This is a genomic window from Streptomyces sp. NPDC043685 (assembly GCF_056436585.1).
The window spans coordinates 55,677-286,362 of the sequence record NZ_JBWKCH010000005.1; the positions used below are offsets into that span (position 1 = coordinate 55,677).

The 230,686-nt window shown below is 71.6% G+C and carries 188 protein-coding genes and 7 pseudogenes (2 of these 195 only partly in view); 96 read left to right on the top strand and 99 right to left on the bottom strand.

The features are described from left to right. A protein-coding gene (locus tag AC0665_RS17270) for a GntR family transcriptional regulator (RefSeq protein ID WP_478610130.1) crosses the window boundary here: on the top strand, positions 1–732 show its 3' portion. The gene continues 78 nt to the left of window position 1, outside the view; only the last 732 of its 810 coding nucleotides appear in the window; its start codon lies beyond the left edge, outside the window; the stop codon is at positions 730–732. 54 nt (positions 733–786) lie between these two features. Further along, positions 787–1,608, top strand: a complete 822-nt coding sequence (locus AC0665_RS17275) for an alpha/beta hydrolase (protein ID WP_366052366.1) — start codon at positions 787–789, stop codon at positions 1,606–1,608. A gap of 21 nt (positions 1,609–1,629) precedes the next feature. Here the strand turns inward: AC0665_RS17275 and AC0665_RS17280 are convergent, their stop codons facing one another. Continuing rightward, positions 1,630–2,355, bottom strand: a complete 726-nt coding sequence (locus AC0665_RS17280; protein WP_478610129.1) for a class I SAM-dependent methyltransferase — start codon at positions 2,353–2,355, stop codon at positions 1,630–1,632. A 138-nt stretch (positions 2,356–2,493) separates the two neighbouring features. On the opposite strand from AC0665_RS17280, the gene AC0665_RS17285 reads away from it, so the two are divergent. From AC0665_RS17285 to AC0665_RS17295, 3 genes are all read left to right on the top strand, one after another. Further along, positions 2,494–3,321 (top strand): class I SAM-dependent methyltransferase, encoded by an 828-nt coding sequence (locus AC0665_RS17285; protein ID WP_478705274.1) that lies wholly within the window; start codon positions 2,494–2,496, stop codon positions 3,319–3,321. Positions 3,322–3,588: 267 nt separating this feature from the next. After that, positions 3,589–4,728, top strand: a complete 1,140-nt coding sequence (rho, locus tag AC0665_RS17290; RefSeq protein ID WP_478705275.1) for a transcription termination factor Rho — start codon at positions 3,589–3,591, stop codon at positions 4,726–4,728. Positions 4,729–4,826: 98 nt separating this feature from the next. Next, positions 4,827–5,999, top strand: coding sequence for a D-alanyl-D-alanine carboxypeptidase family protein (locus tag AC0665_RS17295; RefSeq protein WP_468405971.1), 1,173 nt, complete (start codon positions 4,827–4,829; stop codon positions 5,997–5,999). Between the two features lie 224 nt (positions 6,000–6,223). Here AC0665_RS17295 and AC0665_RS17300 read toward each other — a convergent pair. From AC0665_RS17300 to AC0665_RS17370, 15 genes and pseudogenes are all read right to left on the bottom strand, one after another. Continuing rightward, positions 6,224–7,018 (bottom strand): annotated as a pseudogene (locus AC0665_RS17300) (glycosyltransferase family 87 protein); the annotation flags it as partial. Between the two features lie 7 nt (positions 7,019–7,025). Next, positions 7,026–8,159 (bottom strand): annotated as a pseudogene (mptB, locus tag AC0665_RS17305) (polyprenol phosphomannose-dependent alpha 1,6 mannosyltransferase MptB); the annotation flags it as partial. A 367-nt stretch (positions 8,160–8,526) separates the two neighbouring features. Continuing rightward, positions 8,527–9,450 carry a glutaminase gene (locus tag AC0665_RS17310; protein WP_468405969.1) on the bottom strand — a complete coding sequence of 308 codons (924 nt, stop codon included), beginning with the start codon at positions 9,448–9,450 and terminating at the stop codon, positions 8,527–8,529. A gap of 42 nt (positions 9,451–9,492) precedes the next feature. After that, a complete protein-coding gene (gene aspA, locus AC0665_RS17315; RefSeq protein WP_478705276.1) occupies positions 9,493–10,902 on the bottom strand; it encodes an aspartate ammonia-lyase in 1,410 nt (469 codons plus the stop codon). A 120-nt stretch (positions 10,903–11,022) separates the two neighbouring features. Next, entirely contained in the window at positions 11,023–12,039 is a 1,017-nt protein-coding gene (locus AC0665_RS17320; protein WP_478610125.1) for an asparaginase, read from the bottom strand. Positions 12,040–12,071: 32 nt separating this feature from the next. Then, a complete protein-coding gene (locus AC0665_RS17325) occupies positions 12,072–13,514 on the bottom strand; it encodes an amino acid permease (protein WP_468405963.1) in 1,443 nt (480 codons plus the stop codon). Continuing rightward, positions 13,511–14,188, bottom strand: a complete 678-nt coding sequence (locus tag AC0665_RS17330; RefSeq protein WP_478610167.1) for a FadR/GntR family transcriptional regulator — start codon at positions 14,186–14,188, stop codon at positions 13,511–13,513. Before AC0665_RS17330 ends, AC0665_RS17325 begins: the two co-directional genes overlap by 4 nt. A 176-nt stretch (positions 14,189–14,364) precedes the next feature. Then, positions 14,365–15,201, bottom strand: coding sequence for an undecaprenyl-diphosphate phosphatase (locus AC0665_RS17335; RefSeq protein WP_478610123.1), 837 nt, complete (start codon positions 15,199–15,201; stop codon positions 14,365–14,367). A gap of 135 nt (positions 15,202–15,336) precedes the next feature. Continuing rightward, complete coding sequence (gene crcB / locus AC0665_RS17340) at positions 15,337–15,684, bottom strand: fluoride efflux transporter CrcB (RefSeq protein ID WP_478610122.1); 348 nt, start codon at positions 15,682–15,684, stop codon at positions 15,337–15,339. Further along, complete coding sequence (locus AC0665_RS17345; protein ID WP_468405959.1) at positions 15,681–16,097, bottom strand: DUF190 domain-containing protein; 417 nt, start codon at positions 16,095–16,097, stop codon at positions 15,681–15,683. The genes crcB (AC0665_RS17340) and AC0665_RS17345 overlap by 4 nt, the downstream gene beginning before the upstream one ends. Continuing rightward, on the bottom strand, positions 16,094–16,549 hold the full coding sequence (crcB, locus tag AC0665_RS17350) for a fluoride efflux transporter CrcB (protein ID WP_478610121.1): 456 nt from the start codon (positions 16,547–16,549) through the stop codon (positions 16,094–16,096). The genes AC0665_RS17345 and crcB (AC0665_RS17350) overlap by 4 nt, the downstream gene beginning before the upstream one ends. Positions 16,550–16,803: 254 nt before the next feature. Beyond that, positions 16,804–17,772, bottom strand: a complete 969-nt coding sequence (locus AC0665_RS17355) for an SMP-30/gluconolactonase/LRE family protein (RefSeq protein ID WP_478610120.1) — start codon at positions 17,770–17,772, stop codon at positions 16,804–16,806. A gap of 49 nt (positions 17,773–17,821) precedes the next feature. Further along, positions 17,822–18,079 carry an ArsR/SmtB family transcription factor gene (locus tag AC0665_RS17360; RefSeq protein ID WP_468405954.1) on the bottom strand — a complete coding sequence of 86 codons (258 nt, stop codon included), beginning with the start codon at positions 18,077–18,079 and terminating at the stop codon, positions 17,822–17,824. Positions 18,080–18,265: 186 nt separating this feature from the next. Beyond that, a complete protein-coding gene (locus tag AC0665_RS17365) occupies positions 18,266–19,825 on the bottom strand; it encodes a glycoside hydrolase family 53 protein (protein WP_478610119.1) in 1,560 nt (519 codons plus the stop codon). A gap of 111 nt (positions 19,826–19,936) precedes the next feature. Beyond that, a complete protein-coding gene (locus tag AC0665_RS17370) occupies positions 19,937–21,958 on the bottom strand; it encodes a beta-galactosidase (protein ID WP_478610118.1) in 2,022 nt (673 codons plus the stop codon). A 186-nt stretch (positions 21,959–22,144) separates the two neighbouring features. Here AC0665_RS17370 and AC0665_RS17375 point away from each other — a divergent pair, with 186 nt between their 5' ends. The 5 genes from AC0665_RS17375 (at position 22,145) to AC0665_RS17395 (ending at position 26,838) form a co-directional block, all read left to right on the top strand. Then, on the top strand, positions 22,145–23,464 hold the full coding sequence (locus AC0665_RS17375) for an ABC transporter substrate-binding protein (RefSeq protein ID WP_478610117.1): 1,320 nt from the start codon (positions 22,145–22,147) through the stop codon (positions 23,462–23,464). After that, complete coding sequence (locus tag AC0665_RS17380; protein WP_478610116.1) at positions 23,461–24,438, top strand: carbohydrate ABC transporter permease; 978 nt, start codon at positions 23,461–23,463, stop codon at positions 24,436–24,438. Before AC0665_RS17375 ends, AC0665_RS17380 begins: the two co-directional genes overlap by 4 nt. Beyond that, positions 24,435–25,346, top strand: a complete 912-nt coding sequence (locus tag AC0665_RS17385) for a carbohydrate ABC transporter permease (protein WP_468638357.1) — start codon at positions 24,435–24,437, stop codon at positions 25,344–25,346. The genes AC0665_RS17380 and AC0665_RS17385 overlap by 4 nt, the downstream gene beginning before the upstream one ends. Continuing rightward, positions 25,343–26,374 carry a LacI family DNA-binding transcriptional regulator gene (locus AC0665_RS17390; protein ID WP_468638356.1) on the top strand — a complete coding sequence of 344 codons (1,032 nt, stop codon included), beginning with the start codon at positions 25,343–25,345 and terminating at the stop codon, positions 26,372–26,374. Before AC0665_RS17385 ends, AC0665_RS17390 begins: the two co-directional genes overlap by 4 nt. Positions 26,375–26,448: 74 nt before the next feature. Continuing rightward, positions 26,449–26,838 (top strand): MarR family winged helix-turn-helix transcriptional regulator, encoded by a 390-nt coding sequence (locus AC0665_RS17395; RefSeq protein WP_478610115.1) that lies wholly within the window; start codon positions 26,449–26,451, stop codon positions 26,836–26,838. A 30-nt stretch (positions 26,839–26,868) separates the two neighbouring features. Here AC0665_RS17395 and AC0665_RS17400 read toward each other — a convergent pair whose 3' ends face one another. Further along, a complete protein-coding gene (locus AC0665_RS17400) occupies positions 26,869–27,270 on the bottom strand; it encodes an SseB family protein (protein WP_478610114.1) in 402 nt (133 codons plus the stop codon). 328 nt (positions 27,271–27,598) lie between these two features. On the opposite strand from AC0665_RS17400, the gene AC0665_RS17405 reads away from it, so the two are divergent. The 4 genes and pseudogenes from AC0665_RS17405 to AC0665_RS17420 all read left to right on the top strand — a co-directional run bounded on the left by AC0665_RS17405 (position 27,599) and on the right by AC0665_RS17420 (position 34,053). After that, positions 27,599–28,723, top strand: coding sequence for an MFS transporter (locus AC0665_RS17405; RefSeq protein WP_478705488.1), 1,125 nt, complete (start codon positions 27,599–27,601; stop codon positions 28,721–28,723). A gap of 32 nt (positions 28,724–28,755) precedes the next feature. Further along, complete coding sequence (locus AC0665_RS17410) at positions 28,756–30,522, top strand: beta-galactosidase (protein WP_478705277.1); 1,767 nt, start codon at positions 28,756–28,758, stop codon at positions 30,520–30,522. Then, a pseudogene (locus AC0665_RS17415) lies at positions 30,516–32,899 on the top strand (beta-galactosidase). The gene AC0665_RS17410 and the pseudogene AC0665_RS17415 overlap by 7 nt, the downstream one beginning before the upstream one ends. 86 nt (positions 32,900–32,985) lie before the next feature. Further along, complete coding sequence (locus AC0665_RS17420; RefSeq protein ID WP_468405932.1) at positions 32,986–34,053, top strand: LacI family DNA-binding transcriptional regulator; 1,068 nt, start codon at positions 32,986–32,988, stop codon at positions 34,051–34,053. Between the two features lie 55 nt (positions 34,054–34,108). Here the strand turns inward: AC0665_RS17420 and AC0665_RS17425 are convergent, their stop codons facing one another. The 4 genes from AC0665_RS17425 to AC0665_RS17440 all read right to left on the bottom strand — a co-directional run bounded on the left by AC0665_RS17425 (position 34,109) and on the right by AC0665_RS17440 (position 41,761). Then, positions 34,109–36,076, bottom strand: coding sequence for a heavy metal translocating P-type ATPase (locus AC0665_RS17425; protein WP_478705278.1), 1,968 nt, complete (start codon positions 36,074–36,076; stop codon positions 34,109–34,111). A 110-nt stretch (positions 36,077–36,186) separates the two neighbouring features. After that, a complete protein-coding gene (locus tag AC0665_RS17430) occupies positions 36,187–37,626 on the bottom strand; it encodes an NAD-dependent succinate-semialdehyde dehydrogenase (protein WP_478610111.1) in 1,440 nt (479 codons plus the stop codon). Continuing rightward, on the bottom strand, positions 37,623–40,496 hold the full coding sequence (locus AC0665_RS17435) for an FAD-binding and (Fe-S)-binding domain-containing protein (RefSeq protein WP_478705279.1): 2,874 nt from the start codon (positions 40,494–40,496) through the stop codon (positions 37,623–37,625). Before AC0665_RS17435 ends, AC0665_RS17430 begins: the two co-directional genes overlap by 4 nt. After that, entirely contained in the window at positions 40,493–41,761 is a 1,269-nt protein-coding gene (locus AC0665_RS17440; protein ID WP_478705280.1) for an aspartate aminotransferase family protein, read from the bottom strand. Before AC0665_RS17440 ends, AC0665_RS17435 begins: the two co-directional genes overlap by 4 nt. Before the next feature lie 212 nt (positions 41,762–41,973). Here AC0665_RS17440 and AC0665_RS17445 point away from each other — a divergent pair, with 212 nt between their 5' ends. Further along, the gene (locus tag AC0665_RS17445) at positions 41,974–43,599 is read left to right on the top strand and encodes a PucR family transcriptional regulator (protein WP_478705281.1); all 1,626 of its coding nucleotides are present in this window, start codon (positions 41,974–41,976) and stop codon (positions 43,597–43,599) included. A 136-nt stretch (positions 43,600–43,735) separates the two neighbouring features. Here the strand turns inward: AC0665_RS17445 and paaE are convergent, their stop codons facing one another. The 5 genes from paaE to paaA are packed head-to-tail and all read right to left on the bottom strand — an operon-like array spanning position 43,736 to position 47,474. Next, positions 43,736–44,851, bottom strand: a complete 1,116-nt coding sequence (paaE, locus tag AC0665_RS17450) for a 1,2-phenylacetyl-CoA epoxidase subunit PaaE (protein WP_478705282.1) — start codon at positions 44,849–44,851, stop codon at positions 43,736–43,738. Further along, positions 44,851–45,366, bottom strand: a complete 516-nt coding sequence (paaD, locus tag AC0665_RS17455) for a 1,2-phenylacetyl-CoA epoxidase subunit PaaD (protein ID WP_366052334.1) — start codon at positions 45,364–45,366, stop codon at positions 44,851–44,853. Before paaD ends, paaE begins: the two co-directional genes overlap by 1 nt. Beyond that, positions 45,360–46,187, bottom strand: a complete 828-nt coding sequence (gene paaC, locus AC0665_RS17460; RefSeq protein ID WP_468638340.1) for a 1,2-phenylacetyl-CoA epoxidase subunit PaaC — start codon at positions 46,185–46,187, stop codon at positions 45,360–45,362. Before paaC ends, paaD begins: the two co-directional genes overlap by 7 nt. Before the next feature lie 10 nt (positions 46,188–46,197). Further along, the gene (gene paaB, locus AC0665_RS17465; RefSeq protein WP_094051976.1) at positions 46,198–46,491 is read right to left on the bottom strand and encodes a 1,2-phenylacetyl-CoA epoxidase subunit PaaB; all 294 of its coding nucleotides are present in this window, start codon (positions 46,489–46,491) and stop codon (positions 46,198–46,200) included. Further along, complete coding sequence (paaA, locus tag AC0665_RS17470; protein ID WP_478610106.1) at positions 46,488–47,474, bottom strand: 1,2-phenylacetyl-CoA epoxidase subunit PaaA; 987 nt, start codon at positions 47,472–47,474, stop codon at positions 46,488–46,490. Before paaA ends, paaB begins: the two co-directional genes overlap by 4 nt. 197 nt (positions 47,475–47,671) lie before the next feature. Between paaA and paaI the strand changes: the two genes are divergently transcribed. Both paaI and paaK read left to right on the top strand, forming a co-directional pair. Next, entirely contained in the window at positions 47,672–48,061 is a 390-nt protein-coding gene (paaI, locus tag AC0665_RS17475) for a hydroxyphenylacetyl-CoA thioesterase PaaI (protein WP_478705489.1), read from the top strand. Continuing rightward, entirely contained in the window at positions 48,058–49,413 is a 1,356-nt protein-coding gene (gene paaK / locus AC0665_RS17480) for a phenylacetate--CoA ligase PaaK (RefSeq protein WP_478705283.1), read from the top strand. Before paaI ends, paaK begins: the two co-directional genes overlap by 4 nt. Positions 49,414–49,434: 21 nt before the next feature. Here the strand turns inward: paaK and AC0665_RS17485 are convergent, their stop codons facing one another. Together AC0665_RS17485 and AC0665_RS17490 are read right to left on the bottom strand one after the other, a co-directional pair. Further along, complete coding sequence (locus AC0665_RS17485) at positions 49,435–50,664, bottom strand: PP2C family protein-serine/threonine phosphatase (RefSeq protein WP_478610104.1); 1,230 nt, start codon at positions 50,662–50,664, stop codon at positions 49,435–49,437. A gap of 100 nt (positions 50,665–50,764) precedes the next feature. After that, positions 50,765–51,523, bottom strand: coding sequence for an IclR family transcriptional regulator (locus AC0665_RS17490; protein ID WP_366052331.1), 759 nt, complete (start codon positions 51,521–51,523; stop codon positions 50,765–50,767). 175 nt (positions 51,524–51,698) lie between these two features. Here AC0665_RS17490 and AC0665_RS17495 point away from each other — a divergent pair, with 175 nt between their 5' ends. From AC0665_RS17495 to hypE, 7 genes are all read left to right on the top strand, one after another. Continuing rightward, the gene (locus tag AC0665_RS17495) at positions 51,699–53,441 is read left to right on the top strand and encodes an enoyl-CoA hydratase-related protein (RefSeq protein WP_478705284.1); all 1,743 of its coding nucleotides are present in this window, start codon (positions 51,699–51,701) and stop codon (positions 53,439–53,441) included. Then, complete coding sequence (locus AC0665_RS17500) at positions 53,438–54,025, top strand: hydrogenase maturation protease (RefSeq protein WP_468405905.1); 588 nt, start codon at positions 53,438–53,440, stop codon at positions 54,023–54,025. The genes AC0665_RS17495 and AC0665_RS17500 overlap by 4 nt, the downstream gene beginning before the upstream one ends. A 41-nt stretch (positions 54,026–54,066) precedes the next feature. Continuing rightward, the gene (hypB, locus tag AC0665_RS17505; RefSeq protein ID WP_468405903.1) at positions 54,067–54,804 is read left to right on the top strand and encodes a hydrogenase nickel incorporation protein HypB; all 738 of its coding nucleotides are present in this window, start codon (positions 54,067–54,069) and stop codon (positions 54,802–54,804) included. Further along, positions 54,801–57,113 (top strand): carbamoyltransferase HypF, encoded by a 2,313-nt coding sequence (hypF, locus tag AC0665_RS17510; protein ID WP_478705285.1) that lies wholly within the window; start codon positions 54,801–54,803, stop codon positions 57,111–57,113. The genes hypB and hypF overlap by 4 nt, the downstream gene beginning before the upstream one ends. A 3-nt stretch (positions 57,114–57,116) precedes the next feature. After that, the gene (locus AC0665_RS17515; RefSeq protein ID WP_366052326.1) at positions 57,117–57,437 is read left to right on the top strand and encodes a HypC/HybG/HupF family hydrogenase formation chaperone; all 321 of its coding nucleotides are present in this window, start codon (positions 57,117–57,119) and stop codon (positions 57,435–57,437) included. Continuing rightward, the gene (gene hypD / locus AC0665_RS17520) at positions 57,434–58,576 is read left to right on the top strand and encodes a hydrogenase formation protein HypD (RefSeq protein ID WP_478705286.1); all 1,143 of its coding nucleotides are present in this window, start codon (positions 57,434–57,436) and stop codon (positions 58,574–58,576) included. The genes AC0665_RS17515 and hypD overlap by 4 nt, the downstream gene beginning before the upstream one ends. A 73-nt stretch (positions 58,577–58,649) precedes the next feature. After that, entirely contained in the window at positions 58,650–59,639 is a 990-nt protein-coding gene (gene hypE / locus AC0665_RS17525) for a hydrogenase expression/formation protein HypE (RefSeq protein ID WP_478705490.1), read from the top strand. Positions 59,640–59,707: 68 nt separating this feature from the next. Here the strand turns inward: hypE and hypA are convergent, their stop codons facing one another. The 8 genes from hypA to AC0665_RS17565 all read right to left on the bottom strand — a co-directional run bounded on the left by hypA (position 59,708) and on the right by AC0665_RS17565 (position 66,308). Continuing rightward, positions 59,708–60,058 (bottom strand): hydrogenase maturation nickel metallochaperone HypA, encoded by a 351-nt coding sequence (hypA, locus tag AC0665_RS17530; RefSeq protein ID WP_468405897.1) that lies wholly within the window; start codon positions 60,056–60,058, stop codon positions 59,708–59,710. 7 nt (positions 60,059–60,065) lie between these two features. Further along, positions 60,066–60,257, bottom strand: a complete 192-nt coding sequence (locus tag AC0665_RS17535) for a hypothetical protein (RefSeq protein WP_468405895.1) — start codon at positions 60,255–60,257, stop codon at positions 60,066–60,068. Positions 60,258–60,291: 34 nt separating this feature from the next. After that, a complete protein-coding gene (locus AC0665_RS17540) occupies positions 60,292–60,498 on the bottom strand; it encodes a hypothetical protein (protein WP_468405893.1) in 207 nt (68 codons plus the stop codon). A 42-nt stretch (positions 60,499–60,540) separates the two neighbouring features. Further along, positions 60,541–61,137: a DUF5947 family protein gene (locus AC0665_RS17545; RefSeq protein WP_468638329.1), complete on the bottom strand. Its 597-nt coding sequence runs from the start codon at positions 61,135–61,137 to the stop codon at positions 60,541–60,543. Next, positions 61,134–61,682, bottom strand: a complete 549-nt coding sequence (locus AC0665_RS17550) for a NifU family protein (protein WP_478705287.1) — start codon at positions 61,680–61,682, stop codon at positions 61,134–61,136. Before AC0665_RS17550 ends, AC0665_RS17545 begins: the two co-directional genes overlap by 4 nt. Beyond that, entirely contained in the window at positions 61,675–63,468 is a 1,794-nt protein-coding gene (locus tag AC0665_RS17555) for a nickel-dependent hydrogenase large subunit (RefSeq protein WP_468405887.1), read from the bottom strand. The genes AC0665_RS17550 and AC0665_RS17555 overlap by 8 nt, the downstream gene beginning before the upstream one ends. Positions 63,469–63,532: 64 nt before the next feature. Continuing rightward, a complete protein-coding gene (locus tag AC0665_RS17560) occupies positions 63,533–64,621 on the bottom strand; it encodes an NADH-quinone oxidoreductase subunit B family protein (protein WP_468405885.1) in 1,089 nt (362 codons plus the stop codon). Between the two features lies 1 nt (position 64,622). After that, on the bottom strand, positions 64,623–66,308 hold the full coding sequence (locus AC0665_RS17565; RefSeq protein WP_478705491.1) for a hypothetical protein: 1,686 nt from the start codon (positions 66,306–66,308) through the stop codon (positions 64,623–64,625). A gap of 296 nt (positions 66,309–66,604) precedes the next feature. Between AC0665_RS17565 and AC0665_RS17570 the strand changes: the two genes are divergently transcribed. Further along, entirely contained in the window at positions 66,605–68,281 is a 1,677-nt protein-coding gene (locus AC0665_RS17570; protein ID WP_478610098.1) for an NAD-dependent malic enzyme, read from the top strand. Positions 68,282–68,365: 84 nt separating this feature from the next. On the opposite strand, the gene AC0665_RS17575 is transcribed toward AC0665_RS17570, so the two are convergent. The 3 genes from AC0665_RS17575 to AC0665_RS17585 form a co-directional block, all read right to left on the bottom strand. Next, complete coding sequence (locus AC0665_RS17575; RefSeq protein WP_478705492.1) at positions 68,366–70,747, bottom strand: SpoIIE family protein phosphatase; 2,382 nt, start codon at positions 70,745–70,747, stop codon at positions 68,366–68,368. Between the two features lie 319 nt (positions 70,748–71,066). Further along, positions 71,067–75,338, bottom strand: coding sequence for a HAMP domain-containing protein (locus tag AC0665_RS17580; protein ID WP_478610097.1), 4,272 nt, complete (start codon positions 75,336–75,338; stop codon positions 71,067–71,069). A gap of 303 nt (positions 75,339–75,641) precedes the next feature. Further along, a complete protein-coding gene (locus AC0665_RS17585) occupies positions 75,642–76,046 on the bottom strand; it encodes an STAS domain-containing protein (RefSeq protein ID WP_478610096.1) in 405 nt (134 codons plus the stop codon). Between the two features lie 109 nt (positions 76,047–76,155). On the opposite strand from AC0665_RS17585, the gene AC0665_RS17590 reads away from it, so the two are divergent. Then, positions 76,156–76,485, top strand: a complete 330-nt coding sequence (locus tag AC0665_RS17590) for a helix-turn-helix transcriptional regulator (protein ID WP_468638323.1) — start codon at positions 76,156–76,158, stop codon at positions 76,483–76,485. 47 nt (positions 76,486–76,532) lie between these two features. Here AC0665_RS17590 and AC0665_RS17595 read toward each other — a convergent pair whose 3' ends face one another. After that, the gene (locus tag AC0665_RS17595) at positions 76,533–77,117 is read right to left on the bottom strand and encodes a TetR/AcrR family transcriptional regulator (RefSeq protein WP_478610095.1); all 585 of its coding nucleotides are present in this window, start codon (positions 77,115–77,117) and stop codon (positions 76,533–76,535) included. 146 nt (positions 77,118–77,263) lie between these two features. Here AC0665_RS17595 and AC0665_RS17600 point away from each other — a divergent pair, with 146 nt between their 5' ends. Both AC0665_RS17600 and AC0665_RS17605 read left to right on the top strand, forming a co-directional pair. Next, on the top strand, positions 77,264–78,106 hold the full coding sequence (locus AC0665_RS17600; RefSeq protein ID WP_478705288.1) for a methyltransferase domain-containing protein: 843 nt from the start codon (positions 77,264–77,266) through the stop codon (positions 78,104–78,106). Positions 78,107–78,183: 77 nt separating this feature from the next. After that, the gene (locus tag AC0665_RS17605) at positions 78,184–79,296 is read left to right on the top strand and encodes an ABC transporter substrate-binding protein (protein WP_478705289.1); all 1,113 of its coding nucleotides are present in this window, start codon (positions 78,184–78,186) and stop codon (positions 79,294–79,296) included. 271 nt (positions 79,297–79,567) lie between these two features. Here AC0665_RS17605 and AC0665_RS17610 read toward each other — a convergent pair. Together AC0665_RS17610 and AC0665_RS17615 are read right to left on the bottom strand one after the other, a co-directional pair. Further along, positions 79,568–79,792, bottom strand: a pseudogene (locus AC0665_RS17610) (IS630 family transposase); the annotation flags it as partial. A gap of 107 nt (positions 79,793–79,899) precedes the next feature. Next, entirely contained in the window at positions 79,900–81,915 is a 2,016-nt protein-coding gene (locus AC0665_RS17615) for a glycosyl hydrolase (RefSeq protein WP_478610092.1), read from the bottom strand. Positions 81,916–82,719: 804 nt separating this feature from the next. On the opposite strand from AC0665_RS17615, the gene araB reads away from it, so the two are divergent. From araB to araD, 3 genes are all read left to right on the top strand, one after another. After that, positions 82,720–84,399, top strand: coding sequence for a ribulokinase (gene araB, locus AC0665_RS17620; protein ID WP_478610091.1), 1,680 nt, complete (start codon positions 82,720–82,722; stop codon positions 84,397–84,399). Between the two features lie 66 nt (positions 84,400–84,465). Then, positions 84,466–85,983 (top strand): L-arabinose isomerase, encoded by a 1,518-nt coding sequence (araA, locus tag AC0665_RS17625; protein ID WP_468405860.1) that lies wholly within the window; start codon positions 84,466–84,468, stop codon positions 85,981–85,983. Positions 85,984–86,008: 25 nt separating this feature from the next. Beyond that, a complete protein-coding gene (gene araD / locus AC0665_RS17630) occupies positions 86,009–86,740 on the top strand; it encodes an L-ribulose-5-phosphate 4-epimerase AraD (protein WP_361938196.1) in 732 nt (243 codons plus the stop codon). A gap of 477 nt (positions 86,741–87,217) precedes the next feature. Here the strand turns inward: araD and AC0665_RS17635 are convergent, their stop codons facing one another. Further along, positions 87,218–88,237 carry a LacI family DNA-binding transcriptional regulator gene (locus tag AC0665_RS17635; RefSeq protein WP_478610090.1) on the bottom strand — a complete coding sequence of 340 codons (1,020 nt, stop codon included), beginning with the start codon at positions 88,235–88,237 and terminating at the stop codon, positions 87,218–87,220. Between the two features lie 245 nt (positions 88,238–88,482). Here AC0665_RS17635 and AC0665_RS17640 point away from each other — a divergent pair, with 245 nt between their 5' ends. The 5 genes from AC0665_RS17640 (at position 88,483) to AC0665_RS17660 (ending at position 95,657) form a co-directional block, all read left to right on the top strand. After that, positions 88,483–90,456: a glycoside hydrolase family 127 protein gene (locus AC0665_RS17640; protein ID WP_478705290.1), complete on the top strand. Its 1,974-nt coding sequence runs from the start codon at positions 88,483–88,485 to the stop codon at positions 90,454–90,456. A 64-nt stretch (positions 90,457–90,520) separates the two neighbouring features. Beyond that, complete coding sequence (locus AC0665_RS17645; protein ID WP_478705291.1) at positions 90,521–91,771, top strand: sugar ABC transporter substrate-binding protein; 1,251 nt, start codon at positions 90,521–90,523, stop codon at positions 91,769–91,771. 117 nt (positions 91,772–91,888) lie between these two features. Then, the gene (locus tag AC0665_RS17650; RefSeq protein ID WP_478610087.1) at positions 91,889–92,872 is read left to right on the top strand and encodes a carbohydrate ABC transporter permease; all 984 of its coding nucleotides are present in this window, start codon (positions 91,889–91,891) and stop codon (positions 92,870–92,872) included. Next, positions 92,869–93,690 (top strand): carbohydrate ABC transporter permease, encoded by an 822-nt coding sequence (locus AC0665_RS17655; RefSeq protein ID WP_478705292.1) that lies wholly within the window; start codon positions 92,869–92,871, stop codon positions 93,688–93,690. Before AC0665_RS17650 ends, AC0665_RS17655 begins: the two co-directional genes overlap by 4 nt. A gap of 197 nt (positions 93,691–93,887) precedes the next feature. Then, positions 93,888–95,657 (top strand): RICIN domain-containing protein, encoded by a 1,770-nt coding sequence (locus AC0665_RS17660; protein WP_478705293.1) that lies wholly within the window; start codon positions 93,888–93,890, stop codon positions 95,655–95,657. A gap of 210 nt (positions 95,658–95,867) precedes the next feature. On the opposite strand, the gene AC0665_RS17665 is transcribed toward AC0665_RS17660, so the two are convergent. From AC0665_RS17665 to AC0665_RS17700, 8 genes and pseudogenes are all read right to left on the bottom strand, one after another. Further along, positions 95,868–97,622 carry a cellulase family glycosylhydrolase gene (locus AC0665_RS17665; RefSeq protein ID WP_478705294.1) on the bottom strand — a complete coding sequence of 585 codons (1,755 nt, stop codon included), beginning with the start codon at positions 97,620–97,622 and terminating at the stop codon, positions 95,868–95,870. Between the two features lie 118 nt (positions 97,623–97,740). After that, positions 97,741–99,252, bottom strand: coding sequence for a glycoside hydrolase family 43 protein (locus tag AC0665_RS17670; protein WP_478705295.1), 1,512 nt, complete (start codon positions 99,250–99,252; stop codon positions 97,741–97,743). A 675-nt stretch (positions 99,253–99,927) separates the two neighbouring features. After that, positions 99,928–101,913, bottom strand: a complete 1,986-nt coding sequence (locus AC0665_RS17675; protein ID WP_478705296.1) for a beta-galactosidase — start codon at positions 101,911–101,913, stop codon at positions 99,928–99,930. A gap of 896 nt (positions 101,914–102,809) precedes the next feature. After that, a complete protein-coding gene (locus AC0665_RS17680) occupies positions 102,810–103,343 on the bottom strand; it encodes a DUF7822 domain-containing protein (RefSeq protein WP_478705297.1) in 534 nt (177 codons plus the stop codon). 967 nt (positions 103,344–104,310) lie between these two features. Further along, positions 104,311–105,030 (bottom strand): SGNH/GDSL hydrolase family protein, encoded by a 720-nt coding sequence (locus AC0665_RS17685; protein WP_478610081.1) that lies wholly within the window; start codon positions 105,028–105,030, stop codon positions 104,311–104,313. Beyond that, the gene (locus AC0665_RS17690; protein ID WP_478610080.1) at positions 105,027–105,497 is read right to left on the bottom strand and encodes a cupin domain-containing protein; all 471 of its coding nucleotides are present in this window, start codon (positions 105,495–105,497) and stop codon (positions 105,027–105,029) included. Before AC0665_RS17690 ends, AC0665_RS17685 begins: the two co-directional genes overlap by 4 nt. An 82-nt stretch (positions 105,498–105,579) precedes the next feature. Then, complete coding sequence (locus AC0665_RS17695) at positions 105,580–106,416, bottom strand: helix-turn-helix domain-containing protein (RefSeq protein ID WP_478610079.1); 837 nt, start codon at positions 106,414–106,416, stop codon at positions 105,580–105,582. 147 nt (positions 106,417–106,563) lie between these two features. Next, positions 106,564–106,744: pseudogene (locus AC0665_RS17700) on the bottom strand (dienelactone hydrolase family protein); the annotation flags it as partial. Between the two features lie 574 nt (positions 106,745–107,318). Between AC0665_RS17700 and AC0665_RS17705 the strand changes: the two are divergent. Further along, entirely contained in the window at positions 107,319–108,923 is a 1,605-nt protein-coding gene (locus AC0665_RS17705) for a serine/threonine-protein kinase (RefSeq protein WP_478705493.1), read from the top strand. Positions 108,924–109,245: 322 nt separating this feature from the next. Here AC0665_RS17705 and AC0665_RS17710 read toward each other — a convergent pair whose 3' ends face one another. Then, positions 109,246–110,169, bottom strand: coding sequence for a LysR family transcriptional regulator (locus tag AC0665_RS17710; RefSeq protein ID WP_478610078.1), 924 nt, complete (start codon positions 110,167–110,169; stop codon positions 109,246–109,248). A gap of 122 nt (positions 110,170–110,291) precedes the next feature. Between AC0665_RS17710 and AC0665_RS17715 the strand changes: the two genes are divergently transcribed. From AC0665_RS17715 to AC0665_RS17740, 6 genes are all read left to right on the top strand, one after another. Continuing rightward, on the top strand, positions 110,292–111,302 hold the full coding sequence (locus AC0665_RS17715; RefSeq protein ID WP_478610161.1) for a fumarylacetoacetate hydrolase family protein: 1,011 nt from the start codon (positions 110,292–110,294) through the stop codon (positions 111,300–111,302). Then, positions 111,299–112,270 (top strand): cyclase family protein, encoded by a 972-nt coding sequence (locus tag AC0665_RS17720; protein ID WP_478610077.1) that lies wholly within the window; start codon positions 111,299–111,301, stop codon positions 112,268–112,270. Before AC0665_RS17715 ends, AC0665_RS17720 begins: the two co-directional genes overlap by 4 nt. Positions 112,271–112,384: 114 nt before the next feature. Next, positions 112,385–113,524, top strand: a complete 1,140-nt coding sequence (locus AC0665_RS17725; RefSeq protein ID WP_478610076.1) for an FAD-dependent oxidoreductase — start codon at positions 112,385–112,387, stop codon at positions 113,522–113,524. Next, positions 113,521–114,549, top strand: a complete 1,029-nt coding sequence (locus AC0665_RS17730) for an amidohydrolase family protein (RefSeq protein ID WP_478610075.1) — start codon at positions 113,521–113,523, stop codon at positions 114,547–114,549. Before AC0665_RS17725 ends, AC0665_RS17730 begins: the two co-directional genes overlap by 4 nt. Positions 114,550–114,559: 10 nt before the next feature. Continuing rightward, complete coding sequence (locus tag AC0665_RS17735; protein ID WP_478610074.1) at positions 114,560–115,498, top strand: VOC family protein; 939 nt, start codon at positions 114,560–114,562, stop codon at positions 115,496–115,498. A 92-nt stretch (positions 115,499–115,590) separates the two neighbouring features. After that, on the top strand, positions 115,591–116,556 hold the full coding sequence (locus AC0665_RS17740; RefSeq protein WP_478610073.1) for a fumarylacetoacetate hydrolase family protein: 966 nt from the start codon (positions 115,591–115,593) through the stop codon (positions 116,554–116,556). 189 nt (positions 116,557–116,745) lie between these two features. On the opposite strand, the gene AC0665_RS17745 is transcribed toward AC0665_RS17740, so the two are convergent. Beyond that, positions 116,746–117,072 carry a hypothetical protein gene (locus tag AC0665_RS17745; protein WP_478610072.1) on the bottom strand — a complete coding sequence of 109 codons (327 nt, stop codon included), beginning with the start codon at positions 117,070–117,072 and terminating at the stop codon, positions 116,746–116,748. A gap of 106 nt (positions 117,073–117,178) precedes the next feature. Between AC0665_RS17745 and AC0665_RS17750 the strand changes: the two genes are divergently transcribed. Continuing rightward, positions 117,179–117,433, top strand: a complete 255-nt coding sequence (locus AC0665_RS17750; RefSeq protein ID WP_478610071.1) for a hypothetical protein — start codon at positions 117,179–117,181, stop codon at positions 117,431–117,433. Positions 117,434–117,589: 156 nt separating this feature from the next. Here the strand turns inward: AC0665_RS17750 and AC0665_RS17755 are convergent, their stop codons facing one another. Continuing rightward, positions 117,590–118,597, bottom strand: coding sequence for a LacI family DNA-binding transcriptional regulator (locus AC0665_RS17755; protein WP_478610070.1), 1,008 nt, complete (start codon positions 118,595–118,597; stop codon positions 117,590–117,592). A gap of 385 nt (positions 118,598–118,982) precedes the next feature. Here AC0665_RS17755 and AC0665_RS17760 point away from each other — a divergent pair, with 385 nt between their 5' ends. From AC0665_RS17760 to AC0665_RS17770, 3 genes are all read left to right on the top strand, one after another. Further along, entirely contained in the window at positions 118,983–119,978 is a 996-nt protein-coding gene (locus tag AC0665_RS17760) for a LacI family DNA-binding transcriptional regulator (RefSeq protein WP_478705298.1), read from the top strand. Between the two features lie 266 nt (positions 119,979–120,244). Then, positions 120,245–122,722, top strand: a complete 2,478-nt coding sequence (locus tag AC0665_RS17765; protein ID WP_478705299.1) for an RICIN domain-containing protein — start codon at positions 120,245–120,247, stop codon at positions 122,720–122,722. Between the two features lie 341 nt (positions 122,723–123,063). Continuing rightward, positions 123,064–125,337, top strand: coding sequence for a right-handed parallel beta-helix repeat-containing protein (locus AC0665_RS17770; RefSeq protein ID WP_478610067.1), 2,274 nt, complete (start codon positions 123,064–123,066; stop codon positions 125,335–125,337). A gap of 67 nt (positions 125,338–125,404) precedes the next feature. Here the strand turns inward: AC0665_RS17770 and AC0665_RS17775 are convergent, their stop codons facing one another. Beyond that, on the bottom strand, positions 125,405–126,046 hold the full coding sequence (locus AC0665_RS17775; protein ID WP_478509035.1) for an SGNH/GDSL hydrolase family protein: 642 nt from the start codon (positions 126,044–126,046) through the stop codon (positions 125,405–125,407). Between the two features lie 127 nt (positions 126,047–126,173). On the opposite strand from AC0665_RS17775, the gene AC0665_RS17780 reads away from it, so the two are divergent. Then, entirely contained in the window at positions 126,174–126,884 is a 711-nt protein-coding gene (locus tag AC0665_RS17780) for a cupin domain-containing protein (RefSeq protein ID WP_478509036.1), read from the top strand. Positions 126,885–127,026: 142 nt separating this feature from the next. On the opposite strand, the gene AC0665_RS17785 is transcribed toward AC0665_RS17780, so the two are convergent. After that, entirely contained in the window at positions 127,027–128,061 is a 1,035-nt protein-coding gene (locus tag AC0665_RS17785; protein WP_478610066.1) for a LacI family DNA-binding transcriptional regulator, read from the bottom strand. Positions 128,062–128,245: 184 nt separating this feature from the next. On the opposite strand from AC0665_RS17785, the gene AC0665_RS17790 reads away from it, so the two are divergent. The 5 genes from AC0665_RS17790 (at position 128,246) to AC0665_RS17810 (ending at position 133,625) form a co-directional block, all read left to right on the top strand. After that, the gene (locus tag AC0665_RS17790) at positions 128,246–129,166 is read left to right on the top strand and encodes a carbohydrate ABC transporter permease (protein WP_358311200.1); all 921 of its coding nucleotides are present in this window, start codon (positions 128,246–128,248) and stop codon (positions 129,164–129,166) included. Next, a complete protein-coding gene (locus tag AC0665_RS17795; RefSeq protein ID WP_478610065.1) occupies positions 129,159–130,055 on the top strand; it encodes a carbohydrate ABC transporter permease in 897 nt (298 codons plus the stop codon). Before AC0665_RS17790 ends, AC0665_RS17795 begins: the two co-directional genes overlap by 8 nt. A gap of 102 nt (positions 130,056–130,157) precedes the next feature. After that, the gene (locus AC0665_RS17800) at positions 130,158–131,462 is read left to right on the top strand and encodes an ABC transporter substrate-binding protein (RefSeq protein WP_478610064.1); all 1,305 of its coding nucleotides are present in this window, start codon (positions 130,158–130,160) and stop codon (positions 131,460–131,462) included. A gap of 88 nt (positions 131,463–131,550) precedes the next feature. Then, complete coding sequence (locus AC0665_RS17805) at positions 131,551–132,666, top strand: Gfo/Idh/MocA family protein (RefSeq protein WP_478705300.1); 1,116 nt, start codon at positions 131,551–131,553, stop codon at positions 132,664–132,666. Next, positions 132,663–133,625, top strand: a complete 963-nt coding sequence (locus tag AC0665_RS17810) for a DUF6807 domain-containing protein (protein WP_478610062.1) — start codon at positions 132,663–132,665, stop codon at positions 133,623–133,625. The genes AC0665_RS17805 and AC0665_RS17810 overlap by 4 nt, the downstream gene beginning before the upstream one ends. Positions 133,626–134,315: 690 nt before the next feature. Here AC0665_RS17810 and AC0665_RS17815 read toward each other — a convergent pair. Next, a complete protein-coding gene (locus AC0665_RS17815; RefSeq protein WP_478705301.1) occupies positions 134,316–134,525 on the bottom strand; it encodes a hypothetical protein in 210 nt (69 codons plus the stop codon). A 293-nt stretch (positions 134,526–134,818) separates the two neighbouring features. On the opposite strand from AC0665_RS17815, the gene AC0665_RS17820 reads away from it, so the two are divergent. Further along, positions 134,819–135,787 carry a PaaX family transcriptional regulator gene (locus AC0665_RS17820; protein ID WP_478705302.1) on the top strand — a complete coding sequence of 323 codons (969 nt, stop codon included), beginning with the start codon at positions 134,819–134,821 and terminating at the stop codon, positions 135,785–135,787. Positions 135,788–136,492: 705 nt separating this feature from the next. Here the strand turns inward: AC0665_RS17820 and AC0665_RS17825 are convergent. After that, entirely contained in the window at positions 136,493–136,618 is a 126-nt protein-coding gene (locus AC0665_RS17825) for a hypothetical protein (protein ID WP_478705303.1), read from the bottom strand. A 205-nt stretch (positions 136,619–136,823) separates the two neighbouring features. Between AC0665_RS17825 and AC0665_RS17830 the strand changes: the two genes are divergently transcribed. From AC0665_RS17830 to AC0665_RS17865, 8 genes and pseudogenes are all read left to right on the top strand, one after another. Next, positions 136,824–137,180 (top strand): hypothetical protein, encoded by a 357-nt coding sequence (locus AC0665_RS17830; protein WP_478705304.1) that lies wholly within the window; start codon positions 136,824–136,826, stop codon positions 137,178–137,180. Positions 137,181–137,421: 241 nt separating this feature from the next. Then, on the top strand, positions 137,422–138,660 hold the full coding sequence (locus AC0665_RS17835) for a glycoside hydrolase family 5 protein (RefSeq protein ID WP_478610059.1): 1,239 nt from the start codon (positions 137,422–137,424) through the stop codon (positions 138,658–138,660). A 1,124-nt stretch (positions 138,661–139,784) separates the two neighbouring features. Beyond that, positions 139,785–140,385, top strand: a pseudogene (locus AC0665_RS17840) (glycosyl hydrolase 53 family protein). Then, positions 140,270–140,641 carry a right-handed parallel beta-helix repeat-containing protein gene (locus AC0665_RS17845; RefSeq protein ID WP_478610058.1) on the top strand — a complete coding sequence of 124 codons (372 nt, stop codon included), beginning with the start codon at positions 140,270–140,272 and terminating at the stop codon, positions 140,639–140,641. Before AC0665_RS17840 ends, AC0665_RS17845 begins: the two are co-directional and overlap by 116 nt. Positions 140,642–140,857: 216 nt before the next feature. Continuing rightward, the gene (locus tag AC0665_RS17850; protein ID WP_478705305.1) at positions 140,858–143,080 is read left to right on the top strand and encodes a family 43 glycosylhydrolase; all 2,223 of its coding nucleotides are present in this window, start codon (positions 140,858–140,860) and stop codon (positions 143,078–143,080) included. An 86-nt stretch (positions 143,081–143,166) separates the two neighbouring features. Continuing rightward, a complete protein-coding gene (locus AC0665_RS17855; protein ID WP_478705306.1) occupies positions 143,167–145,098 on the top strand; it encodes a glycosyl hydrolase 53 family protein in 1,932 nt (643 codons plus the stop codon). 343 nt (positions 145,099–145,441) lie between these two features. Further along, positions 145,442–146,755 carry an RICIN domain-containing protein gene (locus AC0665_RS17860; RefSeq protein WP_478705307.1) on the top strand — a complete coding sequence of 438 codons (1,314 nt, stop codon included), beginning with the start codon at positions 145,442–145,444 and terminating at the stop codon, positions 146,753–146,755. Positions 146,756–147,124: 369 nt separating this feature from the next. Continuing rightward, a complete protein-coding gene (locus AC0665_RS17865) occupies positions 147,125–148,516 on the top strand; it encodes an MFS transporter (RefSeq protein ID WP_478705308.1) in 1,392 nt (463 codons plus the stop codon). A gap of 48 nt (positions 148,517–148,564) precedes the next feature. Here the strand turns inward: AC0665_RS17865 and AC0665_RS17870 are convergent, their stop codons facing one another. From AC0665_RS17870 to lnt, 4 genes are all read right to left on the bottom strand, one after another. Beyond that, positions 148,565–150,469 carry a helix-turn-helix domain-containing protein gene (locus AC0665_RS17870; RefSeq protein WP_478610314.1) on the bottom strand — a complete coding sequence of 635 codons (1,905 nt, stop codon included), beginning with the start codon at positions 150,467–150,469 and terminating at the stop codon, positions 148,565–148,567. A gap of 75 nt (positions 150,470–150,544) precedes the next feature. After that, positions 150,545–151,345 (bottom strand): 3-hydroxybutyrate dehydrogenase, encoded by an 801-nt coding sequence (locus tag AC0665_RS17875; protein ID WP_478705309.1) that lies wholly within the window; start codon positions 151,343–151,345, stop codon positions 150,545–150,547. A 54-nt stretch (positions 151,346–151,399) separates the two neighbouring features. Beyond that, entirely contained in the window at positions 151,400–151,879 is a 480-nt protein-coding gene (locus AC0665_RS17880; protein WP_478610316.1) for an NUDIX hydrolase, read from the bottom strand. Positions 151,880–151,947: 68 nt separating this feature from the next. Next, on the bottom strand, positions 151,948–153,564 hold the full coding sequence (gene lnt / locus AC0665_RS17885) for an apolipoprotein N-acyltransferase (protein WP_478705310.1): 1,617 nt from the start codon (positions 153,562–153,564) through the stop codon (positions 151,948–151,950). 223 nt (positions 153,565–153,787) lie between these two features. Between lnt and AC0665_RS17890 the strand changes: the two genes are divergently transcribed. Continuing rightward, positions 153,788–154,855 carry an O-antigen ligase family protein gene (locus tag AC0665_RS17890; protein ID WP_478705311.1) on the top strand — a complete coding sequence of 356 codons (1,068 nt, stop codon included), beginning with the start codon at positions 153,788–153,790 and terminating at the stop codon, positions 154,853–154,855. Between the two features lie 134 nt (positions 154,856–154,989). On the opposite strand, the gene AC0665_RS17895 is transcribed toward AC0665_RS17890, so the two are convergent. Further along, entirely contained in the window at positions 154,990–155,544 is a 555-nt protein-coding gene (locus tag AC0665_RS17895) for a hypothetical protein (protein ID WP_363117876.1), read from the bottom strand. 115 nt (positions 155,545–155,659) lie between these two features. Continuing rightward, the gene (locus AC0665_RS17900) at positions 155,660–156,445 is read right to left on the bottom strand and encodes a glutamate racemase (protein ID WP_468405764.1); all 786 of its coding nucleotides are present in this window, start codon (positions 156,443–156,445) and stop codon (positions 155,660–155,662) included. A 39-nt stretch (positions 156,446–156,484) separates the two neighbouring features. On the opposite strand from AC0665_RS17900, the gene AC0665_RS17905 reads away from it, so the two are divergent. After that, positions 156,485–157,675 carry a glycosyltransferase gene (locus tag AC0665_RS17905; RefSeq protein ID WP_478705312.1) on the top strand — a complete coding sequence of 397 codons (1,191 nt, stop codon included), beginning with the start codon at positions 156,485–156,487 and terminating at the stop codon, positions 157,673–157,675. Positions 157,676–157,691: 16 nt separating this feature from the next. Here the strand turns inward: AC0665_RS17905 and AC0665_RS17910 are convergent, their stop codons facing one another. Beyond that, the gene (locus AC0665_RS17910) at positions 157,692–158,981 is read right to left on the bottom strand and encodes a TerD family protein (protein ID WP_478705313.1); all 1,290 of its coding nucleotides are present in this window, start codon (positions 158,979–158,981) and stop codon (positions 157,692–157,694) included. A 311-nt stretch (positions 158,982–159,292) separates the two neighbouring features. On the opposite strand from AC0665_RS17910, the gene AC0665_RS17915 reads away from it, so the two are divergent. The 4 genes from AC0665_RS17915 (at position 159,293) to AC0665_RS17930 (ending at position 164,028) form a co-directional block, all read left to right on the top strand. Further along, a complete protein-coding gene (locus tag AC0665_RS17915) occupies positions 159,293–159,721 on the top strand; it encodes a DUF6643 family protein (protein ID WP_468405757.1) in 429 nt (142 codons plus the stop codon). Between the two features lie 44 nt (positions 159,722–159,765). Then, positions 159,766–160,593, top strand: a complete 828-nt coding sequence (locus AC0665_RS17920) for an MOSC domain-containing protein (RefSeq protein ID WP_478705314.1) — start codon at positions 159,766–159,768, stop codon at positions 160,591–160,593. 163 nt (positions 160,594–160,756) lie between these two features. Then, positions 160,757–161,362, top strand: a complete 606-nt coding sequence (locus AC0665_RS17925; RefSeq protein ID WP_478610321.1) for an Rv1733c family protein — start codon at positions 160,757–160,759, stop codon at positions 161,360–161,362. 227 nt (positions 161,363–161,589) lie between these two features. Then, complete coding sequence (locus AC0665_RS17930; protein ID WP_478705315.1) at positions 161,590–164,028, top strand: right-handed parallel beta-helix repeat-containing protein; 2,439 nt, start codon at positions 161,590–161,592, stop codon at positions 164,026–164,028. A gap of 4 nt (positions 164,029–164,032) precedes the next feature. Here the strand turns inward: AC0665_RS17930 and AC0665_RS17935 are convergent, their stop codons facing one another. Continuing rightward, positions 164,033–166,387, bottom strand: coding sequence for a hypothetical protein (locus AC0665_RS17935; RefSeq protein ID WP_478705316.1), 2,355 nt, complete (start codon positions 166,385–166,387; stop codon positions 164,033–164,035). Positions 166,388–166,675: 288 nt separating this feature from the next. On the opposite strand from AC0665_RS17935, the gene AC0665_RS17940 reads away from it, so the two are divergent. Both AC0665_RS17940 and AC0665_RS17945 read left to right on the top strand, forming a co-directional pair. After that, a complete protein-coding gene (locus tag AC0665_RS17940; protein ID WP_363117865.1) occupies positions 166,676–167,506 on the top strand; it encodes a DeoR/GlpR family DNA-binding transcription regulator in 831 nt (276 codons plus the stop codon). A 65-nt stretch (positions 167,507–167,571) separates the two neighbouring features. Next, complete coding sequence (locus AC0665_RS17945) at positions 167,572–168,039, top strand: SRPBCC family protein (protein WP_478705317.1); 468 nt, start codon at positions 167,572–167,574, stop codon at positions 168,037–168,039. A gap of 17 nt (positions 168,040–168,056) precedes the next feature. Here the strand turns inward: AC0665_RS17945 and cds1 are convergent, their stop codons facing one another. Further along, positions 168,057–169,181: an L-cysteine desulfhydrase Cds1 gene (cds1, locus tag AC0665_RS17950; protein WP_468405745.1), complete on the bottom strand. Its 1,125-nt coding sequence runs from the start codon at positions 169,179–169,181 to the stop codon at positions 168,057–168,059. A 499-nt stretch (positions 169,182–169,680) separates the two neighbouring features. Between cds1 and AC0665_RS17955 the strand changes: the two genes are divergently transcribed. Continuing rightward, positions 169,681–170,004: a hypothetical protein gene (locus AC0665_RS17955; protein WP_363117862.1), complete on the top strand. Its 324-nt coding sequence runs from the start codon at positions 169,681–169,683 to the stop codon at positions 170,002–170,004. A gap of 183 nt (positions 170,005–170,187) precedes the next feature. Beyond that, positions 170,188–170,721: an ATP-binding protein gene (locus AC0665_RS17960; protein ID WP_468405743.1), complete on the top strand. Its 534-nt coding sequence runs from the start codon at positions 170,188–170,190 to the stop codon at positions 170,719–170,721. 422 nt (positions 170,722–171,143) lie between these two features. Here AC0665_RS17960 and AC0665_RS17965 read toward each other — a convergent pair whose 3' ends face one another. Further along, entirely contained in the window at positions 171,144–171,428 is a 285-nt protein-coding gene (locus AC0665_RS17965) for an SHOCT domain-containing protein (protein ID WP_478705318.1), read from the bottom strand. 180 nt (positions 171,429–171,608) lie between these two features. Here AC0665_RS17965 and AC0665_RS17970 point away from each other — a divergent pair, with 180 nt between their 5' ends. The 3 genes from AC0665_RS17970 to AC0665_RS17980 are packed head-to-tail and all read left to right on the top strand — an operon-like array spanning position 171,609 to position 173,666. Continuing rightward, positions 171,609–172,172 carry a TetR/AcrR family transcriptional regulator gene (locus AC0665_RS17970; RefSeq protein WP_468405739.1) on the top strand — a complete coding sequence of 188 codons (564 nt, stop codon included), beginning with the start codon at positions 171,609–171,611 and terminating at the stop codon, positions 172,170–172,172. A gap of 10 nt (positions 172,173–172,182) precedes the next feature. Next, the gene (locus AC0665_RS17975) at positions 172,183–172,761 is read left to right on the top strand and encodes a DUF4865 family protein (protein WP_478610327.1); all 579 of its coding nucleotides are present in this window, start codon (positions 172,183–172,185) and stop codon (positions 172,759–172,761) included. Continuing rightward, positions 172,758–173,666, top strand: a complete 909-nt coding sequence (locus AC0665_RS17980; RefSeq protein ID WP_478705319.1) for a phosphotriesterase family protein — start codon at positions 172,758–172,760, stop codon at positions 173,664–173,666. Before AC0665_RS17975 ends, AC0665_RS17980 begins: the two co-directional genes overlap by 4 nt. 19 nt (positions 173,667–173,685) lie before the next feature. On the opposite strand, the gene AC0665_RS17985 is transcribed toward AC0665_RS17980, so the two are convergent. From AC0665_RS17985 to AC0665_RS18000, 4 genes are all read right to left on the bottom strand, one after another. Then, positions 173,686–174,108 (bottom strand): PPOX class F420-dependent oxidoreductase, encoded by a 423-nt coding sequence (locus AC0665_RS17985; protein WP_468405733.1) that lies wholly within the window; start codon positions 174,106–174,108, stop codon positions 173,686–173,688. 11 nt (positions 174,109–174,119) lie between these two features. After that, complete coding sequence (locus AC0665_RS17990) at positions 174,120–175,010, bottom strand: NAD(P)-dependent oxidoreductase (RefSeq protein ID WP_478610329.1); 891 nt, start codon at positions 175,008–175,010, stop codon at positions 174,120–174,122. 150 nt (positions 175,011–175,160) lie between these two features. Beyond that, a complete protein-coding gene (locus tag AC0665_RS17995) occupies positions 175,161–176,408 on the bottom strand; it encodes an ROK family protein (protein WP_478610330.1) in 1,248 nt (415 codons plus the stop codon). A gap of 64 nt (positions 176,409–176,472) precedes the next feature. Next, positions 176,473–177,114 (bottom strand): alpha-ketoglutarate-dependent dioxygenase AlkB family protein, encoded by a 642-nt coding sequence (locus tag AC0665_RS18000; protein WP_478705320.1) that lies wholly within the window; start codon positions 177,112–177,114, stop codon positions 176,473–176,475. Between the two features lie 68 nt (positions 177,115–177,182). Here AC0665_RS18000 and AC0665_RS18005 point away from each other — a divergent pair, with 68 nt between their 5' ends. Beyond that, positions 177,183–178,313 carry a methyltransferase gene (locus AC0665_RS18005; RefSeq protein ID WP_478509328.1) on the top strand — a complete coding sequence of 377 codons (1,131 nt, stop codon included), beginning with the start codon at positions 177,183–177,185 and terminating at the stop codon, positions 178,311–178,313. Here the strand turns inward: AC0665_RS18005 and AC0665_RS18010 are convergent. Both AC0665_RS18010 and AC0665_RS18015 read right to left on the bottom strand, forming a co-directional pair. Next, positions 178,303–179,163, bottom strand: a complete 861-nt coding sequence (locus AC0665_RS18010; RefSeq protein WP_366053717.1) for a class II fructose-bisphosphate aldolase — start codon at positions 179,161–179,163, stop codon at positions 178,303–178,305. The two genes, AC0665_RS18005 and AC0665_RS18010, sit on opposite strands and share 11 nt — an antisense overlap. Positions 179,164–179,176: 13 nt before the next feature. Further along, the gene (locus AC0665_RS18015; protein ID WP_478705321.1) at positions 179,177–180,058 is read right to left on the bottom strand and encodes an SIS domain-containing protein; all 882 of its coding nucleotides are present in this window, start codon (positions 180,056–180,058) and stop codon (positions 179,177–179,179) included. Positions 180,059–180,178: 120 nt separating this feature from the next. Between AC0665_RS18015 and AC0665_RS18020 the strand changes: the two genes are divergently transcribed. Together AC0665_RS18020 and AC0665_RS18025 are read left to right on the top strand one after the other, a co-directional pair. Then, positions 180,179–180,958: a DeoR/GlpR family DNA-binding transcription regulator gene (locus tag AC0665_RS18020; protein ID WP_478610332.1), complete on the top strand. Its 780-nt coding sequence runs from the start codon at positions 180,179–180,181 to the stop codon at positions 180,956–180,958. 91 nt (positions 180,959–181,049) lie between these two features. Then, positions 181,050–182,888 carry a glycoside hydrolase family 15 protein gene (locus tag AC0665_RS18025; RefSeq protein ID WP_478705322.1) on the top strand — a complete coding sequence of 613 codons (1,839 nt, stop codon included), beginning with the start codon at positions 181,050–181,052 and terminating at the stop codon, positions 182,886–182,888. A gap of 4 nt (positions 182,889–182,892) precedes the next feature. On the opposite strand, the gene AC0665_RS18030 is transcribed toward AC0665_RS18025, so the two are convergent. Next, a complete protein-coding gene (locus AC0665_RS18030; protein ID WP_478705323.1) occupies positions 182,893–183,852 on the bottom strand; it encodes a hypothetical protein in 960 nt (319 codons plus the stop codon). Between the two features lie 199 nt (positions 183,853–184,051). Here AC0665_RS18030 and AC0665_RS18035 point away from each other — a divergent pair, with 199 nt between their 5' ends. Both AC0665_RS18035 and AC0665_RS18040 read left to right on the top strand, forming a co-directional pair. Next, the gene (locus AC0665_RS18035) at positions 184,052–184,264 is read left to right on the top strand and encodes a heavy-metal-associated domain-containing protein (protein ID WP_478705324.1); all 213 of its coding nucleotides are present in this window, start codon (positions 184,052–184,054) and stop codon (positions 184,262–184,264) included. Between the two features lie 3 nt (positions 184,265–184,267). Beyond that, positions 184,268–186,517, top strand: coding sequence for a heavy metal translocating P-type ATPase (locus AC0665_RS18040; protein ID WP_478610335.1), 2,250 nt, complete (start codon positions 184,268–184,270; stop codon positions 186,515–186,517). A 12-nt stretch (positions 186,518–186,529) separates the two neighbouring features. Here the strand turns inward: AC0665_RS18040 and AC0665_RS18045 are convergent, their stop codons facing one another. Then, positions 186,530–187,186 (bottom strand): class I SAM-dependent methyltransferase, encoded by a 657-nt coding sequence (locus tag AC0665_RS18045; RefSeq protein ID WP_478610336.1) that lies wholly within the window; start codon positions 187,184–187,186, stop codon positions 186,530–186,532. A gap of 137 nt (positions 187,187–187,323) precedes the next feature. Between AC0665_RS18045 and AC0665_RS18050 the strand changes: the two genes are divergently transcribed. After that, on the top strand, positions 187,324–188,025 hold the full coding sequence (locus AC0665_RS18050; RefSeq protein ID WP_478610337.1) for a phosphatase PAP2 family protein: 702 nt from the start codon (positions 187,324–187,326) through the stop codon (positions 188,023–188,025). 63 nt (positions 188,026–188,088) lie between these two features. Here AC0665_RS18050 and AC0665_RS18055 read toward each other — a convergent pair whose 3' ends face one another. From AC0665_RS18055 to AC0665_RS18090, 8 genes are all read right to left on the bottom strand, one after another. Then, a complete protein-coding gene (locus AC0665_RS18055; protein ID WP_468638224.1) occupies positions 188,089–188,541 on the bottom strand; it encodes a phospholipase in 453 nt (150 codons plus the stop codon). A gap of 116 nt (positions 188,542–188,657) precedes the next feature. Then, positions 188,658–189,260 (bottom strand): hypothetical protein, encoded by a 603-nt coding sequence (locus AC0665_RS18060; protein WP_478705325.1) that lies wholly within the window; start codon positions 189,258–189,260, stop codon positions 188,658–188,660. Beyond that, positions 189,257–190,117, bottom strand: coding sequence for a carbohydrate ABC transporter permease (locus AC0665_RS18065; protein ID WP_468405704.1), 861 nt, complete (start codon positions 190,115–190,117; stop codon positions 189,257–189,259). The genes AC0665_RS18060 and AC0665_RS18065 overlap by 4 nt, the downstream gene beginning before the upstream one ends. Then, the gene (locus tag AC0665_RS18070) at positions 190,114–191,049 is read right to left on the bottom strand and encodes a carbohydrate ABC transporter permease (RefSeq protein WP_468638221.1); all 936 of its coding nucleotides are present in this window, start codon (positions 191,047–191,049) and stop codon (positions 190,114–190,116) included. Before AC0665_RS18070 ends, AC0665_RS18065 begins: the two co-directional genes overlap by 4 nt. Next, entirely contained in the window at positions 191,046–192,329 is a 1,284-nt protein-coding gene (locus tag AC0665_RS18075) for an ABC transporter substrate-binding protein (RefSeq protein ID WP_478705326.1), read from the bottom strand. The genes AC0665_RS18070 and AC0665_RS18075 overlap by 4 nt, the downstream gene beginning before the upstream one ends. Before the next feature lie 68 nt (positions 192,330–192,397). Then, a complete protein-coding gene (locus AC0665_RS18080) occupies positions 192,398–193,162 on the bottom strand; it encodes a cupin domain-containing protein (RefSeq protein WP_468638219.1) in 765 nt (254 codons plus the stop codon). Beyond that, entirely contained in the window at positions 193,156–194,082 is a 927-nt protein-coding gene (locus tag AC0665_RS18085; protein ID WP_468638218.1) for a DUF6807 domain-containing protein, read from the bottom strand. The genes AC0665_RS18080 and AC0665_RS18085 overlap by 7 nt, the downstream gene beginning before the upstream one ends. Beyond that, the gene (locus tag AC0665_RS18090; RefSeq protein ID WP_468405694.1) at positions 194,079–195,194 is read right to left on the bottom strand and encodes a Gfo/Idh/MocA family protein; all 1,116 of its coding nucleotides are present in this window, start codon (positions 195,192–195,194) and stop codon (positions 194,079–194,081) included. The genes AC0665_RS18085 and AC0665_RS18090 overlap by 4 nt, the downstream gene beginning before the upstream one ends. A 337-nt stretch (positions 195,195–195,531) precedes the next feature. On the opposite strand from AC0665_RS18090, the gene AC0665_RS18095 reads away from it, so the two are divergent. Then, positions 195,532–197,076: an alpha/beta hydrolase gene (locus tag AC0665_RS18095; RefSeq protein WP_478705327.1), complete on the top strand. Its 1,545-nt coding sequence runs from the start codon at positions 195,532–195,534 to the stop codon at positions 197,074–197,076. A gap of 104 nt (positions 197,077–197,180) precedes the next feature. Here the strand turns inward: AC0665_RS18095 and AC0665_RS18100 are convergent, their stop codons facing one another. The 3 genes from AC0665_RS18100 to AC0665_RS18110 form a co-directional block, all read right to left on the bottom strand. Next, the gene (locus tag AC0665_RS18100; protein WP_468405690.1) at positions 197,181–197,672 is read right to left on the bottom strand and encodes a hemerythrin domain-containing protein; all 492 of its coding nucleotides are present in this window, start codon (positions 197,670–197,672) and stop codon (positions 197,181–197,183) included. A 112-nt stretch (positions 197,673–197,784) separates the two neighbouring features. Continuing rightward, entirely contained in the window at positions 197,785–197,955 is a 171-nt protein-coding gene (locus tag AC0665_RS18105; protein ID WP_221754361.1) for a DUF5670 family protein, read from the bottom strand. Between the two features lie 97 nt (positions 197,956–198,052). Further along, the gene (locus AC0665_RS18110) at positions 198,053–199,951 is read right to left on the bottom strand and encodes a CASTOR/POLLUX-related putative ion channel (RefSeq protein ID WP_478610342.1); all 1,899 of its coding nucleotides are present in this window, start codon (positions 199,949–199,951) and stop codon (positions 198,053–198,055) included. Between the two features lie 291 nt (positions 199,952–200,242). Here AC0665_RS18110 and AC0665_RS18115 point away from each other — a divergent pair, with 291 nt between their 5' ends. The 4 genes from AC0665_RS18115 to AC0665_RS18130 all read left to right on the top strand — a co-directional run bounded on the left by AC0665_RS18115 (position 200,243) and on the right by AC0665_RS18130 (position 205,496). Continuing rightward, complete coding sequence (locus AC0665_RS18115) at positions 200,243–202,246, top strand: flavin monoamine oxidase family protein (protein WP_478705328.1); 2,004 nt, start codon at positions 200,243–200,245, stop codon at positions 202,244–202,246. Positions 202,247–202,481: 235 nt separating this feature from the next. Further along, positions 202,482–203,465 (top strand): Bug family tripartite tricarboxylate transporter substrate binding protein, encoded by a 984-nt coding sequence (locus tag AC0665_RS18120; RefSeq protein WP_478705494.1) that lies wholly within the window; start codon positions 202,482–202,484, stop codon positions 203,463–203,465. Beyond that, positions 203,462–204,001, top strand: coding sequence for a tripartite tricarboxylate transporter TctB family protein (locus AC0665_RS18125; RefSeq protein ID WP_478610344.1), 540 nt, complete (start codon positions 203,462–203,464; stop codon positions 203,999–204,001). The genes AC0665_RS18120 and AC0665_RS18125 overlap by 4 nt, the downstream gene beginning before the upstream one ends. 1 nt (position 204,002) lies before the next feature. Continuing rightward, a complete protein-coding gene (locus tag AC0665_RS18130; protein ID WP_478705329.1) occupies positions 204,003–205,496 on the top strand; it encodes a tripartite tricarboxylate transporter permease in 1,494 nt (497 codons plus the stop codon). Positions 205,497–205,501: 5 nt separating this feature from the next. Here AC0665_RS18130 and AC0665_RS18135 read toward each other — a convergent pair whose 3' ends face one another. From AC0665_RS18135 to efeU, 3 genes are all read right to left on the bottom strand, one after another. Beyond that, a complete protein-coding gene (locus AC0665_RS18135; RefSeq protein WP_478705330.1) occupies positions 205,502–205,759 on the bottom strand; it encodes a hypothetical protein in 258 nt (85 codons plus the stop codon). A gap of 82 nt (positions 205,760–205,841) precedes the next feature. Beyond that, positions 205,842–207,113: an iron uptake transporter deferrochelatase/peroxidase subunit gene (gene efeB, locus AC0665_RS18140; protein WP_478705331.1), complete on the bottom strand. Its 1,272-nt coding sequence runs from the start codon at positions 207,111–207,113 to the stop codon at positions 205,842–205,844. A 50-nt stretch (positions 207,114–207,163) separates the two neighbouring features. Then, on the bottom strand, positions 207,164–209,185 hold the full coding sequence (gene efeU / locus AC0665_RS18145; RefSeq protein WP_478705332.1) for an iron uptake transporter permease EfeU: 2,022 nt from the start codon (positions 209,183–209,185) through the stop codon (positions 207,164–207,166). Positions 209,186–209,529: 344 nt separating this feature from the next. Between efeU and AC0665_RS18150 the strand changes: the two genes are divergently transcribed. From AC0665_RS18150 to AC0665_RS18170, 5 genes are all read left to right on the top strand, one after another. Next, positions 209,530–210,639 carry a GDSL-type esterase/lipase family protein gene (locus AC0665_RS18150; RefSeq protein WP_478705333.1) on the top strand — a complete coding sequence of 370 codons (1,110 nt, stop codon included), beginning with the start codon at positions 209,530–209,532 and terminating at the stop codon, positions 210,637–210,639. A gap of 127 nt (positions 210,640–210,766) precedes the next feature. After that, positions 210,767–212,410 (top strand): cellulase family glycosylhydrolase, encoded by a 1,644-nt coding sequence (locus AC0665_RS18155; RefSeq protein WP_478610349.1) that lies wholly within the window; start codon positions 210,767–210,769, stop codon positions 212,408–212,410. A gap of 208 nt (positions 212,411–212,618) precedes the next feature. Continuing rightward, a complete protein-coding gene (locus AC0665_RS18160; protein ID WP_478705334.1) occupies positions 212,619–213,734 on the top strand; it encodes an acyltransferase family protein in 1,116 nt (371 codons plus the stop codon). A 167-nt stretch (positions 213,735–213,901) separates the two neighbouring features. Continuing rightward, positions 213,902–214,342, top strand: a complete 441-nt coding sequence (locus tag AC0665_RS18165) for a hypothetical protein (protein WP_468405670.1) — start codon at positions 213,902–213,904, stop codon at positions 214,340–214,342. A gap of 193 nt (positions 214,343–214,535) precedes the next feature. Next, positions 214,536–215,543 (top strand): sporulation protein, encoded by a 1,008-nt coding sequence (locus AC0665_RS18170; protein ID WP_478705335.1) that lies wholly within the window; start codon positions 214,536–214,538, stop codon positions 215,541–215,543. 430 nt (positions 215,544–215,973) lie between these two features. On the opposite strand, the gene AC0665_RS18175 is transcribed toward AC0665_RS18170, so the two are convergent. Both AC0665_RS18175 and AC0665_RS18180 read right to left on the bottom strand, forming a co-directional pair. Next, complete coding sequence (locus AC0665_RS18175) at positions 215,974–216,927, bottom strand: M56 family metallopeptidase (protein WP_478610352.1); 954 nt, start codon at positions 216,925–216,927, stop codon at positions 215,974–215,976. A gap of 6 nt (positions 216,928–216,933) precedes the next feature. Beyond that, positions 216,934–217,320 (bottom strand): BlaI/MecI/CopY family transcriptional regulator, encoded by a 387-nt coding sequence (locus AC0665_RS18180; protein ID WP_478610353.1) that lies wholly within the window; start codon positions 217,318–217,320, stop codon positions 216,934–216,936. A 152-nt stretch (positions 217,321–217,472) separates the two neighbouring features. On the opposite strand from AC0665_RS18180, the gene AC0665_RS18185 reads away from it, so the two are divergent. From AC0665_RS18185 to AC0665_RS18195, 3 genes are all read left to right on the top strand, one after another. Then, complete coding sequence (locus AC0665_RS18185) at positions 217,473–218,048, top strand: TerD family protein (RefSeq protein ID WP_468638198.1); 576 nt, start codon at positions 217,473–217,475, stop codon at positions 218,046–218,048. Between the two features lie 95 nt (positions 218,049–218,143). Next, complete coding sequence (locus AC0665_RS18190) at positions 218,144–218,809, top strand: hypothetical protein (protein ID WP_478705336.1); 666 nt, start codon at positions 218,144–218,146, stop codon at positions 218,807–218,809. Further along, on the top strand, positions 218,797–219,048 hold the full coding sequence (locus AC0665_RS18195; protein ID WP_478610355.1) for a twin-arginine translocase TatA/TatE family subunit: 252 nt from the start codon (positions 218,797–218,799) through the stop codon (positions 219,046–219,048). Before AC0665_RS18190 ends, AC0665_RS18195 begins: the two co-directional genes overlap by 13 nt. Positions 219,049–219,061: 13 nt before the next feature. Here AC0665_RS18195 and htpG read toward each other — a convergent pair whose 3' ends face one another. The 4 genes from htpG to AC0665_RS18215 form a co-directional block, all read right to left on the bottom strand. Then, positions 219,062–220,960, bottom strand: coding sequence for a molecular chaperone HtpG (htpG, locus tag AC0665_RS18200; RefSeq protein ID WP_478705337.1), 1,899 nt, complete (start codon positions 220,958–220,960; stop codon positions 219,062–219,064). Positions 220,961–221,047: 87 nt separating this feature from the next. Beyond that, positions 221,048–221,758: a class F sortase gene (locus AC0665_RS18205; RefSeq protein ID WP_468405656.1), complete on the bottom strand. Its 711-nt coding sequence runs from the start codon at positions 221,756–221,758 to the stop codon at positions 221,048–221,050. Positions 221,759–221,874: 116 nt separating this feature from the next. Beyond that, positions 221,875–222,651 carry a hypothetical protein gene (locus AC0665_RS18210; protein WP_478610357.1) on the bottom strand — a complete coding sequence of 259 codons (777 nt, stop codon included), beginning with the start codon at positions 222,649–222,651 and terminating at the stop codon, positions 221,875–221,877. Between the two features lie 195 nt (positions 222,652–222,846). Further along, the gene (locus tag AC0665_RS18215) at positions 222,847–223,134 is read right to left on the bottom strand and encodes a DUF3040 domain-containing protein (RefSeq protein WP_468405652.1); all 288 of its coding nucleotides are present in this window, start codon (positions 223,132–223,134) and stop codon (positions 222,847–222,849) included. Positions 223,135–223,652: 518 nt separating this feature from the next. On the opposite strand from AC0665_RS18215, the pseudogene AC0665_RS18220 reads away from it, so the two are divergent. After that, positions 223,653–224,067: pseudogene (locus AC0665_RS18220) on the top strand (response regulator transcription factor). A 25-nt stretch (positions 224,068–224,092) separates the two neighbouring features. On the opposite strand, the gene AC0665_RS18225 reads toward AC0665_RS18220, so the two are convergent. The 3 genes from AC0665_RS18225 to AC0665_RS18235 all read right to left on the bottom strand — a co-directional run bounded on the left by AC0665_RS18225 (position 224,093) and on the right by AC0665_RS18235 (position 228,355). Continuing rightward, positions 224,093–225,352, bottom strand: coding sequence for a cation:proton antiporter (locus AC0665_RS18225; protein ID WP_478705338.1), 1,260 nt, complete (start codon positions 225,350–225,352; stop codon positions 224,093–224,095). A gap of 250 nt (positions 225,353–225,602) precedes the next feature. Then, positions 225,603–227,066 carry an arabinose isomerase gene (locus AC0665_RS18230; protein WP_478705339.1) on the bottom strand — a complete coding sequence of 488 codons (1,464 nt, stop codon included), beginning with the start codon at positions 227,064–227,066 and terminating at the stop codon, positions 225,603–225,605. A gap of 2 nt (positions 227,067–227,068) precedes the next feature. Next, the gene (locus AC0665_RS18235; protein ID WP_478705340.1) at positions 227,069–228,355 is read right to left on the bottom strand and encodes an MFS transporter; all 1,287 of its coding nucleotides are present in this window, start codon (positions 228,353–228,355) and stop codon (positions 227,069–227,071) included. A 208-nt stretch (positions 228,356–228,563) separates the two neighbouring features. On the opposite strand from AC0665_RS18235, the gene AC0665_RS18240 reads away from it, so the two are divergent. Beyond that, positions 228,564–230,686, top strand: the 5' portion of a protein-coding gene (locus AC0665_RS18240; RefSeq protein ID WP_478705341.1) for a glycosyl hydrolase. Its footprint extends 1,837 nt past the window's final position; the window shows 2,123 of its 3,960 coding nt (coding positions 1–2,123); it begins with the start codon at positions 228,564–228,566; the stop codon falls past the right edge of the window.

The window sequence follows — 230,686 nt, forward strand, 5'->3', positions numbered from 1 at the left end:
GGCGAACTGCGCGACGGCACCATCCCACCGGGCGAACGCCTGCCCGGGGAAAGGCGGTTGGCCGACCACTTCGGGGTCAGCCGGGAGACGATACGGCAGGCGCTGCGACTGCTGCGCCGTGACGGCCTCGTCGCCACCGACCGGCGCGGCAGCCACGCCACCCTGCCCGGCCCGCCGGTCGCGAGCCCGTCGTCGCTCACCTTCCCGGTCGGTGCCCGGGCCGCGACCCCGGGCACCGTCGCCCGGGCCACCGTCGCCTGGGAGGCGCCGACGGCGGACCACGCCGAGGCACTGGGGCTGGCGCCGGGCCGCCCGACCCTCGTCCACCGCTACCGGTACGCGACCGCCGACGGCCGCGGGCTGCGCACCGCCGTGACGTCGTTCTCCGCCGTGGCGCTCGCCGAGGTGGAGGAACTGGCCCGCTACCGCGACCGCGCCGACGGAACCGCCGCCGCGCACCTGCGCCGGGCCTACGACTGGATGCGCCGGGCCGGCCTGACCCTGCACCACCGCGACGCCATCACGCCCCTGGCGAGCACGCCGTCGGTACGGGTCACCCGGCGGGTGCACGACCAGTACGCCCGACCGCTGGAGATCACCGACCTCGTGATCGACGCCCAACAGGACGCACTGGTCTACGAGTTCACTCTGCCGGGCCGTACCGTGCCGCCCGCTGCCACTGCCCGGCCGTCACCCGTTCGGCGGACTGCCGGCGCGGGCTCCCGCGGATGACGGAGATCATCGAGACACGGCACGGCCCCTCAGCCGACCCCCGAGAGGATCCCCATGGCCACGTTCACGACCTCCGACGGAACCGAGCTCTACTACAAGGACTGGGGCGAGGGGCAGCCCGTGGTGTTCAGCCACGGCTGGCCCCTCAACGCGGACGCGTGGGACGGGCAGGCCCGGCTGGTCGCCGAGCACGGATTCCGGGCGATCGCGCACGACCGCCGCGGGCACGGCCGCTCGGGCCAGCCCTGGCAGGGCAACCACATGGACCGGTACGCCGACGACCTGGCCGAGCTGATCGAGGCCCTGGACCTCGACAACGCGGTCCTGGTGGGCCATTCGACCGGCGGCGGCGAGGTGGCCCGCTACATCGGCAGGCACGGGACCGCGCGGGTCGCGAAGGTCGTGCTGCTGGGCGCGGTGCCGCCCCTGATGCTGCGGACCGAGGACAACCCGCACGGCACACCGAAGGAGGTCTTCGACGGGATCCGCGCCGGCGTAGCGGCCGACCGCTCGCAGTTCTACTGGGACCTGAGCGAGAGCTTCTACGGCTTCAACCGGCCCGGCGCCGCCGTGTCGGAGGGTGTGCGGCGGGCGTTCTGGAGCTGGAGCATGCAGGCCGGCCTGAAGGGCGCCTACGACTGCGTCGCGCAGTTCTCGGAGACCGACTTCACCGAGGATCTGCGGCGCATCGACGTGCCGACGCTCGTCGCGCACGGGGACGACGACCAGATCGTGCCGATCGCCGCCTCGGCCCACCGGACTTCGCAGCTGGTCCAGGACGCGACGCTGAAGGTGTACCCGGGCGCCCCGCACGGCCTGGTCGGCGACTACGAGAAGGCCTTCGAGGACGATCTGCTGAACTTCCTGCGCGGCTGACGGGCACCCGGGCAGTGGCACCTAGTCCGGCACGAGGGCCGTGACCAGCCGTGCCCGGGGGGCGCCGTCCGGTCGTCGTCCGAACTCCTCCAGCGCGACGAGCTCCACACGGAAACCCGCCTCCACGAGTGCGCGCTGTACGTCCCCGAGGCGGAACGCCCGGTAGTACATGACGAACGGGGGCCGCCAGAGCGCGTTGCGCACCCGCATCACGGTGTCGAATCCCAGCAGCGCCCAGTAACCGAGGGAGGCCGGGCGGGGCGGGGCGAGCAGGGGGAAGGCGAAGCACCCGCCCGGCCGCAGGACCGAGCGGACCTGCGCGAACAGGCCGGGCAGTTCGCCGGGCAGGAAGTGCCCGAAGGCCCCGAAGCTCACCACGAGGTCGAAGGCGGGCGCGAAGGGAAGGGCGCGGGCGTCGGCGCGGACCCAGGAGACCGGCGGGCCCCCGGGCCCGGCCTGCTTCCGTGCGACGTCGAGCATGCCCGCGCTGAAGTCGACACCGGTGACCCGCTCCCGGCACACCCGCGCCAGCACCTCCACGCCCGCTCCGGTGCCGCAGCACAGGTCGAGTCCGGAGTCGAAGGGTCCCCGGCGCGCCAGGGCCGAGCCGACGGCGTCGAGCACCGCCTCGGGCGTCCTGAACGGCGTGTGGTCGAACTTCGGCGCGAGGAGGTCGTAGCCACGCTCGACGGACGACAGCGCCTGGACGGCGAGCTCACGCAGACTGGGGCCTTCGGGGCTGAACATCGGCTCAGCCTAAGGGAGCCCGTACCTCGAGGCCTCGCCCTCCAGGAGACGCGGTCCCGGTCGGTCCGAGCGACACCTCCCGCGCCCGGATCCCGCGATCTCCCGGCGGGCGCGGCCGGTTCACGGTTGGATGTCCCCATGACGTCCGCCGAGCACGACCGGCTGATGCGGGCCAACCAGGCGAACTGGGACGCCCGCACGCCCGTCCACCTCGCCAGCCGGTTCTACGGTCTCGACCAGGACCTCGGCCCCGAGCGCTGGTTCGCCCCCTACGAGTGGGAGGACCTCGGCGAGCTGGCCGGGCGTGACGTGCTGCATCTGCAGTGTCATCTCGGCACCGAGACCCTCGCGTTCGCCCGGCGCGGCGCCCGGGCCGTCGGCCTGGACTTCTCCGGGGCGTCCGTGGCGGCCGCCCGGGATATCGCGGCGCGGGCCGGCGCGGACGTGACGTACGTCCGGGCGAACGTGTACGACGCCGTCGATGCCCTCGACGGGCGGCGGTTCGACGTCGTCTACACCGGCAAGGGCGCCCTGTGTTACCTCCCCGACCTGGACCGGTGGGCGCAGGTAGCGCACCGGCTCCTGCGTCCGGGCGGCCGGTTGTACGTCGTCGAGTTCCATCCCCTGCTCAACTCGCTCGGGCTGAAGCCCGCTCCGGACGAGGGCCCCGAACTGCTCCTGCGTCACGACTACCTGGGCGGTGCCGGCCCGGTGCACCGCGACGGGACCCGCACCTACACGGACGGCCCGGCCGTCGAGGGCGCCACGGACAGCTACGAGTGGATGCACGGAATCGGCGAGGTCGTCAACGCGTTGACGGACGCGGGGCTCGCCGTGCGGCGGCTGCGGGAAGGCGACGAACTCCCCTGGCCGCGCTGGCCGCGGATGGTCCGCACGGAGTCCGGCTGGTGGCGCCTGCCCGAGCCGCGGATCCCGTTGCTGTACGGGCTGCTGGCCATGCGCTGAGCAGGCCCGCGGAGACGAACCGGGGCGGATCCGCCGCTTCGGTGGTACATTGCACAGAGCACTCGTGCACGCCCCTCTTTGCGGGCGCCGGTGCCGGTTCTTCTCTTTCTCCTTCCTTTCCCGCACCACGACGTGTTCGTCGTATCCGAGGTGCTGTTCCCCCGCCGCCCGCAGGCGCCGCTCAGGCCCTGCCCTCGCGGCTCACTCCCCTCCCCTTCGCACGTCTCGCACGTCTCCGTCCGCCGTCCCGAAAGGACACCCACCACCATGACCACCACACTCGAACGCCCACCCGTGCAGCAGTCCCCCGCCCGGACCCTGACCGGCGTCCTCGACGTCGACGCGAACGGGAAGGGGCACCTGCGCGCCGAGAACTGCCTGCCCACGCCGGCCGACGCCACGGTCTCCCCCGCGCTGATCCGCCGGTACGGCCTGCGCAAGGGCGACCTCGTCGAGGGAGTGCCCGGTGACCGGCGCACCCTGACCGACATCGCGCGCGTCGAAGGCCGTACGCCCCGTGACCTGCGCGACCGGCGCCACTTCCGGGACCTGACGCCGCTGCACCCGCACGAGCGGCTGCGGCTCGAACACCCGGCCGCCGGACTGGCCGGACGCGTCATCGACCTGATCGCACCCGTCGGCAAGGGCCAGCGCGGGCTCCTCGTGGCCCCGCCCAAGACCGGCAAGACCGTCCTCCTCCAGCAGATCGCGGCCGCCGTCACCGGCAACCACCCCGAGTGCCGGCTGATGGTGCTGCTGCTCGACGAGCGGCCCGAGGAGGTCACGGACATGCGGCGCTCCGTGCGGGGCGAGGTGTACGCCTCGACCTTCGACCGCGGCGCCAAGCAGCACACCGCGCTCGCCGATCTGGTGATCGAGCGTGCCAAGCGGCTCGTCGAGGCCGGCGAGGACGTCGTCGTGCTCCTCGACTCGCTGACCCGGCTGTGCCGGGCGCACAACAACGCGGCCGCTTCCGGTGGCCGCATCCTCACCGGGGGCGTGGACGCGTCGGCGCTGACCGGGCCCAAGCGGTTCTTCGGTGCCGCCCGGTCGGCCGAGGAGGGCGGTTCCCTCACGATCCTCGCGACCGCCCTGGTGGAGACCGGCTCCCGGGCCGACGACTTCTACTTCGAGGAGTTGAAGAGCACGGGCAACATGGAGCTCCGCCTGAGCCGGGACCCGGCGTCGCGCCGTGTGTTCCCGGCCGTCGACATCACGCCCTCGGGCACCCGCCGCGAGGAACTCCTGCTGCGCCCGGCGGAGTTGGCGGCCGTCCAGGGGCTGCGGCGGGTGTTGCAGGGCAGGGACGGGCAGGGCGGTCTGGAGACGCTCCTGGAGCGGATGCGCGAGACACCGGACAACGCGACGTTCCTGCGGCGCGTCCAGCCGACCCTGCCCGCGGGCTGACCCGCCCGCCGGGAAGGAGATCATCCATCCGGGTGCCAGCGCGGGCGGTGCGGCCCTGCCGTCGCCGCGCGGAGTGGGTCCGTTTCTACGTTGCTCATATGATGATCGGATTCTCTTCCCGGGTGACCGTGTCGACCGGTGCGCTCTGCGTGGCGGGGCTCATGGCGCTGATGCCCACGGCGGTGGCCGGCACCCGCGGGGCGGAGCCCACTCCGCCGGGCGGGCCGAAGGCCGCGGCCCCGCACCCCTCGCTGCTGTACCGGCCCGGTACCCAGGTCCGCCCGCGCGCCGGTGCGCCTCGTGTCCCCAAGGTCTCCGCGCTGTCCTGGGTGGTGGCCGACGCCCGCACCGGAGAGGTGCTGGCCGCCCACAACGCTCACCGCAGACTGCCCCCGGCCAGCACCCTCAAGACCCTGTTCGCCCTCACCGTGCTGCCCGGGCTGCCGGCGGGCATCCGGCACACGGTGCAGGCACGGGAACTGCGGGGCATCGGTGCCGGCAGCAGCCTGGTCGGGGTGGCCGAGGGCCGCTCGTACCGGATCGCCGACCTGTGGCGCGGTGTCTTCCTCAACTCGGGCAACGACGCCGTGCACGTCCTCGCCGAGCTTAACGGCGGCTGGCGGCTCACGGCCCGGCGCATGCAGGCCAAGGCCCGCTCCCTCGGCGCCCTCGACACCCACGTGGTATCGCCCGACGGCTACGACGCGCCGGGCCAGGTGTCGTCGGCGTACGACCTGGCGGTGTTCGGCCGGGTGGGGCTGCGCAACCCCGACTTCGCCCGGTACTGCGCCACGGTCGAGGCGAGGTTCCCCGGCGGCGGCGACTGGTCGTACCCGATCCTCAACACCAACCGGCTGCTGAGCGGCACCAAGGGCGTCAAGCCGTACCGGGGTCTGATCGGCATCAAGAACGGCTACACCAGCAAGGCCGGCAGCACGCTGGTGGCGGCGGCGCGGCGGGGCGGGCGCACCCTGGTCGTCACGGTGATGAACCCTCAGGAGGGCGGCGGGTCCGCCGTGTACGAGGAGGCGCGCTCACTGCTCGACTGGGGGTTCGGGTCGGCCGGGAAGGTCGAGGCGGTGGGTTCGCTCGGCGCGCCCCCGGCCCCGGCCAGGCCGGCGACCACACCGCCCGCGGTCGCGGCGGCCGTGCCGGAGGAGCACGGCTCGGCCTGGACGGCGGCGGGGCTGATCGCGGGGGCCGCCGGCACGGGCGCGGCCGTCGTGGTGCTGGTGCTGCGGCTCCCGGTCCGCAGAAGCGGGCGGAACTGACCCACCGGCAGCCACAGCAGCAGCCCCGGGGTGATCCAGGCGTAGGCGTTGCCGCCCAGGAACCCGTCGATGCCGGAGGCGTCGTCGAACCACAGCCACACCACGCTCGTGCACAGCACCGCGTACAGGGCGCCCGCCACCCGGGGGCGTCCCGCGCGGATCAGCACGGCGAAGGACGGCAGCAGCCACACGAGATGGTGCACCCAGGTGATCGGGCTGACGAGACAGGCGGCGAGGCCGGTCAGGGCGAAGGCGGCCGTCCAGTCCCCCGCGTCGGCCGCCCGGCGCGTCCGCACCGCCCACACACCGAGGACCAGCAGGACCGCCGTCGCCCACACCGCGCGGTCCGGTTCGCCCAGCCGGGCCAGAATGCCCTGCACCGACTGGTTCGAGACGTACCCCAGGCGCCCGACGCGGTCGGTGTCCCACAGCGCCTCGGTCCAGTAGAACCGCGAGGCACCGGGGTCCACCCCGGCGGCGAGGGCCGTGGCCCCGAGGGCGACGGCCGTGGCGACCGCCGCCGCGCGCCACCGTCTTGCCACCAGCAGCAGGCCGATGAACAGCGCCGGCGTGAGCTTGATCGCCGCCGCGAGCCCGATGCCGACGCCCGCCAGGCGTCCGCGCCCCGAGGCGAGCAGCGTCGCGTCGGCGAGGACGAGCGCCAGGAGCAGCAGGTTGACCTGGCCGAAGCCGAGGGTGTCGCGGAGCGGTTCGAACAGGGCGAGGAGACAGGCGAGCAGGGACCGTCCGAACCAGCCGTGACGCCGCCAGTGCGGTCCGGCGAGCAGGCGCAGGATCACGGCCAGGGCGGCGAGGTTGAGCAGCAGGGCGGCGGCGATCGCGGTGCGCAGGCTCAGCAGCGCCATCGGGAGCATGGCGACGGCGGCGAACGGCGGGTAGGTGAAGCCGTACGCCGTGCCGGGCACCCGGTAGTCGTAGAGACGGCCGCCGTGATGGACCCAGCTGTCGATGCTGCCGTGGTAGACGCGCAGGTCGAACCAGTCGCGCAGCAGGGGCACCGTCGCCCGCCGCCAGGGACAGGCCGAGCGCGTACACCGGCCGGGGGCGCAGCCTGAGCCAGATCAGCACGATCGCGGTCACGGCCGCCACGATGCCCAGCGTGTGCCAGGCGGGGATCGCCAGGGGCGCGAGATCGCTGCCGAGGTGCTCCAGCAGGGCCTGGGTGGCGCGGCCGAGGAGGGTGGTCAGGGCCCAGTTCCGGGAGGAGACGGGGGTGTTCAGGGCGCCGACCCAGCCGTATCCGGTGCCGGCCGCGGCCGTGGCGGCGATAGTGGTCGCCACGGCCGCGACCCCGGTGGCGGCGATGGCCTTCCCCAGGCCGCGGCCCGCGCGGACCTGGAGGACGACGACGGCGGCCAGACCGAGCACGGCGGGCGCCTTGACCAGTGCGGCGAGGGTGACGTGCGCGGCGCCGAGGACCGGCCACCGGCCGAGTGCCGCCACCAGTCCGGCACCGAGCAGGCCGAGCATGACGGCGTCGTTGTGGGCGCCCGCGACGAGGTGCAGCAGAACAAGGGGATTGAGGGCGCCCAGCCACAGCGCGGCGGACGGGTCGGCCCCGCTGTGCCGGGCGAGGCGCGGCAGCGCCGCCGCCATCAATGCCACTCCGGCGAGCGCGACGAGCCGCATGCCGAACAGTCCGGCGGACAGTTCACCGCGGGTCAGACCGGACAGGGCCGCCGCGACGGCGAGGAACACCGGGCCGTACGGGGCGCCGGTGTGCCGCCAGATCGGGGCGACCTCGTCGGCGAGCGGGCCGCCGAGCCGGGAGGGCCCGTGCGCCTACACGTCCAGGTGCGCCTGGACCATCGCCCCTTGGGCGAGGTAACTGTAGACGTCCCGGCTGAACAGCGGCGGGGCGAGCAGCAGCGGGGCCGCCCAGGCGGCGAGCACCATCAGCAGGGCACGGGGGGCGGGCGGGCGCGGCCCGCGCACCAGCCGGCCCAGCAGCGCCCAGGCCGCGATCAGCAGGACCACGCCGAAATAGACACCGACCAGGCCGAGGGCGGCGCGGGCGGAGGCCGGGTGCAGGAGGTCGCGCACGGGCAGGGCTCCGGCCGTCTCACCGCCTGCCGCGAGGAAGGCGGTACCGGCCAGACCGAGTATCTGGCAGCGACGGAGATCGACGGGGAAAGCCATGGCCAACACTCGGGCAGCGTGTCAACGAGGGGTGGCTCGAAAGCGACGTGGAGCGCTCCGGCGGAAAGCCGACGTGTGTCCGGCCGGTGATCGGGCGCGGAGCGGTGGGGACCGGCGGCACCGGCCGGGCGCGAGACGGTGAGGACCGGCGGGCACCGGCCAGGCGCCAGACGGCGGGCACCGGCCAGGCGCCAGACGGCGGGCACCGGCCAGGCGCCAGACGGCGGGCACCGGCCGGGCGCGAGACGGTGAGGGCCGGCGGGCACCGGCCAGGCGCGGTGGTGCCGGAGTGCGGGCTCGGCGTGGCGTGTCGCGCAGTTCCCCGCTCCTTCTAAGGCGTCCCGCCGACGCCCGCCGAGAGGTTGCGTCAGAACACCGACAGGCCCGTCAGCGTCGTGAATCTGTCCAGGGCCGCCACGCCCGCCACCGAGTTGCCCCGCTCGTCCAGGCCCGGGCTCCACACGCACAGGGTGCAGCGGCCGGGGACGACCGCGATGATGCCGCCGCCCACGCCGCTCTTGCCGGGCAGGCCCACGCGGTAGGCGAAATCACCGGCCGCGTCGTAGGTACCGCAGGTCAGCATGATCGCGTTGATCTGCTTGGCCTGGCTGCGGCTGAGCAGGCGCGTGCCGTCGGCGCGGACCCCGTGCCGGGCGAGGAAGCCCGTGGCGAGGGCGAGGTCGGCACAGGACGCGGCGATCGAGCACTGCCGGAAGTACTGCTCCAGCAGCGTCGGCACGGGGTTGTCGATGTTGCCGTACGAGGCCATGAAGTGCCCGAGCGCCGCGTTGCGGTCGCCGTGGGCGGTCTCGGACGCGGCGACCTCCTGGTCGAAGGTCAGGCCGGGATTGCCGCTCTCCGCCCGCAGGAAGGCCAGCAGTTCGCCCGACGCGTCGCCGGTGCGGGTGTGCAGCCGGTCGGTGACGACGAGGGCGCCGGCGTTGATGAACGGGTTGCGCGGGATGCCGTTCTCGTACTCCAGCTGCACCAGGGAGTTGAAGGGGTTGCCGGAGGGCTCGCGGCCCACGTGTTCCCACAGGGCGTCGCCCTCGCGGGCCAGGTCGAGGGCGAGGGTGAAGACCTTGGTGAGGGACTGCGCGGAGAACGGCTGCCGCCAGTCCCCCACCCCGTACACCGTGCCGTCGAGGTCGGCGACGGCCATGCCGAAGCGGCGCGGGTCGCAGGCGGCCAGCGCCGGGATGTAGTCGGCGGGCCGCCCGCGCCCGGGGGTCCGCTCGATCTCCTCGGCGATGCGCTCCAGGACCGGCTGGAAGGTCGTCGGCGATGTCATGATCGCTATTGTCCCTCCGCCGGTCCCGGTGCGCTGTGCAGGTCAGGCCGGTGCGTGGCCGCTGCCGGCGAGGATTTCGGGGCGCAGCAGACCGGCGAGGGTCTCGGCGGGCAGCAGGCCCTTCTCCAGGACGAGTTCGGCCACGCCCCGGCCGGTGGCCAGGGCTTCCTTGGCGATCTCGGTGGCGGCCGTGTAGCCGATGTGCGGGTTGAGGGCGGTGACCAGCCCGATGGAGTTCTCCACACTGGCGCGCAGCGCCTCGGTGTTGGCGGTGATGCCGGCCACGCAGCGCTCGGCCAGGGTCACGCAGGCGTTCCGCAGATGCGTGATGGACTCCGACAGGGAGTGCAGGATGATCGGCTCGAAGGCGTTGAGCTGGAGCTGTCCGGCCTCGGCGGCCATGGTGATGGTGACGTCGTTGCCGATGACCTCGAAGGCGACCTGGTTGACGACCTCGGGTATCACCGGGTTGACCTTGCCGGGCATGATGGACGAACCGGCCTGCGCGGGCGGCAGGTTGATCTCGCCCAGGCCGGCCCGCGGTCCTGAGGACAGCAGCCGCAGGTCGTTGCAGCTCTTGGAGAGCTTGACGGCGATGCGCTTGAGCACGCCGGACATCTGCACGAAGGCGCCGCAGTCCTGGGTCGCCTCGACCAGGTCGGGCGCCGTGACCAGGGGCAGTCCGGTGATGGCCGAGAGGTGGCGGCGGGCCGCTTCGGCGTATCCGGCGGGGGCGTTGAGGCCGGTGCCGATGGCGGTCGCGCCCAGGTTGATCTCATGGATCAGCTGCACGGCCTCGGCGAGCCGGGAGCGGTCCTCGCCCAGCATGACGGCGTACGCGGAGAACTCCTGGCCCAGCGTCATGGGGACGGCGTCCTGCAACTGGGTGCGGCCCATCTTGAGCACGTCACGGAACTCGACGGCCTTGCGGGCGAACGTGCCCTGGAGGACGGACATCGCGTCGAGCAGCCCGCGCACCGCGAACACCGTCGCGATCTTGACGGCGGTCGGGTAGACGTCGTTGGTGGACTGGCCGAGGTTGACGTCCTCGTTGGGGTGCAGGAACCCGTACTCGCCCTTGGCGTGGCCCAGCAGTTCCAGCGCCCGGTTCGCCACGACCTCGTTGGCGTTCATGTTGGTGGAGGTGCCGGCGCCGCCCTGGACGACGTCCACCACGAACTGGTCGTGCAGCTTGCCGTCGCGGATCTCACGGCAGGCCTCGACGATGGCGGCGGCCTTCCTCGCCTCCAGCAGCCCGAGTTCCTCGTTGGCGAGGGCGGCGGCCTCCTTGACGGCGGCGAGGGCGTCGATCAGGTGCGGGTAGGCGGAGATGGGCATGCCCGTGATCGGGAAGTTCTCCGTGGCCCGCAGGGTGTGCACACCCCAGTAGGCGTCGGCGGGAACGTCACGGTCACCGAGCAGGTCGTGCTCGGAGCGGGTGGCGGCGGTCATGACGGCGAGGGTCCTCTTCTCTGAGGTACAGGGTGGGAAGTGCCCCTGAAAGGGGCGCGGGGAACTGCGCGAGCAGCCATATGCGGCCCGCAGCCGCCGACGGGCAGATCCGGCACGGCGTCAGACGCGGGCCGCACCGGCGACCGGCTCGAGCGAGCGAACGGGCCGCACCCGCCCGACCTCCTGCCCACCACCGAGCAGCGGCTCGCCCTGGAACTCCGTGAGCAGCTCCGGGTCGACGCCCGCCCGGGCCAACGCCGCGGCGGTCACCGGCACACGGGCCCGGTTCGCACCATCCGCGATCTTCACCGCGACGGCCCGCCCATCGGCCAGCGCGGCGACCTGCACGCCCTCGAAGCCGTCCTTGGACAACAGCCCCGGCACGGCCCGCATCAGCGCGGCGACGTCCCGCCCGGAGCCGGAGGCCATCTCCGCGTGCTCCCGCATGGCGTCGGCGACCCGCGCCTCCGGCGTGCCCGGGGCGGCGGTGACGATCCGCGCGGTGGCCCGGGCGAGGCCGTGCAGGGAGAGGGAGAACAGGGGCGCGCCGCAGCCGTCGACGGTGACCCGGGCGATGCGCTGCCCGGTGAGGTCCTCGACGATCTCGGCGATGGCCTGCTGGAGCGGGTGGCCGGGGTCGAGGTAGTCCTCCAGGGGCCAGCCGTTGAGGACGCAGGTGTAGAGCATGGCCGCGTGCTTGCCGGAGCAGTTCTGGGCGAGCCGTGAGGGCAGGCGGCCCTCGCGCACCCAGGCGTCCCGCACGACCGGGTCGAACGGCAGGTCCGGGACGTTGCGCAGGTGGTTCTCGGTGAGCCCGGCGAGTTCGAGGATGCGCCGGGCGCCGGCGAGGTGGCGTTCCTCGCCGGAGTGGCTGGCCGCGGTCAGGGACAGCAGTTCGCCGTCGAGCGGCAGCCCGGCCCGGGCCATGGCCACGGCCTGGACCGGCTTGATCGCGGACCGGGGGTAGAAGGCGGCCTCGATGTCTCCGATCCGGAGCCGGACCTCCCCGTCGGCGTCGATGACGACGACGGAGCCGTAATGGGTGCCTTCGACGATGCCGCCGCGGACCAGGTGGGCGACGGGGGCGTGGGCGGGTTCACGGACAAGGGGTGCGTCCGCGAGGGAACTGCTGAACATCACTGCCTGCTTCTCTGGGAGCGGCGCGTTCCTCACGCGCCGGCTCCGGTGGTGGACTTGCGTGCGATACGGCCGCGGATGGCGAACCACCCGGCGACCAGGGCCCCGACGATCAGCGGCAGGCACAGCACGGTGGTGCGTCCCGCGCCGCCGTCGGCGTACATGAGGACCAGGACGGAGGCGAGGAAGGCCAGCGTCACGATCTCGGTCCAGGGAGATCCCGGGAGCCGGTAGCCCGGGCGGGTCAGCTCGCCCTTCTGCGTCTTCTGCCAGAAGAGGAGGTGACAGAGCATGATCATGCCCCAGGTGGCGAGGATGCCGATGGCGGCGAAGTTGAGCACGATCTCGAACGCCTCGGCGGGCACGACGAAGTTGAGGCCGACGCCCAGGACGCAGATGCCGCTGGTGAGCAGGATGCCGCCGTAGGGCACCTGGCTGCGGCTCATCACGGAGGTGAACCCGGGCGCGGAGCCGGCCATGGCCATGGAGCGCAGGATGCGGCCGGTGGAGTACAGGCCGGAGTTGAGGGAGGACATCGCGGCGGTGAGGACGACGAGGTTCATCACGCCGCCGGCCGCCGGGACGCCGATGTTGGACAGCACCGTCACGAAGGGGCTCTCGCCGGCGGTGTACTTGTTCCACGGCAGCAGCATCGACAGCAGCACGACCGAGCCGACGTAGAAGACGCCGACGCGCCACATGATCGAGTTGATCGCCTTCGGCATGATCTTCTCGGGGTTCTCGGTCTCGCCCGCGGCGACGCCGACCAGTTCGACGGAGGCGTAGGCGAAGACGACGCCCTGGATGATCAGCAGCATGGGGAGCAGGCCGTGCGGGAAGACACCGCCGCTGTCGCCGATCAGGGACGGGCCGGGGACGTGTCCGTCGACGGGGTGCCGGGTGACCAGCAGGAAGATGCCGATGCACATGAAGACGACCAGGGCGCCGACCTTGATGATCGCGAACCAGAACTCCAGCTCGCCGAAGATCTTCACCGAGATCAGGTTCACGGTGAGCACCACGGCCAGCGCGATCAGGGCGATCACCCACTGCGGGATGTCGGAGAACATGCCCCAGTAGTGGGTGTAGGTGGCGACGGCGGTGATGTCGGCGATACCGGTGGTGGTCCAGTTGAGGAAGTACATCCAGCCGGCGGTGTAGGCGCCCTTCTCCCCCATGAATTCACGGGCGTACGACACGAAGGCGCCCGAGGAGGGCCGGTAGAGCACGAGTTCGCCGAGGGCACGCACGACGAGGAAGGCGAAGAGGCCGCAGACCGCGTAGGCGATGAAGAGGGAGGGCCCGGCGTCGGCGAGGCGGCCGCCGGCGCCGAGGAACAGGCCGGTGCCGATGGCTCCGCCGATGGCGATCATGTTGACGTGCCGGGACTTCAGGGACTTGCTGTAGCCCGCGTCTCCGGCGTCGACATGGCCGGAACGTTTCTGCACTCCGTCGTGCAGGGACTGCTCGCTCACGCCTCGGTTCCGCCTTCCATAGGGGTGTCCGTGCGCGAGGGACGCACGATGTCGGTGAGGGTCGTCTCGACGCGGTCGAGGTGGTGGGCCATGGCCTCCACCGCGTCGTTCTCGGAACCGTCGACCAGGGCCTCGACGATCGCCCGGTGCTCGCGGTTGGCCTGGTCGCGGCGTCCGCCGAGCTCGTTCAGGAACGCCGACTGGCGGGCCAGCGCGTCCCGGATCTCCTCGATGACCCGGCGGAAGACCGGGTTCTGGGCGGCTTCGGCCACGGCCAGGTGGAACAGCGTGTCCATGGCGACCCAGGCGGTGGTGTCCGTCTCCCGCTCCATGCGGTCCAGCAGGTGGGCCAGGTGGTCGAGGTTCTCCGGGGTGCGGCGCCGGGCCGCGTACCCGGCGACCGGGATCTCGACGTGGCGGCGCACCTCCATCAGATCGCTGGCCGCGTAGTCGCCGAAGGTGGGGTCCTCGACGGCACTGGCGACGACGAACGTGCCCTTGCCGGTCCTGGACACGGTCAGGCCCATGGTCTGCAGGGCCCGCAGCGCCTCGCGCAGCACGGGCCGGGAGACCTCGAGAGTGCGGCACAGCTCCGCTTCGGAGGGGAGCTTGTCGCCGATGGCGTACTCCCCGCTCTCGATCGCGCCGCGCAGGTACGCCAGGACCGCTTCCATGGCACTGACGCGTCGCACCGGCTGTCCGGCTGTCCGGCTGTCTGACAGGTTCACGGGGGTGATACTCCGCGCACCGGGACGCGGCTGTCAAGGGGGGTGCCCTGAAGAGGCGCGGGGAACGGCGCGACCGGCCACGATGGCGCCGCAGACGGGCGACGGCGCCCCCGTCGGCACGCTCAACTGCTGAGCACACCCGCTCCGAGCAGGCCGAACAGCAGCACTCCCACGACGATCCGGTAGATCACGAAGGCGTTGAAGGAGTGCTTGGCGACGAACTTCAGCAGCCAGGCGATGGAGGCGTACGCCACGACGAAGGAGACGACGGTGCCGACGGCGAGCGGGGCGGCGCCCACCCCGGTGCCCAGGGCGTCCTTGAGCTCGTACAGACCGGCACCGGTCAGCGCGGGGATGCCGAGGAAGAAGGAGAGCCGGGTGGCGGCGACGCGGTCCAGGTCGAGGATCAGCGCGGTGGACATGGTGGCGCCGGAGCGGGAGAAGCCCGGGAAGAGCAGGGCGAGGATCTGGGAGCTGCCGACCAGCATGGCGTCCTTGAAGGAGGTGTCGTCCTCGCCCCGCTTGTGCCGGCCCATCTGGTCCGCCGCCCACATCACGGCACTGCCGACGATCAGCGAGCCGGCGACCACCCACAGCGAGGCGAGCGGGCCCTCGATGAGCGGCTTGGCGGCGAGTCCGACGACGACGATCGGGATCGTCGCGCAGATGACCCACCAGGCGAACTTGTAGTCGTGGTGGTACCGCTCCTCGCGGTCGCGCAGGCCCCTGCCCCAGGCGGAGACGATCCGCACGATGTCCTTGAAGAAGTACACGAGCACCGCGGCGATGGCGCCGACCTGGATGACGGCGGAGAACCCGATCACGGCGTCGTCGTCGACGGGGATGCCCATCAGACCCTCGACGATCTTGAGATGGCCGGTGGAGGAGACGGGCAGGAACTCGGTCACCCCCTCGACGGCTCCGAGGACGACGGCCTGACCGACGCTGATGACGCTCATGGGATCCAGTTCTGCTCGAAGGAGGCGGGGAGCGGAGGGGACAGTCTTACTACACGCGGGCGAGGACGCTTCTCACGTTCCCGGCCCGCCGGCGCCCCTCATGGAGCCGCCTTACCCGCACCCCTCACCCGCGCCTCACAAGCGCGCGAGGGCCGCCCCCGCGAAGGCCGCCCCGAGGCCGGCCAGCACACTCGCCACCACGTTGACGGCCGCCTGCCCGCGAGCCCCGGTCTCCGCCAGCCGCAGCGTCTCGTAGGAGAAGGTCGAGTACGTCGTCAGCGCCCCGCACAGACCGGTGCCGAGCAGCAGTTGAAGGTGGGTGGCGGCGCCGGTGAGCAGGCCCAGGATCAGCGAGCCGGTGACGTTCACCGTGAAGGTGCCCCAGGGGAAGACCGAGTCGTGGCGCGCCTGGACCGCACGGTCGGTGAGGTAGCGCAGCGGGGCGCCTACCAGCGCGCCGCCGACGACCAGCAGCCAGTTCACAACGACTTCTTACCCTTCGGGTCCGTCGCGCCGGGCGTGTCGTCCCGGCCGGTGGTGGGGGTGCCCCCGGTCGAGCGAAGCCGAGACCGGGGGAGGATGACCTCGCACTCGTCGAGGGTCACCAGACCCTCGGTGACCAGGTCGTCGAGTTGCGGCAGGAAGGCGCGGACGCGTGCCTCGGTGTCGACCACGACCACGGCGATCGGCAGGTCCTCGCTCAGGGACAGCAGCCGCGAGGTGTGGATCAGGGAGGACGCTCCGAAGCCCTCGACGCCGCGGAAGACGCTGGCCCCCGCGAGCCCGGCCGCGTGGGCCCGGTGGACGATCTCGGAGTAGAGGGGCCTGTGGTGCCAGGTGTCGCTCTCGCCGATGAAGACGGTCAGGCGCAGGGCCCTGCCGGTCAGCCTTGTCATCGTCGCCTTCCTTTCAGGGCGCGGCGGGTTCCTCCGGCCGCGAGCCACACCGCCGTGAGTGCCGCGAGCGGGGTCGCGACGAGGTAGGCCAGGCCGGTGGCGACGTGGCCGCCGTCGAGGAGCCCGCGGATGTCGACGGCGTACGTGGAGAACGTCGTGAAGCCGCCGAGGACGCCGGTGCCGAAGAAGGGGCGCACGAGGGGGTGGGCGGTCCGGACCTCGGTGATGACCACCATGAACACGCCGATCACGGCGCAGCCGGCGATGTTGACCCACAGGGTCCACCACGGGAAGCCGTCCGGAGGCGTGGGCCACCGGAGGGAGGCGGCGTACCGGGCGGCCGCTCCCGCTCCCCCGCCGAGCGACACGACCGCGACGACGGGCGCCTGGGCGCGCCAGGAACGCTGCCGTGGGGTGGAGGCCTGCGCACGGAGGCTCTCGGGGGATGTCATGGGGATCGTTCTCCTACTCGCCGGGAGCCCGGGTCGTACGGGCGCGTGCCGTCGCAAGTAGGGACCGTTGGCGGCGTCCTCGCCGCGGTTCGGGTACGGCGGGCCCCACCGCCGCGCCGCGACGGGTCGCGGCCGGAGTTCAGGTTAACCCGGGCCCGGGGCGGGGTCACTCCGAGGTGGGCGTGGAGGTCGGCGGGGGCGGGCTTGAGGTCGGTCCGGGGCAGGCTGGAGGGCGCTGCGGTGCGGGCTCGAGGTCACTTCGGGGCGGGTGGTTCGCAGACCGCCACGCCCCGTTCCCGGATGCTGCCCAGGATCAGGTACCCGCCCGCCGCGCAGACGCTGGTCGGCATGCGGAAACCGGAACGGCGACGGGCCAGGTGATGGACGACGCGGCCCGCGTCGTCGAAGGCCTGGACGGCGATCGTGCCGGTGGGGCGGAACGGGGCGCGCACGGCGACGCGGGCGGCGGCGGCACGGACGCCGGGCGCGCCGCGGTGCAGGAGGTCCAGGGCGGGGACGCGGGGTCCGGCGAGCGCGACCCAGATCGGCCCGTCGGGCGCGCCGCGCCAGAGGTTGTCGGGCATGCCCGGAAGGTTCTCCGCGAACGGTTCGCTCCGGCCCGCCTTCGGTCCCGTGAGCCAGTGGCGCAGGAGCCGGCGGGCGCCGGTCTCGGCGACGACGAGGAAGGACTCGTCCGCGCCGACGGCGATCCCGTTGGCGAACCGGAGGCCGTCCAGCACCACCTCGGGTGTGTCGTCGCCGGGGGCGAGCCGCAGCAGCCGTCCGGTTCCGGTGTGTTCGACGATGTCGCCGATCCACTGCTCCAGGGGGTACCGGCGGCTGGAGACGGTGAAGTAGACGCTGCCGTCGGAGAGGGACACGGCGTTGCTGCAGAACCGCAGCGGCTCGCCCGCCACCGAGTCGGCGAGGATGCGGACCGTGCCGTCGCCGGTGTCGACGCGCAGCAGGCCGCGTTCGGCGTCGCACACCAGCAGGTCGCCGTCCGGGAGGAGTTCGAGTCCGAGTGGCCTGCCGCCGGTCTCGGCGATCACCTCGGCCCGGGCCCTGACCGGGTCGCCGAGGGCGTCGAGGGCGTCGAGCCGCAGGATGCGCCCGTCCGCGACGCCGGTGAGGACACGGCCGTGCGGGTCGGCGACCACGTCCTCGGGGCCGGGGCCCACCGCGAGGTAGTGGCGGGGCACGAGTGCCGTGGGACGGTCCATGAGGCGGGTGTCCTTCACCATCGGGGGCGGTGGCGCTGTACCGGGTCGCCTACCAGCCCTTTTCAAACATCCGGGCGACCTCGGCGATCCGCATGTCGTCGCGGTGGTAGCGCACACGGCCCGCGGACCTGCTGGTGCGCAGCACGCCGGTGGCCTCCAGCAGCCGGAGGTGGGTGACGGCGACCGGGCGGGGGATCGAGAACCGCTCGGCGACGGCGTCCGCGGTGACACCGTCCGCGGCGGGACCTGGTTCCCTCAGCCAGGCCAGGATGCGCAGCCGCGTCTCGTCCGTGGGAGTCCTCAGCATGTCGTGCCCCTGCCTCGCGGCTTCGCCTCTCACACCGCGTCTTCCCACTGTCGCGCAGTCGAAGCCACCGCGTACGGCGGTTCGGCATCGTTGACCGATACCGAACCGCCCTACCGCACACGGGAGTTCGCACAGAGGAGCGACCGGAGGGGAGGCCCCGGAGCGCAGGGCCTCCCCCGGGGCCGGTCAGCGGTGGCGGAACCAGGCCATCGAGGTCAGGGCCCGGTCGTCGTAACCGAACAGCGCCTGGTTCTCCCAGGCGTTGCCGGAGGCCGCGTCGGTGGGGTCCCAGCCGTTGCCGGGCACCGCGGTCCAGGTCGCCTCCCAGTAGAAGATGCCCAGGCCACGGCCGTTGGGGACGGCCTCCACGATGCTCGCCATGTCGTTCATCCACCGGGTCTGGCCGGCCACGCTCGCGGGGTAGCCGGAGACCAGCTCGTCCGCGGTGTCGATGATGTTCGCGTGCGCGTCGTCGCTGTCGAGGCGGAACGGGTAGGCGGTCTCGGCGACGAAGACCGGCTTGCCGTAGCGGGTGGCCGCGTCGTCGAGGGTCGTCTGGAAGTCGGCCAGGGTGCCGTGCCAGTAGCCGTAGAAGGACAGGCCGATGGCGTCGAACTTCACACCGTTGGAGCGCGCGCGGTCGAACCACCAGCGGGTGCCCTCCAGGTCACCGCCCTTGGCGAGGTGCAGGGCCACGGTGGTGGACGGGCTGACCGCCTTGACCGCGTCATGGCCGGAGTTGAGCAGACCGGCCAGCTGCGTCCAGTTCGAGGTCGACCCCTCGTTCCAGAGCATGCCGCCGTTGATCTCGTTGCCGACCTGGACCATGTCGGCGGTGGTGCCCTGTGCCTTGAGCGCGTTCAGCACGTCGTAGGTGTGGTTGTACACGTCGGTCTTGAGTTGGGCGTAGGAGTGTCCGGCCCAGGCGGCGGGCTTGTCCTGGCGGCCGGGGTCGGCCCAGAAGTCCGAGTAGTGGAAGTCGACCAGCAGCTTCATGCCCTGGGCCTTGACGCGCTTGGCCGTGGCCAGGACGCGGGCCTTGTTGTTGTAGCCGTCGGCCGGGTTCACCCACACCTTCAGGCGGGCGTAGTTCATGCCGTTCGACTTGAGGACGGCCAGGGGGTCGGCGGCGGTGCCCGAGCCGTCGCGGTAGACGCCGCCCCTGGCCTCGCTCTTGGCCAGGGACGAGATGTCGGCGCCCTTGATCGGCGTACCGGACGTGCCGGTGGTGAAGGTCAGGTCGTCGACGTTGATCCAGTTGCCCGCGTTGGCGTCACTGCTGACGCTGATCGTGCACTGGTTGGTGGTGACGCCGACCGGCACCACGATCCGGATCCACCCGTCGGCCGAGACCGGCAGGTCGGTGCGCTGCTCGGCGCCGCCGCAGTTCTTCAGCGCCAGGAAGGCGGACTTCTGCCCGCCGCCCGAGCGCACCCAGGCGGTGAGTTTGTAGTTCCCGTTGGCGAGTCCGGACAGGTGCTGGGACGTCTCCACCTTGTACGCCGACGAGGACCAGTGGCTCAGGCGGTAACCGCCGCCGTGGCCGCCGGGCTCGGTGAACGAGGCGCCGGTGTCGCCGTTTTCGGACCAGCCGCTCGGAGTCGCGGTACCCGCGCCGCCGCTCTCGAAGCCGCCGTTGGTCAGCGTGCTCGCGGCGTGGGCCGGGGCGGCGGGCAGGGCGGTGAGGGCGAGGCCCGCGGCGAGCGGCAGCAGCAGGGTTCTGAGGGTGCGTCTGGGATGGAACATCGTCGTCCGTCGTCCCTTCGACGTGGGGGTGTGGGGAGTGCCCCTCACCAGGAGGCAGGTGAGGATCCCTCCGCCCGCGGCTCGTGGCTCGCGCGGGCGGAGGGAGTCGGTTCAGCCGTCGAGCCGGACGACCCGGACGGCTCCGGCCGGGACGGCCAGGCGGCCGGCGGCGCGTTCACCGGTCAGCAGCTCGGTGCCGGGGGCCTCCAGCGGCACCTTGGCGTCCGAGCCGGTGTGGTTCACCGCGAACAGGTAGGTGCCCGACTCGCCGGTGCGGCGGACCACTTCGACGTCCCGGGGCAGATCCGTGCGCGGGGCGATCCGCGCGTCCTGGCTCGCCCGGCCGAGCAGCGTGTCGAGGCCGTCGGCGCCGAGCCGGGTGGAGACGTACCAGGCGGTGCCGGCACCGAAGCGGTGCCGGGTGACGGCGGGCAGCCCGGCGGTGAGGCCGTCGGCGTACGTCAGCACGGTCTCCGCGCCGCGCGGCACCACGAACTCCGTCCACACGTCCGCGGACAGCTCGGTTCCCCCGGGGCCGGTGACCCGCACCCGTTCGCCGGGCAGCAGCGGGGAGAACTCCTCGACGGTGAGGCCGAGGACGTCTCGCAGCGGGCCCGGGTAGGCGCCCTCGTGGACGGCGTCGTGCTCGTCGACGATGCCGGAGAAGTAGGAGACGACCAGCGTGCCGCCCCTCTCGACGTACGCGGTCAGATTGCGCCCGGCCGCCTCCGTCATCAGGTACAGGGCCGGTACGACCACCAGGGGATACCTCGACACATCGGCTTCCGGATGGGCGAAGTCGACGGTCAGGTGGCGGTCGTAGAGGGCCTCGTAGAAGGAATCGGCGCGTTCGCGGGCGTCGTGGTCGACGCTGGGGCGCCAGTCGAGGTTCTGCGCCCACCAGGAGTGCCAGTCCCACAGCACGGCGACGTCGGCGCGGGTGCGGGTGCCGCGGATCTCGCTCAGCGCCTCGACGGACGCGCCGAGTGCGACGACCTCGCGCCACACGCGGGTGTCGGTGCCGCCGTGCGGGACCATCGCCGAGTGGAACTTCTCGGCGCCGCGACGGGACTGGCGCCACTGGAAGAACAGGGCGCCCTCGGAGCCGCGGGCCACGTGCGCGAGGGAGTTGCGGGCCATCTGGCCGGGGGCCTTGGCGGGGTTGCGCGGCTGCCAGTTGACGCCCGAGGTGGAGTGCTCCAGCAGCAGCCAGGGGGCGCCGCCCGCGACGGACCGGGTGAGGTCGGCCGCCATCGCCAGGTTGACGTGGGTGCGGCGGCCGTCGGTGATGAGGTAGTGGTCGTTGGTGACGAGGTCGACCTCGCGCCCCCAGGCCCAGTAGTCGACGGAGTCGCACTGGCTGAGGGCCGTCATGAAGTTGGTGGTCACCGGCACACCCGGGGAGAGGCGGTGCAGGATGTCCCGCTCCGCGACGAAGTTCTCGCGCATGGTGGCGTCGGCGAACCGCTTGTAGTCCAGCGCCTGGCCGGGGTTGACGGCCGCCGGGGTGAGCCGGGGCGGGTTGATGTCCTCGAAGGCGGCGTAGCGCTGGCCCCAGAAGGCCGTGCCCCAGGCCTCGTTGACGGCGTCGACGGTGCCGTAGGTGGTCGCGAGCCAGCGGCGGAAGTGGGCGGCGCAGGAGTCGCAGTAGCAGGCCGAGACGGGGACGCCGTACTCGTTGTGCACGTGCCACATGGCCAGGGCCGGGTGGTCGCCGTAGCGCTCGGCGAGCTTGCGTGTGATGGCCGCCGCGGCCTCGCGGTAGTGGGCGTTGCTGTGGCAGATGGCCGCGCGGGAGCCGAACTCGTAGCGCAGGCCCTCGGCGGTGACGGGCAGCGCTTCGGGGTGGGCCCGGTAGAACCAGACGGGCGGCACGACGGTGGGGGTGCCGAGGTCGGCGCGGATGCCGTGCTCGTGCAGCAGGTCCAGGAGCCGGTCCAGCCAGCCGAAGTCGTAGGTGCCGGGTGAGGGCTCCAGCAGCGCCCAGGAGAAGATCCCGACGCTCACCAGGGTGACGCCGGCCTCCCGCATCAGCCGGACGTCCTCCTGCCAGACGCTTTCCGGCCACTGCTCGGGGTTGTAGTCCCCACCGAAGGCGAGCCTGGTCAGGCCCCTGGGGGTGGTCTCCGGCATGGATGGTCTCCCGGTCGAAGGATCAGAATGGGAACGTGCACACACCGAGGCGCGGTGCGGAGCCCAACATAACCGCACAGCAACAACCATTGACAAGTGTCGTGAGTGTTTCTCTACTGTGAACGCTCACAGAAGCATGGCAGGGTCTTCGCAGCAGGCGGGGACCCCAGGTCAGGGGAGAGATCCATGCCGTACACGAAGCGCCGCCGCCTCGTGACAACCGCCGTCGCCGTCGCGCTCGGTGCCACCAGCCTCGCCGCCTGCGGTTCGGACGACGGGGACAGCGACACCGGGTCGGGACCGGTCTCGCTGACGTACTGGACCTGGACACCCGGCATGGACAAGGTCGCGGACCTGTGGAACAAGGGGCCGGGCAAGAAGGACCGGATCACCGTCACGGTGAAGAAGCAGGCGTCCGGCGACACGCTCGTCACCAAGATCCTCACCGCCCACAAGGCGGGCAAGGCGCCCGACCTGGTGCAGGCCGAGTACCAGGCGCTGCCCACCCTGGTCAGCAATGACGCGCTCGCCGACATATCCGGGGAGGTGGGTGAGGCGAAGGACCGCTTCGCCGACGGTGTCTGGCAGCAGACGACGCTGGGCACGGACGCGGTCTACGCGGTCCCGCAGGACATCGGGCCGATGATGTTCTACTACCGCGAGGACCTGTTCAAGGAGTACGGCCTGACGGTGCCGACGACCTGGGACCAGTTCGCGCAGACCGCCCGCAAGCTGAAGGAGGTGGCTCCCGGCAAGGAGCTCACCACCTTCTCCGCCAACGACTCCGGCCTCTTCGCCGGTCTCGCCCAGCAGGCGGGCGCGAAGTGGTGGACGACCTCCGGCGACCGGTGGAAGGTCTCCATCAACGACGCGGCGACGCGGAAGGTCGCGAAGTTCTGGGGCGGCCTGGTGAAGGAGGGCGCCATCGACAACCAGCCGATGTACACCCCGGCATGGAACAAGGCGCTCAACACCGGCAAGCAGATCGCCTGGGTCAGCGCCGTGTGGGCACCGGGCACGCTGACCACCGCCGCACCCGAGACCAAGGGTAAGTGGGCCATGGCCCCGCTCCCCCAGTGGTCCGCGAGCGAGAACCGCACCGGCAGCTGGGGCGGCTCCTCCACCGGCGTCACCACCGACTCCAAGCACCAGGAGGCCGCCGCGAAGTTCGCCACCTGGCTGAACACCGACGGCGAGGCCCTGAACGCGCTGGCCAAGGAGAGCGGCATCTACCCGGCCGCCACCAACGCCCAGACCAGCGGCGCCTTCCTCGAGCCGCCGGCCTACTTCTCCAACCAGGCCGACTTCTACCGCAAGGCCGCCGACATCGCGGAGACCACCGCGCCCTCCGCCTGGGGCCCGAACGTCAACGTCGCGTACACCACGTTCAAGGACGCCTTCGGTGCCGCAGCGAAGAACAAGTCGGACTTCGGTGCCGCGCTGGACCGGATGCAGGCCGACACCGTCGCCGACATGAAGAAGCAGGGCTTCGAGGTAGCTCGGTGAGAAGCACGGCACGCCGGCAGTCGTACGGGGTCGAGGGGGCCCCGTACGGCCACCCGTCTCCCCGCACCACCCGCAGGCGGGCGCGCAGCGCCCCCTACGTCTTCCTCCTCCCCGCGACGATCCTGTTCGCCCTGTTCTTCGCGCTCCCCATCGGCTACGCGCTCTGGCTCAGCTTCCGCAAGGAGAAGGTCTCGGGCCTCGGCCTGGGCTCCGGCGCCCGCAGGGAGGTCTGGGCCGGCCTGGAGAACTACACCGACGCCCTCTCCGACAGCGAACTGCTGCGTGGCGCCCTGCGCGTGCTCGGCTACGGGTGCATCGTCGTGCCCGTCATGCTCGGCCTGGCCCTGCTGTTCGCGCTGATGCTCGACTCCGAGAAGGTGCGGCTCGCGCCCGTCACCCGGCTCGCGATCTTCCTGCCGTACGCCATCCCCGGTGTGGTGGCCGCCCTGCTGTGGGGCTTCTTGTACCTGCCGGACGTCAGCCCCTTCTACTACGTGCTCGACAGGTTCGGGATGCCGCAGCCCGACCTGCTGGACGGCGGGCCGCTGTACCTGGCCCTGTCGAACATCGCGGTCTGGGGCGGCACCGGCTTCAACATGATCGTCATCTACACCTCGCTCCAGGCGATCCCGGCGGAGGTGTACGAGGCCGCGAAGCTGGACGGCGCCACCCCGACGCAGATCGCGCTGCGGATCAAGATCCCGATGGTGGCGCCCTCACTGGTGCTGACCTGTTTCTTCTCCATCATCGCGACGCTCCAGATGTTCAACGAGCCGACCACTCTCAAACCGCTCACCAACTCCGTGTCCACGACCTGGAGTCCGCTGATGAAGGTGTACCGGGACGCCTTCGGCGAGGGCGACATCCACGGGGCCGCGGCGCAGGCCGTGATCATCGCCTTCGCCACGCTCCTCCTCTCCTTCGGCTTCCTGCGGGCCGTGAACCGTCGTCAGAAGCAGGAGGCCGCTCGATGAGCTCCCTCGCCGTTCCCCAGGCGGAGCCGAGGGCGGGCAGCACGCCCGGCGCCGCCCGGGACCGCCGTCCGCCGCTGCGCCGCCGGATCGCCCTGATCCCCACCGTCACCCTGCTGCTGGGCGCGCTCTACTGCCTGCTGCCGGTCGCCTGGGTCGTCATCGCCGCCACCAAGTCCGGGCGCGAACTGTTCTCCACCTTCACGTTCCTGCCGGGCACGGGCTTCACCGACAACGTCAGGGACCTGAACGCCTACCGGGACGGCGTCTACTGGAAGTGGATGGGCAACTCCGCGCTGTACGCCGGTCTCGGGGCGCTGCTGTCGACGGTCGTGTCGGCGGTCAGCGGCTACGCGCTCGCCATCTACCGCTTCCGAGGCCGCGAGGCGCTCTTCAACGTGCTGCTCGCGGGTGTGCTGATGCCGCCGGTGATCCTGGCCGTCCCCCAGTACCTGCTGATGGCGAAGGCCGATCTCACCGACTCGCACCTGTCCGTCCTGCTGCCGCAGATCCTCTTCCCCTACGGCGTCTACCTCGCGCGGATCTACGCGGCCGCCGCGGTGCCCTCCGACGTGGTCGAGGCGGGACGCATGGACGGGGCGAGCGAGTGGCGGATCTTCACCCGGATCGCGCTGCCGATGATGATCCCCGGGATGGTGACAGTGTTCCTGTTCCAGTTCGTGGCGATCTGGAACAACTTCCTGCTGCCGTACATCATGCTCAGCGACGACGAGAAGTTCCCGATCACCCTCGGCCTGTTCACGTTGCTGGAGCAGGGCGCCAACACCCCGGCCCTGTACACCCTGGTCATCACGGGCGCGTTCCTCGCGGTGCTGCCGCTGATCGCCCTCTTCCTGGTCATCCAGCGCTTCTGGAGTCTGGATCTGCTCTCCGGAGCCGTAAAGTCGTGACCATGAACGCTGCGGGAGGCAGGCGCAGGCCGCCCACGATCCACGACGTGGCGCGCGAGGCGGGAGTCTCGCGCGGCACCGTCTCGCGCGTCCTCAACGGCGGCCACTACGTCAGCCCGGCCGCCCAGGAGGCGGTCAACGCGGCCATCCGCAGAACGGGTTACGTGGTCAACCGGCACGCCCGCTCCCTGATCACCGGGCGCTCGGACTCGGTGGGCTTCCTGCTCACGGAGCCGCAGGAGCGGTTCTTCGAGGACCCCAACTTCAACGTCCTGCTGCGCGGCTGCACCCAGGCGCTCGCCGCGCACGACATCCCGCTGCTGCTGATGCTGGCCGGCACCGAGGACGAACGGCGGCGGATCACGCGGTACATCACCGCCGGACACGTCGACGGAGTGCTGCTCGTCTCCAGTCACTCCGGTGATCCGGTCGTCGAGCGGCTGCGCGAGGCCGGGGTGCCGCTGGTCGCGTGCGGCAAGCCGATCGGGGTGGCCTCCAAGGTGAGTTACGTGGCCGCCGACGACCGTGACGGCGCCCGGGACATGGTGCGCCATCTGTTGTCGCTCGGGCGGCGCCGGGTGGGCACCGTGACCGGTCCGCTGGACACGCCCGGCGGTGTCGAGCGCCTCGCCGGCTACAAGGAGGTGCTCGCGCAGGCGGGCCTGGACTTCGACGAGCGGCTGGTCGTCTCCGGCGACTACAGCCGGGCGAGCGGCGAGGCGGGCGCCGAGCGGCTGCTGGCGCAGGCCCCGGACGTCGACGCGGTGTTCGTGGCCTCCGACCTCATGGCGCAGGGCGTGCTCGCGGCCCTCCAGCGGGCGGGGCGGCGGGTGCCGCAGGACGTGGCGGTCGGCGGTTTCGACGACTCACCCGCCGCCGTGGCCTCCAGCCCCGAGCTGACGACCATCCGGCAGCCCTGGGATCGCATCAGCGCCGAGATGGTGAGGGTGCTGCTCGCGCAGATCGGGGGCGAGGACCCGGCGGCGGTGATCCTGCCGACGGAGCTGGTGCGGCGGGAGTCGACGTAGCGCCGCGCGGCCGGAGTACGGGCCCGCACTGCATGCACGGTCATGGAACCCCGGGCCGGTGTTACCGTTCCCCTATGGCGTCGAAAACGGCTGGTGGGCAGCTCGAGGACCGGTGGCGGGACATCCTGTCGGCCCATGCGCGCACGATGTGCGAGATCGACCGTGCGCTGCATCCGCACGGCCTGGGCGCCTCCGACTTCGAGGTTCTGGACATGCTCGCGACCGCGGCGCCCGAGGAGGGCGAGCAGTGCCGGGTGCAGAACCTGGTGGGGCGGGTCCACCTCAGCCAGAGCGCGCTGTCGCGGCTGATCGCCCGGCTGGAGAAGGACGGGCTGGTGACACGGTCGGTGTGCGCCGAGGACCGGCGGGGCGTGTGGGTCTCCCTCACGCGCAAGGGCCGTGACCTGCACGCGGAGGTGCTGCCCCTGCAGCGGGCGGCACTGGCCCGGACGCTGGGCGGCTGACCCGCCCAGGTCCGGACCGGGCCGGTCGCTTCACTGGCGTGCCAGCAGGGTGCGCACTCCCTCCGAGGTGAGCGTCAGGCGGTGCTCCGAACTGCCGTCGATGGTGAGCGACAGGTCGTCGGCGGGCCACTGCGCGGCGAGGGCGCCGAGCGGCACCAGGCGGTAGCGGGAGACGAACGGCAGCAGTCCGGCCATCTCCATCTCGGAGGTGAACACGGGTACCACCGGTTCGCCGCCCGGCTGCTCCAGCACCGGCAGCGCCACCGCCGTGGGATGGACGGCGTCGGCGTCGGCCGCGTCGTCGGGCACGGGGATGAGCACGTCGCTGTTGGCGAGCGCGTCCAGAGCCGCCGCGTCCTCGGTGTTCTCGGCGAGGACGTCCAGTGCCTGCTGGGCGGGCGTGGGCGTGGGGTCGTTTGCGGGTGTCTCCATGGCAGATTCCCTGGTAGCGGCGGTCGTGCGGCCAGCCCGGGGACATGATCCGCCCCGGGTACGGTCCTGCTCGCGTACCCGAACGGCAACGGGGCAACCCTGGTGGATCTCCGGGGTTCGTGGGAGCGCGGGGGAGATCGTGTGGGGGGCCGGGCGGATTCCCGGGCCGTCGAGGGATGTTGACGCCTGTGATGTTACCGGTAACATCACACCTCTGATCCTTCCGTACACGCCTGTGTCCTCCTCCCACCCCCGCGGTGGCCCGTCCTCCGGAGTCCGCGTGATCGAAGAGCACGCCGCCCGTCTTTCCCCCGCACCGCCTGGCCCCGTGTTCAGCGGGGCCGCCGTGGTCGCCTCCTGCGTGGGCTTCGGGGCGTTGCAGGCCCTGTACGGCCCGGCGATCCCGGCGCTGCGTGCGGAGTTCGGGCTGTCGCCCTCCGCGGCGGGGCTGGGCCTGAGCGCGCACTTCGTGGGTGGTGTGGCCGGTGTGCTGCTGTTCGACCGGCTCTACGGGCGGGTCGGCAACCGGCGCATCCTCGGCAGTTCGTATCTGCTGATGGCCCTCGGCGCGGCCGGCTTCGCGCTGGCGCCCGACTGGCCCACCGCCCTGGCGGCGGCCCTGCTCGCCGGCTTCGGCTTCGGCGGCATCGACTACGGCCTCAACCAGTTGTTCGCCGTGGGCTTCGGCCACCGTTCGACCGCCATGCTGAACATCCTCAACGCGCACTTCGGCATCGGCGCCATCCTCGGCCCCGCCGTGATCGGCGCGGTCGGCGCCGAGCACTACCCGGCGGTCTTCCTCGTCTTCGCCCTCGCCAACCTGCCGTTGCTGCTGTGCCTGCGGGGCGTGCGGAACCGGGCTCCCGCCCCGGCCGGGGAGCGGGCCGGTGGCGGTCCCGTCCTCAGCCGGAGCCTCGGTTCGGTGCTCGCGGTCTTCGTCGTCCTCTATGTCCTGCACGTGGGCATCGAGGCCGGTGTCGGCGGCTGGGAGCCCACGCATCTGGAGACCATCGGCTACGGCGCGGGCGTCGCCGCCACGGCCACCTCCGTGTACTGGCTGATGATGACCGTCGGCCGCTTCCTGGTCGCCCCGCTCGCGCTGCGTTTCTCCGCCCAGGCCATCATCACCGTCTCGTGCGCGGGGATGACGGTGTGCCTGCTGGCCGCGACCGTCCCGGCGCTCGCGCCCTACGCCTACGCCGGTGTCGGTCTGTTCATCGCGCCGATCTTCCCCACCGGCCTGCCCTGGCTGAACCGGGCCGCCCCGCGGGCACGGCGGGCCGGTGCCCTGGTCATCGCGGCCTCCATGATCGGCGGGGTCGCCGCGGGACCGGCGCTGGGCAAGGCCATCGAGTGGTCCGGGGTCCGCGCCGTGCCGCTCCTGCTGTGCGGCGTCTCGGCGCTCTGCCTGGCCGCGACGCTCTGGCTGATCCGGGGCACCCGCTCCCGCTGACTCCACTCCCCCTTCGGAAGGGAAGCCCCCGCATGCCCGCCCTGACGACCACGTCCGACGGATTCCTGCTGCACGGCGAGCCGTTCCGGATCATCTCCGGTGCGCTGCACTACTTCCGCGTCCATCCCGGGCTCTGGTCCGACCGGTTGCGCAAAGCGCGGCTGATGGGCCTCAACACGGTGGAGACCTACATCCCGTGGAACCACCACCAGCCCTCCCCCGACGGCCCTCTCGTCCTCGACGGCTTCCTCGACCTGCCCCGCTTCCTCCGGCTCGCCCGGGACGAGGGGCTGCGGGTGCTGCTGCGGCCCGGGCCGTTCATCTGCGCCGAGTGGGACGGCGGCGGCCTGCCCGACTGGCTGACCTCCGATCCGGACGTCCGGCTGCGCAGCAGCGACCCCCGCTTCATCGGGGCCGTCGACCGCTACCTCGACCTGCTGCTGCCCGTGCTCCGCCCGCACATGGCGGCGGCGGGCGGTCCCGTCATGGCCGTACAGGTGGAGAACGAGTACGGGGCCTACGGCGACGACAGCGCCTATCTGAAGCACCTCGCCGACGCCTTCCGCTCCCGCGGCGTCGAGGAGCTGCTGTTCACCTGCGACCAGGCCGACCCCGAGCACCTGGCCACCGGCAGCCTGCCCGACGTCCTGGCCACCGGCACCTTCGGCAGCCGTATCGAGCAGTCCCTGGCACGCCTGCGCGAGCACCGCCCCGAAGGCCCGTTGTTCTGCGCGGAGTTCTGGATCGGCTGGTTCGACCACTGGGGCGGTCCACACCATGTGCGGAGCGCGGCCGACGCCGCCGCCGACCTGGACCGGCTGCTGTCCGCCGGGGCGTCGGTCAACATCTACATGTTCCACGGCGGGACCAACTTCGGCTTCGGCAACGGCGCCAACCACAAACACGCCTACACGCCCACCGTCACGTCCTACGACTACGACGCCGCGCTCACCGAGTGCGGTGATCCGGGCCCGAAGTACCACGCCTTCCGCGAGGTCATCGCCCGCCACGCCACCGTGCCCGACGAGCCCGTCCCGCTTCCGAGTGCCAAACTTCCGCTCACACCGGTCCGGTTGAGCGGCCGGGCGGCCCTGCTGCCCCTCGCCGGCTCACTCGCCCCGCCCGTGCGCACCGAAGTGCCCGCGACCATGGGCGAGCTCGGGCAGCGCACCGGTTACGCGCTGTACCGCACCACCCTCCCGGCCGGCGGCGACGGCCTGCTGCACTTCGCGGGCGGCGTCGGCGACCGCGCCCAGGTCTTCGTCGACGGCGCGCCGGCCGGTGTGCTGGAGAGCGAACGCCACGACGAGTCGCTGCCCGTGCGCGTGCCACGGCCCGGCGCGGCCCTGGAGGTCCTCGTCGAGAACATGGGCGGCGTCAACTACGGTCCCCGCATCGGAGCGCCCAAGGGCCTGCTCGGACCCGTCTCCTTCAACGGCACGGACCTGACCGGCTGGGACTGCCACCCGCTGCCCCTGGACGACCTGGAGGCGGTGCCGTTCGCCCCGGCCGCCGAGGCGCCGGCCACCGTGCCGGCCTTCCACCGCGGCACCTTCGACGTCGACACGCCCGCCGACACGTTCCTCTCCCTGCCGGGCTGGTCGAAGGGCCAGGCCTGGATCAACGGCTTCCACCTGGGCCGCTACTGGAACCGCGGCCCGCAGCGCACGCTCTACGTCCCCGCTCCGGTGCTGCGCCCGGGCGCCAACGAACTGGTCGTGCTGGAGCTGCACGGCACCCCCGCCCCTCACGCCCTGCTGACCGACACCCCCGACCTCGGCCCGGAGAACACATGGTGACGCATCTCCTGCGCGTGCCCCCGACCGAGGCTGCTCCGCAGACCGGCCACCTGCCCTTCTCGGACGCGCCCGGTGTGCCCGATCCGATCGGGGTCACGAGCCGCTGGCTCACCCGGGGCGGCCGCCCCTGGTTCCCGGTCTCCGGCGAGTTCCACTACTCCCGTTACCCGAACGGGGAGTGGGAGGAGGAGCTGCTGAAGATGAAGGCGGGCGGAGTGACCACCGTCGCCTCCTACGTCATCTGGATCCACCATCAGGAGAGCGAGGGCCGGGTCCGCTTCGACGGCGACCGCGACCTCGGGCGCTTCGCCGGGCTGTGCGCCCGCCACGGCCTCGACTTCATCCCCCGGATCGGCCCCTGGTGTCACGCGGAGGTGCGCAACGGCGGCCTGCCCGACTGGCTGCTGGCCCGGACCCGCGCCCCGCGTACCGACGACCCGGCCTATCTGGAGCCCGTGCGCATGTGGTTCGCGAGGATCGCGGAGCAACTCGCAGGTCTGGAGCGGGCGAACGGCGGCCCGATCGTCGCGATCCAGATCGAGAACGAGCTCTACGACCAGCCCGGTCATCTGCGCACGCTGAAGCGCCTCGCCCAGGAGGCCGGGCTGAGCGCGCCGCTGTGGACGTCGACCGCCTGGGGCGGGGTCCGGCTCCCGGGCGAGGACCTCCTCCCGCTGTACGGCGGCTATCCGGAGGCGTTCTGGACGGAGGCGGACGGCGGCTGGCCCGACACCTGCCGCAAGCACTTCTTCTTCACCCACGAGCGCGACGACGAGGCCATCGGCCCGGATCTGCGGCCCAGGCGGGTGCCGGGCGCCGCCGCTTCGGAGGACAGGTTCCCTTGGGCCACCTGCGAGTTGGGTGGTGGCATGGCGGTCGCCTACCACCGGCGGCCGCGCGTGGAGGCCGCCGATGTGGGTGCCCTCGGACTCACCAAGATCGGCTGCGGTTCGGTGTGGCAGGGCTACTACATGTTCCACGGCGGTACGAACCCGGCCGGCGAGCTGAGCTCCCTCCAGGAGTCGCACGCCACCGGCTACCCCAACGACCTGCCCGTCCTGACCTACGACTTCCAGGCCCCGCTCGGGGAGTACGGACAGGTGCGGCCCTCGTACCACGAACTGCGCCTCAGCATCTGCTGCTGGCCGGCTTCGGGCAGCGGATCGCGGCCATGCGGTCCGTACTGCCCGAGCGGTCGCCCGCCGGGCAGCACGACCGGGACACCCTGCGCTGGGCCGTGCGGACCGACGGCACCTCGGGTTTCCTGTTCGTGACCAACCACCAGCCGCACGAGCCGCTCCCGGACCACCCGGACACGCTCTTCACGGTCGACTTCCCTCACGCCTCCTCGCTGACCCTGCCGAGCACTCCGGTCAGGGTGCCCTCCGGCGCCTACTTCTGCTGGCCGCTCCGGCTGGACGTGGCGGGGCTGCGGCTGGAGTGGGCCACGGCCCAGCCCGTGTGCACCGTCGAGGCGGACGGCCGTACGGTCCTGGTGCTGGCCGCGACCGACGGCATCGCGCCCGAACTCGCCCTGGACGCGGACACGGTGGCGGCCGTCACCGTGCCGTCCGGGGAGGTCACGCCGGTCGCCGGCCGCATCCTGGTCAGCGGTGTACGGCCCGGCACCGACGCCCTGGTCGAGGTGGACGCGGCCGACGGTTCACGGGTCGGCCTGCTGGTCCTGGACGCGGCCACCGCCCGTACCGTCTACCGGGGGCGGGCGTGGGGCGCCGAGCGGCTGGTGCTGTGCGAGGACGGTGTGGTCTTCGACGCGTTCCGGGACGAGGTGCGGTTGCACAGTGCGGCCGCCGAGCCCTCGTTCGCGGTGCTGCCCGCGCCGGACGCGGCGCCGATGGTCGCGGATGCCCGGGTCCGGCGGGCGGCGGACGGCGTGTTCACGCGCTGCACGATCGAGACCGGTGCCTCGCCGCACTCCCCCGCGACCGTCGTGTGCGTCCGGCCGGGCGGCCCGGCTCCCGCTCCGGTGACCGGCGTGCAGGGCCGGGCGAGCGTGCCCGCCGACGAGGACGTGGACGCCGCGGCCGCCGAGTACCGGGTGGACGTACCGGAGGACCTGCTGCGGGACCCGTCGGGTGTGCTGCTGCGGCTGCGCTGGACGGGGGACCTGGCGCGGGCCTACGTGGGAGACACTCTGGTCGCCGACCAGTTCTTCTCGGGCCGGGTCTGGGACATCGGTCTCGACCGGCTGCCGGTCGCGGCGTTGCTCGCGCGGGGGCTGCGACTGAAGGTGCTGCCGCTGGCCGGGGACGCGCCCGTGCACGTCCCGGGGCCGTCGGGCGACGCGTGGCGGGAGCCCCGGGTGCTGGACGCCGAGTGGGTGGTGACGCGCCGCCTGACGGTGCGGACCGGCTGAGGAGCCGTCGGGCACCGCCCGGCCTATGCTGTGCTCCTGCCGGGCGGGTTCAGGACCGCCGTACCGACCCCGAGGAATCACCCGCCATGACACCGAGCGCCACCGACGGCCCCGCGCCCCGGGGCCGCAGCAGGCGCAACTTCGCGGGGGCGCGACCCGTGATGGCCGACGTGGCCCGGATGGCCGGTGTCTCCAAGCAGACCGTCTCGCGGGTGCTCAACGACCATCCGGCCGTGCGCCCCGGGACACGCGAGGCGGTCCTGGCGGCCATGCGCACGCTCGGCTACCGGCCCAGCCGCAGCGCCCGGTCCCTGGCCAGCGGCAGGACCCGGATGCTCGGGGTCATCTCCTTCGACGCCGCCCGGTACGGGCCCGCCTCGATCCTGACCGCGATCAACACGGCGGCCCAGGAGGCCGGTTACCTCGTCAGCTCCATCGCCCTGGACACCGCCGACCACGACACCGTCGTCGAGGCCGTGAACCGGCTGTCGGCCGAGGGCGCCGACGGGGTGATCGCGATCGCGCCGCAGCTGTGGGTGGGCCGGGCGCTGGCGGAGACGACCGATCTGGGCACCCCTCTCGTGGTGCTGGAGAACGCCCTCGACGAGGGTACGCCCCTGATCACCGGCGATTCCCGTACCGGAGCGCGCAAGGCGACCGAGCACCTGCTCGGCCTCGGGCACGCCACCGTTCGGCACATCGCCGGGCCGACCGGCTGGACCTCCGCCGACCAGCGGCTGGCCAGTTGGGAGGCGACGCTCCGGGCCGCCGGTGCCGCCGTCACGGCCCCTCTCGTGGGGGACTGGAGCGCCGGCTCCGGCTACGACCTGGGCCGTCGGCTGGCCCGCAGCCCGGAGGTGACGGCGGTGTTCGTCTCCAACGACCAGATGGCGCTCGGCGTGCTGCACGCGCTGCACGAGGCCGGACGGTCGGTGCCCGGGGACGTCAGTGTCGTCGGTTATGACGACGTCCCCGAGGCCGCGCATTACCTGCCGCCGCTGACCACCGTGCGCACCGACTTCGCGGAGATCGGCACCCGTTCGCTGCGGCTGCTGCTCGACCGGATCGACGGCCCGGGCGAGCCGCGCGTGGACACCGTGGTTCCCGTGGACCTGGTGGTCCGGGCCAGCAGCGGTCCCCCACCGGCGGGTTGACGGGCGACCTGAGCCGAGCCGGCAGCGGCCCCCCACCGACGTTGACCGGCGGCCGTCAGCCCTTCGCCTGGGCGGCCGCCCGCTGCCAGGCGCCCTCCCGCAGCAGCCGCAGTCCGTTGAGGCCGACCAGGACCGTGGAGCCCTCGTGGCCCGCGACGCCCAGCGGCAGCGGAAGGTCGCCCGCCAGGTCCCAGACGACGAGACCGGCGATGAACACCCCGGCGATCACCAGGTTCTGCACGACCAGCGCGCGGGCCCGCCGGGACAGCGCGACGGTGGCCGGGACCGCGGCGAGCTCGTCCCGCACGATCACGGCGTCCGCGGTCTCCAGGGCCAGGTCGGAGCCGGCCCGGCCCATGGCGATCCCGGTGTGCGCGGCGGCCAGGGCGGGTGCGTCGTTGACGCCGTCCCCGACGACCAGCACCTTGCGGCCGGCGCTCTCCATCTCCCGCACGGCGGCCAGCTTGTCCTGCGGCAGCAGCCCGGCGCGCACGTCGTCGATGCCGGCCTCGGCGGCCACATGTGCGGCGGCCCTGGGATTGTCACCGGTGAGGAGCACCGGGGCGCTGCCGGTGAGCCGGGCGAGGGAAGCGACCGTGGCGGCGGCGTCCGGGCGCAGCCGGTCGGCGATGCCGAGCAGTCCGGCGGGCGCGCCGTCGACGACGACCAGGACGGCGGTACGGCCGGACTCCTCCAGTTCCGCGGCCGGTTCGACGGCGTCGTCCGCCAGCCGGGCGGGGGCGCCCACCGCGACCGTGCGGCCGCGTACGACGGCGGTCACTCCCACGCCGGGCGTGGAGGTGAAGTCCTTCGCCTCCGGCAGGTCGAGGCCGCGCTCGCGGGCCGCGTCCACGACCGCCCGGGCCAGCGGATGCTCACTGGGCCGCTCGGCGGCCGCCGCCAGCGTCAGCAACTGCCCTTCGTCCAGGCCGGATCCGGGCAGCGGCCGGACATCGGTGACCCGGGGTCCGCCCTCGGTGAGCGTGCCGGTCTTGTCCAGCGCGACCGCGTCCACCTGTCCCAGCCGTTCCATCACCACGGCCGACTTCACCAGGACGCCGTGCCGTCCGGCGTTGGCGATGGCCGACAGCAGGGGCGGCATGGTGGCCAGCACCACCGCGCACGGAGAGGCCACGATCATGAACGTCATGGCGCGCAGCAGCGCGTCGGTGAGCTCGGCGCCGAAGGCCAGCGGCACCAGGAAGACGGCCAGGGTCGCGGCCACCATGCCCAGTGAGTAGCGCTGTTCCACCTTCTCGATGAACAGCTGGGTGGGGGCTTTGGTCTCGGACGCCTCCTGCACCATGCGCACGATCCGGGCGATCACCGAGTCGGACGCGTCCCGCTCAACCCGGATCCGCAGCGAGCCGGTGCCGTTGAGGGTGCCCGCGAAGACCTCGTCGCCCCGCTCCTTCGCCACGGGCAGCGGCTCCCCCGTGATGGTCGCCTGATCCACCTCGCTCGCCCCGTCCAGCACCCGGCCGTCGGCGCCGACCCGCTCCCCGGGGCGGACGAGGACGGTGTCACCGACCGCCAACTCCTCCACCGGGACGGTCTGTTCGCCGCCGTCGGGGTCCAGCCGGGTGGCCGTGGCGGGGGCCAGGTCGAGCAGACCGCGGACCGAGTCGGCGGTACGGGCCGTGGCCAGGGCCTCCAGCGCGCCGGAGGTGGCGAAGATGACGATGAGCAGGGCACCGTCCATGACCTGCCCGATCGCGGCCGCGCCCAGGGCGGCGACGACCATCAGCAGATCGACGTCGAGGGTGCGGTCCTTGAGCGCCTTGAGCCCTTCCCAGCCCGGCTCCCACCCGCCGGTGACGTACGCCAGGGCGTACAGCGGGCCCCATGTCCAGGCGGGGGCGCCGGTCAGCTGCAAGGGGAGCGCGAGCAGGAAGAGGACGGTGGCCGCGGCGGCCCAGCGTGCCTCGGGGAGCGCGAGGACACGGGTACGCCGCCGGGGCGCGGTCCCGGGGCGCTCGGGCGTGGCCCGTTCGGCCTGCTGCGGCGTGAGGGTGGAGGTCATCGGGGGTCCTTCTGGCGGGGGCGCGTCGGCTCCCCTCACCATACAGGAATACATGAAGACTCATTCATGCCTTCATGCGACGGCTGGTCGCCACCCCTCCCCTCCCGCCGTCACCGCACCGGAACGGCCACGTACTGGTACTCCAGGAACTCGTCGATCCCCACCCGGCCGCCTTCCCGGCCCAGCCCGGACTGCTTGACCCCGCCGAACGGGGCCGCCGGGTTGGAGACGAGACCGGTGTTCAGGCCGACCATGCCCACCTCCAGGCCCTCGCTGACGCGCAGCCCACGGTCCAGACCCTGGGTGAAGACGTAACCGACCAGGCCCCACGGCGTGTCGTTGGCGCGGCGCAGCACCTCGTCCTCGTCGTCGAAGGTGAGGATCGCGGCGACCGGGCCGAAGATCTCCGTGTCCATCAGGCGGCTGCCCGGGTCCACGTCCGTGAGCACGGTCGGCGGGTAGAAACACCCCGGCCCTTCCGGCGTACGGCCGCCGACGAGCACCCGGGCGCCCCGTTCGACGGCGTCGGCGACGAGTTCCGCGACCTTGGCCCGTCCGGTGGTGTCGATCAGCGGTCCGACGTCGACGCCGTCGCGCGTGCCGGGGCCCACCACCAGCGCGCCCATCCGCTCGGCGAGCCTGTGCCCGAACTCCTCGGCCACCGACCGGTGGACGAAGAACCGGTTCGCGGCCGTGCAGGCCTCGCCCATGTTGCGCATCTTGGCGACCATCGCCCCGTCCACGGCGACTTCCAGGTCCGCGTCGTCGAAGACGATGAACGGCGCGTTGCCGCCCAGCTCCATCGAGGTGCGCACGACGGTGTCGGCGCACTGCGCGAGCAGCAGCCGGCCCACGGCGGTGGAGCCGGTGAAGGACAGTTTGCGGATCCGGCCGCCGCGCAGCAGCGGCTCGCACACCTCGCCGGCGCGGGAGGTGGTGACGACGTTCAGCACACCGTCCGGCAGGCCCGCCTCCTGGAGGATCCCGGCCAGTGCCAGGCTGGACAGGGGGGTCTGGGGGGCGGGCTTGAGGACCATCGTGCAGCCCGCCGCGATCGCCGGGCCGATCTTGCGGGTGCCCATGGCCAGCGGGAAGTTCCACGGCGTGATCAGCAGACAGGGGCCGACCGGGCGACGGGAGAGCAGCATGCGGTTGCGGCCGTCGGGCAGCAGTCCGTGGTCGCCGTCGATGCGGACGGCCTCCTCGGAGAACCAGCGGAAGAACTCGGCGGCGTAGGCCACCTCTCCCCTGGCCTCCGTGAGCGGTTTGCCCATCTCGGAGGTCATCAGGTGGGCGAGCTCGTCGGTGCGCTCCAGGATGAGCTCATGGGCCCGGCGCAGGATCTCGCTGCGCGCCCGGGGCGCCGTGCGGGCCCAGTCGTGCTGGGCCTGGACGGCCGCCTGCTCCGCGAGCCGGGCGTCCTTGGGACCGGCGTCGGCGACGCGGCAGAGGATCTCACCGGTGGCGGGGTCGTCGACGGGCATGGTGGCGCCGTCCGCGGCATCCACCCAGGCACCGCCGATGAACAACTGCGTCAGAACCTCGGTCATGTCGTCTCTCCTGGTCGGTCTGCGGTGGGGTCGAGGAGTTCGGCGAGGTGCAGGGCGTGGATGTCCCGGCCGTCGGCGAGGTGGTCGATCTGGGTGGCGCAGCTGAAGCCGTCGGCGATGACGGGGCGTCCGTCGAGGGTGTCGAGGCGGGGTGTGAGGGCCAGGTCGGCGACGGCGATGGAGGTGTCGTAGTGCTGGGCTTCGAAGCCGAAGTTGCCGGCCAGGCCGCAGCAGCCTTCGGCCTCGTCGACGCTGTGCACGCCGAGCCGTCGCAGCAGGTCGGCGGGGTGGCGGCCTTTGAAGGTGGCGTATTCGTGGCAGTGGGTCTGGAGCACGACGCTGTCGGGCAGCGGCGGCGGGCTCCAGCCCGGGTCGGCCAGGTCGGTCAGCGCGCCCGTGAAGGTGTGCACGCGGTCGGCGACCCGCCGGGCGGCCTCGGTGCCCAGCAGTTCGGGGACGTCACGTTTCAGCGCGGCCGCGCAGCTGGGTTCGGCGACGATGATCGGCCGGTCGTCGCCGTTGTCGAGAGCGGCGACCGTGCGGGCCATGATTTTGCGGGCCACGGACAGCTGGCCGGTGCTGACCCAGGTCAGTCCGCAGCACAGTCCGTCCTGCGGCGCGCAGGAGATACCGGCGTCGGCGAGCACACGGCTCGCGGCTCCCGCGACCTGGGGGCGGAAGGCGCGGGTGAAGCTGTCGACGAAGAGCACGGCCTTCGCCGGCTCGTTCGTCTTCGCCGCCCGCAGGGTCCTGCGCAGGGCGCGCCGGGAGGCGAAGGCCGGGATGCGGCGCCGGGTGGTCACACCGCCCAGGCGGGCCAGGATCCTGCCGAGCGGCCCGCGCAGCAGGGCGTTGACCGGCCGGGCCGCGTATCCGGCCAGCATCGAGGTCAGCGGCAGCCAGCCCAGTGAGTAGTGGGAACGCGGACGGAACCGTCCCTTGTAGTGCTGGTGGAGAAACTCCGCCTTGTAGGTGGCCATGTCGACCCCGACGGGGCAGTCGCTGGAGCAGGCCTTGCAGGACAGGCACAGATCGAGGGCGTCCTTGACCTCGGTCGAGCGCCAGCCGTCCGTGACGGCCTCGCCGCGCACCATCTCCTGGAGCATGCGGGCCCGGCCGCGGGTGGAGTGGTTCTCCTCGCCGGTGGCCCGGTAGCTGGGGCACATCACCCCGCCCGCGTCACTGCGACAACGGCCCACACCGACACAGCGGCGCACCGCGCCGGCGAAGCCGTCCTGATCGTGGGGGAAGGTGAACAGCGTGCTGACTGGCACGACATCGGGCGTGTGCAGTGCGAGGTCGGCGTCGAGCGGGGCCGGGTCGACGATCACGCCGGGGTTCAGAAGCCCCTCGGGGTCGAAAACCTTCTTGAACGCGGCGAAGGCCTGGATCATGCGGTGGCTGTACATCACCTCCAGCAGTTCGCTGCGCGCGCGTCCGTCACCGTGCTCACCCGACAGCGTCCCGCCGTGCTCCACGACCAGGGCGGCGGCCTCGCCGAGAAAACGGCGGGCGGCACCACGGCCGGTGTCGGTGGCCAGGTCGAAGTCGATGCGTACGTGGACGCATCCGGCGCCGAAGTGCCCGTAGAGCACTCCGGTCAGCTCGTGGGAAACGAGCAGCTTGCGGAAGTCGCGCAGGTAGGCGGCGAGGTTCTCGGGGGCGACGGCCGCGTCCTCCCAGCCGGGCCAGGACTCCCCGCCGTCGGCCAGCCGGGCAGCGAGCCCGGCCCCGTCCTCACGCACCCGCCACAACGACCGCCGCTGCGCGGGGCTGTGCACGACCCGGCCCCCCGTCAGCCGGCCCCGCGTCTTGAGCGCGTCGAGCAGTTCGGCGGCGCGGGCGTTCACGGTGGCCTGGTCATCGCCTTCAAGTTCGACATACAGCCACGCCCGGCCCTCGGGCAGGCCGGTCACCGAGTCCTCGCCCCGGCGGGCGCGCATGGTGGCGACGATCGCCTCGTCCATGCCCTCCACCGCACTGGGCGAGTAACGCAGGATCTCCGGCACGTCCTCGGCCGCCTCGACCACATCGTCGTAGCCGAGAGTGAGGAGGGTGGAGGCCTGTGCGGTCGCCACCAGGCGGACCGTCGCAGCGGTCACGACCGCACAGGAGCCTTCGGTGCCCACCAGAGCACGGGCCAGATCGAACCCGTTCTCCGGCAGCAGATGCTGGAGCTGATAGCCCGAGACCTGACGCGGAATACGCCCCAGCTCGGTCCGGATCAACGCCAGATTTTCCCGCACCAGCCGCTTGAGATCCGCCTCCAACCGGGCGACGAGAGAGCCATCGGCAGGGTCGAGCGGATGCAGCCCGGATCGGTCGGCGACGGCCCGCACGCCGTCAGCCGTCACGATCTCCAGCGCCACGACATGCCCGCTGGTGCGTCCGTCGCGCACCGACCGGTTCCCGCACGCGTCGTTGCCGATCATCCCGCCGAGAGTGCACCGGCTGTGCGACGACGGATCCGGCCCGAAATCCAGCCCGTGCAACGCCGTCGCACTGCGCAGCGCATCCAGCACGACACCCGCCTCGACCCGCGCGGTACGCGCCTGGACGTCGATGTCCAGAATCCGGTTCATGTACCGGGAGAAGTCCAGCACCACCCCCGGCCCGACCGCGTTACCGGCCATGCTCGTGCCACCGCCACGCGCTGTGACCGGCACACCCGCCTCGCGGCACGCCCGCACCACCGCCACCACGTCCTCGGCGCTCCGCGGGAAAGCCACCGCCCGCGGCGGCACCCGGTAGTTGGAAGCGTCGTAGGCGTACGGGCCGGTGGCCCCCGGGCCGGTCTCCACCCGCAGACCGGGCGCCGACTCGGCGATACGGGACATGAGACCCGCCAGGTCGCGGGTGGTGGTGGTCATCGCCGGGACGCTCCCGACGTGCCGGCTTCGACCGCGTTCGCCCAGGCCTGGAGGCCCTCGTCGACGCCCGTCTCGTCGATCACGAGCGCCGGGATCATGCGGACGACCTGGTTCCATGCGCCGCACAGCAGCAGGAGCAGGCCTTCGTCGATGGCGGCGCGCTGGACGCGGGCGGCGGTCTCGGGGTCGGGGCTGCCGTCCTCGGTGACGAACTCGGTGGCGAGCATGAGGCCGAGGCCCCGGACGTCACCGATGCCGGGGGTCCGGTCGGCCACGGCCTCCAGACCCTGGCGCAGCCGCCGGCCCATCGCGTCGGCGTTCTCGACGAGCTTCTCGTCGCGTACGACGTCCAGGGTCGCGCAGGCGGCGGCGCAGGCGACGGCGTTGGCGCCGTACGTGCCGCCCTGCGAGCCGGGCCAGGCCTTGGTCATCAGTTCCTCGGAGGCGGCGATGCCGGAGAGGGGGAAGCCGCTGGCCAGGCCCTTGGCGGTGACGAGGATGTCGGGGGTGACGCCGAAGTGGTCGTGGCCCCAGAAGCGGCCGGTGCGGCCGACGCCGGTCTGGACCTCGTCGAAGATCAGCAGGAAGCCGTGCCGGTCGGCCCGCTCCCGCAGGCCTTCCAGGAAGGCGCGGTTCGCGGGGACGTAGCCGCCCTCGCCGAGGACCGGCTCGACGATGATCGCGGCCGTGTCGGCGGGCGAGGAGATCGTCTGGAGGGTGTAGTCGAGTTCCTTCAGGGCGAAGCGGGTGGCGGTCTCCTCGTCCCAGCCGTACCGGAAGGGCGTCGGGAACGGGGTGACGACCACACCGCTCATCAGCGGCGAGAATCCGGACCGGAAGCGGATGCCGGAGGTGGTCATGGAAGCTGCGGCGACCGTGCGGCCGTGGAAGCCGCCGTGGCAGACCAGCACGTTGGGACGGCCGGTGGCCTGGCGGGCCAGCCGCAGTGCCGCCTCGACTGCCTCGCTGCCGGAGTTGGTGAAGAACAGGCTGTCCAGTCCGGCGGGCAGCACCTCGCCCAGCTTGTCGACCAGGCGGCGCAGCGGCTGGTGCATGACGGTCGTGTACTGACCGTGGATCAGCGTGCCGACCTGCTCCTGCGCCGCCGCCACGACCTTGGGGTGGCAGTGCCCGGTGCTGGTGACGCCGATGCCGGCGGTGAAGTCGAGGTAGCGGCGGCCGTCCTCGCCGTAGAGGTGGACGCCCTCGCCCCGGGCCGCCACGACGGGCGTGGCCTGGCGAAGGTGCGGCGACAGTGCGGTCATGTTGTCTCCCGGCCGTACGTCGAGGTGTGGTTGCTGGGCTGAGCTCCGGAAACCGAGCATCCAAGCCGGAGCGGGAGGCGACAACGCGTGATCTGTCCGGCCGGAACCCGTTGTTCGGACGTTGTGTCAGGGGCCGGGTCCCCGGAGCACCACCTGTCCCGCCCATGGACAGCCCTTGCGCAGGTCAGCCCCGCTTGTCAGAGTGACCGGGCATGCAGGGAGGCGCCGTGAACGATCACCCCGCGCAGGCCGGTCGCGCACCGACCCTCGCCGACGTCCTCGCCCTGCCCGTCCTGGCGGCCGGACAGCCCCAGGTCGTCACGGGGCTCGCCGGGCTGGACCGGCCGGTGCGGTGGGTGCACATCACGGAGCTGACGGACCCGGCCTCCTTCCTCAAAGGCGGCGAGCTGGTGCTGACCACCGGTATGCCCCTGCCCGAGGACGCGGCGGGGGTGCGCCGGTACGTCGACGAGCTCACCGAGGTGGGGGCGGCCGCCCTGGTCATCGAGCTCGTACGGCGCTTCCACCGGCCGCCCGGCGCGCTCGTGCAGGCCTGCCGGAGCCGGGGTCTCCCCCTGGTCACCCTCGCGCGGGACGTCAACTTCCTGGAGGTCACCCAGGTCGTGCACGCGCTCATCCTCGGCAGTCAGGCCGAAGCGATGCGGCGGACCCAGCGCATCCACGAGGCGTTCACGGCGCTGACGCTGCGCGGGGCGGGGCCGGAGGACGTGGTGCGGGCGGCCGCCGAGATGAGCGGGCGGACGGTGGTGCTGGAGAACCTGGTGCACCAGGCGCTGATCTGCGAGCCGTCGGGAAGCACCGTGGAGGAGGCGCTCGGCGACTGGGAGCGGCGGTCCAGGGCCGCCGAGCCCGGCGGCCACACGCAGGTGGGCGGCCCGGAGGGGTGGCTCACCGCCCCCGTCTCCTACCAGGGCGAGCGCTGGGGACGGCTGGCCATGCTGCCCACCGAAGGGGCCGTTTTCGGGGCGGAGCACATCACCGTCCTGGAGCGGACGGCGATGGCCCTGACCGTGGCCCGGCTCATCCACACCACCCCCTGGGAGCGCACGGCACACCGCAATGCCCTGCGGGAGCTGGCGGAGCAGCGCCACCACTCCCCCGAGGACGTTCGCGCCCGCTGCGCCGCCCTGGGGCTGCCCACGGAGGGCGGTGGCTTCGTGGCGCTCCTCCTGGACCTGGGATCCGGTGGGCAGGGCGCCGAGCCGGAGACGCTGCTGCACCGGGAGCTGAGGTCGGCCGGTGTGCCGGCCCTGGTGGGGGAACTCGCCCCCGGCCGTCTGGGCGTGCTGCTGGCCCTGCGCCCGGCGCAGCCCTGGCGGCCGGTGGCCGAACGGCTGAGCCGCACCGCGCTGGCGCTGGCCCCGGAGGCGGTCGTCGGCGTCGGCTCGGAGGTGACGGATCTGGCCGACACCGCCCGTTCGTTCCGGGACGCGGCCCGGGTCATCGAGGCGACTCCGCCCGGCCAGTCGCCGCCCCCGGGGCGTTCCTTCCACGAGGTGCCGGACATCGACCTGCGGCGGCTGCTGTACGCGCTGCGCGAGGACACCCGGATCCAGGACTACACGGAACGCCGACTGGGGCGGCTCATCGACCACGACACCCGGCACGGCACCGACCTGCTGACGACCCTGGGCCACTACCTCGACGCCGCCGGCAACAAGACCACGGCGGCCCGTCGCGGCGGCCTGTCCCGGGAGACCATGTACCAGCGTCTGCGCACGATCGAGCGCCTCCTCGACACCGACCTGGAGTCCGGCGACCGCCGCACCGAACTCCACGTGGCCCTCACGGTGTTGCGGGCCCTTCGCGTCGGCTGAGGGAAGGGGGAAGCGCACCGCGTGTAACGCGTTCGGTGTCACGCCTCCAAGAACGAGTGACAGGCGCCTGTCGACACCGGTACGTCGAGGTCCCGGGCCAAGCCGTGGGCCGTCGGCCGGCCTGCCTTCCGCGGGCTCAGGTGTCGAAGTCCACCGTCAGCGTCTCGGACACCGGGAACGACTGGCAGGTGAGGACGTAACCCGCGTCGACCTCGGACGGTTCGAGGGCGAAGTTGCGGCGCATGTCGGCCTTGCCGTCGGTGACCTGGGCACGGCAGGTGCCGCAGACGCCGCCCTTGCAGGCGAAGGGGAGGTCGGGGCGGGTCTGCTGGGCGCCTTCGAGGATGGTGCGTTCGCGGGGCAGGGCGGAGGCGGTGGAGCGGCCGTCCAGGGTGATGGTGACCTGGCTGACCGGGCCGGACGGGCCGGTCTCGGTGTGGTGGACCTCGCGGACGGGTTCGTCGTCGGCGTAGAACAGCTCCTGGTGGACGCGATCGGCGGGCACACCGAGGCCGGTCAGGACCTCCTGGGCGGCACGGACCATGCCGTGCGGGCCGCACAGCCACCAGTGGCCGGCCGACTCCACGTCGACCAGCGCGTCGACCAGGGCGGAGAGCCGCTCGGCGTCGAGGCGGCCGGAGAGCACCTCGGCCTCGCGCGGCTCGCGGGACAGGACGTGGGCGAGCTGGAACCGCGTCGGGTGGAGGTCCTTCAGGTCGGCGAGCTCGTCGGCGAACATCACCGTGCCGGTGCGGCGGTTGCCGTAGAGGAGGGTGACGCGCGAGCGGGAGTCGGCGGCCAGGACCGATTCGGCGATGGAGACCATGGGCGTGATGCCGGAACCGGCGGCGATCAGGACATGGTGGCCGGGGACGGTGAGGTCCGGGGTGAAGGCCCCGGTGGGCGCCATCACCTCGACGATGTCACCGGGGCGCACCTCGTGCACCAGCCAGGAGGAGAACAGGCCGCCGGGGACCACCCGGACACCGATGCGCGGGGCCGTGCCCGCCGGTGAGCAGATCGAGTACGAGCGGCGTTCGTCCCTGCCGTCGATGTCGAGCCGCAGGGTGAGCGACTGTCCGGGGGCGAAGGTGAACTCTTCGGCCAGCTCGGCCGGGATGTCGAAGCTGATGGCTGCCGCGTCCTCGCACAGGGGCTGGACGGCGGCGACCCGCAAGGGGTGGAAGACCGGACGTCGGCGGGCACGCGGGCGGGCCGCCTCGGCGGGGGCCGGCTCCATCAGGTCCTCCATCAGATCTCCTTGACGTACTCGAACGGCTCGCGGCAGGCGAGGCAGCGCCACAGTGCCTTGCAGGACGTGGCGCCGAAGCGGGAGGTCTCTTCGGTGTCGGGGTGGCCGCAGCGGGGGCAGGGCACGGAGCGGCGGGTCGGGGACAGGACGAGCGGGACGGGGCCGGCGGTGTGCGCGGGCGCGGCCCCGGGCGGGGCGATGCCGTGCTCGGCGAGCTTGCGGCGGCCGTCCGCCGTGATCCAGTCGCTGCTCCAGGGCGGGTCGAGGACCGTGCGGATCTCGACGCGCTCGTAGCCGGCGTCCCGCAGCCGGGCGGCCACGCCCGCGCGCATCTCGGCCATCGCGGGGCAGCCCGAGTAGGTGGGGGTCAGGGCGGCGACGACCGTGCCGTCCGGGGTCAGCGTCACCTCGCGCAGCACGCCGAGGTCGGCCAGCGTGAGCATGGGCAGTTCGGGGTCGGGCACCTGCTCGGCGATCCGCCGGGCCCGCCGCGCGTCCAGGAGTGCCGTCACCATGTCGCCTCCGGGTGTGCGCGGGCCACGCTCTGCAACTCGGCCAGCAGCGGGGCCAGATGCTCCGTGTGCTCCCCGGTGCGGCCGGAACCGGGCAGGGGCCGGTAGACGGGCATGGGCAGTCCGGCCGCCTCGGTGACCTGGCGCAGCACGGCGACGACCTCGTCCCGGACGTCGCAGGCGGTGAACAGCTCGCCCAGGTAGGGCGCCACCTGCTCCTGCGCCCTGCGCATCCGGCGGTGCGACTCCTCGGTGCCGTCGCCGAGCCGCACGGCCCACTCGGCCGCGTACTGGCGGTGGTAGGTCAGTTCTTTCACGCCCTTGGCGGTGATCGCCGCGAGCACCGGGTCGCGGTGGGCGGCGAGCCGCTCGAACTGGGCCAGGCGCCAGCTGGAGAACACCAGCAGCCGGACGATCGAGAACGCGAAGTCCCCGTTGGGCAGTTCGGCCAGACGTACGTTGCGGAAGTCGCCCGCGTCGCGGAAGTAGGCGAAGGCGTCCTCGTCGCGGCCGGTGCCGTCGGCCTGGCCCGCCCGGGAGTAGAGCAGGCGGGCCTGGCCGAGCAGGTCGAGGCCGATGTTGGCCAGCGCCACCTCCTCCTCCAGCTCCGGGGCGCGCGTGGTCCACTCGGCGAGCCGCTGGGCCGAGACCAGGGCGTCGTCGGCCAGGGTGACGCAGAGGTCCGCCAGTTCACCGGTGTCGACACCGTCCGGGACGGTGGTGTCGACGCCGTGCAGGGGGTCCTCGAAGCCGGTGCCGTAGGCCCAGCGGGTGTCGTCCTCGTGTCCCTCGGCGAGGGTCAGGTAGACGTGGTCGTCGCTCATGCCCTCTCCTTCAGATGTGCGGGACGTCGTCGGGGATGTCGTAGAAGGTCGGGTGGCGGTAGACCTTGTCGGCGCTGGGCTCGAAGAAGGGGTCCTTCTCGTCGCGGGTGGAGGCGGCGATGTGCTCCGAGCGCACGACCCAGATGGACACGCCCTCGTTGCGGCGGGTGTAGAGGTCGCGGGCGTGGGTGAGCGCCATGCGGTCGTCGGCCGCGTGCAGCGAGCCCACGTGGACGTGGTTCAGGCCGCGCTTGCCGCGCACGAACACCTCGTACAGCGGCCAGTCCTGCTTGCCGGCGGTCATGCCACCGCTCCCTTCCGCTCGCTACGCGCCTGCTTGGCGGCGTGGGCGGTGGCCGCCTCGCGCACCCAGGCGCCCTCCTCGTGGGCCGTGCGGCGCCGGGTCACGCGCTGCTCGTTGCACGGTCCGTCGCCCTTGATGACCCGCATCAGCTCGTCCCAGTCGGGCGTGCCGAAGTCGTGGTGGCCCCGCTCCTCGTTCCAGCGCAGCTCCGGGTCCGGGAGCGTCACGCCGAGCTTCTCGGCCTGCGGGACGGTCATGTCGACGAAGCGCTGGCGCAGTTCGTCGTTGCTGTGCCGCTTGATCTTCCAGGCCATGGACCGCGCGGAGTTGGGCGAGGCGTCGTCGGGCGGGCCGAACATCATCAGTGACGGCCACCACCAGCGGTTCACGGCGTCCTGCACCATCTCGCGCTGCTCCGGGGTGCCGCGCATCATCGTCATCAGCAGCTCGTAGCCCTGCCGCTGATGGAAGGACTCCTCTTTGCAGATCCGCACCATGGCGCGCGCGTACGGCCCGTAGGACGAGCGGCACAGCGGCACCTGGTTGCAGATGGCGGCGCCGTCCACGAACCAGCCGATCACGCCGACGTCGGCGAAGGTCAGCGTCGGGTAGTTGAAGATCGACGAGTACTTCTGGCGGCCCTCGACGAGCCGCTCGGTCAGGTCCGCGCGGTCGGCGCCCAGTGTCTCGGCCGCCGAGTACAGGTACAGCCCGTGCCCGGCCTCGTCCTGGACCTTCGCGAAGAGGATGGCCTTGCGGCGCAGCGACGGGGCGCGCGTGATCCACTCGCCTTCCGGCTGCATGCCGATGATCTCCGAGTGCGCGTGCTGCGCGATCTGGCGGATCAGTGTCTTCCGGTAGCCCTCCGGCATCCAGTCGCGCGGCTCGATCCGCTGGTCGCGCGCGATCGTCGCCTCGAAGTGCTGCTGGAGAACCGGCTCGGCGCCGTCCGCCCCCGGGGGGCTGGAGTGTGTCGTGTCCATCCGTCCCACTTCCCAACCGACCATTCGTTCGGTCCATGGTATGACAAGGTGCGGGCCTTGGTAAGACCCCGGCCCTTGACAGGCATCGAGGCTGCTTGATTACTTGGCCGCACCGAAGCTAACCGAATGTTCGGTCGGGCTACAAGGTGGTGCGAGAAGTGAGTCATACCGCTGACGCGACACCGGCCGCGGAGGCGATGTTCGCCGCGGACGAGGCCTCCCGCGGGCTCGGCATCGAGCTGCTGGAGCAGGGCGGGGGGACCGCCCTCCTGCGCATGACCGTGACCCGGTCGATGGTGAACGGGCACGGGATCGCCCACGGCGGGTACGTCTTCCTGCTCGCCGACAGCGCCTTCGCCTGCGCCTGCAACGGCCACGGCCCGATGACGGTCGCGGCCGGCGCCGACATCACCTTCGTGGCCCCGGCAGACGAGGGCGACGTCCTGACGGCACGGGCCGAGGAACGCGCGAGGTACGGCCGCAGCGGCCTGTACGACGTGAGCGTGCGGCGCGGCGACGAGGTGATAGCGGAGTTCCGGGGCCGCAGCCGCAGCATCAGCAGCACGAGGCCGGAGGAGTCGGCATGACCAGCGAGACGCAAGGCACGACGGACACCGCGGTCGCGGCCGGACGGCGGGGCGACCCCCTCCCCCACGACCTGCTGGACGAGGCCGAGCGGCTGACGCGTGAGCAGCTGTGCGAGCTCCAGCTCGACCGGCTGCGCCGGAGCCTGCGGCACGCCTACGAGAACGTGGAGGCCTACCGGAAGAAGTTCGACGCGGCCGGGGTCACGCCCGAGGACTGCCGCTCCCTGGAGGACCTGGCCCGCTTCCCGTTCACCACCAAGGCCGACCTGCGGGAGACCTACCCGTTCGGCATGTTCGCCGTGCCGATGGACCAGGTGCGGCGCGTGCACGCCTCCAGCGGCACCACCGGCCGTCCCACGGTGGTCGGCTACACGGAGAACGACCTGTCGATGTGGTCGGACCTGGTCGCCCGCTCGATCCGCGCCGCCGGTGGACGTCCGGGCCACAAGGTGCACATCTCCTACGGGTACGGACTGTTCACGGGCGGCCTCGGCGCGCACTACGGGGCCGAGCGGGCCGGCTGCCTGGTGATCCCGGCCTCCGGTGGCATGACCGCGCGCCAGGTGCAGATCATCCAGGACTTCCGGCCCGAGATCATCATGGTCACCCCGTCCTACATGCTCACGCTGCTCGACGAGTTCGAGCGCCAGGGCGTCGATCCGCGCACGAGCAGTCTGCGGGTGGGCATCTTCGGCGCCGAACCGTGGACGGAGGAGATGCGCCGCGAGATCGAGGAGCGGATGGACCTCCACGCCGTCGACATATACGGCCTGTCCGAGGTGATCGGTCCCGGTGTGGCCCAGGAGTGCGTGGAGACCAAGGACGGCCTGCACGTGTGGGAGGACCACTTCTACCCCGAGGTCGTCGACCCGATCACGGGCGAGGTGCTGCCCGAGGGCGAGGAGGGCGAATTGGTCTTCACCTCCCTGACCAAGGAGGCGCTGCCGGTCGTCCGCTACCGCACCCGCGACCTGACCCGGCTGCTGCCCGGCACGGCCCGGCCCGCGTTCCGCCGCATCCAGAAGATCACCGGCCGCTGCGACGACATGATCATCCTGCGCGGGGTGAACGTCTTCCCCAGCCAGATCGAGGAGATCGTGCTGCGCACCCCCGGCGTCGCCCCGCACTTCCAGATCCAGCTGACCCGGCGTGGCCGCATGGACCATATGACGGTGCGTGTCGAGAGCCGCCCCGGCACCGGGCCCGAGCGGCGCGAAGCCGCTGCGGCGGCGATCGCGAAGGCCGTCAAGGACGGCATCGGCATCACCGCCGACGTGACGATCGTCGAACCGGAGACGCTGGAGCGCTCCCTCGGCAAACTCCGCCGGGTCAAGGACCTGCGCGAGGCCTGACCCGTGCGGCCGCCGGAGCCCTCATGAGGAGCACCTCGCCTCGCGCACCGGGGCGGGCCCGGCCGGGTAGCTCGCCCGGTGCGCCTCCGCCTCCGCGGGGTGCGGGGCCGGCTTGCGGATGAGGAGCAGGGCCGCGTCGTCGTGCAGCCGGCCGCCCACATGAGCCAGCAGTTCGTCGTGGAGCGCGCCCACCGTGCGGGCCGGCTCGGGCGAGACGTGGCGCCTGAGGCCTTCGGCGAGGGGGTAGAAGGCGCGGCCGCCGTCACGGGCCTCGGTGACCCCGTCCGTGTAGAGCAGCAGCTGGTCGCCGTCGTCGAAGGGGAGCGTCTGGAGCCCCGGGGTGTGCCCGGTGAGGGCGCGCAGCCCGAGCGGCGGAGCGGGGTGCGTGGGCTCCACCGCGGTGATGGCGCCGGAGGCGCGGACCAGCAGTGGGGGCTGGTGCCCGCAGTTCACCACCTCCAGATGCCCCGCCCCCGGGTATCCGGCGACCACGGCGGTGACGAAGTCGTCGCGGCCGAGGTTGCGCGCGAGACTCCGCTCGATCCGGTCGACCACGGCCAGGAGATCGGCCTCGTCGTGGGCGGCCTCGCGGAAGACACCGAGCACCAGCGCCGCGGTCCCGACGGCGGGCAGCCCCTTGCCGCGCACGTCGCCGACGATCAGCCGCACGCCGTGCGGGGTGGGTATCAGGGCGTACAGATCCCCGCCGATACGGGCCTCGGCCGCGGCGGCGCTGTAGCGGACGGCCGCCTGGAAGGGCCCCACCGTCGACGGCACGGGCTTGAGCAGCGCGTGCTGGGCGGTCTCCGCGACCGAGCGGACCGCGGCGAGCACCCGCTCCCGGCGCCCGCGCAGGGCGCTGGCCAGGACGCTCGCGAGGGTGACGGCGACCAGGGCCGACAGTACGGCGGTCAGTTCCCGGCCCGGCGCCCCGTCCCGGACGCCGAGCGCCACACCGAGCGCCACGGCGAGAGAGCCGACGCACAGGACGCCGCGCGGCCCACTGGTCGTGGCCGCCAGGGCGGGCCCGGCCGCCAGCAGGGGGAGCCAGATCATCCCGGCTCCCCCTGCCAGGTCGACCGACACGACGAGGGCGACGGCCAGGACCACGAGGACGGGCAGGACCGGCGTACCGGCGGCCAGCCGCACGACGGCACGTCTGCCGTCCGAGGCCCCGGCCCCGGTCACCCGGTTGCTGCTGAACGGCCGTACGGGCCGGTCGTCTACGCCATGGTTGCGGGCTTGGCTCATGTCGGGGTCCGCAGTCCTCACCTGTGCGCGGGGCACGTCGCGAAATGTCTGTTTCATCCAGAGAACGGGGTGAGCCCGGTCACCGGCAAGAAGCGGATTTTCAGATAGTGAGCGAGAGGGACCTGGTCACCCGGCTCGCCGTCGGGAGCAGTCGTTCCCGGATCTCCGGCAGCCGGGAGAGCCGGTTCGACGGCAGCGAGACACCGAGGGAGCCGAGCGTGTCGCCGCTGTAGACCGGGACGGCGACGCAGACCGTGCCGAGGGCGTACTCCTCCAGGTCCGTGACGGCCGGGGCCAGGGGCGGGGTCTCCAGCCGTCTGAGCAGCTCGGGGAGGCTGGTGATGGTCCGTGGGGTGAGATCGGCGAGGTGGTGGCGGGAGAGGTAGTCCTGGCGGGCCTCCTCGTCCAGTTCCCGCAGGACGGACTTGCCCAGGGCGGTGGCGTGCCCCGCGTCCTCGAACCCCACCCAGAGGTCGACGCGGGGGGTGCCGGGGCCGTCGACGATCTCGGCGACCCGGATCTCGCCGTCCTCGTAGAAGGTGAGGTAGGCGGCGCTCGCGAGCTCGTCCCGCAGCGCGGCGAGGGTGGGCCGGACGCGGCTGAGCAGCGCCTGCGCGCGGCCCGTGGAACGCAGGGTCTGGAGCTTGTCGCCGAGGACGAAGCCGCCGTCGTCCAGCTTGCGTACGTACCCGTCGTGGACCAGGGTCCGCAACAGGTGGTAGGCGGTGGCCAGGGGCAGGCCCGTCTCGCGCGCCAGCTGCTTGGCCGGCGCGCCGTTCTCGTGCGCGCTCACCGCCTCCAGCAGCCGCATGGCCCGCTGGACGGAGTTGATGAGCGTAGGGCCGTCGCGCGCACCCATGGGACCAGCGTGCGCCCGAGGCCCGGTGCGGGCAAGGCGGCCGACGCGGGCGGTACCGGACCGGCGTCGGCCGGGATGCCCCGAGGGGCGGGGAATAGGCCGGAAGCGGACGAGGGCGGCGAAACGCCGCAGGGGTCCTTCTCGGCCCTCCCCATACCGGCGAACATGCCGTGTCATGGACATCTTGCTTGTCGTCAGCGCGTTCAACAGCCTGTCCCAGCGTGTGTACGCCGAGCTGTCGGACGAAGGGCACCGGGTGGACGTCGTGCTCGCCTCGCACGGGCCCGACGCCGTCCGGGACGCCGTGCGCGAGATGGGCCCGGAGCTGATCGTCGCCCCGATGCTGAAGTCGGCCCTGCCCGAGGACGTGTGGCGGGAGCACACCTGCCTGATCGTCCACCCGGGTCCACCCGGCGACCGGGGCCCGTCGTCGCTGGACTGGGCGATCGCGGAGGAGGCCCGCGAGTGGGGCGTGACGGTGCTCCAGGCCGAGGCGGCCATGGACGCGGGGGACGTCTGGGCGGACGGCTCCTTCCCCGTACCGCCGGTGGGCAAGAGCGACGTGTACCGCAACGAGTTGTCGGACGCCGCCACGGCCGCCGTGCTGCTGGCCGTGCGGCGCTACGCCGACGGGTCCTACAAACCGCGCCCCCAGAACGAACTCGGCGTCCATGTGATGTGGCGGGACTTCTTCCGCCAGGAGCAGCGGCGCATCGACTGGGACGACGACACGGCGACGGTGCTGCGCAAACTCCGCGGGGCCGACTCGCAGCCGGGCGTCCTGGACGAGATCTGCGACCGGGAGGTTTTCCTGCACGGCGGGCACCCCGAGGACCGGCTGCGCGGGGAACCCGGGGAACTGCTGGCGACCCGGGCCGGCGCGGTCTGCCGGGCCACCCGGGACGGCGCGGTGTGGATCCCGGAGCTGCGCCCACGCAAGAGTTCCGGTGACCCGGCACCGTTCCGCCGCCCGGCCGCCTCGGTGCTCTCCGGTTTCCCCGCCCCACCCGACAGCGGCCCCGGCATGCCGGGTTCCAACGACCGCCCGTACTGGCTGCCCGAGATCGCCGCACCGCTCGAACTGCCCCCGGGCCGGACCACCTGGACCGACATCCGCTACCGGCAGCGCGGCCGGATCGGCTTCCTGTCCTTCTCGTTCCCGGGCGGGGCGATGAGCACCACCCACTGCCGCAGGCTGCTCGCCGCCTGGCGTTACGCGCTCACCCGGCCCACCTCGGTGCTGGTGCTCGGCGGCGCCCGCGACTTCTTCTCCAACGGCATCCACCTCAACGTCATCGAGGCGTCGAGCGACCCGGCGGGCGAGTCCTGGTCCAACCTCAACGCCATGAACGACGTGGTCGAGGCGGTGCTGCGCACCACCGACCGGCTGGTGGTGGCGGCGCTGGGCGGCAACGCGGCGGCCGGCGGCGTCATGCTCGCGCTGGCCGCCGACGAGGTCTGGTGCCGCACGGGCAGCGTCCTCAACCCGCACTACCGGAACATGGGCCTGCACGGATCGGAGTACTGGACGTACTCGCTGCCCCGCCGGGTGGGCGCCGAGACGGCCGAGCGGCTGACGGCCGAGGCGCGGCCGGTGAGCGCCGCGACCGCCGAGCGGATCGGACTGGTCGACCGTCTGGTGCCGGTCGCGGCCCAGGACTTCACCGCCGAGGTCGAGCGCCTGGCCACCGACCTGGCCGACGATCCCGACCTCCCACGCCGGATCACCGCCAAGGCCACGGCACGGCACGCGGACGAGCTCCACCGGCCGCTCGCCGAGTACCGGCGGGCCGAACTCGCCCGTATGCGGGCCGTGTTCTTCGACCCCGAGGCGCCGTACCACGCACTGCGCTCCGCGTTCGTCCGCAAGCTCCCGAACGGCTCCCCCAGGCCGCTGGCCGCCGGGGACGAGCGATGAGCACGCGACTGCTCGTGGCGGGCGTCGGCAACATCTTCCTCGCCGACGACGCCTTCGGCCCCGAGGTGATCCGCGCCCTGGAACGGCACCCGCTGCCGCCCGGGGTCCGGGTGCGGGACTTCGGCATCCGCGGCATGGACCTGGCGTACGCGCTGCTCGACGGCTACGACACGGCCGTCCTGGTCGACGCGGCCGTACGGGGACACGAGCCGGGCACCCTGTCGCTGATCGAGCCGGACCTGCCCGACGGCTCCACGGCGGGCGCCCCGCCCGAGGCGCACGGCATGGACCCGGCGAAGGTCCTGGCCCTGGCCGCCCACCTGGGCGACGAGCCGCTGCCCCGCGTCCTGGTCCTGGCCTGTGAGCCCGAGCTGCGGGCCCCGGCCGACGAGGACATCGCCCCGGGCATCAGCGCGACGGTGGGTGAGGCGGTCGGCCGGGCCGTCACGGCCCTGCACACCATCGTGCCGGTGCTGCTCGCCGACCCGGCCGCCACGCCCCCGTTGAGCCGCCCGGACGAATCCGCCGCCCTGTCGTCGGCCGGGCTGCCCGGCACGGCAAGCGCGGGCGCGGAGGATCGGTAGCGGAACCAGATGTCCCCACCGACCCGCGAGGAGCGGCGCCCATGTGCGATTCCGTGGACGAGGTCACTCAGGCCGTCCTGGCGAAGAACGACGGCCTGGCCGCGGAGCTGCGTGCGGAGTTGACCCGGCGCGGAGCGAGCGTGGTCAACCTGCTGTCCAGCCCGGGCAGCGGCAAGACGGAACTGCTCGGAAGGGTGCTGGCCCGGGCGGTGGAGCGGAGCCTGCCGGTGGCCGCGCTCACCGCCGACCTGGCCACCGAGAACGACGCCGACCGGCTGGCCCGCTCGGGAGCCCCGGTCAAGCAGCTGCTGACGGACGGGCTGTGCCATCTGGAGGCGCGGCAGCTGCGCGGCCATGTGGAGAACTGGCTGCCCGAGGGCACCTCGCTGCTGTTCGTGGAGAACGTCGGCAATCTCGTCTGCCCCGCCTCCTACGACCTCGGCGAGAGCCTGCGGATCGTGCTCATGGCGGTGACGGAGGGCGAGGACAAGCCGCTGAAGTACCCCACGGCCTTCGGGTCCGCCCACCTGGTGGTGCTGACCAAGACCGACCTGGCCGGGCCGGCCGGGTTCGACGAGGCGGCCTTCACGGCGAACGTCCAGCGGGTCAACCCGGGGGTGGAGATCGTGCGGTCCTGCGCCCGCACCGGCACCGGCGTCGACATTCTGCTGGAGCGCGTGCTCGCCGTCCGGGACGGGGCGCCTGCGCACCGGCCGCCCCTGGCGCCCCGCCCGCACATCCACACGCACGAGGGCGCCGAAGCCGGCCTCGTCTCGTGACGGCTCCCGCCACCCGGGCGGTGCGCCGCCGCGTCACCGTGCGCGGCACCGTGCAGGGCGTGGGGTTCCGCCCCTTCGTGCACCGGCTGGCCACCGATCTCGCGCTCGCGGGCTTCGTGAGCAACACGGCCGGCGGCGTCCTCATCGAGGTGGAGGGCCCGCCGGAGGGTGTCGCCGCCTTCTGCGACCGGCTGGCCAGGGAGCATCCGCCGCTGGCCGCCGTCACCGGTGTCGGCGTCGAGGACCTGCCCGTCACCGGGGTCGAGGATTCTTTCGGCATCCGCTCCACCGACCGCTCCCCCGGCAGCACGCTGCTCCCGCCCGACACCGCGACCTGCGCGGACTGCCTGCGGGAACTGGGCGATCCGGCCGACCGCCGGCACCGGCACCCGTTCGTCACCTGCACCCACTGCGGGCCCCGCTTCACCATCGCCACGGGCATGCCGTACGACCGTGCCGTCACGACCATGTCCGGCTTCCCGATGTGCGACGCGTGCGCCCGGGAGTACGGCGATCCCGTGGACCGGCGCTTCCACGCCCAGCCCGTGGCCTGCCCCGGTTGCGGCCCCCGGCTGCGCCTGGTGCCGGCGTCCGGGAGCGAGGTCCGCCCCGCCCGGGACTCCGATGCCCTGGCGTCGGCACGGGCGCTGCTGGCCGCCGGGCGGATCGTCGCCGTCAAGGGCCTCGGCGGCTACCACCTGGCCTGCGACGCCGCCCGGGCCCAGTCCGTGGACACGCTACGGGCCCGCAAGGCGCGCGGCGGCAAGCCGTTCGCGGTGATGTGCGCGGACCTCGACGCAGTACGCCGGATCGCCGAGCTCTCCGCGTCCGAACGTGCCGCCCTCACCGGCCCCCGGCGGCCCATCGTCCTGCTGCGCCGACGCGCGGAGGAGGGCGGCATCGCACCCGGTGTCTGCCCCGGCAGCCCGCACCTCGGCGTCATGCTGCCCTACACCCCCCTGCACACCCTGCTGTTCGGCCTGCCCGGTGATCCGCCCGGCCCGCGCGTGCTGGTCATGACGAGCGGCAACCGCTCCGGGGAGCCGATCGTCACGGACGACGACGAGGCGCTGACCCGGCTCGCCGGGCTGGCCGACGCCTGGCTCACCCACGACCGGCCCATCGCCTCCCCCTGCGACGACTCCCTGCTGCGGGTACGGCCCGACGGCACCGAGCAGGTGCTGCGCCGCTCCCGCGGGTATGTGCCCCGGCCGCTGCGACTGCCCGTGCCGGTGCGGCCCGCTCTCGCCGTGGGCGGCGACCTGAAGAACGCCCTGTGCCTCGGCGCGGGTGACCAGGCCTGGTTCGGCCCGCACATCGGCGACATGGGCGATCTGGCCACCCTGGAGGCGGCCCGGCGGGCGGAGGCGCACCTGCGCGCCCTGACCGGCGTGAGTCCCGAGGTGGTCGCCGCCGACCGGCACCCGGGCTACCACTCGAGCCGGTGGGCCGCCCGACTGGCCGGGCACGCCCCCGTGCTGGTCCAGCACCACCACGCGCACATCGCCTCCGCCATGGCCGAACACGGCCTCGACGGCACCACCCCGGTGATCGGCGTCGCCTTCGACGGCACCGGCTACGGCGACGACGGCACCGTCTGGGGCGGCGAGATCCTGCTCGCCGGCTACACCGGCTTCCGGCGCTACGCCCGCCTCTCCCCCGCCCCGCTGCCGGGAGGTGACGCGGGCGTGGCCAACCCGTGCCGTCTGGCTCTGGCCCGGCTGTGGGCGGCGGGGCTGCCGTGGGACGCGGACCTGCCGTGTGTGACGGCCTGCGCGCCCGACGAACGGGCTGTGCTCGAACGGCAGTTGTCGGGCGGCCTGGCCTGTGTTCCGACCTCCAGCATGGGCCGGCTCTTCGACGCCGTGTCGTCACTGGTCGGCGTGTGCCATCGCGCGGGGTACGAGGCGCAGGCCGCGCTGGAGCTGGAGGCCGCGGCGGCTTCGGCGTGGGGCGCCGACACGTCGGCGTACGCCTTCGCCGACGGGCTCGACCCGGCGCCCGTGCTCGGCGCGCTGGTGACCGACCTGCGGCGCGGCACCCCGGCCGCCGTGCGGGCGGCCCGGTTCCACCGGGCCGTGGCGCGGGCGGTGGCGGGGATCTGCCGGCGGGCGCGTCAGGACACCGGCCTGACCACCGTCGCTCTCAGCGGCGGGGTGTTCGCCAACGCCCTGCTGGAAGAGGAGTGCGCGCGGCTGCTGACCGACGACGGCTTCGCGGTGCTCCGCCACGGCGAAGTCCCGCCGAACGACGGCGGGCTGGCCCTCGGCCAGCTGGTGGTCGCGGCGCACCGACGACAGGAGGAGTGACCCATGTGTTTGGCAGTGCCCGGCAAGGTCGTGGCCATCGACGACAGTTCCGACCCGCTCACCGGGCTGATCGACTTCGGCGGCGTCCAGAAACAGGCGTGCCTGGAGTACGTCTCCGATGTGCGGGTGGGCGAGTACGTCATCGTGCACGTCGGTTTCGCGCTCCAGCGCCTGGACGAGGAGTCGGCTCTGGCCTCCCTGAAGCTGTTCGAGGAACTGGGGCTGCTGGAGGAGGAGTTCGGGGACGCCTGGGAGCAGGCGGCCCAGGAGGCGGGCGGCGCCGCGGCGGCGGAGCCCCGGAACAGCGGAAGTGAGGCCCGGTGAAGTACATCGACGAGTTCAACGACCCCGAACTGGCGCGGCGCCTGCTGGACGAGATCCGCGCCACCGCCACCCGGCCGTGGGCCCTGATGGAGGTGTGCGGGGGGCAGACCCACTCGATCATCCGTCATGGCATCGACCAACTGCTGCCGGAGCAGGTGGAGTTGATCCACGGACCCGGCTGCCCCGTCTGTGTCACCCCGCTGGAGGTCATCGACAGGGCGCTGGAGATCGCCTCGCGGCCCGGGGTGATCTTCTGCTCCTTCGGTGACATGCTCCGGGTGCCGGGCACCGACCGCGACCTGTTCCGGGTCAAGGGCGAAGGCGGTGACGTGCGGGTGGTGTACTCGCCGCTCGACGCCCTGGAGCTGGCCCGCCGCAACCCGGACCGGGAGGTGGTGTTCTTCGCGATCGGCTTCGAGACCACCGCCCCGGCCAACGCGATGGCGGTGCACCAGGCGCGCCGGCTGGGCCTGACCAACTTCAGCCTGCTGGTGTCGCATGTGCGGGTGCCCCCGGCCATCGAGGCGATCATGACGGCGCCCGAGTGCCGGGTGCAGGGCTTCCTCGCCGCCGGGCACGTGTGCAGCGTGATGGGGATGGCCGAGTACCCGGAGCTGGCCGAGCGGTTCCGGGTGCCGATGGTGGTGACCGGCTTCGAGCCGCTGGACATCCTGGAGGGCATCCGCCGGGCGGTGCGCCAGCTGGAGCGCGGCGAGCACCGGGTGGAGAACGCCTACCCGCGTGCCGTGCGCGAGGAGGGCAACCCGGCGGCGATGCGGATGATCGAGGAGGTGTTCGAGGTCACCGACCGGTCCTGGCGCGGCATCGGGCCGATCCCGGCGAGCGGCTGGCGCCTGACCGACGCCTTCCGGGCGTACGACGCGGAGCACCGCTTCGACGTCGGCGGGATCCGTACCGAGGAGCCCGCCGAGTGCCGTGCAGGCGAGGTGCTCCAGGGCCTGATCAAGCCGACCGAGTGCGGCGCGTTCGGCACGACCTGCACACCGCGCACCCCGCTCGGCGCCACCATGGTCTCCAGCGAGGGCGCCTGCGCGGCCTACTACCTGTACCGGAGGATGAACGCCCCGGCGCCCGAGGCCGGCGGGGCCGCGCAGCAGGAGGTGGCTCACGTTGGCTGAACACGTCACCGATGTGGTCGACCCGGCCGCCTGGACCTGCCCCGCCCCCCTGCGCGACCAGGGGGTCGTGGTCATGGGGCACGGCGGAGGGGGCGCGCTGTCGGCGGAGCTGATGGAGCAGATCTTCACCCCCGCCTACGGCAACGCCACCCTGGCCGGCCTCGCCGACTCCGCCGTCCTGGAACTGGGCGGCGCAAGGCTGGCCTTCTCCACCGACTCCTATGTGGTGCGGCCGCTGTTCTTCCCCGGCGGCAGCCTCGGCGATCTCGCGGTCAACGGCACCGTGAACGACCTGGCGATGAGCGGTGCCGTGCCCGCGTATCTCTCCGCCGCCTTCGTGCTGGAGGAGGGCGTGGAGCTGGCGGTCGTCGAGCGGATCGCGCGTGCCATGGGGGCGGCGGCCGAGGCGGCCGGGGTCACCATCGCGACGGGTGACACCAAGGTGGTGGAGTCCGGGCACGGCGACGGGGTGTACGTCACCACCGCCGGGGTGGGGCTCGTGCCCGGTGGGGTGGACATCCGGCCCCAGCGTGCCCGGCCCGGCGACGTGGTCATCGTCAGTGGCCCGATCGGGCTGCACGGCGTGGCGATCATGAGCGTCCGGGAGGGGCTGGAGTTCGGGGTGGAGATCGCCAGCGACACCGCGCCGCTGGCGGATCTGGTGGCGGCGATGCTGGCCGTCACCGCGGACATCCATGTGCTGCGCGATCCCACCAGGGGCGGCCTGGGCGCGTCCCTCAACGAGATCGCCCGCGCCTCGGGGACCGGTGTCCGGCTTCAGGAGCGGGCCGTCCCGGTGCCGGACGCGGTGGCGAACGCCTGCGGATTCCTCGGGCTCGACCCGCTGTACGTCGCCAACGAGGGGCGGCTGGTCGCGTTCGTGCCCCCGTCGGAGGCGGAGGCGGTGCTGGCGGCGATGCGGGCCCATCCCCGGGGCACCGGGGCCACGGTGATCGGCGAGTGCGTCGCCGAGCACCCCGGGATGGTGGTGGTCGCCACCGGTCTCGGTGGGACGCGGGTGGTGGACCTGCCGCTCGGGGAGCAGTTGCCGCGCATCTGCTGACCGGAGGGCGACAGTCGGGCGAGGGGCCCCGCCGGTGTCTCGGCGGGGCCCCTCGCCCGTCTGTTCCTCTATGCCGTCAGCGGCTCGATACCGGCGATCTCCAGTTCCCGGCCGCTGCGCAGATCGCTGGAGGGCCGGTCGCAGCGCGGGCACCAGAAGAACGGGGGCATGCCCACCGCGAACTCCTCGGCACACGGGCCGCACCAGGCCTGCGCGGGGATCTGCTCCACGACGAGGTGTGCCCCCGCGAGGGCGGTGCCGTCGCGGGCCACCTCGAAGGCGAAGCCGAGGGCGTCCGGCACGACGCCCGCCAGCTCGCCGACCCGGACGGTCACCTTCGAGACGGCGTCCGTCCCGTCCGCCCGGGCCAGCTCGTCGGCCCGCTCGATGATCGCGGTCGCGATCGACAGTTCGTGCACGGCCGGTTCACGGGTAGCGGTGGCCGGCGCGGAAACCGCCGGCCATCCGCCAGATCCGCGCCTCGCGCCTCAGGCTGGGCCACTCCCAGGCCAGCAGGGCCAGGGCCATACCGCCCGCCAGGACGGCCTCGGCCTTCAGCACCCGCTGTCCGCTCGTCCCGCCGCGCCTGCGCACGACCGGTCTGCGTACTCGTCTCATGTGCGGTGACTCCCTGCTCGTCGTATCACGGTGCTCATCCGGGCGAGATGTTCGGCATGGTCTCGGCGAGGGCGTCATGCCGCTTCCAGTGGATCCCCGTGGAGCGGCGCGCGTCGGCGGTGCCGTCCTCGTGGTGTCCCTTCTGGCGGGCGCGCGGTCCCTGGTTGCCCTGGTGCATGCCGGGGATGTGCCGGGGTGTGTCGGGCTTCGCCTGGGGCCGGCCCACTCTGATGCTGCCCATGGGGTGCTCTCCTTCCTCGCCTCCGGTCTGCGGAGTGCGTGGTCATGACCGCTCGGTGAGGTCCTCGAAGAACTGCTCGAGGGCCGGCCAGATCCGGCCGCCGCCGGACAGGCCGCGCCACTCCCGGCGTACGACGGCGACCATCCGGTAGCAGTCGTCGATCGGCACGATCCAGTGGTGGTCGAGGCCGTGGACGGTGTTCACCAGCAGCGCCTCCACCTCGGGTTCCACGGTCGCGAGCTGCGGAACCGTGCCGCACAGCTTCTGCCAGGCGGCCGCCTCCACCTGCCACCGCATGGCCCCCGCCGGGCTCGGTCCCTCGGCGGTGACGGAGCCGTCCGCCCGGGGCACGAAGAAGACCAGGCCGACCGGTACGCCCAGCACGGCCGTGTCGACCTCGGGCAGCCGGACGCGGCGCCGGGGCACGAGCCGGTACCGGCCCTCCCCCGCCACCGCGTCGGCGAACAGCACCGAGCAGGGGCCGCAGACGCAGCGCACCTCCTCCTGCCCGGTGTCGTACAGGTGGGCGTGCTCCTCGGCGACCGGCGCGGCGCACAGGTCGCAGACCTCCGTCCGGGCCGTCGCGGTGCGGTCGGCCGAGGAGCGGATGAGGCGGGCCAGAGCCCCGTCGGTGGTCACGGTGCGCCCCGGTGCGTCAGCGTGGTCAGCGGGACGAACGCGGGGGGCGTCTCGGTCACGGGCTCCACCGCCGTCAGCTCGGGCGCCACGGCGAGCACCGCCGCGCGGACCGCGTCGGTGACCTCGGAGCCCGTGCCGCCACAGCCGGACCCGCAGCCGCCGCCTGTCGTCAGACGCACTCGGGCGACCTGTCCTTCCACTCCGGCCCACTCCACGTCGCCACCGCGCTCCTGTACGGCCGGCCGCAGGCGTTCGACCGCGCGGGCCGCCCGGCGTTCGGCGGGCTCGGGGTGGATGTCGTGCAGCACCATCAGGTGCGCCAGCAGTTCGTCCTCGGCGAGGCGCTCGGCCAGTCGCTCGTCCGCGTGGTCCAGCACACGGGCCAGGGCCTCGCCGTAGACCTCGGTCAGCAGCGCCACCGCCTCGGTCGCCGAGCGTGTCGTGGGACCGGGCGCGGACTCGATGCCCTCCAGCAGCTCGTCCAGCCGGCCGAGCCGGGCCTCGACGTCCGGGTCCGCCAGCCGTGCGCCGGCGGCCTCAGCCATGGTTGGCCCCGTACGTCGGCGAGTGCAGGGTGGTCAGCGTCTTGCCCTTGCCGACGTACATGTGCACCCCGCACGGCAGACAGGGGTCGAAGCTGCGGACGGTGCGCATGATGTCGACGCCCTTGAAGTCGTCCGGCCCGTTCTCCTCGAAAATCGGCTGGCCCTGGACGGCGTCCTCGTACGGCCCCGGGGTGCCGTACATGTCGCGGGGGCTGGCGTTCCAGGGGGTGGGCGGGTACGGGTGGTAGTTGGCGATCTTCTTGTCCTTGATCACCAGGTGGTGGGAGAGGACACCGCGCACCGCCTCGTGGAACCCGCAGCCGATGGCCTCGTCGGGCACCTCGTAGTTCTCGAACACCTTGGTCTCGCCCGCGCGGACCATGCCCATGGCCTCTTCGAGGAACTGCAGGGCCATGGCGGCCGCGTAGGCGACGAAGTACGGCCGGGCGCGGTCGCGTTCGATGGTGTTGCTCCACCGCGGGATGCGCCACTCCAAGGTGGTCTCCGGCAGGGACTCGCCCTTGGGCAGGGAGATGCGCACGCTGTGGCCGGTGGACTTGACGTACGGGGTGTCGACCAGGCCGCTCAGCGCGGTGGACCACAGGCGGGCGAGGGGGCCGCCGCCGGTGTCGAGGGCGAGGTGGTCGCCGGTGCGCTGGTCGAACCAGCGGGGGCTCATCACCCAGCTGTACTTGTCGTCGAAGTCGCGCTTCTGCGGCACCGGGACGGTGGTCTGGTTCCACGGGTGGCGCATGTCCACGGGGTTGCCGAGCGGGTCGTGGGTGACGAACGGGTCCTCGTTGACCCAGTCCTCGTAGTACGAGCTGCCGAGCATGATGCGCAGGCCGAGGTTGATGTCGACGAGGTTGTTGGTGACCAGTTCGCCGTCGACGATGATGCCCGGGGTGACGTACATGGCCTTGCCCCAGGTGTTCATCGACTCGTAGCGGTAGTCGACGACCTTGGGGTCCTGGAAGGCGCCCCAGCAGCCCAGCAGGACGCGGCGGCGGCCGACCTCCTCGTAGCCGGGCAGCGCCTCGTAGAAGAAGTCGAAGACGTCGTCGTTCATGGCGACGGCCTTCTTCACGAAGTCGATGACCCGCATGAGGCGGCTGAGGTAGTCGGTGAAGACGGTCGGCTGCGGCATCGTGCCGACACCGCCCGGGTACAGCGTGGAGGGGTGGACGTGCCGCCCCTCCATCAGGCAGAACATCTCGCGGGTGACCCGGCTGACCTTCAGGGCCTCCTTGTAGACCTCGCCCTCGAAGGGGTTGAAGGCCTTCATGATGTCGGCGATCGTGCGGTAGCCGTGGATCTCGCCGCGGGGCGCCTGGGTGCGTTCGGCGCGAGCCAGGACACCGGGGTTGGTGGCCTTGACCATCGCCTCGCAGAAGTCCACGAAGACCAGGTTGTCCTGGAAGATCGTGTGGTCGAACATGTACTCGGCTGCCTCGCCGAGGTTGACGATGTGCTCGGCCAGCGGGGGCGGCTTGACGCCGTAGGCCATCTGCTGGGCGTAGTCGGAGCAGGTGGTGTGGTTGTCGCCGCAGATGCCGCAGATCCGGGACGTGATGAAGCCGGCGTCGCGTGGGTCCTTGCCCTTCATGAACACCGAGTAGCCGCGGAAGAGCGACGAGGTGCTGTGGCATTCGACGACTTCCCGGTTGGCGAAGTCGATCTTCGTGTAGATGCCCAGGTTCCCGATGATCCGTGTGATCGGATCCCAGGACATGTCCACGAGCTGTGGCGGTTTGCGGTCCGTGGGCCGGGCCTCGGTGGTGGTCATCTGCGGTACTGCCCCTCGCTGTCGGTGGTGTGTGGGATGTCGGGCTTCGTCCGGAGACGCTTCATCAGGGGCGCCAGCGCGGGTCGTAACCGCTGGTCAGCTTGCGCTTGTTGTGGCGCCACCTCGGCTCGTGGTTGACCAGCTCGTTGGTCATGCCGCGCAGTCGGCGCACGACGGCCCCGTACGGCTTGATGACCAGGGACGACAGGGTGCTGCCCGGGGGCTCGTCCATGAACGGCATGAACGCGTCGGGGAAACCGGGCATCGTGCAGCCGATGCAGATGCCGCCGACGTTCGGGCAGCCGCCGAGGCCGCCCATCCACCCGCGCTTGGGCACGTTGCAGTTGACGACCGGACCCCAGCAGCCCGTCTTCACGAGGCACTTGGGTGAGTTGTAGTCCGCTGCGAAGTTGGCCTGCTCGTAGTACGAGCCGCGGTCGCAGCCCTCGTGGACCGTCTTCCCGAACAGCCACTGCGGGCGCAGCATGTGGTCCAGCGGCGGCGGGGGCGCGGACCCGGCCGCGTGGTAGAGGACCCAGATGAGGGTCTCCATGAAGTTCTCCGGCTGGATGGGGCAGCCGGGCACGTTGACGATGGGCAGGCCGGCCTGGGAGGTGTAGTCCCAGCCCAGGTAGTCGGCGAGGCCCATGCAGCCCGTCGGGTTGCCGGACATGGCGTGGATGCCGCCGAAGGTCGCGCAGGTGCCCGCGGCGACCACCGCCCAGGCCTTGGGGGCCAGTTGGTCGATCCACCAGTTGAGGGTCTGCGGCTCACCGGTCTCCGGGTCGTTGCCGAAGGACGTCCAGTAGCCGTCGCCCTCGATGATGTTCTGGTTGGGGATCGAGCCCTCGATGACGAGGATGAACGGACCCAGTTCGCCGCGTACGGCCGCCCGGTAGGGCGCGAGGAAGTCCTCGCCGCCCAGGCTGGGCGAGAGCACCTTGTTGACCAGGTTCACCTTCGGCAGGCCCGGGATCAACCCGAGCACCAGGTCCTCGATGGAGGGCTGGTCGGCCGCGGTGAGCGAGACGGTGTCGCCGTCGCAGCTCATGCCCTCGGAGATCCAGAGGATGTGGATCTCGTCTATGCCCTTGCGGTCCTCGGACCGTTCGGGCTCCTTGCTGACTTCGGTGGTGCTGCTGTGTGTGGTCATGTCACTCGGCCTCCGCTGCGGGGGTCTCGGAGTCGGTCGTGTGCCGCGCCGGAGCTGCGGCGGGAGCCGGTGCCGACGGCTCGTCCGGGGATCCGGCGGGCTCGAGGGGTTCGAGCTCGTCGGGCCGGAAGTAGTGGAAGCGGCCGTACCAGTTGTTCAGTTCGGCGGCCGGGTCGTCGTCGAGGGTGACGGCGAGGTGCACGCTGCCGTCCACGTCGTGGAAGACGGCGGCGACCTCGGCGGTCCGTCCGGCAAGGAACATGTCCTGGGCATCGGCGCCGCGTCCCCGGGGGCGGAGTCGCACGCGGCTGCCGCCGGCCAGGGGGACACCGTCGACGAGCACGGTGTCGCTGGTCGGCGAGAAACCGTCGTCGGCGCCCTCCTGCCACCAGGCGGGACGGTCGGCGAGCGCCTCGGGAGCGACCGGTGCCAGGGAGGCTTCGGCGTGCTGCGGCCGGTCGGCGAGCGCCTCGGGAGCGGTCGGTGCCGGGGAGGCTACAGCGCCCTGCGGCCGGTCGGCGGGGGTCGTGGCGGGGGCCGGTGCCGGGGAGGCTACGGCGCCCCGGGGCCGGTCGGCGGGGGGCGTGGGGGCGGCCGGTGCCAGGGAGCGGACCGCGCCGTGCAGCCGTTCGAAGACCTCCTGCGGCATGGTGTCGACCCGGTCGAGGATCGCCGCCGCCCGTGGGTCGGTGGCCCGCGCCTCGCGCTTCTCCTCGTCGGTCAGCAGCATCGTGCGCAGGGTGAGGATCTCGTCGATCTCCGCCGCGTCGTGCATGTCGCCCGGGCTCTCGGGGGCGACCTGGGGGTGGTCGGGCAGGATGATCGGCGCGGACAGCACGACACGGCCGGCCTCCCCGGCCTCACCGCCGAGGACGGGGAAGGTGAACTCGTTGCGGCACGCGCGCGCGAGCGCTTGCAGGTCCGTCGGCGGGTCGATCAGCGAGACGAACTCCACCCCCTCGCCCCCGATGAGGGTGTGGGTGGCGATGAGGGCCCGGCGCAGCGCCTCGTCCCGCGCGGTGCCCGGTGGCGGGGCGGGCGCGGTGTTCGTGGTGTGTACGCGGATCCGGCAGAGACCGTCGGAGAGCCGCTCCGCGGTGACGGTGGTCTCGGCCCGGATCTCCTCGCGGCTGCGCACCACCCGCCCGGCGCCTTCGGCCAGTGGCTCAATGTCCTGTCCTGCCACGGCGCCCACCGCGACGGTGTGCCCGTCCCGGAGGAGTACGTCGAGCGGGACCTCGGCCTCGCACTCGCGCGGCAGGGCCTCGTCGAAGGTCAGGTGCACCGTGCCGTCGCCGGTGCGCAGCGACTCGACGGGGCCGCGGCCGGCTTCCTCCACCTGCTTGCGCTGCATCTGGAGGTAGCGCACCCGCACACGTACGCGGGCACGGTCCGGCCGGCCGACCCGCAGCAGGCACTCGGTCCGCTGGTACCAGGAGTCGGCGGAACCGGAGACACCGGGGGTGACGGGGCCGTCCGCCTCCACCCAGTCCCGGGGGAACAGCACGCCGAACTGCCAGCGGACGCGGTTCTTGGCGGAGGAGCGGCGGTAGGGGTAGAGGAGGTAACCCTCGTAGAGGACGGCGTCGGCGACGGCGCTGAGCTGCTCGAACACGCCCGTGTCCCGGCCCGCTCCGCCCTGTGCGGCAGCGCTTCTCCTGCCGTCCTCGGCCAGTGCCTCCGCCATCGCGCCTCCTCGTCCCTGGGTGTGCACGCGCATCCCTTCCACCACGGTCACACCGCTCATCCACGGTCGCCTCCTCCGGCGCAGCGGGATTGGGCCGTTCGGGGTGGTCGAGGGGGCGCGGGGCAGGAGCACGGCGGCGACCGCGTAGGACACGGCCGGGACGATCCGGGTGAGCGGGGCGGCGGCCGGGCCGGCGAGGGACAGTGCGGTGAGGGCGACGGTGGTCACCGTGACGGTGCATCCGGATGGCACACGTCACCCGCACGAACCGGCGCGTCCAGGGAAGGCGTTACGTCATGGACCAGCCCACGCATCACCCCCGCCCCACCACGAGCCCCGCCGTCACGACCCTGGCCGACCCGCTGGTCAACAAGGGCACCGCCTTCAGCCGGCGCGAGCGCGTGGAGCTAGGACTCGACGGGCTGCTGCCGCCCGCCGTGGAGACCCTGGACGAACAGGTGGCCCGCGCCTACGAGGCGTTCCACGGCTACGACAAGCCCCTCAACCGGCACATCTACCTGCGACAGCTCCAGGACACCAACGAGGTGCTCTTCTACCGCCTGGTCACCGAGTACCTGGAGGAGCTGCTGCCCGTCGTCTACACACCGACGGTGGGCGAGGCCTGCCAGCGGTTCAGCGAGATCTACCGGCGGCCCCGCGGTCTGTTCCTCACCTGGGAGGACCGGCACCGCTTCCGTGACATCCTGCGCAACCGCCCGCACCGGGACCACGACGTGGACGTCATCGTGGTCACCGACGGGCAGCGCATCCTGGGCCTCGGCGACCAGGGCGTCGGGGGCATGGGCATCCCCATCGGCAAGCTCAGTCTCTACACGGCGATCGGCGGCATCCATCCCGCCCGCACCCTGCCGATCCTGCTCGACGTCGGCACCGACAACAAGGCCCTCCTCGACAACCCCCGCTACCTGGGCCGCCGCGCCCGGCGGCTGACCGGCGCCGAGTACGACGAGATGATCGAGGCGTTCGTCTCGGCGGTCGAGGCGGAGCTTCCCGGGACGCTGCTCCAGTGGGAGGACTTCGCCACCGCCCACGCCTACCCGATCCTCTCCCGATACCGCGACCGGCTGCTGACCTTCAACGACGACATCCAGGGCACGGCGGCCGTCACGCTCGGCGCCCTGTCCACCGCGGCGAACGTGGCGGGCACCCCGCTGCCCGAGCAGCGTGTGGTGATCCTGGGCGCGGGGTCGGCCGCCATCGGCGTCGCCGAGATGATCCGTACGGCCATGGTCGACGAGGGCCTGTCCGAGGACGAGGCCACGGCACGGTTCTGGATCCTCGACGTCGACGGCCTGCTGGTGTCCTCGCGTTCCGAACTGACCCCGCAGCAGCGGGCGTTCGCCCGTGACGACAGCGAGGTGGCGGACTGGGAGGGCACCGGCCTCGCCGAGGTGGTGCGCCGTGTCGAACCGACGGCGCTCATCGGCCTGTCGACGGCTCACGGCGCGTTCACCGAGGAGATCGTGCGGCAGATGGCCTCGACCTGTGAACGGCCCGTCGTCTTCCCGCTCTCCAACCCCACCTCGCACTCCGAGGCCGATCCCGCGGACCTCACCCGCTGGACCGACGGCCGGGCGCTGATCGCCACCGGTTCGCCCTTCCCGCCGCTGACGGTCGACGGGCACGAGGTGCCGGTGGCGCAGTCGAACAACGTGTACGTCTTCCCGGCGATGGGCCTCGCGGTGACCGCGAGCGGGGCCACCCGGGTCACCGACCGCATGCTCGTGGCCGCGGCCCGGGCCGTCGCGCGGTGCGCGGTCCGGGCGGCGGACGGCGAGGACGGCCCGGTGCCGTTGCTGCCGCCCCTGAACGGCATGCGGGAGTCCGCCCGCGAGATCGCCCTGGCCGCCGCTCTGGCCGCCGTCGAGGACGGGGTGGCGCCGCAGGCCACGGAGGACGAGCTGCGCGAGGCCGTGGCCCGGGCACAGTGGACGCCCCGCTACGAGGACTAGGAGCCTGGGCCGGTCTTCCGGAGTCGTACTGCCGAACGGCGCGGCGGTCGGCCCCGGAGGCACCGGTCCTCGGTCGGCCGTCCCTCAGCCGACCCGGATGCCCACGATGCACGTGTCGTCGTCGGTGTCCGACTTGCTGTAGGTCAGGAGACGGTCCAGCTGCTGGTCCAGCGTGGTGGGCGCCGAGCGGGCGGTGGTCAGGAGGTGGGTCAGCGACTCCTCCACCGGTCGGTCGCGGCGTTCGACCAGACCGTCCGTGTACATCAGCAGCGTGTCCTCGGGAGCCAGTTGGAGCTCGGTCTCCTCGTACACGGCCTCGGGGACGGCGCCCAGCAGCAGGCCCTTCACCAAGGGCAGGGGGGCCGCTTCGGTGTCCCGGACGAGCACGGGCGGCAGGTGACCCGCCCGGGCCCAGCGCAGCGTCCGCGTCACCGGGTCGTACAGCCCGCACACCGCGGTCGCGGTGACGGCACCGGTCAGATGGTGCGCCACGATGTTGAGCCACGACAGCAACTGGGCCGGACCGGCGCCGGTCACCGCCAGGCCGCGCAGCGCGTTGCGCAGGACGACCATGCTGGTGGCGGCCTCGATGCCATGGCCGGCCACGTCCCCCACGCACAGCAGCACCTTGCGGGACGGCAGGACGACGGCGTCGTACCAGTCGCCGCCCACCAGCTGCTCGGTCTCGGCGGGCCGGTAGCGGACGGCCACCTGGAGCCCGGACACCTGCAACGGAGCCTGGGTGGGGGGCATGATGGCGTGCTGCAACTGCAGGGTCAGCCGGTTGCGTTCGGTGGCCTGCTGCTCGGTGTGCGCCAGCTGGTCGCGGGTGGCCGCGAGCGCCACCTCGGTCCAGTGCTGGGCCGAGATGTCCTGGTAGGCACCGCGGATCAGGAGCAACCGGTCGTCGGTGTCGAGCACCGGCTCGGCGACGATCCGGATGTGCCGGGTCACCCCGTCCGGCCGCTGCAAGCGGAAGGCGGCGGCCGCCGGACGCCGGTGGTGCAGCAGCGTGCGCAGGAAGCGGCGGATCGAGACGCCGTCGTCCGGGTGGGCGTGGGCCGGCAGTTGCTCCAGGGCGATCGGGGTGCTCGTCTGCGGGCGGCCGTAGAGGTCGAAGAGCTGTCCGTTCCAGGTGATCTCACCCGTGAGCACGTTCTCCTCGAACCCGCCGATGCGGCCGAGCCGTTGGGCGTGCTGGAGCAGGCTCGCCAGGCGTGCCGTCTCGTCCTCGATGCGCCAGATGAGGAGGACCGACATGCCGTGGCGGCTGATGCTGATGTCCGCGATCGCCGACAGGGGGACCTGGTCGACGAGGGCGGTGAGGTTCATCCGGCGGGCCCGGAAGGGTTCACCGGTGGCGTAGACCCGCTCGACGCGCTGGAACAGCTCGCTCTCCCCGACGGCCATCGGGTAGGCCTCCAGGAGAAGCGCGCCGTTCACGACCGCTCGCGGCCGGCCCGCGGGGTCCATGAAGCGGCTGTTGACGTGCTGGATGCGGAAGTCCACCAGGTGGCCGTCCGCGTCCAGGTGCGGCACCAGGACGAGGGCGGGGTCGTACAGTCCGTCGGCCAGGTCCATCAGCTCGGCGGCGTCCGGCAGGACGCGCGGCTCCTGGGCCGCCCCCTGGGGAGCCGTGTACAACTCCAGGGTGTGCGCGCACAGTTCGGCCAGCGCCTCCACCTGGCGGACGATCTGCGGGGGCTGCGGTTCCAGCGGCGCCGGCCAGGCGATCTCCAGGACGCCGTGGATGCGCCCTCCGGTGCCGGCGGGCAGGGCGACCCGGCCGCCGTCCGGGTGGTGGTGCAGCCCGATGGTGGGCAGTCCGGTCGCGGCGAGGGTGGTGATCCACTGTCCCTCGCGCTCGATGAGGCCCCGCCGTGCGACGGTCACCACGTCCGGCGGGACGTAACGCCAGCGCGCGGCCTCGGCCGGTGAGAAACCGGCGCTGCCCGCCAGGGTGAGCGAACCGTCGGATCCCACGGCCCATACGGCCACCGCCACCGCGCCGAGGGGACGCAGCGCCTGCTCCAGCAGGGCGTCGGCCACGGCCTGGGTGTCGTCCGCCGCCAGTACGCCGCTCTCGGCGGCGCGCAGGCGTACCGCGGCCGACTCGCTCTCGGCTTCGTCGGCGGCCTTGGTGGCGGCCAGGAAGGCGTCCGTCACCTCGGACATCCGGTCCCGGGCGGCCTGGTTGATGACGTCGACGGCGAATTCCAGGGGGGTGACCTGGGATTGCTCGGCCAACTGGGCGAGTTGCCGGGCGGCCTGGGCCGGACCGCACTTCAGCCGCTCGACCAGCACACCCTTGGCGAGCTCGATCAGCGCCCGGCCCTCGGCCTCGGCCTGGGCGGCCCGCACTTCCCTGCTGAGCCGTTCGACGGTGGCGGCGAGCCGGCCCACCGGGGTGGCGGGCGAGAGCTCGTCGAGGTCCGCCGGCTGGTCCTCGCCGGACGCCGTTGCCATGCCGTCAGGGGCGCTCCCGCCGAGGGCCTCGCCGTCGGCGGCGCCCGCACTCGGGGACTGGCCTTCAGGCGCCTGTGTTTCGAGGGTCTTCGGCTCCTCGTCGGCGCTCAGGGGCGGCGCCTCGGACGGCACCGCCGCCGGGGACGTCTCCGGACCGGCGGCCGGGCCGGGCTTCGGCTCGCCGCCCTGTCCCGGTTCGCGCGGCTGCTCGGACATGCTCACGGTGTGGAAGCTCCTCGGCTGGAGCGCCCTGGGGCGCGGTACGGCGGGCGCTGCGAGGCGCCCCGCCCGCGGGTGTGCGGGCCGGGCGCCGGTGTGCTCATGCGGGCAGCCAGCGTCGCACGCAGGCGATGAGGTCGCGTGTGTCGACGGGCTTGGTGACGTAGTCGCTGGCTCCCGAGGCGAGACTCTTGTCGCGGTCCCCGGGCATCGCCTTCGCCGTGACGGCGATGATGGGCAGCTCGGCGTACTGCGGCATGCGGCGGATCTCGGCCGTCGCGGTGTAGCCGTCCATCTCCGGCATCATCACGTCCATCAGCACCAGTGCGACGTCGGGGTTGTTCACCAGTGTCTCGATGCCCCTGCGCCCGTTCTCGGCGTGCAGGACGCGGAAGCCGTGCAGCTCCAGGATCCCGCTCAGGGCGAAGAGGTTGCGCGCGTCGTCGTCGACGACGAGGACGGTGCGGCCGGCCGACGTGTCGTCGACGGAGGGCGGCGTCAGCGGCTGCTGTCCCTCGGTCCGCACGAGGGACAGCACGTCCCCGGGTTCCTCGGCGGACAGGTGCAGCGCGATGCGCTCACGCAGTTCGTCGAGGCTGGACAGCAGCTCCAGGGCGCCGCCCGCCGAGCGGGACAGCAGCGTCTCGTCCAGGGGCCCGTCCGTGGGGTGGCTGCTGTGCACCAGCACCGGAACGCTGGTGAGCGCCGAGTCGCCTTCCAGGGCCTGGAGGAAGCGGGACGCCTCGCCGTCGCGCATGCCCAGTTCCAGTACGACGCAGTGGCACGGCTCGGACGCCAGCGCACCGGCCGCCTCCTGGGCGCCGACGGCGGTGATGATGTCGACTGCGGGCCGCTGGGCGCCGTCGGTGCGGCCGTGCGTCAGGTCGGCGACCACGCTCTCCGCGACGAGGGTCAGCAGACCGCGCGAGCGCTCCTCCACGACGAGCAGGCGGCGCGGCCGGGGGCCGGGCCCGATCTGGGGCACCGGCACCGAGCCGGACACGCCCTGGGGCAGGGGCTCGGCCGAGGAGCGCTCCGGCGTTCTGCCGTGACCGAGCAGTTCCTCGAAGTCGGGGCGGGCCACCGGCAGGAAGAGCGTGAACGTGCTCCCCTGGCCAGGCGTGCTCTGCACCGACACGGCGCCGCCGAGCAGCTGGGCGATCTCCCGGGTGATGGACAGGCCGAGGCCCGTGCCTCCGTACTTGCGGCTCGTGGTGCCGTCCGCCTGCTGGAAGGCGCCGAAGATCGTCTCCAGGTGCTGCTCGGGGATGCCGATGCCGGTGTCCTTGACGCGGAAGGCCACCACGGCGGCGCCCCGGACCACGCCCTCGGGCACCTCGTCGTCCGACGCGGGCTCGATGCTCAGTTCCACGCCGCCCTGCTCGGTGAACTTCACGGCGTTCGACAGGAGGTTGCGCAGCACCTGGCGCAGCCGGGAGTCGTCCGTGAGCACGTCCACGGGCGCGCCCGGGGCGGTGGTCACCGTGAAGTCCAGGCTCTTCTGCGTCGTCATCGGCCGGAAGGTGGCCTCGACGTACTCGATGAGCTGGCGCAGCGTCACCCGCTCGGGGCTGACGTCCATCTTTCCGGCCTCGACCTTCGACAGGTCGAGGATGTCGTTGATCAGCTGGAGCAGGTCGGAACCGGCGGAGTGGATGATCTGCGCGTACTCGACCTGCTTGGGCGTGAGGTTGCGGGAGGGGTTCTGCGCCAGCAACTGGGCGAGGATGAGCAGGCTGTTGAGCGGGGTGCGCAGCTCGTGGCTCATGTTGGCCAGGAACTCCGACTTGTACTTCGAGGCCAGCGACAGCTGCTGGGCGCGGGTCTCCAGTTCCTGGCGGGCCTGCTCGATCTGGAGGTTCTTCGCCTCGATGTCCCGGTTCTGGGCCGCGAGCAGGGAGGCCTTCTCCTCCAGTTCCGCGTTGGAGCGCTGGAGTTCCTCCTGCTGCACCTGCAACTCGGTGGAGCGGGCCTGGAGTTCGACCGTGAGGCGCTGCGACTCGACCAGCAGCTCGTCGGTGCGGGCGTTGGCCACGATGGTGTTGACGTTGACGCCGATGGTCTCCATCAGCTGGGCGAGGAAGTCCCGGTGGATCTGGGTGAAGGGTGTGACCGAGGCCAGCTCGATGACGCCGAGGACCTGACCCTCGACGACGATGGGCAGCAGCACCAGCGCGCTCGGCACCACTTGGCCGAGGCCCGAGGAGATGGTCACGTAACCGTCGGGCAGCTCGTCCACCATGATGGTGCGCCGGCTGCGCGCGGCCTGGCCGACCAGGGTGCGGCCGAAGGCGATACGGGTGGGCCGGCTGCTCTCCTCCGGATAGCCGTAGGAGCCGACGAGCCGCAGTTCGGGCCCGTTGTCGCCGTCCTCGGCGAGGTAGAAGGCGCCGTACTGGGCCGACACCAGCGGGACCAGCTCGTCCATGATCAGCTCGGCGACCACGGGCAGGTCTCGGTGGCCCTGCATCAGGCTGGAGATGCGGGCGAGGTTGGTCTTGAGCCAGTCCTGCTCCTGGTTGGCCCGGGTGGTCTCGCGCAGGGACTCCACCATCGAGTTGATGTTGTCCTTGAGCTCGGCGACCTCGCCGGACGCCTCCACGTTGATCGAGCGGGTCAGATCGCCCTCGGCGACCGCGCTGGTGACCTCGGCGATGGCCCGTACCTGCCGGGTCAGGTTGCCCGCCAGCTCGTTGACGTTCTCCGTCAGGCGCTTCCAGGTGCCGGAGACACCTTCGACCTCGGCCTGTCCGCCGAGGCGGCCCTCGGTGCCGACCTCGCGGGCGACCCGGGTGACCTCGTCGGCGAACGCGGACAGCTGGTCGACCATCGTGTTGATCGTCGTCTTGAGTTCGAGGATCTCCCCGCGGGCGTCCACGTCGATCTTCTTCGACAGGTCGCCCTTGGCCACGGCGGTCGTCACCAGCGCGATGTTGCGCACCTGGCCGGTGAGGTTGTTGGCCATGGAGTTGACGTTGTCGGTGAGGTCCTTCCAGGTGCCGGCGACGTTCGGCACGTGCGCCTGGCCCCCGAGACGGCCCTCGGTGCCGACCTCGCGGGCGACGCGGGTGACCTCGTCGGCGAACGCGGACAGCGTGTCGACCATCGTGTTGATGACCTCGGCCAGCGCCGCGACCTCGCCCGCGGCCTCCACGGTGATCCGCTGCGACAGGTCGCCGCGCGCCACGGCGGTGGCGACCTGGGCGATGGAGCGGACCTGACCGGTCAGGTTGGACGCCATCACGTTGACGTTGTCGGTGAGGTCCTTCCAGGTGCCGGAGACCCCGCGCACCTGGGCCTGTCCGCCGAGGCGTCCTTCGGTGCCGACCTCGCGGGCGACGCGGGTGACCTCGTCGGCGAACGCGGACAGCTGGTCGACCATCGTGTTGATGGTGCTCTTCAGCTCCAGGATCTCGCCGCGCGCGTCCACGGTGATCTTCTGGGAGAGATCGCCCTTGGCGACGGCGGTCGCCACGAGCGCGATGTTGCGGACCTGGCCGGTGAGGTTGCCGGCCATGAAGTTCACGGAGTCGGTGAGGTCGCGCCAGGTGCCCTTGACGCCCTTGACGTCCGCCTGGCCGCCGAGGCGTCCTTCGGTGCCGACCTCGCGGGCGACCCGGGTGACCTCGTCCGCGAACGCGGACAGCTGGTCGACCATCGTGTTGATGGTGCTCTTCAGCTCCAGGATCTCGCCGCGCGCGTCCACGGTGATCTTCTGCGAGAGATCGCCCTCGGCGACCGCGGTGGTCACCTGGGCGATGGAGCGGACCTGGCTGGTGAGGTTGCCCGCCATGTGGTTCACGGAGTCGGTCAGGTCGCGCCAGACACCGGCCACCCCGGGCACCTGGGCCTGTCCGCCGAGGCGCCCCTCGCTGCCGACCTCGCGGGCGACGCGGGTGACCTCGTCCGCGAAGGCCGACAGCTGGTCGACCATCGTGTTGACGGTCTCCTTCAGCTGGAGGATCTCGCCGCGGGCGGGCACGTCGATCTTCTGGGACAGGTCGCCCTTGGCCACGGCCGTGGCCACCTGGGCGATGTCGCGGACCTGTGTGGTCAGGTTGCCCGCCATGGCGTTGACCGAGTCGGTGAGGTCGGCCCAGGTGCCCGAGACGCCCGGCACCTCCGCCTGACCGCCGAGTGTCCCCTCGGTGCCGACCTCACGGGCCACACGGGTCACTTCGGAGGTGAAGACGGACAGCTGGTCCACCATGCCGTTGAAGACCTTGGCGATGTCGCCCATGAGGCCGTCCGCGTCGTCCGGCAGGCGGGTGCCGAAGTCTCCGTCGCGTACGGCTGTCAGACCGGCCAGCAGCCGTCGCAGCTCCTGGTCGCCCGGTACCGCATCGACAACCCCAGTGCTGTCGCTGGTCATGCGCACCCTCGTTCCGCTCCCCAAGAGCCCTCGGAAGGCGAGGACTCGGAACCCACCGGACCCGATGGGCGGCCCGGTTGCCGTGCAGATACCCCCACCGTCACGGATGTGTATGTGATGTGGAAATACGCCGCAGGTTAACCCACGTTTCGAACGCTGAACAAAGCAGGAGCCGCCATCCCGGCCGAACCACGGCGCCGGGCCCGCGAACACCCCGGCACGACCCTGGCGGGACCTCCGGTGGGAGTGTCGTCCACGGAGGCGACGTTCCGGTCACGCCGCGCGTACGGCGTGGGGGACGGCTCAGGACGCGGCGGCGTCGTCGACCGTCTCCCTGATCTCCAGAAGCCCGTCCACCCCGGTGATCTCGCACAGCCGCCGCAGCTGCGGTGACGGCGCGACCACGCGCAGGGTGCCCGACCGGTGGGTGAGGATCAGCAGATTCAGCAGCGTCGAGTCCGCGAAGGTGATCCCGGAGGCCTCGACGATCACCTTCGGAAACGCCTCGGCCGCGGTTTTCAGCGCGTCGGCCAACGGCGTGATCGTGTCCATGTCGTACGAGCCGCGGGCCGTGACGACACAGGCACCGCGCCATGCGTACTGCGACACCAGAACCCCGCCCGAAGCGTGCGCGACGGCCGGTTCCGACAGCGCCTCACCGCCGAGGTCGCGCGTGAGCGCGGGCATGCCGGCTTCGTCCCAGGGCACCTTGGGGGCTCCTTCTGTGAGTCTCCCCGAAGGGAGCACGTCATGTGTTGCATGAAAAGTATGTCACGTATCTTCGTTCCGGCAATGATGAGCCCCTAAAATGCTGCGCATGGTAGGAGTGCCCGAACCCCACACCGGATGGACGTTCATCACCAGCCACGCTCGCGTCCTGGCGGTCATCGCCGACAACCCGAACGTCCGCATCCGTGAGATCGCCGCCCGCTGCCGGCTTACCGAACGCGCCGTCGCGCGGATCATCGCCGACCTCGAGCAGGACGGTTACCTCTCCCACACCAGGGACGGACGGACGAACAGGTACCGCATCGAGCCCGACAAGGTGCTCCGCCACCCGGCCGAAGCCGGCCTCTCCGTGGCTTCCCTGCTCTCCCTGCTGGTGCAGGACGAGACCGACCGCGTCAGGGAGCCGGTCGCACAGTGACCGTCACCGCGGGGCTCTCACCCCGCTCCTGACGCCCAGCGGAGTCCTCACCCCGCCACCAGCGTCTCCACCAGGGCGGTCATGGCGGGCCGCGGGTCGGGAGCGCCCGGCCAGCCGGTCATCAGCAGGTGGTGCGCCGTACCGACGACGGCGAGGGCCACGGTGTGCGGGACCAGGGTCTTCGCCACCCGGCCGAGCTTCTGCTCGTCGGCCAGATAACGGGTGAGGGCGTCCTGGATCGCCGTGAAGCCGGGCGCCCCGCCTTCCAGCGCCTCGCGGATCCGCAGAGCGGCCGCGGGACGGGCCATGGCGACACCTGAGAGGGCGAGGCCGCCGGAGTCGAACAGCGCGAGGGCGACCGCTTCGACGTTGTGCGCCACCGCGCCCTGCCCGACGAGCCGCGCCAGTTCCTGCGCCTGGGCCGCCGTGCGCGCGAACCGGTCGAGGCAGAGCTCGGCCACGAACTCGTCGAACCCCGCGAAGTGCGCGTGCAGCAGTCCTTTGGCGCAGCCCGCCTCGGCGGTGACGGCCCGACTGGTGAGGGCGCCCGGCCCGCCCTGCTCCACGACACGCTCGGCGGCCGCGAACAACCGCTCGCGCACGTCCGGCGTCGCCACGCCACGCGGTGACACGCTTCCTTCTCCCCTTCACCCGACAGGCCCCGGCTTCACCCTGACAGGCCCGACTCCCCGGATTCTACCGGGATTGCATGAATGGGCGCACGCCCATACCGTATGGGCACACGCCCATTCTCTGTCGCCCACCGCAGGAGGCTCTCGTGCCGGACGTCGTCAACATCGATCAGGAACAGGCGTGGAACGGTCCCGAGGGCGCCCATTGGGCACGCCACCAGGACCGCTGGAACGCCGTGAACGGAGGCTTCGACGAGCCCCTGCTGAACGCCGCCGGGGTCTGCGCGTCCGACCGGGTCCTCGACCTCGGGTGCGGCTCGGGAAAGACCACACGCCTCGCCGCGCTGCGGGCGCCCCGAGGGCACGCGCTGGGTCTCGACCTCTCCGCTCCGATGCTGGCCGCGGGGCGGTCCCGCGCGGAACGTGAGGGGATCACCAACATCTCCTTCGCCCGGGGCGACGCCCAGGTGCACCCCTTCGCGGCGGGCGGGTTCGACGCGGCGATCAGCCGCTTCGGGGTGATGTTCTTCGCCGACCCCGTGGCGGCCTTCCGCAATGTCCACCATGCCCTGCGGCCCGGCGGGCGCCTGGCGTTCGTCTGCCCGGCCGACGCCGGCCTCAACGGCTGGGTGACGGCGGTGGCGTCCCTGCGCGACATCCTGCCGGTGGGTGACTTCGGGAAGCCGGGGCTGCCCGGCATGTTCTCCCTGGCCGCTCCCGAGCGGGTCCATGACGTCCTCGGCGCGGCCGGCTTCACCGGCATCGGCCTCGACCAGGTGCACAGCGACGGGGTGTGGGGACAGGGCGCCGAGGACGCGGCGGAGTTCCTGCTGGGCACGGGCCCCGGCCGTCACCTGCTGCGACAGGCGGACGCCACCACGCGGGCCCGCGCCCTCCGCACCCTGACCAACCATCTGCGCGACCACGTGGCAGCGGACGGCACGGTGCGGCTGCGCAGCACGGCCTGGCTGGTCACAGCCGGCAGCTGAACCCGTCACATCGCCGGGCCGATAATCGGTTGCTCGATGAAGAGCGACCCGCGTCGCCGTACTGGAGAGGCCTGCGCATGAGTACGCCACCATCGCCGCTCGAAGAGCGTCGGACCGACGGACCTCCCGTCCGGGTCGGGGTGCTCGCTCCGCTGACCCGGCCCGGCTGGGCCGAGGCGGGCCACCAGTTGCTCACAGGCCTCGAGCTGGCCGTCAGCGATGTCAACGACGCCGGGGGGATCGTCGGCAGGCCGCTCGAACTGCTGGTCCGGGACACCGCCGCCGATCCGGAGAAGGCCAGGGCGGCCGTCGAGGAACTCGCCCGCCTGGGTGTGGCCGCCCTGGCGGGCGAGTACCACAGCGTGGTCGCCCGCGCCGCCGCCGCGACGGCCGACGCGCTCGGGCTGCCCTTCCTCTGTTCGTCGGCGGTACTCGACGCGCTCACCGAACAGCCGACCGACCGGGTCGCGCGGCTGTCCCCGCCGCAGTCCCGCGGCTGGCGCGCCTACGCCGACTTCCTCCTCGGCGCGGGCCGCTCCCGGATCGCCGTGGCGACCGAGCCGAGTGTCTACTGGGCGTCCGGGACTCACATCCTGCGGGAGTACGTCGTTCCGCGCGGTGGCAGTGTCCTCGAACTCGACGCCCGTGCCCTCGCCCCCGCGGCCCTGTGCGACGCGGTGGCGGACAGCCGGGCTACGACGCTCCTGCTCCTGGTGGGCAACCCGGAGCCCGCGGTGTCGATCGTCAGGTCCGTCCGCGGTGACCGGCGCCTCGCCGAGGTCCTGATCGGCGCTCCGGCCGGACAGCCGGAGTTCGCCGCATGGGCGAGCCTGCTGGGCGAGGACGGCGCCGCGATCCCGTTCCTGCGGTACCTGCCCGAGCGCCTCGGCCCCCTGGGCACCCGAGTCGAGACAGACTTGCGCCGGCGCCTGGCCGGAGCGCCCTCCTTCGTCGCCTTCGAGGGCTACGACACCCTCACCGTGCTCGCCGCGTCGCTGCGGTCTCACGGCACGGACCGGGCACGCATCGCCGCGGCCTGGCCGCACGTCACGGTCGAAGGCACCCGCGGACGGGTCCGGTTCTCCCGCGTGCCGGGCACCGGCGTGTGGCAGTGGGCCGACGCGCCGATCCAGGTCGTCGACCGGGATCCGGCGGCACCCGACCGCTTCCGGGTCCTGCACACCGGCTGAGAGGCGGGATCTGCGGTCCTCTGCTGCGGCAAGCGGCTGGAACCAGCCGCGGCTGCGCGGCTGCCGGCCCGCGCAGCGGGGGCGGCAGACGCAACGTGCGAGGTGTTTCTACCTCTTCTTCCCCTTGATCAGGAAGAATGCGATGACAGCGCCTCCGAGGAGCAACATGACGATGGTTGCCGGCCAGTTGTCTGTTATCGCCGCTGCCTGTGGGTACATTTTTTCCTCCTGCATAACCTCTCCGGCGAGAACTCCGCCGGCCCGGAACGCTCCTCGCCGCGGTCCACACCTGGTCCTCCACCCAGCCATGCGCGGACGGCCTCTGCTCCAGATACCCGGCCAGCTTCTCCGGACAACGCGGGGACAGACGACACCGCGATCCGCTCGGGCCACGGGAGGCCAGAGCCTGCACGGCGCCGTCCCGCCACAACTGCTGCCACAGATAGGCCGACTTCACGCTCACCCGCAGGCGCCGTGCCACCTCCGACGGTTTGAGAGCTCGCCCGCGGCCACTGCCGTGCCGAAGTAACGGCCAAGGCGCCGGCAGAAACGGCCCCTTCGCCAGCGTGAGCCCGTGCCTTCGGGGGTTACGGCGAGCCGGTGTCATTCGGCCCTGATGTTGTCCACGTACACGATGCCCTTGGTGGCCGCACCGCTCCCGTGGACGAGGTACAGATTGAACGCCGTCACCTCGGCGAGGTGAGCCGCATCGAGCACGGCTCCGGCGTGTTCGGTGTCCCAGGGAGCGGGCGTGAATTCGCTGAAGGGTGCCCTGACCTCCTGCCCGCTCGTGTCGGACAGCGGAACCTGGTACCAGAAATCGACACCGCCGGCGACGATCTGGAGCGCCCCGCCGTTCGCGGAACCGTCGCCCCGCAACCACAGCGCAAGGGACGTGAAGGCGGACCAGTCCGCGTCGACCGGCTTGCCTGCGCCGGTGTACTCGGAGCCGGTGAAGTCGTACGCGCAGGCCAGTCCGTAGGAGCCCGAAGACTTGTGGTCGGCCGACAGGGTGAGGGTGTGGGAGTTGACATGGGTGTACGCCTGGCTCAGGGCGGTGTCGTCTCCGGCGTATCCCTCGAAGTCGTCGACCCAGCCGGCAGGCAGGGGTGCGACCTCGCCGAGGAGGACCACGGCCGAGTCGGTGAGCGTCTCGCCGTCCAACCGTGTGCTCACGGTGAGGGTCACCGAGCGGTTGTTCCGCAAGGCCGGGTCGATCGACCAGTCGCCCGAGTAGAAGCCGTCGGCGTCGAGGCACAGTCGTCCGGCGCGTCCGCCGTCCACGGAGTAGGTGACCCGGCTCGCCCTCGCGGGCGTGACACGCACCCGGACGGTGGTCTTGGAGGCCGCTACGCGCTGCCGGTCCGTCGGGGTCACGAGGTGCAGGAACGGGGCGTTCCTGACAGCGGTGGTGCGAGCGGAGTACACCCCCCGGAGATCGGCGGCGAACAGGGTGTAAGGGTCCTGGTGGTAGGCGACGAAGTCCGGCAGCAGGACGTGGCCCGGGTACGGGACGTAAGCACGCTTGGTGCCTCCGAAATTGGCCCAGGTGAGCATGTACGTCACCTGACGGGCCAGCGGGTCCGCCTGGATGGCCCGCGACAGCTGGGTGAACCACTGGGGGTTGCGGACCTCGGTGCCGCCCTCCCCGAACTCGGTGAAGGCCGGGGCCTTGCCTCGCTCGTTCGCCAGCCGGACCACCATCGCCAGATCCTTCACCACTCCGTCCAGCCAAGGGGTCGGTCCGGCGTTTTCGTCGTACGAGTCGTAGCCGAGGACATCGACGAAACGGTCGCCGGGGTAGGTCTTCAGGTAGCCGGCCGGGTCACCTGCGAAACCCGAGTTGGGCGAGTACGCGTAGAGCAGGTTGTGGACGCCCCTGGTGTCGCGCAGGTACTCGACGGTGTAGCGGAACAGCTCGATGAACTCGGCCGGGGTGGTGTGGCCGGCGCCCCACCAGAACCAGGCTCCGTTGTTCTCGTGGAAGGGGCGGAAGACGACCGGGATGGCGGTGCCGTCCGGGCGCAGTGCGCGCTTGACCGCCTTTGCGATGCGGTCGAGGAACGCGTTGAATTCCGCGTGCTTCGCGCCGCCGGGAAGGATCTGGCTGACCACTCGGCCCGTTGTGTCGTAGAAGTTCTCGCCGGTGACGAAGTTCGGCATGTGAGCGCTGAGGGTGTTGATCCCGCCGCGTGCGTCCCCCTGCCGGATGCACCGGCTGAGCGCGGCGATGTTCTCGGCTTCGCTTCCGCCCTCGGCGCCGGGACGCTCGTCGCCGTCCAGGATGAGGGTGTCCCAGCCGAAGACCGCGGGGTGGTCACCCACCGCCGCCCGGGTGTCGGACGCCCTGCCGTCGGGGGTGGTGAAGGTGAAGCCATAGGTGAGGTCGTGTTGGTGGCCGAACAGGATGCCTTTGCCCTGCTGCCGCTTCAGATACGCGAACAGCGCGCGGGTGGCGGGGGTCGCCTCGTCGTCGACGATCCGGACCGGCGTTGGCGCGCCGGCGAGCGCCGTGGGAGAGGTCGCCGCGGCGGCCGCCGATGTTCGGGCGCCGGCTGCCGCGGCGACCGCGGCACCGAGGAGGATGAACGTGCGACGGTTCAGGGGAGAGCTGGGCATGTACGTCTCCGTTTGACGTGGCGATCTCTCGCCAAGGGGAGGTGAGCCCCTCGGGGGCCGGGGTGCACCGCGCCGAGGGCTGTCGCGGGCTGCCCTCGTATATCGCGAACAACCTTGATTTCGCAGGGTAGTTGGGAGCGAGGCCCAAGCGCTTGGAGCGCCCCCGGTTCACGCTGTGCCCCGGTCTGTCGCGCGCGACTGGGTGGACAGTGGCCGGGGCCGGCGCCCCTTGACCGGTCACGTCGTGGTGGCCGGGCCGGGGTGAGGGCGGTGGTCATCATCTGTCCGCAGCCAAAGCCGAGTGACTGCTGGATACGGCGGTCCCGGCAGGTTCGGCCGAGTTCACCCGCCACGCCGAACCTGAAGGACAACGCCAAGGCCATGGCCGCGCGCGAAAACGATTTCTCTCTCGACAGCGGCGTCGCGTGATCACGTCGTCAACCCGGGGTCCGTGGGCGCCACCCCGCCGCCTGGGTCACTGACTTCCAGGGTCCGTTGTGACAGGCGTCACCCGCTGGAGATCAGCCCAGCGTGTGGGCGGTTTTTTCGGCCAGGGAAGCCGTGGCGGGCTGCTCGCTCATACAGGGAGGCTGTAGGGGGTTTACGTGCGAGCCTTGACGGGTCAAGATGGCGCAGCGGAAGTGAGCAATCATTTTCTCATCGATGTCGTAGGACATGGATCTGTGTGGCTTCGATGGGGGCACAGAGGGGGTCCACTGTTCACTGTTCCGAACGGTGATCGATATCCCGAACAAGCAGGTTGCTCGCCGCCCCAGATCATCCACAACGCACGAAGGACGACCTGTGCACGCAGAGCATGTTGCATCGACGAGCCTCGACCACTGTGTCGTGGGGGTGGACTTCGGCACCCTGTCAGGGCGGGCTGTGGTGGTCCGCGTCCGGGACGGCGCCGAGTTGGGCGTTGCGGAGCACCCGTACCAGCACGCCGTTCTCGACCGGGAGCTGCCCGACGGTACGCCGCTGCCCCCTGACTGGGCCCTGCAGGTGCCCTCGGACTACACCGACGTCCTGCGCACCGCCGTACCCGAGGCTCTCGCCCGCGCCGGAGTGCGGCCGGAACAGGTGATCGGCATCGGCACCGACTTCACCGCCTGCACTGTCCTGCCGGTGCTCGCCGACGGCACGCCCCTGTGTGAGCTGCCCGAGTACTCCGCCCGTCCGCACGCCTACGTCAAGCTGTGGCGCCACCACGCGGCTCAGGGCCAGGCCGACCGGATCAACGCGCTGGCCGCCGAGCGGGAGGAACCGTGGCTGGAGCGGTACGGCGGGAAGATCTCCTCTGAGTGGGAGTTCGCCAAGGCGCTGCAGGTCCTGGAGGAGGACCCGGAGATCTACCAGCGCACCGAGCGCTGGATCGAGGCGGCGGACTGGATCGTCTGGCGACTGTGCGGAGCGTATGTCCGCAACGCCTGCACGGCCGGCTACAAGGGCCAGTACCAGGACGGGAGGTACCCGTCACCGGACTACCTGGCTGCCCTGCACCCGGACTTCGCCGCTTTCGTCACCGACAAGCTGGACCAGCCGATCGGTCAACTGGGTGAGGTGGCCGGACAGTTGACCGCCGAGGCCGCCGCCTGGACCGGCCTGCCCGAGGGCATCGCGGTCTGCGTCGGCAACGTCGACGCGCACGTGACGGCCCCGGCGGCGGTCGCCGTGGAGCCCGGCCAGATGGTCGCCATCATGGGCACCTCCACCTGCCATGTGATGAGCTCCGACCAGCGCGGCATGGTCCCCGGCATGTGCGGTGTCGTCGGCGGCGGCATCCTGCCCGGACTGTGGGGCTACGAAGCCGGACAGAGCGGCGTCGGCGACATCTTCGCCTGGTTCATCCGCACCAGCCTGCCCGCCGAGTACGCCGAACGTGCCGCGGCCGCCGGCCAGAGCCCGCACGAGTACCTGACCGAGCTCGCGGCCGGGCAACGCGTCGGCCAGCACGGCTTGATCGCCCTGGACTGGCACAGCGGCAACCGGTCGATCCTGGTCGACCACGACCTCAGCGGCATCGTCGTGGGCCAGACCCTGTCCACCCGACCCGAGGACGTCTACCGCGCCCTGCTGGAGGCCACCGCCTTCGGCACTCGCACCATCATCGACGCCTTCGAGGACGCCGCGGTACCCGTACGGGAACTGATCATCGCGGGCGGCCTGACGAAGAACGCCCTGCTCATGCAGATCTACGCCGATGTCACCCGCCGCCCGCTGGGTGTCATCGGCTCCGCCCAGGGCCCGGCGCTCGGCGCCGCGATGCACGCCGCGGTCGCCGCCGGGGCGTACCCCGACATCCGCGCCGCAGCGCACGCCATGGGCAAGGTCCGGCGCGGGGTCTACCAGCCCCACCCCGAGCGTGCCGCGGCCTACGAGCGCCTGTACGCGGAGTACCGGGTGCTGCACGACTACTTCGGCCGCGGCACCAACGACGTCATGCACCGCCTGCGCCGCATCCGCGCCGAAGCGTCCGCCTGAGCCTTCGCACAGCCCGGCAACGCCCCGCCGGCTCGCACCACCTGAACGTCTGGAAAGGAACCCACCATGAGCACACCAGCCCAGCCCTACGCCGACCAGGAAATCTGGTTTCTCACCGGCAGTCAGGGCCTGTACGGCGACGACGTCCTGCGTCAGGTGGCCGAGCAGTCCCGGAGCATCGCCGAAACCCTCGGGCGGCCCGGCAAGGTCCCCGTCCGGATCGTGTGGAAGCCGGTCCTCACCGACGCCGACTCGATCCGCCGGATGTGCCAGGAGGCGAGCGCCTCCGACACCTGCGTGGGTGTGATCGTGTGGATGCACACCTTCTCGCCCGCGAAGATGTGGATCGCCGGGCTCAGCGCCCTGGACCGGCCCTTGCTGCACCTGCACACCCAGTACAACCTGTCGCTGCCCTGGCCGAACATCGACATGGACTTCATGAACCTCAACCAGGCCGCCCACGGCGACCGCGAGTTCGGCCACATCGAGTCCCGCGTCGGCGTCGACCGCAAGATCGTCGCCGGTCACGCCACCGACCCGAGGGTCGTCCGGCGCATCGCCGCCTGGGCCCGCGCCGCCGTCGGCCGCCACGCCTCACGCACCCTGCGCCTCGCCCGCTTCGGCGACAACATGCGCGACGTCGCCGTCACCGAGGGCGACAAGGTGGAGGCACAGCTGCGGTTCGGCTTCTCCGTCAACACCTACGCCGTCAACGACCTGGTGGCCGTCGTGGACCAGGTCGAGGACAAGGCCGCCGCCGAACTCGCCGCCGAGTACGTGGAGTCGTACGACGTCGTCTCGGCCCTGCGCCCCGGCGGCGTCCGCCATGACTCCCTGCTGTACGCGGCCCGTCTCGAACTGGGCCTGCGGGCCTTCCTCACCCAGGGCGGCTTCACCGCCTTCACCACCAACTTCGAGGACCTCGGCGGCCTGCGCCAACTGCCCGGCATCGCCGTCCAGCGCCTCATGGCCGACGGCTACGGCTTCGGCGGCGAAGGCGACTGGAAGACCTCCGCCCTGCTGCGCACGATGAAGGTCATGGGCCTCGGCCAGGCCGGCGGCACCTCCTTCATGGAGGACTACACCTACCACCTCGGACCCGGCACCCCCCGCGTCCTGGGCGCCCACATGCTGGAGGTCTGCCCGTCCATCGCGGCCGGCCGCCCCCGCTGCGAGATCCACCCCCTGTCCATCGGCGGCCGCGAGGACCCGGTCCGCCTCGTCTTCGACGCGGCGCCCGGCCCCGCAGTCGTCGTCGGACTGTCCGACCTCGGCGACCGCTTCCGGCTCACCGCCAACGCCGTCGACGTCATCGCCCCCAGCGAGCCGCTGCGCAGCCTTCCGGTCGCCCGGGCGGTCTGGAAGCCGCGCCCGTCATTGGCGGAGTCGGCCGAGAACTGGTTGCTGGCCGGCGCCCCGCACCACACCGTGCTCAGCTCGGCCGTCGACCTGGAGACCCTCACCGACTACGCCGCCATGACCGGCGTCGAGCTGCTGACCATCGACGAGAACACCAGCACTGATCAGTTCAGCAAGGAAGTCCGCTGGAACGCCGCGTACCACCGTCTGGCGCAGGCCCTGTGATCCCCCGTAGCGAAGGAGACGACCGATGAACGTGCGCGTCCGCGACGGGCTGCGCCAGGAGGTCCTGGAAGCGAACCTCGCCATCCCGCAGGTCGGTCTGGCGACCTTGACCTGGGGCAACGTCAGCGGGGTCGACAGGGAGGCCGGGGTCTTCGTCATCAAGCCCTCCGGCGTCCGCTACGAGGATCTGGCCCTCGACGACCTGGTGACCGTCCGTCTCTCCGACGGCGTGATCGTCGACGGCCACCTGCGCCCCTCCACCGACACCGAGACCCACCGCTGCCTGTACCTGGCGTTCCCGTCCATCGGCGGGGTCACCCACACCCACTCCACCCACGCGGTCGCCTTCGCCCAGGCCCGCCGGGACATCCCCGTCCTCGGCACCACCCACGCCGACACCTTCAACGGCCCCATACCCTGCACGCCGGACCTGACCGCCGAACAGTGCGCGAAGGACTACGAGTACAACACCGGCCACGTCATCGTGGAAATGCTGGAGAGGGACGACCGCAGGGCGAGCGAGGTCCCCGGCGCCCTGGTCGCCAATCACGGCCCGTTCACCTGGGGCGCCGGCGCCCGCAAGTCCCTGGAACACGCGATCATCTGCGAGGCCGTCGCCGACATCGCCCTGCACACCCTGTCCCTCTTCCCGACGGCTCCGCCGCCTCCGCACCTCCTGACCCGGCACTACACCCGCAAACACGGCCCCGACGCCTACTACGGCAACCCGGACCCAGGGCTCACCACCTCGGTGTGACCGCCGTACCCGCAACCTCTCCGGGGCGGGCTTCATCCGATCCGCCGTGGTCGGAGGCAGCCCGCCCCTTCGTGTGCCTTCGTGTGCCTTCGCGTTCCCGGCCGCAGGCCGGACCTGCGGTGACGACGGCAAAAGGGAGCTCGACGCCGGTCCGGGGGCGTGAGCGGCGTCCTGGCACGACCTCGGGGTACGTCCTGGGGCGTGCTCCCGGGCCCCTGGGCACCGGCTTCCGCCAGGGCGGAGACCTCGGCGAAACGGTGCCGGCACCCGCACGCAGGCGCCGGCCGGCCGCGGACGTGCGGGAGCAGACCTGGGGTGTTCTCGCGAAGGGCTCGTCGAACGGTCGACGGACGCAGGACACGGCTCCGGCTCGTCCCTCGGCGGGGGTGGCCCCTCGTGCGGAACCGGCCGCAACCAGGTGGGTGCGGCCGTGCCTGAACGCCCCTCGCGGCGGCTCAGCCCGATTCGTGCGGCGGCTCAGCTCGATTCGCGGACGACGAGGCGGCAGGGGACGGTGCGCACGCCTGGCTCCGGGTTGCCGCCGATGGCGTCCAGCAGCCGCAGCGCGGCCTGTCGGCCGATCTCGGCGAGGTCCGTGTCGATGGTGGTGAGAGGAGGGCGGCACGCCAGGGCCATGACATCCCAATTGTCGTAGCCCACGACCGCCACCTTGCCGGGGACATCCACGCCGTTCTCACGCAGGCTGTCGGCGACGCCCCTGGCGATCTGGTCGTTACCGCAGAAGAAGGCGTCCGTGTCCGGTGCGGTACGCAGGATCGCCTCGGCGGCGCGGCGCCCCCATGCTTCGCTCCACTCGCCGAAGTGGACCCGGCCGGTGGAGAGCTCCAGCGAGACGCGTTCGAGCTGCTCGACGGTGTGCTGGGCGCGGTCGCGGGCGGCCGCGTGATGTGCCGGGCCGGTGACATGTGCGATCCGGGTGCGGCCCGTCGTCAGCAGATGCTCGACCGCCAGCCGCGCTCCGCTGCGGTCGTCGGACACGACCGACATGTCGTCCTGGTCGGTGGACGGCGAGAGCGCGTAGACCGTCGGTATCTGCTCGATGCCCGTCAAAGGAGGGCGTGGGTCGGTGCGCCGGCCGGTCACGATGATGCCGTCCACCCGGCGGTCCATGAGGTTGCCCAGGTGGTGCTGCTCACGGATGGCGTCGCCACGGGTGTCGCACAGCAGCACGGAGATCTTCCCGGCCCCGAGAGCGTCCTCGGCGCCGAGCAGCACAGGGGTGCTGAAGCGGCCGATGCCGTCGGTCGTCATCAGCCCGACAGTCCAACTGCGGCCCGTATGCAGGCTCTGCGCATTCTGGTTGGGCCGGAAATCCAGCTCCTTGACGGCGGCCAGGACGCGCTCCCGTGTCTCGGGCCGCATCCTGCCGCTGCCGTTCAGCGCTTTCGAGGCCGTCCCGACACTGACGCCGGCCAGCTTGGCGACATCGGCGAGCTTCGCCCGCCCGGCTTGGGGAGACCCTGGAACGGCGGCCACGCGCAATCCTTTTCCTAGATTTCGTCAGTGATTCACATCCTGGCATCGTTCCCGTGCGCTGACCAGTCCCGACAGCAAGCCGGAAAAAGTTCCCCGGCCCTCTTGACGGCTGCTCCTGAGCTACCTACGTTTCCCGGCAGAAAAACGTTTGCTCAAACGGGTTCGACAAGCAGAGCACCCGCCAGTCGCGACATCCGACGTGCGCCGGACTCTACCCGTTCCCCCATCTACCTCTTCGGAGAGCCATGTCCCGCCCGCGTTCCGCCGTGCCCTCCTCCACGCCCTCGGCCTCGTCCGAAGCGGGGCACGCCCCCATGGGCCCGATTCGCCCCGGTCCAGGTGCCAAGGCCGCACTGGCCCCCGCCTTCGTCGAGGTGAGCGCCGGCTTCTGGGGCACCCGGCGGGAGGTGAACTCGCGCACCTCCATCCCGCAGGGCCCCGGCCTGCTGGAGTCGGCGGGGAACCTGCACAACCTGCGGGTGGTGGCGGGCACCGCCGAGGGCGAGTTCCAGGGCGCGTACCCGTTCGTGGACTCGGACGTCTACAAGTGGCTGGAGGCCGCGGCCTGGCAGCTCGCCCAGGAGACGTCCGAGGACGACGGGCCGCTCGCGACCGACGTGGAACGGATCGTCTCCCTCGTCGCGGACGCGCAGCAGCCCGACGGTTACCTGAACACGTGGTTCCAGCTGCTCAAAGGTGGTGAGCGGTACAAGGACCTGCGCTGGGGGCACGAGCTGTACTGCGCCGGACACCTGATCCAGGCCGCGGTGGCCCACCACCGGGCCACCGGACGCCCCGAGCTCCTCGACGTGGCCGTGAGGTTCGCCGACCACATCGACAGCGTCTTCGGCCCCGCGGACAGCGGAAAGCCCCTCGACGGCATCGACGGCCACCCCGAGGTGGAGACCGCCCTGGTGGAGCTGTACCGGGAGACCGGTGAACGCCGCTACCTGGACCTCGCCGGCTACTTCGTCGACCGCTTCGGCCACGGTGCGCTCGGCGGCGAGGCGTACTGCCAGGACCGCGTCCCGCTGCGCGAGGCGACCGACGTCGAAGGGCACGCCGTACGCCAGTTGTACCTGCTGGCCGCCGCGACCGACCTGGCGACCGAGACCGGGGACGCGGAACTGCGCGCCGCCGCCGAACGGCTGTGGGTCGCGATGACCACCACCAAAACCCACGTCACCGGCGGACTGGGCGCCCACCACGACGAGGAGGACTTCGGCGACCCGTACGAACTGCCCAACGAGCGCGCCTACTGCGAGACCTGCGCCGCCATCGCGTCCATCCAGTGGAGCTGGCGCATGGCCCTGCTCACGGGCGAGGCCCGCTACTCCGACCTCATCGAGCGCACCTTGTACAACGGCTTCCTGGCCGGGGTGTCGCTGGACGGCGAGCGCTGGCTGTACGTCAACCCGCTCCAGGTCCGCGACGGCCACACCGACCCCGGCGGGGACCAGTCGGCCCGCCGCACCCGCTGGTTCAAGTGCGCCTGCTGCCCGCCCAACGTGATGCGCCTGCTGGCCTCTCTGGAGCACTACCTCGCCAGCGGGGACGCGGGCGGCCTGCAGATCCACCAGTACGTCACCGGCCGTTACACCGCCGACCGCATCTCTGTCCGCTGCGAGACCGACTACCCCTGGCAGGGCGTGATCGCACTGACGGTGGAGGAAGCCCCGGCGGACCGGCCCTGGACCCTCTCGCTGCGTATCCCGCAGTGGTGCGGCGAGTTCCGCGTCCGGTGCGGGGACACGGCGTACGACCAGACCGACGCACCGGTCAGCGACGGCTGGCTGCGACTGGAGCGCGCCTGGGCGCCGGGCGACGAGGTCGTCCTCGACATCGGCCTGGACCCCCGCCTCACGGCCGCCGATCCGCGGGTGGACGCCGTACGCGGCTGCGTGGCGATCGAACGCGGACCGCTCGTGTACTGCCTGGAGCAGGTCGACCACCCCGGCGGCGGCCTGGACGACATCGTCCTCGACACCACCCGCCCACTCGCGGTGCAGCACCGTCCGGACCTGCTCGGCGGAGTCACCACCGTCGTGGCCACGGGGCACCGTCGGCAGATTCCCGACGTCGGCTGGTGGCCGTACCGGAACGCGGAGGCCGCCGACGCGCCGCCCGCCGACGCGCCCCTCGAACTGACCGCGATCCCCTACTACGCGTGGGCCAACCGCCAGGACGGCAGCATGCGCGTCTGGCTGCCCACCTCCTGAACCCCACGCCCCCTGTCCCCCTCCCCCGGCTCCCTGTGAAACACCCCGAGACAACGAGGTCACCATGAGAAGCACCCGCCGTACCCTGATCGCCGCCATCGCCGCCATCGGCGCGCTCACCTCCGTAGCAGCATGCGGCGGTGGTTCCGACTCCTCCGGGTCCGGCTCGGCCAAGGCCGGCGGCACGTACACCTTCTGGGACCCGTACCCGCAGTTCGACGCCTCCTCCGCCTGGGGCAAGCTCGTCAGCAAGTGCGGCAGCGACGCCGGGGTCAAGGTCAAGCGCACCGGCATGGACACCACTGACCTGGGCAACAAGGCGCTGCTCGCCGCCCAGCAGGGCAACGCCCCCGACGTGATGCTCGTCGACAACCCGGTCGTGTCCACGATGGTGGAGGCGGGAATCCTCAACAAGACCAGTGACATCGGCCTGGACACGAAGGCGATCCAGAAGAACATCCTCGGCGCGGGAGAGATAGACGGCGCCTCCTACGGTGTGCCGATCGGCGCCAACACGCTGGCCCTCTACTACAACAAGAAGGTCCTGTCCGCCGCGCACGTCGACCCCGCCTCCATCAAGGACTGGGCCTCGCTGACGGCAGCCCTGAAGAAGGTCAAGGAGGCCGGAAAGAAGGGCATCACCTTCTCCGCGATCAACACGGAAGAGGGCAGCTTCCAGTTCCTGCCCTGGTTCTGGGGCGCCGGCGGCGACCTCACCAAGCTGAACTCGGACAAGGGCGTGGCCGCGCTGTCCCTGTGGAAGCAGTGGGTCGGATCCGGGTACGCGCCCAAGGACGTCCTGCAGAACACGCAGACCACCAGCTGGCAGGAGTTCGCCACCGGCGACTACGCCTTCGCCGAGAACGGCACCTGGCAGCTCGGCAACGCGGCCAAGGCGGGCTTCGGCTACGGCGTCATCAGCATCCCCGGCCAGAACGGCGGCTCGGCACCCGTGCCGACCGGCGGCGAGTTCGTCACGGTCCCCGTGCAGAAGGACACCTCGCGCTACGACGTCAGCAAGAAGATCGTCACCTGCCTGACCAACTCCGCCAACCTGCTGACCACGGACAACACCCTGACATACGTCGCCCCCACCGCGACGGTGCAGGCCGAGCAGATCAAGTCGAACCCCGAACTCAAGCCGTGGGTCACGGCGGTGGCCGCGGCACGCGGTCGCACCAGCGGCGGTCTGGGCACCAAGTACCCGACCATCTCGCAGCCGATGTGGACCGCCGTCCAGGCCGCCCTGTCCGGCAGCAAGAGCCCCAAGGACGCTCTCGACGCCGCACAGACGGCCGCCGGCAAGGGCAACTGACACCCGGCGCCCGCACGGCACGCCCCCGGGCGGCCCTGTCTCCGAGAACCGCACGGCACCCGCAACCGCCCGGACACCAGCACGCCCCGGGCAGGCCACCCGCACCCAGGAGTTCGCATGACCACCGCCCGCCTCGACCACCGCTCACCGCGGTCGACGGTCAAGTTCGCGGCGACCGGCACCGTTGACCGGACGGACGCCTCGCTGTTCCGGCGCCGACAGCGCCGCAGGAGCCGGCTCACGGCGTTGGCCTTCCTCGCCCCGCTGGCCCTCTACCTCGCCGCCTTCTACGTCTACCCCCTCTACCGCAACCTCGACCTGAGCCTGCGCGACTACACGGTCCGGTCGTTCGTGGCGGGCGACGCGCCCTTCTCCGGGCTGGACAACTTCAGGACCGTCCTCGACGATCCCACGTTCGGCCCGGCGATGCTCCACACCATGATCTTCACCTTCGTGTCGATCGTGTTCCAGTACGTGGCCGGGCTCGCCCTCGCAGTCTTCTTCAACCGGCACTTCCGACTGGCCGGCACACTCCGGGCCCTCTTCCTGATTCCCTGGCTGCTCCCGCTGATCGTGTCGGCGTCGACCTGGTCATGGATGCTCAACAGCGAGTCCGGCGTCGTCAACTACGCCCTCCACCTGGTGGGCGTGTCCCCGGTCAACTGGCTCAACTCCCCGGACTGGGCGCTGACCTCGGTCATCGTCGCCAACGTCTGGATCGGCATCCCGTTCAACCTGGTCATCCTCTACAGCGGCCTGCAGAACATCCCCGGCGAGCTGTACGAGGCCGCGGCCCTGGACGGGGCGAGCGCCTGGCAGCAGTTCCGGCGCATCACCTTCCCGCTGCTGCGGCCGGTGTCAGCGATCACCCTGCTGCTCGGTCTCGTCTACACCCTCAAGGTGTTCGACCTGATCTGGATCATGACCAAGGGCGGCCCTGGCGACGCCTCCTCCACCCTCGCCACCTGGTCCTACCAGCTCGGGTTCGGCACCCTGCTGCCGAAGTTCGGACCCGGGGCCGCCGTCGGCAACATCCTCATCCTCATCGCCCTCGTGTTCGGGCTGCTGTACATCCGCGTCCAGAAGAGGCAGGAATCGTGAAGTCCCGTACCGGATCCCGCCGTTACACCGTCATCGGTCTGGTTCTCACCGCCGTGATGCTGTTCCCGGTGTACTGGATGCTCAACGTGTCCCTCACCCCGCAGCAGGACATGCGCAAGAGCCCGCCCGACCTGCTGCCCCTGCACCCCACGTTCGAGGGCTACCGGGCCGTGCTGAACGACCAGATGCCCTACCTCGGCACCAGCCTGCTCATCGGTCTGGGCACGGTCGTCCTCACCCTCCTTCTCGCCGCCCCGGCCGGCTTCGCACTGGCCAAGCTCAAGCCCTACGGCGGGGGACTCCTCGGCCTCGCCCTGCTGGTCGCCCAGATGATCCCCGGCATCGTCATGGCGATGGGCTTCTACGGCATCTTCCTCGACCTGGGTCTGCAGAACTCCTGGTGGGGCCTGATCATCGCCGACTCCACCATCGCCGTGCCCTTCGGCGTCATGATCTTCACAGCTTTCATGTCCGGTATCCCCGGCGAACTCATCGCCGCGGCCCGCATCGACGGCGCCGGCACCTTCCGCACCTTCCGGTCCGTCGTCCTGCCGGTAAGCCGCAACGCGATCGTCACGGTCTCGCTCTTCAGCTTCCTGTGGGCCTGGTCGGACTTCGTCTTCGCCAACACCCTCGACGGCGGCGGTGACTGGCGGCCGATCACCCTCGGCATCTACCACTACATCGGCAACAACAACCAGGAGTGGAACGCGATCATGGCCACCGCCGTCGTCGCGTCCCTGCCCGCGGCCGTCCTGCTCGTCCTCGCGCAGCGCTACGTAGCCGCAGGCGTCACCGCGGGCGCCGTCAAGGACTGATCCCACGATGACCTCCATCCGTGCCCCCCGGACCCGCAGGGACCGCGCTCCACCCCCCGTCCCGCCCGCACACCGTCCAGAGCTGCCACCCGTCACGAGGGCTTACGTCCCACGTAACCGGCCGGCCCCCGAGCCGTCGCCTCCCCCCGGCGCGCCGCGCCACCTGCACGTCCCCCTCCCGCCCAGGAGAGCCGCTGATGTCATACCTGAGCTCCCGCCACCGCCACAGAGGAACCCTCGGCCGCGCGAGCGCCGCCGCCCTCGCCACGGCCCTGGCCACCACCGCCCTCGTCCTGTCCGGCACTTCCGCCCAGGCCACCCCCTCCTCCTCCACCACGCTGGTCGTCAACGCCGCGCAGAACCTGCGGCCCGTCACCCACGTCGGCACCGGCAGCCTCTACGGCCTCGCCGACGACACCACGCCCGCCGACAGCCTGGTCACCCCGCTCAAGCCGAACACCTTCGTACAGATGGCCCCGGGCGGCAGCCAGCTGCCCAACGGCGAGCCGAAGCCCGCCGGTGACGCCCTGGTCGTCGCCCCGAAGGCGGCACGTGCCGGCGCCAAGGTGGTCGCACGGATGCCGGACTGGTACCCGGACTTCCCCTACAAGTGGGTCAGCATGAGCGACTGGCTGTCCGCCGTGGACAAGCAGATCGCCGCCGTGAAGGCATCCAGCGCCACCAACATCTCGGCCTGGGCCATCTGGAACGAGCCCGACCTGAACTGGGACACCACCCACGCCGGCCCCTTCGACACCGCCTGGAGCACGACCTACAAGGAGATCCGCTCCAAGGACTCCACCACCCCCATCCAGGGCCCCAGCTTCAGCTTTTACACCCACGCCAAGATGCAGACGTTCCTCCAGGACGCCATCGCCAACAACGCCGTCCCCGACGTGATCGCCTGGCACGAGCTGGGGGGCAGCTCGGGCATCGCCTCGCGCATCGCCGACTACCGCGCACTGGAGTCCAGCCTCGGACTGAGCCCCCGGCCGATCGACATCGAGGAGTACGGCAAGCCCGCGGAGATGGGCAACTCAGGTGCCCTCATCGGCTACGCCGCCAAGTTCGAGCGGGCCGGCGTCCGCGACGCCGAACTCGCCTTCTGGAACCACTACGGCACCCTCGGCGACACCCTCACCGACACCGGCGGCTCGCCCAACGGCTCGTACTGGACGTACAAGTGGTACGGCGACATGTCCGGCAACATGCTGGTCACCACGCCGCCCGCCCAGACGGGCATAGACGGGCTCGCGTCCTTGAACAGCGCGGGCAACCAGATCAGCGTCATCGCCGGCGGCTGCACCGGCTCCTGCGCCGTGAAGGTCAACGGCCTGTCCTCACTGTCGGCCTTCGGCAGCACGGTCCACGTGAAGCTGGAATACAGCCCCGACACCGGCCGTACGACCGCCTCTCCCGGCCCGATCACCATCTCCGACGCCGACTACACGGTCTCGAACGGCTCCATCACCGTCCCGGTGACGATGAACGCCAGCGACGGCTACCACCTGGTCATCACCCCCAGCGGCACGAACACCTCCCTGGCCGGCCGCTACCAGATCACCAACAAGAACAGCGGCCTCGCCCTCGACACCCTGAACGCGGGCACCGCCCAGGGCACCTCGGTCGTCCAGGCCACGTCCACCACCGGCACCGACGAGAACTGGACCCTGGTTTCCGCCGGCCAAGGCCTCTACAAGATCGTCAACCAGAAGAGCGGCCTGGTGCTCGGCATCAACCAGATGAGCACCAGCGACGGCGGCACGGCTCTGATCTGGGGTGACAACGGCACCGCCGACCACCTCTGGCAGCTCATCCCGGCCCCCGGCGGCTACTACAAGATCGCCAACTACAACAGCGGTCTCGTACTCGGCGTGGACCAGATGAGCACGACGTCCGGCGCGCAGGTCCTGCAGTGGGCCGACAGCGGCACTGCCGACCACCTGTGGAAACTCACTTCCCGCTGAGGCAACACCAACGGCCCCGCGTCCGCCTTTCCGGCGGGCGCGGGGCTGCTGTCTCTCCGGCCGGGTGCCTTCGGCTTCGGGGCGTTTGGGGCACCCCCGCGCCGGCTGATCCCCAGCGTGAACCGGGCCGGGTCGAACCGCGGGTCCCAGCGGATCCAGTGACAGGAAGAGAGCTCCCGGGTGCCAGGGGACACCCGGGGCGGGGAATGGTCAGGCGACGGTTCCGGTCACCGAGCCTGAGTTCTTCGTCACCTCGTACGTCACGGTGGCTCCGCTCCAGAAGTGGAAGACGAGAGTCGCCTGGGTGTTGTCACGCAGTGAGTTGACGAACTTGGAGGTGAGGAGAAGACCGTTGCCCGGGTAGTCGGGAGAGAATGCCTCGTTGAACTCCTGGTAGGGAGTCCAGTCGGTCGGGCCGGCGTTGCTGCCGTCGGCGTACTTGGCCTCCATGGTGGCCAGTTGGTCACCGCGGTATCGGGTGGGGATGGTGAGACCGCCGGCGTCACCGGTCGCGTCGGAGAGCACCGGCCTGTCATACGTGGTCACGTAGATCTTCCAGGGCAGACCCCGGGAGAAACGGGCCTCGATCGTCGCGTTGACCCCGTAGGCGCGGTCACCGGCGAGCCGGGTCAGCGCGGTGGCTGTGAACGTGAGCTGGTTGCCGGAGACGGTGTAGTCCCGGCCCCGGACGAGCTTTTTGCCGCCCTGCCACACGCCGCGGAAGGTGGTGCCGTTCGGGTTCAGGGTCAGTGTCCTGGCGGTGATCGCACTCGACTTCGCCAGGAAGACACGGTCCGAGGAGGCGGTGCCCGAGCGGGTTTTCCAGCTCGACTTGATCTGGTCGATCAGCTCGGGCTCACGCCACTGCAGCGTGGAGCGGTTCAGGAAGTTGTAGGCGTCCCACAGGGCCGTGGTCACCCCGGAGATGCGGGCCTCGTATCCGAACATCTCGAAGTACTTCAGTGCCTCGCCACGTTCGACACGCGGCGCGCGTTGGAAGTGGTCGGGGTACGACAACAGGCCGTACTCACCCAGGTAGACGGGGATTCCCTTGGAGACGAGGGTGTCGCGGAGCCGGGCGAAGTTGTCGGTCAGGTCCTTCTGCGCGGTGGCGTCGAACTGGGTGCCGCCGGCGATGTTCACGCTGAACGGGTACCAGCTGTAGTAGTGCACGGTGGCCACGAGGTGGGGGTCGTTCAGCGACTTCATCTCGCTCACCAGGGCGTCCAGGAAGACCTGGCCGGAATTGGTGTGCAGGCTGGGCAGGACGAGCAGACGGGTCGCGTTGTTGCCGCCGGACTGGCGCACCACGGTGTGGAAGGCGGTGTTCAGTTCGTCGTTGTACTGGATGCCCTGGGCGTCGGTGGTGTTGTTGAACTGCGGCTCGTTGTTGCTCTCGAAGAGCAGTCTCTTCGGGGAGTCCTTGAACTCGGCGGCGATCTGGGTCCAGGTGGCCTGGAAGCGGGCCAGGACGTTGTCGTGGTCGGTGGGCATGTCGGCGATCCACTGCCACGAGTCGTGATGGACGTTGATCACGACGTAGAGACCGTCGGCCAGCGCCCAGTCGACCACCTGCTTGACGCGTTTCATCCACGTCTCGTCGATCGTGTAGGGGGCGGTGGAGGACTGGTGGCCGCTCCAGGTGACGGGGATGCGGACGCTGCGGAAACCCTGGGCCTTGATGGTGTCGAACAGGGCCTTGGTCGCCGGTGGGTTGCCCCAGGACGTCTCGTCGGGGATGGCGTCCAGGGTGTTGCCGAGGTTCCAGCTGGGCTGCATCGCGGCCACGGTGCCCATCGGACTGAGCGCGATGTTCTTCGTCGCCGCGGACGCGCCCTCGTGGGACGGTACGGCGAACGCGGCGGTGCTGGTCAGCCCTATCGCGGCGACCAGCGCCAGCAGCAGACCGAGCACCCGGCCCGGGCCGCCTCTGCGCCGGTCGGTGGGGAGGTGCGTTCCCTTCATCTGTGACCTCTCTCTGTTGGCCGAGCGGGTTCCGCCCGCGGGGGGGATGGAGCGGCAGGCAGCAAGGGGGCGGGGCGTCTTCGGAAGCCGACGTGGTACCTCGGCTCGCCTCGCCGGTTCAGAGGCCGAGCGGCTCGTGGTCGAACCAGTCGAAGTGGACTGTGCCGGCCGCGGCGTACAGGCCGATGACCCGGCCGGTGAATCCGCCGGCCACCTCCGTCGACAGATAGCGGCCGTCGAGTGCGCCGAGTGCGGTGAAGGTGCCGTCCTGCTCCTCGACGCCGAACGTGAGGATGTCGGGACCGGTGCGGGGGCCGTTCGGAGGGGCGTCGGAGACGTCGAGGCGCAGAACCACGGGCCCGGCCGGCACGGGACGGGAAGCCACGACAGTGCGGAACGGTCCGACGCGGCTCAGGACGCGTACTTGGCCCTCGGCCGCCTCGATCTCGTAATGGTGCTCTTCGTCCAGGCGGACGGCGAGGCCGCCGCGCCCTTGGGCGGGGTCGATCAGGGTGCGCACCCGGCATGCCAGATGCTGCTGGCGGCGGCCGACGAACACGACGTCCGGCTCGTCCAGCGAGGCGCCGCGGGCGCGCAGCGTCAGCCAGCCGGCCCGCTCCTTGGTGGTGCAGTGCTCCTCCGGACGGTCGCGTACGGAGATCCACTGCGGCCGCAACCCGCTGAGGTCGAAGTCGTCCCGGTGGACCTCGGCGGGGCCGGGGACGAGCGGCCAGGCGGGCGCGGGCAGTTCGGGCGACACCTCTCCGACGACGGGCCAGCCGTCCACCCACTCCACGGGCGCCAGGAAGGTCTCGCGGCCCAGCACATGCCAGCCGGGCGTGCCACCCCGCGGCCGGACGCCCAGCAGCACCATCCACCACGAACCGTCGGGCCCCTGGACCAGGTCCGCGTGACCGGTGTTCTGGATCGGGCGGTGAGTGCCGCGGTGGGTGAGGACCGGGTTGGCCGGGCACGGCTCGAACGGGCCGGTGGGCGTGCGCCCGCGGGCGATCGAGACGGCGTGGCCGCGCTCGGTGCCGCCCTCGGCGATGAGCAGATACCAGTACGCGCCGATGTGGTACAGATGCGGCGCCTCCGGCGCCTGGGCGCCGGGGGTGCCGGCCCACACCGTGTGCGGAGGTCCGAACGTCTCGCCGGTGTACGGGTCGATACGGACCTGCGCGCCCCCGGCGACCGTGCACCAGCAGGTGCCGTCCTCGTCCCAGGCGAGATCCGGGTCGATGCCCTTCACCTCCGGCAGTCGGACCGGGTCGGACCAGGGCCCGGCCGGATCGGTGGCGGTGAACAGCAGGTTGCCCTCGCCCGCGGCCACGTTGGTGACGATCAGCCAGAAACGTCCGTCGTGGTGGCGCAGGGTGGGAGCGTAGATCCCGCCGGAGGACGGCATTGCGGCCGGCAGGCGCAGTTGGGTCGGCCGGTCCAGGGCGTTGCCGATCTGCGTCCAGTGCACCAGGTCGCGGCTGTGGAAGACGGGGATGCCGGGGAAGTACTCGAAGCTGGAGCAGACGAGGTAGTAGTCGTCTTCGACGCGGCAGACGCTGGGGTCTGGGTGGAAGCCTGGGATCACGGGGTTGGTCATGGTGGCGTCCGCACCCTGCGTTTCTGACATTGGACCAAGTCCCTTTCGTTCAGCGGGTCGTTGTCATGTGTCACCGGCGGTTCAGGGCGCTTCCGGCAGCGTGTGGGTGAGGCGGAGCAGCACGGTGGACGGAGGTGTGGGCAGCGTCAGCGTGAGGCCGGCGGCATCGGGGTTCCAGGCGGCGGCCTGGCTCGCGGTGAGGTAGAGGACGTCGACGCGAGCGGCGGAGCCGCGGAGGTTCGTTCTCCGCCCACAGCAGCTCCGCGCCCCCGATGGCCTCCGGACCGTCCGCGAGGCACCCCACGACCAGGGACGAGACCGATTCCAGGTACAGCGCGGCCTCCCCGCCGTTGCGCAGGACCACCTCGCTGCGCAGTACGGGCACCCCGTCCGGCGAGCGGTAGGTCACCTCCGCGACGAGCCCGGTTTCAGGGTCGCGGAGCTCGACGGTCAGCACGTGCCGGTCACCGTCGCGGGACACACGGTGCGCGCGGTGGCGCAGCCGTCCGCCGACGTACGAGTCGATGAGACACACGCTCGACCAGGCGCGGCCGCGGTGCCGTCCTCACCGACGTCGATCTCGATCTCCAGGGGCGCTTGGCCCTGAAGGAGAGCCTGCGGTGCGCCGGTCATGATGGCCTTTCTGGTAAGGGTCAGAACGCGCGGGGGCAGGCCCCGACGGCAAGGGAGGGACTCGGCGGGGAGTCAGGCGGTACGGAGCACCGCGCAGCCGCCGGGCGGCAGTTCGGACAATGTGTTGCCGGTGAGCAGGTCGTGGGCGGGCTCGGGCAGGGGCACGGGCTCGGGGCGGTGGTTGATCAGAACGCCCCAGCGACGGCCGTCCGGGGCGCGTCGCATGACGGCCTCGACCTGAGCGGGCAGGCCCTGCACCTCGGGACCCACCCCCGCCTCGTCGAGCAGCCGGGCGACCAGGGCGGCGTAGCCGGCGTCGTCCAGGCGGGTGGAGAGGTACCAGCCCTGTCCGGTGCCGAAGCGGTGACGGGTCAGCGCCGGGCTGCCGGCGAGCATGCCCTCGGCGTAGGCGGCGAGCGTTTCCGCGCCTTCGGCGCGAAGCGACTCGCTCCAGACGGTGCCGTGCGATCCGTCCGACAGGGCGATCCGCTCGTCCCGCCGCAGCGGCCGGTACTCCTCGACGCGGATGCCCAGCGCCTCGCGCAGCGGCTCGGCGGGGTAGCCGCCGAGGCGGGCGTGCATGCGGTCGTCGACGTATCCGCTCGCGTGCTGGACGAGGAGGGTTCCGCCGTCGGCGATGTAACGGCGCAGGTTCTCGGCCGCCCCGTCGGACAGGAGGAACAGGGCCGGTGCGATGACGAGCGGGAAGCGGCTCAACTCGTGCTCGGGGTGCGCGAAGTCGACGGTGACGCCGGCGTCCCACAGGGCCCGGTGCGCCCGGCCGAGTGCCGCGTGGTAGTCGAGGTCCGCCGAGGGAAGGCCGTCCACGCCGAGCGCCCACCAGGCGTCCGCTTCGTGCAGGACCGCCACCGAAGCGGAGACCGTCGATCCCGCCAGCTCGCCGAGCCGGGCGACCGCCTCGCCGACCTGCGCGACCTCACGGAAGATGCGACTGTCGGGGCCCGCGTGCGGGACCATCGCCGAGTGCCACGTCTCGGCGCCGGCCCGGGACTGCCGCCACTGGAAGAACAAGGCCCCCTCCGAACCGCGCGCGATGTGCCCGAGGGTGTGGCGCAGCATGTCCCCGGGCTCCTTGGCCAGGACCCGGTCGCGGTCGTAGACGGTACTGGTGCCCTGTTCCATCAGCAGCCAGGGGTGGCCGTCGCCCAGGGAGCGGGCGCGGTCGGCGTGGAAGGCGACGTCGACGGCGGCGTCCAGACCGGGTGAGGTGGGGTACTGGTCGGAGGTGACGACGTCGAGTTCGCGGGCCAGGGCCCACAGGTCGACGTTCTGGTAGGCGGGGAGCATCAGGTTGGTCGTCACCGGCCGGTCGCTGTGCGCGCGGATCGCGTCGCGCTGCTCGCGGTAGGCGGCAACGATCTCGTCCGACCAGAAGCGGTGGAAGTCCAGTGCCTGGCCGGGGTTCTTGTGCCATTGCGTCACGCGCGGCGGCAGCACCTGCTCCCAGGAGGTGTAGCGCTGGCTCCAGAAGGCTGTTCCCCAGGCCTCGTTGAGGGCGTCCAGCGAGCCGTGGCGGGTGCGCAGCCACACCCGGAAGGCGGCGGCGGTGTGGTCGCAGTAGCAGAGCGTGCCGTACTCGTTGTGGACGTGCCACAGGGCGACGGCGGGGTGGTCTCCGTAGCGTTCGGCCAGGGCGGAGGCGATCCGGCGGGCCGCGCTGCGGTAGGCGGGCGCGGTGAGGCAGTAGGTGTCGCGGCTGCCGTGGGTGAGGCGGGTGCCGTCCGGGGTGACCGGCAGCGCATGAGGGTGGGCCAGGGTGAACCAGGGCGGCGGGGAGGCCGTCGGGGTGGCGAGGTCGACGGCCACTCCGTTCGCGTGGAGGCGGTCGATGTGGGCGTCGAGCCAGGCGAAGTCGTAGCGGCCCTCGTCCGGTTCCAGCAGGGCCCAGGAGAAGATGCCTACGGTGGCCAGGTTGACCCTGGCCCGGCGCATCAGCGCGTCGTCCTCCTTCCACACCGGCTCGTCCCACTGCTCGGGGTTGTAGTCGCCGCCGAAAGCGAGGCCGCCCAGGCGGTCGGTCAGGCTGCGGGTGGTCATGACTGGTCCTCGGGAAGAAGGGACTCGGCAACTGCTGGGCGACTGCTCTGGCATACCGTCAGAGCGTCCCTCCTGACGGTGGTGAGGGAGCGGCTCCGCTCCAGCAGCGGGGATTGGGCGGGTGGAGCCGCTCCCGGTCACAGGGGGGCGCAGACGGGCGGCCGGTTCACCCCTTGATCGCGCCCGAGAGCACACCGGTGCGGAAGTTCTTCTGCCCGAACCGGCAGATGATCAGCAGCGGTAAGAGCGTCGGGACGACCACCGCCCTCTGCAGGGACAGCGGAGCCGTCTGTGCGTGCGTGGAGCCGAAGCCGGAGTCGACTCCCCTTCGCCGACGAAGTTTCCGCGGTTCAGCTCGTTGCTCAAGGCGGCGGTCCTTTCCTCCGGATCGTCGAAGCGCTTCACCTGGCCGGGAACGTTAATGACACGCTTCTTGCGAGACAAGGGGGCAGGCATCAAGAAAATTCCTTTGACCCAAGCCGTTGACAGCCTGTCGCTGGGATGCGAGCGTCGAAGCGCTTCGATAGCCCGCAACCAGCCTGCTTGAAGGTCCTCGTGGGTTCTTCGTCCCTGCCCGCCGCCCCGTCGTATTCCTGACATTCCCAGCACCAGCCGCCGCCGTTGTGCTCGATCTGCCACACCCACGCCGCCCGGTCATCGCCTCCGGCGCGGACACCGGCGCCATGGACAGCCCACGACGAGCGAACTGACCGATTCCAGGTGCAGCGTGTCCGGCCCTTCCAGCGCGACCGTGATCGGCCGACTGCGCGCGGCTCTGGAGCGCGGCCCCATCGACGAACAGGACGAACACGATCGCCGCCAGCACGTCGCGGTCACTTGCCAGCGCAGTCGGGGGTGGGGTCCTGCGCACCGCCCCTCCCCCGCCGCGGGCCCCGTTAGTCGGGGAAGGAGAAGTAGAGCGTCTCGCTGTAGAAGGACCCGAAGCGCCTCTGCCAGTCGGCTCGGACCGAGGCAAGCCAGTCGTCGTTCTGGCCGGCGATCGCCGCCTCGGCCTGGGCGACGGCATCGGGGATGTCCTCGGACACCAGACGCCGCACGCCCACTGTCGGGTCCTCGCCCGTCATCGAGATGATCTCCCCGGTCTCCAGGACGAAGTAACTCGCCTGCTGCTTGTCGAGGTGGGCCGTGGTCGTGGCAACGCAGTCGGCGAACTCGGCGTCGTCCTCCAGACCCTTGCCGACCGCGCGCAGGAGGCCGAGCAGCAGGGCCGCCCCGTCGGCATAGTCCGCGGCGATGCCGATCGGAGGGTTCCAGATCATGGACGGAACGACCGTCGTTCCGCGCCCCACCATGAGCTTGTGCGCGAGCGGGATGTCCCAGTTGTGCTCGGATATGCATCGGATCCGCTGGGGGATCTCCGCCTCGTTCGGCATCGAGTCCGCAGAGTAGAGGTATGAACGGTTCGCCATGGATGGCGACGCTAGCACCGGGGACCGACAACGCCGGCGTCGTCGGATCCTCGAGCGCGGTCAGAGCGCGCGGGAGGGTCGCGGCCCGGGTTCGGGCCTATTCGGCTGCCCCGACAGAGGTTTGCTGCCCGGCCGGCATGTCCGGAAGGCGGGCCCCAAGCGGCCGGCTCGTAGCCGAGGAGGACGGTCGGCCGCCGCTGCGGTGACCCGAGCGGCCACCTCGCGCGAGGTTTCCACCGGGTCGCCGTGCAGGCCGTGCGGGTCCTCCAGCCGGCGCGGGAATGCAACGTATACGGCCGCCTTACACACGCACCGCGGCCAGGAACTGGCCGCGGTGCGAGGCGGCAAACAGCAGCGGATCGGATGTGGCCCATGGTCACGTGCGACCAGCAGTCGTCTGACCGCCGCGTCGACGAGGGAAGGGACCCAGCAAACTGACGGCCCCTCAAGCAACCTCGAGCTGACAGTGAGCACCCTTTACGGCCAGGTGGGCGGCGGCGGGCCGCAGCAGGCGACGGCCCGGGACTGATCGGCGTCAGCGAGCGGTGCAACCGCAAGCACCGCTGCAAGTGCCACGAACAAGCCGAGTACAGCTTTGCGCACTGCTTCCTCCTGTAAGCCAGGTCTAACTAACGGTGAGCGCTTCACGGCCAACCGGGCGGATTCGGGCCGCAACAGGCGACGGCCCGGGACTGATCGGCACCGACGAGCGGTGCAACCGCGAGCACAGCCGCCAGCGCCATGAACAAGGCCAGCACAGCTTTGCGCACTACTTCCTCCTGCCTTGAGCGGAACTCGACGCCGCTCGCTCCTGCTCGAGCCGCCGCAGCGGTCAAGAGGTCCAGCGAGTCAGCGCCTCGAACCGTAGACCGCGCTAGGAACGTGGCGTCACTGACAGATGTCAGGGTGTGGCATCGGGGCTGGTCGACGCTCGGACCCGAGCAGGCCCGCAGCGCGCCGGAACCAGCTACGCGCTCCGGGTCAGCAGACCGGCGTCGATGACCTCAGCGATAAGGGTGGCGCCGCGGCTGTTCTGGTGGATGTGGTCGGTCGTGAGCACGAGACCCCGCCGCCGCGAGATCGTGTCGAGGCTGCGGCGCAGCACTGCGTGCTGGACGAGGACGCCGACGGCCGCTGCGGGCGTCACCTCCCGGTATGAAATCGGCGGCGGGTCCGCTTGGCGCAGCTCCTCGATCTGGCGTTCGTGGAGCGGAAGGTAGGCCACCTCGTTGGTGGCGGCGACCTCGGCGATCATCCGGCTGTACGCCTGCGATGCCTGTGCCGCTGCTCCGTCGAGTTGTTGGCCGAGTACCGGTAGCGACAGCAGACCGATCGTCGCGTCGGTCTCCGCTCGCAGCCGTGCGACGACGGCCCCCAGGCACTGTTGGAACCAGCCGGCCGACGGGCGATCGGGGAGCTGTTTGCGCTTCATGGCCTGCTCGACGGGGTAGCCGGCAAGGCTCGCTCGGGCGTCGTTGGTCCCGATCAACACGGTGATCACATCGGGTGGGTTCGTGACGACGGCATCGAGACGCTGCAAGAGGTTGTAGGCGAAGTCGCCGTTGGCGCCGAAACGGGCAAGCTGCACGTCACCGGGAGGGCGGCGTCGTCCGAGAAGATCCAGGTAGTCGACGCTGAACTGCGCGCGGGTGAGGCTGTCGCCGAGGCACGCGATGCGTGTCGTCACGGCGCTTCCTCCGGGCTGGGCGTGCCGACGCGTTCGGTCGGGCGGGTGTCGGTCCGAGGACGGTGGTCGGTGCCGAGGGTCGCAGTGATGGCCAGGATGGACGTCGGCCCCTCCATGTCGACCACGTGCCATACCCCGGCCGGGTTGATGGTGGCCTCGCCCGGCCCGAGCAGAACGCGGTCGGGCACCCCGCCCACGTCGCGGGTGACCGTCACGGACCCGCTGAGGCAAACGACCAGCTCGTCGCCTGCCGGGTGGCTCTCCCAATGGTCGCCGAGCCCATCGCCGTCGAAGATCATCACCATCCGGCCCTCGGCGCCGTCTGCCGCGACCGCGGCGCTGTAGGCCTGGAGCACCTCCGGGTCCCAGGTGAAGCCCTCGACGGGTTTCGCTCTCGATCCCAGTCCGAGGTGCACGGGGGTGGTCCGCAGGTCCATGGCATTGCGTTCGTGGTTGACGAGTCTCATGCCGACGATCGTCCACGACAGCGATCGGGCGGTCTTGAAGAAAAGGGAAGAGAAGCCGACGCGACGGGCGGACGGTTGGCGGCTACCCGGCTCCGAGGAGGACTTCGCTGCGACGCCAGGCCGTCGGCGATCGGCCCGTGAACTCGCGCCAGTCCCGAACGAGATGGGCCTGGTCGGCGTAGCCGGAGACGGTTGCCACATCGCTCCACGGGAGCGGGTCCTGCACCGCCGCCAGTTCGTGCGCGTGCTCGAAGCGCAAGACTCGGGCGAAGGTCTTCGGCGACAAACCCACCTCACCGCGAAACCGCTCGGTGAGGTACCGACGGCTCCAGCCGAGTTCCGCGGCGACGGCACCAACCTGGACGCAACCCCGCGCGGCGACGAGGCGGCGCCATGCCTCGGCTACCTCGGGGCGCACCCAGCGCACATGGTCGCCGCGGGCGCCACGGCCGACAGCTCGGAGGAGCAATTCGTCCAGCGCGGTGAACCGCGCCGCCCATGTTGTCGCCGATCGGAGCCGGTCGACCAGCTCGACGGCAAGCGCTCCGAGAAGCTCGTCAAGTGGGACCAGTCGGTGGGCGAGCTCGGCGGCGGGCATGCCGTAGATGGCCCGGGCCCCGAGCGGTGTCAGCGATACCTGAACACCTTGCTGGCGTCCGTCGTGGTGAATCGCGACGGACCGGCACATCAGACCGCCGGCCACGCTGCCGAATCGGGTGACCGGTGACCCGTCGTCAACGCCCGCCGCCACCTCCAAAGGATCTGACAGGCTGATCACCGCAGTGAGCGCGCGGCTCGGCGGGCCGCAGTGCACCCCCGTCGGGAGCCCGCGGAGGTCGAAGCCGACATACGAGTCGACGTACTGCCGCAAGACAGGCGCCGGACGTGCACCGATCCCGGTGGCCGTGTGGTCCTCCATTTTCGTCAGTGTACGAGCCGCCCAGCCCCAGGAAGATCACCATCCAAGGACTGATCACCGCCATGTGCGGCTGGTGACGCGGTTCTTACCGGCACCCCGTCACGCAGCGCTACATGTCCGTTGGCCGTAGCTATGCGAGAACAGGGCCGGATCAGAGAGCAGTGGTATGCAACGGGCCAGCATCTCCTCGGGGTCGCCCAAATAGCGCCCGCCGTGAAGGTCGAAGGCCCGCGGGCCGGCGGTCGATACCGGCCGAGATCGCGAAGTGCCCGATCATCATCAAACCGTCCGCCGGGTACTCGACCGTACGCGTCGTAATCGCCGTTATGAGACTGGACTGTAGTGATCGTCGAGCCCGGCCCGGCCGCTGTTCTGCCGCTGGGGCATCCCGGCGCAGTGCCTGGTCGCGGCTGCGGCTGGCCTGGAGCGGCTTTCACTGTCAGGGCCCCCTCTCTCTTCCAGACGTCGCGAGTCCCCCTCCGCAGCCCACGCCCGAAAATGGCCCAGAACAGTTCGCCGATGGTGCCGTAGTAGGAGACAAGCGCCGGATGGGCGGCCGCCGCGGGCGGTGACCTTGCGGATCGTGACTCGCTCTGCCCGCACCCGGCGTGACTTCCGGCACATCTGCTGGAGGGCCGCCCACCCGGCCGGAGCACCGAAACCTTCACGGCCCCGACCCCTGGACGACCGCGAGGCCGCAGGAACACCGCCCCAACCCGATGCCACGACGTGCACATACCAGTACGAATCGGTAGCTGTGCCAAGGTGTGCCCTCCCGACCGCCCACGTGGCTCTCGCCCGGTGACGGGTTCTCGGCCTGCCGGACGTGGTGGCTGAGAATGGTCTATTGCGGGTGTGACAGGTGATGCTTGGTGCCGATGTCACGGATACGGCGCTTGGTTGTGCTGGTCCGGCGGCTGAAGCTGATCGGCAGTGCAGATTTGAGAGGGCGGCGGGGCGTGGAGTTGCTGGACGGGTCGGATCCGGAAGCTCTCGGTGGCTATCCACTGCTGGCGCGACTCGGTGAGGGCGGAATGGGGCGGGTGTATCTGTCCCGGACGGTGTCGGGGCGGCCGCTGGCGCTCAAGACGGTGCGTGGCGAGATCGGACGGGGACCGGGGTTCGAGGAGCGGTTCGCGCGGGAAATCCGTAACAGCGACCGAGTGCGCTCGCCCTGGACGCCTGCGGTGGTGGACTACAGCCCTCCGGGGCAGCGCCCGCAGTGGCTCGCCACCGAGTACGTGGCAGCGCCGTCCCTGGCGGAGTGGGTGCAGCAGTACGGCCGGCTGTCCGAGCCGTGCGTCCTGGCACTGGCGGCCGAGCTTTTCGGGGCGCTGGCAGCGGTACACGGGGCGGGACTGGCCCACCGGGATGTCAAGCCGTCCAATGTGCTGTTGGGCCGCCGTAGTCCTCTGCTCATAGATTTCGGGATCGCGCGCGCGAGGGAGGACACGCGTCACACGAGGACGGGCGGTGTGATCGGTTCTCCCGGCTATCTGGCGCCGGAGCAGGTGAGTGCCGGGGAATCGGGTGCACCGGGCGACGTTTTCTCGCTGGCTGCGGTACTGGTGTACGCGGCGACGGGACGGGGCCCGTTTTCCAACCCGAACGACGAGTTCTCGCCTGCGGTGCTGCTCTACCGCATCGTGCATCAGGAGCCGAACCTCGACGACGTTCCGGCGGCCCTTGTCCCGCTCCTGCGGTCCTGTCTGGCCAAGGACCCCGAGCAGCGGGCCACGCTCGACACCGTCAGCGTGCTGTTGGAACGCATGGGCGGCCGGTGCGGTACCTGGCCGCAGTTGCTGCCCGAAGGGCTGGAGAAGGATCTCGCCGTGCGGGAGGAGGAGGCGCACGCGTTGATCTCCGCAACAGTGCAACCGCCGTCTGTGGCGGCTGTGTCACGTGAGCCCCATGACGGCCCGGCTTCCGCCGACGCACAGACCGCCGTCCTGCCGCGTGTCGACGCCGTGCGACGGTGGGTGTCCGGCCGTACCGGCCGGGCGGTCGCCGGAACCATGGCCGCGGCCTTGATGGCCGCGGCGGGCACGTTCCTCGTGCGGCATTTCTCCGACGACTCCGACGGGACGCCTTCGCCGTCATCCACTGCCACATCGCTTCCCGAGGCCTGGGCAGGTACATGGGTCGGCACCGGGCCGGGCAATCCCACCCCTGACGGCTTCAATGAGCCCCGCACCGACCGGTTCAGCGTCACTTTGACTCTCCACCCAGCACAACGAGGTGAGCTGGCGGGCAAGCAGGTCAGCAGGGTGACCGAAGTGGACACCAAACGTGAGCTGGGATGCACCGAGACCCTGCGACTGCAGGAGATGCGCAAGGCATCGATGGTCCTCAAGGCGGTCAGCAGCCACCCCACCGAACAGGGGGCCGAGGTCCCCTGCCCCAACGGCAGTATCTACGTCGTTACGATGACCGGCCGAGACACCCTGGGCCTGCGCGACGACCGTGACCAGTCCGCCGGGGCGCCGTCCACCCTCACCCGGCGCTGACGGTTGAGCCCGCGGGCCCGGTCGGTGCCGCGCCCTTCCCGTCCGGCGCCGGGTCGCTGAGGTTGGGACGCTCCGTTGCCTCCGCCTTCATTACGGGCTTCCAGCCAGCCGCGACCTCATGAATGGCGCCGCGTCGGCGTCGTCCTGGAAGACGCGCAGCCGCCGGCCCGGAATGGGTCCGGGGTTGTCGCGGTAGGCCGGCGTGGGCTTGTCGAGGTGGCTGATCACGCCGAGGACGCCGTGCGGGGCGGACGCGCGACGGCGGCGACGACGTCACCGTGGCCGCTGCGAATGAACCCCGCCGTGTCCGCATGGCTCGCTCTCATCCACCGCCCCTTCCTCGAGCCCTCGCGGCCTCGGCGACCCGGGCCGCCGTCTCCCGCAGCCACATGTGCGCCGCGTCGTGCATGTGGACCGGATGCCACCACAAGGCCTGCTGGATCGGCACGGCGTCATAGGGCGGCTCCATGAGGCGGACGTGCGCGAGTCCGTCCAGCTCGTCGGCGAGACGTCTCTGAAGGAGAGCCACCCGGCGGGTGCCCGCAACCAGGAGTGGCATCAGCTGGAAACTGTCGACGGAGACCGCGACGCGCGGCTCGATGCCGAGCGCGGCAATCTGGCGGGCGGCGGGGGCGTCGTAGGCTCGTTGGTACGTCACCCATGGCAGTCGGGCCAGGTCGTCGAGGGTGAGCTGCTCGCCGACCTCGGGGTTGTCGTCGGCGACGAGGAAGACCCAGCTGTCCTGGTAGAGCTCGACCGTGGGAAAGCCGCGAATGATGCCGTGGGGCAGCAGTAGCCCGTCCACGGTGCTGAGCAGCGACCCGGTGCTGTCGATGATTTCGTTCGGTACCTGTTTGAACCTGAGCCGGATGCCTGGTGCCTCGGCTTGGACGGTGCGGGCGAGTTCGGTGCCGAAGACGGCAACCGCGTAGTCCGAGGCGATCAGCGTGAACTCATGCTCCTCGCGGGAGGGGTCGAATTCGGCCTGACTGGCGAAGACGCGCTCCAGCAGGTCGCATGCGGTGGTGGTTCGGTCGAGGAGGGCCTGCCCGAGGGCGGTCAGTTCGTACCCTCCGCCCACCCGGGCGAGCAGGTCGTCGTCGAAGTGGCGGCGCAGCCGGGCCAGGGCCGCGCTCATCGCGGGTTGACTGAGCCCGATGCACTGGCCGGCCCTGGTGACGTTGCGCTCCTGCAGGAGGGCGCGCAGGGCAACGACGAGGTTGAGGTCCAGGCTGGCCAAGTTCACGAAGCATCCCAATTCCGGAGCCGGCACCATCGGTATTCACCGGCTGGATTCTTATATACAGGAAATCGATTTCCCTGATTGCAATCTACGGGCCAGATTAGTGGGACCGCAATCGGGAGGACATCTCCGTGAAATCCGCAGCCGCGTCGGCACCATTCGCGCCCTTCTCGGGCCCTTTCGCCATCGGCACTCTCTCCGCCTCGGGCGGGGCCGCGTTCCCCGGCCTCGTGGTGCCCGACGGCCAGGTGCTCGACCTGCGCGCGGCTCTGGGTGAACCCGCGCTGACGACCCTTGTGCTCCTGGAGCGCTGGGACGAGACCTTGCCCCGCCTGCACGCCCTCGCGGCGGAGCCGGCCGGCGCATGGCTGTCGCTCGATGACCTGCGGGTGCACGCGCCCGTCGAGCCCCGGCAGATCTTCCAGTCCGGCGCCAACTACCGGCAACACGTGATCGACCTGGCGGTCGCGCACCGTGCCCCGGACGCCCCGGGCACCGTCGAGGAGGCCCGCGCCGAGGTCGCGGCGGTCATGGACAAGCGGGCCGCCGAGGACCTCCCGTACGTCTTCATCGGCCTGCCGACCACGATCAGCGGCCCCTATGACGACGTGGTGCTGCCCGCCTGGGCCGAGAAGCCCGACTGGGAGCTGGAGGTGGCCGCGGTGATCTCCCGCCCCGCCTACCGGGTCACCGTGGAGGAGGCGCTGGACCACGTCGCGGGCTACACCATCGCCAACGACCTGACCGACCGCGCGAGCGTCTTCCGCCGGGACATGCCCCCGATCGGCACCGACTGGCTGCGCGGCAAGAACGCCCCCGGCTTCACCCCGCTCGGCCCGTGGATCGTCCCTGCCGGCTCCATCGCCGACCCGTCCGACCTGCAGGTCACCCTGAAACTCAACGGCGAGACCATGCAGGACGAGTCCACCAAGGACATGATCTTCGGTGTCGCACGGTTGGTCTCGTACATCTCCCAGACCGCCCGACTGCTTCCCGGCGACCTGGTTCTGACCGGCAGCCCGGCCGGCAACGGCATCCACTGGGGCCGGCTGCTGCGCGACGGCGACGTGATGGACGGCTCGGTCACCGGGCTCGGTGCCCAGCGCACCCGCTGTGTCGCGGAGGACGCACGATGACCGCCGCCCGTATCGACCGTGCGGATCCTGAGGCGGCGATCGCCGAGGCCGCCAAGGCGTACTCGAACTGGGGCCGCTGGGGCGAGGACGACGTGCTCGGCACGCTCAACTTCCTCGACGAGGCCAAGCGCCGCGAGGGCGCGGCCCTGATCCGCGACGGCGTCAGCTTCTCCTTGTCACAGGCCTTCGACATGGACGGCCCGCAGAAAGGCTGGCGGCGGCGTACGAACCCGGTGCACACGATGCTCGCCACCGGCACCGACGCCGCTCTGGGCGGTCAGGGTTTTCCGCACGGTTTCGGTGGCGCCGACGATGTGATCGCCATGCCCTTGCAGTGCTCCACCCAATGGGACGGGCTCGGCCACATCTTCGATCACGGCATGGCGTGGAACGGCCGCCCGGCGGAGAAGGTCGTCACCTCCGAAGGCGACCTGGTCACCGGCATCGAGCACATGGCTCCGCACGTCGCCGGGCGGGGCGTCCTCCTCGACGTGGGCCTGGTCATCGGCCAGGACGGCGAACTGCCCGACGGCTTCGCCGTCACCGAGGAGCACCTGACCTCAACCGCCGCCTCGCACGGTGTGACCGTCGGTCGTGGCGACCTGGTCCTCGTGCGCACCGGGCGGCTGGCCCGCGCCCGTCACGAAGGCTGGGGCGACTACGCGGGCGGGCCGGCGCCGGGGCTGAGTTTCAGCACGGCCGGCTGGCTGCACCGGAGCGAGATCGCCGGGATCGCCACCGACACCTGGGGCTTCGAGGTGCGGCCCAACGAGTTCGACCACGCCTTCCAGCCGCTGCACCAGGTCGCCATCCCCCACATCGGTCTGCTCATCGGTGAGATGTGGGACCTCGACGCCCTCGCCGCACATTGCGCCGCCGACGGCCGGTACGAGTTCTGGCTCACCGCCGCGCCACTGCCCATCACCGGGTCCGTCGGCTCACCGGTGAATCCCCTCGCCGTCAAGTAGCGGCCTGGGCTGCCGGGCGGGCCGCGCCCGGACGGCAACGCCACCCTCGCCCGCCCGGCTCGCAACACCCCCTCTGCCGCTCGCAGTCACACGGCACCATCTCAGGGAGAACCCATGAACGATCCCCGCCCCCGCACCGTGCTCGTCATAGGCGGCGGCGCGTCCGGCAACGCCGTGACCGTGCTGCTGCGGCGGGCGGGCATCACCGTGGAACTGATCGAGGCCAAACCCGACTGGAACGTGCTCGGCTCCGGCATCACCCTCCAGGGCAACGCGCTGCGCGTGCTGCGCGAAGTCGGCGTGTGGGACAAGGTCCGGGAGAGCGGCTGCGCCGTCGACGCCGTCGGTCTGGCCGCGCCCGACGGGACCGTGTTCCACGTCCAGCAGGACATCCGCACCGGTGGGGACGACCTGCCCCCGATCTTCGGCATGCAGCGGCCCCGGCTCCAGGAGATCCTTTGTGAGGCCGTCCTCGAGAGCGGCGCGACGGTACGCCTCGGCACCACCGCCGAGGAACTGGTCCAGGACGCGTCCGGCGTCACCGCCCGGTTCAGCGACGGCACCGAGGGCCGCTACGACCTCGTCATCGCCGCTGACGGCGTCGGCTCCCGCACGCGCGCGATGATCGGCATCAGCGACCATCCCGAACCGACCGGCATGGCCATCTGGCGCGTCCCCGCGCCCCGCCCCGAGGGCGTGGAGCGCATGGACCTGGCCTACGGCGGAACCTGCTACATCGCCGGCTACTGCCCCACCAGCAAGAACACCCTCTACGCCTACCTCGTCGAGGCCAACCGCGACCGCGCCTCCATCGACCCGGCCTCGTACGCGGACGAGATGCGGCGGCTGGCCGCGCCCTACGGGGGTGCGTGGCCGGAGATCGCCGCGAGCATCACCGACCCGGCCGAGGTCAACTACACCTGGTTCGAGCGGCTGCTCGTCGAGGCCTCCTGGCACCGCGGCCGGGTCGTCCTGATCGGTGACGCGGCCCATGTCTGTCCCCCCACGCTCGCCCAGGGCGCGGCCATGTCGTTGGAGGACGCCTCCGTCCTGGCCGAGATGCTGAGTGAGGAGCGGGACTGGAGTTCCCTCGACGCCCTCCTGACCGGCTTCTACGAACGCCGGATCGACCGTGTCCGCATGGTGGTCGAAGCATCCGTGCAACTCGGTCAGTGGCAGCTGGACGGCGTCCGTGACGCCGACGCACCCGGTCTGATGGGCCGCACGATGTCCGTCCTGAAGGTGACCCCGTGAACGCCGTGAACCCCGTGAGTTCCCGGAACAGCGCACCCACGATCGACGTCCACGCGCACGTCCTGCTGCCGCCGGTCGAGGACGCCGTCGCCGGACACCCCGGGCTGACCGCGGCCCGCGATCTCGACGCCCGCCGCAACGGCCCCGAGGCCATCGCGGTCAGCGGCCCGATGTTCCGCGACCGCTTCACGAGGCTGACCGACGTCAAGGCCCGGCTCGCCGCGATGGACGCCTCCGGGGTGGACGTCCAGTTGGTCTCGCCGTCTCCGTCGCACTACCACTACTGGGCCGACGAGGACCTGGCTCGTAGGGTGTGGGAACTGGCCAACGAGGGCACCGCCGCGCACGTCGCCCAGGCCCCGCAGCGGCTGCACGGCCTCGGCCTCGTCCCGCTCCAGCACCCGGGCCTCGCAGTCGAAGCCCTCGAACAGGCCCTCGGCCTGGGACTGCGCGGTGTCGAGATATCGAGCCACGCGCCGGGACGCGAACTGTCCGACCCCGCGTACGAGCCGTTCTGGACACGGGCCGAGGAAACCGGCGCGATCCTCTTCCTGCATCCCTTCGGCTGCACGCTCGACGAGCGCCTCAACCGGTGGTACCTGTCCAACACCGTCGGCCAGCCGACCGAGAACGCCGTCGCCCTGTCCCATCTGATCTTCTCCGGAGTCCTGGACCGGCACCCGGGGTTGCGCATCGTCGCCGCCCACGGAGGCGGTTATCTGCCCACCCACATCGGCCGCTCCGACCACGCCTGGCTCGCCCGCACCGACACCCGCGGCTGCGCGCACCCGCCCAGCAGCTACCTCAAGCGGCTGTACTTCGACTCCCTGGTCCACGACCCGGACGTCCTGCGCGAGCTGATCCGTGTGGCCGGCCCCGACCGGGTGCTGCTCGGCTCCGACTTCCCCTTCGACATGGGCACCGACGACCCGCTCGGTGCTCTGCGCGACGTCACGGACCTGCCCGCCCCCCACTTCCACGCCGTACGCGGCGGCAACGCGGCAGCGCTGCTGCGTCTCACCTGAGGAGCCCGACATGACCAACCGTCTGCTCACCCATCTGCGGCACGTCGACCTGGCCGTGCCGGACTACGACAAGCAGCTCGACTTCTACGCCGGCGTCTGGGGCCTGACCAAGGTCGCCGAGGACTCCGGCATCTCCTTCCTCGCCGCCGAGGGCTCCCCCGAGCAGTACATCGTCCGGCTGCGCAAGGCCGAGGAGAAGCGCCTCGACCTCATCTCCTACGGCGCGGCGGACCCCGTCGACGTGGACTCACTCGCCGAGCAACTCCTCTCAGGGGGAGTGCGGTTGATCTCCCAGCCGGGCAAGGTCGACACCCCCGGCGGCGGTTACGGCTTCCGCTTCTTCGACATCGACGGCCGCACCATCGAGGTCTCGGCCGACGTCGAGGCGCGCCGGCACCGTCGTATCGAGGAGAAGGAGTCCATCCCGGTCCGTCTCTCGCACGTCGTCCTGAACTCCCCCAATATCAACGCCACCCGCGCCTGGTACGAGCAGCACCTCGACTTCCGGCTGTCCGACACGATGGCCTTGCCGCACATGGGCGAGGTCATGCACTTCATGCGGATCAGCAACCAGCACCACTCCATGGCCATCGCCAGCGGTCCGCACACCTCCCTGCAACACCTCTCCTTCGAGATGCGCGGCATCGACGAGTACATGCGCGGCTCCGGCCGCGTGATGCGCTCCGGCGCCCGCAAGATCTGGGGCCCGGGGCGCCACATGGCGGGCGACAACACCTTCACGTACTTCCTCGACCCGCACGGCAACACCGTGGAGTACACCACCGAGCTCGAAAAGCTGGACGAGGACACCTGGCACCCGCACATCTACGACCTGACGAAGCCCGAGAACGCCGACCAGTGGGGCACGTCCAACCCGATGAACGAGATGGTCGCCAAGGAAATGCTCAACGACGTCGATCGCGGCGTCTTCGTCGCTCCGCCGGTCTGACCCCTTGATCCCGGGGGCTCGGCGCACTCCCCCGCCCGCCATGCCGCCGGGCCCCCGGCCTGGGCCAACCCACCCAGCTCCCTAGGGATGCCATGCGTTTCGCCACGTACGAACAGCACGGCCGCAGCCGTCTCGCCACCGTCCAGGACGACGGCGTCCTCTACCCCTGCCCCGGCCGAGCCTCGCTTCTCGATCTGATCCAGGCCGGTCCCGAGGCGCTGCGCGAGGCGGGCAACACAAGCCCGGACGTGCCGCGCGGGCCGCACGTCTCCGAGGTGCGACTGCTGCCGCCGCTCCAACCGCCGTCCGTACGCGACTTCGTCACCTTCGAGGAACACGTCGAGGGTGTACGACGCAGCATCGACGGAGCCTCGGGCGCCCCGGACGCCTGGTACGACGCGCCCACCTTCTACTTCACCAATCCCTACGCCGTCATCGGCGCTCACGACGACGTCCCCGTGCCGCCCGCCAGCCAGGCACTGGACTTCGAACTCGAAGTCGCCGCGGTCATCGGACGCGAGGGCCGCGACCTCACCCCCGAGCAGGCCCGCGACCACATCATCGGCTACACCATCTACAACGACTGGTCCGCCCGCGACCTCCAGTCCCGCGAGATGCAGGTCAACCTCGGCCCCTGCAAGGGCAAGGACACCGCCACCACCCTCGGCCCCCACCTCGTCACCGCGGACGAACTGGAGCCCTACCGCGACAGCGACGGATTCCTTCGCCTGGCGCTGACCGCCGAGATCAACGGCGAGGTCGTCGGCAAGGACCTGCTGTCCAACATGAGCTGGACCTTCGAGGAGATGACCGCCTACACCTCCCGCGGCACCTGGGTACGCCCCGGCGACGTACTCGGCTCCGGCACCTGCGGCAACGGCGGCTGCCTCGCCGAACTCTGGGGCGTACGCGGCCGCCAGAACCCGCCGCCGCTCAAGCCCGGCGACACCGTCACCCTCACCGTCGAAGGCATCGGCACCGTCTCCAACACCGTGGTACCCGGTGCCGAACCGGTGGCCGTCCCTCGCGCCCGTAGGCGCCCGCGAACGCGCCCGTGAACCGCGCACACCCCAAAGCTTCCTGGCCGGGCACCGACCCTGTAGGGGAGAAGCCCGCCCTCACCGACCACCAGGTCAACGACGACCAAGGCTGAGGAAATCCACCATGAAGAAGCTTCCCGCCCAGAGCGGCCGCGTCGCCGTCATCGGCGCCGGACCCGGTGGCATGGCCGCCGCACTCTCCGTGCATCAGGCCGGCCACGACACGCCAGACCCGCCGGCAACATCCTCAACCTGTGGCCGCCGCCCATCAAGGCACTCGGGCTGCTCGGAGTGAACACCGAGGACCTGGGTGCGCCCTGTACGTCCGAGTTCCGCAACGCCCGCGGGCGCCGCCGGGTCCGCGCGGCCCTTCCGGAACAGGTTGTCCGCGACTACGGCGGCGGCTTCGTCGGCCTGCTGCGCCCCGAGCTGTACGAGCGGCTGCTCGACGCGCTGCCCAAGGGAGTCCTGCGGGTCAACCACACGGTGGAGCGCGTCGAGCAGGACGAGAGAGAGGTGCTCGTCGGTCGACACCTTCGCCATGGCAAGTGGTGGCACGACAGCCGACCTGCCATCACCACGCTGGGCCCGCCCGACCACACGGCCCTGCGCTCGTCCCAGGCGCTGGTTCGCTCCCGCCGTGCTCCGCAAGCAGGAAGCACGCGCCCGCGACATCGTGACCGACGTCCTCGACGGACAGACCACTCCGATGACCTTCGGCTACGGCATCCACAGCGGCCTCGGCGAACCATTGACCCGGTTGGAGTCCCGCGTCCTCCAGGAACAGTTGCTGGAGCGCTTCCCCGAACGGCGGCTCGCTCCCGGCTGTCGCCGTGAGCCCGCTCCGGGCCTGGTCATGGTCCGCCGCCCGGCGCGGCTCGACGTCGTGCTCTGATCCGAGCAGGGCTTCTCCCGAGGACGGTGCCGTGCTCATCGGCTTCGGCGCGCTCGGCAGGCCGGAAGACCGTCGCCCGCCACGAGGGCGTCGACCGGGCCGCGGAGCAGCTCGGGGCCGGACAGCCGCCGCTCACCACGCGATCAGCCGACGCGCTCAGCGAGGGGGTGTGCTTGCCCGCAGGACGACGTTCGTGTCGACCGGTACGATCCGCGAGGAGTCATCGTCGGAGAGCGCGAGCTCCATCGCGAGGAGCCCGACCTGCCGCAGTGGAACGGTCACGGACGTCAGCTCCGGGACGACGTCCACCGCCGGGCCGATGTCGTCGAAGCCGGCGACGGCGATGTCCCGGCCAGGGACAAACCCGGCGTCGCGGAGTGCGGTCATCACACCGATCGCCATGACGTCGCTGACCGCGAAGACGAGTTCCGTGCCGTCCAGTCCCCGCCGGACGAGCTCCCGTGCCGCCGCACAACCCCCTCGGCGGCTGAACTCGGCTTCCACCACCAACCGTTCGTCGACGCCGATGCCGAACTCGCGCAGGCCCTCCACGAAACCGCTGCACCGGTCACGGGACGTCCTGAGTGCGGATCCTGCGCGGACCAGCGCGAACCGCCGGTAGCCGAGCCCTACCAGCGCGCGGGCAAGCTGCCGCGCTCCACCGTAGTTGTCGATGCTGACGGTGTGGAACGGCAGGTCGTGCTGGCTGATCAGGACTACGCTGCCGCCCGCTTCCCGGTAGGCGTGGAGCTCCTCGACGAGTGCGTCGCGGGCATCGGCGCCGTCGACGCGGCTGCCGGTCATGATGATGACGCGGGGGCGCATGCCGCGAAGCGTCCCGACGATCTGGAGTTCCCGCTCCGGGGAGCGGTCCGCGACCGCCATGGTCACGATGAGTCCGGCGACCTCGGCTGCCTGCGTCACTCCAGCCGCGATGGAGGAGAAGTACGGGTCGTCGACACCGCTGACGACCAGCGCGGCGATGTTCGTCGAACCCCGCGCGATCGCCTGGGCGGACAGGTGCGGTGCATAGTCCAGTTCCGCGGCCGCGGTGAGCACACGGTCGACGTTCTCCTGCCGGACGTTGCGGACGCTGCCGTTGAGCACCCGCGACGCCGTCGCCTGTGAGACGCCCGCTGTCCGCGCCACATCATGCAGGGTCACCTGGCGCCCCTCGGATACGGCCTCCCCGCGACGCCGTACAGGCGCTGCCGCTCCCTCTTCCATGCCGCACATTGTGCACCGAGCCGCCCAGCGCCCGGAAGTCGCGGAATCACTACCGAAGGTCACTCCGCAGGCCGGGGCGCTCACTGCGCCGCACATGCCGTGAGGAATCCAACCGGGCCGACGCGACCGCCTTCGAGCCGGGCGACCGTCTCCCGAGTCGGTCCGGCAACCGTCTCCCGAGTCGGCCGCCGGCACTTTCGTCCACACCTCGGCGGCCTGGCCGGGGACAGCCTCGGGTAGCGTCGACGGCGGCTCGTTTTCGTGATGCGGGAAGGACGGCGCGATGCCCCATTCAGCCAGGCCGACCGTCACCCTGCGTGACGTGGCGGCGGCCGCCGGTGTGTCGGTTTCGACCGCGTCGCGAGTGCTGGGCGGCAGTTCCCGGACGGTCGCTGAGGAATACAGGCAGCGGGTCGTCTCCGCCGCGGCCGCGTTGCGCTACACCGCGGACGCCGCGGCCCGGGCGATGCGGCGCGCGAACGACTCGATCGCGGTCGTCGGCGACGATCTCACGACCCCGTCGATGGGAATGGTCGCCGCGGCGATGGAACGGCGAGCGCGCGACGCAGGTGCGTTCGTGACCGTCTCGTCGACCCACGGCACCGCCGAGCGGCAGCTCGAAACCGTCAGGTTGCAGCGCGCTCTGCGGCCGCGTGCGCTCATTCTGACCTCGAGCCGCCTCGACACGAACGCCCTCGACGGGCGCCTGTTCGACGAGTTGCTCGGCTACGAACGCGAGGGCGGCCGGGTCGTGATCGTCGGTGACACCGACATGCCGTTCGACTCCATCAGCTTCGACAATCACGGCCCCGCGAAGGAATTGGCCATCTACGTCGCCGGGGCGGGGCACCGGCACGTGACGATCCTCGCTGGCGCGCGCGGGCAGGGGAACGTCTCGACCCGTACCGCGGGCTTCATCGCCGGTCTCCGCCACGGCGGCATCGAGGAGCGGCACATCCGCATCTCGCACTGCACGGTGAACCGCCAGGGGGGGTTCGACGCGGCGCGGCGGCTGCTCGCCGAGGGGCTGGAGCCGCCCCACGCGGTCCTCGCCGCCAACGACACCATCGCCATCGGCGCGATGTCCGCCTTCCGTACTGCCGGGGTGGCGGTGCCGGACGAGGTCTCGGTGACCGGTTTCGACGACATCGAGCTCGCGATCGACGTGACACCGCGGCTGACGACCGTGTCGTTGCCGCTGGCGCAGGCAGGTGCCGAGGCGGTCCGCCTCGCGCTCGCGGACCGTACGGAAGCAGAGCATCTGATGATGCGCGGGCAGGTCGTGGTGCGCGACAGCACGGCGATCCGCGTCGTCTGAACCGCCCCTGAGCCGAGCACTCCCGCCGACGCGCACAGCGCCTTCGGGCCACCGGAACCTGTCCCGTCAAAGCCGCGTTTTTACCCGCCGACCGACGCTTGACGCTTTCGATCACGGACAGGCACACTGCGCGGAATACGATTTCCCGCTGAGAAAGAGACTCCTCCACCGGGCGGGCTCCGCCTCCGCGATCCATGCGACGGCCCCGCACCGAGTCTCAGTGCAAGCCACACCCACACCCGCACTCCCTCCTAGGAGGATCTCCCGTGCACAACGTCATAGGGCTGCCTGAAAGGCACACCAGACGGTTGGCGGCCCTGGCCGTCCTGCTCATGGGACTGGCTCTGCTGACCGGCCGAGCACTGTCGCCCGCGTACGCCGCCACCGACACGGCGATCACCGTCGACGGCACCAGCGGTGGACGTACCTTCGACGGTGTGGGTGCGATCAGCGGTGGCGGTGGCAACACCCGCCTGCTGGTCGACTACCCGGCCACCCAGCGCAACCAGATCCTGGACTACCTGTTCAAGCCCGGATACGGCGCGGCCCTGCAGATCCTCAAGGTCGAAGTCGGCGGCGACGTCAATTCCACCGACGGCTCCGAGATCAGCTTCGAGCACACGAGGGGCGACATCGACTGCGACGCCGGCTACGAGTGGTGGGTGATGGAGCAGGCCAAGGCCCGCAACCCCAACATCAAGCTCTTCGCCCTGGCCTGGGGCGCCCCCGGCTGGATCGGCAACGGCGACTTCTACACGCAGGACGGCGTGGACTACATGATCGACTGGCTGGGCTGCGCCAAGCAGCACGGCCTGACCATCGACTACATCGGCGGCCGGAACGAGAAGACGTACAGCGCCTGGTTCTACCAGACCCTGAAGTCGGCCATGGCCGCGAACGGCTACGGCTCGACCAAGCTGGTCGGCGGCGACGAGACCACCTGGAACATCGCCACCGGCATGAAGAACAGCAGCACCCTGTACAACGCCGTGGACATCGCCGGCGCGCACTACCCCTGCATGTACCAGTCCGCGATGACCACCTGTTCCTCCTCCGCCGACGCCCAGTCGCTGGGCAAGCCGATCTGGGCCAGCGAGAACGGCTCGGAGAACGCCGAAACAGGGGCGGCCCCGGTCGCCCGCGCCATCAACCGCGGCTACCTCGACGCCAAGATGAGCGCCTACATCAACTGGCCCATGGTGGCCTCCGACTATCAGAACCTCTTCTTTCACGACCAGGGCCTGATCACCGCCAACCAGCCCTGGACCGGCGCCTACAGCGTGTCCCGCACCGCCTGGTCCATCGCCCAGACCACACAGTTCACCGCGCCCGGCTGGAAGTACCTCGACACCGCTTCCGGCTACCTCGGCGGCGACCGTGCCAACGGCAGCTACGTCAGCTACGCCGCGCCCGACAAGAGCGCCTGGAGCACCGTCTACGAGACCATGGACGCCACCGCGTCCCAGACGGTCACCCTCAACGTGGCAGGAGGTCTGCCCGGCGGCACCCTGCACGTGTGGTCCACCGACCTGTCGCAGCCCGGCGGCGCCACCCCGCGCATGGTGCAGGGCAGCGACCTGACCTCCGCCGGCGGCACGTACACCCTCACCCTGCGACCCGGTCGCGTCTACACCGTGACCACCACCACCGGTCAAGGCGCCGGAACGACCACCACTCCCGCCCGCAACCGGCTCTCCATGCCGTACGCGGACTCCTTCGCCGGCTACAGCACCGGGCAGGAGGCGAAGTACTTCGCCTCGATGAACGGCGCCTTCCAGGCCGCCCCCTGCACCGGTGGCCGCAGCGGCCAGTGCCTGCGCCAGACCGCGCCGATGAAGCCGATCATCTGGTGGGCGCCGGCCTCGAACGACGTCCAGCCCTACACCCTCATGGGCGACATCGCCTGGAGCAACTACACGGTCAGCTCCGATGTGCTGCTGGAGAACAGCGGAAGCTCCGCCGAGCTCCTCGGCCGCGTCGGCACCCAGACGAAGTTCAGCACCGGGCTGAACGCCTACCACCTGCGCCTGTCCGACACCGGAGCCTGGTCGCTGCTGAAGACCGGCACCACCGTCACCAATTCGTGGAACTGGACCACCCTCGCCAGCGGCACCGTCACCGCGCCCGGCACGGGCACCTGGCACAAGCTGGCCCTGACCTTCCAGGACAGCACCATCACCGCCAAGATCGACGGCACCACCGTCGGCACGGTCACCGACACGAGCTACGGTGCGGGCCTGGTCGGCCTGGGCACGGCCGGCTACTACCCCGTCGAATACTCCAACCTGTCCATCACCCACGAACCGGTCAGCGACCTGTCCGGCACCTACAAGATCGTCAGCGTCGGCACCGGCAAGGCGATCACCGCCTCCAACGGTGGAACCAGCGACGGCACGCCCATCGTCCAGAAGACCGACCAGAACAGCACCAGCCAGCAGTGGAAGCTGGCGTACACCAGCAGCGGCTACCTCACCATCACAGGTGTCGCCAGCGGCCAGGCCCTCGACATCAACGCGGCCTCCACCTGGCCCGGCGCCCAATTGCAGCTGGGGACCCCCAGCGGGAGCGTCAGCCAGCAGTGGCTGATCGCCCCGGCCGGCAGCGGCAGCTACACCATCGAGTCCCGTTCGAACGGGTACAAGGCCGACGTGTACAAGGCTCAGACCACCGACGGCACACCCATCGACCAGTGGTTCACCAACGGCAGCAACAACCAGCGGTGGAAGCTGGTCAAGGTCTCGTGACCAGCTGAGGATCAGACCGAACCCATGGGCGGGGCGGGCCCGGACCGCCGGCCTGCCCCGCCCATGTGCCGGGAGCCTTGAGCCGAAGGGCCCCTGCGTCACGTCCACGCGTTCATCTGCTCGAAACCTTGACGCACTCGATCGCCGCTGGGCACACTGCGCGGAATACGTTTTCCACCATGTCAGGCCGGACGCCACACCCGTGTCCTCGGGCACCCGTCGGGGGGCGTCCCCCGCACGGCCCCCGACTGCCTGCGCCCCGAGCCGTCACGCGACGTCACGACCGGACGCGTCATCACAGGAGCCAGTACCTCACCACCACGGACGACAAGAAGAGGACCATGACCGTCAACCGAAGACTTGTGTCACGAGCGACAGCCGCCGCACTGTGCGCGCTGGCCGTCGTGCTCGCGTCGATCGTGCTCATCCCCGCGCAGCGGGCCTTCGCCGCGGGCACGACGTACTACGTGAGCGCGACCGGCAACGACAGCAACGCCGGAACCAGCACGAGCGCGCCCTGGCGCTCGCTGAGCAAGGTGAACTCGAAGACGTTCCAGCCAGGCGACACCATTCGCTTCGAGTCCGGTGACAGCTGGACCGGACAGCTGTGGCCGAAGGGGTCCGGCACCGACGGCGCCCCGATCGCCATCGACAGCTACGGAACGGGCGCCAAGCCGAAGATCGCCGGCCAGGGCACCGTCGCCGACGCGGTGCGGCTGAACAACCAGCAGTACTGGGAGATCCGCAACCTCGACGTGTCGAACGCGGTGCCCACGGGGACGACCGACGGTTCGAAACTCGGCGACTTCCGCGGCATCGGCGTGCACGGTGACAACGGCCAGACCCTGCACCACTTCGTGATCGACTCGGTCGACGTGCACGACGTCACCGGCGAGGTCAAGTGGGTCGGCGGCAGCACCGCCGACAACAAGCCGGGCATCACCTTCCAGCAGGGCTGGGACCGCTCGAAGGACACCGGCGGCATCGCCTTCCTCACCGGCGTCCAGGACATCACCGCGCCCGGCGCCCCCACGGTGCTCGACGGCATCACGGTGGAGAACTCCACCATCAAGAACACCTCGTTCAGCGGGATCGTCACGAAGCAGTACGCCGGGGACGCGCCCGGTGCCGTCTTCACCGGCTGGGGCAAGCGCGCCACGGCCACCGACCCCGCGTTCACCCCGTACACCGACGTCACCTTCCGCGGCAACTACATCACGCAGGCGAACACCCCCTACGGCTGCAACGGCATCTACCTCACCGGCGTCCGGGGCGGACTCGTCGAAGGCAACGTGATCGACCGGGTCGGCGTCTCCGGTGTCGAGACCAACATGGCCGACAGCGTCACCGTCCAGCACAACGAGATCATGGGCACCCACCTCTCGTCGGGCGGTGCCGACCAGAATGCCCTGGACCCCGACATCGGCACCACCAACCAGGTGTTCCAGTACAACTACCTCCACGACAACGGCGACGGTGTTCTGCTCTGCGGGTGCAACTCCAACGTCAAGTTCGGCAGCGTGGTGCTCCGCTACAACGTCATCACCGGCAGCACGCGGTGGAACCTCCACATGTCGCAGACGACGGGCACGGTGGCGAACGTCTACAACAACACCTTCGCCAACACCGATTCGACGTCCATGGTGACCGGGGGCGTCTCCGGCAAGGTGACGCTGACCGACAACCTGTTCGTCTCCAGCCAGTCCGCGCCCGAGTTCAAACAGCAGTCGACCATCATCTACAACAACAACGGGTACTCGTCCAACATGACGACCGTGCCCACGTCCGACGCGGCGCGCAAGATCGGCGCTCCGATGTTCGTCAATCCCTCCGTCACGGGGCCCTACGGCGACGAGAACGGCACGCGACTCGGCACGGCGGCGAACTTCGCGCTCCAGTCAGGATCGGTGTTCGTCGACGCCGGTGCCACGGTCACCGGCAACAGCGGCCTCGACTACGCAGGTGATCTTGTGCCGATCGGGAACGGCCCGGAGATCGGTGCCTTCGAACGCGGCGCGCCCAACATCGCGTTCACGGACACGTTCGACGGCCGGGCGACCGGCACGCTCGCCGACGGGACGAACGGATGGCGGGTCATCTCGACCAACAACGACATCTCCGTGGTGGAGACGCCGTCCGCCACCGACAAGAGCGTCCGGCTGACCCGCACCGTCGAAGGCGGCGGCACCGACGGAACCAACCTCGCCCGGCTGTTCAGCACCCCGATGCAGGGCGTGGTGACCATCGACACGCAGGTGATGCGCAACGACACGCAGGCCGGCTGGTTCGGGCTGCCCTACGTGTACAACGCCGGCGGTGCCCCAGCCGTCAGCGTCGCCTTCGCCCGCGGCGAGATCCACGCGTACCAGGGAACGACGGACTCCGTGATCGGTACGTACACCAACGGCAAGTGGTACCGGGTCACGCTCACCGTGGACACCGTGAACCAGCGCTTCGACCTGGACATCGACGGCCGGCGCGTACTGAACGACGCCGCGTTCCGCACCTCGATGCCGGGGATCGCGAAGATCGCGTGGTACTCGAACGGGGGCGAGCGCGGGGCGGTGCATGTGGACGACGTCCAGATCTCGCGCGGTACCGGATTCGGCCAGTGAAAAAGTGAGAAATCATCTCTGCCGGGCCGATATCGGCCCGGCAGAGATGCAGCAATTTCCGTCCTGATCAACAGGATGATATCCGTTCCAGTCCGGCAGTGACCACCGGCACATAGAATGTGGTTATACCCGCCATGTTGGGGTGCGTTCCAGACCCCTCTGTACCCGGCATTCCGTCGACCAGGTCATCGAATGTGTACGTGGCCCGGTGGACATCATCGCGTGTGTCGAACGGGGTGGCCCCGAAGACATCGGCGATGGCGACATTCTCGTTCCGACAAACCCGCAAGGTTTCCTCGCGGAGTGCCACCTGGGTGCCCCAGTCCCTCGAACCGAGTTTGTGAGCGGCCACGTACACAAGGTGGGCGGCAGGCCACCTGCGCTTCATCGTGCGCAGCGTCTTCTCCAGTTCACCCGTGTAAGTCCCCACGCCATACCGGCCGTTGAAGACCGACTCGGCGTCGTTGGTACCGCCGTCGAAGAGGATGAAGTCCGGTGCGGCTGCCGGGGCTTCCTCCACCTGCGCGAGGATCTGCCCCCCGGAAGCATGCGGGTCGGCGCCGACGGTCGCGCCGTTCCGGGCGAATTTCGAAAGGGTCAGTCCAGCACGCTCGGCAACGACGTCCACAAAACTGCGCGGATACACGTGACCATACACGATACTGTCACCGAAGGCGTAGACACTCCTGCCCGCCAAACCCGTTCCCACATCAATCTCCTCATCACTCGACTCTTCAGCAGTACGATTTTAAACAGGGCATTGACCCGTTGGGCCAGGGGTGCGTAAATTACATTTAAGAAAGCGCTTACTACAGCGAATAGGGAGTTCTGACATCATGACCACAACGCATGCCGGCCTGCCCGGGGGCGTCGCCATCTCACATCTGTCGGTGTACGACTGGCCCGCCGCCGACGGGGCATGCGGCGGCACCCCTCACATGCACCTGGCCTGTTCGGAGGCTTACGTCGTCACCGGCGGACGTGGAGCCGTGCAGACGCTGACCGCATCCGGGTACGAGGTCACTCCGCTCCAGGCCGGTACGGTCGCCTGGTTCACGCCCGGCACCATCCACCGGCTGGTCAACGAGGGTGATCTGCGGATCACCGTACTGATGCAGAACAGCGGGCTGCCGGAGGCAGGGGACGCGGTCCTCACACTGCCACCGGAGTACCTGACCGATCCGGAGACGTACGCACGAGCCACCGCCATCCCCGTCGACGCGCCCAGGGAGGAGCAGGAGCGCGTCGCCCGGGCCCGGCGGGACCTCGCCCTGGAGGGTTACCGGGCGCTGCGCGCGGCCGAGGGGCCACAGGCCCTGGCCGCGTTCCACCGGGCCGCCACCGAGCTGGTACAGCCGCGCATCGCCGAGTGGCGCGAGCGGTGGCGACGCGGTGCCGAAGCCTCCGCCGCAGCCACCGGGGCGCAGCTCGACTGGTTGGAGCGGGCGCAGGCCCCCCACCTCGCGGATGCCGGCGTGAGGGTTGAACAGCCCGTTGCCCTCGGGAAGTTCGGGATGTGCGGTCGGCTGGACGTCTACGAGAACTGATAGAGATGGGGGCCTGAGGCCGCGCGGCGTTCACGGCCGATTCGGCCCGCATCTCAACGCCGGACCGGATGGGTGGTGCGGACAGAGCGGACGGACCTGGTCCGCCTGCCCCGCGCCCACTCCGGCAGCGGCGCTCCCTCGGTCACCGCCTGCGGCTGAGAGGACCTGTCGCGGGCGGCTCGGCCGTCGACTCCCGCCAGATGATCCGGAACAGGGAGTCCTCAGTCGTGTCGGGCGCCGTGTCCCGCAAACCCGCGATCAGCTTGGCCATGGCATTGCTGCCGAGGTGTTCGAGCTCCACGTCGACGGTGGTCAGGGACGGAGTCATGAACTGCCCGACCCCGGCGTTGTCCCAACCGGTCACGCTGAGATCGCCCGGCACGTCCCAGCCGCGCTCCCGGGCGCCCCGGACGACGCCGGCGGCGACGAGGTCGTTGGCCGCGATCACCGCGGTCGGCCGCGCATGGCTCGGGAGCGACCGTATCGCCTCGATGCCGGACTCCCCCGACCAGTCCCCGTCGAAGACCCCGACGGACTCGACCCCGAGGCGTTCGACGGTGTCCAGATAGCTCTGCTTGCGCGCCCTCGCGGAAGCGAAGTGCGCGTCGCCCGCCACATGAAGGAACCGGGAGTGACCGAGCGCCGCCAAGTGCTCGATCATCTGCACCACGGGCGTGGCGTCGGCCAACTGCCCGATGCCACGCATCTCGTCGTCGAAGTCGGCCGAGATCACCACGGTCGTCCTCTGGTGCAGTTTGCTCTCCACCGCGGGAAGCACGGGGGCGAGGGAGAGGATGCCCTCGAACTGTCCCGAATCCGCGAGCTCCAGCAGTCGTTCGCTCCTCGCGCGTACGCCTCCCCCGGCACTCACGACGTCCACGAAGAACCCTCCAGCCTGCGCCGTCGCGCTGGCACCCGCCAGCATGCGAGACGGGTTGAAGGCCATGGCGGGCATGAGTATCGCCAACCGGCCGGTCTTGCGCGTGCGCATCGACCGCGCCACCAGGTTGGGACGGTAGTCCAGTTCGCGGATCGCGCTCTCCACCCGCTCCACGGTCGCGGGCTTCAGTCCGCTGTTGAATCGCAGGTACCGCGACACCGTTTGGGGCGACACACCGGCGAGCCGCGCCACATCGGTGATCGTCGGCCGTCGTCGCGCCGTGTCAGCGCCGTCCATCCGCTTCTCCCACCCATCCGCCAACGTTCCGGAAATCAGAGAGTACACACTCTTGACGGAAAAAGTGAACGTTCACTATGGTCCTCGCAACCCGAAGAGTGAACGATCACTTTTTTGGTCACACGGGGCCCGGGACGGGCCCGCACCAGTGTGTTTCGATGCCGCCGCTCAAGGGAGCAGTGCCGTGAGCTCCATCAACGAACTACGCCGGCTGCGCGGGTCCCAACGGGGCGCGCGCCAGCAGAACAAGGCGGCGTTCTTCTTCCTACTGCCATGGTTCATCGGGCTCTTCGGGATCACTCTCGGTCCGATGCTGGCCTCGCTGTACCTCAGCTTCACCAAGTACAACCTGCTGCAACCGCCGCAGTTCAGCGGACTCGACAACTGGACGCGCATGCTCTCCGACGAGCGCCTTCACAAGTCGCTCCAGGTGACGTTCAGCTATGTGCTGGTCTCCGTCCCGTTGCAACTGGCGATGGCACTGGGGCTCGCCCTGCTGCTGGACAGGGGAGTGCGTGGCCTCGCCTTCTACCGCTCCGTTTTCTACCTGCCGTCACTGATCGGCGGCAGCGTGGCGATCGCGGTGCTGTGGCGCGCGATGTTCGGGACCAACGGCCTGGTCAACGAGGCCCTGGCCCTCGTCGGTGTCCAGGGGCAGGGCTGGATCTCGGAGCCGGGAACGGCGCTGTCGACCCTCGTCGTCCTGAACGTCTGGACCTTCGGCTCACCCATGGTGATCTTCCTCGCCGGGCTGCGGCAGATTCCGGCCTCCCTCTACGAGGCGGCCTCCGTCGACGGCGCGAAGCACTGGCGCCAGTTCCGCAGCATCACCATTCCGCTGCTGACACCCATCATCTTCTTCAACCTGGTGCTGCAGATCATCCACGCCTTCCAGACCTTCACCCAGGCCTTCGTGGTCTCCGGCGGTACCGGAGGGCCCGCCGACTCCACCCTCTTCTTCTCGCTGTACCTGTACCAGCGCGGGTTCGGCCACTTCGACATGGGTTACGCATCCGCGCTCGCGTGGGTCCTGCTCCTCATCGTCGCGGCCTTCACCGCCGTCAACTTCTGGGCCTCAAAGTACTGGGTGTTCTACGATGACTGACCGCACCGCAGCCGTACCCCGCACGCTGCATGCCCACCGCCCCCACGCGACGCGCCGGATCAGGCGTGCGATGCGCGCCCCTCTCAAGCACTGCCTGCTGGCTCTCTGCGCCCTGACGATGCTGTACCCCGTCCTGTGGATGGTCGCCAGTTCGCTGCGGCCCAACAACCAGATCTTCCGCAGCGCGGGACTCGCGGTGACGCACCCGCGCCTCGAGAACTACAGCAACGGCTGGAACGCCTTCTCCCAACCGTTCAGCCACTACATGATCAACTCGGCGATCGTCGTGACCGGTGCGATCCTCGGCAATCTCCTCGCCTGCTCGCTGGCCGCGTACGCGTTCGCCAGGCTGGAATTCCGGGCGAAGCGCGTGTTGTTCGCGACCATGCTCGTCACCATCATGCTGCCGATCCACGTGATCATCGTGCCCCAGTACGTCCTGTACTCGGAGCTCGGCTGGGTCAACACGTTCCTGCCCCTGATCGTGCCGAAGTTCCTGGCGACCGACGCCTTCTTCATCTTCCTGATGGTGCAGTTCATCCGGGGCATCCCGCGCGAGATCGACGAGGCGGCTCGGATCGACGGCGCCGGGCACGCGCGGATCTTCTTCCACGTCATCCTGCCGCTGATGGTCCCGGCCCTGGCGACCACCGCGATCTTCACCTTCATCTGGACCTGGAACGACTTCTACACCCAGCTGATCTATCTGACCGACCCGGACATGTACACCACGCCCCTCGCGCTGCGCACGTTCGTCGACCAGCAGACCGCGACGGACTGGGGCTCGGTGTTCGCCATGAGCGTCGTGTCGCTCGTTCCCGTCTTCCTCGTCTTCCTCGCCGGACAGCGCTTCCTGCTGCGCGGCATCGCGACCACCGGCGGCAAGTAACCGCGGGGGCCACTGCCGGACATGCGGAGGCGCCCGAGCCATGGCTGCTCGGGAGCACCGCAGACATCAAACCGACCCTCCCATCAGAGTCAGGACAAGCCCATGAACCCCAGCCCCTTCAGACGAGTCGCGGTCGGAGCGATCGCCTCACTCTCGCTCGTACTGACCGCCTGCTCCGGCGGCAGCACCGAATCCGCATCCGAACTCAGCGACAAGCCGGTCACCATCCGCGCCACCTGGTGGGGAGCGGACGCCCGTGCCCAGCTCACCGACGAGGTCATCAAGGCGTTCGAGAAGAAGTACCCCAACATCACGGTCAAGGGCCAGTACAAGGACTGGAACGGCTACTGGGACGCGCTCGCCACGACGACCGCGGCCAAGGACTCTCCCGACGTCGTCCAGATGGACGAGCTGTACCTCGCGTCGTACGCCGACCGCGGAGCGCTCTACGACCTCGGCAAGGCCAAGAAGCTCCTCAGCACGTCACAGTTCGACGACCAGGCCCTGGCCACCGGCCAGGTCGACGGGACGCAGTACGCGCTTCCCGTCGGCGTCGGCGTCATGTCCGTCCTCGTGAACACCGACCTGTTCAAGAAGTACGGCGTGAAGGTTCCCGACGACAAGACATGGACGTGGGACGACTACGCCAAGATCGGGAAGGAACTGACCGACAAGAGTGGCGGCAAGATCCATGGTGCCGCCGGCGCGCCCGGCTTCTCCGCCGGCGACGTCAAGTACTGGGCGCGTCAGCACGGTGAGAACCTCTTCGACAAGGACGGCAACGTCTCGTTGAAGCCCGAGACGCTCGCCGGGATGTGGAAGTACGGTCTGGACCTGACCTCCTCGGGGGCCAGCGTCAAGGCGTCGACGATGGTCGAGGACCTGACCGCGGGTGTCACCGCCGGCAGCTTCGCCACCGGCAAGGCGGCCATGATGGGGGCGTACAACACCCAGATCACCGCGATCCAGCAGGCCACGGGCGCCCATGTGAAGCTGCTGCAGATGCCTCGTGTCGGCAGCACCAAGGCCAACTTCTTCAAGCCCTCCATGTACTGGGCGGTCTCCAGCCAGAGCAAGCACCCGGCCGAGGCGGCCGCGTTCATCAACTTCATGCTCAACGACCAGAAGGCCGCCGACATCCTCAAGACGGAGCGCGGAATCCCCGCCAACAAGGAGATGCTGAAGCACCTCCAGCCGGGCCTGGCCGGGACCGACAAGGCGGCAGCCGACTACATGAAGGCCGTGACCCCGGGTGAGTCGCCGGTCGTGACCCCCAACGGCGGAAGCGGTATCGAGCCGGAGCTGCAGCGCTACAGCCAGGAGGTCTACTTCAAGAAGACCTCTCCCGAAGCCGCCGCGAAGGCCTTCATCAAGGAGCTCCAGGGCGAGATCGACGCGGCCAAGTGACCTCCTTCCCGGGGGCCGGCACCGCTGCCCACGGCCCCCGGGAGGCCCCACGAGAAGTGGGGCAGGAACCAACAGAGAGAAAACACCCATGCCAAGCCCCCGGCCGCCGTACCGCGTGGCCATCATCGGCACCGGCGGTATCGCCCACGCTCATGCCGAAGCCCTCAGCGAACTCTCCGAACGCGCCCGGCTGGTCGCCGTCGCCGACGTCGACCCCACCCGTGCCGCCGAGTTCGCCGACCGATTCTCCGTGCCGCACGTCTTCGACGACACGCAGGCTCTGCTGGAGAGCGAAGACCTCGATCTCGTACACATCTGTACGCCCCCGCAGACCCACGCACCCCTGGCGTCCATGGTGATGCGGGCCGGCGTCACCGCGCTGGTGGAGAAGCCGACGGCGCTGAGCCTGCGCGAGATGGACCAGCTGGCCACAGTGCAGGAACAGACCGGCTCCAAGGTCCTGACCGTCTTCCAGCACCGCTACGGCGGGGCGGCCGTACGCCTGCGAGGGCTGGCCCGGTCCGGCGCCCTGGGCCGGCCACTGGTCGCCACCTGCGAGACCCTCTGGTACCGGCCCGACGCGTACTTCGAGGTGCCGTGGCGGGGGCGCTGGGACGTCGAGGGAGGCGGCCCGACCATGGGGCACGGCATCCATCAGTTCGACCTGATGCTGTCGGTTCTCGGCCCCTGGTCGCAGATCACCGCACTCGCCGACCGCCAGACCCGGCCCACCGACACCGAGGACGTCTCGATCGCCGCCGTCCGGTTCGACAACGGAGCCCTCGCGACGGTGGTCAATTCCCTGCTGTCCCCCAGGGAGACCTCGCGCCTGCGCTTCGACTTCGAACATGCCACGGTCGAACTCGAGCACCTCTACGGCTACCGCGAGGAACACTGGCGGTTCACGCCGGCCCCCGGCCACGAGGAGCTCTCGGAGCTCTGGACCCGCGGTGACGGACCGGACATCACCAGCGGCCACCGGGTCCAGATCGAGGCGATATTCGACGCGTGGGACACCGGACGGGAACCCGGCGTCTGTCTGCAAGACGCGCGGCGCACGCTGGAGTTCGCGGCGGCGACCTACGCCTCCGCCTTTCGCGGTGTCCGCATCGCCGCGGGCGAACTGACCGACGACGACCCGTTCGCGGAAAGCATGGACGGTGGCGCCGTGCCCTGGGAACCGGTCAAGGAGGCCCTCGTATGAACGCTCTTGAGATCCGCCACGACCTCGGCACCTCGGTCACGGTGCGCGACGGCGCCACCGAGCTGTTCCGCTACGTGTACCAGCCGGACACCGTCCAGCTGGAATCCCCCAAGCCCTACATCCATCCCCTGCGCACCCGGGCCGGCAAGGTGGTCAGCCTGTTCCGTCCCCACGACCACGTCTGGCACAAGGGCATCGCGTGGTCCCTGCCCCACGTCGGCGAGGAGAACTTCTGGGGCGGTCCCACGTACATCCACGGACGCTTCTACGTCCAGCTGGAGAACAACGGAACCCAGGCCCACCGCCGAGTGGTCGACCTGGACAGGACCGACGGAGCGGCGACGTTCACTCACGACCTGGACTGGACCACCCAGTCCGGCGCGCTCTTCTTCACCGAACGCCGGACACTGCGGGCGAGCCTGATCTCCCCGCACGCTTGGGCGTTGACGTTCGAGACGCGGATGACGAATGTCTCCGGAAAGGACGTCGCCATGGGATCGCCGACCACCAAGGGACGGGAGAACGCCGGCTACGGCGGCCTGTTCTGGCGTGGCCCGCGGTCATTCACCGGCGGACAGTTCGTGACCGAGGAAGGCATGGGTGGCGACGAGGTGCGTGGGCGGCGCATGGAGTGGATGGGCTTCGCGGGCCGCCACGACGAGACGGACGCACAGTCGCTCGTACTCATGCTCGACGACACGGCAAACCCGAGTCACCCACCGCAGTGGTTCGCCCGGACCGAGGAGTTCGCCTGCCTCAATCCGGCACCGTTCTTCAGCGAGGAACTGACCGTCGAGGACGGCGCGACCGTGCGGTTCCGCTACGGTGTCGGGATCGCCGATGCCGAGGCGAGCGCGGCTCCCGCACTCGCCGACGCGGTACGCCGGGTGCTCACACCGTCGGATACGTCGTCAGCGCGTGCCGCGGAATCGTCTTCAGGGCCCTTCGCGACGGAGTGATCCGAGCCTGCTCGCTATGCAAACCCCCGGCGTGCACTCCCCGCTCACCAGGGAGTGCACGCCTTCCTCGCCACCCCGGTTGCTGCGACCGCCGTAGACGCAAGTGCCTGCGAACGTCAGCGAGGAAGTACCAGACACGTACGAGCACGATGGCGGCGGTGATGGTCCACTCGAACGCAGGACGGCCCCCGCCTGCGTCACCCTTCGCCCGTTGCTGCCTTGGGCACCGGCTCGTCGAGGACTGCCGCCACATGACCCGCCGGCGCGAGGCCGACTTGCTCGACTGTGGCACGCGGTAGTGCGGGTCACACCCGCCTGACGGCCGGCGAGCGCCGCTCGGCCGGGGAGCGCGGGAAGTCCGACCCGATCGATGCCGAGGCGGTGGCCCGGGTCGCTCCGCGCGCGCCCGAGCTGCCCAAGTCATGTCTGGACGGCCCAAGTCGGGATATCAAGCTGTTGGTCGACCAATGGCGCCCTGTGGCCCCGAACACCGCAATCGGCAAAGCTGCGCTGGTTCCTGCACGAATTCCCGCCGGCCGGCTGTGCCACGCGCCCGGCGCTCGCGTCGTGACGACGGTGTCCGGCGTGGTGGGTTCCGTGTGCCTCGGTGGCCGAAGGAGCGACCGCGGAACGGTCGGCGCTGTTCGGTGTGCGGGAGCGCGGTCTCAGCGAGGCCGCCGGCGCCCTGATCTACGCGTGCTTCTCGATCACCATGGCGTGCACCCGCTCGTGCGGTGAGGCGGTTCGGCGTCGCTGCGGCACACCGAGGGTGCTCATCGGGGGTGCGGTGATCGGTGGGTCGGGGCTGGTCAGCACGGTCATGGCGCCGTCGCCGGCCCTCACCTTCGCCGGCTTCGCCGTCACTGGGGTCAGTCCGGCGTACGCGTCCCCCGTTGTCATGGAGTTGAGCGGCACGGTTGGGCGACGGGGGCGGCGGCGAGCGCGAGGTCGCGTTAGCGACGACCATTGCCTGTCCGAGCCGCCTCCACTTCGTCGTAGTGACGAGTCGTCACCAAGAGCGACGGACCGTTCGCTGCGGTCACCCTCCAAGTACACCGGTGTCACACACCCGGGCACTGCCGGTCGCCTTCGCGCGGGGATCCCGCCTGGTGGAGCAATCGCGGCGGAGCCACACCCGGCGATTTCACAACCGTTACAGTGATGCCACCCTGTCCACCGCGCCGGAGCCCACCTTGCCGAACCTGTCCCACCTCGAGGAGATCTTCTCCGACGAGGGTGACGGCGCCGTCGGCCCCGTGCGATCGCCCGGCTGGCAGAACAACGTCTCGCCGCAGGGACTCACGGTGACATTGATCGCCGACTACACGTTCCCCGTCCGGGCGTGGTTGCCGTCGGCGGCGATCGTGGCACTGCTCGGCGAGTTCCACGTGACCGCGGGTGCCGCCCGTACGACGATCAGCAGGCTGATGCGCCGAGGGGTGCTGGAGAGCAGCCGGCAGGGACGGTACAGCTCCTACCGGCTGACGTCGCGGGCCGCCGTCGATCTGTGGAGCGGCGCCAGCTCGATCGCCACCTTCACCACCCAACCCGACTCATGGGACGGTCGGTGGACACTGATCGCCTTCTCCGTCCCGGAACAGGAGAGCACACGGCGGCGCGCACTGCGCACCGCGCTGCGCTGGCGCGGATTCGCGCCGCTGTACGACGCGCTCTGGGTGTCGCCGCACCCCCTGACCCCCAAGGGGCGGATCGAGGTGGCCGACCTGGCACGGGGAGCGGTGACCGTGTTCCGCGCGCGGCAGCAGGAACTGGACACGGAGGTCGACCGCAACCCGGTCCAGGCGTGGGACCTGCCCGGCATCGCCGAGCACTACCGGGCTTTCATCGACCGTTGGAGCGGCTTGCTCGCGCACATCAGCGCCGATCGCGTCACCGGTGCCGACGCAGTGCGCGCCCGGACCGAAGTCATGCACGCCTACCGGCACTTCCCCATCCTGGACCCGCTGCTCCCCATCGGGCTGCTGCCGCCCGGCTGGCCCCGGTCACGGGCACGGGAAGTCTGCGTCGCGGTGTACGACGGTCTCCTCCAGCCGGCCCAGGACCACGTCCGCTCCGTGGTGACCCGATTCGCCCAGGGACCGCATCCCGACATCAGGGCCCATACGATCGCCGGCATGAGCGCGGGTATCGGCCACGGCTGACGGCGGACCGCCGCGAGCGTGACCGGGCGGGCCTCGAATACGTCACACCGCGCCTGATGCGCCTGCGATCTGTCGAATGCGCGTCGAAGACAACAGAGTTGAGCGCCAATGATTGACAGATCAGCACCCGATCGGGAATGTACCTGTTGCAAGACATGTGGGAACGCTCCCAGAGGCGCAGCACGACGAGTGGAAGGAGAGGCACCCCTGCGCCGTTTCCGCAGAATCAACACCTCCCCGTCAGATAGGCGGGCGGTGAGCGCGAAGGGGCCGCTCCCTCAACGAGTCACGGGTTGGTGTTCAGCGGCTCGCCGCATCTCCGCCCGCAAGGCCACACCACACCGATGACCACCGGCGCAGGACCGGAACGTCCTCCACCGTGCGCGATTCGCCGACCTGACCACCCCCACGACCACTCCCCCACCACCTGGGTCAGTCTCACCGCCGCGGCATCACCGACGCCTCTTCCCGGCACCTGACCGAGCAGCGCTCCGCACCCCCCACACCAGGAGTGTTCATGACCATGCAACGGCGTAGTTTCCTGACCCTGAGTGCAGTCGGAGCCGCGGGCGTAGGCATGTCCCTGCTCGGCACGGGACACGCAGGTGCCACCGCGAGCGCCGCCGCCCCGACCCAGCGGTTCGCGGTCGGAGTACGTCAGTGCGCCTGGAGCCGCGGCAACCGCCGGTGGACCACCTACGTCTACTACCCCGCCACCGGCACTCCCGGCGGCTCCCCGGTCACCAGCGCCCCCGTCACCCAGGGCGTCTTCCCGGTGTGCGAGTTCATGCACGGCTTCAGCAGCAGCCCGCAGAAGTCCCTGGCGATCATCCGCCCCCCTGGCCGAGGCCGGCTTCATTGTCCCCGCCCCCCACTTCGCCAACCTCAGCGGCCAAGACGTCTACAACGGCAACCAGTCCAAGGACGTCTCCGAAGTCAACGCCCGGACCCTCGCCCTCGACACGGCCGGCGACCACTGGCCGGCCACATCAACACAGCGGTCGGAGTCGGTGCCTCCGGCCACTCGATGGGCGGCATGACCACCCACGGCCTGCTCACGTCCTGGCCCGACACACGGATCACCGCCGCGATCCCCATGTCCTGCGTGGACATGGGCAACCCGAGCCCGACGGTCCGCGCCAAGGTCCTGTTCACGCACGGCGACCGGGACGGAACGTGCCCGATCTCCTCTGCCCGCCAGGCGTACCGGGAACCGCCCGCCGCCAAGGCCTTCCACGGCGCCGGCCACAGCAATTACTTCGGCGACTCCCGGACCGTCAACACGTTCGTGGACTGGATGCGGTGGAGTCTGTACGGCGACACCGCCTCCCGCGACCGCCTTCGCGCCGATGCCACCTCCAGCACGACCACCTGGGAATCCGCCCTGCGCTGAGGAGCAACCACGCACGGCCCGGGTGCGCGCGGCTGCCGTGATCGCCGCGCATCAGGGCGGTGCAGGATGCGCGGCCGCCCACGGGCGCCCGTGAGGTCAGCCGCTGCGCAATCGACTGTGCTCGTTTCCAGGCCAGGGCGGACGCCACCGCCCGAACAGCCGACGGCTCCGGCCGCTCCCACTCGTACAGATAGATCCACTTGGGGGTCCGACACCCTCAAGGACGCAAGAGAGGAAAGTCATGGCTTCAATAGCAGGGAAGATCAGAGTCATTTCCCTTGCCGTCCTGTTGGCAGTTGCCGCATCGGTGTACGGTACTTCGCCGCAGGCATCAGCCGATACCGCGGCACAGTCGAGCGCTTCACAGATCGTGGCCGACATGGGCGCGGGATGGAATCTGGGGAACCAACTCGAAGCCACCACCAACGGATACCCCAGCGAAACAGCGTGGGGCCAGCCGACGGTGACACAGGCCCTCATCGACAAAGTGAGGGCGGCAGGGTTCAAGACAATCAGGATCCCTGTCTCCTACCTCGGATACATAGGGCCCGGCCCGAATTACACGATCAACGCCTCCTGGCTGAACAGAGTCCAAGAAGTCGTCAACTATGCCTACAACAGGGGTCTGCATGTGCTGATCAACATGCACGGCGACGGGTACAAGACCGTCAACGGCTCCTGGCTGATCTGTGATTCACCTTCCCAGGCGACGATCAAGGCCAAGTACGAGAAAGCTTGGCAGCAGATCGCGAACAGGTTCAAGAACTACGACCAGCGCCTGGTCCTGGAGTCCATGAACGAGGAATTCGACGGGCAGTACGGCCGCCCGACCCAACCGTGCTACTCGAACATCAACAGCTACAACCAGATCTTCGTGGACACCGTACGGAAAACGGGCGGAAACAATAGTTCGAGGTGGCTGCTCGTGGCGGGCTGGAACACGAACATCGATTACACCGCGGGAAACTACGGGTTCGCGCTTCCGTCCGATCAGTACCGCTCCCCTTCCATTCCGGCAAATGAGCGGCGGATCATGATCTCCGTTCATCACTACGCTCCCTGGGACTTCGCCGGAGAGGAGAACGGCACCATCACGCAATGGGGCCGAGCAGCGACCAACCCATCACGGACGTCGACCTGGGGACAGGAGGACTATCTGGACGCGCAGCTCAAGATGATGCGCGATGTGTTCGCCACCAAGGGGTATCCGGTAGTCGTGGGCGAGTACGGTGCCATCGACAAGTCATCGTTCGATTCGTCGAACAACAGGTATCGCGCGGACTTCGCACGGGCCGTCGTGGCCACGGCCAAGAAATACGGCGCGGCCACCGTCTACTGGGACAACGGTGCAACCGATCGGTACGGGTTCGGGCTGTTCAACCGGCGCTCCCTCACGGTCACCCAGCAGGGCATCATCAACGCCATCATGGCCGGCGTCAGCGGCAGTGTTGCCGGCTCCGGCCTTCCATCCGGCACGTAGGGCCTTCCATCCGGCACGTAGCAGGACACGAATCTCGACGACGGCTACGTACCTCTGCATACCTCGTGGGCGCGCAGTTGGACAGGGTGGCGATGCCACACGGTGTGCCATTCCGTCAACCGCGCGCCGACCAGCCGGAGAAGCTACGCCGCTCCGCATCTGGGAGCACGTTCCGCAAACGGACGACAGCGAGGTCTTCACATGGAGCGGCCGACGACGAGGTGTCTGCCGGACTGACCGACGGGCCGGGCTCAAGGAGCTTCTGCGGTCTCTCGGAGCCCGGCTGAATCCCGAGGACATCGGCCTGCCCTCGTACGAGCGCCGACGGGCCCGGCCTGGGGCGGTCAGAGGCGAGGAAGGGAGAAGAATTCATTGATAGCCCGTCAAGCATTTGTTGGCTCTTTCTGTTCGAGTGTGTGCGGGTGCGAGCCAACGAAAGGTCTCCGTGCGCAGTCCCGTCCTCGTCGCCGCCCTCCTACTGAAAGGGCACTTGAGCTGGGCTGACTCCCGCCGTTTCAGACAGCTCACGACCGAGGTACAGCGAGTCCCCGACCCAAAGGATCGCACTGCTTCTCCATGGATTGGTGAATAATGGTTGACAGCTTCGTGCCCGATCGAGAAGCTGCGTGATGCACCTCAAGTTCGTCGTGATGTGATTGCGCACTTCCGCCGCAACACCTCTGTGATCGCTCACAGTCCCGGCCTGGAGGAGCGCCCTGGCACGCCAAGGCCGCCCCCTTCGACACGTGCCACTCGTGAGCACTCCAGCCTCCTCAGTTGTTGCCACACCGAGGGAGGCGCATCGGCTGGGATCGCACGCGGCTACACGAACTCCTTGAGCCTGAGCGTCAGTTGCTCCATGTACCCGCCTCGCTCCTGGAGGTCTCTCTGACCCGCTCTCCGCCGCCCGCGACGTCTCACCCGCGGCCGACGCAAGGAAGGGACCGACCATGCCCCTGCAACCCCCCACACCAGTTGCCGGGCGCATCACCCGGCGAACCCTGCTCCAGGTCACCACCGCCACCGCCGGGGCGCTCGCCACCGCCGTCGCGTTCGCCGAAGCGACGCCCGCCGAGGCCGCGGTGAGCTTCGTCAAGGGCGTCGACATCAGCCGGGTGCCGCAGATGGAGGCGCGCGGCTGCTCCTGGAAGAACGCGAGCGGCCAGACGCAGGACCTGCTGACCATCCTCAAGCATCACGGCCGTCCGGCTCCGTACGTTCGTCAACCCGTCCGGCGACCCGGGCAACGGCCACTGCTCCATCAACGAGGTCGCCGCCTTCGCCAAGCGGGTCAAGGCCGCCGGCATGTCGATCATGCTGGACTACATGTTCGGCGACACCTGGAACTCCGTCGGTGTGCAGAACCCGCCCGCCGCCTGGCGGAACATGGGCTACAGCCAGATGCTCGCCGCGATGAACACGTACGTGAACCAGTCGATGACCGTCATGAAGAACAACGACGTGCTCCCGGCCTGGGTGCAGATCGGCAACGAGATCAACAGCGGGATCTGCCGCCCCGTCGGCAGCGTCTCCAGCCCGGCGCAGATGACCGGGCTGCTCAACGCGGCCTACACCCAGGTCAAGGCGGTGTCACCGAACTCGACGGTCTGTGCGCAGCCACGACGGGCCCGGCGAGAACGCCGATGGGTTCGGTTCGCACTACACGCCGGCCGGCCGCCCCGCGAACGTGTTCCGGGGTTGCCGATCGTGGTGGAACGCCGATGACGGGTTCGATCTCATCTGCACCTACTCTCCCGTGATCATCGAGGACTCGTGGGCCTGGCGCAACGGGTACGTGCCGGGGACGACGACGCGCTCCGGCAACGGAGCCGGCTTCAAGTCCGGCGGCTACGCGGGCGACTACGAGGCCAACGCGCCGAGGCACACCGTCCGCTCCTCGGTGGCGTTCCTCAACAAGGCGGCCGGCTTCTACGCCAACCACCACCCGGTGGCCGACGACTTCTTCAACAACACCGGCTAAACGCCGCGTACAACTCCTGGAATTTCGGCGTCCCCCTGTCGGACGCCCAGTTCCACAGTGTGTCGACGTCCGGCTGGGACGCGCCCCGCCGCACCGACGCGACCCTGCCCGTGCTGCCCCACCTCCGTCCCGCGGCGAACAGTGCCCTCATCGACAGGGGCACCGACGTGGGACTGCCCTTAAGCGGAAGTGCGCCGGATCTCGGCGCCTTTGAGAGTGACGGAAGGTGACATCGTGAGGAAAAGATCGCGTGTGGCGTCGAAGTACTGGAAGTTGACCGGCGCCGCACTGCTGTCCCTGGCGCTGGCGACACCGCTCTCGGCGAGCACCGCTGCGGCGGAGGCACCTGCAACGGAGACACGGGCAACGCAGGAGGGGGAGCTCCGAGACCAGGGTGCCGCTGCCGGACCGGCGGTGGATCGCGGCCTCGAGTACCTGGTGTCCGACTATCAGACGCGCACTCCGACGAAGTACACGGCTGACTCCTGGAAGCCCTTCGCCAAGGCGTTGACCGCCGCGGCGGGTGTCGCCGACGACACGTCGGCCGCCGCCTCGGAGGTCGCCACCGCCAAGACGGCGCTGATGACTTCCGCAGCCGAGCTGAAGGCCGCCGACGAGGGCACGTTCCAGACCATCACGAACAACACCTTCTGGAACGACACCAGCGGCAACCCCATCTATTCGCAGGGCGGCGGGGTCTTCAAGTTCGGTGACACTTACTACTGGTACGGCGTGCACTACACCGGCGCCGAGCTCTATCGCGCCAATCCGACGAGGAAGTACGACGGGAACGTCAGCTTCGTCTCGATCCCCGTGTACTCGTCCAAGGACCTGGTGAACTGGAAGTTCGAGAACCGCGTCGCGACGCGCTCCACCGGCGTGGGCAGCGGCGCCAACCTGGGTGGTGCGGGCTGGGTCGGGCGGCTCGGCGTCTCGTACAACGAGAACACCGGCAAGTACGTGCTCGCCGTGCAGATGTGGCACACGGGCAGGGGCGGGCACGGCGTTCTGCTGCTGCAGGGCGACTCACCCACCGACACCTTCGACTACGGCTACTTCCAGACCCAGATCACCAACTCGCCCACGACCGGCACCGGGGATCAGACCGTCTTCACCGACGACAACGGCAAGGACTACCTGATCTTCTCCAACCGCGAAGGACGGTCGCGCGGCTTCGTGGCAAAGTTCCGGGAGTCCGACTCGCTGCGGATCGAGCCAGGCGTGGAGATCCGCCGCGGCGCCGGTCGCGAGGGCAACGCCATGTTCAAGCTCGACGGCAAGTACTACCACGCGGCGTCGGACCTGCACGGCTGGAACACCTCGGTCAACTACGTCAATGAGTCGACCAGCAGCAACGTTCAGGGCTCGTACAGCAGCGAGTACGTCCTTGCCGGCACCGAGATGGACTACAGTCACGTGACCCAGACCGGGTTCTTCGTGACGGTCAAGGGCACCAAGCAGAACACGGTGATCTACGCCGGCGACCGCTGGGCCGACTTCGCCTGGAACGGCATCGGGTACAACCAGTGGGTGCCGATAACCAAGACCGGCGCGAGGCCGCAGTTCCACTCGGTGAGCCAGTGGCAGTTCAACGTCACGACCGGAGAGTGGCGTGTCGGGCAGGCGAACAACTACATCCTCAATCCGGACATCCAGGCTGACCGCATCATCGTCTCCAGTGTGCGGGGATGGCGGAACCTCGGCGGTTCGGTGACCAACGTCAACGGTGGTGCGAACGGGTCTCGCTTCGCCCTCCAGGTGAGCAACAGCGGCGGCGTCGAGCAGCGGATCGAGTCGGTGCCCTCAGGCACCTACACCCTTTCCCTGCACGCTCGGGGTAGCGCCGGACAGGTCGTGGTCACCGGCGCCAACGGCGGCCAACGCACCCTCGGCATTCCGTCGTCGGGCGGCTGGGCCAAGCGCGAGCTCACCGGCATAGAACTGCCCGGCGGCGCCGCCACCGTCACCGTGCGGGCGTCGGGTTCGAGCGGTGTCACCGTCGACCAGCTCTCACTCGTCAAGACGTCCGACACACCAGCGCCTGTGGGGCGTTACGAGGCGGAGACCGCTCCGGCACAGTGCCGGGGCACGATCGACTCGAATCAAGCCGGCTACTCCGGCAGCGGGTTCTGCAACGGCGACAGCGCTGTGGGGGCCTTCGCGGAGTTCACCGTGAACTCCGCGACCGCCCGTACGGCGACGTTGGGGATCCGGTTCGCCAATGGCGCCACCACGGGTGCCAGGCCGGCGGACCTCGTCGTCAACGGAGTCACGGCAGGGGCGCTTTCGTTCGAGTCCACCGGTGCGTGGACGACGTGGACGACCAAGACCGTGACCGTCGCGCTGAACGCCGGCAGCAACACCATCCGGCTGGATCCGACCGCGGCGGCCGGACTGCCCAACGTCGACTACCTCGATGTCGGTGCCGCGGCCGGCTGACATCCCGTGCTCTGCCGGTCTCCTCGACCGGCAGGGCGTACGGAACAGCCCATGCCGCAAGTACGTCCCGTCGTCAGGAGAAGGACATGAACAGCAAGCGTCTGCCCCGCGCCGTCGCGGTCACGACGACCTTGGCCACCATGGTGTCCGCGAACCTACTCATGGGGCCCGAGTCGGCCCACGCGACCTTCGGAACCGCGGACATCAAGCCGATCGAGAGCAATATCGCTGCCAAACCCTGGGCCGCGGCCACGGCCGCCACCGGCTCGTCCAACGCCCGTCTGGCCATCGACGGCGACCCGACGACGTCCTGGCAACCCGGTCGTCCCGGCGCCCGGCAGTGGCTCACCGTCGACCTCGGTGGAACCTACGACAACCTGCGCAAGGTCAAGGTGCTCTTCCCGGACCGTGGCGTGGCCCACCGGTACGTCGTCGAGGCTTCATCCGACGGCCGCCGGTGGAAGACCATTGCCGACAGATCCCACAACCGAGCCGTTTCGCGAGGGGAGGTGCACCTGTTCACCCGGCCGGCAACGCGCTTCGTCCGGCTGACCTTCGCAGACGGGCCAGGCCGTGCCCGGGCAGGTGTCAGCGAGCTCCAGGTCTTCAACTACCTCCGCGAGGACCTCACCCTCGGCGCCGATCTGTCCTGGTCGGACGACGTCCAGGACCAGCAATACTGGGTCGACCCCCTGGCCGAAGACCGCGGCGCCGGGCCCCATCTGCTCGACGTGGCCACGGACCGCGGCATGCGGCACACCCGGCTGCGGATCTGGAACGAGCCGCGCAGCGAAAGCACCGGCCACCCTACGCCGATACCGCGTCAGGGCCCGGAGCGCTCACTGGCCTCCGCCAAGCAGATCAAGCAGCGGGGCATGAGCCTGGGGATCGACTTCCACTACGCGGACTCGTGGGCCGACCCGAGCAAGCAGCCCAAACCGCGTGCCTGGGCCGAGCTGGAGTTCACGGACCTGTCCCAGGCCGTGTACGACTTCACCGCCGACTGTCTGAAGCGATTGATCCGGCAGGGCACCACGCCGGAGAAGGTGGCCGTCGGCAACGAGATCATCAACGGCTTCCTGTACGGCAGCGAGGCGGCACATATCGGCACGACGAATCCGCCGTACTTCGTCGACCAGGCCGATATCTACCAGTCCCAGCCCGGCGGCGGCCTGCTGTGGAAGTACTGGCGGTCGACCGACCCGGCGGAGCGGGAGCTCTACGACCAGGCGTGGGACCGGTTCACCACCCTGGCCGCGGCCGGGATCAAGGCCGTCCGCGACGCGTCACCGACATCCAAGGTCGAGATACACGTGATCGTCGACAAGGACAAGCTCGCCAAAACCATGGAGTTCTGGCACCAGTTCCTCACCCGGGTGAAGGCGAAGGGCCAGAACCCCGATGTGCTGGCCATCTCGTACTACCCGGAATGGCACGGTACGCCCGAGGCGCTGGATCTCAACCTCAACACCATGGCCACCACCTACCCCGGCTACGAGATCGACATCGCCGAAACCGCCTACCCCGCGTCGGGCGGCGACGGCTCGCCGTTGCCCAACTCACCGTACCCGCGCACCATTCAGGGGCAGGCGGACGCGATCCGGAGGGTGTTCCAGGCCGCCAACGACGTGGTCGACAACCGAGGTTCAGGTGTCCTGGTGTGGGAGCCGGCCGGCTACCAGCCCATGTTCCGGGCCGTGCCAGGACTGGCGAACACCTGGGAGCCGCACGCCTCCATCAACGTCTTCAACGCCAGCCGGGCCAAGCACATCCTCGAGGACACCGTCCACACCGCCACCGTGGTGGGAGCCGCCCCGAAGCTGCCCTCCTCCCTCCACATGCTCACCACCGCCAACAACACGATCACCCGTGTCCCCGTCCGCTGGCAGCCGTTGCCGCCTGGCGCGACAGACAGGCCGGGTGAGGTGACGGCCACCGGGACGACCGGCACAGGACCGGTCACGGCGGTCATCGACGTCATGCCCCGCCACGGCGAACACGACGTGACCACCTCGTAGCCTGCCTCACCGACGTCGCACCGCCGAGACCACGACGGCACCGGCGACACCATCACTGCTTCACAGCGTGGCTCCGCTCACTCGGTGGCCGACAGCAACAACTGCGGCAGCGCCTGGGGAAACCAGGCCGTGTTCGACCGGAACGGCCACACTCTCCCCGACATCCGGTGCGCCCGACCGACCGCACGCCGCTCCTGCCGCCCCTCGCGGGTGGCAGGAGCACCCACACCCCTGTTGCGCCGTGCGCCCCGTCGACCTGTCGGCCTCCGCCGACGGGACGCACCCGGCAACGGGACCAGCCGAACGCAAACCCCCCACCAATCCCCGCACCCAAGGAGTCACCATGACCTTGCGACGACGGACCTTCCTCAGCATGAGCGCGGCCGGAGCGACGGGCGTGGGCCTGTCCCTGCTGGGGGCAGGCCAGGCACAGGCCGCCGCCGGGCCACTTGACACCGCACCGACCACGCCGTTCGCGGTCGGCGTGCGCCGCTACAACTGGACCCGGGGCAGCCGCCCGTGCACCACGTACGTCTACTACCCGGCCACCGGCACCGCCGGAGGGAACCCGGTGCCGGACGCCCCGGTCGCCGGCGGAATCTTCCCCCTCTACAACATGACCCACGGCCTCGGAAGCAGCCCGCAGAACTCCCTGTTCATCATCCGGGCCCTGGCCTCGGCGGGCTTCGTCGTCCCCGCCCCGCACTTCAACCACAACTTCAACGACGTCAACAACGGCAACACCTGCAGGGACGTCTCGCAGATCATCACCAACACCCTCGCGCTCAACGCGAGCGGACCGCTGGCCGGGCACATCAACACCGGCATCGGCGTCGGCGTCGCGGGCCACTCCCTGGGCGGCATGGTCACCCACGGTCTGCTGACCTCCTGGCCCGACAGCAGGATCGTCTCCGCTAATCCCCAGTCCTGCGTGGACATGGGCAACCCGTCCGGCTCGGTCTCGGCCAAGGTCCTGTTCGTGCACGGCGACCGGGACTCGACCACGAAGTACTCCTCGGCCCGGCAGGCGTACGCGGAGATGAACTGGCCCAAGGCGTTCCTCACCTTCGTCGGCGGCAGCCACACCAGCTTCTGGAGCGACCAGCGCTTCCCGAGGACCGTCGTCGACTGGGCCCGCTGGACCATGTACGGCGACACCGCCGCCCGGGACCGCCTCCCAGCTGACGCGTCCGGGTCCAACACCAGGTGGGAAGCCCGGCTGGGCGCCTCGCCCGGCGGCCCGGGCCTCTACACCCTGCTGGCCCTGCACAGCGGCAAGGCCGCCGAGATCAACGCGGCCTCCACCGCTACTGGCGCACAGCTCGTCCAGCGGACCACCAGCAATCGCCCCAACCAGCAGTTCGAGTTCGTCGACGCCGGTAACGGCCACGTCCGCGTCAAGGCACTGCACAGTGGCCTGTTCCTCCAGCCCACCGGTACCGCGACCGGCGCGGACGTCGTCCAACAGGCTGTTACCAGTGCCACCAGTCAGCAGTGGCGCGTGGTCGACCACGGCGGTGGCGTGATCAGCCTCGTGAACCGGGAGTCCGGCCTGGCGATGGATGTCTGGGAGTACTCGACCGCCGACGGCGCCCGCATCTCCCAGTGGACCTACAGCGGCAACCCCAACCAGCGCTTCACCCGCCGCCGCGTCTGACCGGGACCTGTCGGGGCACCGCTCGGGCAACAGGGCGGGCGGTGCCCCGGCATGCGGCGGCAATCCTTCGCGCACCCGTCTCAAAGGGCATCACAATGACTGCCCCTGGATCGACTGGAACACTCTGCAGTCAGCACCAAACCAGCACGGGAGTCGGCACACCACCTCCACATCATGCCCGAGCAGTGCAACTCGGACAGTGCTCTCTCGATCGGGGCTCTCGCAGAGCCTCCGATGACGCCCTCATGGTGGCCGCACGCACCTCCACATCCAGAACTATGGTGTCCCACCACATACGCCACTGACCTGCGGATTCCTACGGTATGGCGACACACAACCGTCCCCGCCGACCGCTTGGAAGTGGTGCCGATGTCCTCCCCCGCGACCGCTCCCCCACCCCCCGCCAGCCTCAAGCGCATCGTCGCCGCCAGCCTCATCGGCACCACCATCGAGTGGTACGACTTCTTCCTCTACGGCTCCGCCGCCGCGCTCGTGTTCAACAAGCTGTTCTTCCCGGACTCGGACCCGCTCGTCGGGACCCTGCTGTCCTTCCTGACCTACGCGGTCGGATTCGCCGCCCGGCCGCTGGGCGCGCTGGTGTTCGGGCACTACGGCGACCGGCTCGGGCGCAAGAAGCTGCTGGTGCTGAGTCTGCTGCTGATGGGTGGGGCGACCTTCGCGATCGGGCTGCTGCCGACGCACGCCTCCATCGGCACGGCCGCGCCGGTGCTGCTCACCGTGCTCCGGCTGGTCCAGGGCTTCGCGCTCGGCGGGGAGTGGGGCGGTGCCGTCCTGCTGGTGTCGGAACACGGGGACGCCCGGCGGCGGGGGTTCTGGGCGTCGTGGCCGCAGACCGGCGCGCCGGCGGGGCAGTTGCTGGCCACCGGGGTGCTGTCCCTGCTCACGGCGCTGCTGTCGGACGCCGCGTTCGGCAGCTGGGGCTGGCGGGTGCCGTTCCTGCTGTCCGGGGTGCTGGTGATCGTCGGTTTGTGGATACGTCTGTCTGTCGATGAATCGCCGGTCTTCCAGGAGGCGTTGGCGCAGGCCGAGGCCCGCAAGGCGGACCGCTCGGCGGAGGCCGAAAAGCTGCCGCTCGTCTCCGTGCTGCGGCACCACTGGCGTGACGTCCTGGTCGCGATGGGGGCGCGCATGGCGGAGAACATCAGCTACTACGTCATCACGGCGTTCATCCTCGTCTACGCCACCACCTCGGCCGGTGTCTCCAAGCAGACCGCGCTCAACGCCGTGCTGATCGCCTCGGCCGTGCACTTCGTGGTCATCCCGGCGTGGGGCGCGCTGTCCGACCGCATCGGGCGCCGGCCCGTGTACCTGATCGGTGCGGTCGGGGTCGGGCTGTGGATGTTCCCCTTCTTCTCGCTGATCGACACCGGCGGCTTCGGCAGTCTGCTCCTCGCCGTCACCGTCGGGCTGGTGCTGCACGGGGCGATGTACGCGCCGCAGGCCGCGTTCTTCTCGGAGATGTTCGCGACGCGGATGCGCTACTCCGGTGCCTCGATCGGCGCCCAGTTCGCCTCGGTCGCGGCGGGCGCGCCCGCGCCGCTGATCGCCACCGCGCTGCTGTCCGACTACGGCAGCTCCACGCCGATCGCGCTGTACGTCATCGCCGCCGCGGTGCTCACGGTCGTCGCGGTGGCGGCGGCCGACGAGACCCGTCACCGGGATCTGGCCGATGTGACTCCTCCCGCCGAGCAGGGGGCGGAGCGGGCGGACAGCCCTGTGGAGGACGCCCGCACGGTCTGACCCGGCAACCGTGCCCACCGGCCCCCGTACGCCCCGTGCGTGCGGGGGTCAGTGCGGTGCGGCCTCCGACAACCGGTGCAGTCGCAGGGCGAGTTGGATCTCCAGGGCGCGGTCCGGTCGCTGCCAGTCGTCGCCGAGCAGACGGCCGACGCGCTCCAGCCGCTGGGCGACCGTGTTCACATGGACGTGCAGGTCGTCCTTGGTGCGCGCGGGGCTCATCCCGCACGCGAAGTACGCGTCGAGGGTGCGCAGCAGTTCCGTGCCGCGTCGCCGGTCGTAGGCGACGACCTGGCCGATGGTGCGGTCGACGAAACCGGGGATGTCCCGGTCACCGGCCAGGAGCAGGCCCAGGAAGCCGAAGTCCTCGGCGGCGGCCCCGTCCCCGGAACGGCCCAGGACACGCAGGGCCTCCAGGCAGCGCCGGGCCTCCGCGTAGGCCGTGGCCACGGTGTCGGGACGGGTGACGAGGTCGTCGGCGGGTGCGGAGGCGCCGACCGTGACCGGTGCGTGGACGGCTGTGCCCAGGTGCCGGGCGGCGCGGCGGGCGAGGCCGGTCGCGGTGTCGCCGGGGGCGAGGGGGAGCAGCAGGACGGTGCCCCCGTCGCGCGCGGCCGCCAGGCCGTGCCGGGTGGCCGCCAGGTGGGACGCCGCCGCCGCCAGGCGTCTGCGGGCGTCCGCCTCCTGCTCGGCGTCGGCCGCACCGCCCTCCAGCCGGGCCGCCAGCACCACATGGAGGGCGTCGAGGTCGGCGTGCAGCCGGGCCGCGCGCTCCCGCAGCAGGCGCGGGTCGCGGTCGCGGGCGTCGAGCAGGTCGTCCAGCAGCTCACCGCGCACGCGCTGTTCGGCCTCGGCGGCGGATCTGCGGGCCAGGAGCAGCAGGGAGGTGACCATGGCGGCCCGCTCCAGGGTGCGCTGGTCGACCGGGTCGAGCCCCGGATGCCCGCGCAGCACCAGTGCGCCGAGCAGTTCGCCTCCCGCGGCGACGGCGGCGATCCAGTCCTGCTCGTGCAGCACCGCGTGCCCTTCGGCGCCGGACTTCCGCAGGGGCTCGGCCGGCGCGGCCCAGGCCTCGGCGAACTCGACCGTGCCGTCGAGGATCTCGGAGACCGCGGCGGCCACGTCGTGCACGCCGCCGCCGCGCAGGACGAGTTCGGCGAGCCGGTCGTGCACCTCGGAGGCCCGTTCGATGACGCCGCTGCGGTCCCGGATGATCTCGTTGGCCCGCTCCAGGCCGGCGAGGGCCGAGCGGGTCTCGGCGAGCAGGTTGGCGGTGTCGATGGCGGCAGCGGCGAGGGCGGCGAACGAGCCGAGCAGGGCGATCTGCTCCCGTTCGAAGACGCGGGCGCGGCGGTCCGCGGCGAACAGCACGCCGATGACGTGGTGCCCGAGGGTCAGCGGCACGCCGAGGATCGCCACCAGCCCCTCGTCCCGCACGCCCGCGTCGATGGCCAGCGTGTGCTGGAACCGGTCGTCCTTGAAGTAGTCGTCGGTGACGTAGGGGCGCGCGGTCTGGGCGACCAGGCCGCCGAGGCCCTCCCCCATCCCGAGCCTCAGCTGCTGGAAACGGGCCGCGACCGAACCCTCGGTGACCCGCATGTAGGTGTCGCCGCGCTCGGTGTCGTGCAGGCTGAGGTAGGCGACGTCGGTGCCCAGCAGCGAGCGGGCGCGCTGCACGATCGCCTGGAGCACGGCGTCGAGATCGCGCAGCCCGGCGAGGTCGTGGGCGGTCTCGAACAGGGCGGACAGCTCGGCCTCGCGCCGGCGTCGCCCCTCCAGCTCGGCGCGTACGCGCAGGGCGAGGGGCTTGGCCCGCCGGAGCGCGGCGATCCACTCCGCCGGGCGCCCTTCGGCGCGCGCGAGCAGCTCGGGCTGCTCATAGGCGTCGGCCGACGCGCCCCGGGCCAGGAGCTCGAGGAACGGCATCTCGGCGGACTGCGCATGATCGCTGGACATGCTCACAGGATTCACCATGACCGGCCCGTCCCGTCAGCCCTGTGGACAACTCTCGCGGCCGACGGGACCGGCTGCTCAGTGGGCGGTCCAGCCACCGTCGAGCACCAGCGAGGTCCCGGTCACGAAGCAGGCCTGGGGACCGCACAGGTACGCCACGGCCTCGGCGACCTCCTCCGGCTCGATGAGCCGTTTCACGGCGCTGTCCTGGAGCAGCACCTCGGACAGGACCCGCTCCTGCGGGATGCCGTGTGCCCGCGCCTGGTCGGCGAGCTGCTTCTCGACCAGGGGGGTGCGCACATATGCGGGATTCACACAGTTCGAGGTGACTCCGTGGGGCGCGCCTTCGAGGGCGGCGGTCTTGGACAGTCCCTCCAGGCCGTGTTTGGCGGCCACATAGGCCGACTTGTAGGCCGAGGCGCGCAGCCCGTGGACGGACGACACGTTGACGATGCGGCCCCACCCCTGTCCGTACATGTGGGGCAGGGCCCCGCGGATGAGCCGGAACGGCGCCTCCAGCATCACGGTGAGCACCGTGTGGAACACCTCGGGCGGGAACTCCTCCAGGGGACGGACCAGTTGGATCCCGGCGTTGTTGACGAGAACGTCCGTGCCCGCGGCGGCGAGTTCGGCGGCGTCCAGGTCGGTGAGGTCGAGGACGTGCGGCTCCACCGTGCCGGCGAGGCCGCGCCCCTGGCCGGCCAGTTCCTCCAGGCCCGCGGCGTCCCGGTCGACGGCTCTCACCTTGGCCCCGGCGGCGGCGAGCCGCAGCGCGCAGGCCCGGCCGATACCGCCGGCGGCACCGGTGACGAGCGCGGTGCGTCCGCCCAGGTCGAGCGGGGAGGCGTGGGGGGCGAGGAGGGCACGGGGCGCGGTCATGGTTCGACCCTAGGCAGCGCCCCTGCCCCACCCCATGTGGTCTGGCCCCATAGTTCAGTCAGAAGCAGTGGGGTCGAACCATGTGGGGTCGTCCGACAGGGCCTGCTTGATCCGGAGCAGCCCGAACTCGTTCAGTTCGGGCAGCGCGTCGACGTCGAACCAGGCCACGTCCAGCGACTCGTCGTCGTTGACCCGTGCCTCGCCGCCGACGGCCCGGCAGCGGAAGGTGACGTCCATGTACTGGCAGGTGTCGCCGTTGTCGTAGGTGACGGGCTCCAGGGCCTGGACGACGACGACCCGCTCGGCGACACAGCGTACGGCCGTCTCCTCGTAGACCTCCCGCACCGCACAGGCCGCCGGCTGCTCCCCCGGGTCCGGAATGCCGCCGATCACGGACCACTTACGGGTGTCGGCGCGGCGGTTGAGCAGCACTCTGCCCTCGTCGTCGAAGACGAGGGCGGTGACCCCGGGGAGCCAGAGCAGCTGATGACCGGCGGTGGCACGCAGTGTGCGGATGAAGTCGGGAGTAGCCATGCCGTCGACCCTAAAGGGCCGGTCGCGGCGGCACGGCGCCCTTCGGGCGGCGGACGACCGGCGTACGGCTACGCGTCACCGGCGCGTCGCCCGCGCAGCCCGGCGCCGACGGCCCAGCCGAGTCCGCCGGCCGCGACCAGCACGAGGGCGATCTCGGGCAGGATGCCGAGCCGGGTGGCGGGGGTCTGCGAGGACCGCAGCGGCACCTTCTGCACCAGTGAGTCGGCCACGAACATGCCGGTCTTCCGGGTGATACGGCCGTCCGGCATGATGATCGCACTGACCCCGCTGGTGACCGGCACGGTCACGGTCCGGCTGTGCTCGACCGCGCGGACCCGGGACATGGCGAGCTGTTGGTAGGTCATCTCGCTGCGGTCGAAGGTGGCGTTGTTGCTGGGCACGGAGATCAGCTGGGCCCCGTCGGTGACCTCGGAGCGCACGGTCCAGTCGAAAGCGGCCTCGTAGCAGGTGACGAGGCCGACCTTGGCGCCGTCCATGGTGAACACGCCCGGTTCGGTGCCCCGGCTGAAGTCCTGGCGGACCATCGCCGTCCAGTTCTCGTTGATCGCGCCGATGAGCGAGCGCAGCGGCAGGTACTCGCCGAACGGCTGGATCTGGCGCTTGTCGTAGGTGTCGACGGGGCCCTTGGCCGGGTCCCACAGAATCTGCTCGTTGTAGAGCTTGCCGTTCCGCTCGACGACACCGCCGACCGAGAGGGGCGCGCCGATGGCTTTGGCCGCGGCGTCGATGACGGCGCGGGCGTCGGGGTTGGCGAACGGATCGATGTCGGAGGAGTTCTCCGGCCACAGCACGAAGTCGGGCCGCGCGACCTTGCCCGCCTTGACCTCGGCGGCCAGACGCTCGGTCTCGCGTGCGTGGTAGTCGAGTACCGCGCGCCGCTGGGAGTTGAAGTCGAGGCCCGCGCGGGGCACGTTGCCCTGGATCACCGCGACGGTGGCGGTGCCGTTCTCGGCCGTGTCACTGACCAGCGGCCGGGCCGTGACGGCGCCGACGACCGGGACGGCCAGGCTCAGCAGGCCCACGGCCGCCGCGGTGCGCCGCACCTCACCGGTCCGCCGCCGCTCCACGGCCAGCCGGACGACCTCGTACAGTCCGAAGCCGCACAGGACCACCGCGAAGCCGAGCACCGGGGTGCCGCCCACCGCGGCGAGCGGCAGGAACACCCCGTCCGCCTGCCCGAAGGCGACCTTGCCCCAGGGGAAGCCGTGGAAGGGCACGCGCGCGCGTGCCGCCTCGCCGGCGATCCACACCGCGGCGGCCCACACCGGCGCGCCGGGCAGCTTCGACACGGCGGCGACACCCACACCGACCAGGGCCACGAAGAGCGCCTCGATCGCCACCAGGGCGAGCCATGGCCCCGGCCCCACCTCCACTCCGGTCCACACCAGCAGCGGCAGCAGGAACCCGAGGCCGAAGAGGTAGCCCAGACCCAGGGCCGCCTTCCAGCCGCGACCGCGCAGCACCCAGCCGAAGCCGGCGAAGGCGGGCAGGGCCAGCCACCACAGCGTGCGGGGCGGGAAGGAGACGTAGAGGAGCAGGCCGGAAAGGGCGGCTGCGGCGGCCGGGACGAGACGCACGAGCCGCCGGACCCACGTGCGCGCTCCGGGCGCGATCCGCTGTTCCAGCTGGTCCGACTCGCCGACGGAGGTTGCGGTGACGGTCACTCCCGGAGTCTAAGGCGCGTGGCCAGGGAGCCGACAGCGCGGTCCGCACGGCGGGCTCCCTGTTCATTTCGTCACGACACATCCCCAAACCCTTCACCAGCCGTTACGGTGTGCCAAGCCTCCGTCGTACGGGCCCGTCGTGGCCCGGACCGGCCGGGGTCTTCACAGGTCAGGGCGATGGGGCGCCGGGGGCGAGGGGCGGGGCGGGGTGGGTTCCAGTGGGATGGCGGCTGCGTCCGGGGCGGACGCGGACGGTGAGAGACGAATCGTTTCCGACGCGGCCGGTGTCGTGGTGCTGGGGGCCTGCGCCGGCTGGTCCCTGATCACGGCGGCCGTGCACGACGGCAGGCCCGAGGGGGTGCTGCTCGCGGTGCTGGCCATGGCCGCCGGGTACGCCGCCGGGCGGATCAGCGGGGCGCTGCTGCCGGTCGGCGCGCCCCTGGCCGGGGCGCTGGCCGGCGTCGCGCTGGCCGTGGCCGTTCCGCATCTCGCCCCGGGCCCGCAGATCGCCGCGCCCCTGGGGCACGCCGGGGCCACCGCAGCCGTGCTGACGCTGTCGGCCGGTGCCGCGTGCTGCGCGGCCTGGGCCGCCCCGGTCAAGGCTGTCCGCCTCGCCCTGCGCCTGCTGGCCGCCGCGGTCGCGGGGCTGGCGGCCGTGCTCGGCTCGACGAGCGGGCTCGTGACCTGTCTCGCGGTGCTGGTGTGCTCGCTGGCCGCCGGCCGCACCCGTCGTCGCGGCGCCGGGATGACCGTGCTGGCGGCCGTGGCCGCCCTGGCTACCGGTGTGGTCTGGCTGGTCGCCGCGCGGGCCGTGCCGAGCGGTTTCGTGGCCGCGCTGGAGGGGCGCCTGACACCGCACCGCGTCGAGCTGTGGCAGGACGCCTGGCGGCTGGCGGGCGAGGACGCCGCCCTCGGTGCGGGCCCGGGTCGTTTCGGGGAGCTGAGCGCGACGTCCGCCGAGTCTTTGCTGTCCGACGGCAAGCCCCACTCGGCGCCCCTGCAGCAGGCGGCCGAGCAGGGCGTCGTCGGCGTGCTCCTGCTGGCGGCGGCCTTCGGCTGGGTGCTGTACGCCCTGTGGTGCGGCCCGCGTCCGACCCCGGTGGCGCTCACGGCGGGCGCGGCCCTGACCGCGCTCGCCGCCATCGCCGCGATCGGCAACGCGCTGAGCTTCACCGCGGTGTCGGTGGGAGCGGGCCTGCTGGCGGGCATGGCCACGGCCCGCCCCCTCGAACCGTCGGGCCGTACTCCGGAGACACAGACACGCGGAGCGGGACGCGCCGCCGCGTGGTGAGCGGTCGGGGTTCGGCGTGGTGACCGGTCCGGGGTTCCGCGTGGTGAGCCGGTGGGCACCGTTCCCCGCGGCGGCCGGCGATCACACTGGGTGATCATCGTCTCGATCACAACCGGTGACGGGAACGCGGCGGCTCAGTGCGTGGGAGCACCCGGCTTGGTGGGCCGCAGCCGGGCCTCGATCACCCGCACGGCAGCCTCCGCGTCGTCCACGGTGATCGTGAAGGTGTGCCCGTCCCACAGCTCCAGCTCGACGCCCTCGCCGCGCCGGACGACGACCGCGGTGCCCCTCTCGGGCCGCCAGCGGTAGCCCCAGCCGCCCCAGTGGCGGGGCGTGACGTGCGAGATGTAGGTGGCGCCGGCCACATGGGAGAGCGGGATACGGCGGCGGGGCACGCCGATGTGACCGCAGCGCACTTCGAGGTGCTCCTCGTCGACGCGCAGGGCGACGTGCACGAAGGCGAGGGTTCCGAAGAGCACCAGCAGACCGGCGGCGATGCACCCGACGACCGCCATGACGAGCGGGGCGATGCCGGACTTCCACGCCGAGTCGACGGCCAGCTCGATGCCGAGCGCCATGCAGGCGGCACCCACGAGCGCCAGCAGCCACTGCACCCGGTTCGTGGCACGGCCGGTCCAGACGTCCGAGTGCGAGTGGGGGGCGTTCTCGCCGTGGCGGTGGTCCCTCATGTCTTTGAGGGTACTCAGATTTCGCTCCGCGGGTACCTGGTGGCGGAGCGTGACTGCACCGGGCGGGCGGCGTGCTCGCACCGGCCGCCGACGACCGTCGGTGACGACGTCCGGGTCAGCCGGCCGGCGTGACCGCCTGGAGCAGGCGCCCCTCGTCGTAGGCCAGCGCGGCGGCGGGCAGCCCGCCCTCGCGTCCGCTGAGCAGCACGGTGAGCGTGCCGTGCGGGGTGGCTCCCGGCGCGGGCTGCTCGCCGAGCCGGCGCAGCGCCTGGGCGGCCACGGCACCCGCGGAACCGTGCAGGACCAGGGGCGGGCGGCCGGGGCGCTGGACGGCGGTCCGGATGCGCTCGGCTACCAGCTCGTAGTGGGTGCAGCCCAGGACGACGGTGGTCACCTCGTCGGGGGTGAGGGCGGCGGCCGCGGCGACGGCCGCGTCGATCGCCGTCTCGTCCGCGTGCTCCACGGCTTCGGCGAGGCCCCAGCACGGCACCTCGGTGACCGGCACACCGTCGGCGAAGTCCCGGATCAGGCCCTGCTGGTAGGGGCTTCCCGTGGTGGCCGGGGTGGCCCAGATGGCGAGGTGCCCGCCGCCGGCCGCGGCCGGCTTGATCGCCGGGACGGTGCCGACGACCGGGAGACCGGGTTCCAGGCGGGCGCGCAGGGCGCTCAGCGCGTGCACGGTCGCGGTGTTGCAGCCGACGATCAGCGCGTCGGGGCGGCGCGCGGCGGCGGCTTCGGCGACGGCCAGGGCACGCCGCGTCAGGTCCTGCGGGGTGCGCGGGCCCCACGGCATGCCGTCGGGGTCCAGGGAGAGCACGAGATCGGCGTCGGGGCGCAGCCGCCGTACCGCGGCGGTGGCCGCCAGCAGACCGATTCCGGAGTCCATGAGCGCGATCTTCACCCGATCACGATAGACGATGAGCCGTATCGGGCAGCTCCCGTGGGGCAGACTGCGCGCGTGAGCGCCGTTGTGTGGACCGCCGCTGGATCACTGCTCGCCTGGCTGTGGCTGCTGCTCTGCCAGGGCTTCTTCTGGCGCACGGATGTGCGGCTGCCCGCGCGCGAGGAGCCGCGGGTGTGGCCGTCCGTGTGCGTCGTCGTGCCGGCCCGCGACGAGGCGGCCGTGCTGCCCGCCGCGCTGCCGTCGCTGCTGGCCCAGGACTATCCGGGGCGGGCGGAGATCTTCCTCGTCGACGACGGCAGTACGGACGGCACCGGTGAGCTGGCGCGGGAGCTGGCGCGCCGGCACGGCGGGCTGCCGCTGACGGTGGATTCACCGGGCGAGCCCCCGGCGGGCTGGACCGGCAAGCTGTGGGCGGTGCGCCACGGCATCGGGCTGGCACGCGCGCGTGGTCCCGAGTACCTCCTGCTGACGGACGCCGACATCGCGCATGCCCCGGACAGCCTGCGCGAGCTGGTGGCGGCGGCCCGGTCCGGTGGGTTCGACGCCGTCTCCCAGATGGCCCGGCTGCGGGTGGAGAGCGTGTGGGAGCGGCTCGTCGTGCCGGCGTTCGTCTACTTCTTCGCGCAGCTCTACCCCTTCCGCCGGATCGCCGGGAAGGGGCGGACGGCGGCGGCCGCCGGGGGCTGTGTGCTGCTGCGGGCGGAGACCGCCGAGCGGGTCCGGATCCCGGACGCGATCCGGCACGCCGTGATCGACGACGTGGCCCTCGCCCGGGCCGTCAAACGCGGCGGCGGCCGTGTCTGGCTGGGGCTCGCGGAGCGGGTGGACAGCGTGCGGCCGTATCCGCGGCTGCACGATCTGTGGCGCATGGTCTCGCGCAGCGCGTACGCCCAGCTGCAATACAACCCCGCGCTGCTCGCCGGGACCGTCGCCGGGCTGGTGCTGGTGTACCTGATCCCGCCGGTGGCGCTCCTGTCCGGCCTCGTCACCGGCCGCACGGCGGCGGCGGTCCTCGGCGGCTGGGCATGGCTGGTCATGGCGGGGACGTACGTGCCGATGCTCCGCTACTACCGGCAGCCGCTGTGGCTCGCTCCCCTGCTGCCGCTCACCGCGTTCCTCTATCTGCTCATGACGGTCGACTCGGCGGTGCAGCACTACCGGGGGCGCGGTGCGGCGTGGAAGGGCCGCACCTACGCCCGTCCTGAGGCCGTGCCCGACGAGGGCTGACGGCGGCCGGGAGGAATCACTTCCGGCCGGGGGTCCAGTTCATGCCCCAGCCGTAGGCGTGGTCGACGGTCCGCTGCGGACTCACCCCGCGGTCGGGTACCAGGTAGCGCGCCTCCCGCTGGACGACCAGGTCGCCGCCGGTGTTGGTGATCAGGGCCAGCGCGCACACGAGCGAGGGGACCGTGCACTCGTCGAGGGAGAACTCGATCGGCGCCCCGTACTGCGGCTGGAGCGTCACCGACGCGTTCAGGTCGGCGAACGATCGGGCGCCTTCGTAGATGGTGACGAAGACGAGGATCCGCCGGAAGGCGTGTTTGTGGTCGAGGTTGACGGTGAGGTTCTCACCCGTCGACACGGCGCCGGTGCGGTCGTCGCCGTCGAGGTGGATGTAGGGCGGCCGGTGCAGCGCCCCGAAGCTGTTGCCGAGGGCCTGGACGACGCCCTTGCTGCCGTCGCTGAGTTCGTACAGCGCGCACAGGTCGAGGTCGAGGTCGGAGTGCATCGCGGCCGGGCGCCCGAACTTGCCGCTCCAGCCCGAGAACTGTTTGCGCACCTCCCAGTTGAGGTTCACGTGCAGCGTGCCGGAGGTGCCGCCCTGCTTCGTGAGGGAGACGGAAGGGGCCGACTTGGTGAGCGTCACTTTGGTGAGGCGGACGGGGGCCGGCGGCGTGGCGGGCGGGGCCGCGGGCCGCGGCGTCGGCGGGGGCGTGTGCGCGGCGGGCGGTGCGGCCGCGGGAGGGGCGGGGGCCGTGACCGGGGCCGGTGCCGGGGCGGACGGCTGCCGCTGCGGCTCGTCGACCGTGATGCCGTAGTCGGTGGCCAGCCCTTCGAGGCCGCTGCTGTAGCCCTGCCCGACGGCGCGGAACTTCCAGGCACCCTGGCGGCGGTAGAACTCGCCGAGCACGAAGGCGGTTTCGGTGGTGGCGCCCGGATTGTCGAAGCGGGCCACCGGCGTGCCCTGGGCGGCGTCCTGGACCTCGATGTACAGCTCGGGGACCCGCCCGAACGGGCCGCCGTCGGAGGAGGCGGCGAGGACGACCGTCTCGATCGCGGGCTCCACGCGCGCGAGGTCGACGAGGAGCGTGTCGGTGACCCGGCCTCCGGCGTCACGCTTGCCCTCGTGCCGGATCGCGCCGGAGGAGTGCGCGGGCTGGTTGTAGAAGACGAAGTCGGCGTCCGAGCGGACCTTGCCGCTCACCAACAGCAAAGCGGAGGCGTCGGCGTCGGGCACTCCGGGTCCGGTGCGCCATCCCAATTCCACCCGCAGTGCCGCGGTGGGCACCGGAGTATTTGAACCTTTCAGCATTTGCATGTCAGCCCCCATTGCGTGTCACGGGCCGGCCTGCCCCGGCCGTCCGCCGTGTTCCGTCCGGCGCGTTCGCTCCGCACAACCTATTCCTCGCCGGGGCGAAGTCTCCTGCGTGAAGCACCGGGAAGATCCGGTCGCCGACCGCGGGTAACCCGCCCGGAGCTCGGCCTTTACCGCATCAGGAGCCCGTTCGCCGCCCCTTTTTGACGAGTTCGCTCGCATTGGGGATGCCGGGTCACTGCGGACACGGAAAACAACCCTCTTATCGGTCTCCCCAACCAGCACATCGTGGGCTTAACTTATGTCCCATGACCTCCCCCCGCTCCACCTATGGCGGCGGCTACTACTCCGCCTCCTTCCCGGACACCCCGATCTACGACAAGCTCGTCGCCGAGCGGGGCACCCCGCAGATCGCCCCGATCCGGGTCCCCGCTCAGTACGACATGCCGGGCGGCCAGCTGCCCGCCCTCCCCTCGGCGCTGCCTGCCCTTCCGGCAGCTCCTTCCCAGCCCGCCTACGGCTACCCGCAGGCGCAGCAACCCGCACCGCTGCAACAGGCGCCCGCGGCCTACATCCCGCAGCAGGCCACCGCCCCGCGCGGCTACCCCGGACCCCAGCCGCAGCAGCCGCGTCCGGTGGCCCCCGCGGGCTACGAGGCCATGCGCCCCGCCGCTCCCCGGCCGGCCCCGGCTCCTTACCAGGACCCGTACAACAACCAGCAGTACCGCGGGTACTGAGCCGACCTCCGGGGGCTGTCGGTGCCGACTGGCACGATGGCCCCATGGGGAACGCTCACCTGCACTCGATCCATGTCCATCCGGTCAAGGCGGTCCGGGGCCTGGCGCCCCGGGAGGCCGTCGTCGAGCCCTGGGGGCTGGCCGGAGACCGGCGCTGGGTGCTGATCGACGACGGGGGAAAGGTCGTCACGCAACGCCGGCAGCCACACCTCGCGCTCGCCGCCGCCGAGCTTCTGCCCGGTGGCGGCGTCCGCTTGTCCGCGCCCGGCATGCGGCCGCTGACGGTGCCGGTCCCGCGGGCCCTGGTCACCGTGCCGGTGGAGATCTTCCGCGACAAGGTCGAGGCGGTCCCGGCCGAGGACGAGGCCGCGCACGCGTGGTTCAGCTCCTTCCTCGGCATCGAGGTGCGCCTCGCGTACATGGACGACCCGGCCGTGCGCCGGCCCCTCGCCCCGGAGTACGCGCGGCCCGGTGAGAGCGTCTCCTTCGCCGACGGCTTCCCGCTGCTGCTCACCACGACGGCCTCGCTCGACGCCCTCAACTCCCTGATCGCGCGGGGCGGGTACGCGGCCGAGGGACCGCTGCCGATGAACCGCTTCCGGCCGAACGTGGTCGTGGCGGGCACCGCCGCCTGGGCCGAGGACGACTGGTCGCTCCTCGCCGTCGGCCGGGTGCGCTTCCGCGTGGCCAAGCCCTGCGGCCGGTGCGTGGTGACCACCACCGACCAGGGCACCGGCGAGCGCGGCCGTGAGCCCCTGTTCAGCCTCGGGCGGCACCGACGGCTCGGCGACAAGCTGGTCTTCGGGCAGAACCTGGTGCCGCTGTCGCGCGGCACGATCCGGGTCGGCGACCCGGTCACCGTCCTCGAATAGCTCTTCGGCGGAAGCGGGAACCGCGCCGCCCGCCCGGGCGTTGGGCCTGTGTGAGAAATTCATGAGAGGCCCCGGGGAGAGGTGATCTCGCTCTCTCTTCGACGGGTCCGCGCGCGGACGGCTCCGCCGGGGAGTATCACGGAGCGGGAAGGGGGTGCAGGCGGTGCGAGCGATCAGCGGACTCTGGCGCTGGCGGCGCAATCCACTGTGCCGCCCGACCGACCTGGCCGAGGCCTGGGTGGCGCTGGCCGCCCTGTTGCTGATCCTGCTGGCCGCGCCGGTGACCGGGGCCCTCGTCGGGGAAACCGCTCAGGACGCGCTGCAGCGCTCCGTCCGCGCCCAGCACGAGGCGCGGCACCCGGTGACGGCCACCGTGGTCCGCAAGCTGGACCGCTCCCCGCTGGACGCGGACCCGGAGACCTCCTCGGGCAGGGACCTGCGCAACCGCGTCCTCGCCGACTGGACCGCGCCGGACGGCACCTCGCACCGGGGCCCCGTCCTGGCGAGCCTCAAGGACCCTCGCCAGGGCGACCGGTTCCGGATATGGACCGACCGGCACGGCCGGATGGTGGCCCGCCCCCTCGACTCGGCGACGGCCTCCACGCACGCGGTCCTCGCCGGCTTCGGCGCGGCCCTGGGGACCGGCGGCCTCATAGAGGGCGGCAGACGCCTGGTCGTCTGGCGCATGGTGCGCCGCCGTCACGCCCGTTGGGACCAGGCATGGGACAAGGCGGGCCCGGACTGGGGCAGGACGGGCACCGGCAGCTGACGGCCTTCCGGCTCTGGTCAACCCACCACCCGCGCGCACGCTACGGTGGTCCGGCCGAACCGTTCGGCACAACCCGCGCGCGAGCGAGCCCCAGGGACGCGCCGGTGTCGATGCCGCGTGCGCGCCCAGGCCTCAGGGCCGGGCTCGGTCGCGGTCGCGACCCCGGGCGAAGCGCCCCGAGGGCGGACGAGCCATCAGTACGACCGAGGTGGGGGCACGGCAACACCATGGCACAGGGCACGGTCCAGGTGACGCACACCGGCACGTCGCGGTGGCGTCGCCGCACGGGTGAGTACGCATCGCTCGCCGCCGCCCTGGAGGCCGCGGCCGACGGCGACGTCCTCACGGTCGCCCCCGGCACCTACCGGGAGAACCTCGTCCTGCAGCGCGCGGTGACCCTGCGCGGCCCCGAGGGCTCGCCCGGCTCGGTGCGGATCGCGCCCGTGGACGGGGTGCCGCTGACCGTGCGCGCCTCGGCCGTGGTGCAGGACCTCCATGTGGAGGGCCAGGACGCGGCCGCCCCCGCCGTGCTGGTCGAGGAGGGCACCCCGGAGCTGCGCGACGTGCGGGTCGTCACGCGGTCGGCGGCCGGGATCGAGGTGCGCGGCAGCGCCCGGCCCACGGTGCGGCGCTGCGCGGTCGACAACCCGGCGGGCATCGGCATCGCGGTACTCGACGGCGCGGGCGGGGTGTTCGAGGAGTGCGAGATCGTCGCGGCCGGCCAGGCGGGCGTCGCGGTGCGCGGCGGAGCCCACCCCCGCCTGGAGCGCTGCCGGGTGCACCACACCTCCGGCTCGGGCCTGTCGGCGACCGGGGAGAACACCGCGCTGGAGGCAGTGGGCTGCGAGGTGTACGAGGTCCGGGGCAGCGGAGTGCAGATCACCGGCCGGGCCACCGCCCACCTCACCGACTGCGATGTGCACCGCACGACGTCCGACGGGGTCACCCTCGACACCGACGCCGTGCTGACGCTGGCCGACTGCCGTATCCACGACATCCCGGAGAACGCGGTCGACCTGCGTTCCCGTTCCGTCCTCACCCTGACCCGCACCACCGTGCGGCAGTTCGGGCGCAACGGCCTGTCGGTGTGGGACCCGGGCACGCGGGTGGACGCCAACCAGTGCGAGATCTTCGACAGCACGGGCGACTACCCGGCGGTGTGGGTGAGCGACGGGGCGACGGCGGTGCTCGACTCGTGCCGGGTGCACGACGTGCCGGACGCCCTGTTCGTCCTGGACCGCGGCTCGCGCGCGGACGTCGTCGACAGCGACCTGTCGCAGGTGCGCAACACGGCCGTGTCGGTGAGCGACGGCGCGACCGCGCAGCTCGACGACTGCCGGATCCGGGACGCCGCCACAGGCGCCTGGTTCCGCGACCACGGCAGCGGCGGCACGCTCAGCAACTGCACGGTGGACGGCACCCAGACCGGCGTCATCGTCACCAAGGGCGCCGACCCCACCGTCGAGCGCTGCACGATCGACTCCCCGGCGGAGGCCGGTGTCTACGTCTCGGCCGGCGGCCGGGGCAGCTTCCTGAACTGCCGGGTCACGGGCAGCGGCGGTTACGGCTTCCACGTGATCGACGGCAGCCGTACGACGCTGCGCAAGTGCCGCACGGAGCGGTGCGCGCGCGGGGGTTACGAGTTCGCGGACAGCGGCGCCGACGCCGCCTCGGGGGCGAGCCCGCTGGTCGAGGACTGCACGAGCGACGAGAGCGGTGGGCCGCGCACACCCGCCGCGGCACGGGAGGCGGCCGTGCAGACGGTGAGCCACTCCCCCGGCCTGCTGGGCGCGGTCCCCGGGCAGCGCGTCGAACCGGAGCCCCCGGCGCCGGCCGCCGAGCCCGGGCAGCCGGTCCGTTCCTCCAAGGACGTCCTGGGTGAACTGGACGCGCTGGTGGGCCTGGAGAGCGTCAAGCGCGAGGTGCGTGCCCTCACCGACATGATCGAGGTCGGCCGGCGCCGGCAGCAGGCGGGCCTGAAGGCGGCGTCGGTCAAGCGGCACCTGGTCTTCACCGGCTCCCCCGGCACCGGCAAGACGACGGTCGCGCGGCTCTACGGCGAGATCCTCGCCTCCCTCGGTGTGCTGGAGAAGGGCCACCTGGTCGAGGTGTCCCGGGTCGACCTGGTCGGCGAGCACATCGGCTCGACGGCGATCCGCACCCAGGAGGCCTTCGAGAAGGCGCGCGGCGGTGTGCTGTTCATCGACGAGGCGTACGCGCTGTCCCCCGAGGACGCGGGCCGCGACTTCGGCAAGGAGGCCATCGACACGCTGGTGAAGCTGATGGAGGACCACCGGGACGCGGTCGTGGTGATCGTCGCGGGCTACACGGCCGAGATGGAGCGCTTCCTGTCCGTCAACCCGGGGGTGGCGTCCCGCTTCTCACGGACCATCACCTTCAGCGACTACGGCCCCGAGGACCTGTTGCGGATCGTGGAGCAGCAGGCCGAGGAGCACGAGTACCGGCTGGCCGATGGCGCCGCCGAGGCCCTGCGGAAGTACTTCACGGTGCTCCCCAAGGGCCCGGCGTTCGGCAACGGCCGTACCGCGCGGCAGACCTTCGAGGCCATGGTCGAGCGGCACGCGAGCCGGGTCGCCCAGGTCGCCGAGCCGAGCAAGGACGACCTGACGCTGCTCTACGCCGAGGATCTGCCCGAGCTGCTCTGAGGACTCAGGCGGCGGGCGGCTCGGGCTCGTGACGGGGTGAGGGCACCTCCGCGTCGTCCGGGCGCAACCGGGCCAGCAGCGCGCGGCGTTGTTCGGCGAAGACGGGGTCGGCCTGGTAGTCGGAGTGGCCGAGGATCGGCGCGGGCAGCGGGAGCAGATCGGTGCGGCCGTAGGCGAGGGGGTCCCTCAGCGGGGCGTGGTCGACCTGGGGGCCGCGGTCGCCGGGCAGGCGCACCGGGCCGCCGATGGGGTCGGTGAGCCGGTAGAGGTTGCGCCAGCAGTCGACGTCGCGGTGCAGGGAACCGAGCGCGGCGGGCCCGAAGTGCGCGGGGAACCAGCGGCCGTAGAGGCGCTCCAGGGGGGAACCGTACGTCAGCAGCGCGACCCGTTTGCGGGCGGACGGGGCGAGTTGCCAGGCCGCCGCGGCGGCGAGCACGCTGCCCTGCGAGTGCCCGGAGATGACCAGCCGGCCGCCGGTGACCCGGGTCCAGGTCGCCATCCGCCAGGTCAGGTCGGGCACCGCCCGCTCGGCGTAGCAGGGCGGGGCGAAGGGGTGGGAGGCACGCGGCCAGAAGGTGCCCACGTCCCACAGGATGCCGATGGTGCGGCGGGCCGCCGCGTCCTTGTAGGCGCGCCGGCCCCAGGTGACGAACAGCAGGAAGCCGAGGCCGATCAGCCAGGAGCCGAGGGCCTGGGAGGTCTCGGCGGCGCCGTGGACAACGGGGTAGGTGTCCCGCGCGGCCTCGCCCGGGGTCCGGTCGGTGGCCAGGGCGCCGACGAGGGCTCCGGCGCCGAGCAGCAAGGTGGCACCGGAGGTGACGGCGACGATGCGCGGTCCCCGGTCGGTGAGCGCGGCCATCGCCCGGGTGGAGGCGATACGGCGGGTGCGGGCGGGGTCGAGGTCCTCGTCCGGGTAGTCGAGCGCCACGGCGACGCGCTCGGCGCGGGCGAGCTGCCAGGCACGGTGGCCCAGCCAGCCGAAGAGTCCCAGCAGGACGACGAGCAGCGGCGGGATGACGGACGCCTGCCAGGTGAGCAGGACGGGCGGGCCCTCGAGCGCCGCCCCGGTGCCGTCCAGCCAGTCGGACACCCGCTGGGAGACCCCGCCGGACATCACCCCGCCCAGCGCGCAGGCCAGCATGGCCACGGCCGGGCCGCCCAGGCCCCGCAGCACCGCGCGCCGGTCGGGGGCGGTGCGGTGCAGGACGTGCGCCACGACGCCGAGGACGATGACGAGCAGGCCCTGGACCAGGGCGATCCCGCCGAAGGTCGTGTCGCCCGGCAGTCTGCCCCGCGACGTCCAGCCCGGGCGCTCCCACCCGGCGTACAGCAGGGCGCACGCGAGCAGGACGAGCGCGGCGAGCGGCAGCCGCCGTACGAAACGCTCGTCGAGTTCCCGGTCCAGCCGCTTCTCGCTGCGGCCCCGGCGGCACACCACCCACACCACGGCGATCGCGCAGGCCGCGAGGGCCGCTTCGAGGAGCAGGCCCAGGAGGTCGAGGACGGGTGGGCCGCCGGGCCGGCGGTCGTGGCGGGCGGCCGCGCTGCCGACGGCGGCGGCGACCGTGATCAGTCCGGCGGCGGTGTGCGCGGCGCGCAGCCGGGCCACCAGCCGGCGGCCGTACCAGAACCCGGGCCGGCCGAGAGCGGTCGGGCCGCCGTCCCCTTCGGGCTCGGGGGCGCGTTCGATGGGCTGCTGGGACTCGTAGTCGCTCCATGTGCGCCGGGACAGGTACCACAGCAGGACGGTCAGGGCGGTGGGGACGGCCGAGGCGAGGGCGAGCCGGCGGCCGGGGGCGCTCCACCAGCCGCCGTCGGAAACGGTGGGTGAGAGGAAGCCGAGCCAGGTGTGGCGGTCGGCGCAGGCGGTGGTGCCCGCGCACTGCCAGGCCGCCAGGTCGAGGGCGACCTCGCAGGCCGCCGCGACGAGGAGCACCGTCAGGGTGAGCCCGGTGAGCCGCACCAGCAGTCCGTACAGGCGCACGGTGCGGCGGCGGCCGTGCGCGCTGGGGCGCATCCAGTGGGCGAGGTTGACGACCATGAACGGCAGCAGCAACAGCCACAGGGCGCGGGTGCCGTTGCCGGAGGTGAGGTTGCACCAGACGTACGCCTCGGGCACCGGCTCGTCCCGGCGGCGGTCGCCGGGGCTGTGCTCGGCGTCGACGTCGTCGGCGCGCCGGAAGACGGCCGCGGTGTCGTCGCCGGTGATCCGCACCGTGCGTGGATCGTTGAGCATCTGCTGCGGCGTGGTGCCGCCCACGCCGTGGACCAGAAGTTCGAGCGCGGTCCCGGGCTCGCCGGGCCGCGTGGCGGGACCGTCCGGTCCGCCGCTCGACGCATGGTGCTGCGCACGTTCCACTGATTCGCACTTCCCCCGTGACACGCCGTCGGCTCTGTCCGTGCGGGCACAAGGATCTCCACATCCGCGGCGTCGCACACCTGCTGTCACGGATTCTTCCCGATCCGTGATGTACCGGGGTGGCGGGTGAATCACCGGTGACGCGGGGGCGACGAGCAGTCGGTGGCGCTCCCCGCTCCGCGACATGCGAGGATGGGACGTCCTCGCACCGGAGCCGGGAAGAATGTCCTGGTCGGAGCCGGTGCGAGAGGAGTCGGACGGCATTGAGGCGAAAGGACCGGAGCGTACGTGAGCGAGAATCAGAACCTCCTCGCGGAGCAGCGGCGATCCCTGATCCTCGACGAGGTCCGCCGCCGGGGTGGTGTCCGGGTCAACGAGCTGACCCGCAAGCTCGGCGTGTCGGACATGACGGTCCGCCGCGACCTCGACGCGCTCGCCCGCCAGGGCGTGCTGGAGAAGGTGCACGGCGGCGCGGTCCCGGTGGTCGAGGCGAGTACGCACGAACCGGGCTTCGAGGCCAAGTCCGGCCTGGAGCTGACCGCCAAGGAGGACATCGCTCGCGCGGCGGCCAAGCTGGTGGCGCCGGGTGCGGCGATCGCCCTGTCGGGCGGTACGACGACCTTCGCGCTGGCGCACCAGCTGCTGGACGTCCCGGATCTGACGGTGGTCACCAACTCGGTGCGGGTCGCCGATGTGTTCCACGCCGCGCAGCGCACCTCGGGTCCGCGCCAGGGCGCGGCCACGGTCGTGCTGACGGGCGGGGTGCGCACGCCCTCCGACTCGCTGGTGGGGCCGGTGGCCGACCAGGCGATCGCGGCGCTCCACTTCGATCTGCTGTTCCTGGGTGTGCACGGCATATCGGTCGAGGCCGGCCTGTCGACGCCGAACCTCGCCGAGGCCGAGACGAACCGGCGGCTCGTCCAGTCGGCCCGCCGGGTGGTCGTGGTCGCGGACCACACCAAGTGGGGCAAGGTGGGCCTGAGTTCGTTCGCCTCGCTGGAGCGGGTCGACACGCTGGTGACGGACGCCGGTCTGCCGGACGAGGCGCGCGGGGTGGTCGCCGAGCACCTGCGGCGGCTGGTGGTGGCCGGGGAGCCCGAGGACGACGCGGACAACTGACGGTCCGCCAGCTAGGGTGGCGCCCCTCACGGTCCTGACCGCTCCCGACCAGGAGGGCTCCGTCCATGGCTCGTCGACTGCGTCCGGTGGGGCTCGACTTCGTCGGGCTCGCACCCGTTCGGTACGTGTTCACCCGGGAGCTCTCCGCCCCGGTGGAGAAGGTCTACGGCGCGCTCGAGAGCGTGCCCGGGTGGGCCGAGTGGTTCCCGCAGGTGACGGCGGCCCGCCCGGTCGACGCGGGTGCGGGGCGCGACATCACGCTCACCGGTGGCCTCCGTTTCCGTGAGTCGATCATCGCGGCGGAGGCGCCCGAGGTGTACGCCTACCGGGTCGACGTCACCAACGTGCCCGGCGCGCGGGCGATAGCCGAGGAGTGGCGGCTGGCGCGCGCCGGCGGCGGCACCCGGGTGCGGTGGACCTTCGCCACCGACGGTACGGCTGTCTACCGGCTGGCCATGAAGGCGGTGCGCGCGGGCCAGGCACGGGCGTTCCAGGACGCCATGACGGCGCTGGAGCGGCGGCTGAACGCCTGAGGGCCCGGGCGCCGGGCTCAGCCGGGCCAGACGCCCGTCTTCAGCAGCGAGTCGATCGCGGCGGTGTACGGCTCGATGTCGAGTCCCTGATCGGCCAGCCAGGCGTCCGAGTAGTACTTGTCGAGGTACCGGTCCCCCGGGTCGCACAGCAGGGTCACGACGCTGCCCTGCCGTCCCTCGGAGACCATCTCCGCGACGATCTTCAGCGCGCTCCACAGTCCGGTGCCGGTCGAGCCGCCCGCCTTGCGGCCGATGGCGCGCTCCAGGGCCCGCACGGCGGCGACGCTGGCCGCGTCCGGCACCTTCATCATCCGGTCGATCGCGCCGGGCACGAAGCTCGGTTCCATGCGGGGCCGGCCGATGCCCTCGATACGTGAGCCGCAGTCGCAGGTGACGTCCGGATCGCCGGTGGTCCAGCCCTCGAAGAAGCACGAGTTCTCGGGGTCGGCCACGCAGACGCGGGTGTCGTACTGCATGTAGTGGACGTAGCGCGCGAGGGTCGCGGAGGTGCCGCCGGTGCCCGCCGTGGCGACGATCCACGCCGGCTCGGGAAAGCGCTCCAGGCGCAGCTGACGGAAGATGGACTCGGCGATGTTGTTGTTCCCCCGCCAGTCCGTGGCCCGTTCGGCGTAGGTGAACTGGTCCATGTAGTGGCCGCCGGTCTCGGCGGCGAGGCGGGCGGACTCCTCGTACATCGTGCGGGGGTCGTCCACGAAGTGGCAGCGGCCGGAGTGGAACTCGATGAGGCGGATCTTCTCGGCGCTCGTCGTGCGCGGCATGACGGCGATGAAGGGCACGCCGATCAGCTTCGCGAAGTACGCCTCGGAGACGGCCGTCGAGCCGCTGGAGGCCTCGATGACGGGCCGGTCCGGGCGGATCCAGCCGTTGCAGAGGCCGTAGAGGAACAGGGAGCGGGCGAGGCGGTGCTTGAGGCTGCCGGTGGGGTGGGTCGACTCGTCCTTCAGGTACAGATCGATGCCCCACCGCTCGGGCAGGGGGAACTGGAGCAGGTGGGTGTCGGCCGAGCGGTTGGCGTCGGCCTGGACTCTGCGGACGGCTTCTTTGAGCCATGCCCGGTAGGTGGTGTCGCTGTGGTCGACGTCGAGGGTCACGCCGGTCCGGGTCTGCTGGGAAGTACTCACGGGAGGGGCTCCTAACGCTGCGCGCCGACGATGCGTCGCGCGGCTGACACCTCCGATCATAAGCACCTTCCGCACGCTTCTCACCTGCATAAACGCATCTTTGAGCCCCCCAAAGCGCCCCCAGGGGCAGGGTCGATGCAAGGGGGCGCGCGGTCCCGGGGGCGCATCGGCGCGTGTGCTGCGGGCGCCCCCCGGGGAGGTGGTCACGGGCACTGGTGCTCGGCGCCGGGCGGGGGCAGACTGCACGGCGGGACCAGGGCCCAGCGGGGCACCGCCGGGCAGGACGCACCGTCCGGAGCCGGCCTCGGGGCCGGGCACCTCGCCCTCCGGAAAGAGGGCGGTGAACACCGTGCGGAGGGGGCGGAGTTCGGACCGAGCGGGACGCGGCGGCCCCAGGGGGCACCCGTCCGGGCGGGGCACACTGGACCAGGACACGGGCCCGTACCGGGCCTCGCACGCGGAGCGCTGGTACACCGATACGCAGCAAGGGGCGGGTGGCATGGGAGAGCCGGAGTTCAGGGCCACGGGCGTGCGGATCGGGAAGCGGCTGCGCTCGCTCACCCGGGCGGGCCAGATCCGGATCAGCGACGGCCGGCTCGAGTTGCTGACCAGCTACGGCAGCGAGATCGACAGCGCGCCGGTGCAGGCCGTGCGCGCCTCCAAGCCGTGGTTCGGCCCCGAGGACCGGGCCACGGCGGATCTGAACGGCAACCGGTATCTGCTCACCCTGGGCGACCACGACCCCGCCCCGGGGGAGCCTGGTCCGCCGGCGGCGCGGCGCTTCATCGAAGCGGTGCGCCGGGCGGCGGGGCGTGGCGGCTGAGATGTCCGCGAGTTGCGGTACCTCATCCCCTGCGCCACTCTGGTCTCACGTCACTCTGGGTTTACCGGCGATAACGCTGCGAACCAGCCCGCCGGCCACGACAGCAGGCGGCAGCGTCACGCAGGCGCCCTGCTGGATCCGAACTCCGTGTTCTTCCGGACCTCACGTCGGGGAGTCGCAGCCGTGATCAGCTACCCAAGCAGGCACTGCACGGTGGAGCTCCAAGCCCTGCCGTCGCGGATCGGCCAGGTCCGCAGAATCGTATCTGCGCAGTTGCGCTACTGGCATCTCGACCCCCTGATCGACCGGGCCTCGCTCGGCGTGACGGAGCTGTTGTCCAACGTCCACCGGCACGCACAGCCCGACAAGACGTGCACGGTGGAGATAGAGCTGCTGCTCGACCGGCTCACCGTCTCGGTGCGCGACGGCGATCCACGGATGCCCGTGGTCGACGACGCCGAGCCGCTGGCGACCTGCGGGCGCGGTCTCGCGATGGTGGCCGCCATGAGCGAGAGCTGGGGCGTCCGGCCGGACGGCGAGTCCGGCAAGGTCGTGTGGTTCACGCTGCCGACGTCCGCCCCCGTGGTGAGCGCGCCGCCGCTCCGGTCGCGACGCACGGTCCAGGAGAAACCCACGCGCAGGTTCGCCGAAGTCGGGGCCTCCGCCGACGGCCTCCGGCCCGACCATGCTCCCGCCCGGTCCGCCGTTGCCGGTTGACCGGGCGGTGACCACCTTCCCGCGGGGGTCGCTGCCGCGGTGTCCCAGTCACTGACGGGCGGCTGCCCTGATGCACCGGGAACCGGGGTGGGTCGCTGACACTGACAGGCCCCACCCGGTGGGGTCCGCCTCGTGACCGTCCGGGCCGGGCCGTAACGCCGGCATGAGGTGTGCGCCGGTGCGGTGCGCCTCTGCGCCCGAGTTGGTGCGCCGGTGCGCCGGTGGATGAGCCCTTGGTAGGGCAGGCGGCCCTGCGCGGTGCGGCCGGTGTCCGGACTGATCATCCTCGGTGGCGCACTCGCCCGGCAGGTCGCGGCGCAGCGGGGTGATGCGGCGGTCGTCGAGGCCGCCGGTTCGGTGCCGTCGATGCGGGCGGTACCGGAGCCCGAGGTACGGCGGTGTCGCCACCGCCGTACGCGTGCTCACACCGCGCCCCCCTTGCGGCCGAACTCCTCGTTCAGCACGGACAGTCGGCGCCAGTACTCGTCCTCGTCGATCTCGCCGGAGGCGAAGCGGTGGCCGAGGACGGCGATGGGCGAGTCGTTCCCGGCGGCGGGCTGCCGCCAGGGGCGGCCGCGCCGTCCGCGCCACACGGTGCGGCGCAGCAGTGCCACACCGCCGCCGATCACCAGCGCCCAGATCACCGGGAAGAGCAGGATCCACGGGCCGGGGCCGCCGCCGTCGCCGAAGTTCGCCAAGGTCTGCATGTCGTCCCACTCCTCGATCGCTCTCGGTCTTCCGTCGCTTTCGAGGGTCGTCCCGCGAGGGGTCTCCGGTCGTCGTACGGCCGGCGGCACCGTGCGTACCTCGCGGGGAGCAGGCCGGTGTGTCCGACGTACGCCGCGCGGTCTCGACTTCTGTAACTACTGGTATGTACAGTGACGGCCATGAGCACCCCGGAACGGCTGATCGAGTCCACCCGCGCGCTCCTGTGGGAGCGCGGCTACACGGGCACCAGCCCCAAGGCGATCCTGGAGCGCGCGGACGCCGGGCAGGGCAGCATGTACCACCACTTCAAGGGCAAGCCCGATCTCGCCCGGGCCGCGATCCGGCGCACCGCCGAGGAGATGCGGGCCACCGCGGCGGGAGTACTCGACGGCCCGGGCACGCCCTACGAGCGCATCGAGGCGTACCTGCGGCGCGAGCGGGACGTGCTGCGGGGCTGCCCGGTCGGCCGGCTGACGATGGACCCGGACGTGATCGCGAGCCCCGAGCTGCGCGCCCCGGTCGACGAGACCCTCGACTGGCTGCGCGCGCGGATCGCCGGGATCGTCGAAGAGGGCAAGGCGCAGGGCCAGTTCGCGCCCGGCCTGGACGCCGGGCAGATCGCGGCGGCGGTCGTCGCGACCGTCCAGGGGGGCTATGTGCTGGCCCGCGCCTCCGGCTCCCCCGCCGCGTTCGACGCGGGAGTGTCGGGGCTGCTGTCCCTGCTGGCGCCCCGTACCTCTTGAGGAGACAGCCGTGCACGCCATGCAGTACGAGATCACCCTGCCCGCCGACTACGACATGGGCGTCATCCGTGACCGGGTGGCCCGCCGGGGGCATCTGCTCGACGGCTGGGACGGGCTCGGGCTGAAGGCCTACCTGATCCGCGAGCGCGGCCTGCGCGGCTCACCCGTCAACACCTACGCCCCCTTCTACCTCTGGAACACCGTCGAGGGCATGAACTCCTTCCTCTGGGGCGGCGGATTCCAGGGAGTCGGCGACGACTTCGGGCGGCCGTCGGCGCGGCAGTGGACGGGCCTGGCGTACGAGGAGGGGCCGGGCACGCACGCGCGGTTCGGGGTACGGCGGCGCCGCCCGGTGCCGGACGGCGGGCCGTTGGCGGACGCCGTGGAGGACGCGGTGACCGAGACGCGGCGGCTGGCGGCGCGGGACGGGGCCGTGCTCGCCGCCGCGGCCGTCGACACGAGCCGCTGGGAACTGGTGTGGTTCTCCCTCTGGGAGCAGGACACGCCCGAGGCCGACGGTGAGGTCTTCGAGGTGCTGCATCTGTCCGCGCCGGGCCGGGACGTGCTGCCACGGGGACGCCAGTGGTGAGCACGGTCCGCACGGTGCTCGGGGACGTTCCGCCCGGAGAGCTGGGCGTGTGCGACGCCCATGACCACCTCTTCTTCGGCAGTCCCCGGCTGCCCGGCCAGGAGCTGCGCAGCGTGGCGGCGGCGCGGGCGGAGCTGATGGCGTTCCGGGAGCAGGGCGGCGGGGCCGTCGTGCAGTGGACGCCGTACGGGCTCGGGCGGCGGGTCGCCGATCTGCCGCCGCTGTCCCGGGAGACCGGAGTGCACGTGGTGGCGGCGACCGGTCTGCACCAGGCGGTGCACTACGACGAGGGCACCCTCGCCGGGCTGCGCGGCCGGCTCGCCGAGGTCTTCGTCCGCGAACTCACCGAGGGCATCGGGACGTCGGGGGTGCGGGCGGGGCTCGTCAAGGTCGCGGGCGGCTTCCACGCCCTGGACGCGCACGCCCGCTGGACCATGGCGGCGGCAGCCGAGGCGCATCACGCCACGGGCGCGACGATCACCGTGCACCTGGAGATGGGCACCGGCGCTCTGGACGTACTGGACCTGCTCTGCGGGGAGTCGGGGGTGCCGCCGCACCGCGTGGTGCTCGGACACCTCAACCGCTCCCCCGACCTCGTGACGCACCGGCAGGCTGCCGAGACCGGCTGCTATCTGGCCTTCGACGGACCGTCCCTCACCCACCACGCCACGGACTGGCGGATGCCGGACGCCGTACGGGCCCTCGCCGACGCCGGGTTCGGCGACCGGCTGCTGCTGGGCGCGGACACCACCACGGCCGCCGCCCGCTCGGTGGACGGCGGCCCCGGGATGCCCTACCTGCTGCGCCGGGTGCGCCCCCGGCTCGTGGACGCCGTCGGCGAGGAGCTGGTGGGGCGCATCCTCGCGGAGAACCCGGGCCGGGCGTTCGGGGTCGAGTGGCGCTGACCGGGCGTGCCCGGCGGCCTCAGCCGCCGGCCTGGCCGCTGTCCTTCATCGAGCCCCACCCGTGCCAGCGCTCGACCTCGATCCAGGCGCTGACCCGGGGACGGACCCGGTCCGGGTAGGGCTTGCCCGTGTAGTGCCGGGCGAGGAGGTCGATGTCGGTCAGATCCTCGTCGTCGTACATCTCGGCGACGCGGCCGATCAGGGTCACATGGGTGTACCAGTCGTCGCCGGCGAGGACGGTGAGGGTGACGCGCGGGTCACGGCGCAGATGCTTCAGGCGGACCCGGCCCTGGTCGAGGTTGACCAGCACCCGGCCGTCCTTCCACGCGTACCAGGTGGCGGTGGACACCGGTGCTCCGTCGGAACGCAGGGTGGCCATGACGCACGGGTTGGGCCGGCTCAGCAGGGCGTCGGCCTCGGGCGGCAGCGGTGGCTTGGACATGGGGGAACCTCCTAGGAGTTCGGCTTCTCGTCGAAGCTGGCGAAATAGGCCGCGACCATGTCCTCGTCGGCGTGGCCCTGAGCGGCGGCGCGTTCCATACGGGCGGCGGCCGCTTCGGCGACGTCCAGCCGTACGCCGTGGTCCGCGCCGGCCCGGACGATCAGCCGGGCGTCCTTGGCGGCCGTGGCGACCGCGAACTGGGGCGGCGTGAGCCTGTCTTCGAGAACGAGGTCGGACTTGGCGCGCAGATAGCCCATGTCGAGCGGGCCCCCGGCGACGAGGTCGAGGAAGCCGTGCGGGTCGACGCCGAGGGCCTGCGACAGGGCCAGGGCCTCCCCGGCGGCGGCCGTGACGGCGAGGACCCAGCTGTTGGCGACGAGCTTGAGGCGGGTCGCGCCGCCCTCCGCGCCGTCCTCCCCCGACCACACGGTCCGGGCGCCGACCGCGTCGAAGACCGGCGTCACCTTGCGACGCCCCTCGGTGGGACCGGCCGCGAGCACGGTCAGCTTCCCGGCCTCGGCGGGCTGGCGGGTGCCCAGGACGGGCGCGTCGTAGAAGAGCAGGCCGTGCTCGCGGGCGAAGGCGGCCAGTGCGGCGACACTGTCGAGGCCCGCCGTGCCGGACTGCGCCCAGGCGGTGCCGGGGCGCAGGGCGGGGGCGGCCTCGCGCATGGTGTCGAGCGCGGCGGGACCGTCGTGGAGCATGGTCAGGACGACGTCGGCGTCCTGAACGGCCTGCGCCGGGGTGCCGGCGATCCGCACGCCGTCGGCGGCCAGCGGCTCGGCCTTGGCCCGGGTGCGGTTCCAGGCGTGGACCGTGTGTCCGGCCCGGGCGAGGTTGCGGGCCATCGCGGCGCCCATGATGCCGGTGCCCAGGACGCTCACGGTGAGCTTGTCGGTCATTGCGTCAACTTCCTCGGTGGTGCGGTGCGGACGGACTGCCCGCCGACCAGCCTGCCCGCTCGGCGGCCCGCCTTCCCGGAAGCGGCGCGGACAAGCCTGACCCCCGTGGGATCAGGCTCGCCGGTCACGCCCGGTCACGCCCGGTCCCGCTCACCCCCGCGCGCTCAGTGCTCCCAGCGGGTCGTCGAGGACCGGCTGCCAGGCCAGTTCCGCCGCGCCGACCAGACTGTTGTGGTCGAGGGTGCAGGGCAGGATGGGGACACCGCCGCTCTGGCCCCACAGGCTGCGGTCGGCCACGACCGCGCGCAGGCGGCCGGGGTCGGCGTCGAGGAGGGTGCGGTGCAGGCCGCCGAGGATGATGCGGTCCGGGTTGAGGATGTTGACCAGGCCGGCGAGGCCGAGCCCGAGGCGGTCGATGAGGGCCTCGACGGCGGCGCGGACGCCCGGGTCGTCCCGGTGGTGGCGGATCAGGTCGATCGACTGCTGGAGCAGCGACACCTCGGGACCCGGTTCGCGCCCGGCCTCGGTGAGGAAGGCCAGCGGGTCGGTCTCCACGTCGAGGCAGCCGCGGCTGCCGCAGTGGCAGGGGCGGCCCTCGGGGTGCACGGTGAGATGCCCGACCTCCAGCGCGAGGCCCGAACTGCCCCGGTGCAGGCGGCCGTCGAGGACGAGCGCGCCACCGACGCCGCGGTGGCCGGTGGCCACGCACAGCAGGTCGCGTGCGCCGCGGCCGGCGCCGTGCCGGTGCTCGGCGAGCGCGGCGAGGTTGACGTCGTTCGCGGCGAACGCGGGCCCGTCGAGGCCGGCCGCGCGCACCTGCTCGGCGAAGATGTCCCGGACCGGCGCGCCCGCGGGCCAGGCCAGGTGGAGCGGGTTCAGCGCCAGCCCCTCGGGTTCGGCCACGGCGGACGGTACGGCGAGGCCGGCGCCCACACAGCGCAGTCCGGTCTCGCGCAGCAGCTCGGCACCGGCCGTGACGACGGAGGCGAGCACCTTGGCCGGGTCGGCGTCGACGACCTCGCAGCCGGGCGCGGTGGCCACGATCCGGCCGCCCAGTCCGACCAGCGCGGCCCGGAACCCGTCGGAGTGGACCTGCGCCGCGAGCGCGACGGGCCCGTCGTCGGCGACGGACAGCTTGTGGGAGGGCCTGCCCTGCGAACCGGCCGCCGCGCCGGGCCGGGCGTCGACCCGGATCAGCCCCAGTGCCTCCAGCTCGGCGGCGACCGCACCGGCCGTCGCCCGCGTCACCCCGAGCTCGGCGGTGAGCACGGCCCGGGTCGGCGCGCGTCCGGTGTGCACGAGCTCCAGCGCGGGTCCGAGCGCTGCGCGCCCCCGGTCCAGCCGCGTCCTCGAGGTGCTCCCATCCCCCGCCTGCCGGGGGTCCGCCTTCCCGCTCATGAGGGCGAGTCTCCCATGATCCGCCGGGGTGGTGCCCGGCGTCCCCGCCGGGCGTGGGCGCGCTCTAGAGGCCGCTGACCCGGAGCGTGATGTTGAGCCGGCCCGTGAGCCCCAGACCGGGCGGTGCCGTGCCGGGGTGGACCCGGGGAACCCCGTGGTAGGCCAGGCGGGACGGGCCGCCGAAGACGAACAGGTCGCCGCTGCGCAGTACGACGTCGGTGTAGGGCCGGGTGCGCGTCTCGGTGTTGCCGAAGCGGAAGACGCAGGTGTCGCCGAGGCTCAGCGACACCACCGGCGCGTCCGACTTCTCGTCGCTGTCGCGGTGCATGCCCATGCGGGCGTCGGCGTCGTAGAAGTTGATCAGCGCGATGTCGTAGTCCGGCGCGGGGCCGCCGAGGGTGTCGCGGACCGCCCGGCGGCCCAGGTCGCCGAGCCACTGCGGGAACGGCTTCACCGGGGCTCCGTCCCCGTCGGCCACCGTGCGGGCATAGGCGTACGGGTACCAGTGCCAGCCGAGGCAGACCTGCCGGGCGGTCATGGTGCCGCCGCCCGGGGTGCGGACCGTGCGCAGCCCGGCGGGCGGCAGGGCCCATGCGCGGCAGGCGTCCAGCAGCGCCCGCTGGCGTTCCCCGTCCAGCCAGTCGGGCAGGTGCCCGGCTCCGGGCGCGACCTGCGTACGGGCCCTGGGGAACAGCTCGGCGTCCATGCCCTCCATGGTGCCCGACACGTCCTGAGCTGCGGCTCGGCTAGCCTGGTCGCACGATGGACGACCGTATGAAGACGCCGTGGGGCGAGCCGGCGCTGACCCGTTTCCCCGAGGACCCGCGTGACACGCTGCGCGCGTGGGACGCCTCGGACGAGTATCTGCTGAGGCATCTGGCCGCGGAGCGGGTGCCGCTGGACGGCACGGTCGTGGTCGTCGGGGACCGCTGGGGCGCGCTGGTCACGGCTCTCGCGGCGCACCGGCCGGTGCAGATCACGGACTCCCACCTGGCGCAGGAGGCGACCCGCGTCAACCTGGCGCGGGCCGGGGCCGAGCCGGGCGTGGTGCGGCTGCTCACCACGCAGGACCCGCCGCCGGAGCGGATCGACGTCCTGCTGGTGCGGGTGCCGAAGAGCCTGGCGCTGCTGGAGGACCAGTTGCTGCGGCTGGCGCCGGCCGTGCACGCGGGGACGGTCGTCGTCGGCACGGGGATGGTGAAGGAGATCCACACCTCGACGCTCCGGCTGTTCGAGCGGATCCTGGGCCCGACGCGCACCTCGCTCGCCGAGAAGAAGGCCCGGCTGATCTTCTGCACGCCCGATCCGGCGCTGGAGCGGCCGGCCAATCCGTGGCCGTACTCCTACACGCTGCCGGACGACACCGGCCCGGCCGCGGGAGCCACCGTCGTCAATCACGCGGGGGTCTTCTGCGCCGACCGGCTGGACATCGGGACCCGGTTCTTCCTGCGGCACCTGCCGCCCGGCCGGGGCCGCCGGGTGGTGGACCTGGGGTGCGGCAACGGCGTGGTGGGTACGGCGGTGGCGCTGGCCGACCCGGACGCCGAGGTGCTGTTCGTGGACGAGTCGTTCCAGGCCGTGGCCTCGGCGGAGGCGACGTACAAGGCGAACGGCGTGCCGGGGCATGCCGAGTTCCGGGTGGGTGACGGGCTGGCGGGGGTGCCGTCCGGCAGTGTCGACCTGGTCCTGAACAACCCGCCGTTCCACTCCCACCAGGCCACGACGGACGCCACGGCCTGGCGGATGTTCACCGGGGCGCGGCGCGCGCTGCGGCCGGGCGGGGAGCTGTGGGTGGTCGGTAACCGGCACCTGGGCTACCACGTCAAGCTCCGGAAGCTCTTCGGCAACAGCCGGCTCGTGGCGAGCGACCCGAAGTTCGTGGTGCTGAAGGCCGTCAAGCGGTAGCGGCGCCGAGGGTCCGCAGGGTCCTCGCCACCGCTCGTGTCATGGCCTCCCGTGCGAGGGTCAGGTAGCTGCGCGGGTCGACGGCCTCGGGCCGCTCGGCGAGGAAGTCCCGGATCGCGCCGGTCAGCGCGATGTTCAGGGCGGTGCCGATGTTGACCTTGGTGATGCCACCCGCGACGGCGGCCGTGAGTTCGTCGTCCGGGACGCCGGAGGAGCCGTGCAGGACGAGCGGCACGTCCAGTGCGGCCGACAGGCGTGTGAGCAGCGCGTGGTCGAGGGCCGCGGTGCGGGTGGTCATGGCGTGGGAGCTGCCGATGGCGACGGCCAGGGCGTCCACGCCCGCGTCGGCGACGAACGCCCGGGCCTCGTCGGGGTCGGTGCGGGCGCCGGGGGCGTGCGCGTCCAGCGGGGGTCTGCCGTTCTTGCCGCCGATCTGCCCCAGCTCGGCTTCGATCCAGAGCCCTTGGGCGTGCGCCCAGTCGACGGCGGCCCGGGTCGCGGCGAGGTTCTGCGCGTAGGGCAGTCGGGCCGCGTCGTACATGACGGAGCTGAACCCGGCGTCCGCGGCCCGGTGCAGCAGGGCGTCGCTCTGCACGTGGTCGAGGTGCAACGCGACGGGGACGGCGGCGTGTTCGGCCGCGGCGAGGGCGGCGCGGGCGAGCGGGAGGAGCTGTCCGCCGCGGAATCTGACCGCGTTCTCGCTGACCTGGAGGACGACGGGGGCGTGTGCGGACTCGGCGCCCGCGATGACGGCCTCGACGTGCTCCAGGGTGATGACGTTGAAGGAGGCGACGGCCGAGCCGGCCGTGGCGGCGCGGGTGACGAGGTCGCCGGTGGTGGTCAGGGGCACGAGGTCTCCCGGGTCAGGGGGCGAGGATCACCGAGCGCGTGAGGTGGCGCGGGCGGTCGGGGTCCAGCCCGCGCGACGCGGCGACGACGACCGCGAGGCGCTGGACGCGGACCAGTTCGGCGAGCGGGTCGAGGTGCCCGGCGACCCACAGGGCGCCGGTGTCGCGGACCCGCTGGGCGAGTCCGTCCGGGGCGTCGCCGAGCATCCAGGTCGCCGTGCCCGTGGTGCTGACGCTGATGGGGCCGTGCCGGTACTCCATGGCCGGGTAGGACTCGGCCCACGCCAGTGCGGCCTCACGCATCTTCAGCCCGGCCTCCTCGGCCAGGCCGACGGTCCAGCCGCGTCCCAGGAAGGTGAACTGCCCGCACTCCGGCAGTCCTTGCGGCAGCGGCTGCGCCAGGGCGGTGTGCGCGTCGGCGACGGCCGTGCCGGGGTGGAGGCCGAGGTGGGCGCGGAGCAGGGTGAGGGCCGTGGTCGCGAACCGGGTCTGCACGACGGAGCGTTCGTCGGCGAAGTCCAGGACGGCGAGTGCGCCGGCGGCCGACCGCACGGGCGTGTCCGGGTCGGCGGTGATCGCGGTGGTGGGGGTGCGGTCCTTCACGCGGTGGAGGAGGTCCAGGACTTCGGTGGTGGTGCCGGACCGGGTGAGGGCGACGATCCGGTCGTAGCGGCGGCCGTGGGGGAATTCGGAGGCGGCGAAGGCGTCGGTCTCGCCCTGGCCCGCGCCCTCCCGCAGGGCGGCGGCCGCCCGCGCCATGAAGTACGAGGTGCCGCAGCCCACGAGCGCCACCCGCTCCCCCGGTGCCGGCAGCACCTTCGCATGCCGGGGCGCCTCCGACGCGGCGCGCTCCCAGCAATCGGGCTGGCTGGTCAGCTCGTCCTCGGCATGCGTCATACCGCACCCTCCCGTTCTGATTGTTCCTGCAAGGTATAGCCAGCTTTCGAGCAACATCAAGCATGCTGCCGTGATCGGGTGGGTTAAGGTCGCCCGGGAGATCGAGAGGTGGAGGTGCGGATGTCGCGCGACGCCCGCTGGAAGGCGCTGCTGGAACTGCTCGTGGAGCGCGGCCGGCTGGACGTGGAGGACGCCGCGGCGCAGCTCGGGGTGTCGGCGGCGACGATCCGCCGTGACTTCGACGGGCTCGCCGAGCAGCAGATGCTGGTGCGCACCCGGGGCGGAGCGGTCGTGCACGGCGTGTCGTACGAGCTGCCGCTGCGCTACAAGGCCGCTCGCCGCGTCTCCGAGAAGCAGCGCATCGCCAAGGCGGTGGCGGATCTGGTGGCCCCGGGCGAGGCGGTCGGGCTGACCGGCGGCACCACCACGACCGAGGTGGCGCGGGCGCTGGCCGTACGCGGGGACCTGTCCTCCGGGTCGCCCGCGCTCACCGTCGTGACGAACGCGCTGAACATCGCGGGCGAGCTGGCCGTACGCCCCCAGTTCAAGATCGTGCTGACCGGCGGGGTGGCGCGGCCCCAGTCGTACGAGCTGGTCGGACCGCTCGCGGACGGGGTGCTGGCGCAGATCACCGTCGACGTGGCGGTGCTCGGTGTCGTCGCCTTCGATGTGACGCACGGCGCCGCGGCGCACGACGAGGCGGAGGCCGCGATCAACCGGCTGCTGTGCGAGCGGGCGGAACGGGTGGTGGTGGCCGCCGACTCCGGCAAACTGGGGCGGCGGGCGTTCGCCCGGATCTGCGCGGCCGAGGCGGTGGACACGCTGGTCACGGACACGGCGGCGGACGCGCAGACGGTGCGGCGGTTCGAGGAGGCCGGGCTGCGGGTCCTCACGGTCTGACGGCGGCGGTCCGGCGGCGGCGGTCCGACAGCGCACGTCCGTCGACGGTTCTACGCTGGGGCTGAGGCGCCTACCGGGCAGGGAGGCTGTCATGGCCGAAGCCGCACAGGATCGTCAGGGCGTGCCGGGCGGGCGGCGGTACGTGCCGATCGCGGAGCACGGGCTGATCGGAGATCTGCGCAGTGTGGCCCTGGTGGGCACCGACGGCACGATCGACTGGTACTGCTGTCCGGCCTTCGACGCGCCGAGCGTGTTCGCCGCGATCCTGGACGCGGAGCGCGGCGGCTGCTTCGAGCTGGCGGCGGCCGTGCCCGCGCGGACCAAGCAGTTCTACTTCCCCGACACCAACGTCTTGATCACCCGGTTCTTCACCGAGGACGGGGTCGGCGAGGTGCAGGACTTCATGCCGGTCGGCGGCGCGTCGGCCGAGGCCGAGCGGCACCGGCTGATCCGGCGGGTGGTCTGCGTGCGCGGCTCGATCCCGTTCCGTACGCGCGTCGCGCCCCGGTTCGGCTACGGCTCACTGCCGCACACCGTCCGGCTGACCGGTGACACCGCGGTGTTCGAGGCGGAGCGCATGGCGCTGGCACTGACCGCGACCGTGCCGCTGGAGACCGACGGACCGGACGTGCGCGGCGACTTCAAGCTCTCCGAGGGAGAGACGGCGGTCTTCGCGCTGGACAAGGTCGGCGGCGATGTGACGCCCCGCCGGTGCGCGCGCACCGAGGCCGAGGAGCAGTTCGCGGCGACGGTGGCGTACTGGCGGCGCTGGCTGGCGGCGTCCCGCTACAAGGGCCGCTGGCGGGAGATGGTCCACCGCTCGGCCCTGACCCTGAAGCTGCTCACCTACGCGCCCACCGGGGCGATCGTGGCCGCGCCGACGACGAGCCTGCCCGAGGAGCTCGGCGGCGAACGCAACTGGGACTACCGGTACGTGTGGGTGCGCGACGCGGCGTTCTGCGTGTACGCCCTGCTGCGGCTGGGCTTCACCGGCGAGGCCGAGGCGTTCATGGACTTCGTGACCCGGCACATCAGCCCGGGCGACGGCAAACCCTCCGGCCCCCTTCAGATCATGTACGGCATCGACGGCCGCACCGAGCTGCCCGAGCACACCCTCGGCCACCTGGAGGGTCATCACGGCTCGGCGCCGGTGCGGGTCGGCAACGCGGCGGCCGACCAGCTCCAGCTCGACATCTACGGCGCGCTGATCGACTCGATCTACCTCTTCGACAAGTGGGCCAAGCCCATCTCCAGCGGGCAGTGGGACGACGTGTGCGCGCTGGTGGACTGGGTGTGCGCGCACTGGGACCAGCCCGACGAGGGGATCTGGGAGACGCGGGGCGGGCGCAAGAACTTCCTGTACTCCCGGCTGATGTGCTGGGTGGCGATCGAGCGGGCCATCCGGATGGCCAACCGGCGCGGTCTGCCCGCCGACCTGCCGCGCTGGCGGGAGTGCCGCGACACGATCTACCGGCGGATCATGAGCCGGGGCTGGTCGACGGAGCGCGGGGCCTTCGTCCAGCACGAGGACGGTGATGTGCTGGACGCCGCCGTGCTGATGATGCCGCTGACGAAGTTCATCGCCCCCACCGACCCGAAGTGGCTGTCGACGCTGGACGTGCTGACCGAGGAGCTGGTGTCGGACTCGCTGGTCTACCGGTACGACCCCCGGTCGAGCCCGGACGGGCTGCGCGGCGACGAGGGCACGTTCTCCATCTGTTCGTTCTGGTACGTCGAGGCGATGGTGCACGCCGGCCGCGTCGACGAGGCGCGCCTGGCCTTCGAGAAGATGCTGACGTACGCCAACCACCTCGGCCTGTACGCCGAGGAGATCAGCCACACCGGGGAGCAGCAGGGCAACTTCCCGCAGGCGTTCACGCACCTCGCGCTGATCAGCGCGGCGTTCAACCTGGACCGCGCGCTCGGCTGACGGATCAGTGCCCGTGGCCGTCGTCCGCATGCCCCTCGGGGGTACCGGACCCGGCCGCCGCTGCCTGGGCGCGGACGGTGAACGCGGCCGTATGCACCTCGCCGTCATGCTTGAAGTCGAGGAACAGGCGGTAGGCGCCGGAGCTGGGCGCCGTGGCCGTGAACGAGATGTCCGGGCCGGACCTGGTGCTGCCGTCGCCGGGTTCGCCGTTCGGGTGGACGTGCAGGTAGGCGAGGTCTCCGGAGCGCAGGGCGACCAGATGGCCGTAGGCGCCGAGGTAGGGCTGGAGGTCGGTGACGGGCCTGCCGTCGCGGGAGATCTTCAGCTTCAGTTCGCCCGCTTTCGCGGGGCGCAGGGCGCCGGTCAGCTTCACCTCGTAGCCGTCGACGCGGGCCGTGGTGCTCGCCGGCGGCAGTGACCGGGCCCGGTACGGGCCGGAGGCGGCGAGGTCCGCGCCGAGGGTGAGGTTCTCGGCGTCCTTCCCGGCCGGGGTGAAGTCGGCGAAGACGCGGTAGCCGCCCGCGCGTGGCAGGTCCACGGGGGTGCTCCAGGTGCCGTCGGCGGCGCGGGTGGGGTGCAGATGGCGGTAGGTCACCAGGTCGCGTGAGGCCACGATGAGGTGGAGTTCCTTGTCGTGCTCGCGCTGGTAGGCGGTGAGCGCGCGCCCGGCGGTGTCCCGGACGGTGAAGCGCAGGTCGGCCTGCTCGCCCGCGGTGACGCGCGGGGTGTGGAGGTCGAGCGTGTAGCCGCCCTCGGAGATCTGCAGTCCGCCGGCCGGGGGCGTGTCGTGCCCGGTGTGGCCGCCGTCCTTCTCCGCCTCCGGCGTGGGCCGGGTGTGTTCGTCCTGGTGTGTCGGCGGGCTGTCGGCGACGACGGGGTCGATGCCCTGACCGACGCCGTAGGCGGCGCCGAAGGTCGCCGCTAGCGCGGCGGCGAAGGTGGTGATCCTCAGTCCGGTGTTCATGGCGTCGGCTCCTTCAGATACCGGGCCTCCCGCTCGAATGCGGGGCCTCCATGCAGTTCACCATACCCCCAGGGGGTATCCAGTCAAGTTGTCCCCACGCTTGCATCGTATACCCCACAGGGGTATATCTGGAATCGGCGCCGAGGATACCCCCGGCCCGTATGTCACCCATCCGTCGGACCAGCCAGAGGAGCACCTCATGCCCGCCACCACCTACGCCGTCTCCGGAATGTCCTGCGGCCACTGCGAGGCGACGCTCACCAAGGTCATCGGGGAGCTGGACGGCGTCAGCGGTGTCGAGGTCGACCTCGGCACGGGCCGTGTCACCGTCACCGCCACCACCGAACCCGACGACGCCCTGACCGCGGAGGTCGTCGACGAGGCCGGCTACGAGCTGACCGGAAGGGCCTGAGCCATGAACACCGGGACGACGACCGGCGCCGACGCCGAGGTGGAACTCCTCATCGGCGGCATGACCTGCGCCTCCTGCGCGGCGCGCGTCGAGAAGAAGCTCAACCGCATGGACGGGGTCACCGCGACCGTCAACTACGCCACCGAGAAGGCGAAGGTCGGCTACTCCGGTGACGTCTCCGTCGGCGATCTCATCGCCACCGTCGAGGCCACCGGGTACACCGCCCGGGAGCCCGCGCCTCCCGCCGAGCGGACGGACCCGCCCGAGGAGGCCGACGAACTGCGGCCGCTGCGCGAGCGGTTGATCACCGCCGTGGTGCTGTCGGTTCCCGTCGTGGCCATGGCGATGGTCCCGGCCCTGCAGTTCGAGTACTGGCAGTGGCTGTCGCTCACCCTGGCGGCTCCCGTCGTGACGTACGCGGCCTGGCCCTTCCACAAGGCGGCGTTCACCAACGCCCGGCACGGCGCGGCCACCATGGACACGCTGATCTCGGTGGGCACCTCGGCCGCCTTCCTGTGGTCGCTGTGGGCGCTGTTCTTCGGCACCGCGGGCACCCCGGGCATGACGCACCCCTTCGAGCTGACCATCGAGCGCACGGACGGCGCCGGGAACATCTACCTGGAAGCCGCCGCCGGCGTGACCGCGTTCATCCTGGCGGGGCGGTACTTCGAGGCCCGCGCCAAGCGGAAGGCCGGGGCGGCGCTGCGGGCGCTGCTGGAGCTGGGAGCGAAGGACGTCACGGTGCTGGGGGTCGACGGTCGCGAACAGACCGTCCCCGTGGCGGAGTTGAAGGTCGGCGACCGCTTCCTGGTCCGGCCCGGCGAGAAGATCGCGACGGACGGGACGGTCGTCGAGGGTTCCTCGGCCGTGGACGCCTCGATGCTCACCGGCGAGTCCGTGCCCGTGGAGGTGGGCACGGGGGACCCGGTCACGGGGGCCACGATCAACGTCGGCGGGCGGCTCGTGGTGCGTGCCACCCGGGTGGGCGCCGACACCCAGCTGGCCCGGATGGCCCGGCTGGTGGAGGACGCGCAGAACGGCAAGGCCGCCGCACAGCGGCTCGCGGACCGGATCTCGGCGGTGTTCGTGCCGGTCGTGATCGCCCTGGCGCTCGGCACACTGGGTTTCTGGCTGGGCAACGGCGCCGGGCTGACGGCCGCCTTCACCGCGGCGGTCGCCGTCCTCGTGATCGCCTGCCCCTGCGCGCTGGGGCTGGCGACCCCGACCGCGCTGATGGTGGGCACCGGGCGCGGCGCCCAGCTCGGCATCCTCATCAAGGGCCCGGAGGTGCTGGAATCCACGCGCCGCGTCGACACCGTCGTCCTCGACAAGACCGGCACGGTCACGACCGGACGTATGACGCTGCTGGCCGTGCACACCGCCGAGGGCACGGACGAGGCCGACGTGCTGCGACTGGCCGGGGCGCTGGAGCACTCCTCCGAGCATCCGATCGCCCGGGCCGTCGCGGACGGGGCGCTTCAGAAGCTGGGCGCGCTGCCCACGCCGGAGGACTTCGCCAACGTGCCCGGACTGGGTGTGCAGGGCGTCGTCGAGGGCCACGCGGTGCTCGTCGGCCGGGAGCGGCTGCTGGCCGACTGGGCGATGGCGCTGCCGGAGGGCCTGGCCGGTGCGAGGACCGCGGCCGAGGAAGCCGGACGCACGGCCGTCGCGGTCGCGTGGGACGGCGAGGCGCGGGCGGTGCTGGAGGTGGCCGACGCGGTGAAGGACACGAGCGCGGAGGCGGTCGGCCGGCTGCGGGCGCTCGGTCTCACACCGATCCTGCTGACCGGTGACAACGAGGCGGTGGCCCGGTCCGTCGCCCGCGAGGTGGGCATCGAGGAGGTCATCGCCGAGGTGCTCCCGCAGGACAAGGTCGACGTCGTCCAGCGGCTCCAGAGCGAGGGCCGGTCGGTGGCGATGGTCGGGGACGGGGTCAACGACGCGGCGGCCCTGGCCCGGGCCGATCTCGGCCTGGCCCTGGGCACCGGCACGGACGCCGCGATCGAGGCCGGCGACCTGACCCTCGTACGGGGCGACCTGCGGGCCGCCGCGGACGCCATCCGGCTCGCCCGCAGCACGCTCGGCACCATCCGCTCCAACCTGTTCTGGGCCTTCGCCTACAACGTGGCGGCCCTCCCGCTGGCCGCCTCCGGCCTGCTCACCCCGATGATCGCAGGGGCGGCCATGGCGTTCTCGTCGGTCTTCGTGGTCGGCAACTCACTGCGGCTGCGGGCCTTTCGGGCCACCGGCTGAGACACCGGCGGATCAACGGCGGCGCCACACCAGCGTGTAGCGCCACAGCAGACGGCGGCGCAGGCGGACGCCGGGCAGTACGGCCCGGGCCTGGCGCGCGATCTCGGGGAAGGTCAGCTCCGCCGGACGGGTGCGGGCGGTCATCGAGACCGGGCGCGGCGCCCGGCCGCCCCGGTTCTTCCATACGGCCATGAGGATGTTGAGCGGGATGGACGCCAGGCCGAGCAGATGGTCGAGGGGTGTCTCTTCCCGGGCCAGGCCGACGATCACCAGGGTGCCGCCGGCGGCGAGACGCTCGCGGAAGACCTCCAGGGCCTCGGCGAACGGCAGGTGGTGGACGACGGCGACGCAAGTGATGACGTCGTACGACCGGTCGCCGAGGCCGGTCAGCGCGTCGGCCGTGGTGTAGGTCACCGGGGCCGTCGCGGGGGTCAGCTCCCGTGCCCGGGCCGTGATCTCCGGGTCGGCGTCGATCCCGTCCACGCGCTCCGCCCGGCCGGCCAGCAGCCGGGCCAGGTCGCCGCTGCCGCAGCCCACGTCCAGGGCGCTGCCCACCCGGCCGGGCACCTGCCGCAGGATCCAGGGGTGGAAGTGGGCGTTGTGGTCCCAGGGGCGGGCGGCGTGGAAACGCTCCAGGGCGCGCAGGATGCGTCGCGGAAGGTCTGACATGCCCTCAGTGTTCCGGATCACCGGCGTGGCCGTCCGCCGGCCGGGCACTCGGAAGGTACCGGCTCGCAGGGGCGCCGAGCGTGCGCCGGGCGTGAGCCGGTACCGTGCTGGGGGAAGGCCACTGCGGGGAGAAGCACATGACCCATCCGAGGACCACAGACGCGGACGCCCCCCGTCCGCTGCGATACGCCCAGGGCTCCGCGGGCGGGAGCGGCTCGCTGCTGAGCGCCGTGCTCGGCGATCTCAGGGCCGTGGACGGCGCCTTGTACGCGGCGGTGGCCGCCACCCCGACGCCGACCCTGGACCGGACGCTGCGGCACCTGTCGCACGCGGCCGACCATTCCAAGATCTCGTTCGCCATCGCCGCCGCCCTGGCCCTGGCCGGGAAGCGGCCGCGCAAGGCCGCCTTCGCCGGGGTCGGCGCGATCGCGGTGGCGTCGGCCTCCGCCAATCTGCTCGGCAAGCGCCTGGTGCGCCGGGCGCGGCCCGACCGTGAGGCGGCCCGGGTGACGGTGGACCGGCACGTCAGGATGCCGACCTCGGCGTCGTTCCCGTCCGGGCACACGGCGTCGGCGGTCGCGTTCGCCACCGCCGTCGGCGTGGTCCTGCCCCCCGCGGCGGTTCCGCTGGGGGCGCTGGCGAGCGCCGTCGGCTACTCGCGCGTCCACACGGGCGTGCACTACCCGGGCGACGTGGCGGCGGGCGCGGTCCTCGGGATCGCCAGCGCGGCGGCGGCCCTGGCGGCGGCCGCTGCCACCCCCTCGGCGCGGACCCAGGCCCTCCTCGCGGCGGCCCGTTCCTGGCCGCGGATCGGCGTCGCCGGCGCCCTGCGCCGGTGAGCTGCGGGCGGGCCGGGCGCGGGGAGACACCCCGGCGCCCGGTGTGCTCGCGGTGACGAACCGTCAGCCGAATGCCTTCACCGCCTGGTAGTACGTCCAGGCCGTGCTGGTGCACGAGGTCTTCGTGGCGCCGCTGTAGGCCGCGCAGACCCTCTTGAGGTCTTCGTAGAAGGCGCTGTCGAGGCGGGACTTGTTGGCGCTGAAGGTGCCCGCGGCCTTGTAGTTGCGGTAGCCGAAGTCGTGGCGGGCGCAGGACATCGAGAAGGGGAAGCCGAACGGGTTGTCCGGCGACGAGGAGCAGTAGTCGGTCGACCAGTCGAAGGAGTACGCGGCCCAGGCGGCCTGGTTGGCCCGGGCGGCGGCCCAGGTGCTATAGCTGGACGCGCTGGTCTGCGTCCAGCTCGCGAGCACCTGCGGCTTGTCGGCCGGAGCGGCGGTCGCACCCGTGGCGGCTGTGACGACGGTGACGACGGCCAGGGTCGAAGTGGCAAGAGCGGTTGCGAATCTTCGGCGCATCCCACACCTCCATGAGGCCGCGACTCGCCCATCGAGCCGCAGGTCCATGACAAGAGGATGACCACTCCGTCCCGGTGCTCACACCTGATCTGCCCCAAAGGCTGCTGAATTCCGGGCTATTGAAGGAGAACGGCAGCGGACCGGCGGACGTCGACGGCGGTGAGTGCCAGGGCCAGCGGCCCGGGCGCGAGGAAGGCCAGCGGCACCAGCATCCAGGCGCACAGCGCGGCCGTCGCCACGGCCAGCAGCACCAGACCGCTGCCGCCCACGTCCGCCACGGCGTCCCGGCCGGCCCCGCGCACCGCCGCACGCCAGTCGGTGAGCGACTCCGGGCGCCCGCAGGCGCGCAGCCCGACCGCCACCGCGCACACGCCGATCACCGCGGCGGCCACAGCGAACAGCGGCGCCCCCGGCAGCCCCGCGCCCGCCAGCGCCAGGTCTGCGGCGAACAGCAGCACACCCGCGAGCGCGAGACACCCGGCCACCAGGTCGCCGGCGCGCAACCGCCGCCGCAGCAGCGCGAAGTACCGCCCCGCCGTGACGGGCCGGTCCTGCCCCGCCCCGCGCAGCACGGCGCACGCCGTCGACAGCGCGGCCGGAACCGTGACCAGGGGCAGGCAGGCCACCGCCGTGGCGAGTCCGACGCTCAGCACGTCGGCGAACAGGGTCATGCGCGGACCGAACACCTCGCCCGCCTCGCGGGCCGGCGCCCCGCTCATCCCTTGAGTCCCGAGCCGGCCATGCCCTCCACCAGGAACCGCTGGAAGGCCAGGAAGAACAGCACGATCGGCAGCAGCGCGATCACCGACAGGGCGAACATCGGGCCGAACGCGGAGGTGCTGGAGGCGTCCACGAAGGAGCGCAGCGCCAGGGTGAGGGTGAACTTGTCCGGATCGAAGAGGTAGATGAGCTGGGTGAAGAAGTCGTTCCAGGTCCAGATGAACGTGAAGATGGCGGTGGTGATCAGGGCGGGCCGGGTGAGCGGCAGCACGACCTGGAAGAAGCTGCGGAAGGGACCGCAGCCGTCGATGCGCGCCGCCTCCTCCAGCTCGCGCGGCAGGCCGCGCATGAACTGCACGATGAGGAAGACGAAGAACGCCTCGGTGGCGAGGAACTTCGGCAGGATCAACGGCCAGTAGGTGTTCACCAGGCCGAGCCGGTTGAAGATGATGTACTGCGGGATCAGCACCGCGTGGTGCGGCAGCATGATGGTGGCGATCATGAAGGCGAACAGCGGTCCGCGGAAGCGGAATCGCAGTCGCGCGAAGGCGTAGGCGGCGAGCGAGCAGCTGATGACGTTGCCGAGGACCGCGCCACCCGCGATCAGCAGCGAGTTGCCGAGCAGCCGCCGGACGGAGACGTCGTTGACGCCGTCCAGGGCGGTCGTGTAGTTGGACCATTCCAGGTGGCCGGGCAGCAGGTTCAGGCTGGCGATCACCTCGTCGGCGGGCTTGAGCGAGGTGGCCAGCAGCCAGGCCAGCGGGTACAGCATGACCAGCAGCGCGGCCAGGCAGCCCGCGTGGAGGGCGACGCGGCCCCATCGAACGGGCTTGTGGGCAACGGTCGTCGAGGTCACCGGTCCCCCTCGGAGGCGTAGAAGACCCAGGAACGTGAGGTGCGGAACAGCACCGCCGTGACGACGCCGATCACGAGGAGCAGCACCCAGGCCATGGCGGAGGCGTAGCCCATGTGCGAGGCGACGAAGCCGCGGTCGTAGAGGTACATCGTGTAGACGAGCGTCGAGTCGGCCGGCCCGCCCTTGCCCGCGCTGACCGCGAAGGCGGGTGTGAAGACCTGGAAGGCCTGGATGGTCTGCAGGACGAGGTTGAAGAAGATCACAGGGGAGAGCATCGGCACGGTGACCGACAGGAACTGCCGCCCCTTCGAGGCCCCGTCGCAGGACGCCGCCTCGTACAGCTCGGCCGGGATCTGCTGGAGCCCGGCGAGGAAGATGACCATCGGCGCCCCGAACTGCCACACCGTCAGCAGGGCCACGGCCAGCAGCGCCCAGCCGGGCCTGTTGACCCAGCCGCCGGTGCCGAGCAGGTGGTCCACGGTGCCGCCGTCGTTGAAGACCGCCCGCCAGACCAGCGCGATGGACATCGACGCGCCGAGCAGGGACGGGGCGTAGAAGGCGGAGCGGTAGAAGCCCTTGCCGCGCTTCATGCCCTTCAGGGCGAGTGCCACCGCCAGGGCCAGGGCGAGTTGCAGGGGCACGGCGATGACCACGTAGGTCAGGGTCGTCACGACCGAACGCCAGTAGCGGGGGTCCTCGGTGAACATCTGCGCGTAGTTGCGCAGGCCGACCCACCGCGGCGGGTTGAACAGGTCGTAGTCGGTGAACGACAGGTACAGCGACACGGCCATCGGCAGCAGTGTCAGGACGATCGCGCCGAGCACCCAGGGAGAGAGGAACACCCAGGCGGCACCCTCGCGTTGGCGCCGAGGGCGGCGCCTTTCGGCGGCGGGGGCGCGCCTCGCCTCCGCGGGGATCGCGGTGGTGGTCATGACCTCAGCTCCGCCTTCGCCTCGGTGACGTAGTTCTCGGCCGCCTCCCGGGGCGACATGCGCGCGTAGGACACCTGGTCGTAGTCGCGCTGGAAGGTGCTCTGCAGGGCGTTGTCGCCCGAAGGCGGCGCCTGGGGCGGGTCCTTGAGCTCGCCTTCGAGGGAGGCCTGGTAGTCGGCGATGGTCCGGTCGAAGTCCTTCAGCCGCGGGCCGGTCTCGTCGCGGATCGTCTCGTTGACGGGGATGCCGCGGCTCGCTCCGAGGATCTTCGCGGCCTCCCGGTCGTTGATCATGAAGTCGACGAGCTGTGCCGCTTCCTTCGGATGGCCGGTGTGCGCCGAGACGCCGAGGAACATGGACGGCTTGAAGTACTGGCCGGGTGTGCCGTCCTCGCCGGTCGGCATGGGCGCGAGGACGACGCCGGTCGGGACCAGGGCGGCGAAACCGCTGGCCGGGGCGTCCCAGTTGGCGTCGGTGACGGCCTTGCCGCGCCCCAGCGGGGTGTTCTCCACGGAGCCGTCGAGCTGGGTCGTCTGCTCGGCGGGCGAGACGGCGCCCTCCCGGCGCAGCCGGTCGGTGAAGGTCCACCAGCGGGTGAGGTCGGCGGCGGTGAAACCGAGGCGTCCGTCCTCGGTGTAGAGGGCCTTGCCCCGGCCGCGCAGCCAGACCTCGAAGGCGTCCTCGCTCTGGCCGGGGTCGGTGGCTCCCGGCTTGCCGGTCTTCTGCGCCAGGGCGCGCATGGTGGCGGCCCACCGACTCCAGGTCCAGCTCTTGCCGGGCAGCGGGACGCCCGACTTCTTCCAGGCCGCGACGTCGTAGGCGACGGTCTCGGTGCCGCGGCCCTGCGGGATCGCGTACTGCGCGTCGTCGACGCGGCCGGTGGCGAGCAGGCCCGGGTCGATCTCGGAGGTGCGCAGGACGGACTTCTGTCGCCCGAGGTCGAGCAGGACACCGCCGGAGGCGTACTGGTCGATCTGCCGGTAGTCGAGCTGCATCACGTCCGGCGCGTCACCGCCGGCGGCCTGGGTGGCGAGCTTCTGCTTGTAGGCCTCGTAGCCGGCGAACGACGTGGTCACATCGATGTCCGGGTGCTGTTTCTCGAACAGCGCGACGGCCCGCTCGGTGCGCTCCGCGCGGTCGGGGTTGCCCCACCACGTGTAGCGCAGCACGATTGTGCCGCCGTCTGCGGACTCCCCGGATCCTCCGCAGCCCGCCAGCAGGGCACACAGTGCCAGTGCGGCGGCCGACGCGCAGAACCCCTTCGTCCTGTGTCCGGGCATGCCGAGGTCACTCCTCTCGACGGAGTTTCGGTTGAGCCCCCCTCAGATCCCCCCGCCGGTCCCCGCCGCTACTCCCCCGGGTACGGCAGCGTGGTGCCGGGCAGCGCGTACTCGTCGCGCCGGCCGCACATGCCGAAGCCGCCGAGCCGGGTGGGCGCGGCCTCGTGCGCGGTGGCCTCGCCGAGGTAGGCGGGCTCGCCGGCGGCCAGGGCGTCGAGCTGGGCGCCGGTGCGCCGCGCGGTGGCCAGGGCGCCCTCCCGCCACAGGGCCCGCCAGGTGGGCACCTTGTCGCGGACGAGCCGGGCGGCGGCCCGCTGGAACCGGAGGTAGGGGCCGTTGTCCCCGGCGGTGAGGGACTCGCGCAGGACGAGGTAGCCCTCGACCGCGAGGTCCCTGCGGCGCCGGGCTGCCGCGGCCGTCTCCGGCCCGGTGCCGGGCGGCAGGGACGCGGCGGCCGCGTACCGCTCCGGATCGGCGAGCACCTCGGGCGGGAAGGTGAACACGGCGTCCCCCGCCTCGGGCAGGCCGCTGTTCTGCATCAGCACGGTGATGCGCAGATCGCCGCCTTGCACCATGCGGTGCACCGTGCCAGGTGTGAACCAGGCGATCGAACCCGCTTCGAGGGGGATGTCCCGGTAACCGTCGGGACTCAGTGTCTGCACCGCGCCCCGGCCGCCGGTGACCACGTACGCCTCCGTGCACACCAGGTGCAGATGCGGGCTGCCGCCGCAGACGCCGTCGGCGGCCTCCCAGTCGTAGGCGCTGAGGTGGGACAGGCCGATCGCGCCCGGGAGCGGGTGCGCGAGACCCGCCGCCTCGCCCTCGCTCACCACGGCAGCCCCTCCAGGTGGGTGGCGACCCGCTCGCGGTCCCAGGCGCCGTCGGCGACGACGACGCGGTACCGGTACGCGAAGGACTCCCCCGGCGGCAGCTCGAACTCCTCGAAGAACGCCCAGGAGAACGCGACCGTCGGGAAGGGCTCGGAGCGGACGAACCAGTGCGACTCGTGAACGGGGGACGTCTCGTCGAGGTTCTCGGGCGCGTGCGCGAAGACCAGGGTGGAGTGGCCGTCGACCTCGTCGTGCTCGGTGGTGAAGGCGAGCCAGGGGCCCTGGGTGCCCATCAGCTTGCCCGCGTCGGCGTCGCCGTCCGGGGCGAAGACCGTGCCGCCGGTGAAGTCGCGCGGGCCGCGCCACTGCAGTCCGGTGTAGCCGGCCATCTCACGGCCCGCGGTGGTCGGGGAACCGAAGGCCAGGGGTGCGGAGCGGGTGTTGGTGAGGCGGATCGACCAGTCCAGGGCCCAGGAACCGGACTCCTCGTCCACCGAGTGGACGCTCAGGCCGCGTACCTCGCGGGCCCACTCCTCGCCGCCGTTCTCGATCCAGGTGAGGTGCTCGGTGAGGGCGAGACGGTCGTCCTCGACGGTGAGGTCCGCGAAGCCGTCGTGCCGCATGGAGCCGACGCGCTCGGGCAGCGGGAGGTAGCCCTCGCCGTGGACGTAGCAGTTGCCGCCCCAGAAGTTCTGGCCGGACAGATGGCTCGCGGTCATCTGCAGGCCCTTGTGCCAGCGGTGGTCGTTGGGGCGGTAGCCGGTGACCGTGCGGCCCGAGAGGGTGCGCACGGGATGGGCGTAGGGCTTGCGGGACTCGAAGGGGTCCGGGTCGGGGCGGTAGACGTAGCGGAGGATCTCCGTGCCGTTCGCCGCCGTGACGGCGATGTCCTCGCCGTGCGTGTGGGTGACGCGGATGGTCATGCGCGCTCCTTGGGGGCCCAGTCGGGGTACTCGCCGTGCATGGCCTCGTAGAAGGGGTCGCCGGGGACGATCTCCCCCGCCCGCACCGAGCGGCCGGTGAACGCCGCCTTGTACAGGGCGGCTGCGAACTCCAGGGTGGCGCGGGCGTCCTGGCCGCTGCCCGGGGGCCGGGTGCCGGAGTCGTAGGCGTCCAGGAGCGTGCCGAGCTGGGCGGTGTGCGAGCTGGGCACGTCGGCCGGCGGGGTACGCCAGGCGGTGGCGCGCTCGGAGGCGACGTGCGGGGCAGGGGTGTAGGCCCAGCTGTCGTTGGTGTGGCCGTACAGGTGCGTGAGCTCGACCGTGGCGTCGGCGCAGTCGACGCGGATGCGGCTCACCTCGTCCGGGGACAGCACGCTGTTGACGACGGTGGCGAGTGCGCCGCTCCTGAACCGCACCAGGGCGGTGGAGACGTCCTCGCTCTCGGTGTCGTGGACCAGGCGCGCGGCCATCGCGCTGATCTCCTCCCACTCCCCGAGCAGGTGCAGCATCAGGTCGTACTGGTGGATGCCGTGGCCCATGGTCGGGCCGCCGCCCTCGCTGGCCCACTTCCCACGCCACGGCACCGCGTAGTACGCGGCGTCCCGGTGCCAGGTGGTCTGGCAGTGCGCGACCAGCGGGGCGCCCAGCTCGCCGCTCCTGATCAGCTCGCGGGCGTGCACGGCGCCGGATCCGTAGCGGTGCTGGAAGACCACCGCCGCGTACGCCCCCGAGGCCTCCTCGGCCGCGGCGATCTCGTCGTACTCGGCGAGCGACAGGGTCAGCGGCTTCTCGCACAGCACCCAGGCGCCCGCCTTCAGCGCGGCCACCGTCTGGTCGCGGTGCAGGGAGGGCGGGGTGCCGATGAGGACCAGGTCCGGACGCTCGGCGTCCAGCATGGCGTCCATCGCGGTGTATCCGGCGACCCGGTCGCCTGCCAGCTCGCGGAAGGCGTCGAGCCGCTCCCGGTCCACGTCGACGGCGGCCACCAGCTCCACCCGGTCGGAGTGGGCCCGCAGGGCCGGCAGATGACTCCCGCCGACGATGGCTCCGGTGCCGACGACGGCCACACGGCGGCGGGTGGGGGACAAGGACATGCGGCGCTCCTCGGACGGCCGGCGGACACACGCTTGGAAAGCGCTTGCACTCTGAAGGGACCCTAGGCGGGAGAGAATGTCTGGACAACCCCCCTGCACCGACCTGCACAAGGTTTGCCCGTACATCGTCCCAGCTCGGGGCGGAGATCAGGGTTGTTGCCCAGGCCACGGAACCGGCAATCCCCCGCGTCGCCACGGGGGCTTTCCCCCTGTCGGACCGGCCGTCAACCGGAGTGATCGGGCGGCGCGCCGTCCCTACCGTTTCTTCGCACAGCGCCCTCCCGGGCCGGTCCCGGCCGGCCCGTCGAGGGACACCGGCGACAGAAAGGACACCCGTGTGTCATCCCGCTCCTGGGACACGGCCAGACGCACCGCTCTCGCCCTCACCGCCACCGCCCTCGCCGTCACGGCCCTGCCCGCGACGGCCCGGGCCGCGCCGGACCCGCTCGCCCGGTACCACCACCAGCACCTCACCTGGAAGAGCTGCGTGCTCGGACCGGACGACACGACCGGCAGGGAACTGGAGCGGGCCGGAGCCCGCTGCGCCGACGTGACGGTGCCCCTGGACTACTCCGACCCCGGCGGCCGTACGATCACCGTCGCCATCTCCCGCATACGCGCCACCGACACCGGCCGCCGCGTCGGCCCCCTGCTCCTCAACGGCGGCGGCCCGGGCGGACCCTCGCTCGGCGACCCTCCGTGGGTGCGCGAGGCGATGAAGGGCGTCGCCGCGCGGTACGACGTGGTGGGCGTCGACCCCCGTTTCATCGGCCGCAGCACGCCGCTCGACTGCCGCTGGCCGACGGGATCGGCCTGGCGCTCGGCGGGTGAGGACCGGGCCGGCTTCGACCGGGTGGCGGCCTTCTCGCAGGACCTCGCCGACCGCTGCCGCGCCCACGCGGGCCAGGCGCTCCCCCACGCCACCACCCGGAACACCGCGCGCGACATGGACGTCGTCCGGGCGGCGCTCGGTGAGCGGCGGATCTCCTACCTCGGCTACTCCTACGGCAGTTACCTCGGCGAGGTGTACACCTCGATGTTCCCGGGGCGCACGGACCGGGTCGTCCTGGACGGTGTGATCGAGCCGGACCGCTACAGCACCCGGCTGCTGCGGGGCGCCGAGCCGTCCAACCGGCACGCCCTGCGGGGCTGGGCCTCCTGGGCCGCCGCCCGCGACGCCACCTACGGGCTGGGCCGGACGCGGGGCGAGGTGCTGGCCGCCGTGGAGCGCGTCCGGGTCGCCGCCGGCCGGACCCCGCTGCGGCTGGGCGACCACCGGCTGGACGAGCACGCGCTGCCGATCGTCGTCTTCAACGGCCTCTCGCAGCACAACGCCGCCGCGTACGGAGACTTCGCGCAGGGGGTGCGGGACCTGCTGCGGGCATCGCGGGGGCAGCGGGTGACGCCCTCCCCGTGGCTCGCCGGGGCGCTCGACTTCGTGCTCACGGGAGCCGACTCGCCCTACGGCAGTGCGCAGACGGCGATCGTGTGCGGCGACAACGCCGCGCCGCGCGACCCCGAGGTGTACTGGCGTGACGTCCAGCGCGCCCGCGCCCTGGACCCGCTGTTCGGGCCCGTGACGAACAACGTCAACCCGTGCGCGTACTGGGACCGTCCGCGTGAGCTCCCGACCAGGATCCGTGGCGACCTGCCGGCCCTGCTGGTGAACGCCACCGGTGACCCGCGCACTACCTACGACGCTGCCAAAGCCGTCCGCGAGCGGTGGCGCTCCTCGCGCCTGATCACCCTGAAGGGGGCCGACCAGCACGCGGTGTACGGCGTCTACGGGTCGGCGTGCGCCGACGACGCGGTCAACACGTACCTCGCGACAGGGCGGCTGCCCGCGCGGGACATCACCTGCGCGGCCCGGAGCATGCCGTAGCGGTGCAGGACGGCGACCGGCCCTGACGGTCACCGCCCGTGAGCGGTGGCCCTCAGGGCCGGTGCGGCCGGGTCGGGACCCGGCGGAGTCAGGACCCGCCGGGGTCAGGACTCGACGATCTTGCGTACGTTGTCCACGGAGCCGCAGCCGGACTTCAGCTGACGCTCGCGCTCCTGCGTGAACGCCCGGCCGAGCTCTTCCCGGCGCTCCATCGCCACGTTCTCGCGCGCGCCGTTGAGAATGGTGCGCTCCTCCTCGTCGGCGTGGTGGGTGACGGCTTCCACCAGCTCCTCGAGCTTCGAGTCCCACTCGTCGGAGCCGACCTCCTCGACCTGGAGGAGCTCCAGAAGGGCCTCGTTGCCCTCGTCGTGCTCGTGTTCGCCGTGCTCGACCTCTTCGTCGTCGATGTTCTTGTAGCGCTTGAGCGCCGGATAGACCTCGGCCTCCTCGGCCTGTGCGTGCGCGATCAGCAGATCCGCGAATTCCCGCAACGCACCCGCCCGGTCGGCTTCGACGCTCCGCATCTGACGGAAGAGGTCTTCCATGCGCCGGTGGTCCTGAAGAATGAGTTCTACGACGTCTTGTGTATCGGCCATGGAACAGGAACGCCTTTCCTCGAAGGAATACGGGTCACTTTCGTTTACCCCATTCCCGACGTTTGGTTCGCCACAGACGGCGGTGTGAATCGGTCGGACCTGTCCGGCCGGTCTACCAGCGATACCAGCGGCCCTTTCGGCCGCCACTGTCCGCGCTGCGCAGCACGAACCCGAGCAGCCACAGCACCAGCACGATCACCGCGATCCACCACAGGGCCTTCAGCGCGAAGCCCGCACCGAACAGCACCAGGGCCAGCAGCAGGACGAGAAGCAGGGGAACCATAGTCATCAACCTCCGCTCCCTCTGGTGCCCCACCAAAAGGCGAACACACAGTCGAATCCCTGAGTTTCTTCGCCGAAATCGGGGGCATTCTGCCGCCTCAGTCCGCGCCGACGACGATCACCTCGTCCTGTGCCGTCCAGCCACGCCGTTCCGCCTTGGGCGGGTTGATCCGCACGCCGTAGCCCGGACCGGTGGATGCGCCCTCCCGGCTGCGGTAACCGATGGCGCACTCGCCGCGCCGGCGTGCCGCGGCCACGACGGTGGCGAAGGTCGTCTCGCACCCGGGCAGCACGTAGTCACCGGCGGGCCGCAGGCGGACGCCGGTGCCGTCGGCGGAGAACAGCTCCTCGAACACCGCCGCCAGGTGCCGGTTCTGGGAGATCTGCGCCATGAGCAGACCGATGAGCTTGCCGCTGATGATCACGTCGGCGCCGGGCCCGATGGGGGCCAGTGCCCGGTTGCGGTCGTCGGTCAGTTCGGTGACGACGGGCAGTTCGCGCCCGGAGGCCTCCTCCAGGCGGCGCAGCAGCAGCAGTGTCACGAGCGTGCGGTTGTCGGGGTCCTCGTACGGCTGTCCGGGGGCGGGGTCCCGGCCGAGCACGATGATGCTGTCGTAGGAGTGCACGTCGAGGTACCGCAGCGTCTCGGGTCGGGTGACGTCGCCGTGGTGCAGGGTCAGGGTCAGGTCGCCGCCGTGGTGCGCGTCGGCCTCGCTCACCTCACGGACCGTCGCCGCGTCCCCGTCCGCGACCACGTCGACGGACGATCCGGGCCGGGCGCGGCGGCGCAACTGGTCGACCATGAGCGGTGCCCGGCGGTTCCAGCCGAGCAGGAGGACCCGCTCCGGCCCCGCGGGTGTCGGGGGGCCGCAGGCCATCGCCGCCTTCTCGACCGCGTCCGCGCAGTCCGCCGGCCAGACCGTGTCGTCGTCCCGGGAGATGACGATGAGCAGGTCGTCCTCGGCGAGGGGCGTGTGCGGCGGCGGGTTGAGCACGGGGCTGTCGCCGCGCACGATGCCCACGACGCTCGACGTCGGGTAGGACAGCAGCGCGTCGCCGAACGGGCGCCCCGCCAGGGCCGGTTCGGCGACGAGGTAGAACTCGTCCCCGGCGAAGTCGAGAAGCTCCTGGTGGACGAGGGACAGCCCGGGGCGGCGGGCGGCCTGGACGATCAGACGGGCGGTGACGGTGTCGGCCTCAAGGACCACACCGCCCGGCCCGGCGGCGAGCGTGGCGGCCAGGCGGTAGCGGTCGTCCCGCACGGCGGCGACGACGGGCGGACGCGGCCCTTCCCCGGGCAGGGCGGCCCGCAGCGCCAGCAGCGTCTTGACCACCTCGGCGTCGGCGTCGGGCTCGTCGCGGGGCAGGACCAGCACGACACCGGCCGTCGCCGGGCTGGTCAGAGTGAGCACCGCCGGGTCGGTGGTGGGGCCGCTGCGGCAGATCAGCCGCGTACGGCCGAACTGGCCGACCTTGGTGCCCAGCGCCTCCTCCATCGCGGTCTTGTCCCGGTCGGCCAGCACCGCCACCGCCGCGCGACGCTGATTGGCGTTGGCGGCCACCAGCTCGCCGACGACCGTGAACACCTGCTCCGACCAGCCCAGGACCACGACGTGCCCGCGTTCCAGCACGGTGGAACGGCCCCGCCGCAACGCAGTGAGCCGCTCGGTGAGCGCCGTCGTGATCAGACCGACGAGCGTCGAGACGTACAGCAGGGCGACCAGGGCGAGCAGCACCGACATCGTCACGCGCAGCGGTGTCCCGGTCGCGCCGCCGAGCCGCAGGGTCTCGCCGGTGAGGTGCCACACCGCGGCCAGCCGGCCCGGCAGGGACTGCGGCGCGTCCGGGTCGGTCCACACCACCACCGCGCTGGCCGGGACGACGACGGCCAGGCACAGCAGCGCCATCCAGCCGACGATCGCCGAGGCCCCGCGGGCCAGGGTGTTGTCGAACCAGTACCGGGCCCGGTCGCCCAACGGAGCGCCCCGCTGCGCCACTTGTCCCCCTCCGTCGCCCCGACTTCTCCTGGCGCCGGTCGGCGCCGCGTTCGCGATGCGACAGGTGCGCCGGCGGCCGGAGAGCGCGGAGGTGCCTCCGCATGTCGCAGTGTGCGGGCTCGGGCGGGGTGCCGGCCGCGGTTCGCCGCGCATTCATTCCTTCGGGTGCCCGGGCCGGCCGGTTTCGGCGGCCCCGCCCTGACGTCAGGTTTTACGGCCGGTTCGCTCCTTAGGGTCAACGGCCGGGCGAAGGGCGGCGCCCGGGCCGGGGCCGCCACTAGAAAGGCCGCCATGACTGAAGATCACGCGGTGGCGCACTCGGACGGCGGTTTCTCCCGCAGGAGCTTCGCGGCGGTGGCCGGTACGGCCACGGTGGCGACGGCCCTGACCGGTGGTGCCGCCACGGCTGTGCCCGCACCGGCGGCACCGGCCGCACCGGCCGGCAGACGGGCCGCCGACGCCGACAGGTGCCTCGCCGTCGCCCGCGCCCTGCTCGTCCTGGACTCCCACGACCGTCCTCTCGTCCCCCGCTACCAGCGCGTCCTGAAGAACGGGCTGCCGGCCCAGCGCCGGACACGCCCCCAGAACGTCCTCGTCATCGGCGCCGGACCGGCCGGGCTGGTCGCCGCGTGGCTGTTGAAGAAGGCCGGCCACCGGGTGACGGTCCTGGAGGCCAACGGCAACCGGGCGGGCGGCCGCGTCAAGACCTTCCGCAAGGGCGGCCACGAGGACGCCGAGCAGCCCTTCGCAGATCCCCTCCAGTACGCCGAGGCGGGCGCGATGCGCCTCCCCGGCAGCCATCCCCTGGTGATGGAACTGATCGACCAGTTCGACCTCAAGAAGCGGCGCTTCCACTACGTCGACGTGGACGCCGACGGACGTCCCGCCGGCCGCACCTGGATCCACGTCAACGGCATCCGTGTGCGGCGCACCGACTATGCCCGAGCGCCCCGGCGCGTGAACCGGTCCTTCGGTGTGCCCCGAGCCCACTGGGACACCCCGGCAGCGGCCATCCTGCGCTCGGCGCTGGACCCGGTGCGCGACGAGTTCAGCCGCGTCGGGTCCGACGGCAAGCGGGTCCCCAAGCCGCTCCCGGAGCAACTGCGGGGCTGGGCGCGGGTGGTGCGGCGGTTCGGTGACTGGTCGATGTACCGCTTCCTGACCGAGCACGCCGGTCTGGACGAGCGGACCATCGACCTGATCGGCACCCTGGAAAACCTCACCTCGCGCCTCCCGCTCTCCTTCATCCACAGCTTCATCGGCTCCTCCCTCATCAGCCCCGACACACCGTTCTACGAACTGGAGGGCGGCACGGCCGTACTGGCGGACGCGCTGCTGCAACAGGTGCGTGAGGAGGTGCGGTTCGACCGCCGGGTCACACGCATCGACTACCACCACCCCGATCGCCCCGCTCCGGAAGCCGGTCACGTCCGGGGCAAGGGTCCGCACGTGTGGGTGGACACCGTGTCCGAGGGCCGCGGCGGGCCGGTCGTGCGCGAGCAGTTCACGGCGGACGTCGCGGTGGTCACCGTGCCGTTCTCCGGCCTGCGCCACGTACAGATCAACCCGCCCCTGTCGTACGGCAAACGCCGTGCGGTCAGCGAACTGCACTACGACAGCGCGACCAAGGTGCTGCTGGAGTTCAGCCGCCGCTGGTGGGAGTTCGACGAGGCCGACTGGAAGCGCGAGCTGAACGCCGTCGACCCGGGTCTGTACGACGCGTACCGCACCGGACGCGCCGCCGCGGACGGCAGCCTCCTCGGCGCCCACCCCTCGGTTCCCGGCGGGCACATCACAGCGGGTCAGCGCACCCACTACGCCGCCAATCGCGCCGGCGGGCGCGACCAGCCCGAGGCGACCGGCGTGCTGGGCGGCGGTTCGGTGTCGGACAACGCCAACCGGTTCATGTTCCATCCCTCCCATCCGGTGCCCGGCAGCAAGGGGGGTGTCGTGCTGGCCTCCTACAGCTGGGCGGACGACGCGCTGCGCTGGGACTCCCTGGACGACGAGGCGCGCTACCCGCACGCCCTGTGCGGTCTCCAGGAGGTCTACGGCCGGCGCATCGAGGTCTTCTACACCGGCGCGGGACGTACGCAGAGCTGGCTGCGCGACCCGTACGCCTACGGGGAGGCGTCCGTGCTGCTGCCCGGGCAGCACACGGAGTTGCTCCCGGTCATCCCCCTGCGTGAGGGGCCGTTGCACTTCGCGGGCGACCACACGTCCGTCAAGCCGGCGTGGATCGAGGGAGCCCTGGAGTCCGCCGTGCGGGCCGCCCTGGAGATCCACACGGCATAGGGGCCGCTGAACCTCCATGTTCGCGGACGGCCCCGGCGCATCGGCGCCGGGGCCGTTCGCCTGCCGGGGCGAGGGTCCGCCACCGCGCTCCGCCCGGTTACCGCAATGACCACAACCTCCGTTGGTTTCGCAAGGCAGACAGCCCGTCGATGCCCGGGCACCATGTGGCCCACGCCACGCTCCTCCACAGGGCGTACACCTACCCGCATCGACGTACCGACAGGTGGTGGCACTCGTGCGCCTGCGCATCCCCCTCGCCCTGCTCGGGGCCGCCGTGCTCGTGCTCCTCGGGCCGCCGCTGCTGACCACCGGCAGCGGTTCCGAGACCGGCACACGGATCCCGGGCCTGCGCCTCATGGTTCCCAACACACCCGGCGGCGGCTACGACATCACGGCCCGCACCGCCGCGAAGAACGCCGAGGACGCCGGACTCACCCGCACCATCGAGGTGTTCAACCTGCCCGGCGCCGGCGGCACGGTGGGCTTGACGCGGCTGGTGAGCGAGCACGGCAACGGCAAGCTCGCCATGTCCATGGGTCTGGGGGTCGTGGGCGCCGTCCGCTCCAACGACGCGCCCAGGACGCTCGGCGACACCACGCCGATCGCCCGGCTCACCGAGGAGCAGGACGTGGTGGTGGTCGCGAAGGACTCGCCGTACAAGACGATCGACGAACTGATCGGCGCCTGGAAGGACCGCCCGGGCAAGCTCCCGGTGGGCGGCGGGTCGTCGCCCGGCGGGCCTGACCACCTCGCACCGATGCTGATGGCCAAGGCCGCCGGCATCCCTCCAAGGCAGGTCAACTACATCCCCTTCGACGGCGGCGGCGAACTGCTCGCCTCGATCCTGGGCGACAAGGTCGCCTTCGGCGTCTCCGGGGTCGGCGAGTACCTGGACCAGATCAAGGCGGGTGAGCTGCGCCTGCTCGCCGTCACCGGCCCGCAGCGTGTGGAGGGACTGGACGCCCCCACGCTCGAGGAGGCGGGCTACGACGTGAGCTTCACCAACTGGCGCGGGATCGTCGCCCCTCCCGGACTCGACGACACCGAGCGGAAGAAGCTCGTACGGCTGGTCGAGGAGCTCCACGACTCGGACGAGTGGCGCGCGTCCCTGGAGCGGAACGGCTGGGACGACGCCTTCCTCACGGGCGAGAAGTTCGGCGCGTTCCTCGACGCCGAGGACAAGCGCGTGGTCGCGGTGCTGAAGGAGCTGGGGCTGTGACGACGCGGACCACCGACGCCCCGCCCGCCGGGCAGGGCGAGCGCCGCTCCTGGCTGCGCGAGCACTCCGAACTCGGCGTGTGCGTGCTGCTGCTGGCGCTGGGCGTGCTCGTGCTGACCGACGCGCTCACCATGGACGTCGACATCGCCCAGCGCGGCCCGGTCGGACCGAAGACCGTGCCGGTCGTGGTCGGCGCCGGCCTGCTGGTCATCGCCGCGCTGCTCGCCCTCGACGTGCTGCGCGGCGGCCGGGGCCAGGCCGAGGGCGGTGAGGACGTCGACCTGTCCGAGCCCGCCGACTGGCGCACGGTCCTGCTGCTCGCCGGGGTGTTCCTCGGCGCGGCCGTCCTGATCGAGCCGGCCGGCTTCCCCGTCGCGGGCGCGCTGCTGTTCTGGGGTGCGGCGTTCGCGCTGGGCAGCCGCCGGATCGACCGTGATCCGCTCATCGCGGCCGGGCTCTCCCTCGTCACCTACGTCGTCTTCGACCACCTGCTCGGCGTGCCCCTGCCCGGCGGCCCCCTGATGGGAGTGCTGTGACATGAACGCCCTCAACTCCCTCCTGGACGGCTTCGGTACGGCGCTCAGCCCCGTCAACCTGCTCTGGGCCGCGCTCGGTGTCCTGCTCGGCACGGCCATCGGGGTGCTGCCCGGCATCGGCCCGGCGATGGCGGTGGCGCTGCTGCTGCCGGTGACGTACGGGCTCGACCCGACCGGCGCGTTCATCATGTTCGCGGGCATCTACTACGGCGCCATGTTCGGCGGCTCGACCACCTCCATCCTGCTCAACACCCCGGGTGAGAGCGCTGCCGTGGTGGCGGCCATGGAGGGCAACCCCATGGCCAAGTCCGGGCGCGGCGCGCAGGCCCTCGCGGCGGCCGCCATCGGGCACTTCGCGGGCGGCATGGTCGGCACGCTGCTGCTGGTGGCCCTCGCACCGACGGTCGCGGAACTCGCCGTCGACATCGGCGCGCCGGACTACTTCGCCCTGATGGTGCTGGCGTTCATCGCGGTGACCTCGGTGCTCGGCTCGTCCCGCGTCCGGGGTCTGGCCTCCCTGCTGATCGGCCTCACCCTCGGCCTGGTGGGCCTGGACCAGATGACCGGCCAGCAGCGCCTGACGTTCGGCTCGCTGCAACTGGCCGACGGCATCGACGTGGTGATCGTCGCGGTCGGGCTCTTCGCCATCGGAGAGGCGCTGTGGGTGGCGGCGCACCTGCGGCGCAGGCCGCCGGAGCCGATCCCGGTGGGGCGGCCCTGGCTGGGGCGCGACGACGTGAAACGGACCTGGAAGTCGTGGCTGCGCGGGCCGTTCATCGGCTTCCCGTTCGGCGCGATCCCGGCGGGCGGCGCCGAGATCCCCACCTTCCTGTCGTACGTGACGGAGAAGCGGCTGTCCCGGCACAAGGACGAGTGGGGCAAGGGCGCCATCGAGGGCGTCGCGGGCCCGGAGTCGGCGGCGTCGGCCTCGGCGGCCGGGACCCTGGTGTCGATGCTGACCCTGGGTCTGCCGACCACGGCGGTCGCGGCCGTGATGCTGGCCGCCTTCCAGCAGTACGGCATCCAGCCCGGCCCGCTCCTCTTCGAGCGCGAACCCGACCTGGTGTGGGGCCTGATCGCCTCCCTGTTCGTCGGCATGGTGCTGCTGCTCGCGCTGAACCTGCCGCTGGCGCCGGTGTGGGCGAAACTGCTGCGCATCCCGCGGCCCTACCTCTACGCCGGGATCATGTTCTTCGCCGCGGTCGGCGCGTACGCGGTCGGCGGTGAGGTGACCGACCTGGTGATCCTGCTGGTCATCGGTCTGATCGGGTTCGGCATGCGCCGCTACGGACTGCCCGTGCTGCCCGCCGTGATCGGGGTGATCCTCGGCCCGAACGCCGAGCAGCAGTTGCGGCGGGCCCTGCAGATCAGCGACGGCCGGGTGTCGGGTCTGGTGGACACGCCGTTCGCGGTGACCGTGTACGCGGTGATCGTGCTGCTGCTGGTCTGGCCGCTGCTGGGGAAGGCGGTGAGGCGGAGCCGCGCCGAGGCCTGACGGCGTCAGCGCGGCACCCGCTCCCGGGCGCCGTCCTGGAAGCGGACCTCCACCTCGCCGGCTGCGGTGACCCGTACGCGCGTTCCTGAACATCGCGTGTACGGGCCCCCGTTCACCTCCGGGCCCGCACTCAGCAGGACGAGGGTCACCAGGAGGTGCGTTCCGCCCGGGCGGGCGGGCAGGGTGAGGTACGGGGTCGCCGAGTGCCGGCCGCAGGCGCTGGCGCCGCTGGCGTGCGCCACCGTCGTCCCGGCGTCCTGCAAGCCGTGCAGGCCGACGATCGGGCCGGTCAGCCCGTCCGCTCGGCGGGCCGGCGCCCGGCCGGGGCCGAGGCGGCAGCGGGAGTCAGGTGGACATCAGCCCGCTGCCCAGCCAGTCGGAGGAGTCCCGCACACCGGGCAGGGCGAAGAAGTAACCGCCGCCGGTCGGTGAGATGTAGTCGACGAGGGGTTCGTCGATCAGCCGGGTCTGGGTGGCCTCGAACTGGCGGCGTACGTCCTGCTGGTAGCAGCAGAAGACCAGTCCCATGTCCAGGTCGCCGACGCTGTCGACGCCCCGGTCGTAGTTGTAACCACGGCGCAGGATGCGGGAGGTGTCGGTCCTGGCGGTACGGGGATTGGCAAGCCGGATGTGCGCGTCGAGCGGGATCGCCGTGCCGTGCGGGTCCTTGGCGTAGTGCGGGGTGTCGGTCTCCTTCATGCCGTCCAGCGGGGCGCCGGTGTCCTTGCGCCGGCCGAACATCAGCTCCTGCTCGGACAGCGAGACCCGGTCCCAGAACTCCACGAGCATGCGGATGATCCGGATGACCTGATAGCTGCCCCCGGCCGCCCAGGCGGGTTCGCCCTGGCCCTTGCCGACCCACACCAGCCGGTCCATCTCCCGGGCCGAGGCCACGTCCGGGTTGGCGATGCCGTCCTTGAAGCCCAGCAGGTTGCGCTGGGTGCCGCTGGGACGGGGCGTGTTCTGGAAGCCGTCGACGCGCCAGCGGATCTGCAGGGCGCCCCGGGTGTGCTTGGCGATGTCGCGCAGGGCGTGCAGCACGGTGTCCTGGCGGGCCGCGCAGAGTTGCAGGGACAGGTCGCCGTGGCATTCGGCGGGGTTCAGGTCGTCGTTGGGGAAGGTCCGCATGGGCGTGAGACGGCGCGGCTTGACCCGGGCGAGTCCGTAGCGGTCGTCGAAGAGGGAGGCGCCGACCCCCACGGTGACGGTGAGCGCGTCGGCCGGGACGACCGGGCCGAGGATGCCGTTGTCGGAGGGCGGGGCTCCGACGCCGAGGTCCTCGGGCGTGCCGCCGGAGGTGAGGAAGCGGGCCCGCTCGGTGAGGGTGCGCAGCAGGTCGGCCAGTTCGGCGCGGTCGGCGGCGATGACGTCGAAGGAGACGAAGGCGGCGGCCGCCTGGGCGGGGGTGAGGATCCCGGCCTGGTGGGGCCCGTGGAAGGCCACCGGAGCGCTGTCCTGCTCGGCCGCCCGGGCCGTGCCGCTGCCGCTCTCGGCGAGCGCGAGTCCGCCCCCGGCCAGGACGGCACCGGCGGCTCCGGCGCCCAGGGCCGTCTTCACGAAGGAGCGGCGGCCGGCGTGGGCGGGGCAGCCCGGCGGCGGCGTGTCGGCGGACGGCATGGGGGTGTTCCCTTCGGTGTGTGCTGCGGGGTGGCGTGGCCGGGTGCCGCTCAAGCGGACTTCCTGATCTCGAGCAGGTCCGGCACCGGTGAGAGGTCTTCGAGGAGTTGCCCCGTGGCCCCGTCGATCCGGGCCTTCGCAGCCGGGTCGAGCCGGTCGACGGGGGTCCACCCGGCCCCGTGGTGCGCGGAGTCGAGCAGCTTCTGCAGACGTGCGATGTCCGCGTCGACGGTGGGAAGCAGCTTCGGGGCGCGCGGGGTGAGCAACGGCTTGAGCACGGTGAGCAGTTCGCGTGTCCCGGCGAGGTTGGCGTCCGCGGTGGCCAGTCCGGTGCCGCTGCCCTGGTCGGTGTCGCCGGTCAACTCGAACCGGAGGGTGTTCTCCAGGATCTCGTGGGCGCGCAGGGGCAGGTCGGAGGGGTCGAAGTCCTGGTGCGGGAAGGCCTTGCGCAGTCCGGCGGTGTCATCGGCCAACCGCTGTGCCACGCCGCTGAGCCGGGCGGCGGACTCGCCGTGCCACAGCCCGTACTCGATCCGGTGGAAGCCGGTGAAGCCCTTGTCGTGCACGCCGCCCGGCAGGCCGTCGGGCCGTCCGTCGATCTTCTGGTCGAAGTCCTCGAAGGTGCCGTAGGCGGCACCCAGGGAGGCATAGGTGCGGTGCGCGGTCAGCCAGTCGGTGCGGGCGGCGGCCAGGTGTCCGGCGCGCAGGTCGCCGCTGAGCTCGCGGGTCTGCGTGACGAGCGTGGCCAGTCCCCGGTTCACATAGGCCTTGTAGGCCCTGAGCGGTGCGGCGAGGTCCCGCTCCGAGACGGGGACGACGGCGTGGGCACGGGCGGCGCCGCCGACCCGGACCGCCTTCGAGGTGACGGCTTCGCCGTCGGCCGGCACGCAGCGCCAGGCGTACGTCCCGCCCGCCACGGTGGCGACGAGGTCCCGGGTGGTGCCGGGCGCCAGCCCCTCGATCTCCCCGTAGACCGCGTTCGAGGAGGGGTCGATCAGATACACCTCGGACGTCTGGTTCCCGGTGTTGTGCATCCGGAAGTCCCGTCGCCCCGCCTCGGGCGCGGTGAAACCCCGGCCGCAGTCCGTCGCGGAGACGGCGACGGTCTGGCCGGCGGCGGGCTCAGGGGGTGCGAGTGCCACGACGAGCCCGGCCAGGAGCGCGGGGACGGCGACGACGGCGGCGGGCAGGAGCCAGCGGGGGCGGGTGGGACGCCGGCCGGCCGGAGCACCGGCGCTCTCCCGGCTCGGGGCCCCCGGCCCTCCTCGCCCTCCCCGTACGAAGAGCGTCATCACCACGGCGAGATACCCGGCGTACCCGATCACCTGGAGCCAGGTCATCGCCGGAGTCAGATTGAGCACGCCCTGGAGCAGAGCGGCGTACCAGGACCCGGCGTCGACGCTGCCGCTCAGGTCGAAGGCGTAGGCCGTCCCGCCGGGCAGGACCGCGCCCTCCTGGAGGTCGCGCAGCCCGTAGCCGAGGACGCCCGCGGCGATGACGATCAGGACCGCGCCGGTGACGGCGAAGAAGCGGGTGAGGTCGATGCGCAGCACCCGGCGGTAGAGGCCCCAGCACAGGAAGGCGGCGAGAAGGAGCCCGGCGCCCGCTCCGGTGAGGGGCCCGGCCGACTCGTTCGCCGCGCGGACGGTGGTCCACAGGAACAGGGCGGTCTCCAGGCCCTCGCGCCCGACCGCGAGGAAGGAGGTGAGGATCAGCACTCCGGCGCCCATGGTCAGCGCCTCGGTGACCTTCTCCCTGATCTCGCCCGCCAGGCTGCGGGCGGATCGCCGCATCCAGAACACCATGGTGGTCACGAAGGCGACGGCGACGAGGCTCAGGGCGCCGCCGAAGGCCTCCTGCGCGGGGGTGGAGAGGGAGGCGGCCGTGAAGGTGAGGACCGCGCCGAAGCTCAGCGAGACGGCGATCGCGGCGAGCACGCCGGTCCACACCTGCGACAGCCGTGACGTGGCCCCGGCCCGCACGAGAGTGGCGACGAGCACCGAGACGACGAGCCCGGCTTCCAGCCCTTCTCTCAGCCCGATCAGAAAGCTCGGAAACGAGTCGTCCCACATGTGCCGCGGCCCTCCCGGCCCGATGCCAGGCCGCCGCGCGAGCGGGTTAGCCAAGGCATGCCTTACTGACGCCGACCATCATGGACTCGGCTCTCTGGGCATCCGGTCATGAATGCCTCATGGCCCGGCAAAAGTCCCGGGACGCCGTCAACGGCGGGGCGGGAGCGGGCAGTCACCGATCCTGGTTCGCCGAAGACCTCGGCGGGAGCGGGCGGCGGCGGGACAGCGGCCTCGCCCTCCGGCTCACCGGCTCACCGGCTCGCCACCCACCTCTTGACGCGTCAATGACAACAGTGGCTTGATGAGGTGGGAGCGCTCCCACCTCATCAAGGGAAGGGACCACCATGCACCGAACCCCCCACACGTCCCCGCACTTACGGGTCATCTCCGCACTCGGGTTCCTGGCCGCCCTGCTCCTCGCTCTCGGCATGCCGGCGGCTCCCCGCGCGACGGCCGCGCCCGCCGCGGACCCCGTCCGCATCATGCCGCTCGGCGACTCCATCACCGGCTCGCCGGGCTGCTGGCGGGCCGTGCTGTGGAACCGCCTGGTCGACAGCGGGTACAAAGACATCGACTTCGTCGGCACCCTCCCCCCGCAGGGCTGCGGACAGGCACACGACGGGGACAACGAGGGTCACGGCGGCGAGCTGGTCACCAACGTGGCCGACCAGAACCTGCTGCCCGGCCGGCTGGCCTCCACGCGGCCGGACATCGTTGTCATGCACTTCGGCACCAACGACGTCTGGAGCAGTGTCTCCCCCGATCGCATCCTCGCCGCCTACACCAAGCTCGTGGCGCAGATGAGGGCCTCCGATCCGGACATGCGGATCCTCGTCGCCCAGCTCATCCCCCTGAACCCGAGCAGTTGCGAGGCCTGCGCGCAGCGGGTGGTCGACTTCAACGCCCGCATACCCGCCTGGGCGCGGGCGACCGGCACCGACCGCTCCCCCGTCACCGTGGTGGACCAGTGGACCGGGTTCAGCACGGCCACCGACACCTATGACGGCGTGCACCCCAACGCCTCCGGGGACGGCAAGATCGCCGCCCGCTGGTTCCCGGCCCTGGCGGCGGTCCTGGACGCCGGTGTCCCGCAGGACCCGGGCGGCCCGGGAGAGCCGGGCGGGGACCCGGGCGCCTGCACCGCCCGCTTCAAGGCGGTGTCCTCCTGGCAGGGCGGTTACCAGGGCGAGGTGACGGTGACGAACACGTCCGCCGCCGCGGTCACGGGCTGGACCGCGACCGTCGCACCGGCGAACGGCGCACGCCTCACCCAGCTCTGGAACGGCACCCACACCACGGCCGCCGACGGCACGGCGACCGTCACCAACGCGGCCTGGAACGGCGCCCTCGCTCCCGGCGCGAGCGCCACGTTCGGCTTCGTCGCCACCGCCCCGGCAACGGCGGGCACCCCGGCGGCGACCGTCACCTGCGCGGGCAGGACACCGGCCGGGTGACAGCCCGGCCGGGTCATGGACATCCCGGCATCGGACCCACCCGGGCCCACCCCGACGGCAGGAACGCGTTCACCACTTCAGCGCCACCGACCACGCGCCCCACCCGACCCCCACTTCTGGAGCCGTCATGAGACTCCGCCCCACGCCCGCGTCCCGCACCCCACGCCTGGCCGCCGTGGCCACCACCCTGCTCGCCCTCCTGTTGTCCCTCCTCGCCCTCACACCGCCGGCCCAGGCCGCCCCCACCGGCTTCCGGGTACAGAACGGCCGGCTGCTGGAGGCCAACGGGAACGACTTCGTGATGCGGGGCGTCAACCACGCCCACACCTGGTATCCGGACCGGATCAGCTCCCTCGCCCACATCAAGGCCAAGGGCGCCAACACCGTCCGCGTGGTCCTCGCCAGCGGTGACCGCTGGACGCGCAACGACGCCGCCGACGTGGCGAACGTGGTCTCCCAGTGCAAGCGGAACCGGCTGATCTGCGTCCTGGAGGTGCACGACACCACCGGCTACGGCGAGCAGAGCGGAGCCGTCTCGCTCTCGCGGGCCGCCGACTACTGGATCAGCGTGAAGAGCGCGCTGGCCGGCCAGGAGGACTACGTCATCGTCAACATCGGCAACGAGCCGTTCGGCAACACCACCTACACGGCGTGGACGGCCGACACCAAGGCCGCGATCCAGAAGCTCCGCGACGCCGGCTTCAACCACACGATCATGGTGGACGCGCCCAACTGGGGCCAGGACTGGGCGTTCACGATGCGCGACAACGCCGCCTCGGTGTTCGCCGCCGACCCGGACGCCAACACGGTCTTCTCCGTGCACATGTACGGCGTCTTCGACACCGCCGCCGAGATCACCGCCTATCTGAACCACTTCGTGACGGCCCGGCTGCCCATCGTGGTGGGTGAGTTCGGCCACGACCACTCGGACGGCAACCCCGACGAGGACACCATCCTGGCCGTGGCCCAGCAGCTCCGCCTCGGCTACCTCGGCTGGTCGTGGAGCGGCAACAGCAGCGATGTCGGCTACCTGGACATGGTCACGAACTTCGACCCCGACCAGCTCACCTCCTGGGGCCGGCGCCTCTTCAACGGCGCGAACGGCATCGCCGCCACCGCCAAGGAGGCCACGATCTACTCCGGCACCGGCGGCGACACCACTCCCCCGACCGCGCCCGGCACCCCGACCGCCTCCGCGGTGACCTCCTCGTCCGCCACCCTGACCTGGGCCGCCGCCTCCGACGCGTCGGGTGTCACCGGTTACGACGTCGTGCGGATCAGCGGCGGCACCGAGTCGGCCGTCACCAGCACCACCGCGACCACGGCCACCCTCACCGGTCTGGCCCCGGCGACCTCCCACACCTTCGCCGTCTACGCCCGCGACGCCGCCGGCAACCGCTCACCCCGCTCGGGCACGGTGACGGTCACGACCGCCCCGGGCGGTTCGTCGTCGGCCTGCGGTGTCGGCTACCGGGTGACGGGCAGCTGGCCCGGCGGCTTCCAGGGGGAGATCGTCCTGCGCAACACGGGCACGTCGGCGATCAACGGCTGGACGCTGCGCTGGACCTTCCCGGACAGCCAGCGCATCACCAACCTGTGGGGCGGTACGGCCACCCAGAGCGGTGCGCAGGTGAGTGTCGCGGCCGCCTCGTACACCGCGACGATTCCCGCCTCGGGCTCGGTCACCCTCGGCTTCACGGCCACCCGCTCGGCGGCGAACCCCGACCCGACCGCCTTCACCCTGAACGGCGCGGACTGTTCCGTGAGTTGACCACGCCCCTGTGCGGCGGTGCCGCCGGGCTCCCCGCCCGGCGGCGACCACCGTCGATGTGATCCGCGCCACCCCGCAGAAGAAAGCGGTTTACGCCGCCACTCAGTGGTCAGGCGGCGGGGATGTCACACCGGCAGCCCACCGCCGCATCTCCGGCACGACGCGCACACAGCCGCCCGGGTTCCCCGCCCGTCGCCCGGGAGGCGCGATGAGCGAGGACACCTTGCGCATACGCGCCGTCAGGGCCGGCGGAACGGAACGGCAGACGCCGCCCGCACCACAACCGGCCGACCGGCGCGACGCGTTCTTCGACAACGCCAAGTACCTGGCGATCGTGCTGGTGGCGATCGGGCACTCCTGGGAGCCCTTGCGGGACGGCAGCCGGGCGGTCAGCGCGCTCTACATGGTCGTGTACGCCTTCCACATGCCGGCGTTCATCGTGATCTCCGGCTACTTCTCGCGCTCCTTCGACGCGAGCCCGGGCCGGATCCGGCGCCTGGTCACCGGGCTCGCCGTGCCGTACGTCGTCTTCGAGACGGCGTACACCCTGTTCACCCGGTGGACCGACCAGGATCCGGACCGGCCGGTCAGCCTGCTGGACCCCCTCTATCTGACCTGGTTCCTGGCGGCCCTGTTCATCTGGCGGCTGACGACGCCGATCTGGCAGCGCGTGCGGTGGCCGCTGCCCGTCGCCCTGCTCATCGCGATGCTCGCGACGCTCTCCCCGTCCATCGGCAACGACCTCGATCTTCAGCGGGCACTGCAGTTCCTGCCGTACTTCGTCCTCGGTTTGCTGCTGCGGCCCGAACACTTCCGCCTGGTGCGCCGCCGCGCGGCGCGGATCCTGGCCGTGCCGGTCTTCGCCGGCGCGCTGGTCGTGGCCTACTGGGCGGTGCCGCGCATGAGCGGCGCCTGGTTCTACCACCGCGACAGTGCCGAGGAGCTCGCGGCGCCCTCCTGGTACGGGCCGGTGATGACGCTGGTGACCTTCGGTTGCTCGCTGGTCCTGGTCGCCTGCTTCCTCGCGTGGGTGCCCGGCCGCCGCGCCTGGTTCACCGCGCTGGGCGCGGGCACGCTCTACGGTTATCTGCTGCACGGTTTCGTGGCCCAGGGGTCGAAGTTCTGGGGCTGGTACGAGCCGGCGTGGGTGCACCGCCCGTCGGGCGAGATCGTCGTGACGCTCGCCGCCGCGGCACTCGTGACCGCCCTGTGCACCCCACCGGTGCGACGGATGTTCCGCTGGGTGATCGAGCCCGACATGAGCTGGGCGTTCCACCGGGACGCCCGCGCCCGGACGCGAGAGCGCAACGCCGTACGGGCGTGAACAACGCCGCGTGCCTCCCGCTGAGCCACCCGCCCAGCACGTTGACCGCACCCTCCGTACGAGGCCGAGGACGCGGCCCTCACCGACGGCAAGGTGTACACCCAGGGCACCGAAGAGTGAGGTGTGCTCCTCCGCAACCGAAGCACCCTCGGCCACCGTCTGTCGACATGGCCGCCGCACGACCGGGCGGCCATGACGACGGCCCGGTCCGGGCCACGACCACGGGGAGTTCCATGCGCACGAAGCTCGGTTCGGTCTTGGCGGCGACTGTTCTCGCCGGTGGCCTGGGAGTCGCGATGGCACCCAGCGCCTCCGCCGCCGACAACTGCTGGGCGTACGGGGACGGCATCCGCACCTGGTGCCACAACGTGTCCGGTGCGGCGGTCTACGGCTCCATCGGCAACAACCACATCTACCCCGACCCCACCACGGTGGTCGGCCACATGTACTCCAACCCCAGCTGGTTCTACTGCAAGCTCGACAACCAGGCCTGGGTCGGCGGCCCGCACCCCACCCGCTGGGTGCTGACGGTCGCCGACAACGGCAAGCTCGGCTGGATGAAGGACACCGCGATCTACAGCGAGACCAACCCCATTCGCGACTGCTGACACCTGTCGAGGGGTACTGGTGCCGCAGTCCGCCGCAACGGCGGGCTGCGGCACTGTCGCGTCGGGGGTGATCCCTTTTCGGCCATTCCGGCGCGTGGGGCCTCGGAGTGCGGCCTCCCTCCGCCCTCCCACCCTATGCTTCTACACGCTTGTAGAAGCAAATATCCCCGCACATGAAGGAGTGGACGCCACCATGGTGTTCAAGCGACTGCTCGGCGCACTCGGTGTCGGCGGCCCCACGGTCGACACGGTCCTCGATCCCGCCTCCGTCCGTCCCGGCGGCACGCTCACCGGGCAGGTCCACCTCGTGGGCGGCAAGGCCGACTTCGAGATCGAGCACGTCACCCTGGAGCTGGTGGCCCGGGTCGAGGCGGAGCACGAGGGCGGTGAGAGCCAGGGCGTCGTGGCCTTCGACCGGTTCACCGTCGGCGGCGGCTTCCGACTCGCGGAGGGCGAGCAGCGCAGCCTGCCGTTCAGCGTGATCGTGCCGTGGGAGACACCGGTCACCGAACTGCACGGGCAGAGCCTCGGCGTGGTGCTCGGGGTGCGTACCGAGCTGTCGGTGGCGGGCGCGAAGGACAAGGGCGACCTGGACCCGCTCACCATCACGCCGCTGCCCGTGCAGGAGGCCGTGCTCGAAGCCCTCGGCGTACTCGGGTTCGGCTTCAGGTCGGCCGACCTCGAGTACGGCCGCATCGGCGGTTCCGGCCAACGGCTGCCGTTCTTCCAGGAGATCGAGCTGGTCCCCTCCCCCGCGTACGCGCAGCAGATCAACGAGATCGAGCTGACGTTCCTGGCGAACCCGGGCGGCGTGGAGGTCGTCCTGGAGGCGGACAAGCGGGGCGGCTTCCTGTCACCGGGCCAGGACGCGCTCATGCGGTTCACCGTCACCCACGAGGGAGTTCATCAGCAGGACTGGCCCGCGATCGTCGACGGCTGGCTGCGGCAGCTGGCCGAACACCGGGCGTCGTACGGCTCACCCGGGGCCCATGGCTCCCCCACCCCCTTCGGCCCGGGCGGCCACGATCAGTGGCACGGCGGCCGGCACCACGACGGCCACCGCTCGGGCCCCGGCATGGGCACGGCCGTCGCGGCGGGAGCGGCCGGACTCGCGGCGGGCGTCGTCGGCGGCATGGTCGCGGGCGAAGTCGTCGACGAGGTCAGCGACTTCTTCGACGGCGACGAGGAGGACGAGGGCTGACACGGGTCCGCCGCCGCGCCCCGCCCGTTCACGACGGAGCCCGGCGGCACCCCACCGACCCACCCGTCCACACCGGTCCCCGGCATGCCGGAGGCAGTGCGGTGTCACCCCGTACGGGACCCCGGCGCCACACTGACCACCGGCCCACAGCCCCCGCCCAACCGACGGGCAGTCGCCCGGGCACCTCAGGCCTCGACAAGCCCCCGCATAGACGCCGCCCCCGGCCCCACACAGGTGTCGCCGCGTGCAGGTCAACACCACCGTCACACCCGAGCCCGCCGACCCGGCTCACCCCACAACCCCCCAAGCCACCCTGACCACCGCCCATCGCCGCCGCCCACCGGCCCGCACCTCCACGCCAAACCGCCGACAGTCGCCCGGGCGCCTCAGGCCTCGACAAGCCCCCGCGGAGACCGCCGCCCCCGGCCCCTCACAGAGGTGTCGCCGCGTGCAGGATGAGGACCATCGTCACCGCCGAGTTCGCCGAGGACATCGCCGAGACGACCGTCCCCGCGGCGGCGCCCCACGCCGCCAGCCCCACCGACGTGAACGCCGGAGGCCAGTGGCGCACGGCGGGGGCCGGGCCGAGCAGGGCCGCCACCCGGCGCGGTACCGGGCCGGGAGCGGCGAGTCCCGCGAGCGTGGGTGTGGGGGTGCCCCGTGAGACGAGCGCGGCCGTGCCGATCGCCCGGGCCACCGTGCGGCGGCTGCCGACCACCCGGGCCGCCTCCTCGTCCGCCCACCGCTCCGCCGTGAAGGCCACGGAGGTGCGCAGTGGCCGCAGGAACGGGTTGGCCCGGGCCGCGAGCTGCACGGCGAGCAGGTACCGGTCGTGCCGCGCGGCGAGGTGCGCCCGCTCGTGGGCGAACAGGGCCCGCCGCTCGGCCGGCCGGAGCCCGTCGAGCAGGGCGGTGGTCACCACGACGCGGCCACGCCTGCCAGGGCCTCCCGCACGCCCGCCGGGGGGCAGCGCGTACGCGTAGGGCACGACGTCGGGCAGCACCGCCACCTGGGTCCCCCGCAGCCCGGTCAGGGCGAGGTGCGCCTGACGGCGTACCCGCGTGTGCCGCCGCACGGTCCGCGCGCAGGCGACCACCACCGCGCACAGCGCGGGAATCGCGGCCTTGCCCACGACCTCGTCGTACGGCACGGCCGCCCGCACCTGCGGGTCGGACCAGCCGTCGGGCAGCGGGTTGCCGGGCAGTTGGGCGGTGCCGACCACCATCACCAGCGCGAGGCACACCGTGCTGCACAGCGCCAGCACCACGGCCAGCACCGTCAGCAGCCGGGTGGCGGTGCGCGGGTGCAGATGCTGTTCGGCGAGGCGTGCGACCGGCCAGGCCGTGAGCGGAAGGATCAGTGGCAGAAAGACGAAGACCCCCATGAGGCGTCAGTCTTCCCCTTCGCCCTGGGCCTGATCCAGCAGGTCACGCAGCAGCTGCTCCTCGTCCGGGCCTAGGCCGGTGACGAAGCTGGCCAGCACGGCGCCGCGGTCGCTCTCGGCGTCCAGCACCTTGCGCATCTTGCGGGCGGCCAGGCCCGCCTGGTCCGAGGCGGGCGTCCAGGCGAAGGACCGGCCGACCCGCTCCCGGGTGACCGCCCCCTTGCCCAGCAGGCGGGTCAGGATCGTGATCACCGTCGTGTACGCGAGGTCCCCGCCGAGGCGTTCCTGCACCCAGCCGGCCGTGGCCGGGCCGTCCGCCTCCCGCAGCGCCGACAGCACCAGCGCCTCCAGCTCGCCCTGTCCCCGCCGGGGACGCTGCCCGGGATCCGTCACCGCCCTGCCTCCGTTTCGCCGCCCTGCGTTGCCCGTGCGGACATCGTATAGATCCGCCGGTCCGGATCCCGATCCCGTTCACTTCTACATTGCTGTAGATTTCAGAGTGGCATCCGCACCGCACCCGTCGAACGCTCAAGAAGGAGTACCCCGTGGGAGTTTCCCTGTCCAAGGGCGGCAACGTCTCGCTCAGCAAGGAGGCGCCCGGCCTCACCGCCGTCGTGGTCGGCCTGGGCTGGGACGTGCGCACGACCACCGGCACCGACTACGACCTCGACGCCTCCGCCCTGCTCCTCGACGCCTCCGGCAAGGTGCCGTCGGACCAGCACTTCGTCTTCTACAACAACCTGAAGAGCCCGGACGGCTCGGTCGAACACACCGGGGACAACCTCACCGGTGAGGGCGAGGGCGACGACGAGTCCGTCAAGGTGAACCTCGCCGCCGTCCCGGCCGGCATCGACAAGATCGTGTTCCCGGTGTCCATCCACGACGCCGAGAACCGCGGCCAGAGCTTCGGTCAGGTCCGCAACGCCTTCATTCGGGTCGTGAACCAGGCGGGCGGCCAGGAGATCGCCCGCTACGACCTGTCCGAGGACGCCTCCACCGAGACCGCGATGGTCTTCGGCGAGCTCTACCGGCACGGCGCGGAGTGGAAGTTCCGTGCCGTCGGCCAGGGATACGCCTCGGGTCTGGCCGGTATCGCCTCCGACTTCGGCGTCAACGTCTGACAGCGGCCGGCCGCGCCGCCGGGCCCGACCGCGTGCGGCCGGGCCCGGCGGCCGCGACAGCGACCTACCGAAAGACCGACCGACCGGGAGACCGTGTGCCCGAACCGTTCCGCCTCCGCCCGGAGGACCGCGCGGACTTCGAAGCCGTTCTGCACCACGCCCTGCGCACCACCGAGATCCGTAGCGCCCTGACCACCGACCCGACCGGCCGGGCGGCAGCGCACCTGCGTGCCCACGCGCTCGCCCACGCCGACGACATCGCGGCCGCGGCCGCCGACCCGTACCGCTCCTACCTCGCCGTGCGCAGGGCCGCCCGCCACGAGGCACGGCGGCTGCTCGGGTCGGGCACCCTGCTGCCGGCGCTCGCGGTGCTCACCCCGCTCGTGGCCGGCACGTCCGCCGCGGCGCTGCTCCTGATCGGCGGTCTGCTGCACCTCGCCGACGCCCTCGGTCCGCTGCCCGGGTCGCTCGTCGCGGCCGGCTCCACCCTGGCGCTCGTCGCGGCCCTGACCGGCCTCGGGACCCTGGCCGCCGTCCTGCACACGGCCCTGCGCCGGCACGGCGCGCCCCCGGCCGCCGACCAGGTGGAACACGCCCGGCTGGTGTGGCGGCAGGAGCTGCTCGACCGCGGGATGCTGCCGCACCTGCGCCGGCACCTGGCGCCGCATCCCGAGACGACGATCACGCCGTGCTCCCCGCCCGGTACGCTCACGCCGTGCCCGGCCCGGGCGAGAGAGGACAGGACATCATGTTCGGACTGAGCGAGCTCGCGATCATTCTCATCGTCGTCATAGCCGTCATCGGGATGAAGAAGCTCCCCGAGCTGACCCGCTCGGCCGGCAAGGCGGCCCGCATTCTCAAGGCCGAGGCCCGCGCCGCCAAGGACGAGGAGGCCGGGACGGCCCCCGCGCCGCAGGTGATCCAGGGCGAGGTCGTCCCGCCCGGCACCGGCACGACCCCGCCCGGCGCCCGGGCGGCGGGCGCCCCGGACCACCCCTGATCCGCCGCGGCGACTACAGCGTGCGCTCCAGACGGTCCGACACGAGCCTGACGAAGCGCGCCGGGTCCTTGGGCTGGCCGCCCTCAGCGAGCACCGCCAGGGTGTGGAGCAGCTCGGCGGACTCGGCGAGCTCCGTACGCTCCTCACTCGCCTGGTACGCCTGGTGCAGGCCCTTCACCAGCGGGTGGCCGGGGTTGAGCTCCAGGATCCGCTTGGTGCGCGGCACCTCCTGGCCCATCGCCCGGTACATGTTCTCCAGGGCCGGGGTCAGGTCGTGCGCGTCCGAGACGATGCAGGCCGGGGAGACCGTGAGCCGCGTGGAGAGGCGGACCTCCTTGATGTCCTCGTCCAGCTGCTCCCGCATCCAGCTCAGCAGCCCCGCGTACTCCTCGGCCTGCTTCTCCCGCTCCTCGGCGGCCTTGTCCGCGTCCTCGGCGTCGAGGTCGATCTCGCCCTTGGCGACGGACCGCAGCTTCTTGCCCTCGTAGGTGCCGACGGCGTCGACCCAGACCTCGTCGACGGCGTCGGTGAGCAGCAGGACCTCGATGCCCTTGTCCCGGAACGCCTCCATGTGCGGGGAGTTCTCGATGCTCTGCCGGGACTCGCCGGTGATGTAGTAGATGTCCTCCTGGCCGTCCTTCATCCGCTCGACGTACTGCGCGAGGGTGGTCGGCTCGTCGTCGGAGTGCGTGGTCGCGAACGAGGAGACGGCGAGAATGGCGTCGCGGTTCTCGGAGTCGGTGACCAGGCCCTCCTTCAGGGCCGTGCCGAACTCGCGCCAGAACGTCGCGTAGCGCTCGGCGTCCTTGGTCTTGAGCTCCTTGACCGTGGACAGCACCTTCTTGGTCAGCCGGCGCTGCATCATCCGGATGTGCCGGTCCTGCTGGAGGATCTCGCGGGAGACGTTGAGCGAGAGGTCCTGCGCGTCGACGACGCCCTTGACGAAGCGCAGGTAGGGCGGCAGCAGCGCCTCGCAGTCGTCCATGATGAAGACGCGCTTCACATACAGCTGGACGCCGCGCTTGAAGTCCCGGGTGAACAGGTCGTGCGGGGCGTGCGAGGGGACGAAGAGCAGGGCCTGGTACTCGAAGGTGCCCTCCGCCTGGAGCCGGATGGTCTCCAGCGGCTCGCGCCAGTCGTGGCTGATGTGCTTGTACAGCTCGTGGTACTCGTCGTCGGACACCTCGTCGCGCGAGCGCGCCCACAGGGCCTTCATCGAGTTCAGCGTCTCGGGCTCGGGCGTGTCCTCGCCGTCCTTCGCCTCCGGGACCATCCGGATGGGCCAGGTGATGAAGTCCGAGTAGCGCTTGACGATCTCCCGGATCGTCCACTCCGAGGTGTAGTCGTGCAGCTGGTTCTCGGGGTCGGCGGGCTTGAGGTGCAGCGTGACGGACGTGCCCTGCGGCGCGTCGTCGACCCGCTCCAGGGTGTACGTGGCCTCTCCGCGTGACGCCCAGCGGGTGCCCTGGGCCTCGCCGGCGCGACGGGTCACCAGCGTCACCTCGTCGGCCACCATGAACCCGGAGTAGAAGCCGACACCGAACTGGCCGATGAGCCCTTCGGCCCCGGCCCCGTCCTGGGCCTCCTTCAGCTCCTTCAGGAACGTGGCCGTTCCCGAGTTGGCGATGGTGCCGATGAGCTGCCCGACCTCGTCGTACGACATGCCGATGCCGTTGTCCCGCACGGTCAGCGTGCGGGCCTCCTTGTCGACGTCGAGCTCGATGTGCAGGTCCGACACGTCGGCGTCGAGCGCGTCGTCCCGCAGCTTCTCCAGACGCAGCTTGTCGAGCGCGTCGGAGGCGTTGGAGACGAGCTCCCGCAGGAAGACATCCTTGTTCGAGTAGACCGAGTGGATCATCAGCTGGAGCAGCTGACGCGCCTCTACCTGGAACTCAAACGTTTCGGTCGTCATGGTTCGCGAATCCCTCACAGGTCCCACAGTCGCCTGAACTGGTGTCAGTCACTGTAAAACACCAAGTCAGGCTGGGGGCACCGGACCTCAGACGAGGTGCGCGAAGACGACCAGGTTCTCGGTGTAGTCCCGGGCCTGACGGTCGTAGGAGCCCGAGCAGGTGATGAGCCGGACCTGGGCCTCCTCCGTGTCGCCGTACACGCGCTCGCTGGGGAAGGCGTCCTTGTCGAAGGACTCCGCGGCGTCGACGGCGAAGGTCGCCCTGACGCCGTCGGCCCGCACCACCTGGAACCGGTCGCCCTTCTTCAGCTCGCCGAGCCCGGCGAACACCGCCGGAGAGGTCGTGGTGTCCACATGTCCGGCGATGATCGCGGTGCCGGCTTCTCCGGGCGTGTGCCCCTTGGCGTACCAGCCGACGAGGTTGGTGTCGTCCGGCGGCGGGGGTTCCAGTTGTCCCGACGGGCCGATGGCGAGGTCGGTGAAGGGCGCGTCGACCGAGATCTTGGGGATGAGCAGGCGGACCGGCCGGGACGGCGGCAGGTGCGGACCGGCCCCGGGCGCGGCCGAGCGGAGCGGTGCGGCGGAGGTGTCGGGGAGGTCGGGCACGGCCGAGGCGGCGGACACGGCCGAGGGGACGTGCGGCGGGCCGGCGGCGTCGGGGAACTCGCCGTGGCGGCCGACCATGCTCACGGTCAGGGCGAGGGCGGCAGCCGCCCAGAGCACCGTCACGACGGTGCGCAGGCGCCGCCTCTTCGGTTCGGGGCCGGGGTCGGGGAGAGCGGGAGGACTGGCTGCCATCAGGGACCACCTCATTCGAGCACGGCAGCGGGCACGGCACGCGGGAGGACGAGCCGGGCCGCCGCGACGTGCGAAGCACGTGCGGCGGCCACGGCGGCTGTGCGGTCAGGCACCGGTCATGCGGCGCCCTGCGAAGCCCTCTGGCGTCGCAGCGCGTACAGGCCCGTGCCGGCCACCGCCAGCACCGCCAGACCGCCGGCCGTCACGCCCGACGCGGAGGCGAGTCCGCCGCCACCGGTGTGCATGCCGCCGCGCGGCTTGCCGTGGTCGTGCTTGCCCTCCCAGGAGCCCTTGTCGTGCTTGCCCCCTTCTTCCTGCTTGTCGCCCCAGTCGCCCTTGTCGCCGGAGCCTTCCTCTTCCTCCTTGCCGCCCCAGTCGTCCTCGCCGTCCTTGTACGACTCCGGGTCGTGCTTGGGGTTGTCCCAGTCGTCCGAGTTCACGAAGGCCAGGGCTCCGCCGCCGGTGTGCATCCCGCCGTGCGGCTTGTCGTGCTTGCCCTCCCAGCCCTTCTCGTGCCCGTCTTCCTTGCCGTGCTCCTCGTGCTTGCCTTCCCAGCCCTTCTCGTGCCCGTCCTCCTTGCCGTTCTCCTCGTGCCCGTCCTCCTTGCCGTTCTCCTCGTGCTTGCCCTCTTCCTCGCTCTGGTCGCCGGAGGCGTCCTTGCCGTGCTCGGAGGGGTCCTCGTCGTGGTCCGTGTTCACCGCGGTCAGCGCACCGCCACCCGTGTGTACGCCGCCTCGCGGCGCGTGGTGGTCGCCGTCCTTGTGGTGCTCCTTGCTGTAGGAAGTGGAGTCGTGGTCTCCGTCGCCCATCGCGTCGGCGTAGGCGGCGGGTCCGGCGATCGCGAGGGCCGCCGTGGCGGTGGCCGTCGCGAGCAGCATGCGGGCAGAGCGCATCGGTGAGTCCTTCCGTCGCGAGCCGGGCAGCTGACGCCTCGCCAGCTCACGAGACCCGGCCTCGACGTGAACCACCGTCATTCACACCGGGCCGTCCCACCATCCGGGGCGTTCACACGGGTTACGACGACACTCTTACGGCGCACACCACGCCCTCCGGGGCGCCCCGTCCGCCGGGCCCGGTGGCTGTCCGCGTCAGCGTCGTCCGAATCCGCGGTGCGTCGTCCGGGCCGGGTCGGGATCGGCCAGCTGGGCCGCCATGCCGACGAGGACCAGGCCGACGGCGATGAGCAGCCCCTGGGCCAGGACGATGCCGAAGCCGAGCACGGCCACGCCCAGGGCCAGCCCCCACCAGGCTCCGGTTCGGCGGTACTCGCGGGGCCGGGCGGGGCGGCCGGATCTCATGGCCCGGGTGAACCGGGGATCCTCCCGCTCGAGTCGTGCTTCGAGATCGACCAGACGCCGGTCTTCGGACTGGGGCACGGCTTCTCCTTCCCGGAACTCGAGCGCTTCGCGGCAGGGCACGGCCGAGGCCATGACAAGTCCTGGGGTGTCGGGCCCTGTGGCGGTGTGGTGGGAGACGGGGCGGCGATGCGACCGTCCCTGCGGGGCTTCAGCCTCTCCCCTCTCCAGCGGCTCGCACCATGGGGCCCACCCTCCATCCTTCCCGGTGGCGGGGCTGTACGAACGCGCGGTCGTGAGGGGCGCCTTCGGTCCGGGGATGGGTGCTGCCACGGATGGCGGAGACGGTCGGGCAGCGCACACGCCGGGTCCGCCCCCGCCCGTCACCGGACCCGCGCAAGCCGGGTCAGCCGTGGGGGCCGGGCACACCGGCACGTCGGCACGTCGCGGCGGGAGCGCTTCGCGCGTCCGGCTCAAGGTGCGGCATCCGGGGAAGGCGTGCGGGTGTGCCGTACGCCCGCGCCTTTGGTGTGCCCGGGCTCCGGTCCGGCGAAGGCACCGGTGTGCGCCTCGCCCACCCCGTCCCAGCCCCCGTACAGATCCCGACCGGAACGGCCGCGCGTGACCGACTCCCCCCCGCCACCCGCATCCTGCTCGCCGACGACCACGCCCTGGTGCGGCGTGGTGTCCGGCTCATCCTGGACGCCGAGCCCGACCTCACCGTGGTCGCCGAGGCCGGTGACGGGGCCGAAGCCGTCGCCCGGGTCCGGGAGCGGTCAGGGACAGCTCCCGGGCCGCCTGGAGTCCCGTCAGGCGCGGCATGGCGACGGCCGTGAGGAGGAGATCCTCGAGCTCGTCGCCGAGGGCCGCACCTCGCAGGAGATCGCCGACCTGCTGGTCATGAGCCCGAAGACGGTGGAGTGGCACCGCGCCAACCTGCTGCAGAAGCTCGGCCTCAGGGACCGCGTGGAACTGACCCGCCACGCCATCCGTGTCGGGCTGATCGAGCCCTGAGCGCGCCCGGACCGGTGGTCGTCCGCTAGCGCTCGGCCTCGGCGGGCTGATGAGCGGCCGGTGTGCTGTCATTCAGCGGCTCCATCTCGTCCGCCGATGCCCTGCGGCGGGCCAGGCAGCTCTGGCCGGCCCGGAGCGCCCGGGCGAGCAGGTGGGCCCGGCCGGCGGCGATGGGTCCGAGGACCGCGAGGACGAGGACGTAACCGGCGATGAACGGGGCGAGCCGGGCGTCGAGTCCGGCGCCGGCGGCCATGGCGGCCAGGATCAGCGCGAACTCGCCGCGGGCCACGAGGGTGGTGGCGATCTCGGCGGCGGGTTCGATGCCGTAGCGGTACACGCGGGCGACGAGGAGACCGGCGAGGACGTTCATCACGAGGGTCAGCACGGCCGCCGCGGTGACCGGTCCGACGACGGAGACGATGTCGCCGGGGTCGATGGAGAGACCGAAGGCGAAGAAGAAGATGGCCGCGAAGGCGTCACGCAGCGGGTGCACCAGGTCCCTGATGCGCGGGCCCGAGGGGGTGCCGGCCAGGATCAGGCCGACCATGAACGCGCCGATGGCGTCGGCCACTCCGAGGACCTCGGCGACTCCGGCCACCAGGACAGCCGCGCCGAGGAAGCTGATGACGAGCAGTTCGTTGTCGCGGGTCGCGATGAGCCGCCCGACCGGCTTCGTGCCGTAGCGGGCCGCGGCGGCCAGCAGCAGCAGGAAGCCGAAGGCCTTGGCGCCCTGGAGGACCATGTCCGTGACGCCCTGGGCGCCGCTGATGACCGGCTGGAGGGCTGCCAGGTACAGGGCGAGGAAGATGTCCTCGACCACGATGACGCCCAGGATGAGGCGGGTCTCGGGACGGCCGATGCGGCCCAGGTCGATGAGGACCTTGGTGACGATGGCGGACGAGGAGATCCCGAGGACACCGGCGAGGACCAGCGCCTCCCTCACGCCCCAGCCCAGGGCGAAGCCGAATCCCAGCCCCGCGCCGACATTGAGCAGCAGATAGATACCACCCGCCGTCAGCAGGCGCCGGCCGCCGCTCCTGAGGTCGTCGAGGTGGAACTCCAGGCCGAGGTAGAAAAGCAGCAGCACCAGCCCGAGCGCGGAGAGCATCTCGAAGTCGTGGACGTCCTCGACGATGACCGGACCGGGGGTGTGGGGGCCGAGCAGGATGCCCGCGAGCATGAACAGCGGGATCGTCGGCAGTCCGATACGGCCACCGAGGCGGGCGAACAGGGCGGCGGCCAGGAAGGCTCCGCCCATGGCGAGAAGAGCGTCAGCGTGTCCCACGGATCACCACCTTCGTGGGCGCGCAGGCGGATCGTTTCACCGAGCCGGGATGGATAGGGGCTCCTCCTTCGAGGGGGTTCGGCATGCGGGGTCGCGCGCACCTCGGCGCGTTTTGGGGCCGCGGCCGTGCCGGTCGGCGGGCGGCCCGGGCGGTGCTGCCAGCCTCACACGGGCCCCGGGCCCCGCACCATCAGTGCCGTCACCCACATCCGGGTGGGGCCGGCACCCATCCCTCACGGGACGCCGCCCGTCACACCTGCCGGTGGTCGATGCCCAGCAGACTCGCGGCCGCCCGGAAGTCGGCCGTGTGATGACCGACCGCGAGGGACCAGTGGTGGCCGACGCCCGTGGCGCTCCAGGCGTCGACCCATTCACCGGGGTCGCGGCCGAAGTCGACACGGCTGGTCGTGTTGCCGATCTCCAGCAGCGGTCCCGGTACGACGGTGCCCTCGGAGGTGACGAACGACAGGCTGCCGTCGGCGTCCTGGCCGAGGCCGAGCAGGGTGACGGGTCCGTGCCGGACGTCGAACTCGACGCTCACGCCCCAGCCGCGCTTGCCGTGGTAGACGCCGAGGCCGCGCAGCAGCGGGTCGCGGGCGCCGACCGCCAGGTGGGCCGGGCCGTCGTGGCCCATCTCCACCACGCCGTCCTCGAAGTTGAGGGCCTGGATCTCGGTGAAGGAACCCCCCGCACCGACGCTCTGCGACGCCAACTGGGCCACCGATGTGCGCAGTTCGTACTCACCGGCGGCGGGCACGCCCCGCGCGGTGAGCAAGGAGGCGCCGAGGATCATGCCGGCGCCGAGCCGCTCGTGCAGTTCGCCGTCGAGACCGCGGTGGTAGTAGGCGAGGCTGTCGAGCCCGAAGTCGGCGACGAGCCGGTCCAGGGCGACGGACACGGTCGCGCCCCAGGCGAAGTCCTCCTCCACCACACTCTCGTCGAGGGTGAAGATCTGCCGGGCGAGCGCCATCCGCTCCCGGGTCTCCGCCTCGCTCACCCGCTCCACGCGGTGCCTCAGATCGTCGAACTCCAGCACCTCCACGTGCGAGCCGAACGTCGTGGCCAGCAGCGTCGGGTCGGTCTGCACGTCGAGCATGCCGGGATACACGTGCCCCATCAGGCCGTGCCGGGCGTGCCGGAGCGCGGCGCGGACGTGCGCGGCCCGGATCCACTGCTCGATGCGCCGCCAGGCGGACTCCTGCCGCAGCCAGCCGGACACCGACCGGAAGGGGATGCCGGCGCGCCGGAAGACGTTGCCGACCTCGGGGACCGAGCACTGCGCGCAGTAGGCCAGCCAGGCGCCGGTGTCGAAGGAGGCGTGGTCCATCTTCTCGGACGGCTGGAGGTCGACGACCAGGACGGGCGTGTGGGAGCGCCTGGCGATCGGCAGCACCATCGACGAGGTGAGGTACGTCGTCAGGAAGAGCACGATCAGATCGCAGTCGGCCCTGCGTAACTCCTCAGCGGCGCGGGCGCCTTCCTGGGCGTCACAGACGAATCCGGCGTCGGTCACCTCCGCGTCCATCGCCCGGAGGCGGTCGGCGACATGGGCGGCCGACTCCTTCAGCTTCGGCAGGAGGCCGGGGAACTGGGGCCAGTAGGTGCCGAGTCCGCCGGCGACCAGCCCGATCCGGGTGCGGCGCCGGGTGACCGGCGGGAGCAGGTCGTGCAGGGCGGCGGCCCGTGCGGCCGTGCGGTCCGCGGTCGTTGCCATGGTCAGAGCTCCTTGTGGGACGGGCCGGCGGGCCAGGTGTGGGGGACGCGCGAGTCGGCTGCGTCCCGTTCGGTGCTCGCGGGCCGCGGGACCAGGACGCGGATGATGAAGACGCCCGCCAGCGCCGCCGCCGTCATGCAGGCGGTGATCGTCCAGAGCAGGACGGACGGGCTGTGGTCGGCCAGGGCCGGGGTGAAGAAGGCGGCGACCGCGAAGACGCCCCGGGACAGCGCGTAGGTGAGGCCCTGGGTGGTGCCGCGGGTGTCGGCGGGCAGGGTGAGCTGCGACCACACCTTGTAATTGGCCTCGCCCGCGAAGGGGTTGGAGAGCTGATAGAGCACGAAGAAGACGAGCATGCCGGCGAGCGCGCCCGCGGTCAGGGACGCGATGACGAAGGCGAGGATCTGCACGAGCGCCGCCACGTGGAACAGCCGGTCGCGCCAGGGGCTGTCGGCGACGCGCACGAAGGCGAAGGTCAGCAGCACGCCGACCGGGATGAAGGCCAGGTTGATCCCGGTGGCCAGGCTCCGCGAGGCGTCGCTGACGGTGACGAGCAGATAGGTGCCGAACTGCCCGAAGGTGTTGGCCCCCAGACCCCAGGTCACGTAGAAGACGAAGGTCGCGGCCATCGGCAGGAGGGCGGCGCGGGTCCACACCGGGGCCGGGGAGGGATCCTCCGGGGAGGTCCGCGGGTCGGGCTCCGACGGCTCGCCCGGCAGTCTCAGCCGGGATCGCAGAGCCCAGGTGACGAGCGCGGCGACGGCCAGTTGCCCGGTGATGAGCCGGGCCCCGGTCATGCCCGTGGTGGACAGGACGAACCCGAGGAAGATGGCGACGGCGATGCCCAGCGTCCACATGACCTGGGTGAACGCCACGAGTCTGCCCCGGGCCCAGGCGGGTGCCGCGTCCGAGACGACGGCCAGGGACGTCGGAAGGTCGGCGCCGGCCGCGAGCCCCGCGACGAGGACGCCGACCAGCAGGGTGATGTCGTCCGGCGCGAGGGTGATGACGAGGGCGCCGATGGCGAAGCAGAAGATGTCCCAGTTGTAGACGCGGCGGCGGCCGAAGAGGTCGGCGAGTCGTCCGCCGACCAGTGATCCGACGGCGATGCAGCCGGTGACGATCGCGCTGATCGCCCCGGCCATCCACACGCCCATGTCGTAACTGTCGCGGTAGATGGCCAGGTTGACGGAGATGCTCACGATCAGCCCGGCGTCGAGATAGGAGGCCATGCCCGACAGGGCCGCGGCCTTCCAGAGCGGTGGGGGGATGGGGCGGTTACCGGCCATGCTGCGACTCCGTCGTCTGGTGACATCGCGGTTCGGGGGCCTGGTCGCTGCGAATATAGGGCGAGGAAAACGTTGCAACAAGGTGTCGGGCGGGCGTGGGTGACCTGACGTCGGCCGCCCCGGTCCGCTCCCGGCCTATGGCGTGCCCCTTCCAGCTCGCCTACGGTGAGGACGGCCCGAAAAACGTTTTAGGGGAAGGACCGCATCCGTGCTCTCCCCCGCTCTCCGGCAGTTGTTCGAGAACCCGCCGCGCGCCTTCGGTCCCACACCCCTGTGGTGGTGGTCCGGCGCGAAGGTCACGCGCGCACGACTCGCCTGGCAGTTGCGGGCGTTCGCGCGGGGCGGGGTGCACAACCTGGTCGTCATCAACCTGGCCCCGGCCGGGCCGACGTTCGGGGCCCGGGCCGACGATCCGGCGTGGTTCGGCGAGGAGTGGTGGGCGCGCTTCACCGACGCCTGCGAGATCGCGGCGGAGCTGGGCACGCGCCTGTGGTTCTACGACCAGATCGGGTTCTCCGGCGCCAATGTGCAGGGCGGGGTGACACGGCGTCATCCGGAGGCCGCGGGGCTCGCGCTGCGTTGCCGCGATGTACGGGTCTCCCGGGGCACGGTCGCCCTGACGTGCGCCGAGACCCCGCTGGCCGCGTACACGCGGCAGGGACCGCGGGTCGACCTGCGCGCGGACGGACGGATCGCGGCCCCCGACGGCAGCGAGGTGCGGCTGGTCACGACCGTCCCCACCGCGTTCGACTATCTGGACCCGCACGCCGTGGGCCTGTTGATGGACACGGTCCACCACGCGTACGACCGCCGCGTGCCGGACTACCTCGGCACCGTCATCACGGGCAGCTTCCAGGACGAGCTCCCCGGCACCAACGCCTGGAGCCATCGATTCGCCGACGAGTTCCGCACCCGGCGCGGCTACGACCTGCTCGACCACCTGCCGGCCCTGTTCGGCACGAACGCCGGTGTGGCGGAGGGCAGGGTCCGCGCCGACTACTACGCGGTCCGCGCGGAGCTGACCGAGGAGGCCCTGTTCCGGCCGCTCGCCGCCTGGCACCGTGAGCGCGGTCTGCTGCTGGGCAGCGACCAGAGCCATCCCGCCCGCGCGGGGTACCCGGCCCAGTCCACACAGCTCTACACCGACTACTTCCGCACCCACCGCTGGTACGGCGCCGCCGGCAGCGACCATCACGGCGACGCCAAGGTGCACTCGTCCATGGCGCACCTCTACGGCCACGAGCGCGTCTGGATCGAGGCGTTCCACTCCTCCGGCTGGGGCGGCACGCTGGAGGACACCTACCACTGGCTGCTGCCGTTCCTGCGCAGCGGGGCCAACCTCTACAACCCTCATGCCAGTTACTTCGGCACGGCCGGCGGCTGGTTCGAGTGGGCGCCGCCGTCGACCGACTGGCGCCAGCCGTACTGGAAGCAGTACCCGGCGTTCTCCCGGGCGGTGGCCCGAATCTGCTCGATCATGTCGTGGGGCGGGTACGCGGCCGAGGTGGCGGTGCTGCACCCCACCACCACCATGCAGGCCCTCCTGCCGCTGGACGCCCCTGTCCGGCACTTCGGCGACGGGCGGCTGGGCGAGGGCCATGCCCGGGCCGACGAGACGCAGCGGCACTACCTGGACCTGTGCGGCACCAACAACTGGCTCGGGCCGCATGCCGGTGCCCTGGACCGGCACGGGATCTCCTTCGACGTCGTCGACGACGACTCGGTGCGGCGTGCCCGGGCCACCGGCGGCGCCCTGCGGATCGGGGACCTGGCCTACCGCGCGGTGCTGCTGCCCTCGGCGAGCGTGCTGGAGGAGGAGACGGCACGCCGGCTGACCGAACTGCTGGACGCGGGAGGGCGGGTGGTGGTCGTGGGGCGGCCGCCGGCGACGGCCGCCGGCCGGTCCGGTGACGACGCGGTCGTGGCGGCCCTGCTCGCCCATCCCCGGCTGGAGCGGGCGCCCGGCCCCGAGGCCGGCGCCGCCGCGGTGACCGACCTGGCCGGGTACGCGACGGGCGAGGTGCCGTTGCTCGTCCGGCGGAGGGGGAACGAGGCGGTGGCGCTGGTCACGGCGGCCTTCCCGGAGATCGGCGCGCATCCGCTGCGGCCGTCCGGCTCCGGGCCCGAGCCGCTGCGCAGCACGTCCGTCACCGTCCGGGCCGCCGTCGCCGAGGCCGAGGTCTGGAACCCGGCGACCGGCTCGCGGCGCCCGGCCCGCGTCACGGTCGGCGAGGGCGGCGCCCTCTCCACCGTCGAGGTGCCGCTGGACGGCGCGCCCGCGGTCCTGGTCGTCTGGCGTGAGGGCCGTCCGGCGCCGGCACCGGCCACGGA

What these genes read in the sequence shown, in the direction of transcription:
- AC0665_RS17275 (WP_366052366.1), top strand. Translation starts at nt 787, where the DNA reads ATGGCCACGTTCACGACCTCCGACGGAACCGAGCTCTACTACAAGGAC.
- AC0665_RS17280 (WP_478610129.1), bottom strand. Translation starts at nt 2,355, where the DNA reads ATGTTCAGCCCCGAAGGCCCCAGTCTGCGTGAGCTCGCCGTCCAGGCG.
- AC0665_RS17285 (WP_478705274.1), top strand. Translation starts at nt 2,494, where the DNA reads ATGACGTCCGCCGAGCACGACCGGCTGATGCGGGCCAACCAGGCGAAC.
- rho (WP_478705275.1), top strand. Translation starts at nt 3,589, where the DNA reads ATGACCACCACACTCGAACGCCCACCCGTGCAGCAGTCCCCCGCCCGG.
- AC0665_RS17295 (WP_468405971.1), top strand. Translation starts at nt 4,827, where the DNA reads ATGATGATCGGATTCTCTTCCCGGGTGACCGTGTCGACCGGTGCGCTC.
- AC0665_RS17310 (WP_468405969.1), bottom strand. Translation starts at nt 9,450, where the DNA reads ATGACATCGCCGACGACCTTCCAGCCGGTCCTGGAGCGCATCGCCGAG.
- aspA (WP_478705276.1), bottom strand. Translation starts at nt 10,902, where the DNA reads ATGACCGCCGCCACCCGCTCCGAGCACGACCTGCTCGGTGACCGTGAC.
- AC0665_RS17320 (WP_478610125.1), bottom strand. Translation starts at nt 12,039, where the DNA reads ATGTTCAGCAGTTCCCTCGCGGACGCACCCCTTGTCCGTGAACCCGCC.
- AC0665_RS17330 (WP_478610167.1), bottom strand. Translation starts at nt 14,188, where the DNA reads ATGGAAGCGGTCCTGGCGTACCTGCGCGGCGCGATCGAGAGCGGGGAG.
- AC0665_RS17335 (WP_478610123.1), bottom strand. Translation starts at nt 15,201, where the DNA reads ATGAGCGTCATCAGCGTCGGTCAGGCCGTCGTCCTCGGAGCCGTCGAG.
- AC0665_RS17345 (WP_468405959.1), bottom strand. Translation starts at nt 16,097, where the DNA reads ATGACAAGGCTGACCGGCAGGGCCCTGCGCCTGACCGTCTTCATCGGC.
- crcB (WP_478610121.1), bottom strand. Translation starts at nt 16,549, where the DNA reads ATGACATCCCCCGAGAGCCTCCGTGCGCAGGCCTCCACCCCACGGCAG.
- AC0665_RS17355 (WP_478610120.1), bottom strand. Translation starts at nt 17,772, where the DNA reads ATGGACCGTCCCACGGCACTCGTGCCCCGCCACTACCTCGCGGTGGGC.
- AC0665_RS17360 (WP_468405954.1), bottom strand. Translation starts at nt 18,079, where the DNA reads ATGCTGAGGACTCCCACGGACGAGACGCGGCTGCGCATCCTGGCCTGG.
- AC0665_RS17365 (WP_478610119.1), bottom strand. Translation starts at nt 19,825, where the DNA reads ATGTTCCATCCCAGACGCACCCTCAGAACCCTGCTGCTGCCGCTCGCC.
- AC0665_RS17370 (WP_478610118.1), bottom strand. Translation starts at nt 21,958, where the DNA reads ATGCCGGAGACCACCCCCAGGGGCCTGACCAGGCTCGCCTTCGGTGGG.
- AC0665_RS17375 (WP_478610117.1), top strand. Translation starts at nt 22,145, where the DNA reads ATGCCGTACACGAAGCGCCGCCGCCTCGTGACAACCGCCGTCGCCGTC.
- AC0665_RS17385 (WP_468638357.1), top strand. Translation starts at nt 24,435, where the DNA reads ATGAGCTCCCTCGCCGTTCCCCAGGCGGAGCCGAGGGCGGGCAGCACG.
- AC0665_RS17395 (WP_478610115.1), top strand. Translation starts at nt 26,449, where the DNA reads ATGGCGTCGAAAACGGCTGGTGGGCAGCTCGAGGACCGGTGGCGGGAC.
- AC0665_RS17400 (WP_478610114.1), bottom strand. Translation starts at nt 27,270, where the DNA reads ATGGAGACACCCGCAAACGACCCCACGCCCACGCCCGCCCAGCAGGCA.
- AC0665_RS17410 (WP_478705277.1), top strand. Translation starts at nt 28,756, where the DNA reads ATGCCCGCCCTGACGACCACGTCCGACGGATTCCTGCTGCACGGCGAG.
- AC0665_RS17420 (WP_468405932.1), top strand. Translation starts at nt 32,986, where the DNA reads ATGACACCGAGCGCCACCGACGGCCCCGCGCCCCGGGGCCGCAGCAGG.
- AC0665_RS17425 (WP_478705278.1), bottom strand. Translation starts at nt 36,076, where the DNA reads ATGACCTCCACCCTCACGCCGCAGCAGGCCGAACGGGCCACGCCCGAG.
- AC0665_RS17430 (WP_478610111.1), bottom strand. Translation starts at nt 37,626, where the DNA reads ATGACCGAGGTTCTGACGCAGTTGTTCATCGGCGGTGCCTGGGTGGAT.
- AC0665_RS17435 (WP_478705279.1), bottom strand. Translation starts at nt 40,496, where the DNA reads ATGACCACCACCACCCGCGACCTGGCGGGTCTCATGTCCCGTATCGCC.
- AC0665_RS17440 (WP_478705280.1), bottom strand. Translation starts at nt 41,761, where the DNA reads ATGACCGCACTGTCGCCGCACCTTCGCCAGGCCACGCCCGTCGTGGCG.
- AC0665_RS17445 (WP_478705281.1), top strand. Translation starts at nt 41,974, where the DNA reads ATGCAGGGAGGCGCCGTGAACGATCACCCCGCGCAGGCCGGTCGCGCA.
- paaE (WP_478705282.1), bottom strand. Translation starts at nt 44,851, where the DNA reads ATGGAGGACCTGATGGAGCCGGCCCCCGCCGAGGCGGCCCGCCCGCGT.
- paaD (WP_366052334.1), bottom strand. Translation starts at nt 45,366, where the DNA reads ATGGTGACGGCACTCCTGGACGCGCGGCGGGCCCGGCGGATCGCCGAG.
- paaC (WP_468638340.1), bottom strand. Translation starts at nt 46,187, where the DNA reads ATGAGCGACGACCACGTCTACCTGACCCTCGCCGAGGGACACGAGGAC.
- paaB (WP_094051976.1), bottom strand. Translation starts at nt 46,491, where the DNA reads ATGACCGCCGGCAAGCAGGACTGGCCGCTGTACGAGGTGTTCGTGCGC.
- paaA (WP_478610106.1), bottom strand. Translation starts at nt 47,474, where the DNA reads ATGGACACGACACACTCCAGCCCCCCGGGGGCGGACGGCGCCGAGCCG.
- paaI (WP_478705489.1), top strand. Translation starts at nt 47,672, where the DNA reads ATGTTCGCCGCGGACGAGGCCTCCCGCGGGCTCGGCATCGAGCTGCTG.
- paaK (WP_478705283.1), top strand. Translation starts at nt 48,058, where the DNA reads ATGACCAGCGAGACGCAAGGCACGACGGACACCGCGGTCGCGGCCGGA.
- AC0665_RS17485 (WP_478610104.1), bottom strand. Translation starts at nt 50,664, where the DNA reads ATGAGCCAAGCCCGCAACCATGGCGTAGACGACCGGCCCGTACGGCCG.
- AC0665_RS17490 (WP_366052331.1), bottom strand. Translation starts at nt 51,523, where the DNA reads ATGGGTGCGCGCGACGGCCCTACGCTCATCAACTCCGTCCAGCGGGCC.
- AC0665_RS17495 (WP_478705284.1), top strand. Translation starts at nt 51,699, where the DNA reads ATGGACATCTTGCTTGTCGTCAGCGCGTTCAACAGCCTGTCCCAGCGT.
- AC0665_RS17500 (WP_468405905.1), top strand. Translation starts at nt 53,438, where the DNA reads ATGAGCACGCGACTGCTCGTGGCGGGCGTCGGCAACATCTTCCTCGCC.
- hypB (WP_468405903.1), top strand. Translation starts at nt 54,067, where the DNA reads ATGTGCGATTCCGTGGACGAGGTCACTCAGGCCGTCCTGGCGAAGAAC.
- AC0665_RS17515 (WP_366052326.1), top strand. Translation starts at nt 57,117, where the DNA reads ATGTGTTTGGCAGTGCCCGGCAAGGTCGTGGCCATCGACGACAGTTCC.
- hypE (WP_478705490.1), top strand. Translation starts at nt 58,650, where the DNA reads ATGGGGCACGGCGGAGGGGGCGCGCTGTCGGCGGAGCTGATGGAGCAG.
- AC0665_RS17535 (WP_468405895.1), bottom strand. Translation starts at nt 60,257, where the DNA reads ATGAGACGAGTACGCAGACCGGTCGTGCGCAGGCGCGGCGGGACGAGC.
- AC0665_RS17540 (WP_468405893.1), bottom strand. Translation starts at nt 60,498, where the DNA reads ATGGGCAGCATCAGAGTGGGCCGGCCCCAGGCGAAGCCCGACACACCC.
- AC0665_RS17550 (WP_478705287.1), bottom strand. Translation starts at nt 61,682, where the DNA reads ATGGCTGAGGCCGCCGGCGCACGGCTGGCGGACCCGGACGTCGAGGCC.
- AC0665_RS17555 (WP_468405887.1), bottom strand. Translation starts at nt 63,468, where the DNA reads ATGACCACCACCGAGGCCCGGCCCACGGACCGCAAACCGCCACAGCTC.
- AC0665_RS17560 (WP_468405885.1), bottom strand. Translation starts at nt 64,621, where the DNA reads ATGACCACACACAGCAGCACCACCGAAGTCAGCAAGGAGCCCGAACGG.
- AC0665_RS17565 (WP_478705491.1), bottom strand. Translation starts at nt 66,308, where the DNA reads ATGGCGGAGGCACTGGCCGAGGACGGCAGGAGAAGCGCTGCCGCACAG.
- AC0665_RS17570 (WP_478610098.1), top strand. Translation starts at nt 66,605, where the DNA reads ATGGACCAGCCCACGCATCACCCCCGCCCCACCACGAGCCCCGCCGTC.
- AC0665_RS17575 (WP_478705492.1), bottom strand. Translation starts at nt 70,747, where the DNA reads ATGGCAACGGCGTCCGGCGAGGACCAGCCGGCGGACCTCGACGAGCTC.
- AC0665_RS17580 (WP_478610097.1), bottom strand. Translation starts at nt 75,338, where the DNA reads ATGACCAGCGACAGCACTGGGGTTGTCGATGCGGTACCGGGCGACCAG.
- AC0665_RS17590 (WP_468638323.1), top strand. Translation starts at nt 76,156, where the DNA reads ATGGTAGGAGTGCCCGAACCCCACACCGGATGGACGTTCATCACCAGC.
- AC0665_RS17605 (WP_478705289.1), top strand. Translation starts at nt 78,184, where the DNA reads ATGAGTACGCCACCATCGCCGCTCGAAGAGCGTCGGACCGACGGACCT.
- AC0665_RS17615 (WP_478610092.1), bottom strand. Translation starts at nt 81,915, where the DNA reads ATGCCCAGCTCTCCCCTGAACCGTCGCACGTTCATCCTCCTCGGTGCC.
- araA (WP_468405860.1), top strand. Translation starts at nt 84,466, where the DNA reads ATGAGCACACCAGCCCAGCCCTACGCCGACCAGGAAATCTGGTTTCTC.
- araD (WP_361938196.1), top strand. Translation starts at nt 86,009, where the DNA reads ATGAACGTGCGCGTCCGCGACGGGCTGCGCCAGGAGGTCCTGGAAGCG.
- AC0665_RS17640 (WP_478705290.1), top strand. Translation starts at nt 88,483, where the DNA reads ATGTCCCGCCCGCGTTCCGCCGTGCCCTCCTCCACGCCCTCGGCCTCG.
- AC0665_RS17645 (WP_478705291.1), top strand. Translation starts at nt 90,521, where the DNA reads ATGAGAAGCACCCGCCGTACCCTGATCGCCGCCATCGCCGCCATCGGC.
- AC0665_RS17650 (WP_478610087.1), top strand. Translation starts at nt 91,889, where the DNA reads ATGACCACCGCCCGCCTCGACCACCGCTCACCGCGGTCGACGGTCAAG.
- AC0665_RS17660 (WP_478705293.1), top strand. Translation starts at nt 93,888, where the DNA reads ATGTCATACCTGAGCTCCCGCCACCGCCACAGAGGAACCCTCGGCCGC.
- AC0665_RS17665 (WP_478705294.1), bottom strand. Translation starts at nt 97,622, where the DNA reads ATGAAGGGAACGCACCTCCCCACCGACCGGCGCAGAGGCGGCCCGGGC.
- AC0665_RS17670 (WP_478705295.1), bottom strand. Translation starts at nt 99,252, where the DNA reads ATGTCAGAAACGCAGGGTGCGGACGCCACCATGACCAACCCCGTGATC.
- AC0665_RS17675 (WP_478705296.1), bottom strand. Translation starts at nt 101,913, where the DNA reads ATGACCACCCGCAGCCTGACCGACCGCCTGGGCGGCCTCGCTTTCGGC.
- AC0665_RS17680 (WP_478705297.1), bottom strand. Translation starts at nt 103,343, where the DNA reads ATGGCGAACCGTTCATACCTCTACTCTGCGGACTCGATGCCGAACGAG.
- AC0665_RS17690 (WP_478610080.1), bottom strand. Translation starts at nt 105,497, where the DNA reads ATGAGACTCGTCAACCACGAACGCAATGCCATGGACCTGCGGACCACC.
- AC0665_RS17695 (WP_478610079.1), bottom strand. Translation starts at nt 106,416, where the DNA reads ATGGAGGACCACACGGCCACCGGGATCGGTGCACGTCCGGCGCCTGTC.
- AC0665_RS17720 (WP_478610077.1), top strand. Translation starts at nt 111,299, where the DNA reads ATGACCGCCGCCCGTATCGACCGTGCGGATCCTGAGGCGGCGATCGCC.
- AC0665_RS17725 (WP_478610076.1), top strand. Translation starts at nt 112,385, where the DNA reads ATGAACGATCCCCGCCCCCGCACCGTGCTCGTCATAGGCGGCGGCGCG.
- AC0665_RS17735 (WP_478610074.1), top strand. Translation starts at nt 114,560, where the DNA reads ATGACCAACCGTCTGCTCACCCATCTGCGGCACGTCGACCTGGCCGTG.
- AC0665_RS17740 (WP_478610073.1), top strand. Translation starts at nt 115,591, where the DNA reads ATGCGTTTCGCCACGTACGAACAGCACGGCCGCAGCCGTCTCGCCACC.
- AC0665_RS17770 (WP_478610067.1), top strand. Translation starts at nt 123,064, where the DNA reads ATGACCGTCAACCGAAGACTTGTGTCACGAGCGACAGCCGCCGCACTG.
- AC0665_RS17780 (WP_478509036.1), top strand. Translation starts at nt 126,174, where the DNA reads ATGACCACAACGCATGCCGGCCTGCCCGGGGGCGTCGCCATCTCACAT.
- AC0665_RS17785 (WP_478610066.1), bottom strand. Translation starts at nt 128,061, where the DNA reads ATGGACGGCGCTGACACGGCGCGACGACGGCCGACGATCACCGATGTG.
- AC0665_RS17795 (WP_478610065.1), top strand. Translation starts at nt 129,159, where the DNA reads ATGACTGACCGCACCGCAGCCGTACCCCGCACGCTGCATGCCCACCGC.
- AC0665_RS17800 (WP_478610064.1), top strand. Translation starts at nt 130,158, where the DNA reads ATGAACCCCAGCCCCTTCAGACGAGTCGCGGTCGGAGCGATCGCCTCA.
- AC0665_RS17805 (WP_478705300.1), top strand. Translation starts at nt 131,551, where the DNA reads ATGCCAAGCCCCCGGCCGCCGTACCGCGTGGCCATCATCGGCACCGGC.
- AC0665_RS17810 (WP_478610062.1), top strand. Translation starts at nt 132,663, where the DNA reads ATGAACGCTCTTGAGATCCGCCACGACCTCGGCACCTCGGTCACGGTG.
- AC0665_RS17815 (WP_478705301.1), bottom strand. Translation starts at nt 134,525, where the DNA reads ATGACAACGGGGGACGCGTACGCCGGACTGACCCCAGTGACGGCGAAG.
- AC0665_RS17825 (WP_478705303.1), bottom strand. Translation starts at nt 136,618, where the DNA reads ATGATCGCCAGGGACTTCTGCGGGCTGCTGCTGAAGCCGTGCATGAAC.
- AC0665_RS17830 (WP_478705304.1), top strand. Translation starts at nt 136,824, where the DNA reads ATGACCACCCACGGCCTGCTCACGTCCTGGCCCGACACACGGATCACC.
- AC0665_RS17835 (WP_478610059.1), top strand. Translation starts at nt 137,422, where the DNA reads ATGGCTTCAATAGCAGGGAAGATCAGAGTCATTTCCCTTGCCGTCCTG.
- AC0665_RS17855 (WP_478705306.1), top strand. Translation starts at nt 143,167, where the DNA reads ATGAACAGCAAGCGTCTGCCCCGCGCCGTCGCGGTCACGACGACCTTG.
- AC0665_RS17860 (WP_478705307.1), top strand. Translation starts at nt 145,442, where the DNA reads ATGACCTTGCGACGACGGACCTTCCTCAGCATGAGCGCGGCCGGAGCG.
- AC0665_RS17865 (WP_478705308.1), top strand. Translation starts at nt 147,125, where the DNA reads ATGTCCTCCCCCGCGACCGCTCCCCCACCCCCCGCCAGCCTCAAGCGC.
- AC0665_RS17870 (WP_478610314.1), bottom strand. Translation starts at nt 150,469, where the DNA reads ATGTCCAGCGATCATGCGCAGTCCGCCGAGATGCCGTTCCTCGAGCTC.
- AC0665_RS17875 (WP_478705309.1), bottom strand. Translation starts at nt 151,345, where the DNA reads ATGACCGCGCCCCGTGCCCTCCTCGCCCCCCACGCCTCCCCGCTCGAC.
- AC0665_RS17880 (WP_478610316.1), bottom strand. Translation starts at nt 151,879, where the DNA reads ATGGCTACTCCCGACTTCATCCGCACACTGCGTGCCACCGCCGGTCAT.
- AC0665_RS17890 (WP_478705311.1), top strand. Translation starts at nt 153,788, where the DNA reads ATGGCGGCTGCGTCCGGGGCGGACGCGGACGGTGAGAGACGAATCGTT.
- AC0665_RS17895 (WP_363117876.1), bottom strand. Translation starts at nt 155,544, where the DNA reads ATGAGGGACCACCGCCACGGCGAGAACGCCCCCCACTCGCACTCGGAC.
- AC0665_RS17910 (WP_478705313.1), bottom strand. Translation starts at nt 158,981, where the DNA reads ATGCTGAAAGGTTCAAATACTCCGGTGCCCACCGCGGCACTGCGGGTG.
- AC0665_RS17915 (WP_468405757.1), top strand. Translation starts at nt 159,293, where the DNA reads ATGACCTCCCCCCGCTCCACCTATGGCGGCGGCTACTACTCCGCCTCC.
- AC0665_RS17920 (WP_478705314.1), top strand. Translation starts at nt 159,766, where the DNA reads ATGGGGAACGCTCACCTGCACTCGATCCATGTCCATCCGGTCAAGGCG.
- AC0665_RS17930 (WP_478705315.1), top strand. Translation starts at nt 161,590, where the DNA reads ATGGCACAGGGCACGGTCCAGGTGACGCACACCGGCACGTCGCGGTGG.
- AC0665_RS17945 (WP_478705317.1), top strand. Translation starts at nt 167,572, where the DNA reads ATGGCTCGTCGACTGCGTCCGGTGGGGCTCGACTTCGTCGGGCTCGCA.
- AC0665_RS17955 (WP_363117862.1), top strand. Translation starts at nt 169,681, where the DNA reads ATGGGAGAGCCGGAGTTCAGGGCCACGGGCGTGCGGATCGGGAAGCGG.
- AC0665_RS17965 (WP_478705318.1), bottom strand. Translation starts at nt 171,428, where the DNA reads ATGCAGACCTTGGCGAACTTCGGCGACGGCGGCGGCCCCGGCCCGTGG.
- AC0665_RS17970 (WP_468405739.1), top strand. Translation starts at nt 171,609, where the DNA reads ATGAGCACCCCGGAACGGCTGATCGAGTCCACCCGCGCGCTCCTGTGG.
- AC0665_RS17985 (WP_468405733.1), bottom strand. Translation starts at nt 174,108, where the DNA reads ATGTCCAAGCCACCGCTGCCGCCCGAGGCCGACGCCCTGCTGAGCCGG.
- AC0665_RS17990 (WP_478610329.1), bottom strand. Translation starts at nt 175,010, where the DNA reads ATGACCGACAAGCTCACCGTGAGCGTCCTGGGCACCGGCATCATGGGC.
- AC0665_RS17995 (WP_478610330.1), bottom strand. Translation starts at nt 176,408, where the DNA reads ATGAGCGGGAAGGCGGACCCCCGGCAGGCGGGGGATGGGAGCACCTCG.
- AC0665_RS18000 (WP_478705320.1), bottom strand. Translation starts at nt 177,114, where the DNA reads ATGGACGCCGAGCTGTTCCCCAGGGCCCGTACGCAGGTCGCGCCCGGA.
- AC0665_RS18005 (WP_478509328.1), top strand. Translation starts at nt 177,183, where the DNA reads ATGAAGACGCCGTGGGGCGAGCCGGCGCTGACCCGTTTCCCCGAGGAC.
- AC0665_RS18015 (WP_478705321.1), bottom strand. Translation starts at nt 180,058, where the DNA reads ATGACGCATGCCGAGGACGAGCTGACCAGCCAGCCCGATTGCTGGGAG.
- AC0665_RS18020 (WP_478610332.1), top strand. Translation starts at nt 180,179, where the DNA reads ATGTCGCGCGACGCCCGCTGGAAGGCGCTGCTGGAACTGCTCGTGGAG.
- AC0665_RS18025 (WP_478705322.1), top strand. Translation starts at nt 181,050, where the DNA reads ATGGCCGAAGCCGCACAGGATCGTCAGGGCGTGCCGGGCGGGCGGCGG.
- AC0665_RS18030 (WP_478705323.1), bottom strand. Translation starts at nt 183,852, where the DNA reads ATGAACACCGGACTGAGGATCACCACCTTCGCCGCCGCGCTAGCGGCG.
- AC0665_RS18035 (WP_478705324.1), top strand. Translation starts at nt 184,052, where the DNA reads ATGCCCGCCACCACCTACGCCGTCTCCGGAATGTCCTGCGGCCACTGC.
- AC0665_RS18040 (WP_478610335.1), top strand. Translation starts at nt 184,268, where the DNA reads ATGAACACCGGGACGACGACCGGCGCCGACGCCGAGGTGGAACTCCTC.
- AC0665_RS18045 (WP_478610336.1), bottom strand. Translation starts at nt 187,186, where the DNA reads ATGTCAGACCTTCCGCGACGCATCCTGCGCGCCCTGGAGCGTTTCCAC.
- AC0665_RS18050 (WP_478610337.1), top strand. Translation starts at nt 187,324, where the DNA reads ATGACCCATCCGAGGACCACAGACGCGGACGCCCCCCGTCCGCTGCGA.
- AC0665_RS18055 (WP_468638224.1), bottom strand. Translation starts at nt 188,541, where the DNA reads ATGCGCCGAAGATTCGCAACCGCTCTTGCCACTTCGACCCTGGCCGTC.
- AC0665_RS18060 (WP_478705325.1), bottom strand. Translation starts at nt 189,260, where the DNA reads ATGAGCGGGGCGCCGGCCCGCGAGGCGGGCGAGGTGTTCGGTCCGCGC.
- AC0665_RS18070 (WP_468638221.1), bottom strand. Translation starts at nt 191,049, where the DNA reads ATGACCACCACCGCGATCCCCGCGGAGGCGAGGCGCGCCCCCGCCGCC.
- AC0665_RS18075 (WP_478705326.1), bottom strand. Translation starts at nt 192,329, where the DNA reads ATGCCCGGACACAGGACGAAGGGGTTCTGCGCGTCGGCCGCCGCACTG.
- AC0665_RS18085 (WP_468638218.1), bottom strand. Translation starts at nt 194,082, where the DNA reads ATGACCATCCGCGTCACCCACACGCACGGCGAGGACATCGCCGTCACG.
- AC0665_RS18090 (WP_468405694.1), bottom strand. Translation starts at nt 195,194, where the DNA reads ATGTCCTTGTCCCCCACCCGCCGCCGTGTGGCCGTCGTCGGCACCGGA.
- AC0665_RS18100 (WP_468405690.1), bottom strand. Translation starts at nt 197,672, where the DNA reads ATGGCCGATACACAAGACGTCGTAGAACTCATTCTTCAGGACCACCGG.
- AC0665_RS18105 (WP_221754361.1), bottom strand. Translation starts at nt 197,955, where the DNA reads ATGGTTCCCCTGCTTCTCGTCCTGCTGCTGGCCCTGGTGCTGTTCGGT.
- AC0665_RS18115 (WP_478705328.1), top strand. Translation starts at nt 200,243, where the DNA reads ATGACTGAAGATCACGCGGTGGCGCACTCGGACGGCGGTTTCTCCCGC.
- AC0665_RS18130 (WP_478705329.1), top strand. Translation starts at nt 204,003, where the DNA reads ATGAACGCCCTCAACTCCCTCCTGGACGGCTTCGGTACGGCGCTCAGC.
- efeB (WP_478705331.1), bottom strand. Translation starts at nt 207,113, where the DNA reads ATGCCGTCCGCCGACACGCCGCCGCCGGGCTGCCCCGCCCACGCCGGC.
- efeU (WP_478705332.1), bottom strand. Translation starts at nt 209,185, where the DNA reads ATGTGGGACGACTCGTTTCCGAGCTTTCTGATCGGGCTGAGAGAAGGG.
- AC0665_RS18150 (WP_478705333.1), top strand. Translation starts at nt 209,530, where the DNA reads ATGCACCGAACCCCCCACACGTCCCCGCACTTACGGGTCATCTCCGCA.
- AC0665_RS18155 (WP_478610349.1), top strand. Translation starts at nt 210,767, where the DNA reads ATGAGACTCCGCCCCACGCCCGCGTCCCGCACCCCACGCCTGGCCGCC.
- AC0665_RS18160 (WP_478705334.1), top strand. Translation starts at nt 212,619, where the DNA reads ATGAGCGAGGACACCTTGCGCATACGCGCCGTCAGGGCCGGCGGAACG.
- AC0665_RS18165 (WP_468405670.1), top strand. Translation starts at nt 213,902, where the DNA reads ATGGCCGCCGCACGACCGGGCGGCCATGACGACGGCCCGGTCCGGGCC.
- AC0665_RS18170 (WP_478705335.1), top strand. Translation starts at nt 214,536, where the DNA reads ATGGTGTTCAAGCGACTGCTCGGCGCACTCGGTGTCGGCGGCCCCACG.
- AC0665_RS18175 (WP_478610352.1), bottom strand. Translation starts at nt 216,927, where the DNA reads ATGGGGGTCTTCGTCTTTCTGCCACTGATCCTTCCGCTCACGGCCTGG.
- AC0665_RS18195 (WP_478610355.1), top strand. Translation starts at nt 218,797, where the DNA reads ATGTTCGGACTGAGCGAGCTCGCGATCATTCTCATCGTCGTCATAGCC.
- htpG (WP_478705337.1), bottom strand. Translation starts at nt 220,960, where the DNA reads ATGACGACCGAAACGTTTGAGTTCCAGGTAGAGGCGCGTCAGCTGCTC.
- AC0665_RS18205 (WP_468405656.1), bottom strand. Translation starts at nt 221,758, where the DNA reads ATGGCAGCCAGTCCTCCCGCTCTCCCCGACCCCGGCCCCGAACCGAAG.
- AC0665_RS18210 (WP_478610357.1), bottom strand. Translation starts at nt 222,651, where the DNA reads ATGCGCTCTGCCCGCATGCTGCTCGCGACGGCCACCGCCACGGCGGCC.
- AC0665_RS18230 (WP_478705339.1), bottom strand. Translation starts at nt 227,066, where the DNA reads ATGGCAACGACCGCGGACCGCACGGCCGCACGGGCCGCCGCCCTGCAC.
- AC0665_RS18235 (WP_478705340.1), bottom strand. Translation starts at nt 228,355, where the DNA reads ATGGCCGGTAACCGCCCCATCCCCCCACCGCTCTGGAAGGCCGCGGCC.